The sequence below is a fragment of the Pleomorphomonas sp. PLEO genome, from assembly GCF_041320595.1.
GTDB lineage: Bacteria > Pseudomonadota > Alphaproteobacteria > Rhizobiales > Pleomorphomonadaceae > Pleomorphomonas.
The window spans coordinates 2653724-2880500 of sequence record NZ_CP166625.1 but is presented as its reverse complement, the minus strand read 5'-3'; the positions used below and the strand labels follow the sequence as shown (position 1 = coordinate 2880500).

Annotated in this window: 210 protein-coding genes, 2 tRNA genes and 3 pseudogenes (2 of these 215 cut by a window edge); 99 read left to right on the top strand and 116 right to left on the bottom strand. The window is 62.9% G+C overall.

The genetic code is table 11. The annotated features are described in order from the left end of the window. Positions 1 to 446, bottom strand: partial view of a putative bifunctional diguanylate cyclase/phosphodiesterase gene (locus AB6N07_RS13375; protein ID WP_370673587.1) — the 5' portion only. Its footprint begins 1603 nt before the window's first position; 446 of the gene's 2049 nt are visible here — the first part of the coding sequence; the start codon lies at positions 444 to 446; its stop codon lies beyond the left edge, outside the window. Positions 447 to 622: 176 nt separating this feature from the next. After that, positions 623 to 952, bottom strand: coding sequence for a hypothetical protein (locus AB6N07_RS13370; protein WP_370673586.1), 330 nt, complete (start codon positions 950 to 952; stop codon positions 623 to 625). A gap of 186 nt (positions 953 to 1138) precedes the next feature. Between AB6N07_RS13370 and AB6N07_RS13365 the strand changes: the two genes are divergently transcribed. Further along, a complete protein-coding gene (locus AB6N07_RS13365; protein WP_370673585.1) occupies positions 1139 to 1891 on the top strand; it encodes a hypothetical protein in 753 nt (250 codons plus the stop codon). 114 nt (positions 1892 to 2005) lie between these two features. Here the strand turns inward: AB6N07_RS13365 and AB6N07_RS13360 are convergent, their stop codons facing one another. From AB6N07_RS13360 to AB6N07_RS13335, 6 genes are all read right to left on the bottom strand, one after another. Continuing rightward, the gene (locus tag AB6N07_RS13360) at positions 2006 to 2218 is read right to left on the bottom strand and encodes a DUF3126 family protein (RefSeq protein ID WP_370673584.1); all 213 of its coding nucleotides are present in this window, start codon (positions 2216 to 2218) and stop codon (positions 2006 to 2008) included. A gap of 149 nt (positions 2219 to 2367) precedes the next feature. After that, entirely contained in the window at positions 2368 to 3204 is an 837-nt protein-coding gene (cysE, locus tag AB6N07_RS13355) for a serine O-acetyltransferase (protein WP_370673583.1), read from the bottom strand. 925 nt (positions 3205 to 4129) lie between these two features. Beyond that, on the bottom strand, positions 4130 to 5719 hold the full coding sequence (locus AB6N07_RS13350; protein WP_370673582.1) for an AMP-binding protein: 1590 nt from the start codon (positions 5717 to 5719) through the stop codon (positions 4130 to 4132). 222 nt (positions 5720 to 5941) lie between these two features. After that, positions 5942 to 7114, bottom strand: coding sequence for an AGE family epimerase/isomerase (locus AB6N07_RS13345; RefSeq protein WP_370673581.1), 1173 nt, complete (start codon positions 7112 to 7114; stop codon positions 5942 to 5944). A 23-nt stretch (positions 7115 to 7137) separates the two neighbouring features. Next, positions 7138 to 7962 carry a 3'(2'),5'-bisphosphate nucleotidase CysQ gene (cysQ, locus tag AB6N07_RS13340; RefSeq protein WP_370673580.1) on the bottom strand — a complete coding sequence of 275 codons (825 nt, stop codon included), beginning with the start codon at positions 7960 to 7962 and terminating at the stop codon, positions 7138 to 7140. Positions 7963 to 8035: 73 nt separating this feature from the next. Then, entirely contained in the window at positions 8036 to 8689 is a 654-nt protein-coding gene (locus tag AB6N07_RS13335) for a glutathione S-transferase family protein (protein ID WP_370673579.1), read from the bottom strand. 142 nt (positions 8690 to 8831) lie between these two features. Here AB6N07_RS13335 and AB6N07_RS13330 point away from each other — a divergent pair, with 142 nt between their 5' ends. From AB6N07_RS13330 to AB6N07_RS13300, 7 genes are all read left to right on the top strand, one after another. Further along, positions 8832 to 9266, top strand: a complete 435-nt coding sequence (locus tag AB6N07_RS13330) for an EamA family transporter (protein ID WP_370673578.1) — start codon at positions 8832 to 8834, stop codon at positions 9264 to 9266. 230 nt (positions 9267 to 9496) lie between these two features. After that, positions 9497 to 10534, top strand: coding sequence for a LacI family DNA-binding transcriptional regulator (locus AB6N07_RS13325; protein WP_370673577.1), 1038 nt, complete (start codon positions 9497 to 9499; stop codon positions 10532 to 10534). A gap of 273 nt (positions 10535 to 10807) precedes the next feature. After that, a complete protein-coding gene (locus AB6N07_RS13320; RefSeq protein ID WP_370673576.1) occupies positions 10808 to 12061 on the top strand; it encodes an ABC transporter substrate-binding protein in 1254 nt (417 codons plus the stop codon). A 187-nt stretch (positions 12062 to 12248) separates the two neighbouring features. Beyond that, on the top strand, positions 12249 to 13163 hold the full coding sequence (locus tag AB6N07_RS13315; RefSeq protein WP_370673575.1) for a carbohydrate ABC transporter permease: 915 nt from the start codon (positions 12249 to 12251) through the stop codon (positions 13161 to 13163). Continuing rightward, a complete protein-coding gene (locus AB6N07_RS13310) occupies positions 13160 to 13984 on the top strand; it encodes a carbohydrate ABC transporter permease (RefSeq protein ID WP_370673574.1) in 825 nt (274 codons plus the stop codon). Before AB6N07_RS13315 ends, AB6N07_RS13310 begins: the two co-directional genes overlap by 4 nt. A 10-nt stretch (positions 13985 to 13994) precedes the next feature. Beyond that, a complete protein-coding gene (locus AB6N07_RS13305; protein WP_370673573.1) occupies positions 13995 to 16241 on the top strand; it encodes a glycoside hydrolase family 2 TIM barrel-domain containing protein in 2247 nt (748 codons plus the stop codon). 32 nt (positions 16242 to 16273) lie between these two features. Next, positions 16274 to 17356: an ABC transporter ATP-binding protein gene (locus AB6N07_RS13300; RefSeq protein ID WP_370673572.1), complete on the top strand. Its 1083-nt coding sequence runs from the start codon at positions 16274 to 16276 to the stop codon at positions 17354 to 17356. A gap of 87 nt (positions 17357 to 17443) precedes the next feature. Here the strand turns inward: AB6N07_RS13300 and AB6N07_RS13295 are convergent, their stop codons facing one another. The 4 genes from AB6N07_RS13295 to AB6N07_RS13280 form a co-directional block, all read right to left on the bottom strand. Next, complete coding sequence (locus AB6N07_RS13295; RefSeq protein WP_370673571.1) at positions 17444 to 18037, bottom strand: hypothetical protein; 594 nt, start codon at positions 18035 to 18037, stop codon at positions 17444 to 17446. 173 nt (positions 18038 to 18210) lie between these two features. After that, positions 18211 to 19035, bottom strand: a complete 825-nt coding sequence (locus AB6N07_RS13290; protein ID WP_370673570.1) for a transglutaminase N-terminal domain-containing protein — start codon at positions 19033 to 19035, stop codon at positions 18211 to 18213. A gap of 4 nt (positions 19036 to 19039) precedes the next feature. Beyond that, positions 19040 to 19981: an alpha-E domain-containing protein gene (locus AB6N07_RS13285; RefSeq protein WP_370673569.1), complete on the bottom strand. Its 942-nt coding sequence runs from the start codon at positions 19979 to 19981 to the stop codon at positions 19040 to 19042. Between the two features lie 4 nt (positions 19982 to 19985). Beyond that, positions 19986 to 21446: a circularly permuted type 2 ATP-grasp protein gene (locus AB6N07_RS13280; RefSeq protein ID WP_370678234.1), complete on the bottom strand. Its 1461-nt coding sequence runs from the start codon at positions 21444 to 21446 to the stop codon at positions 19986 to 19988. 259 nt (positions 21447 to 21705) lie between these two features. On the opposite strand from AB6N07_RS13280, the gene AB6N07_RS13275 reads away from it, so the two are divergent. The 5 genes from AB6N07_RS13275 to AB6N07_RS13255 all read left to right on the top strand — a co-directional run bounded on the left by AB6N07_RS13275 (position 21706) and on the right by AB6N07_RS13255 (position 26534). Continuing rightward, entirely contained in the window at positions 21706 to 22419 is a 714-nt protein-coding gene (locus AB6N07_RS13275; RefSeq protein ID WP_370673568.1) for a PRC-barrel domain-containing protein, read from the top strand. Positions 22420 to 22932: 513 nt separating this feature from the next. Then, positions 22933 to 23970 (top strand): ABC transporter substrate-binding protein, encoded by a 1038-nt coding sequence (locus tag AB6N07_RS13270; protein WP_370673567.1) that lies wholly within the window; start codon positions 22933 to 22935, stop codon positions 23968 to 23970. Next, on the top strand, positions 23967 to 25001 hold the full coding sequence (locus AB6N07_RS13265) for a FecCD family ABC transporter permease (RefSeq protein ID WP_370673566.1): 1035 nt from the start codon (positions 23967 to 23969) through the stop codon (positions 24999 to 25001). Before AB6N07_RS13270 ends, AB6N07_RS13265 begins: the two co-directional genes overlap by 4 nt. After that, positions 24991 to 25779 (top strand): ABC transporter ATP-binding protein, encoded by a 789-nt coding sequence (locus AB6N07_RS13260; RefSeq protein WP_370673565.1) that lies wholly within the window; start codon positions 24991 to 24993, stop codon positions 25777 to 25779. Before AB6N07_RS13265 ends, AB6N07_RS13260 begins: the two co-directional genes overlap by 11 nt. Continuing rightward, a complete protein-coding gene (locus AB6N07_RS13255) occupies positions 25776 to 26534 on the top strand; it encodes a molybdate ABC transporter substrate-binding protein (protein WP_370673564.1) in 759 nt (252 codons plus the stop codon). The genes AB6N07_RS13260 and AB6N07_RS13255 overlap by 4 nt, the downstream gene beginning before the upstream one ends. Here the strand turns inward: AB6N07_RS13255 and radC are convergent. Beyond that, a complete protein-coding gene (gene radC, locus AB6N07_RS13250) occupies positions 26527 to 27228 on the bottom strand; it encodes a DNA repair protein RadC (protein ID WP_370673563.1) in 702 nt (233 codons plus the stop codon). The genes AB6N07_RS13255 and radC overlap by 8 nt on opposite strands. A gap of 213 nt (positions 27229 to 27441) precedes the next feature. On the opposite strand from radC, the gene AB6N07_RS13245 reads away from it, so the two are divergent. Further along, the gene (locus AB6N07_RS13245; protein WP_370673562.1) at positions 27442 to 27777 is read left to right on the top strand and encodes a pyrophosphatase; all 336 of its coding nucleotides are present in this window, start codon (positions 27442 to 27444) and stop codon (positions 27775 to 27777) included. Positions 27778 to 27783: 6 nt separating this feature from the next. Here the strand turns inward: AB6N07_RS13245 and AB6N07_RS13240 are convergent, their stop codons facing one another. Further along, entirely contained in the window at positions 27784 to 29766 is a 1983-nt protein-coding gene (locus AB6N07_RS13240; RefSeq protein WP_370678233.1) for a DUF4139 domain-containing protein, read from the bottom strand. 249 nt (positions 29767 to 30015) lie between these two features. Here AB6N07_RS13240 and AB6N07_RS13235 point away from each other — a divergent pair, with 249 nt between their 5' ends. After that, complete coding sequence (locus AB6N07_RS13235) at positions 30016 to 30258, top strand: DUF1178 family protein (RefSeq protein ID WP_370673561.1); 243 nt, start codon at positions 30016 to 30018, stop codon at positions 30256 to 30258. A gap of 6 nt (positions 30259 to 30264) precedes the next feature. On the opposite strand, the gene map (AB6N07_RS13230) is transcribed toward AB6N07_RS13235, so the two are convergent. The 4 genes from map (AB6N07_RS13230) to mprF all read right to left on the bottom strand — a co-directional run bounded on the left by map (AB6N07_RS13230) (position 30265) and on the right by mprF (position 35932). Then, a complete protein-coding gene (gene map, locus AB6N07_RS13230) occupies positions 30265 to 31095 on the bottom strand; it encodes a type I methionyl aminopeptidase (RefSeq protein ID WP_370673560.1) in 831 nt (276 codons plus the stop codon). Between the two features lie 106 nt (positions 31096 to 31201). Further along, positions 31202 to 31891: a DNA/RNA nuclease SfsA gene (gene sfsA / locus AB6N07_RS13225; RefSeq protein ID WP_370673559.1), complete on the bottom strand. Its 690-nt coding sequence runs from the start codon at positions 31889 to 31891 to the stop codon at positions 31202 to 31204. A gap of 31 nt (positions 31892 to 31922) precedes the next feature. Then, positions 31923 to 33341, bottom strand: coding sequence for an AcvB/VirJ family lysyl-phosphatidylglycerol hydrolase (locus tag AB6N07_RS13220; RefSeq protein ID WP_370673558.1), 1419 nt, complete (start codon positions 33339 to 33341; stop codon positions 31923 to 31925). Next, positions 33338 to 35932, bottom strand: coding sequence for a bifunctional lysylphosphatidylglycerol flippase/synthetase MprF (gene mprF / locus AB6N07_RS13215; RefSeq protein WP_370673557.1), 2595 nt, complete (start codon positions 35930 to 35932; stop codon positions 33338 to 33340). The genes AB6N07_RS13220 and mprF overlap by 4 nt, the downstream gene beginning before the upstream one ends. A gap of 180 nt (positions 35933 to 36112) precedes the next feature. On the opposite strand from mprF, the gene AB6N07_RS13210 reads away from it, so the two are divergent. The 3 genes from AB6N07_RS13210 (at position 36113) to AB6N07_RS13200 (ending at position 38073) form a co-directional block, all read left to right on the top strand. Next, positions 36113 to 36880 carry a competence/damage-inducible protein A gene (locus AB6N07_RS13210; RefSeq protein ID WP_370673556.1) on the top strand — a complete coding sequence of 256 codons (768 nt, stop codon included), beginning with the start codon at positions 36113 to 36115 and terminating at the stop codon, positions 36878 to 36880. 61 nt (positions 36881 to 36941) lie between these two features. Further along, positions 36942 to 37463: a xanthine phosphoribosyltransferase gene (gene gpt / locus AB6N07_RS13205; RefSeq protein ID WP_370673555.1), complete on the top strand. Its 522-nt coding sequence runs from the start codon at positions 36942 to 36944 to the stop codon at positions 37461 to 37463. 214 nt (positions 37464 to 37677) lie between these two features. Then, entirely contained in the window at positions 37678 to 38073 is a 396-nt protein-coding gene (locus AB6N07_RS13200; protein WP_370673554.1) for a septal ring lytic transglycosylase RlpA family protein, read from the top strand. A 160-nt stretch (positions 38074 to 38233) separates the two neighbouring features. On the opposite strand, the gene AB6N07_RS13195 is transcribed toward AB6N07_RS13200, so the two are convergent. The 5 genes from AB6N07_RS13195 to AB6N07_RS13175 form a co-directional block, all read right to left on the bottom strand. Beyond that, positions 38234 to 39142: a sugar phosphate isomerase/epimerase family protein gene (locus tag AB6N07_RS13195; protein WP_370673553.1), complete on the bottom strand. Its 909-nt coding sequence runs from the start codon at positions 39140 to 39142 to the stop codon at positions 38234 to 38236. 248 nt (positions 39143 to 39390) lie between these two features. Next, entirely contained in the window at positions 39391 to 40221 is an 831-nt protein-coding gene (locus AB6N07_RS13190) for an ABC transporter permease (protein ID WP_370673552.1), read from the bottom strand. Then, a complete protein-coding gene (locus AB6N07_RS13185) occupies positions 40218 to 41072 on the bottom strand; it encodes an ABC transporter permease (protein ID WP_370673551.1) in 855 nt (284 codons plus the stop codon). Before AB6N07_RS13185 ends, AB6N07_RS13190 begins: the two co-directional genes overlap by 4 nt. After that, a complete protein-coding gene (locus AB6N07_RS13180) occupies positions 41069 to 42136 on the bottom strand; it encodes an ABC transporter ATP-binding protein (RefSeq protein ID WP_370673550.1) in 1068 nt (355 codons plus the stop codon). The genes AB6N07_RS13185 and AB6N07_RS13180 overlap by 4 nt, the downstream gene beginning before the upstream one ends. Before the next feature lie 23 nt (positions 42137 to 42159). Continuing rightward, the gene (locus AB6N07_RS13175) at positions 42160 to 43407 is read right to left on the bottom strand and encodes an ABC transporter substrate-binding protein (RefSeq protein WP_370673549.1); all 1248 of its coding nucleotides are present in this window, start codon (positions 43405 to 43407) and stop codon (positions 42160 to 42162) included. A gap of 233 nt (positions 43408 to 43640) precedes the next feature. Between AB6N07_RS13175 and AB6N07_RS13170 the strand changes: the two genes are divergently transcribed. Continuing rightward, positions 43641 to 44711, top strand: a complete 1071-nt coding sequence (locus AB6N07_RS13170; protein ID WP_370673548.1) for an ROK family protein — start codon at positions 43641 to 43643, stop codon at positions 44709 to 44711. 88 nt (positions 44712 to 44799) lie between these two features. Here the strand turns inward: AB6N07_RS13170 and AB6N07_RS13165 are convergent, their stop codons facing one another. Beyond that, positions 44800 to 46278, bottom strand: coding sequence for a carotenoid oxygenase family protein (locus AB6N07_RS13165; RefSeq protein WP_370673547.1), 1479 nt, complete (start codon positions 46276 to 46278; stop codon positions 44800 to 44802). Between the two features lie 296 nt (positions 46279 to 46574). Between AB6N07_RS13165 and AB6N07_RS13160 the strand changes: the two genes are divergently transcribed. From AB6N07_RS13160 to AB6N07_RS13145, 4 genes are all read left to right on the top strand, one after another. Then, a complete protein-coding gene (locus AB6N07_RS13160) occupies positions 46575 to 47285 on the top strand; it encodes a TetR/AcrR family transcriptional regulator (protein ID WP_370673546.1) in 711 nt (236 codons plus the stop codon). A gap of 161 nt (positions 47286 to 47446) precedes the next feature. Then, a tRNA-Leu gene (locus AB6N07_RS13155) sits at positions 47447 to 47531 on the top strand. Between the two features lie 660 nt (positions 47532 to 48191). Continuing rightward, complete coding sequence (locus AB6N07_RS13150) at positions 48192 to 49334, top strand: iron-containing alcohol dehydrogenase (RefSeq protein ID WP_370673545.1); 1143 nt, start codon at positions 48192 to 48194, stop codon at positions 49332 to 49334. Between the two features lie 531 nt (positions 49335 to 49865). Beyond that, the gene (locus AB6N07_RS13145; protein WP_370673544.1) at positions 49866 to 50603 is read left to right on the top strand and encodes a peptidase; all 738 of its coding nucleotides are present in this window, start codon (positions 49866 to 49868) and stop codon (positions 50601 to 50603) included. Positions 50604 to 50619: 16 nt separating this feature from the next. On the opposite strand, the gene AB6N07_RS13140 is transcribed toward AB6N07_RS13145, so the two are convergent. The 5 genes from AB6N07_RS13140 to AB6N07_RS13120 form a co-directional block, all read right to left on the bottom strand. Then, complete coding sequence (locus AB6N07_RS13140; RefSeq protein WP_370673543.1) at positions 50620 to 51102, bottom strand: DUF4149 domain-containing protein; 483 nt, start codon at positions 51100 to 51102, stop codon at positions 50620 to 50622. 175 nt (positions 51103 to 51277) lie between these two features. Further along, the gene (locus AB6N07_RS13135) at positions 51278 to 52951 is read right to left on the bottom strand and encodes an NAD+ synthase (RefSeq protein ID WP_370673542.1); all 1674 of its coding nucleotides are present in this window, start codon (positions 52949 to 52951) and stop codon (positions 51278 to 51280) included. A 45-nt stretch (positions 52952 to 52996) separates the two neighbouring features. Next, positions 52997 to 53539 (bottom strand): response regulator, encoded by a 543-nt coding sequence (locus AB6N07_RS13130; RefSeq protein WP_370673541.1) that lies wholly within the window; start codon positions 53537 to 53539, stop codon positions 52997 to 52999. A 182-nt stretch (positions 53540 to 53721) separates the two neighbouring features. After that, entirely contained in the window at positions 53722 to 54144 is a 423-nt protein-coding gene (gene ndk, locus AB6N07_RS13125; protein ID WP_370673540.1) for a nucleoside-diphosphate kinase, read from the bottom strand. Between the two features lie 193 nt (positions 54145 to 54337). Beyond that, a complete protein-coding gene (locus tag AB6N07_RS13120) occupies positions 54338 to 55252 on the bottom strand; it encodes a hydrogen peroxide-inducible genes activator (protein ID WP_370673539.1) in 915 nt (304 codons plus the stop codon). A 125-nt stretch (positions 55253 to 55377) separates the two neighbouring features. On the opposite strand from AB6N07_RS13120, the gene AB6N07_RS13115 reads away from it, so the two are divergent. Beyond that, positions 55378 to 56820 (top strand): catalase, encoded by a 1443-nt coding sequence (locus AB6N07_RS13115; RefSeq protein ID WP_370673538.1) that lies wholly within the window; start codon positions 55378 to 55380, stop codon positions 56818 to 56820. An 82-nt stretch (positions 56821 to 56902) separates the two neighbouring features. Here the strand turns inward: AB6N07_RS13115 and AB6N07_RS13110 are convergent, their stop codons facing one another. Further along, positions 56903 to 57571 (bottom strand): invasion associated locus B family protein, encoded by a 669-nt coding sequence (locus tag AB6N07_RS13110; RefSeq protein WP_370673537.1) that lies wholly within the window; start codon positions 57569 to 57571, stop codon positions 56903 to 56905. Between the two features lie 361 nt (positions 57572 to 57932). Between AB6N07_RS13110 and AB6N07_RS13105 the strand changes: the two genes are divergently transcribed. Together AB6N07_RS13105 and AB6N07_RS13100 are read left to right on the top strand one after the other, a co-directional pair. Continuing rightward, entirely contained in the window at positions 57933 to 59756 is a 1824-nt protein-coding gene (locus AB6N07_RS13105; protein ID WP_370673536.1) for an extracellular solute-binding protein, read from the top strand. Positions 59757 to 59799: 43 nt separating this feature from the next. Further along, positions 59800 to 61428, top strand: a complete 1629-nt coding sequence (locus AB6N07_RS13100) for an AMP-binding protein (protein ID WP_370673535.1) — start codon at positions 59800 to 59802, stop codon at positions 61426 to 61428. A gap of 114 nt (positions 61429 to 61542) precedes the next feature. Here AB6N07_RS13100 and AB6N07_RS13095 read toward each other — a convergent pair whose 3' ends face one another. The 12 genes and pseudogenes from AB6N07_RS13095 to AB6N07_RS13040 all read right to left on the bottom strand — a co-directional run bounded on the left by AB6N07_RS13095 (position 61543) and on the right by AB6N07_RS13040 (position 73788). Continuing rightward, positions 61543 to 62694, bottom strand: a complete 1152-nt coding sequence (locus AB6N07_RS13095; RefSeq protein ID WP_370673534.1) for a metallophosphoesterase — start codon at positions 62692 to 62694, stop codon at positions 61543 to 61545. Between the two features lie 176 nt (positions 62695 to 62870). After that, on the bottom strand, positions 62871 to 63620 hold the full coding sequence (gene recO, locus AB6N07_RS13090; protein WP_370673533.1) for a DNA repair protein RecO: 750 nt from the start codon (positions 63618 to 63620) through the stop codon (positions 62871 to 62873). A gap of 12 nt (positions 63621 to 63632) precedes the next feature. After that, entirely contained in the window at positions 63633 to 64256 is a 624-nt protein-coding gene (locus AB6N07_RS13085; protein WP_370673532.1) for a regulatory protein RecX, read from the bottom strand. Then, positions 64253 to 65029 (bottom strand): RlmE family RNA methyltransferase, encoded by a 777-nt coding sequence (locus AB6N07_RS13080; protein WP_370673531.1) that lies wholly within the window; start codon positions 65027 to 65029, stop codon positions 64253 to 64255. The genes AB6N07_RS13085 and AB6N07_RS13080 overlap by 4 nt, the downstream gene beginning before the upstream one ends. Continuing rightward, positions 65022 to 66410, bottom strand: coding sequence for a Ppx/GppA phosphatase family protein (locus AB6N07_RS13075; RefSeq protein ID WP_370673530.1), 1389 nt, complete (start codon positions 66408 to 66410; stop codon positions 65022 to 65024). Before AB6N07_RS13075 ends, AB6N07_RS13080 begins: the two co-directional genes overlap by 8 nt. 393 nt (positions 66411 to 66803) lie before the next feature. Next, positions 66804 to 67916 carry a branched-chain amino acid ABC transporter substrate-binding protein gene (locus AB6N07_RS13070; protein WP_370673529.1) on the bottom strand — a complete coding sequence of 371 codons (1113 nt, stop codon included), beginning with the start codon at positions 67914 to 67916 and terminating at the stop codon, positions 66804 to 66806. 138 nt (positions 67917 to 68054) lie between these two features. Continuing rightward, positions 68055 to 69173, bottom strand: a complete 1119-nt coding sequence (locus tag AB6N07_RS13065; protein ID WP_370673528.1) for a branched-chain amino acid ABC transporter substrate-binding protein — start codon at positions 69171 to 69173, stop codon at positions 68055 to 68057. 165 nt (positions 69174 to 69338) lie between these two features. Beyond that, entirely contained in the window at positions 69339 to 69686 is a 348-nt protein-coding gene (locus tag AB6N07_RS13060) for a DUF6867 family protein (protein WP_370673527.1), read from the bottom strand. A gap of 164 nt (positions 69687 to 69850) precedes the next feature. Further along, positions 69851 to 70588, bottom strand: a complete 738-nt coding sequence (locus tag AB6N07_RS13055; RefSeq protein WP_370673526.1) for an ABC transporter ATP-binding protein — start codon at positions 70586 to 70588, stop codon at positions 69851 to 69853. Between the two features lie 26 nt (positions 70589 to 70614). Beyond that, positions 70615 to 71469: pseudogene (locus tag AB6N07_RS13050) on the bottom strand (ABC transporter ATP-binding protein); the annotation flags it as partial. 1 nt (position 71470) lies between these two features. After that, positions 71471 to 72865 (bottom strand): high-affinity branched-chain amino acid ABC transporter permease LivM, encoded by a 1395-nt coding sequence (gene livM, locus AB6N07_RS13045; RefSeq protein WP_370673525.1) that lies wholly within the window; start codon positions 72863 to 72865, stop codon positions 71471 to 71473. A 2-nt stretch (positions 72866 to 72867) separates the two neighbouring features. Continuing rightward, positions 72868 to 73788 (bottom strand): branched-chain amino acid ABC transporter permease, encoded by a 921-nt coding sequence (locus tag AB6N07_RS13040; RefSeq protein ID WP_370673524.1) that lies wholly within the window; start codon positions 73786 to 73788, stop codon positions 72868 to 72870. A gap of 371 nt (positions 73789 to 74159) precedes the next feature. Between AB6N07_RS13040 and AB6N07_RS13035 the strand changes: the two genes are divergently transcribed. The 3 genes from AB6N07_RS13035 to AB6N07_RS13025 all read left to right on the top strand — a co-directional run bounded on the left by AB6N07_RS13035 (position 74160) and on the right by AB6N07_RS13025 (position 76984). After that, entirely contained in the window at positions 74160 to 74720 is a 561-nt protein-coding gene (locus AB6N07_RS13035) for a flavin reductase (protein ID WP_370673523.1), read from the top strand. 84 nt (positions 74721 to 74804) lie between these two features. Next, the gene (gene purB / locus AB6N07_RS13030) at positions 74805 to 76130 is read left to right on the top strand and encodes an adenylosuccinate lyase (protein ID WP_370673522.1); all 1326 of its coding nucleotides are present in this window, start codon (positions 74805 to 74807) and stop codon (positions 76128 to 76130) included. Positions 76131 to 76423: 293 nt separating this feature from the next. Further along, positions 76424 to 76984: an RBBP9/YdeN family alpha/beta hydrolase gene (locus tag AB6N07_RS13025; protein ID WP_370673521.1), complete on the top strand. Its 561-nt coding sequence runs from the start codon at positions 76424 to 76426 to the stop codon at positions 76982 to 76984. A 19-nt stretch (positions 76985 to 77003) separates the two neighbouring features. On the opposite strand, the gene AB6N07_RS13020 is transcribed toward AB6N07_RS13025, so the two are convergent. Both AB6N07_RS13020 and AB6N07_RS13015 read right to left on the bottom strand, forming a co-directional pair. Continuing rightward, positions 77004 to 77780 (bottom strand): HpcH/HpaI aldolase/citrate lyase family protein, encoded by a 777-nt coding sequence (locus tag AB6N07_RS13020; RefSeq protein WP_370673520.1) that lies wholly within the window; start codon positions 77778 to 77780, stop codon positions 77004 to 77006. A 16-nt stretch (positions 77781 to 77796) separates the two neighbouring features. After that, positions 77797 to 78180 carry a DUF1476 domain-containing protein gene (locus AB6N07_RS13015; RefSeq protein WP_370673519.1) on the bottom strand — a complete coding sequence of 128 codons (384 nt, stop codon included), beginning with the start codon at positions 78178 to 78180 and terminating at the stop codon, positions 77797 to 77799. Positions 78181 to 78529: 349 nt separating this feature from the next. On the opposite strand from AB6N07_RS13015, the gene purC reads away from it, so the two are divergent. The 14 genes and pseudogenes from purC to AB6N07_RS12945 all read left to right on the top strand — a co-directional run bounded on the left by purC (position 78530) and on the right by AB6N07_RS12945 (position 89230). Further along, positions 78530 to 79327 (top strand): phosphoribosylaminoimidazolesuccinocarboxamide synthase, encoded by a 798-nt coding sequence (purC, locus tag AB6N07_RS13010; RefSeq protein ID WP_370673518.1) that lies wholly within the window; start codon positions 78530 to 78532, stop codon positions 79325 to 79327. Positions 79328 to 79442: 115 nt separating this feature from the next. Then, entirely contained in the window at positions 79443 to 79685 is a 243-nt protein-coding gene (gene purS, locus AB6N07_RS13005; protein WP_370673517.1) for a phosphoribosylformylglycinamidine synthase subunit PurS, read from the top strand. A gap of 34 nt (positions 79686 to 79719) precedes the next feature. Then, a pseudogene (locus AB6N07_RS13000) lies at positions 79720 to 79812 on the top strand (phosphoribosylformylglycinamidine synthase-associated small membrane protein); the annotation flags it as partial. 20 nt (positions 79813 to 79832) lie between these two features. Then, on the top strand, positions 79833 to 80504 hold the full coding sequence (gene purQ, locus AB6N07_RS12995) for a phosphoribosylformylglycinamidine synthase subunit PurQ (protein ID WP_370673516.1): 672 nt from the start codon (positions 79833 to 79835) through the stop codon (positions 80502 to 80504). A gap of 191 nt (positions 80505 to 80695) precedes the next feature. Then, complete coding sequence (locus AB6N07_RS12990; RefSeq protein ID WP_370673515.1) at positions 80696 to 81259, top strand: BLUF domain-containing protein; 564 nt, start codon at positions 80696 to 80698, stop codon at positions 81257 to 81259. 126 nt (positions 81260 to 81385) lie between these two features. Then, a complete protein-coding gene (gene purL / locus AB6N07_RS12985) occupies positions 81386 to 83590 on the top strand; it encodes a phosphoribosylformylglycinamidine synthase subunit PurL (protein WP_370673514.1) in 2205 nt (734 codons plus the stop codon). A gap of 89 nt (positions 83591 to 83679) precedes the next feature. Next, entirely contained in the window at positions 83680 to 83910 is a 231-nt protein-coding gene (locus AB6N07_RS12980) for a BolA family protein (protein ID WP_370673513.1), read from the top strand. A gap of 51 nt (positions 83911 to 83961) precedes the next feature. Continuing rightward, positions 83962 to 84303, top strand: coding sequence for a Grx4 family monothiol glutaredoxin (gene grxD / locus AB6N07_RS12975; protein ID WP_370673512.1), 342 nt, complete (start codon positions 83962 to 83964; stop codon positions 84301 to 84303). A gap of 441 nt (positions 84304 to 84744) precedes the next feature. Then, positions 84745 to 85128 carry a hypothetical protein gene (locus tag AB6N07_RS12970; protein WP_370673511.1) on the top strand — a complete coding sequence of 128 codons (384 nt, stop codon included), beginning with the start codon at positions 84745 to 84747 and terminating at the stop codon, positions 85126 to 85128. A gap of 99 nt (positions 85129 to 85227) precedes the next feature. Beyond that, a complete protein-coding gene (locus AB6N07_RS12965; RefSeq protein WP_370673510.1) occupies positions 85228 to 85596 on the top strand; it encodes a hypothetical protein in 369 nt (122 codons plus the stop codon). Between the two features lie 463 nt (positions 85597 to 86059). Next, positions 86060 to 86422 carry a hypothetical protein gene (locus AB6N07_RS12960; protein ID WP_370673509.1) on the top strand — a complete coding sequence of 121 codons (363 nt, stop codon included), beginning with the start codon at positions 86060 to 86062 and terminating at the stop codon, positions 86420 to 86422. Positions 86423 to 86698: 276 nt separating this feature from the next. Further along, entirely contained in the window at positions 86699 to 86947 is a 249-nt protein-coding gene (locus AB6N07_RS12955; protein WP_370673508.1) for a hypothetical protein, read from the top strand. Positions 86948 to 87529: 582 nt separating this feature from the next. Continuing rightward, positions 87530 to 87895, top strand: coding sequence for a hypothetical protein (locus AB6N07_RS12950; protein WP_370673507.1), 366 nt, complete (start codon positions 87530 to 87532; stop codon positions 87893 to 87895). A gap of 219 nt (positions 87896 to 88114) precedes the next feature. Next, a complete protein-coding gene (locus AB6N07_RS12945; protein WP_370673506.1) occupies positions 88115 to 89230 on the top strand; it encodes a serine hydrolase domain-containing protein in 1116 nt (371 codons plus the stop codon). Positions 89231 to 89297: 67 nt separating this feature from the next. On the opposite strand, the gene rpsD is transcribed toward AB6N07_RS12945, so the two are convergent. The 4 genes from rpsD to AB6N07_RS12925 form a co-directional block, all read right to left on the bottom strand. Beyond that, complete coding sequence (gene rpsD, locus AB6N07_RS12940) at positions 89298 to 89915, bottom strand: 30S ribosomal protein S4 (protein WP_370673505.1); 618 nt, start codon at positions 89913 to 89915, stop codon at positions 89298 to 89300. Between the two features lie 234 nt (positions 89916 to 90149). Next, complete coding sequence (murI, locus tag AB6N07_RS12935) at positions 90150 to 90959, bottom strand: glutamate racemase (protein WP_370673504.1); 810 nt, start codon at positions 90957 to 90959, stop codon at positions 90150 to 90152. A gap of 101 nt (positions 90960 to 91060) precedes the next feature. Continuing rightward, positions 91061 to 91852, bottom strand: a complete 792-nt coding sequence (locus tag AB6N07_RS12930) for an RNA methyltransferase (RefSeq protein ID WP_370673503.1) — start codon at positions 91850 to 91852, stop codon at positions 91061 to 91063. 124 nt (positions 91853 to 91976) lie between these two features. Then, positions 91977 to 93008, bottom strand: coding sequence for an aldo/keto reductase (locus AB6N07_RS12925; protein ID WP_370673502.1), 1032 nt, complete (start codon positions 93006 to 93008; stop codon positions 91977 to 91979). 257 nt (positions 93009 to 93265) lie between these two features. Between AB6N07_RS12925 and AB6N07_RS12920 the strand changes: the two genes are divergently transcribed. Beyond that, positions 93266 to 94180 (top strand): LysR family transcriptional regulator, encoded by a 915-nt coding sequence (locus AB6N07_RS12920; protein WP_370673501.1) that lies wholly within the window; start codon positions 93266 to 93268, stop codon positions 94178 to 94180. Here the strand turns inward: AB6N07_RS12920 and AB6N07_RS12915 are convergent. Together AB6N07_RS12915 and AB6N07_RS12910 are read right to left on the bottom strand one after the other, a co-directional pair. Beyond that, on the bottom strand, positions 94177 to 94812 hold the full coding sequence (locus tag AB6N07_RS12915) for a LysE family translocator (protein WP_370673500.1): 636 nt from the start codon (positions 94810 to 94812) through the stop codon (positions 94177 to 94179). The two genes, AB6N07_RS12920 and AB6N07_RS12915, sit on opposite strands and share 4 nt — an antisense overlap. Continuing rightward, positions 94809 to 95258: an Lrp/AsnC family transcriptional regulator gene (locus AB6N07_RS12910; protein WP_370673499.1), complete on the bottom strand. Its 450-nt coding sequence runs from the start codon at positions 95256 to 95258 to the stop codon at positions 94809 to 94811. Before AB6N07_RS12910 ends, AB6N07_RS12915 begins: the two co-directional genes overlap by 4 nt. A gap of 229 nt (positions 95259 to 95487) precedes the next feature. On the opposite strand from AB6N07_RS12910, the gene AB6N07_RS12905 reads away from it, so the two are divergent. The 7 genes and pseudogenes from AB6N07_RS12905 (at position 95488) to AB6N07_RS12875 (ending at position 101884) form a co-directional block, all read left to right on the top strand. Further along, positions 95488 to 96039, top strand: a complete 552-nt coding sequence (locus tag AB6N07_RS12905) for an NADPH-dependent FMN reductase (RefSeq protein ID WP_370673498.1) — start codon at positions 95488 to 95490, stop codon at positions 96037 to 96039. Positions 96040 to 96068: 29 nt separating this feature from the next. Further along, a complete protein-coding gene (gene map, locus AB6N07_RS12900; RefSeq protein ID WP_370673497.1) occupies positions 96069 to 96818 on the top strand; it encodes a type I methionyl aminopeptidase in 750 nt (249 codons plus the stop codon). A gap of 158 nt (positions 96819 to 96976) precedes the next feature. Further along, positions 96977 to 98194, top strand: a complete 1218-nt coding sequence (locus AB6N07_RS12895) for an NADP-dependent isocitrate dehydrogenase (RefSeq protein ID WP_370673496.1) — start codon at positions 96977 to 96979, stop codon at positions 98192 to 98194. Between the two features lie 324 nt (positions 98195 to 98518). After that, a complete protein-coding gene (locus AB6N07_RS12890; protein ID WP_370673495.1) occupies positions 98519 to 99151 on the top strand; it encodes a hypothetical protein in 633 nt (210 codons plus the stop codon). Positions 99152 to 99294: 143 nt separating this feature from the next. Next, positions 99295 to 99450, top strand: a pseudogene (locus AB6N07_RS12885) (NADP-dependent isocitrate dehydrogenase); the annotation flags it as partial. A gap of 480 nt (positions 99451 to 99930) precedes the next feature. Next, positions 99931 to 101550 carry a diguanylate cyclase gene (locus AB6N07_RS12880; protein WP_370673494.1) on the top strand — a complete coding sequence of 540 codons (1620 nt, stop codon included), beginning with the start codon at positions 99931 to 99933 and terminating at the stop codon, positions 101548 to 101550. Positions 101551 to 101707: 157 nt separating this feature from the next. After that, positions 101708 to 101884 carry a YegP family protein gene (locus AB6N07_RS12875; protein ID WP_370673493.1) on the top strand — a complete coding sequence of 59 codons (177 nt, stop codon included), beginning with the start codon at positions 101708 to 101710 and terminating at the stop codon, positions 101882 to 101884. Between the two features lie 55 nt (positions 101885 to 101939). Here the strand turns inward: AB6N07_RS12875 and AB6N07_RS12870 are convergent, their stop codons facing one another. From AB6N07_RS12870 to AB6N07_RS12860, 3 genes are all read right to left on the bottom strand, one after another. After that, positions 101940 to 102308, bottom strand: coding sequence for a VOC family protein (locus tag AB6N07_RS12870; RefSeq protein ID WP_370673492.1), 369 nt, complete (start codon positions 102306 to 102308; stop codon positions 101940 to 101942). 115 nt (positions 102309 to 102423) lie between these two features. Further along, positions 102424 to 102684, bottom strand: a complete 261-nt coding sequence (locus AB6N07_RS12865) for a hypothetical protein (protein ID WP_370673491.1) — start codon at positions 102682 to 102684, stop codon at positions 102424 to 102426. A 293-nt stretch (positions 102685 to 102977) separates the two neighbouring features. Then, positions 102978 to 103463 carry a GNAT family acetyltransferase gene (locus AB6N07_RS12860; protein WP_370673490.1) on the bottom strand — a complete coding sequence of 162 codons (486 nt, stop codon included), beginning with the start codon at positions 103461 to 103463 and terminating at the stop codon, positions 102978 to 102980. A gap of 307 nt (positions 103464 to 103770) precedes the next feature. Between AB6N07_RS12860 and AB6N07_RS12855 the strand changes: the two genes are divergently transcribed. Beyond that, on the top strand, positions 103771 to 104385 hold the full coding sequence (locus AB6N07_RS12855) for a PadR family transcriptional regulator (RefSeq protein ID WP_370673489.1): 615 nt from the start codon (positions 103771 to 103773) through the stop codon (positions 104383 to 104385). A gap of 76 nt (positions 104386 to 104461) precedes the next feature. Here the strand turns inward: AB6N07_RS12855 and alaS are convergent, their stop codons facing one another. The 3 genes from alaS to recA all read right to left on the bottom strand — a co-directional run bounded on the left by alaS (position 104462) and on the right by recA (position 109030). Beyond that, positions 104462 to 107116, bottom strand: coding sequence for an alanine--tRNA ligase (gene alaS, locus AB6N07_RS12850; protein ID WP_370673488.1), 2655 nt, complete (start codon positions 107114 to 107116; stop codon positions 104462 to 104464). 352 nt (positions 107117 to 107468) lie between these two features. After that, positions 107469 to 107864 (bottom strand): RidA family protein, encoded by a 396-nt coding sequence (locus tag AB6N07_RS12845; RefSeq protein ID WP_370673487.1) that lies wholly within the window; start codon positions 107862 to 107864, stop codon positions 107469 to 107471. 80 nt (positions 107865 to 107944) lie between these two features. Then, positions 107945 to 109030 carry a recombinase RecA gene (gene recA, locus AB6N07_RS12840; protein ID WP_370673486.1) on the bottom strand — a complete coding sequence of 362 codons (1086 nt, stop codon included), beginning with the start codon at positions 109028 to 109030 and terminating at the stop codon, positions 107945 to 107947. A 215-nt stretch (positions 109031 to 109245) separates the two neighbouring features. On the opposite strand from recA, the gene AB6N07_RS12835 reads away from it, so the two are divergent. Continuing rightward, positions 109246 to 110139: a PfkB family carbohydrate kinase gene (locus AB6N07_RS12835; RefSeq protein WP_370678232.1), complete on the top strand. Its 894-nt coding sequence runs from the start codon at positions 109246 to 109248 to the stop codon at positions 110137 to 110139. Between the two features lie 190 nt (positions 110140 to 110329). After that, a complete protein-coding gene (locus AB6N07_RS12830; protein WP_370673485.1) occupies positions 110330 to 111244 on the top strand; it encodes a pseudouridine-5'-phosphate glycosidase in 915 nt (304 codons plus the stop codon). Positions 111245 to 111317: 73 nt separating this feature from the next. Here AB6N07_RS12830 and cckA read toward each other — a convergent pair whose 3' ends face one another. From cckA to flgB, 7 genes are all read right to left on the bottom strand, one after another. Further along, entirely contained in the window at positions 111318 to 113861 is a 2544-nt protein-coding gene (gene cckA, locus AB6N07_RS12825) for a cell cycle histidine kinase CckA (RefSeq protein ID WP_370673484.1), read from the bottom strand. Between the two features lie 188 nt (positions 113862 to 114049). Continuing rightward, a complete protein-coding gene (flhB, locus tag AB6N07_RS12820; protein ID WP_370673483.1) occupies positions 114050 to 115126 on the bottom strand; it encodes a flagellar biosynthesis protein FlhB in 1077 nt (358 codons plus the stop codon). Between the two features lie 7 nt (positions 115127 to 115133). Beyond that, positions 115134 to 115898 carry a flagellar biosynthetic protein FliR gene (gene fliR / locus AB6N07_RS12815; protein ID WP_370673482.1) on the bottom strand — a complete coding sequence of 255 codons (765 nt, stop codon included), beginning with the start codon at positions 115896 to 115898 and terminating at the stop codon, positions 115134 to 115136. Continuing rightward, a complete protein-coding gene (fliQ, locus tag AB6N07_RS12810; RefSeq protein ID WP_370673481.1) occupies positions 115895 to 116158 on the bottom strand; it encodes a flagellar biosynthesis protein FliQ in 264 nt (87 codons plus the stop codon). Before fliQ ends, fliR begins: the two co-directional genes overlap by 4 nt. A gap of 27 nt (positions 116159 to 116185) precedes the next feature. After that, positions 116186 to 116527, bottom strand: coding sequence for a flagellar hook-basal body complex protein FliE (locus AB6N07_RS12805; protein ID WP_370673480.1), 342 nt, complete (start codon positions 116525 to 116527; stop codon positions 116186 to 116188). A 26-nt stretch (positions 116528 to 116553) separates the two neighbouring features. Next, complete coding sequence (gene flgC / locus AB6N07_RS12800; RefSeq protein WP_370673479.1) at positions 116554 to 116964, bottom strand: flagellar basal body rod protein FlgC; 411 nt, start codon at positions 116962 to 116964, stop codon at positions 116554 to 116556. Positions 116965 to 116973: 9 nt separating this feature from the next. Next, positions 116974 to 117384 (bottom strand): flagellar basal body rod protein FlgB, encoded by a 411-nt coding sequence (gene flgB / locus AB6N07_RS12795; protein ID WP_370673478.1) that lies wholly within the window; start codon positions 117382 to 117384, stop codon positions 116974 to 116976. A 445-nt stretch (positions 117385 to 117829) separates the two neighbouring features. On the opposite strand from flgB, the gene AB6N07_RS12790 reads away from it, so the two are divergent. Together AB6N07_RS12790 and fliP are read left to right on the top strand one after the other, a co-directional pair. Continuing rightward, positions 117830 to 119038: a hypothetical protein gene (locus tag AB6N07_RS12790; protein WP_370673477.1), complete on the top strand. Its 1209-nt coding sequence runs from the start codon at positions 117830 to 117832 to the stop codon at positions 119036 to 119038. A 131-nt stretch (positions 119039 to 119169) separates the two neighbouring features. After that, on the top strand, positions 119170 to 119988 hold the full coding sequence (gene fliP, locus AB6N07_RS12785; protein ID WP_370673476.1) for a flagellar type III secretion system pore protein FliP: 819 nt from the start codon (positions 119170 to 119172) through the stop codon (positions 119986 to 119988). Between the two features lie 1821 nt (positions 119989 to 121809). On the opposite strand, the gene AB6N07_RS12780 is transcribed toward fliP, so the two are convergent. The 5 genes from AB6N07_RS12780 to AB6N07_RS12760 all read right to left on the bottom strand — a co-directional run bounded on the left by AB6N07_RS12780 (position 121810) and on the right by AB6N07_RS12760 (position 127567). Then, the gene (locus tag AB6N07_RS12780; RefSeq protein ID WP_370673475.1) at positions 121810 to 123906 is read right to left on the bottom strand and encodes a hypothetical protein; all 2097 of its coding nucleotides are present in this window, start codon (positions 123904 to 123906) and stop codon (positions 121810 to 121812) included. Between the two features lie 127 nt (positions 123907 to 124033). Continuing rightward, entirely contained in the window at positions 124034 to 125356 is a 1323-nt protein-coding gene (locus AB6N07_RS12775) for a MotE family protein (protein ID WP_370673474.1), read from the bottom strand. Further along, positions 125353 to 125829 carry a DUF6468 domain-containing protein gene (locus AB6N07_RS12770; RefSeq protein WP_370673473.1) on the bottom strand — a complete coding sequence of 159 codons (477 nt, stop codon included), beginning with the start codon at positions 125827 to 125829 and terminating at the stop codon, positions 125353 to 125355. The genes AB6N07_RS12775 and AB6N07_RS12770 overlap by 4 nt, the downstream gene beginning before the upstream one ends. Next, complete coding sequence (fliM, locus tag AB6N07_RS12765; RefSeq protein ID WP_370673472.1) at positions 125826 to 127046, bottom strand: flagellar motor switch protein FliM; 1221 nt, start codon at positions 127044 to 127046, stop codon at positions 125826 to 125828. Before fliM ends, AB6N07_RS12770 begins: the two co-directional genes overlap by 4 nt. Positions 127047 to 127057: 11 nt before the next feature. Then, entirely contained in the window at positions 127058 to 127567 is a 510-nt protein-coding gene (locus AB6N07_RS12760) for a flagellar basal body-associated FliL family protein (protein ID WP_370673471.1), read from the bottom strand. 344 nt (positions 127568 to 127911) lie between these two features. Here AB6N07_RS12760 and flgF point away from each other — a divergent pair, with 344 nt between their 5' ends. The 4 genes from flgF to flgH are packed head-to-tail and all read left to right on the top strand — an operon-like array spanning position 127912 to position 131221. Further along, positions 127912 to 128655: a flagellar basal-body rod protein FlgF gene (gene flgF, locus AB6N07_RS12755; protein ID WP_370673470.1), complete on the top strand. Its 744-nt coding sequence runs from the start codon at positions 127912 to 127914 to the stop codon at positions 128653 to 128655. Positions 128656 to 128683: 28 nt separating this feature from the next. Next, on the top strand, positions 128684 to 129472 hold the full coding sequence (gene flgG, locus AB6N07_RS12750; protein ID WP_370673469.1) for a flagellar basal-body rod protein FlgG: 789 nt from the start codon (positions 128684 to 128686) through the stop codon (positions 129470 to 129472). A gap of 8 nt (positions 129473 to 129480) precedes the next feature. After that, positions 129481 to 130467: a flagellar basal body P-ring formation chaperone FlgA gene (flgA, locus tag AB6N07_RS12745; protein WP_370673468.1), complete on the top strand. Its 987-nt coding sequence runs from the start codon at positions 129481 to 129483 to the stop codon at positions 130465 to 130467. 10 nt (positions 130468 to 130477) lie between these two features. Then, positions 130478 to 131221 carry a flagellar basal body L-ring protein FlgH gene (gene flgH / locus AB6N07_RS12740; protein ID WP_370673467.1) on the top strand — a complete coding sequence of 248 codons (744 nt, stop codon included), beginning with the start codon at positions 130478 to 130480 and terminating at the stop codon, positions 131219 to 131221. Between the two features lie 397 nt (positions 131222 to 131618). Here the strand turns inward: flgH and dksA are convergent, their stop codons facing one another. Together dksA and AB6N07_RS12730 are read right to left on the bottom strand one after the other, a co-directional pair. After that, positions 131619 to 132035, bottom strand: coding sequence for an RNA polymerase-binding protein DksA (gene dksA, locus AB6N07_RS12735; RefSeq protein WP_370673466.1), 417 nt, complete (start codon positions 132033 to 132035; stop codon positions 131619 to 131621). A gap of 163 nt (positions 132036 to 132198) precedes the next feature. After that, positions 132199 to 132621, bottom strand: a complete 423-nt coding sequence (locus AB6N07_RS12730) for a flagellar assembly protein FliX (RefSeq protein WP_370673465.1) — start codon at positions 132619 to 132621, stop codon at positions 132199 to 132201. Between the two features lie 235 nt (positions 132622 to 132856). Between AB6N07_RS12730 and AB6N07_RS12725 the strand changes: the two genes are divergently transcribed. Genes AB6N07_RS12725 through AB6N07_RS12715 form a run of 3 tightly spaced genes read left to right on the top strand, consistent with a single transcriptional unit; the run spans position 132857 to position 134765 of the window. Beyond that, complete coding sequence (locus tag AB6N07_RS12725) at positions 132857 to 133969, top strand: flagellar basal body P-ring protein FlgI (RefSeq protein WP_370673464.1); 1113 nt, start codon at positions 132857 to 132859, stop codon at positions 133967 to 133969. Beyond that, a complete protein-coding gene (locus tag AB6N07_RS12720) occupies positions 133969 to 134289 on the top strand; it encodes a rod-binding protein (RefSeq protein WP_370673463.1) in 321 nt (106 codons plus the stop codon). The genes AB6N07_RS12725 and AB6N07_RS12720 overlap by 1 nt, the downstream gene beginning before the upstream one ends. Next, positions 134286 to 134765, top strand: a complete 480-nt coding sequence (locus AB6N07_RS12715) for a hypothetical protein (RefSeq protein ID WP_370673462.1) — start codon at positions 134286 to 134288, stop codon at positions 134763 to 134765. The genes AB6N07_RS12720 and AB6N07_RS12715 overlap by 4 nt, the downstream gene beginning before the upstream one ends. 17 nt (positions 134766 to 134782) lie before the next feature. Here the strand turns inward: AB6N07_RS12715 and AB6N07_RS12710 are convergent, their stop codons facing one another. Further along, complete coding sequence (locus tag AB6N07_RS12710) at positions 134783 to 135889, bottom strand: acyltransferase family protein (RefSeq protein WP_370673461.1); 1107 nt, start codon at positions 135887 to 135889, stop codon at positions 134783 to 134785. A gap of 467 nt (positions 135890 to 136356) precedes the next feature. On the opposite strand from AB6N07_RS12710, the gene AB6N07_RS12705 reads away from it, so the two are divergent. Next, positions 136357 to 136731, top strand: coding sequence for a hypothetical protein (locus tag AB6N07_RS12705; protein WP_370673460.1), 375 nt, complete (start codon positions 136357 to 136359; stop codon positions 136729 to 136731). A gap of 124 nt (positions 136732 to 136855) precedes the next feature. Here AB6N07_RS12705 and flaF read toward each other — a convergent pair whose 3' ends face one another. The 3 genes from flaF to AB6N07_RS12690 all read right to left on the bottom strand — a co-directional run bounded on the left by flaF (position 136856) and on the right by AB6N07_RS12690 (position 141623). After that, positions 136856 to 137230: a flagellar biosynthesis regulator FlaF gene (flaF, locus tag AB6N07_RS12700; RefSeq protein ID WP_370673459.1), complete on the bottom strand. Its 375-nt coding sequence runs from the start codon at positions 137228 to 137230 to the stop codon at positions 136856 to 136858. 342 nt (positions 137231 to 137572) lie between these two features. Beyond that, on the bottom strand, positions 137573 to 139405 hold the full coding sequence (locus tag AB6N07_RS12695) for a flagellin (protein ID WP_370673458.1): 1833 nt from the start codon (positions 139403 to 139405) through the stop codon (positions 137573 to 137575). A gap of 463 nt (positions 139406 to 139868) precedes the next feature. Then, a complete protein-coding gene (locus AB6N07_RS12690; RefSeq protein WP_370673457.1) occupies positions 139869 to 141623 on the bottom strand; it encodes a flagellin in 1755 nt (584 codons plus the stop codon). A 326-nt stretch (positions 141624 to 141949) separates the two neighbouring features. Between AB6N07_RS12690 and AB6N07_RS12685 the strand changes: the two genes are divergently transcribed. Together AB6N07_RS12685 and flbT are read left to right on the top strand one after the other, a co-directional pair. Then, a complete protein-coding gene (locus AB6N07_RS12685; RefSeq protein ID WP_370678162.1) occupies positions 141950 to 143422 on the top strand; it encodes a flagellin in 1473 nt (490 codons plus the stop codon). A 22-nt stretch (positions 143423 to 143444) separates the two neighbouring features. Then, on the top strand, positions 143445 to 143852 hold the full coding sequence (flbT, locus tag AB6N07_RS12680; protein ID WP_370678161.1) for a flagellar biosynthesis repressor FlbT: 408 nt from the start codon (positions 143445 to 143447) through the stop codon (positions 143850 to 143852). Between the two features lie 109 nt (positions 143853 to 143961). Here the strand turns inward: flbT and AB6N07_RS12675 are convergent, their stop codons facing one another. From AB6N07_RS12675 to AB6N07_RS12650, 6 genes are all read right to left on the bottom strand, one after another. Beyond that, positions 143962 to 145644: a hypothetical protein gene (locus AB6N07_RS12675; protein ID WP_370678160.1), complete on the bottom strand. Its 1683-nt coding sequence runs from the start codon at positions 145642 to 145644 to the stop codon at positions 143962 to 143964. A 50-nt stretch (positions 145645 to 145694) separates the two neighbouring features. Beyond that, entirely contained in the window at positions 145695 to 147581 is a 1887-nt protein-coding gene (gene flgK, locus AB6N07_RS12670) for a flagellar hook-associated protein FlgK (protein WP_370678159.1), read from the bottom strand. Positions 147582 to 147657: 76 nt separating this feature from the next. Further along, the gene (locus AB6N07_RS12665; protein WP_370678158.1) at positions 147658 to 149166 is read right to left on the bottom strand and encodes a flagellar hook protein FlgE; all 1509 of its coding nucleotides are present in this window, start codon (positions 149164 to 149166) and stop codon (positions 147658 to 147660) included. Positions 149167 to 149373: 207 nt separating this feature from the next. Further along, on the bottom strand, positions 149374 to 150369 hold the full coding sequence (locus AB6N07_RS12660) for a YcjF family protein (RefSeq protein ID WP_370678157.1): 996 nt from the start codon (positions 150367 to 150369) through the stop codon (positions 149374 to 149376). Continuing rightward, positions 150366 to 151829: a YcjX family protein gene (locus AB6N07_RS12655; protein ID WP_370678156.1), complete on the bottom strand. Its 1464-nt coding sequence runs from the start codon at positions 151827 to 151829 to the stop codon at positions 150366 to 150368. The genes AB6N07_RS12660 and AB6N07_RS12655 overlap by 4 nt, the downstream gene beginning before the upstream one ends. 106 nt (positions 151830 to 151935) lie before the next feature. Next, positions 151936 to 152463 (bottom strand): histidine phosphatase family protein, encoded by a 528-nt coding sequence (locus tag AB6N07_RS12650; RefSeq protein WP_370678155.1) that lies wholly within the window; start codon positions 152461 to 152463, stop codon positions 151936 to 151938. A 149-nt stretch (positions 152464 to 152612) separates the two neighbouring features. Between AB6N07_RS12650 and AB6N07_RS12645 the strand changes: the two genes are divergently transcribed. Beyond that, a complete protein-coding gene (locus AB6N07_RS12645) occupies positions 152613 to 153992 on the top strand; it encodes a glutamine synthetase family protein (protein WP_370678154.1) in 1380 nt (459 codons plus the stop codon). Here AB6N07_RS12645 and AB6N07_RS12640 read toward each other — a convergent pair. The 3 genes from AB6N07_RS12640 to AB6N07_RS12630 all read right to left on the bottom strand — a co-directional run bounded on the left by AB6N07_RS12640 (position 153938) and on the right by AB6N07_RS12630 (position 156138). Continuing rightward, complete coding sequence (locus AB6N07_RS12640) at positions 153938 to 155083, bottom strand: acyltransferase family protein (protein ID WP_370678153.1); 1146 nt, start codon at positions 155081 to 155083, stop codon at positions 153938 to 153940. The genes AB6N07_RS12645 and AB6N07_RS12640 overlap by 55 nt on opposite strands. Positions 155084 to 155248: 165 nt before the next feature. Next, the gene (locus tag AB6N07_RS12635) at positions 155249 to 155569 is read right to left on the bottom strand and encodes a 2Fe-2S iron-sulfur cluster-binding protein (protein ID WP_370678152.1); all 321 of its coding nucleotides are present in this window, start codon (positions 155567 to 155569) and stop codon (positions 155249 to 155251) included. A gap of 227 nt (positions 155570 to 155796) precedes the next feature. Then, positions 155797 to 156138: an Hpt domain-containing protein gene (locus AB6N07_RS12630; RefSeq protein WP_370678151.1), complete on the bottom strand. Its 342-nt coding sequence runs from the start codon at positions 156136 to 156138 to the stop codon at positions 155797 to 155799. A gap of 678 nt (positions 156139 to 156816) precedes the next feature. Here AB6N07_RS12630 and AB6N07_RS12625 point away from each other — a divergent pair. The 9 genes from AB6N07_RS12625 to AB6N07_RS12585 all read left to right on the top strand — a co-directional run bounded on the left by AB6N07_RS12625 (position 156817) and on the right by AB6N07_RS12585 (position 171066). After that, positions 156817 to 162918, top strand: a complete 6102-nt coding sequence (locus tag AB6N07_RS12625; RefSeq protein WP_370678150.1) for a hypothetical protein — start codon at positions 156817 to 156819, stop codon at positions 162916 to 162918. Positions 162919 to 163159: 241 nt separating this feature from the next. Then, complete coding sequence (locus AB6N07_RS12620; protein ID WP_370678149.1) at positions 163160 to 163474, top strand: DUF2282 domain-containing protein; 315 nt, start codon at positions 163160 to 163162, stop codon at positions 163472 to 163474. Between the two features lie 78 nt (positions 163475 to 163552). Further along, positions 163553 to 164479, top strand: a complete 927-nt coding sequence (locus AB6N07_RS12615) for a DUF692 domain-containing protein (protein WP_370678148.1) — start codon at positions 163553 to 163555, stop codon at positions 164477 to 164479. Then, positions 164466 to 165278 carry a DNA-binding domain-containing protein gene (locus AB6N07_RS12610; RefSeq protein WP_370678147.1) on the top strand — a complete coding sequence of 271 codons (813 nt, stop codon included), beginning with the start codon at positions 164466 to 164468 and terminating at the stop codon, positions 165276 to 165278. The genes AB6N07_RS12615 and AB6N07_RS12610 overlap by 14 nt, the downstream gene beginning before the upstream one ends. After that, on the top strand, positions 165262 to 165783 hold the full coding sequence (locus tag AB6N07_RS12605) for a DoxX family protein (RefSeq protein WP_370678146.1): 522 nt from the start codon (positions 165262 to 165264) through the stop codon (positions 165781 to 165783). Before AB6N07_RS12610 ends, AB6N07_RS12605 begins: the two co-directional genes overlap by 17 nt. A 101-nt stretch (positions 165784 to 165884) precedes the next feature. Continuing rightward, complete coding sequence (locus AB6N07_RS12600) at positions 165885 to 166451, top strand: sigma-70 family RNA polymerase sigma factor (protein WP_370678145.1); 567 nt, start codon at positions 165885 to 165887, stop codon at positions 166449 to 166451. Beyond that, complete coding sequence (locus AB6N07_RS12595; protein WP_370678144.1) at positions 166438 to 167073, top strand: NrsF family protein; 636 nt, start codon at positions 166438 to 166440, stop codon at positions 167071 to 167073. Before AB6N07_RS12600 ends, AB6N07_RS12595 begins: the two co-directional genes overlap by 14 nt. Before the next feature lie 364 nt (positions 167074 to 167437). Next, positions 167438 to 169222, top strand: a complete 1785-nt coding sequence (locus tag AB6N07_RS12590) for an ABC transporter ATP-binding protein (protein ID WP_370678143.1) — start codon at positions 167438 to 167440, stop codon at positions 169220 to 169222. Between the two features lie 170 nt (positions 169223 to 169392). Continuing rightward, positions 169393 to 171066 carry an ABC transporter ATP-binding protein gene (locus AB6N07_RS12585; protein ID WP_370678142.1) on the top strand — a complete coding sequence of 558 codons (1674 nt, stop codon included), beginning with the start codon at positions 169393 to 169395 and terminating at the stop codon, positions 171064 to 171066. A gap of 115 nt (positions 171067 to 171181) precedes the next feature. Here the strand turns inward: AB6N07_RS12585 and AB6N07_RS12580 are convergent, their stop codons facing one another. From AB6N07_RS12580 to AB6N07_RS12565, 4 genes are read right to left on the bottom strand one after another with little or no spacing between them, the layout of a single operon-like run. Next, a complete protein-coding gene (locus tag AB6N07_RS12580; RefSeq protein WP_370678141.1) occupies positions 171182 to 171775 on the bottom strand; it encodes an ABC-type transport auxiliary lipoprotein family protein in 594 nt (197 codons plus the stop codon). Positions 171776 to 171811: 36 nt separating this feature from the next. Further along, positions 171812 to 173464 (bottom strand): MlaD family protein, encoded by a 1653-nt coding sequence (locus tag AB6N07_RS12575; RefSeq protein WP_370678140.1) that lies wholly within the window; start codon positions 173462 to 173464, stop codon positions 171812 to 171814. A gap of 8 nt (positions 173465 to 173472) precedes the next feature. Continuing rightward, positions 173473 to 174267, bottom strand: coding sequence for an ABC transporter ATP-binding protein (locus tag AB6N07_RS12570; RefSeq protein WP_370678139.1), 795 nt, complete (start codon positions 174265 to 174267; stop codon positions 173473 to 173475). A 3-nt stretch (positions 174268 to 174270) separates the two neighbouring features. Then, a complete protein-coding gene (locus AB6N07_RS12565; protein WP_370678138.1) occupies positions 174271 to 175386 on the bottom strand; it encodes an ABC transporter permease in 1116 nt (371 codons plus the stop codon). Between the two features lie 442 nt (positions 175387 to 175828). Between AB6N07_RS12565 and dgcA the strand changes: the two genes are divergently transcribed. Continuing rightward, positions 175829 to 176809 (top strand): N-acetyl-D-Glu racemase DgcA, encoded by a 981-nt coding sequence (gene dgcA / locus AB6N07_RS12560; protein ID WP_370678137.1) that lies wholly within the window; start codon positions 175829 to 175831, stop codon positions 176807 to 176809. 5 nt (positions 176810 to 176814) lie between these two features. On the opposite strand, the gene AB6N07_RS12555 is transcribed toward dgcA, so the two are convergent. After that, on the bottom strand, positions 176815 to 178173 hold the full coding sequence (locus AB6N07_RS12555; RefSeq protein ID WP_370678136.1) for an MFS transporter: 1359 nt from the start codon (positions 178171 to 178173) through the stop codon (positions 176815 to 176817). On the opposite strand from AB6N07_RS12555, the gene AB6N07_RS12550 reads away from it, so the two are divergent. Together AB6N07_RS12550 and AB6N07_RS12545 are read left to right on the top strand one after the other, a co-directional pair. After that, on the top strand, positions 178146 to 179411 hold the full coding sequence (locus AB6N07_RS12550) for a protein phosphatase CheZ (RefSeq protein WP_370678135.1): 1266 nt from the start codon (positions 178146 to 178148) through the stop codon (positions 179409 to 179411). The genes AB6N07_RS12555 and AB6N07_RS12550 overlap by 28 nt on opposite strands. Positions 179412 to 179624: 213 nt before the next feature. Next, the gene (locus AB6N07_RS12545; RefSeq protein ID WP_370678134.1) at positions 179625 to 179813 is read left to right on the top strand and encodes a YjfB family protein; all 189 of its coding nucleotides are present in this window, start codon (positions 179625 to 179627) and stop codon (positions 179811 to 179813) included. 118 nt (positions 179814 to 179931) lie between these two features. Here the strand turns inward: AB6N07_RS12545 and AB6N07_RS12540 are convergent, their stop codons facing one another. The 5 genes from AB6N07_RS12540 to AB6N07_RS12520 form a co-directional block, all read right to left on the bottom strand. Beyond that, positions 179932 to 180984 carry a glycosyltransferase family 4 protein gene (locus AB6N07_RS12540; protein ID WP_370678133.1) on the bottom strand — a complete coding sequence of 351 codons (1053 nt, stop codon included), beginning with the start codon at positions 180982 to 180984 and terminating at the stop codon, positions 179932 to 179934. Next, positions 180981 to 181784, bottom strand: a complete 804-nt coding sequence (locus AB6N07_RS12535; protein ID WP_370678231.1) for a UDP-2,3-diacylglucosamine diphosphatase — start codon at positions 181782 to 181784, stop codon at positions 180981 to 180983. Before AB6N07_RS12535 ends, AB6N07_RS12540 begins: the two co-directional genes overlap by 4 nt. 215 nt (positions 181785 to 181999) lie before the next feature. Next, a complete protein-coding gene (gene pgl / locus AB6N07_RS12530) occupies positions 182000 to 182692 on the bottom strand; it encodes a 6-phosphogluconolactonase (RefSeq protein ID WP_370678132.1) in 693 nt (230 codons plus the stop codon). A gap of 240 nt (positions 182693 to 182932) precedes the next feature. Further along, positions 182933 to 184576 (bottom strand): glucose-6-phosphate isomerase, encoded by a 1644-nt coding sequence (gene pgi, locus AB6N07_RS12525; protein ID WP_370678131.1) that lies wholly within the window; start codon positions 184574 to 184576, stop codon positions 182933 to 182935. A gap of 175 nt (positions 184577 to 184751) precedes the next feature. Further along, positions 184752 to 185339, bottom strand: a complete 588-nt coding sequence (locus AB6N07_RS12520; protein WP_370678130.1) for a cysteine hydrolase family protein — start codon at positions 185337 to 185339, stop codon at positions 184752 to 184754. An 84-nt stretch (positions 185340 to 185423) separates the two neighbouring features. On the opposite strand from AB6N07_RS12520, the gene AB6N07_RS12515 reads away from it, so the two are divergent. Then, on the top strand, positions 185424 to 186278 hold the full coding sequence (locus AB6N07_RS12515) for a LysR family transcriptional regulator (RefSeq protein ID WP_370678129.1): 855 nt from the start codon (positions 185424 to 185426) through the stop codon (positions 186276 to 186278). A gap of 7 nt (positions 186279 to 186285) precedes the next feature. Here AB6N07_RS12515 and thiD read toward each other — a convergent pair whose 3' ends face one another. The 6 genes from thiD to AB6N07_RS12485 all read right to left on the bottom strand — a co-directional run bounded on the left by thiD (position 186286) and on the right by AB6N07_RS12485 (position 192775). Next, positions 186286 to 187083, bottom strand: a complete 798-nt coding sequence (gene thiD, locus AB6N07_RS12510; RefSeq protein ID WP_370678128.1) for a bifunctional hydroxymethylpyrimidine kinase/phosphomethylpyrimidine kinase — start codon at positions 187081 to 187083, stop codon at positions 186286 to 186288. Continuing rightward, a complete protein-coding gene (locus AB6N07_RS12505; protein ID WP_370678127.1) occupies positions 187080 to 187688 on the bottom strand; it encodes a thiamine phosphate synthase in 609 nt (202 codons plus the stop codon). Before AB6N07_RS12505 ends, thiD begins: the two co-directional genes overlap by 4 nt. 34 nt (positions 187689 to 187722) lie before the next feature. Next, positions 187723 to 188748, bottom strand: coding sequence for an FAD-dependent oxidoreductase (locus tag AB6N07_RS12500; RefSeq protein WP_370678126.1), 1026 nt, complete (start codon positions 188746 to 188748; stop codon positions 187723 to 187725). A 356-nt stretch (positions 188749 to 189104) separates the two neighbouring features. Beyond that, positions 189105 to 190031 carry a DMT family transporter gene (locus AB6N07_RS12495; RefSeq protein ID WP_370678125.1) on the bottom strand — a complete coding sequence of 309 codons (927 nt, stop codon included), beginning with the start codon at positions 190029 to 190031 and terminating at the stop codon, positions 189105 to 189107. A 101-nt stretch (positions 190032 to 190132) separates the two neighbouring features. Beyond that, a complete protein-coding gene (locus AB6N07_RS12490; protein ID WP_370678124.1) occupies positions 190133 to 191011 on the bottom strand; it encodes a dienelactone hydrolase family protein in 879 nt (292 codons plus the stop codon). A gap of 249 nt (positions 191012 to 191260) precedes the next feature. Further along, positions 191261 to 192775, bottom strand: a complete 1515-nt coding sequence (locus AB6N07_RS12485; RefSeq protein ID WP_370678123.1) for a CHAD domain-containing protein — start codon at positions 192773 to 192775, stop codon at positions 191261 to 191263. Positions 192776 to 193067: 292 nt separating this feature from the next. On the opposite strand from AB6N07_RS12485, the gene AB6N07_RS12480 reads away from it, so the two are divergent. The 6 genes from AB6N07_RS12480 to AB6N07_RS12455 all read left to right on the top strand — a co-directional run bounded on the left by AB6N07_RS12480 (position 193068) and on the right by AB6N07_RS12455 (position 199283). After that, positions 193068 to 194663 carry an ABC transporter substrate-binding protein gene (locus AB6N07_RS12480; protein ID WP_370678122.1) on the top strand — a complete coding sequence of 532 codons (1596 nt, stop codon included), beginning with the start codon at positions 193068 to 193070 and terminating at the stop codon, positions 194661 to 194663. 208 nt (positions 194664 to 194871) lie between these two features. After that, positions 194872 to 195369 (top strand): N-acetyltransferase family protein, encoded by a 498-nt coding sequence (locus AB6N07_RS12475; protein ID WP_370678121.1) that lies wholly within the window; start codon positions 194872 to 194874, stop codon positions 195367 to 195369. Between the two features lie 9 nt (positions 195370 to 195378). Beyond that, positions 195379 to 196389: an ABC transporter permease subunit gene (locus tag AB6N07_RS12470; protein ID WP_370678120.1), complete on the top strand. Its 1011-nt coding sequence runs from the start codon at positions 195379 to 195381 to the stop codon at positions 196387 to 196389. Between the two features lie 4 nt (positions 196390 to 196393). Then, on the top strand, positions 196394 to 197278 hold the full coding sequence (locus AB6N07_RS12465) for an ABC transporter permease subunit (RefSeq protein ID WP_370678119.1): 885 nt from the start codon (positions 196394 to 196396) through the stop codon (positions 197276 to 197278). After that, positions 197278 to 198294: an ABC transporter ATP-binding protein gene (locus AB6N07_RS12460; protein WP_370678118.1), complete on the top strand. Its 1017-nt coding sequence runs from the start codon at positions 197278 to 197280 to the stop codon at positions 198292 to 198294. Before AB6N07_RS12465 ends, AB6N07_RS12460 begins: the two co-directional genes overlap by 1 nt. Further along, the gene (locus tag AB6N07_RS12455; RefSeq protein ID WP_370678117.1) at positions 198291 to 199283 is read left to right on the top strand and encodes a dipeptide ABC transporter ATP-binding protein; all 993 of its coding nucleotides are present in this window, start codon (positions 198291 to 198293) and stop codon (positions 199281 to 199283) included. Before AB6N07_RS12460 ends, AB6N07_RS12455 begins: the two co-directional genes overlap by 4 nt. A 73-nt stretch (positions 199284 to 199356) precedes the next feature. Here AB6N07_RS12455 and AB6N07_RS12450 read toward each other — a convergent pair whose 3' ends face one another. Continuing rightward, complete coding sequence (locus AB6N07_RS12450) at positions 199357 to 200262, bottom strand: LysR family transcriptional regulator (RefSeq protein WP_370678116.1); 906 nt, start codon at positions 200260 to 200262, stop codon at positions 199357 to 199359. Between the two features lie 103 nt (positions 200263 to 200365). On the opposite strand from AB6N07_RS12450, the gene AB6N07_RS12445 reads away from it, so the two are divergent. Further along, complete coding sequence (locus AB6N07_RS12445; protein WP_370678115.1) at positions 200366 to 201391, top strand: NAD(P)-dependent alcohol dehydrogenase; 1026 nt, start codon at positions 200366 to 200368, stop codon at positions 201389 to 201391. A 184-nt stretch (positions 201392 to 201575) separates the two neighbouring features. Further along, complete coding sequence (locus tag AB6N07_RS12440; RefSeq protein ID WP_370678114.1) at positions 201576 to 202130, top strand: DNA-3-methyladenine glycosylase; 555 nt, start codon at positions 201576 to 201578, stop codon at positions 202128 to 202130. Positions 202131 to 202132: 2 nt separating this feature from the next. Here the strand turns inward: AB6N07_RS12440 and AB6N07_RS12435 are convergent, their stop codons facing one another. Further along, on the bottom strand, positions 202133 to 202549 hold the full coding sequence (locus tag AB6N07_RS12435; RefSeq protein ID WP_370678113.1) for a DUF2000 domain-containing protein: 417 nt from the start codon (positions 202547 to 202549) through the stop codon (positions 202133 to 202135). A gap of 129 nt (positions 202550 to 202678) precedes the next feature. Here AB6N07_RS12435 and AB6N07_RS12430 point away from each other — a divergent pair, with 129 nt between their 5' ends. Continuing rightward, positions 202679 to 203155, top strand: a complete 477-nt coding sequence (locus AB6N07_RS12430; RefSeq protein ID WP_370678112.1) for an Lrp/AsnC family transcriptional regulator — start codon at positions 202679 to 202681, stop codon at positions 203153 to 203155. Between the two features lie 8 nt (positions 203156 to 203163). Here the strand turns inward: AB6N07_RS12430 and AB6N07_RS12425 are convergent, their stop codons facing one another. The 4 genes from AB6N07_RS12425 to AB6N07_RS12410 form a co-directional block, all read right to left on the bottom strand. Then, positions 203164 to 203973: an HAD-IA family hydrolase gene (locus tag AB6N07_RS12425; protein WP_370678111.1), complete on the bottom strand. Its 810-nt coding sequence runs from the start codon at positions 203971 to 203973 to the stop codon at positions 203164 to 203166. Then, positions 203973 to 204644 (bottom strand): phosphoglycolate phosphatase, encoded by a 672-nt coding sequence (gene gph / locus AB6N07_RS12420; RefSeq protein ID WP_370678110.1) that lies wholly within the window; start codon positions 204642 to 204644, stop codon positions 203973 to 203975. Before gph ends, AB6N07_RS12425 begins: the two co-directional genes overlap by 1 nt. After that, positions 204641 to 205297, bottom strand: a complete 657-nt coding sequence (gene rpe, locus AB6N07_RS12415; RefSeq protein ID WP_370678109.1) for a ribulose-phosphate 3-epimerase — start codon at positions 205295 to 205297, stop codon at positions 204641 to 204643. Before rpe ends, gph begins: the two co-directional genes overlap by 4 nt. A gap of 288 nt (positions 205298 to 205585) precedes the next feature. Then, a complete protein-coding gene (locus tag AB6N07_RS12410) occupies positions 205586 to 205843 on the bottom strand; it encodes a YjhX family toxin (protein WP_370678108.1) in 258 nt (85 codons plus the stop codon). Positions 205844 to 206300: 457 nt separating this feature from the next. On the opposite strand from AB6N07_RS12410, the gene AB6N07_RS12405 reads away from it, so the two are divergent. Together AB6N07_RS12405 and AB6N07_RS12400 are read left to right on the top strand one after the other, a co-directional pair. Further along, entirely contained in the window at positions 206301 to 207227 is a 927-nt protein-coding gene (locus AB6N07_RS12405; protein WP_370678107.1) for a LysR substrate-binding domain-containing protein, read from the top strand. A gap of 119 nt (positions 207228 to 207346) precedes the next feature. Then, entirely contained in the window at positions 207347 to 208174 is an 828-nt protein-coding gene (locus AB6N07_RS12400) for a hypothetical protein (RefSeq protein WP_370678106.1), read from the top strand. 26 nt (positions 208175 to 208200) lie between these two features. Here AB6N07_RS12400 and otsB read toward each other — a convergent pair whose 3' ends face one another. From otsB to AB6N07_RS12385, 3 genes are all read right to left on the bottom strand, one after another. Further along, positions 208201 to 208977, bottom strand: a complete 777-nt coding sequence (otsB, locus tag AB6N07_RS12395) for a trehalose-phosphatase (RefSeq protein WP_370678105.1) — start codon at positions 208975 to 208977, stop codon at positions 208201 to 208203. A 151-nt stretch (positions 208978 to 209128) separates the two neighbouring features. Further along, positions 209129 to 209437, bottom strand: coding sequence for a Dabb family protein (locus tag AB6N07_RS12390; RefSeq protein WP_370678104.1), 309 nt, complete (start codon positions 209435 to 209437; stop codon positions 209129 to 209131). Positions 209438 to 209479: 42 nt separating this feature from the next. Next, positions 209480 to 210943 carry an MDR family MFS transporter gene (locus AB6N07_RS12385; RefSeq protein WP_370678103.1) on the bottom strand — a complete coding sequence of 488 codons (1464 nt, stop codon included), beginning with the start codon at positions 210941 to 210943 and terminating at the stop codon, positions 209480 to 209482. 162 nt (positions 210944 to 211105) lie between these two features. Here AB6N07_RS12385 and AB6N07_RS12380 point away from each other — a divergent pair, with 162 nt between their 5' ends. The 3 genes from AB6N07_RS12380 to AB6N07_RS12370 are packed head-to-tail and all read left to right on the top strand — an operon-like array spanning position 211106 to position 212690. Then, positions 211106 to 211888 (top strand): LamB/YcsF family protein, encoded by a 783-nt coding sequence (locus AB6N07_RS12380; protein WP_370678102.1) that lies wholly within the window; start codon positions 211106 to 211108, stop codon positions 211886 to 211888. Further along, entirely contained in the window at positions 211888 to 212316 is a 429-nt protein-coding gene (locus tag AB6N07_RS12375) for an acetyl-CoA carboxylase biotin carboxyl carrier protein subunit (protein WP_370678101.1), read from the top strand. Before AB6N07_RS12380 ends, AB6N07_RS12375 begins: the two co-directional genes overlap by 1 nt. Further along, complete coding sequence (locus AB6N07_RS12370) at positions 212313 to 212690, top strand: hypothetical protein (RefSeq protein ID WP_370678100.1); 378 nt, start codon at positions 212313 to 212315, stop codon at positions 212688 to 212690. Before AB6N07_RS12375 ends, AB6N07_RS12370 begins: the two co-directional genes overlap by 4 nt. Here the strand turns inward: AB6N07_RS12370 and AB6N07_RS12365 are convergent. Continuing rightward, positions 212675 to 213631, bottom strand: a complete 957-nt coding sequence (locus tag AB6N07_RS12365) for a biotin-dependent carboxyltransferase family protein (RefSeq protein ID WP_370678099.1) — start codon at positions 213629 to 213631, stop codon at positions 212675 to 212677. The two genes, AB6N07_RS12370 and AB6N07_RS12365, sit on opposite strands and share 16 nt — an antisense overlap. Further along, the gene (gene pxpB, locus AB6N07_RS12360) at positions 213628 to 214281 is read right to left on the bottom strand and encodes a 5-oxoprolinase subunit PxpB (protein ID WP_370678098.1); all 654 of its coding nucleotides are present in this window, start codon (positions 214279 to 214281) and stop codon (positions 213628 to 213630) included. The genes AB6N07_RS12365 and pxpB overlap by 4 nt, the downstream gene beginning before the upstream one ends. A gap of 242 nt (positions 214282 to 214523) precedes the next feature. On the opposite strand from pxpB, the gene AB6N07_RS12355 reads away from it, so the two are divergent. Beyond that, positions 214524 to 215627, top strand: a complete 1104-nt coding sequence (locus AB6N07_RS12355) for a M24 family metallopeptidase (RefSeq protein WP_370678097.1) — start codon at positions 214524 to 214526, stop codon at positions 215625 to 215627. Between the two features lie 6 nt (positions 215628 to 215633). Here AB6N07_RS12355 and AB6N07_RS12350 read toward each other — a convergent pair whose 3' ends face one another. Continuing rightward, positions 215634 to 216650, bottom strand: a complete 1017-nt coding sequence (locus AB6N07_RS12350) for a 2-hydroxyacid dehydrogenase (protein ID WP_370678096.1) — start codon at positions 216648 to 216650, stop codon at positions 215634 to 215636. 163 nt (positions 216651 to 216813) lie between these two features. Between AB6N07_RS12350 and AB6N07_RS12345 the strand changes: the two genes are divergently transcribed. From AB6N07_RS12345 to AB6N07_RS12335, 3 genes are all read left to right on the top strand, one after another. Beyond that, positions 216814 to 217161: a hypothetical protein gene (locus tag AB6N07_RS12345; protein ID WP_370678095.1), complete on the top strand. Its 348-nt coding sequence runs from the start codon at positions 216814 to 216816 to the stop codon at positions 217159 to 217161. Positions 217162 to 217255: 94 nt separating this feature from the next. Further along, positions 217256 to 217711 (top strand): DUF411 domain-containing protein, encoded by a 456-nt coding sequence (locus AB6N07_RS12340; RefSeq protein ID WP_370678094.1) that lies wholly within the window; start codon positions 217256 to 217258, stop codon positions 217709 to 217711. A gap of 473 nt (positions 217712 to 218184) precedes the next feature. Next, entirely contained in the window at positions 218185 to 219879 is a 1695-nt protein-coding gene (locus AB6N07_RS12335; RefSeq protein WP_370678093.1) for a methyl-accepting chemotaxis protein, read from the top strand. A gap of 169 nt (positions 219880 to 220048) precedes the next feature. Here the strand turns inward: AB6N07_RS12335 and AB6N07_RS12330 are convergent, their stop codons facing one another. From AB6N07_RS12330 to AB6N07_RS12320, 3 genes are all read right to left on the bottom strand, one after another. Then, the gene (locus AB6N07_RS12330; protein WP_370678092.1) at positions 220049 to 222031 is read right to left on the bottom strand and encodes a tetratricopeptide repeat protein; all 1983 of its coding nucleotides are present in this window, start codon (positions 222029 to 222031) and stop codon (positions 220049 to 220051) included. 436 nt (positions 222032 to 222467) lie between these two features. Continuing rightward, positions 222468 to 222543 (bottom strand) — tRNA-Lys (locus AB6N07_RS12325). 245 nt (positions 222544 to 222788) lie between these two features. Beyond that, positions 222789 to 223700 (bottom strand): PhzF family phenazine biosynthesis protein, encoded by a 912-nt coding sequence (locus AB6N07_RS12320; protein ID WP_370678091.1) that lies wholly within the window; start codon positions 223698 to 223700, stop codon positions 222789 to 222791. A 181-nt stretch (positions 223701 to 223881) separates the two neighbouring features. Here AB6N07_RS12320 and AB6N07_RS12315 point away from each other — a divergent pair, with 181 nt between their 5' ends. After that, positions 223882 to 224316 (top strand): BA14K family protein, encoded by a 435-nt coding sequence (locus tag AB6N07_RS12315; RefSeq protein ID WP_370678090.1) that lies wholly within the window; start codon positions 223882 to 223884, stop codon positions 224314 to 224316. 78 nt (positions 224317 to 224394) lie between these two features. Here AB6N07_RS12315 and AB6N07_RS12310 read toward each other — a convergent pair whose 3' ends face one another. Together AB6N07_RS12310 and AB6N07_RS12305 are read right to left on the bottom strand one after the other, a co-directional pair. After that, a complete protein-coding gene (locus tag AB6N07_RS12310) occupies positions 224395 to 225105 on the bottom strand; it encodes an NUDIX hydrolase (protein ID WP_370678089.1) in 711 nt (236 codons plus the stop codon). 151 nt (positions 225106 to 225256) lie between these two features. Continuing rightward, a protein-coding gene (locus AB6N07_RS12305; protein WP_370678088.1) for a methyl-accepting chemotaxis protein crosses the window boundary here: on the bottom strand, positions 225257 to 226777 show its 3' portion. It continues 153 nt past the right edge of the window; only the last 1521 of its 1674 coding nucleotides appear in the window; its start codon lies beyond the right edge, outside the window; the stop codon is at positions 225257 to 225259.

Sequence of the window (226777 nt, the reverse complement as noted above, 5' to 3'; positions counted from 1 at the left end):
TTGAGGATCGCCGTATCCTCGGGGCCAACGTTGGCAAAGGCGGCGCTGAGACCAGAAGCAAGTTCGGCAATGCTATCGATCTGGGAAATCAGCGCAGCGTCGCCGGGCATGATGAACGACGAGCGGGCTCCTTCGATCGTGGAGAGCAGTTGGCGAAGAGACTCGCGAATATCGTGGGCGTCGTCCAGCGTGAAGCCAAGGATCAGGCGATTGCCAAGCTTTCGGCGGGACATCTCCACAAGCTTGGCTTGATCGCCGATATCACGGCCGGCCTGGATGGCCTGACTGGCATTCGAGGCCTCGATGCGCTGGAAGGTTCGATAAGCCTCCAGGGCAGAGTTCTCGGCGAAAACAAGCAGGATGGCGGTGAAAAAGATCGGCAGTAGGTTTGCCGCCTTCCGCAAGATGTCCGCTTTGCGGAAACGCAAGAAGGCGAGAAGATTCATGCTGCCACCTCGCAGTGGCGCGCGCTCTTCTGTTCTGTGTCTCCCCAGCCGAACCGCGACATGTGCCCACGCCTCGCCCACAAGCATGAAGGGTAACTCTAGGGGCGAACCGTTTCAGAAGTCTTTCGCATTTGAACATCCGGCAGCGACAATCGGCACAAAGTCGATTGTCCGGATCAACCGATCGCCTGGGCCACCACGACAAAGAAGGGCAGCAGCATCACACCCGAGCAGAGGCTCCAGGCGCCGGCGATCGCCGTCGAGGCCACCAGCCAACCGACATTGCGATGTTCGATCCGCCGGCCGCGAATGGCATTGCGCATCAGAATGGCCGGACCGGCGAACATAATCAGGAAAGTCTGGGCGATACCGAGCAAAATCGTCTCTGCCTGCATCTCGAAGCGGGCCGGCTTCGAGGTCACCAGTTGATAAAGGGACGACAGAAGGCCTGCCAGGACAAAGCCCAGAGCCACCGAAAAACATGTAACCAGAATCTCGACATTCATCGTCGTTAACCCCGCCTTAACCCTGATCCGAAATGAAACAATAAGGATAAACCTGCCTCAGACGTGGCAAGGCTTGGGCCGCGAGGGTGCGGAGCGGGCTCAGGCGCGAAACAGGCGGGGTTCCGCGGTGTCTTGAGGCGGCCAAGGACGGCGGCCTGGACCCATGTCTCATTTCGGGAGGCGGTCGTGACCCACTACGCGGCATATTCGGACGAAAGTCTGCTTCGTCCGACCCAACGCCCAGCCCGTCGTCGCACCAGCGCGGCAGCATGGTTCCTGCGCGCCGTACTCACCACGTTCCTGCTGGCGGGCGGCGTGATGCTGGTGAATATCCTCATCAACCTCTCAGGCAACTTCGACAGCCGGGATGGCCGCTCGACCGACCCAACGCCGATCGCGCTTTTCATTGGCCAGCAACGGTTGATGATTCCAGCCAACATGTTCCGTTTTGCCGACCAGAGGAACGTCGGTCCGCACGACCGCATCGACCTCGCCGCCCACTTCCCGGAAATGGCCGGCTATACGCGCGCCTTCCGCAAGGACTTCCTCGACCTCGGAGCCGACGCGCCGATCGTCTACCTGACGATCCGCACGCGCGACACGCCCACCGACAGCGTCGGCCGGCTGATCAATGTCTACCAGCACTTTTTCGAAGAAGGGACCATCCCCGCCCCGGCCGGTCTCGTCGGGCACCGCATGTCCGAGGAGTCAGGCCTCAGCGGAGAGGAAGTGTTCTTCGAGGCGGGTTCGACCAACCCGTTCACCACCCATTGCACGGCTCCAGACGACAGCGAGTACCCGGCGTCCTGCATGACCGAGATTCATGCCGGCAGCGATCTCTCGGTTCAGATCCGGTTCCGCAAGGGGCTGCTCGGCAACTGGGACGGCATCAAGAGCGGCGTACGCGTGTTGCTCCTGTCATTCGGCGTGACCGCCTAGCGGCCTTGAATGAACAGCGTCTCGCTTTGAGCTCAAAAAAATAGAGCGCTGCGTGTTCTCGTGAAACACGCAGCGCTCCGGAATGCGGCGCCTTCGCGTCGATGCGAGAGCCAGTCAGCCAGCCAGATCCTCGGCGAGAATCGCCATCTGGAAATTGAACGACTTATCGTCATCCTCATCGTCTTCGTAGACGACGCCGATGAACTCTTCACCAACGTAGACCTCGGCAGAGTCGGTCTTGCGCGGGCGCACTCGCACGCTGATAGCCGGCGATTGCAGCGTCTTGCGCATGAATTTCTCGATGCGGGCGATGTCGTCTTTGGTCAAGTTAGCTTCTCCAGTCTGAATGCCGGCTGCCGCTCACGATAGGAGCGGCGAAACCGGACGGCGACGAGTCGCCGACGTGTTCTGGCACGGACGGGCTGGCAAGGAAACCCTCGAACGGCGGGCCGGTTGCACGACTCCCCCGCTCTTTCTCAGCCTTCCGCTCCGTCCAGCAAGCGTTGGTCCATGGAATGGGATGGATCGCTGCAGCCGGCCTCTCCGATCACGCGTGCCGGCACGCCGGCCACTGTCATGCCGCGCGGCACCGGCTTCAGCACCACCGAACCAGCAGCGACGCGTGAGCAGCACCCCACCTCGATGTTGCCCAGGATCTTCGACCCGGCGCCGATCATCACGCCGTGGCGGATCTTGGGATGGCGGTCGCCGGTCTCCTTACCGGTGCCTCCGAGCGTCACATTCTGCAACAGCGACACATCGTCTTCCACCACGGCGGTCTCGCCGATCACGATACCGGTGGCGTGGTCGAAGAACAGTCCGCGCCCCAAATGTGCGCCAGGATTGATATCGACTTGGAACACCTCCGACGACCGGCTTTGCAGATAGAGCGCCAGATCGCGCCGACCGCGGTTCCAGAGCCAGTGAGCGAGCCGGTGCGCCTCGATGGCGTGATATCCCTTGAAGTACAGCAGCGGCTCGATGAACCGGTCGCAGGCCGGGTCACGATCCTCGAAGGCGACGATGTCCGAGCGGAAGGCGGCGGCGATGTCGGCATCGTCGGCCACCGCCTCGCGAAAGGCCTGAGCGATCATTGCCGAGAGAACGGTGGTGTTGCCGAGCCGATCGGCGACCCGTTGGATGACCGCGTCCTCGAGCCTGACGTGGTCGAGCACAGTGAGATGCATGAAGCCGCCAAGGGCCGGCTCGTTCTCGACGACAGCGGCGGCTTCCCGGCGGACGCGGGCCCACACCGGGTCGATGGCGTCAAGCGGACGGCTCACGGATTGAGGGCTAAGGGACAACGAGGACATCCTTGCGCAAAAGAAACCGGCCGATCGCACCGGACCCGGCCACGCCTCCGTGTGGTACGGCACATGATAGTCGGACAGTCTTCCCGGGAAAAGTCGGAAGGCGACGCTTTTGTTGCGCGGGAGCCAAGCGAAAGGCAATCGGTTTCTTCCCCATCCCCGACGCCGAGAGAATGACCACCTCGCGCCGGAAGCCCCAGGTCAAATATACCGCCTCCCCGCCCGAGCCCGGATGGAGAGACAAGCGTCAACACCTTGCACCCGGAATCCGATTCACAAGGTCAAGCCGGCCTGACTCGATGTTGGGCAAGCCATCCTAGCCAATCGCCTGAAATGACTCTCATTTAGGCTTGATTGACCCCCTCGGTTTTGATTCACTGTCTGAGGCGGCGGCGCAGCGGACTCTTGGAAGTTGCGGACGTCACCGGAAATTCGAGTTCGGCATCACCGGGCACCTTCTCATAGAAAGAAGCCTCGGCCGTGCGTGGGGAGCTTACAAAAGCAAGCATTTCTGAGGTTTTGGGGCTGTTTTGACGCCCCGCTTTCCGCTGCTGAAAAAGCCACCGAAAGCCGCGCAACACATCAGAGGATGACGATATATCCCTTTGTGTTTGCTATTGTTTTCGAATGAACCGCAAGTGCCAAGGCAACTGTGGGGTGGAAATTTGCGCTGAATCTGAGGGCTCACGTTAACCAAGGCGTTCAAGCCTTTGTTAACCATAGACAATCATGCCCTTTTAAACCGATCTCGGAACCACCTAATCCAACTCGGCATGACTACCCCACGTTGTTCGATCGGTCTGATGGCGCGTATGAAGAGTCTCACGGAACCCTTACCGATCGATGAATCGGACGCATTCGACACAACTCACCGGCGGCAAGAGTAGAATCCGGTCAGATACTTCCGGCATTCAGCGATAAGGCGATCTCAGGAACGGGCCATTTGTTCGATGGCCGCGAGGTCCGTTTTGCCCGTGCCGAGCACCGGCAGCGCATAGGTTTTGACGACCTTTCGCGGCACCTGAAGCTCCGGCAGGCCATGCTCGCGCGCATAGGCGCTGAGGGCCTCGACTGTGGCATCGCCCGCGTCGGTCACCAGAACCAGAGCTTCACCCTTGCGCGGATCCGAAACGGCGACGACGGCGTGGGACGCGTGCGGCCAGAGAGCAGCCGCGAAGGCCTCGACGGCGGCGAGCGAGATCATCTCCCCTCCCACCTTGGCAAAGCGCTTGGCACGACCGAGCAGCGTAACGAAGCCATCGTCGTCGATAGAGACGATATCGCCGGTATCGTACCATCCGTCCGGATCATTGCGCACGAGTTCACCCGGCCGGTCGGCAAGGTAATAGCCGGCCATGATGTTGGGCGCCCGCACGTGCAGACGACCACCGACCTCCAGGCCTGGCACTGGATCGAGCCGCGCCTCGATGCCAGGCAGCAGGCGCCCCACGGTGCCGTCGCGAAAGCTGCCAGGGTAATTGACCGACAATACCGGCGCGCACTCGGTCGCCCCATAGCCTTCGTTCAGCACCACGCCGAAGCGGTCCATCCACAACGCTCGCGTCTGCGCCTTGACGCGCTCGGCACCGAGGATCGTTAGGCGCACCTTGTCGAAGTCGCCATCCTCGGCCGCCCGCGCCCAGCCGGCGGCGAAGGTGTCAGTGGACAGCAGCACCGTCGAGCCACTGTCGCGCACCAGGCCGGGGATGATTTTGTAGTGCAAGGGCGACGGATAGAGAAACGACTTGAAACGCCCAAAGAGCGGCAGGAACAAACCAGCGGTCAAGCCGTAGGAATGGAACACTGGCAGCGCGTTGAACATCGTATCGTCAGGGTGGAATTTGTAGAGCGCGATGATCTGCGCCACGTTGGAGAGGAAGTTGGTGGCGGTAAGCCCCACGCCCTTCGGAGCCCCCTCGGTGCCCGACGTGAATAGCACGGCGGAGATATCGCGTGGCGCCCGGCGAAAGGGGCTGTGCAGCACCCGCGCCCACCGCGCATAAGTGACGCCGATGATCTTGTCGAACAGCGAGAGACCGGCTCGCACATCCTCAAGATAGACGATGCGCACCTTGCTCTTGAGGTCGTCGATGACCGGCTCGAGCTTGGCTGTCTTCACGAAGGCGCTGGAAGTGATCACCGTCCGGATGTTGCCGACCTTGATGGCACCGCCCAGGCCATGGCTACCGGCTGTGAAGTTGAGCAGCGCCGGCGTCCGCCCATAGGCAAGTAGCGCAAAGAAGGCGATGGCGACGCCATTGACGTTGGGCAGCAGCAGCCCAACCTGCTCGCCCTTGCGGCTGAAGGACGCGAGACGGCGCCCAAGCACGCAGGCGGCCAGCAGCAGGTTCCGACGCGTGACCGGCTGTCGGTTCTGGTCCTCAATGGCTGGAAGATCGGGATCGGCCTTGGCAATGTCGACCAGCGCGTCGAACAGCGACCGCTCGATAAAAGCCGCGTCGAGCCCAGACTCCGCCAAAGGCTGCCCATAAAGGCGACCGTCCGCCACGCCTCCCATGGCTACCTCTTTATTGCGTCTTCCTCGGTATGCACTTGAACCTACAATCGCTGCCCGCGCAAGCATCGGAGATCAGGCACTTAGGCGATCCACCAGACTCTTCACACTCAAAAGCCCGTTGAATCGGATTCTCAACATGAAGAAGCCGCCCCGGCCGGTAGCACCGACGGGGGCGGCCCACATTGAATCAGATCATCAACAAGCCAAAGAAAGAAAGCTCTATCAATGGCTTGAGATATATTTCCCAACCTCATCGATGGCACAGATGATGTGATAGAAGGTCGAGGCGGGAGCCGGCTCGATTGCGAACGAACCGTCGGGGTTCATGCGATCGCGCCAAAGGCCGGGCGTGTCGACCTCGAAATAGCGCTGCAGTGCCCGCGCCGCCGTCACGACCTTGCCCAAGTGGACGTCGCGGCCGGCCTCGTCGGCGGCTACAGCGGCCAGAGCCACGTTACCCTTCATCCGCTCGGTCTGCGACCACATGCGGGCCGTACCATCGTGGATGGAGAGGTCGTCGAGAATACCCATGATCGCCACCTGCTGCGGCACGTTGATGCCGTGCTCCTCGCCCAATTCACAAAGGCGACGCGCCGCGGTGACGGCGTCGGGGCGCTTGCGCGACGTACCCCAGCGGGTGAGCAGCCAGGCCCATTCGAACTGGTGGCCAGGTTCGCAGATGCGCCCCTCGACGCCCCCCACCACCGACCAGTCGGCATTGAAGAACTCCTTGAGCCAACCCTCCTTGGGATCGAGGAACTTGGTAAGGCAGAGCTCAGCGATCTCATCGGCAAGCCGGCTCCACTCTGCGTCGCCACCCACCTCTTCCCAGGCGAGACAGGCCTCGAACATGTGCATGTGCGGGTTGGCCTTGAGCGGCAGCGTGCGCGGGTTGGACTCCTCGAACCCGGCAATCGGATTCTTATAGTCCGTCATCAGCAGCGTTCTGAGCTTCACCGCCGCCGCCTCGACCGCCGAGCGATCCTTCACCACCGACGCGGCGGCGGCCATGGCGAACAGCGCGAAGGCCTGGTCGTAGAGGCAGAAGGTATCGTCCTTGGGCGAGCCATCGGCATTGGTTACCATGCGAACCGCGCCATTCGGCAGCACGCATTTCTCAAGGAAGTAGTCGAGCCCCTCCTCCACCGTGCGCTCCCAGGGGCCAGTCCAGCCGAGCCGGCCGGCCAGCGCGAAGGTGAAGATCTGGCGCGCCGTGACGCGGACCCGGCGCGGCGCCGGCGTAATCTCGCATCTGAGGCCCAGGACCTCGTGAAAGCCCCCGTTGACGTGGTCGACGCCGAACGCCCACCAGATCGGCAGAGCCTCGGTCATCAGCCATGACTTGAGTTCCTCGGTAACGGCGGCAAGCTCTCGTTGAGCTTCGGAATGACTCACTGCAAATCTCCTCGAAATATGGATCACACCAGGTAGTGGCTAAACGCGACAAGGTGCAAATCGGATGCGGCAATGAACGACGGATTAGCAAAATCGGCAAGGCCGGGCCGGTCCCGCTTGCCATACGGAAAGGGCGTGCCGTCCGTCAATGCCACGATGCCACCGGCCGCCCTGAGCACAGCGTCGCCGGCCGCCGTGTCCCATTCCATGGTCGGCCCGAAACGCGGATAGATATCCGCTTCGCCGGCGGCGATCAGGCAAAATTTCAGCGATGAACCGATCACTCGCCGCTCGGCTACGGCAATGGTTGGTCGGAATGCATCGGTGGCGGCCGTGGCATGGCTGCGCGAGAGGAGTAGCGTTGCCCCCTCCGTCGGCAGCTCACGCACGTGGATCGGTCGCCGCTCGCCGGCGACGCTGCCGTCGACGGCCATCTCCCAAGCCCCATCCGATCCACCAGCGAACAGCCGACCGACGGCCGGCGCATGAACCACCCCCATCACCGGCACGCCATGCTCGATGAGCGCAACGTTGACGGTGAACTCGCCATTGCGATGGATGAACTCCTTGGTGCCATCGAGCGGATCGACGAGAAAGAAGCGATCCGCGGCGGGTGGCACGCGGCCAGCCGCGACGCTCTCCTCGGCAACAACAGGCACACCGGGAGCAAGGCGCTCAAGCGCGGCGAGCAGTACCGCCTCGGCCAGCCCGTCAGCTTCCGTCACCGGTGAAGCGTCGGCCTTGAAAGCAACGTCGATCGGCCGGGCGTAGACGTCGAGAATGATACGGCCGGCCTCGATCGAGGCGGTGATCAAGCCGTCGAGCAGTCCAGGATTGGCGATGGTCATGGAGGGCTCCCCGGCGGTAAAGGACTAGGCCGCATGTGGCAGCATGGGCGGAAGCTGTCAACGGATCGCGGCGTCACTCGGCATCGCGCTTTTCCCACATCGCCTTGAAGCTCGGCCGCGCCTGGCAACGCGTAAGCCAAGCCGCCACCTTAGGGAAGCCTTGGAACAACTCGGAATGCCCCTGCCCGTAACGGATGATTTCGGCGAGCGCCAGATCGACGACCGTGAAGCGATCACCAACGGCGTAGTCGGTGCCCGCCAGATGAGCCTCGAAGGCGGCGAACGGTCGCTTCAGCGCTTCACCGATGGAAACGAGCTTCGCCTTGCCGTCATCGATCTGCCAATCACCGCGCTCGTCTCCCTGAGTAACGAGAATGGTGAGCGTCTCCACCGTCGTCGCACCCCACAATAGCCATTGCAGCATCCGGCCCTCCTCGGCGAGATCTGCGGGCGCCAGCGGGCCACCATGCTTCTTGGCGAGATAAAGAAGGATGGCAAGCGACTCGGTCAGCACCAATCCGTCATCGTCGATGGTGGGAATTTGCCCCATCGGATTGACGGCGAGGAAGGACGGCGTCTTGGTGTTAAGCGGCGCGTCGGCGGCAAGCGGGTTCGGTACCTTGCGGGCCTGGATAACCGGCTCCTTGCGAAAGGCGAACCCAAGCTCTTCGGCAAGCCAGTAGAGGCGCGACGCGCGCGATTTGTAGACACCGTAGATGGTCAGCATGACGAAGCCCTCGATTGCGCCGGCACTGTGGAATCTTCGTCATCGTTTGGCAATCGCCGGAGCTGTCCGTTCTGGAGGCCACGTCGCCCCAGAGAGATCCGGCGGCGCTAGCCTTCGCACTCATTGAAAGGAACGTGCCGCCATGAAAAGCCTCCTCCAGCTCTGGCAGATATGGGCCCTCCTGTCGGCCGTCTTCGCGGCGGCCACCGCCCTTCTTGCCAAGGTGGGCGTCGCGGCGATCAGTTCAGATCTCGCCACGCTCATTAGGACGGTCGTCGTGCTGGCTCTTGCCGCCCTCATCGTCGCCTTTGGCGACGGTTTCAGACAGCTCTCGACCGTTCCCGGCCGCGCTTGGCTGTTTCTCGTGCTGTCTGGCTTTGCCACCGGCGCGTCCTGGCTCTGTTATTTCCGGGCATTGAAGCTCGGCGACGCGGCGCGTGTCGCACCGGTCGACAAGCTGTCGGTCGTCTTCGTCGCCATCTTCGCCGTGCTCTTCCTCGGTGAACGCCTTTCGCCGCAGGGGACTGCCGGCGTGGCGCTGATCGCCGTCGGAGCCATGCTGGTAGCCTGGCAGTAAACCGTTAGCCGGCCCGGCTCTTTCATCGGCCAAGCCTTTACACTGACAGACAATTGCGAGTAACAGAAAGCCCGCTTCTTCGCCGGATTCTCCGGCGGCGACCAACGGATGCCGACCGGTCAGCATTCGTCTTTGGGATGATTTAGTAAAACTTTACTACCCGAGATGGTCATTTCGCCATAGACTGGAACGGTCGATCCGTGTTTGGGCAGCCGGCTGAGAGTGCGCGAATGGTCACGATCAAGGAAATCGCCAAGGCGGTCGGAGTTTCCTCAGCTACCGTTTCGCGCGTCCTGAACTACGACACCACGCTATCGATCACCGAGGCGAAGCGGCAGGCCATCATCGAAACCGCCGAGCCCCTCAATTATCAGACACCGCGCAACCGACCGCGCCCGCATCGGATACCCATACAATCCGACCACGCCGGGGCCCGCATCGGCATCGTGCATTTCCTACGCCCTGATGAGGAATTGGCCGATCCCTACTATATCGGCGTTCGCATGGGTATCGAGGCGCGAGCCCGTGCCAACCGCGTCGAGGTACAGATCATCTATCGTTCCACCGGGCTGCCGGCGGCTGAGGATTTGCAAGGAGCGGCCGGTATCATTGCTCTCGGCATGCACACCGACGCCGAGATCGACTGGGTGCGTCAGATCAACGCCAATCTTGTATTGGCCGATTTCGCCCCGAACATCGACCAGTTCGACATCGTCGCCTGTGACCTGTCCTTTGCAATCAAGCGCCTGCTCGACCACCTCTACGCTGCGGGTTATCGCCGTTTCGGCTTTCTTGGCGACGACCGCCCCTCGGGCAACGTGCTCTATCCGGCCAACGAGGAGCGCGCAAAGACCTTCCGGGAATGGACCGAGAAGAAGGGGCTGTTCAACCCCGCCCATTACCTGCTCGCCGAGAATCTCCGCTTCGAAAGCGGCTATCGCCTCGCCTGCCAGCTGATGGCCGAAGCCGAGCTACCGGAGATCGTCGTCACCTCCAACGACAACGTGGCGATCGGCGCCTACCGCGCCATTCAGGAGCGCGGCCTGCGCATTCCCGCCGACATAGCCGTGGCTAGTTTCAACGACATTCCGGCCGCCCAGTTCCTGGCGCCGCCGCTCACCACCGTCCGCATTCCCGCCGAACGCATCGGCGAGAATGCCTTCGATATGCTGATGGAGCAGCTCAACGGCCGCGACTATGTCAAGCGCGTCACCATCGCCACCGAGCTCATCTGGCGCGATAGCTGCCGTCGGCCGGACGGGATCTGAGCACGATCGACCACGACCGGCAGGTCCTCATCCTTACTGATCCGCAGACCGACGAAAGCCGCACTGCGGAGGTCCGCACATATCCTAATTGGTCATCCCGCCGCGATTGGATTCCGCCAACCGCGCAGGTAAACTATTTACCTCTGAGCCCGATTTCGCAGCAACAAAAAGCTGGTAAAATTTACTAAACACCGTCTTGCTTCGGGCGAATGAGTATCGGATATTGCCCCCGAGAGGCTGAGGACGCCTCGGACACGTAAGTGGAGGAACTGCATGAACCGCAAAACCGTTGCGCTCGCCTTTGCGGGCGCCAGCCTGTTTGCCATCGCGGCCGCTCAGGCCGCCGAGGTCACCGTCTGGTGCTGGGACCCGAATTTCAACGTCGCCATCATGAAGCAAGCCGGTGAGATCTACGCCAAGACTCATCCGGACTTCAAACTCAACGTGGTCGACTTTGCCAAGGCCGATCTTGAGCAGAAGCTGCAGACCGGCCTTGCTTCCGGCGTCGCCGACGGCATGCCCGACATCGTCCTCATCGAGGATTACGGCGCGCAGAAGTATCTGCAGTCCTTCCCCGACTCCTTCGCCCCCCTCAGCGACAAGGTCGATTACTCCGGCTTTGCCGATTACAAGGTCAAGCTCGCCACCCTCGACGGCAAGGTCTACTCCATGCCCTTCGACTCGGGCGTTGCCGGCATGTTCTATCGCAAGGACATGATCACCGCCGCCGGCTACACGCCGGCTGACATGCAGGACCTCACCTGGGACAAGTACGTCGAGATCGGCAAGGCCGTCGAGGCCAAGACCGGCAAGAAGATGATGGGCTTCGACCCCAACGACGGTGGTCTCGTCCGCGTGTTGATGCAGTCCGCCGGTGGCTGGTATTTCGACAAGGACGGCAAGCTTTCGGTCGAAGGCAACGTCGCCCTTAAGGGTGCTCTCGACGTCATCCAGAAGATCCAGGTGAACAACATCTTCCGTCCAGCGGCCGGCTGGGCTGACTGGGTCGGCAGCTTCACCTCGGGCGAAGTGGCGACCGTCGTCACCGGCGTCTGGATCACCGGCACCGTCAAGTCGCAGGCCGATCAGTCCGGCAAATGGGGCGTCGCCCCGCTTCCCAAGCTGAGCGTCGAAGGCGCCACGCACTACTCGAACCTCGGTGGTTCGAGCTGGTACGTGCTGTCGGGTTCCAAGGCCAAGGATGAGTCCATAGATTTCCTCAACGAGATCTACGCCAAGGACATCAACTTCTACCAGAAGATCCTGGTCGATCGCGGCGCGGTCGGTTCGCTGCTCGCCGCCCGCAACGGCGAGGCCTACAAGTCGAACGACGCCTTCTTCGGCGGCGAGCCGATCTGGCAGAACTTCTCAGACTGGCTGGCCAAGGTTCCCTCGGTCAACTACGGCACGTTCACCAACGAAGTCGACTCGGTGGTTTCCGCCCACCAGCCCGACCTTGCCAAGGGTACCTCGGTCGACGACGTGCTCAAGGCGATTGACGCGCAGGCACAGACCCTCGTTCAGTAACGACACGGCGCGGGCGGCATCAGCCGCCCGCCCACACCCCGCGGACGCGCGACCATCGGCGCGACCGCTGACCGGCGAGACACGCTCGCCGGGCGCGGACAAGCCGGACCATTACGCACATATCTGAATCATCGGCGCTTCCCCCCGGAAGATGCCCGAGAGCCCCGCTCTGCCGGAACGGTGACCCATGTCAGCAATCTCCACTAGGCCCAAGAGGCCGCGCTTCGACGTCAACGGCTGGCTGTTCGTCGGCCCTGCGCTGGCGCTGATCGCCATCTTCATGGTCTTTCCGATCCTGCATTCGCTTTGGATGTCGTTCCAGTCGGGCCTCGGCATGCGCCTGTCGTTTGCCGGGCTCAAGAACATCTACCGGCTGTTCAACGACCCGCTGTTCTTCATGGCGCTGACCAATACCTTCATCTTCTTCCTGGTGCAGGTGCCGGTCATGCTGACGCTGGCGCTAATCACCGCCGCGCTGCTCAACAATCCGGACATCAAGTTTCGCGGCGTCCTGCGCACGGCGATCTTCCTGCCCTGCGTCACCTCACTGGTCGCCTACACCGTGCTGTTCAAGTCGATGTTCGTCGCCAACGGTCTGGTCAACACGGTGCTGATCAACCTCGGCATCGTCAATGTCGGCATTCCCTGGATGACCGACCCGTTCTGGTGCCGCGTCATGATCATCATCGCCATCACCTGGCGCTGGACCGGCTACAACATGATCTTCTATCTGGCGGCCATGCAGAACATCGATCGCTCGGTTTATGAGGCCGCCCGCATCGACGGCGTGCCGACCTGGGCCCGCTTCGTGTCCCTCACCGTGCCCATGCTGAAGCCGGTGATCCTGTTCACCACCGTCACCTCGACGATCGGCACCCTCCAGCTGTTCGACGAAGTGTCGACCATCACCGGCGGCGGTTCGGCCGGCGGCGCGGCCGGCCCCGGCAACTCGGCGCTGACGCTGTCGCTCTACATCTACAATCTGACATTCAAGTTCGCTCCGAACCTCGGCTACGCCGCCACCGTCTCCTACGTCATCGTCGTCCTGGTGGCGGTCCTGTCCTTCCTGCAATTCTATGCCGCCCGGGAGCGCAAGGCATGATCAGCTACGGCTTGAAGCAGCGGATCGCATCCGTCGTCGTCTATATCTTCCTCGCCATCATGGCCTTCCTCTCGGTCTTTCCCTTCCTGTGGATGCTCATCGGCGCCACCAATACGACGTCGGACATTATCAAGGGCAAGATGAGCTTCGGTGAAGCGCTGGTCGTCAACGCCACCGCCTTCTTCTCGCAGGTCAATGCGCCGCTAATCTTCTGGAATTCGGCCAAGATCACCATCATCGCCACGGTGTTGACGCTGCTCGTCTCCTCGCTGGCCGGCTACGGCTTCGAGGTCTTCTCCTCGCGCTTCCGCGAGAAGCTCTACACCCTGATGCTCCTGACCCTGATGATCCCGTTCGCGGCGCTGATGATCCCGCTGTTCATGCTGATGGGCCAGTTTCACCTCATCAACACCCATCTCGCGGTGGTGCTGCCCACCGTCGCCTCGGCCTTCATCATCTTCTACTTCCGCCAGTCGACCAAAGCCTTCCCGCACGAGCTACGCGATGCCGCCCGGGTCGACGGCCTGAAGGAATGGCAGATCTTCTTCCTGATCTACATGCCGGTGATGCGTTCGACCTACGCGGCCGCCTTCATCATCGTCTTCATGACAGCCTGGAACAGCTATCTGTGGCCGCTGATCGTGCTGCAGTCCAACGACACCAAGACCATCACGCTGGTCATCTCCTCGCTCGGCTCGGCCTACTATCCCGACTACGGCGTGGTGATGATCGGCACGGTCCTCGCAACCATTCCCACCCTCTTCGTCTTCTTCGCCATGCAGCGCCAGTTCGTCGAAGGCATGCTCGGCTCCGTCAAGTAACAGGTTCAAAATGCGCAAGACCATCAACTGCAACACCGCCTGGACCTTCCATGAGGGCTTCTCGGCCGATCTCGCCGCCGCCTTCCGCAAGGGCGAAGCCGTCAACCTGCCGCACAACGCAGTCGAGCTGCCCTACAACTACTTCGACGAGACCTGCTACCAGCGGCCGTTCACCTACCAGAAGGTCGTTGCCTGGCGGCCGGAATTCGAGGGTCGCGAAGTGGCCCTGGTGTTCGATGGCGCCATGGCCGACAGTGTCGTCTACCTCAACGGCGAGCAGGTCGTGGCCCATTCCGACGGCTACACCCCCTTCACCGCCCGCCTGACCGACCGTCTGGTCGAGGGCGACAACCTGATCACCGTCAAGATCGACGGCTCCGAGAACCCGGCCATTCCCCCGTTCGGTGCCCAGATCGACTACCTCACCTATGCCGGCATCTATCGCGACGTCTGGCTGCGCATCACCGCGCCGGTTTCCATCGGCAACGTCAAGATCGAGACGCCCGACGTGCTGGCCGCCAAGAAGACGGCGAAGGTCCGCGTCGACATCGCCAATCCGCGTGGGCTGAAGCTGGCCGGCCGGGTGTCGGTGACGCTGAAGGCCGCCGATGGCAAGACGGTCGGCCACGCCGACGCCTCCTATACCGGCGACAGCGTCACGCTCGAACTGAAGGATCTCGACGGCATCGCCCTGTGGGACGTCGACAACCCGAACCTTTATGAAGCCGTCGTCGAGCTGGTCCATGAGAGCGGCGACGACACGCTATGCGTCAACTTCGGTTTCCGCTCCGTGGAGTTCACGCCGCAAGGCTTCCGCCTCAACGGCAAGCCGCTGAAGCTGCGCGGGCTCAACCGCCATCAGTCCTTCCCCTATGTCGGCTACGCCATGGGCCGCCGGGCGCAGGAGCGCGACGCCGAGATCCTCAGGAAGGAACTGAAGGTCAACGTCGTCCGCACCTCGCACTATCCGCAGTCGCCCTGGTTCCTCGACGCCTGCGACCGCCTCGGCCTCCTGGTGTTCGAAGAGATTCCCGGCTGGCAGCACGTCGGCGACGAAAGCTGGCGGCAGCTGTCGATCGACAACGTCCGCTCCATGATCGAGCGCGACTGGAACCATCCCTCGATCATCATCTGGGGCGTGCGCATCAACGAGTCGCAGGATTTCCACGACTTCTACACAGCGACCAACAAGCTCGCCCATGAGCTCGATCCCACCCGCCAGACCGGCGGCGTGCGCTACATCACCGACAGCGAGCTCCTGGAAGACGTCTACACGATGAACGACTTCATCCAGGGCAACGAGGAACTGCCGGGCGCCAACCGCCCGCGCACCGCCCTCCGCCTTCAGGGGGAGACCACCGGCCAGAAGAAGCCGGTGCCCTACATGGTGACCGAGTTCAACGGCCACATGTACCCCACCAAGCGCTATGATCAGGAGCAGCGGCAGGCCGAGCACGTCTCCCGCTATCTCTCCATCCTCAACGCCGTCTATGGCGACCCCAACATCTCCGGCTCCACCGGCTGGTGCATGTTCGACTACAACACCCACAAGGACTTCGGCTCCGGCGACCGCCTTTGCCATCACGGCGTGATGGACATCTGGCGCGAGCCGAAATTCGCCGCCTGGGTCTACACCAGCCAGTGCGACCCGTCCGAGGAAGTGGTGCTGAAGCCGGTCACCTATTATGCCCGTGGCGAGCGCAATATCGGCGGCATCCTGCCGTTGATCGTGCTGACCAACTGCGATGAGGTCGAACTCCGCTACGGCGCCGACGTCGTCAAGCGCGTCAAGCCCGACCGGGAGACCTACCCGCACCTGCCGCACGCGCCCGTCGTCATCGACCAACGCGCCTTCTCGGCCGAGGAACTCGGCCTGTGGGGCATGAAGTGGGAAGAGGCGACCGTCACCGGCTATGTCGATGGCAAGCCGGTGCAGTCCGTCAAGTTCGCCGCTGATCCGGTGCCGACCACGCTGGCGGTGAAACCCGACTGGACCACGCTGTCAGCCGAACCCAAGGACTCGGTGCGCGTCGCCATCCACGCTCTCGACCAGCTCGGCAACCTCCTGCCCTTCCTCGACGAGGCGGTGCATATTGAGGTGAGCGGGCCGGTAAAGCTGCTCGGCCCGTCGGAAGTGGTCCTGAAGGGCGGCGTCGTCGGCTTCTGGCTTGAGACTACCGGCGGTGCCGGCGATGTCGTGGTCAAGGTCGCCAGCCATCGCTTTGGCGAGACCATCCTCACCCTCAAGGCCGGCTGAACGGCGCAACCGATAGAAGCGGAAAGCACATCATGAGTGAGGTTTCCCTCAGGGACGTGAGGAAGTCCTTCGGCGTGGTCGAGATCATCAAGGGCGTCGACCTCGACATCAAGTCGGGTGAGTTCGTCGTCTTTGTCGGTCCGTCAGGCTGCGGCAAGTCGACGCTGCTGCGCATGATCGCCGGCCTGGAAAACATCTCCTCCGGCGAGCTCGACATCGGCGGCGAGCGGATGAACGAGATCGACCCCTCGCAGCGTGGCATCGCCATGGTGTTCCAGTCTTATGCACTCTATCCGCATATGACGGTGCGCGAGAACATGGGCTTTGCGCTGCGCTTCGCCGGCCTGCCCAAGACGGAGATCCGCAAGCAGGTCGACGAGGCGGCGCGCATCCTCGAGCTCGAGCCGCTGATGGATCGCAAGCCGAAGGCGCTCAGCGGTGGCCAGCGCCAGCGCGTCGCCATCGGCCGGGCCATCGTCCGCCATCCCAAGGTGTTCCTGTTCGACGAGCCGCTCTCCAACCTCGATGCCGAGCTGCGCGTCCACATGCGCATCGAGATCGCCAAGCTGCACCGTGAACTCGGCGCCACCATCGTCTACGTGACGCACGATCAGGTGGAGGCGATGACGCTGGCCGACAAGATCGTCGTGCTAAGGTCTGGCATCGTCGAGCAGGTGGGCGCGCCGCTCGAACTCTACGACAACCCCGCCAACCTGTTCGTTGCCGGCTTCATCGGCTCGCCGAAGATGAACTTCCTGAAGGGCGTGGTCGAGGGTGGCGGCGCCGGCCGCGCCGAGATCCGCCTTCCCGATTTCGGCAACGCCGTGGTGCCGGTGGCGCTGAAGGGCGAGGCGCCAGCCGTCGGCACGCCGGTGACCTTGGGCATCCGCCCGTCGCATTTCTCCGAAACCGGCGACGCCTTGCTGCCGGTCACCGTCGACATGCTGGAGCATCTCGGCTCGGAAACGCTGATCTACGCCCGCTCGGCCGCCTCCGACCTGATCACCATCGCCATGCAGAGCCGCCCGAACATTGCGATCGGCGACACGCTGACCGCCCGCTTCCCACCCTCCGCGGCACTGATCTTCGGCGCCGATGGCAAGCGCATCTACTGACGCCCCTCCCTCGTCAGGATACGGCAAGGCCGGGCACCCCTCACGGGGTCCCGGCCTTCCCTATTGTCAGCTGGTCTTTACTTGAGTTCAGTAACAGGGGCCATCCACCGCCGGCCGCTCCACTGAAAGAAGATCGTCGACCTGCTCCTTAAGAGACTTTCTTGCGCCCATCTTTCGAAGCTCCGACAAAGCTTCTCCGAAGCCTTGCGGGCCCGTACATTCTTGTTCCAGTCGAGTAAGAGAATTATCGGCGATTGCCTGTTTGAGGGTCTGCGCTCCAATGCCTTCGGCCCGATCGAGGATCTCGCGCTGAGTAACGGGTTCAATGGAGTTTCGCTCGGCGAACTCTCCAATTCGGCTGACTGCCGACATTAACGATGAGCGCGTTTCGTCGTCATTGATGTGGCAAGCTTCATTCATGGCCAGAAACAAAAGATAAGTTTGCAGCGCACACATTACAGCACCATGACCGCTCTTATCCTCCGTCATAGTGTGAATTTCCCCGCCAACTCGTTCTTGTTGGACGATAACGTTGCCCTTAAGCTTGAGCTCTCGCGTTTCCACGCCATCGACTATCTGCCAAGGCGTGTTGGCGAAAAGCTTATTGAACTCATCGCTTGGCTGAGCCGAGGCTGCGCTACCGATTCCCAGGCTAGCGAGAGCGGCGACGATCAAACCCATACGGAGCATACTGCAACCTCATCGGCACCTCCCCGAAGCTGAGGAGGCAAGACCCGACGTTCTATCTATCTGCGCGATTTGATGCGCGCAATAATTGTGCAGATGGGACGACAGTACGTGCGGCGATACCGCCCCATAGTCCAAAAAGATTCAAAGATGTCAGGAACTGCCTGTCACAGCCGATCGGCCGCCACGGTCACCGTTACCGAGGCCGAGACACCACCGCGATCGGCCATTCGGATCCAGGCCGCTCCCGATTGGTCGAGCGCCGAGGCGACGCGCACGTAGGCATCTGTCGGGCAAGTATCGTTTCCGGCATCGAAGCCAACCCAGCCGAGACCGGGGATCAGCGCCTCCGCCCAGGACGCAAGCGCGCCAGTGGCCGTCGCGTCTTCTTGCCAAACGTAGCCGGAAACGAAACGGGCCGGCAGCGACAGGCCACGCGCCGCCGCAATGAACAGGTGAGCAAGGTCGGCGGGCGTGCCGCGCGCCTCGGCAAGCACGGTATCGGCAGCGACTTCGCGCACCCCGCAAAGCTCTGTCGGATCGGCGGTCAGCGCCTCGACCTCTTCGTAGATAAGGTGCATCAGCGTGTGGCAGAGGTCGAGCGGCTCGCCATCGGACAGTGTCTTTGCCTTGTCGGCAAAGGACATGACGGTCGACGTTCGTGAAGTGGCCCGCGTCTCGCGCAGAAAGACGGCCGGCGGGATGCGATCAAGCGGCGCACCCTGCAAAACGCCGGTGGTATCATCCACCTCCACTTCGCCCTCGGCGGCAATCGCGACTTCGTCGAGCGGCCCCTCGACGGCGAAATCATGGACGATGTTGCCAAAAGCGTCGGACGTACGCGCCTGTCGGCAGTCGCCGGTAATGTCGAGATGCCAGCCACGCACATACTGCCCATCGAAGGTGCGTGGGCAGAGGTGCAGCGAGCGACTGGCCAGCATGACCGGTTCATCGTAGCGGGCGACGATGTCGTGACGGATGCGCAGGCGCATCGGCTTACCCCAAATACTGTTCGGCGATGGTGTCGCCGAGATTGGCGTTGTCAACAATGAAGCTCTCGAGGAATTCCTTGAGGCCGATGGCGAACAGGCCAGGCAGCGAGGTATCCTGGAGCTGACTGAGCAGCATGCGCGCCTTGCGCTGGCTCGCACCTTGCCTGCCATAGTCGCGCGACAGACTGTCGAGGTTGAGCGTGACTTTCTCGTAGCAGGACACCAAAGAGCGCGGCATCTCCGGCTTTAGGATCAGGAATTCTGCGACGAGATTGGGCTTCAGGTTGTCGCGGTAGACCCAGTGATAGGAGGTCAGCGCCGACACCGAGCGCAGGATCCACGACCATTGGAAATAATCGGCACTGCCGCCGAGCGACGGCCGACTTGGATCGAGGACGTCGGCCTTAAGCGCCAGCATACGGGCGGTGAAGTCGGCGCGCTCGATAAACGTGCCGAGACGCAGGAAGTAGTAGGCGTCGTTCCTCAGCATGGTCCGGTAGGCCGAACCATCAAAACGCAGCGACAACTCCTTCACCCGCGACAGGAAGTCGGAAAGCTCCTGTCGGGTCAGGTTGGGAATGTTGACGCCACGGGTTTCCATCCAGCCGGAGTTGATCGTCTCCCACATGTCCATGGTCAGCGCCGTCCGGACCGAACGGGCGTTGGCACGGGCGATATCCAGGCAACAGCGGATTGACGAGGGGTTGGCGGTCGAGAAGGCAAGATAATCGACGACAGTGCGCTGCGTCGCTTGTGTGTACTGTTGGTTGAAAAGGTCAAGCGTGCCGGTTCCGTCGACGGCCATCTCCCATTCGTTACGCCCTCCTTCGGCGGCGATGGGCGTGGCGGAAAGACGTGTGGCGGCCTCGATGAGCCGGGCGGTGTTCTCGGCGCGTTCGACGTAGCGGGCGAGCCAGTAGAGGCTATCGGCATGGCGACTCAGCATGGTGTCAGCCCCCCTGCGATTGCGATTGCGACTGGGAGACGCTGGCCGGTGGCGACGCGTCGTCGACCGGATCGTCGATGATCCAGGTATCTTTGGTGCCGCCGCCCTGGCTGGAGTTGACGACCAGAGATCCGTCCTTCAGCGCCACGCGCGTAAGCCCGCCGGGCACGATGCGCACCTTGTCGGCGCCGGTCAGCACGAAGGGGCGCAGATCGATATGGCGCGGTGCCACACCTTCGCCGACGAAGGTCGGCGAGGTGGACAGCGCCAGCGTCGGCTGGGCGATGAAGCCGTCGGGATCGGCGACCAGCCTGGCGCGGAAAGTCTCGATCTGTTCCTTGGTCGATTTCGGGCCGACCAGCATGCCATAGCCGCCCGATCCCTGGACCTCCTTGACCACCAGCTCGGGGAGATGGTCGAGCACGTAGCGGAGACAGTCGGGCTCGCGGCAGCGCCAAGTCGGAACGTTCTTCAAGATCGGCTCCTCGCCGAGGTAAAAGCGCACGATATCCGGCATGTAGGTATAGATCGCCTTGTCGTCGGCAACACCGGTGCCGACGGCATTGGCCAGCGTCACGTTGCCGGCGCGATAGGCCGAGATCAGGCCGGGGATGCCGAGCATCGAATCCGGTCGGAACACCATGGGATCGAGGAATTCATCATCGATACGACGGTAGATGACGTCGACGCGCTTGGGCCCGCGCGTCGTGCGCATGTAAACAACCTCGTCGAGCACATAGAGGTCGCGTCCCTCGACCAGCTCAACGCCGAGCTTATCGGCGAGGAAGGAGTGCTCGTAATAGGCCGAATTAAGCGGCCCCGGCGTCATCAGCACCACGGTTGGCTCTGCCGGCGCCGAGACCGGAGCAAGCGAACGCAGCGAGGTCAGAAGTTCGTCGGGATAGTTCTCGACCGGTTGAATGCGCCTCGAGGCGAATAGGTCCGGGAACAAACGCATCTGCACGTCCCGATTCTCCAGCATGTAGGAGACGCCGGAGGGCGTGCGGGCATTATCCTCGAGAACGTAGAAATCCTTGTCGTCGGTGCGGATGACGTCGATGCCGGCGATCTGCACGTAGACGTCGTGCGGCAGCTTGAGGCCGACCATTTCAGGCCGGAAAGCGGAGTTCTGATAGACGAGGTCGGCCGGTACGATACCGGCTCGGATGATCTCCCCTGCCCCGTAAATGTCGGCGAGAAAGCGGTTGAGCGCCGTTACGCGTTGCGTCAACCCTTTCGACAGCGTCGCCCATTCGCTGCCGGTCAGCACGCGCGGCACGATATCGAAGGGAATGATGCGCTCTTCGGCTTCAGCGTCGCCATAGACGGCAAAGGTGATGCCTATCCTTCGGAACAAGAATTCCGCTTCTTTTTGAAGGCGTTTAAGGTTTTCTGGGTCGGAATTGTCGAGCCAGGCCTGGATGGTCCTATAGGCGGGCCGGACGCCCTGCCCGAACCCGTTCATCTCGTCGAAAGCCGGCAATCCCGTTCCTCCGCCGTTTCCTCGGCATCACTGCCACTGATGAATTAAGCGGCAAACCACAGCGAAGGGCAAGAAACATCATGGAGCAAATAGGGGTGGCATTTGCCCATAGAATAGGCAAGCGATTGTTGCGCCGACAGTGAGAGGACGATTCCGCACCCAGAGATTTCGGAAAATTTTGGAACAATCGGCGATCTGCGCGGTTTAGGAGACCCTGACCACCTCAGAAAGGGATTCACCCATGAAAACCCGTCTTCTCCCCGTACTGCTGCTCACCGCGACCTTCCCGTTTGCCGCGCTTGCCCAGAGTTCAAACACCAGTCCAAGTGGCACAGGTGGAACCTCGTCCTCCAGCAACAACGACACTGGGACGAGCAACAACACGACCAGCTCGCCTGGCACAGGTGGCACTTCGTCCACCAGCAATAGCTCGGACACTTCCGGCTCTGCCGCTACCCCCGGCGCGCCCGGAACGGGCGGAACATCGGCAGCCTCCTCCGGCACCGGCGCCGCCGGCGCCGACGGCAGCGGTACTGGTGCGACAAGCACCAGCGGCTCTGCCGGCGTGGCCAGCGCTGAGACATTCGTGACGATCCCAGGCTCGGGTGCTTGGCGGGTTGGCGACCTGCAGGGCAAGACCGTCTACAGCGTTGATGGCGCCAATATCGGCGAGATCAACGATATCCTCGTAAGCCAGAATGGCAGCGTGAACGCAGTCATTATCGGCGTCGGCGGCTTCCTGGGAATGGGAGAGAAGAACGTCGCCGTTAACGTGAGCGCCCTGCAAATGGCCCCGAGTGAGATGACTGGCGCCACGGGAACCGACAGTTCGAACAGCGCTGGCACGGCCGCCACCAGTCCGGCCGGCGCGAAGAGTAGCGATCGCATTGTTCTCAATGTGACGCGCGACCAGCTCGAAAAGGCTCCGGCCTTTACCGGAATGATGTCCAAGTAATTTCAAGACCGAACAGGAAAATAGGCCCCCGCGGATCCTCCGCGGGGGCCTATCACATTTGGACGACTTGCATCTGCCCGCTGGACGGACTTGGACCGAGATATGCCGACAGCCTCGATGAGGATTGGGGAAGGTCGAAAAATCCGGACCAATTTAGCCGTCTTGATCAATATCGCGAACGACCTCCCTACAATCGGATTCTCAATGATCAGAGCCTGGCCCGAAACTCTACTGGGGCGGGCATCTAGCTTCGAATTCTGCGCTTCCGGTGCTCACGAACCTCAAGTTCGCTCCGCTCCGGTTCTCGAATTCATCGCTATCTGCCTAGCCACCAGCGAATTTCGAGTCAGACTCTCAGGTCGCTCTGGCCAGCAGGCACGCCACATCCCGGTGGTACTGATCAAAAGCGTTATATACCATATGGAATAACGAAGCGTTTTGTGGTTGGAAGATTGGATCGCCGTCCGCAGCGAAGGAAATCCAATGCTTACCGCAGGCCGTTTCAAACCATTGATGAAAGCCGCTCTCGTAATAAGCGGTCTCTTGTGCTCGGGATCGGCCTGGGCCGATAACGTGGTCACCGACCAGATCGGGCGCACCGTACACATCCCCGACACGATCAATCGTGTGGTGATCTTGCAGCATCAGACCCTCAATATCGCTGTTCAGCTCGGTGAAATGAACAAAGTCGTTGGCGTTCTGGAGAGCTGGAAAAAGCAGCTTGGTGCCAACTATGTTCGGCTCGCGCCTACCCTGCCCAAGCTTCCAACGCCCGGCGACCTGACCAAGGTGAACATCGAGGATCTGCTGAGCCTCAAGCCCGACGTCGTATTCGTCACCAACTACGCCCCTGCCGATATGGTGAAGCAGATCGAGAACGCCGGCCTGCCGGTAGTCGCCATTTCCCTGCTCGATGTCCCGCCTGAGGAAGCGGTGAAGTTGAACCCGTCAGTCAAGGATGAACCGGCGGCAATCGATTCCGGTTTTGCCACCGGCGTAAGGCTGATTGCCAATATTCTCGGGGACCGTGAGCGCGGCGAAGCGCTGATCGCAGCCACCACCAAAAGCCGCAAGCAGGTCGCAGACAGGCTTGCAGACATTCCGCCTGATCAGCGCATACCGGTCTATATGGCCAACCCCGACCTTCACACCTACGGGCATGGCAAATACACCGGCCTGATGATGCAGCGGGCCGGCGCGAGCAACGTCGCCGACTCCTTGGCCGGCTTCACGCAGGTGACGATGGAAGACGTCCTGAAATGGAATCCGGCCGTCATCTTCGTGCAAGAGCGCTATCCGGACCTCATCAAGGAAATCGACAGTTCTCCGGCTTGGTCGACCATTGACGCCGTCAAGACGAAGAAAGTCTACTTGATGCCGGAATACGCCAAGGCTTGGGGATACCCGATGCCCGAAGCCATGGCGCTTGGCGAACTGTGGATGGCCAAGGTCCTTTATCCCAGCCGCTTCGCCGACATCGACATGCAGACCGAGGCCAACGCCTACTATCGCCAGTTCTACGGCGTCGACTACGTAGCCCCGGCGCAATGAGGTTCTCAATCAGGCCTGGCCGGCCGCCGCGCGCCACCACCACGGGTCTCGTCCTGCTGGTGATGGCGGCCGCGGTGGTCGCGCTCGGCATTGGTCGGTACGGCATTCCGCTAACCCGTGTGGTCGGCATCATCCTGGCGCCCATCGTCCCGCCGGTCGAGCCGGTGGGTGCCACGGAGGCGAATGTCGTCTTCACCATTCGCCTGCCGCGCATCCTTCTGGCTCTCATGTCGGGAGCCAGCCTGTCGCTGGCCGGTGCGACGTTGCAGGGCGTGTTCCGCAACCCGCTGATCGGGCCGCAAGTCATCGGCGTGTCCTCCGGAGCCGCCTTTGGCGGCACGCTCGCCATTCTCCTCGGCGCCACGCACGTCGGCCTGCTCGGCTCGGCCTTCGCGTGCGGCGTCGCGGCAATCGTCCTTGTCTATGCGCTCAACGACGTCATCGCCCGCCGCAACATACTGGCCCTGGTGCTGGCAGGCGTGGTGATCAATGGCTTCTTCACAGCGTTGGTCAGCCTCGTGCAATATGTCGCCGACAGCGAAGACACCCTGCCGACTATTGTGTTCTGGCTGATGGGCAGCTTCGCGACGGCGAGCTGGGACAAGCTCAACCTCGTCGCCGTCCCGATGCTCGCCGGTTGCGGGCTACTGCTGGCGTTGCGCTGGCGGATCAACATCCTGTCCCTCGGCGACGAGGAGGCCCGCGCGCTCGGCATCAAGGTTGAGCGACTGCGCTGGTTCGTGCTCGTCCTGGTGGCGGTGGTTGTGGCTGCCCAGGTTGCCGTCAGTGGCATCATTGGTTGGATCGGGCTGGTGGTGCCCCACATGGCGCGCATTCTGGTCGGCCCCGACCACCGGTCCCTGATGCCGGCCTCGTTGCTGATCGGCGCCCTCTTCCTGCTCATCATCGACACGGTGGCGCGTACCCTCACGGCGACGGAAATACCCCTGGGAATCCTGACGGCGCTGATCGGCGCACCGGTCTTCGCCCTCCTCCTGCGCAAAACCGAAAGGGGTGGCCATGACGGATGACGGTGCCCTCCTCACGATCGAGGCGGCGAGTCAGTCCTACGATGGAAAGCGCTGGCAGTTTCGCAACCTCGACTTATCGTTGAGGGCTGGCGAAATCACCGCCGTGCTCGGTCCCAACGGTCGTGGAAAATCCACCCTGCTCCGCGTATTGGCCGGCCTGCTCACACCGACCACCAGCCGGAAGCTCGACCTGAATCCGCGGACCGGCTTTGTCCCGCAGGCCTATTCAGGCTCGTTTCCCTACAGCGTGCTCGACGTGGTGCTGATGGGCCGCGCCCGCCACATCCCGCTCTTCCGGATGCCGAGCAAGGACGACGTCGAAAAAGCGATGGCGGCACTGGAGGCAACCGGCATGGCCGGTTTCGCAGGGCGCGGTATCGATGCCCTTTCGGGTGGCGAACGCCAGCTGGTGCTGATCGCCCGCGCGTTGGCCGGCGACAACGCCGTTCTGCTCCTCGACGAGCCAGCCTCCGCGCTGGACCTCAAAAATCAGGACGTGGTGTTGACGCTGCTCGGTGACCTTGCCGACCGGCATCGCATTGCCATCGCTTTCACCACCCATCAGCCGAACCATGCGATAACGGTCGCCGACAACGCCCTCATCATGTTGGAGGGGGCGGATACCCTGTTTGGGCCGATTGGCGATGTGCTGACCGAAGCCAACCTGAAGGCGCTCTACGGTCTGCCGATCGTCTCGGTGCCGCTCGATCGAACCGGAGCACGACAGAGCGCCTTCGTTCCGCTCTACCATTCTCGCGATGACAGGGGCCATGCATGACTGAACCGCTTCCGCCCATCCGGGTTCTCGCCGCCGGTAGCCTTCGCCATGCTCTTCCGGCGATCATCGAAGCCTTCGGCGCCGAAACCGGCATTGCCGCTTCGCTGTCGCTCGGACCAGCAGGGTTACTGAGGGAGCGAATCGAAGCCGGCGAGGCATTCGACCTTTTCGCGTCGGCCAACATGGCTCATCCCCAACGCCTTGCAGCGGTAGGCTTGGCGCAACCGCCAACCTGCTTTGCCCGCAACAGGCTTTGCATTGTGGCCCGGGCTGAGTTGGGTTTGACCGAAAGTAACTTCCTTTCGGTCCTTGCCGATCCCACGGTACGCATCGGTACATCCACGCCGGGAGACGATCCAGCCGGCGACTATGCCTTCGAGATGTTCGACCGCATCGAGGCAAAGCAGCCCGGCCTCGGCATTGATCTCAAGAGACGCGCACAAAAATTGGTCGGCGGTCGTAACACGCCGCCACGGCCGCCGGACCGTGGGCCGGGATGGGCGATCAAGGAGGGCTTGGTCGATCTGATGGTGAGCTACTGGTCAAACGTCCGCTTATCAACGGACGATCCAGCCTTCAGCGTTGTTCCCGTTCCGCCAATGCTGGCCCCGACGATCAACTACGGCGTGGCGCTGGCTCCAGTGGCCGACGAAGCTGCCCGTCGATTACATGACTTTCTTTTGTCGGACCGTAGCTGGCCTATCCTCACCGCTACCGGGTTCCAGCCGCGATTACCGCGCGACGATCTCAGATGAGCTGCAGGCCCTTGAGACTGGCGTGACCGTCGCGACCGATAATGATGTGGTCATGCACGGCGATGCCAAGCGGCGTGGCGGCGTCGATCACTTGCTTGGTCATGGTCACATCGGCCCGCGACGGCGTCGGATCGCCCGATGGATGGTTGTGCACTAAAATGACGGCAGTGGCGGCCAGCTCCAGCGCCCTCTTCACCACTTCGCGCGGATAGACCGGCGTGTGGTCGACGGTGCCGGTCTGCTGCACCTCGTCGGCGATCATCTGGTTTTTCTTGTCGAGGAAGAGAACGCGGAACTGCTCGCGATCCTCATAGGCCATGGCGGTGCGGCAATAATCAATCACCGCCGACCAGGATGACAGGATCGGCCGCTTCACCACACTCGACCGGGCAATGCGGCGCGACGCGGCGTGTACGACCTTGAAGTCGAGAACCGTGGCCTCGCCAATGCCCTTCACCGTCTTGAGACGAGCTTCCGACGCGCCGATCACCTCGGCGAACGAGCCGAAGGCGGCCAGCAATTCCTTGGCGAGCGGTTTGACGTCCTGGCGGGGAATCGACCGGAACAGGACCAGTTCCAGCAACTCGTAATCGGCGATCGCCTCGTCGCCGGCAGTGCGAAAGCGTTCGCGCAGCCGTTCGCGGTGGCCGGTGTAATGCGGCGGGTTGATCTTGCCGCCCTGAAGCTCGTTCATGGTCGATTCCGTTGTAGCCCGAGCCAGCCTAGAGCATTGTGCGGAAAAGTGGAAACCGGTTTTCCGCAAAAACAATGCGACAACAAAGAACTAGAGCAACGCGCGTTCGTCAGAGCGCACGTTGCTCTAGCAGATTTGGCGACAAGGCATACTGACAGCGTCGAGACAGACGGCATGCTCCTCTTGCCGGGACAATCCGAAGGGAGAATCTCCATGTCCAGCCCGTCTCTCAACGCCCTCGCCGACCGTCTGGAGGCGATCTCGACCGCTTATGCCGCCACCTATGCCATCGACCGGAGCGGCGATTGGTTCCTTCTGAAAGTACAGGAGGAAATGGGCGAGATGACCCAGGCCTGGCTCTCCCGTACCGGCCGTTCGCGTCGGCACGCCAATGACGGGGCGGAACAGCTTCCCGCCGAAGTGGCCGATGTTTTCTGTCAGCTGCTGCTATTCGCCCGCGCCGCCGGCATCGATCTCGACACGGCGGTGCGGGAGAAATGGCTGCGTTGGGAGCCCGTCTACGGGTTGCCGAGCGAGGTATCAGACTGAGATGTCTCAGAACGCGGCAATCGCCGCATCGAGCGCGGTCCGTTCCCGGTCGGCCCTTGCCTGCGCTTCGGTCCGCGCAGCCTCGGCCTCCTCGATCGCCTTTTCGGTGCGCGTGAGTTTGGCGATATATGACTTGGCACTGTCGGAGGTTTCCGGAAGAGCGCCAAGGTTGGCACGGATGCGCTCCTGCTCGTCAGACTGCCGTTTGAGGGTCTGATCTGCCTTCTCAATCGACCGTTGAGCATCCGCAACGCGCCCCTTGATGGCGGCGAGCTCCTTTAGTTTGCGGGCCATCGCCGGTTCGATGTCACGGATCGAGGCATAGCTCAGCAGCGATTCAGCAGTAGTGTCGGCTATCCGGATTTCATACGTATCTGGGAGGGTCTCTGTCACCCGAACAATCTTGGTTGTACCTGCCGAAATCTTGGTTCTGAGGCGCAACCAACCCCGCTCGTTGGACACCACTTCGGCATCAGTGGTCGCCTCGGTGCCACTGAATTTGTCATGATCAATCATTACTGTGCGTGCCTCGCCCTTAGGCGCAGTGAGGCGATAAAGGGTGGTGTAAACGTTCGACCTCCGAAAGCTCAGAACACCGTCGCGGCTGGAAAGACCGACAATGGTCATCTGTTGCTTTTGGTCTTTGACAACTTGTGTCTTCGGATCTGCGGCAAATGCAGCGAAGCGCTTCTCACCGGGCGGAATGCCCGCCACCTGTGCGTCCCCGAGATAACCATCCGGCCCATAGACCGTGAAGATGCCCGGCGGCACGCTCTTGCCGGTAGTATTCGATAGGAAAACGGCTGCCTGCGGCGCCATGCCATTGCCATCACGCCATAGCGACACGAGGTCGGCGTCGATATCGGCATCGATGATCGGCACTGTCAACGTCTCGCCAGCCTTAAGGGTCACTGGTTGTGGTAGCGCGAAAGTAACGCCAACGTCGCCCTCAACCGAGACGGCCTCCGGGCCGCGCGACGGTTCGACTGGTGCAGGCGCGGCTTGTGCTCGCATTGCCGTCAAGCCCAACGGCTCGTCCCCAGGCAGATCGGCCTCGCCTTCCATTGACTCATCAAGAGCACCACCCGCCGGTGCGCCATCGACGATCGGATTGATCGCACCACCCGGCAGCAGCAGTGGCGCCTCGCGCCTCTCGCGCCAGTACATGTCGACGAGGCGCTGCTTGAGCGCCACCGGATTGGCCGACGACAGCGTTAGCTGGACTCCGCTCCAGTCGTCCCCACTGCCATTCTCGAGCACAGCCCAGCCCTGAACGCGATATTTGCCGCCATCGGCCGGCACAATGCGATAGGCGGCCTTCCACACCGGCGCTGCGACCACGTAGGAAAGCCGTACCGTGCGCGCGCCCTTCCCTGTCGTTTCGATGCTGAGCGTGCGGAAATTGGCGTCGGCCGCCATTCGAACGGCGGAAATCGCCGCGTCAAGGCGTGCCTGCAAATCCTTGTCGGCGAAGGTGATACTCGCTCCGGGGCCAAGCAACACTTCGGCGAAACTGCCGTCGTCCTGGCGTAGCGTCACCGCCGGCAGCTCGATCGGTTGCCCCTGGGTCGCGCGCGGCACCTTGCTGACACCGAGAATGACACCGCTTGCCTTGTGGCCGGCGCCATCGTCAATCGTCGCCGCATAGCCGGCCATGGCGGCGGCGATGGTGGCCGTGGAGGCGAGATCCTCACGCTTCAGCGGCAGGCGTTTGAACGCCTCGCCAACGGCGTTGGCGCCGTCGAGGGTAACAGAGACGATGGAGCCTCCGGGGTCGCTGACGAGAAGGCTCTTGAGAACATCGTCGGCCTGGTCGGCGGGAATTTGCAGCGCCAGATGGCTTTCACCCGCCGCGAGATCGACGTTGCGAACGATCTCGGCCAGCCCTCCCGACGACAACAGCACGGAACCCACCTTGTCATCGGCAAAGGCCGTGGTTGCCAGTACGAGAGGCGAAGCGGCGCTCAAAAGCGCGGCGGCAAACAACATCGATTTCACGTTGATCTCCCCCGAGACACGGTTGCATCCTATGGCCCGATCCTGCCCCAGGATTGAGATGCCGCGAAGACAGACCTGTGGCGGCTTCGAGGCCTTGAGCATCGCAATCGTGCATCCGTCAGCACGCATGACGATCCACGCACCGGCTAGAGCCTGGCTCCTAGGGGGAACTGCGCTTGACAGGATCGGCCGTCGCGGCGACCTATCAGCCACGACAACACGAGAGACCACGGCCCAGCCATGATCCATTTCAACCTGCACTGCGCCGCCTGCGGCCACGACTTCGACGACTGGTTCGGCGGCAATGCCGACTGGGAGGCAAAGAAGGCCGATTACGCCTGCCCGTCCTGCGGTGTTGCGCATGTCGAAAAGGCCCTGATGGCCCCCAGCGTGGGAGCAGCCAAGGCGTCGTTCGCAGCCGAACCGGGTTGCAACCCGTCGAGCTGCGCCAATCCCGGCTGTCCGATGGCCGCCGGGTGCTGAGAACCTTCAGGCAGCCTTCAGCGGCGGTTTGAACAGGCCCTTCGGCGACAGCGTGAAGATCTCGCAGCCCGCATCGGTGACGCCGACGGCGTGTTCGAACTGCGCCGATAGCGAACGGTCGCGCGTTACCGCCGTCCAGCCGTCGGACAACACCTTCACATGCGGCCGGCCGAGATTGACCATCGGCTCGATGGTGAAAATCATGCCCGGCTTCAGCACGGGACCTTCGCCTTTGCGGCCGTAATGCAGGATATTCGGCGTGTCGTGGAATAGCTTGCCGACGCCGTGGCCACAGAAATCGCGTACCACTGAGCAGCGCTCGCTCTCGACATATCTCTGAATGGCTTCGCCGATATCACCAGTGGTGTTTCCGGGCCGTACGGCGGCAATGCCGCGCATCAGCGACTCATGCGTCACATCGATCAGCCGCTCGGCCGCGCGCTTGATGACGCCAACGCCATACATGCGCGAGGAATCGCCGTGCCAGCCATCAACAATGAAGGTGACGTCGATGTTGACGATGTCGCCCTCGCGCAGCGGCTTGTCATCGGGAATGCCGTGGCAGACCACATGGTTGATCGAGGTACAGACCGACTTGGTATAGCCGCGATAATAGATGGTGGCCGGCAGGGCGCCATGATCGCAGCCATAATTATAGACGAAGTCGTCGATCTCCTGCGTGGAAACGCCCGGCTTGACGATATCCACGAGCTCATCGAGGCAGCCGGCGGTCAACTGACAGGCCTTGCGCATGCCGTCGAAGTCGGCCGCGGTGTAAAGGCGAATGTCTCCGGTGTTGCGCAGCGGAGCGACCGCCGCGTCGACATAATTGATCATCGGATCAACCAACCTGTATCTGGCATTGGAAGCCGAACGGCCTCGTGTTTTCGTCGTCATATACCCAAGCACCGCGCCGAGTACACGGCTGTGTTTCACTATTCTGTCAGAAATCGGGTCGGATTTCGATTCCCTCCGGCGTGATCACGGTGCGCGCCACCAGCATTTCGACGCCGGCTGCGCGAGCCGCCCCCGCCGCCATGGCGTAAGCCGGATCGATATCGGCGGCGAGCTCGAAGCGATCACAGTCGCCGCGCTGTACGAGATAGACAAGGACGGCCCGTGCTCCGGCTTTGACCACGGCGGCAAGCTCGGCGAGATGTTTTGCCCCACGCGCGGTAACGGCATCGGGAAACTCGGCCATCCCCACCTTGCGCGACAAAGTGACGGACTTGACCTCGACATAGCAGGGCGGGCGTCCCGCGCCTTCTAGCAACATGTCGACACGACTGCGCGCGCCGTAGGGCACCTCGCGACGCAGCGTCTCGTAGCCGGCAAGGGTGGGAATGCGCCCCTCAGCGATCGCCTCGGCGACGATGCGGTTGGAAAGGCCGGTATCGATGCCGACCAGCGTAACGTCCACCTCGATGAGCTGCCAGCTCCAGGCAAGCTTACGCTTCGGATTGTCGGAACGGGAGAGATAGACGCGAGAACCGGGCGTCGCAAGGCCGAGCATGGAACCCGAATTGGCGACGTGGGCGGTTACCTCCTCGCCACTGTCCAGAAGACAGTCGGCGAGGAAGCGTTTGTAACGGCGGACGAGCCGGCCGGGAACCAACGGAACGGGAAAGCGCATGACGCCTTGTTCCCCGTTCCCGGCGGCTTCGTCAAGGCGTTGCCTGTGCCTCCACGGCGGTCGACGCGGTGTCCTGCGGAACAAGGCGATCGAGAATGTCCTTGGCGACCGGCTTGTAGTCGTCGTTGAAGTGATGACCGCCGGGATGGACGATCAGGCTGAAGCCCTTGTCTTTCGGCAGGCGTGTGCAAGCCGTCTCATCGTCCTCGCTGCCATAGATGCACTGCACCTTGGCCGGCTCGATTTTCTCGAGGTCCGGAAGCGTCGACGGTCCGTTGGGGTCGGTCTTGCCGCCAAGGATACCTGAGACCTGAATTTCGAACTGCCGCGCACCGGTGAAGGCGAGCAACGAGACGAGATTGACGCTGGCCTTGTGGTCGGCGGGCAGCGCTTGATAGATGGCCGGCAGCGCATCGGCGCCGAAGGAATAGCCGACGAGCGCCACCTTGTGGACGTTCCACTTCTTCGTGTAGGCGTCGATCACCTTGGCAAGGTCGTCGGCGGCGTCGGCCGGGTCGATATCGTTCCAGAAATAGCGTAGCGAGTCGATGCCGACCACAGGCACGCCGGCCTTGGCCAGATAGCCGCCGATCTCGGCGTCGATGTCGCGCCAACCGCCATCGCCAGAATAGATGATGACCATGGTGTCGTGCGTCGCCGTGGCCGGCACCAGGGTGATCGGAATACCGGCCAGCGGCGATCCGTTGTCTTCCTTGCTCACCAACTGCTCGAGCACCGCGCCGTCCAGCGTCCGGCTGGCGACTTTCACGCTCTTGGCCGTGGCAATGCCAAAGCCTGATCCGACCAGTTCATCGACATGCGAGGCCCCGGTTGGGTCGGCGTCGCGGGTCAGATAAACGTCGATCGGGTCGGGAAGGTGCCCCTTCTGAAGCTCATAGACCCAGCCGTTGCCGTCCGCCGCTTTGGCGTGCTTGGCGTCGCTGCACAGCTCCTTGCGCAGCGGCAGCGCCGCGCGCGGATCGACGGCGATCGTGCGGCCGATCGTGGCATCCGGCGATTGGGCGGCCAGCGCCAGGGCGAAGGTGCCGCCGAGATCGCTGCCGACAATCAACGGCGAATGATAGCTGTCGACATCCAGCACCCGCTGAATGTCCTGGCTGACCTGCTCGACGTCGGAGACGAAGTAGACGCAGTCATCGGGGAGCTTTTCCGCTTTGGCGAACGTGGCCGGCGTATCGATACCGACGACGATCGCGCCCTTTGCCGCATAGCGGCGGGCCGTCACGCGATCCCAAAAACCGTAGCCACCGGCGCTCGACAGCAAATAGACGATGCCAGTCGGCTCTTTGCGCGGTGCGATCACCTCGGCGATACCGAGAGTGTCCGTCTTTTCGACCGGCAGGCTGGGGAAAAGATAGATAAATGCGCTCGTCGCTATACCGGCCGCCAAAAGGAGGCCGGTCATGACGAACAGTATCAGTCGCTTCATTTGGAAACGGCTCCCTTGAGACCGCCGGAGATGACAAAGGTCACATCGGCTAGCGCCAGCAGCGGATTGAGCCCGCCGGCCACTGCCATGTAGCGCTGCCGCCAGACCGGATCGAACTTGGTCTTGAAGGCACGCAGACCGTGGAAATTGTAGAAGGCATTACCGTGCTCGAAGGCGGCGCGACCGAGCTTGTGCCAGAGCGGCGCCATCGGGCTGTCGGATAGACCGGCCAGTGGCGCCATGCCAAGGCTGAAGGTGGCATAACCGGCCGCCTTGAAGTGCAACAGCACGCGGGTGAACAACAGTTCCATGGTGCCGTTGGGCGACTTGGGCGTAAACCGCATCAGGTCGATCGCTGCCTCCCGGCCATCGCCGGAGATCATCAGCGTCGCGAAGGCGAAGATGCGCCCTGCCTTTTTCAGCACCGCGACCGGCTGCGATACGATGTAGTCCGGTTCGAAGGCGCCCATCGAGAAGGCCTTTTCCCGAGCCTTACGGGCTTCCAGCCAACTCGTCGAAACAGTGGCGAGCTCATCGAGAATAGCCGGCACACCCTCCGGCGGCACCACCTCGAAGACGACGCCGTCACGCTCGGCCTTGTTGATGGCATTGCGCAAGTTGCCGCGCCGCGTACCCTTGATATCGAAAGCGGCGAGATCGACGACCGCCTCTTCGCCCAACTTGAAGGCGGACAGGCCGGCATCGGCATAAAGAGAGAGGCTCTCGGCCGGTACCTGATAGAAAACGGCCCGGCCGCCGTGCGCGCGAGCTGTCTCGATGAACCGCCAGATGAGTTCGCGCCGGCCGACGTCCGCGCCAACCGGATCGCCCAGCGAGATCCAGGAGCGGCCGCGCTTGACGTACATCAGGAAGGTGTCGCCCTCGTCGGAGAAGATCAGGTTCTTGTCGCCCATCCGCACGAGGTTCGCATAGGCGTGACCGGTGCCGGCCAGGACGGCGACGGCGCGGGTGAGGTCGTCGGCGCTCAACGGCTCTATGCGACCGGACGGCGGCCGGATCAGAAGCCATGAGGCCACGACGGCCGTCGCCAGCCCTATGCCGATGGCGGCGCGCAGCGAGCGCGGCGCGGCCGCCGACATCTCGAACTGCCACCAGAGATCGTGGCTATACGGCACTTCCTTATAGACGAAAAACAGGATGCCAGCGGCAAGCGCCAAAACCGAGGTGATGCATACCCACCAGGCCGGGCTGAGCCGGTCATGCAGCAGCGAAGCCGGCCGCGTGTAGAGATGCCGGCTGGAGACCAGCCCAACGATCAGAATCGCAAAAAGCACCGCCTCACCGATCGCCAGTGCTTTGAGGACTGCGAAGGGAATGGACATTGCGGTCAGCGTCAGCGCCAGCCACCAGGCACCATCGAGCCGGTGAACAAGCCCGCGACCGGCAACGATCATGAAGACGCCGAGCACTGATCCAACGAAATGCGCGCCTTCGACCAGCGGTAGCGGAATAAAAGCATACATCAGGTCGAGGCGGGTGTCGGCCGGAGGCGTGACGCCGGAGAACACCAGCATGGCGCCGAGCACGATGGCAAGCGTGCCGAGAACGATCGGCGTAATGCCGGACACGGCGGCCGTCAGCGCCGGGCTCGCCACGGTGGCCCGCCGAGCCTCGCTGACGATCATCGCCGCCACCGCCACGACAAGCGGGACCACGTAGTAGATGACGCGATAGAGCAGCAGCGCCGAGATGACGCCGTCGATCGGCAGCCGCGTGCCGAGCGCACCGACGACGATGGTTTCAAAAATGCCGACGCCACCCGGCAAGTGACTGAGCACGCCGGCGCCGATCGCCACCGAAAATACGGCGAGCACCGTCGGGAAGGAGACATCGCCGTCCGGCAGCAGCACATAAAGCACGGCAGCGGCGCAGGCGACGTCCACCGACGTCGCAACCAGCTGCGAAACGATATCCCGCACGTTCGGCAGCGCCACGGCACGGCCGAACACCGTCACCGAGCCGCGACGCATAGCGGAAAACAGCAGCACCGCCCCGACGCCCGCCAGCATCAAGAGGCCGATACCGCGCACCGTGGCACCGGGCATGCCGATCAGCGCGGCGAGGTCCGGCCCGGAAATGGTCAGCCCCATGCCGGCCACAAAGGTAAGGCCAAAGCCAAAGGCGGCGGCCACATAGGCGACCACTTTGGCAATCGCTTCGGGCTCCAGGCCAAAAGGCGAATAGAAGCGGTAACGGACGGACCCGCCGGTCAGCGGGCCAAAGCCGGCGATGTTGCCAACGGCGTAGGCACAGAAGCTTGCCAGCGCCACCAACCGGTAGGGCAATTTTGCCCCGGCGAAGTGAAGCGCATGCACGTCATAGATGGAAAGGGCCAGGAAACTGCCGCTGGTGAACAGCAGAGCAAGACCGACCCGCGACCAGGAGGTGTCCTCGATGGCCGTGATGAGGTCATCGTAGACCACGGTCGACAACAGGCGCGACAGCGCCAGCACCGACAGACCGACGATCAGCAGCGCGACAACAGCGACAATGACCGGCTTCAGCCGGGCAAGGCGGCCGGGCTGATCGGAAGAAACCTCCGGAGGCTCCGTTGGAACTGCAGCGAGCATAATCAACCTGGAAAAGTAAAAGCTGGGCGAATGCCCTACTAGGGGCGCCTTATGTTGCGCGATTGCGTCAATCAAACGGCGGGCGACCAAGGCGATCTTTAATTCCGCGTAATGTTGGCGATTGTTTCAGGATCGGGAATCCTCGAAAACAGAGCGATGATTCCAAAGGCTTGCAAATCCATGATAGCTCAATCCCCCAGCGCCGCCGTCCTAATCATTGGCGACGAGATTCTTTCCGGCCGTACCCGCGACAGCAATTCCGGCCACATCGCCGCCTTTCTGACCGAAATCGGCGTCGACCTCAAGGAAATCCGCGTTGTCCCCGACGAAGAAGACCGTATCGTAGCAGCACTCGATGCACTCCGGGCGGCCTATACGTATGTCTTCACCACCGGAGGCATCGGGCCGACTCACGACGACATCACCGCCGACGCGGTGGCCAAGGCGTTCGGCGTCGCCGTAGAGTATCATCCCGACGCTGTCGATATCCTGCGGCAGCACTATGTCGCCCCGGAGGAACTCACCGAGGCACGGATGCGGATGGCCCGCATCCCTGTTGGCGCGACTCTCATCGACAACCCCGTCTCCAAGGCACCGGGCTTCCATATCGGCAACGTGTTCGTCATGGCTGGCGTGCCGAAGATCATGCAGGCCATGCTGCTCGGCATCGAGAAGGAACTCGAAGGCGGCGTGCCCGTGCAATCGATCACTGTCGACTGCCCGTTCGGCGAAGGCGTCATCGGCACCGCGCTCGGCGAGGTGGCCAAAGCGCATCCGCTCGTTTCCATCGGCAGCTACCCGATCCTCGCCGCTCGCAACTTCTCGACCAAGCTGGTGATCCGCTCGCGCGAACCATCGGCACTCGCCGCGGCCAAAATGGCGGTCGAAGCCATGCTGGCGACCATCGCCCACGACAAAGCCGGGGATAGCACTCTCACCGACTATTGAAATCCGCGCCAATCGGGCATTTGAGAAAGCCCGACGCTTGATCACGATGAGGATCGCCACCATGTCCCCGCAAGACGCCCAGCCGCTCGCTCCCAAGGCGTTCCCGGTTTCCTGGGACCAGTTCCACCGCGATGCCCGAGCGCTCGCCTGGCGGCTCGCTGGCCTTGGCGAATGGAAGGCCATCGTCTGCATCACCCGCGGCGGCCTGGTGCCGGCGGCTATCGTGGCGCGCGAGCTCAACATCCGCATCATCGAGACGGTCGGCATCGCCTCCTACCACGACTATACCTCGCAAGGTGAGCTGCAGATCATCAAACAGGTAAGCCGGGACGTCATCGACCTTGAAGGTGGCGAGGGCGCCAGTGTCCTGATCATCGACGACCTCGTCGACACCGGCAAGACGGCCCGTATCGTCCGCGACATGCTGCCGAAAGCGCATTTCGCCACCGTCTACGCCAAGCCAAAGGGCCGCCCGCTGGTCGATACCTTCATCACCGAGGTCAGCCAGGATACGTGGATCTACTTCCCCTGGGACCTGGGTTTTGCCTTCCAGCCGCCCATTTCCAGGCAGGGAAACGATTAAACCGCTAAAATTTCGTGCACCTTGTAAACGTTTGATTCGTTAGACTTTAGGCTGGATTGACCGATCTACGGTTGTCCGGCCTAAAAACGCTTGGCCCGATTCTCGCCGCATTTTTCCCTGTTCTGAGCCTCCGTCGCTGATCGCCGGTAACCACCGGTGGTCCCTATGGAGGCTCGTCCGCGCTGCCAACGCGGGTTGGAACAGGATTGACTGCATGCATTTCAAAACAAGCGCCACAAGCGCTTTTTTCACGGCCGCCCTAGCGGTCGCGTTTTTTCACCAGGCGGCGCCGGCTCAGGCACAATGCGGTAAGGCGTCTTGGTACGCCGAACGTGGACGCACTGCGAGCGGTGAACCCATGAGGCCAGGGGCCCATACTGCCGCCCACCGTACCTTACCTTTCGGGACCCTCGTCGAGGTCCAGAACCTGAGAAACGGCCGCACCGTGGTGGTGCGCATCAATGATCGGGGTCCGTTTGCCAAGGGTCGCGTGATCGACCTGGCGCGCGGCGCGGCCAATGAAATCGGCATGGTCGGCTCAGGAACAGCCAGCGTCCGTCTGTCGGTCGTCGATGAAAAGGGCATGCGTGCCCCGGCGATGTGCGGCTGAGACAGCCTGCCCATAGAGAACGGCGCTCCGGTCTTCCCAAGACGGAGCGTCGTCCCTCTTCAGTCTGCTCTGTCCGACCGACCACCCTGCCGATCGACGATCTCGCCGAGCAGACGTTACTCGACCTTGTCGTGCCGAAAGCCATTGGCGGCGCTCGGCATCACCTCACCCGCGCACGCAATGCCAAGCGGCGGGTCTCGCGGACGGCTTCGTCCAGTGCATGCCACCGATGCTTGTTCAGTTCGATATTGAAGATCGTTTCCTTGGGAAAATCGGCAAGAGTGACGATGTCATCGAACGGCAGGTTGCCCCAGCCAACCGGCAGATGCAGGTCGCCGACACCGAGGCCCAGCGCCTCCTGCTGGGTGTGAACCGGGATGTTGTTGGTGCGCCCGAAGCTGTCGTGAATGTGGACATGCTTGGCGAGTGGAATAAGCGGCGCGACCTCTTCCATCAGGTCAAGTCCGACGCTGTCGCAGTGCAGTGCCGCGTGGCTGATGTCGAGGCAGGCCCTTATGTGCGAGTGGTCAAGTTCGCGCAGTTCGGCCGCCAGCTCCGAGGCCGAAGCCGTGAGGCGATTGCCCTTTTCGGCAAAGATATTTTCCACGCAGACGATGACACCGGCCGCCCGAGCCTCGTCTGCCAGCATCAGAAGCGTTTCGCATTCCTGGGCGCGCAACCGTTCGATCTGAGGCTTGGCGAGAGTGGGCGCGCAGAAACCGGTGTGCACGACCATATGCTCGCAAGCAAGTTCCGAGGCGATCGTCAGATGCGCCCTTGCCAGGTTCTGATGGAGCTTGAGATAGACGGGATCGCACATGAAGTTGATGCCGATGGCGGCATGAGCGCTATAGGCGAACGGACGCCCGCTCACCGCCCGACGCAGTTCCTCAAGGCGAGCCGGCATGACGCGACCGTCAATCACCAGTTCCATCCACAACAGCGGTAGCTCGACGGTGTCGGTCCCCACCTCTTCGAGGCGATCCAGGCTTTCGATGATCGTCGAAGGCAGGCCATTGGCGGATTCGGCGGAAGCCCCGACCCGGATGGCGGCAGCGGTGTTTGGCATGGTCTCTTCCATTGCATGAGGTTGGATCGGCAGCGTCCACGAGAAGCCCTCGTCGGATGGACTGCCCACTGGGGGTCGATGGGAGGCGGGCCCGAGGGCCGGCTCAGTGCCTGACTCGAAATTCGCTGGGGCGAGGCAGCTGGCGACGGCTTCGAGAACCGGAGCGGAGCGAACTCCCTGTTCGTGAGCACCGGAAGCGCAGAAGACTAAGCCAGATGCCCGCCCCAGTAGAGTTCCGGGCCAGGCGCTCAGAGCTTGCCCATGCCGGCGGCCATAACGTCATCGCGCATGATGCGGCTGGTCAGCATGAAGATCAGGAAAACTGGCAACAACAGGATGAGGCAGACGACCGAGGCCACCGGCACCACCAGCCCCGCGCCGGACAGATTGATGTAAAGCCGGGTTGTCAGCGTATGGACAATGGGAGCGCCGACGATGAAGGTCCGCTCGAACTCCTCGAAGCTGCCGATGAAGGACAAAAGACCGGCGGCCAGCATGGCCGGAACGCTGAGCGGGATGAGAATATGGCGGACCACCGCGATGCGGTTGGCCCCCAGTGTCCGCGCCGCCGCGATGAGATCGGAGGGTATGGCCTCAAAACCGCTCGCCAGAATGCGGATGGTCATCGGCAGCACACCGGCCACCTGAATGATGATGACGCCAAGCATGGTGTAGGCGAGATCGAGCTTGAGAAACACGCGCCCCAGCCCCACCGCCACGACAATGCCCGGCACGATGAGGGGCGCGAGGACGAAAATCTCCACCACCTTCTTCAGCGCGAATTCGTAACGCGCCAGCGCCCAGGCCGTCGGCATGGCGATGATCATCGTGGCGAAGGTGACGACGACCGTAATCACCAGACTGTTGATCGCCGCCGACTTCAGCGACGGATCGCTCAGGAACATGAGCCAGTGACGCGCGGTATAGCCATCCGGCAGCAGGCTCGGCGGAAACCAGCCGTCCGACACCGACCACAGCACGATGATGCCGAGCGGCAGGCCGAGCATCAGGAGGACACAGAACAGCGCGGCAAACGACAGCAGAAGGCCGCGCGAGCGGAGGGAGTGAATCAGCATCATCTTGAATTTGCCGCCTTGCCTGCGCCGAAGGCCGCGGCCGTCAGCGTGTAGTAGGCAGCCAGCACGACGAAGGCTGCCAGGATCAGCACGGTTCCCATGGCATAGATCGCCATCCAGTCACCCTCGCGATAGGAATCGTACATCAGGATCGACAGCGGCAACGGATAGGCGGGGCCCAGCAGACTGGGGGCCGCGAAATTGCCCAACGACTTGACGAAACAAAGCAATGTAGCGGCGGTAATACCCGGCATGGCGAGCGGAAGCTGCACCGCCCAGAAGGCACGTAGCCGTGTAGCACCAAGGCTGCGCGCCGCACTCACCGTATCGCTTGGAATGGCGCCGAACGCACCGGCGATGATCAGCGTCATGAACGGCACGTCTTTCCAGAGCGTTGCCAGGATGACGCCGATACCGAAGGGATCGCGGACGATCTTGCCGATGCTCCAGCCGCCCAGCATCAGCAGACGGTCTACGAAACCGCCCTGCTCGAATAGCGTCAGAACCAGGAAGGCAGCCACGATCGCCGGCACGGCGAGCGGCAACTTATAAAGCCCGTTCAATAGCTTGCGACCGATAAAGCTCTTTTGCAGCAATAGCGCCAAGGGGATGGCGACGAACAGCGTCAGCATGGTCGGCGCGATCGCGTAGTAGAGCGACATCATCAGGCCCTTGCGGTATTTCGCCTGAGCGAAAATGTCCGAAAGCGGCATCAGCGTGAAGCCGGGACCATCGGCGCCGAGACCGAACGCCCCCACCACCGCCCAGAACAGCGGCAGGCCGAAGGTCGCCAAGAGAACGCCGATCCCGGGCAACAGGAGCAGGAAAAGGTGAAGCCGATCGCTGCGCATCATTGCGCCTCCACGGCCGCGCCGGTCAGCCCCGGCAGCTCCGCCGCCAGAAGAGAGACGGGCGTATCGACGGTCACCGACACGCGCGTCCCTTCGGCAAACGGGGCGGTGCTGCCGTGGCGAGCCCGCAGCAGGCGATCGCCGATGCGAACGGTGTAGTGAACATCCGCGCCCATGAAGGTTGCCGCAGTGACGACCCCGGGGCCAGCGGGATCGGCGGCCAGCGTAAGGCACTCCGGCCGCAACGAAATCTCACCGCACCCTTGCGATTTTTCGACAAGGGCGACCGATCCACCCCAGGGCAGATGCGCCTGGCTGCCATCCACCTTCACGGGAACGATGTTGGTATGGCCGAAGAACAGCGCGGTGAACCGCTGGCGCGGCCGCATGTACAGCGAACGCGGCGCGCCACTTTCCACCACCTGACCATCCTTCATGACGATGATCCGGTCGGACATGCTCATCGCCTCGCTCTGGTCATGCGTGACGTAGAGCGTTGTCGACCCGGTCCGCCGATGGAGCGCCATCAGCTCTTCGCGCAGGGTTTCCCTGAGCTTGGCATCCAGATTGGAGAGAGGTTCGTCGAGCAGCAGCAGTGCCGGCTGGACCACCAGCGCGCGCGCCAACGCGACACGCTGTTGCTGGCCACCTGAGAGTTGGCGCGGCGAGCGCGTGACGAGAGTTTCGAGACCGCAAATGGCGACCACCTGGGCGAAACGGCGCTTGCGCTCCTCCTTCGGCACTCGCTTCATCTTCAGCCCGAACAGGATGTTGTCGGCAACGCTCATGTGCGGAAACAACGCGTAGGATTGGAAGACGATCGCGATGTCGCGACGCTCTGGCGGCAAGCGGGTAATATCCTTGCCGCGCAGCAGGATCCGCCCTCCACTCGGTTCGGTGATGCCGGTGATGATGCGCAGCAGGGTCGACTTTCCACACCCCGACGGGCCGAGAATGGTGACGAACTCACCTTTCTTCACCGCAAACGAGGTGGGAAGGAGTGCCCGCGTTCCGACAAAGGCCTTGGAAACGTCTGCGACGTCGAGTTCATTCGCCTGTGTCGTCACGGCGGCCACTCCCCCTGTCTTTCTTAGTTCTCGAGAACCTTGGCCGCAAAGGCATCGCGGACAACCTTGGACATGACCGGATTGGGGCTGGAAATCTGCCGTTCCGCGAACATCTTGGTGGGGAGCAGGAACTTCCGCACGTCCGCCGGGATCAAGCTATCGTCAAGACCGGTCTTCGGCGACCGCGAGGCAAAGCCGATCAGCTTCCAGGCCTGATGTTCCGGCGCCAGCATCTCGTCCATGAACAGAAGAGCTGCCGCGAGATTATCGGTATTGGCGGCAATGAACGCACCTTCCGCGCCACCGGTCTGGCCACCCTCGAGGATCGTCACGCGAATGGTATCCGGCAGCTGCTTGCCCTTGATGTAGGAGAAGGTCAGATCCTCCCAGGCGGTGCCGATCGAGGCGACGCCATTGGCCATCAGGTTCAGCGTGTCGGTGTTGCCGTTGGTGATCTGGGCGGTTTTGAGCAGCGTCTTGAAATAGTCCCAGACCGGCGCAAAGCACGGGCTGTCATTGACCAGCGCTTTCGACTGCGCTTCGTTGCTGGTGAGGTCCATGAATTTCCCGACGCATTCGGCGGACATCTTCTGCCTGGCGACCGAGGTCAGGAAACCACTGCCCGAACCGCCACGCAGCGGCGAAGTCACCGCCACCTTTCCCGGATGCTGCTCGGAATAGGCGAGCAGTTCGTCGAAGGTCTTCGGCGCCTCGTTCACCATCGCCGAATTGAAGGCGATCACCGTCTGGTTGGCGTGGAAGGGAACGTAGGCGCCGCCATGGGCGATCCCCCGATAGGTACGGGCATACTTGGGATCGATGTCCGCCGCGTTGGGCAGCAGGTCGACCAGGCGAATGTTGGCGATTTCATTGAGATCGGCCGGCAGATCGGACGAGAAATAGGCATCCATCGGCGACGGCTTGCCTTCCTTGAAGGTCGCATCGAGCTGCGGCAGGCCGACGTTGGACTCCACCGAGTTGAAATTGACCTTGATGCCGTACTTCTTCTCGAAAGACGGGATGACCTGCTGCTGGTAGACGACCAGCGGTGCCGGCGGCCAATAGCTGTAGAAGGTCAGACTGCCCTTTGCCTTGGCGAGCGGCACCAGCGTCTCATAGAAATTGGCGCGGGTGAGCTTGTCGAGCGGCACCGAAGTGTCGGTGACGTTGAATTTTTCGCCAAAAGCCGGAGATGCGACATCGGCGGCAAGAGTGGCCGTCGACATCAGCGCCAGAAGGACGGCGGAGGCGACGAGGGACGTGGAGGACATGACGGGCTCCTTGAGAGACGGACTACGCTCGGATGGCGCCCATGCCTTAACGGCCGTGAGTGACATTTTCTTTACAGAAAGAAAATTAGTGGCGATATTGTTTCCGGTCGTCCGATCCGGCATCACTGAAGCCGGTTCGCCCTCTTTGCCATGGGAATTTCATGCTGCAGCCCAGCTTCTCCTTAGGCCACAATCATCGGCGTATTCTGGAGACATTGCGGCTCTATGGCCCGATGCCGCGCATCGAGATCGCCGATCTCACCGACCTCCAGCCCGCCACTCTGACACGCCTCAGTCAGGACCTGATCGATTGGGGAATGCTGGAAGATGTCGACTTCGAAAGCGTTCTCCAACCCCGCTCTGTCGCCAAGCGCAAGACCCGCCTTCTGCGCCTAAACCGCGACAGACTGCGGATGGCCGGCATCGCCTTCACCGTGGATCGGATTGCTGTTTCTCTCAGTTCCCTGACCGGCGAGGTTATCGCCGAGCGCATGGTGGAGACCGAGATACGCGATCCCGAGGCAGCCGCGACAATGACCGCCGACATCGTTCAGGATCTGCTGGAAGGGGCTGGCGTGGATCGGCGGCAACTGCTGGCCGCCGGCGTCTCGCTGCCGATCAATTTGACGGACAACCAGCAGCGCTTCTTCACGCCGAGCGAATGGCCGCTGTGGCGTGGCAGCAAGCCGCGTCAGATCTTCGAAGAGGCCCTGGGCGTTCCAACCTGGGTTGAAAACGACGGCCACGCGGCAGCGCTTGCCGAAGCCTATTTCGGTGCCGGCGCCCAGATGGAGAATTTCTGCCTGATCTACTTCGGCTACGGTCTTGGTGGGGGCAATATCCTGCATCGTCGCCTGTTTCGCGGCTCGTTCGGAAATGCGGCGGCGTTCGGCGGTCACTTTCCCCAGGATATGCCGCGCCCGACCGGGCGCGACCTGATGCGATATCTGGCTGAGCTCGGCGAAAACCACCGCAGCCTGTTCGACTTGCCCGAGGCACTGGGCACCGACGCGCGCATCGAAGGCTGGCTGCGCCGAGCGACATCGCAGCTCGCTCCGCTCGTCCATCATGCTCAGATGCTGCTTGATTGCGAAGCGATCATCCTGGGAGGCCTGCTGCCCCGCAGCGTGCTGGACGCCCTGGCGGACCAGCTGCGGGCTCTGGTGAGCGGGCATCCGTCCGACACCAAGATCGTCGTTTCGCACATCGACCGGGAGCATTTTCATCTCGGTGCAGGCAGTATCCCGCTCTACGAGGTCAGCGCTCCTCACAAATATCGCGGCCGTGCGGTGAAAGGCGTCTGACTGAGGGACAGCCTCACCGCATGCGATTGAAGCATCGGCCCGATGGACAGCCCCCGGTTCCGGACGGGACGGAGCCGGGGGCTGTGGCTCAGGCGCCCGCCAGCGCGGCCGCCGATGACCAGTTGCCATGCAGCGACATGCGCAGCCGGAACGGGATCTTGATGCGTGCGACTGGCCCCGCCGCCATTTTCAGCGAGTCCAGCACTATGAGCTCGGTATTCGCGCCGTTGAGATGGTTCAGCAGCGCGATCACATAGCCGTCTCCCTCGGGCGCATCCGCCGCGCGCGGTACGAAAATCGGCTCCTGGAAGCATTGCGCGTTGCCGGGATACCAGGCATCGGTCTCGCCGGTCTTCACGTTGATATGGGCCAACTGGTTGAAGAACTGGAACGGCCGCTCACCCAGGCTTTCGTCGAACGGCAGCCTGGGGTCGAAGGCGAGCACGAAGCCATGCTCGTAGGGCTTGCCGGTGAAGCGTTCGTCGCAGCGCGGGAACTCGCAGGGGAAGGCTGTCAGCGGGCGCGGCTGAAGGGCGTGTTCGTCGGCTCGGGAATCGCCCGGCCCGTTGAGATTGAACGTCCAGCGATTGAGCTGCGAACTCAGCGTCTCCGGCAGCGGCACCGAGCCATCGGCCTGCGGGAAGAAATAAAAGACGTTCCCCGAGGTGACCGGCATGTCGACCTGCAACACGCCGTCTTCCTCGAAGGAATTGAGCGTGTGCCCCTGGAATCCGTTCTTCGGGCCGTAGAACCACATCACGTCCTCGGCGCTGCCGTCGCGCGGCAGGACCCCGAAAAGCTGCGGCAGATCCGATTGCCACTGGAAATGCTGCCCGCCCGCCTTCATCCGCTCGACGTCCACGGTCAACGGGATGAGTGGGAAGACGACATGCCGGGCGGTGATGGCGAAGTCGTGGATCATCGCCGCGTAGGGCGCCTTGAACCAAACTTCCTTTTTCAGCTTGCCGCCGGCGTCGATCTCGAAATAGGCGATATCCGGCGTTCCATCGCCCTTCGCTTCATAGGCAAAGCACAGAAGATCGCCATTGTCGGGGTCGACCTTGGGATGGGCGGTAAAGGTGGCCGACTTGATCTGACCGTTGAAATCCCAGATGCCGAGTGTCTCCAGCGTCTCCGGATCGAGTGCATAGGGAAGCGCGTCCTCCTTCATCGCCAGCAGCACGCCGCCGTGGAACAGCACGGTGGTATTGGCCGTCGTGTTGTTCTCCGCCGCCAGAGGATCGTTGGTGTAGACGTTGCGGTAGACGCCGTTGAGAGAACGGCGTTCGCGCCGCTGCGCCGCCAGCCGGTCGGTCTGAACATAGCGCCGACGCAGGCTGACATGGCCATTTTCGAACTTGAACGCGGAAACGAGGCCATCGCCATTGAAGAAAATGTCCTTGCCGAGCATCGGCGGATAATAGGAGTCCGGCGAGACCTGGAAGAAGGTGCCGTTGATTGCCGAGGGCAGCGTGCCCTCGATCTCCAGATCGAAGATCTGCGTCTCGATGCGGCTCGGCTTGTAGAGGCCGGTGAATTCGGGGATTTCGGGGAAGGTCATGCTCATGGTCTTGGCTCCTATGAGTGGTCTGGCGTACGACGTGACAAAGGTCGGAATGGATTGGCGCGCGGCCCCTGCCCCGCGCCGATCCGCTGGTCTGCCGTCAGCTGCTGATCCAGCCCCTGTTCTTCCCCCCACTCGAACATCTGCGACGAAGCGGCAGCCGTGCCGGCTTCGGATCGGCCTTTTGCCGTTCCGCCCGAGGCGTCGTGAGAACGCGCGACACGTTCCTCGCACTGGCTTGGCCTAGACGCGTCGTTCACGAAGGGGGACTCCATAACTGAACGGTACCGTTTAGGTATATGTCCGTACTTTCCTGGATGTCAATATTTCTATACGGTATCGTTCAGTTAAATTTTTCGTGTGCCGACGAGGCGCGCGGCATGGCCTGGCGAGAGAGGCGACCGACAATGCGAAGGAAGACCGAGGATCGGCGGCTGGGCTTTGTCAGGGCGGCCGGAAAGCTATTTATCGAACGAGGATTTGGCGCCGTTTCCATGGAAGCCGTCGCCGCCGAGGCGGGTGCCTCCAAGGTCACGCTCTATGGCTACTTCCCCAGCAAGGAAGCGCTGTTCGAAGCCTTCGTGAACCTGGCGGGCGAAGGTGGGCTGGAAGAGATGGAGGCCGCCAAGGCGGGCGGCGACCTCAGAGAAACCCTCCGCCAGCTTGGCACGGCCTATCTCGACCTAGTGACCCGGCCGGATGTCGTCGAGGCGAACCGCCTGATCATGGGCGAGGCCGGACGGCAGCCCCAGCTGAGCCGGATATTTTATGAGAACGGTCCGCGTAAGACGTTGATCGTCATTTGCGAAACAATCGGATCGCTGATGGAAAGGGATCTATTAAGGCGCGCCGATGCTCGGCAGACAGGGCTGTATTTCAAGTCACTGTGCGAGGCCGGGCTCGTGGAACGCCAGCTATGGGGCCTCGACGGGGTGCCCCATGAGCAAACCCGACAGGTCGCGGTGGAGGACGCGATCAACGTGTTTCTCGCCGCCTTCGGCACCAGATAGCCAGCCGCGCCAGCCCCCCGATCACCATCCGAAATCTTCAGTTCGGAAACGATGGGCTGTTGCCTAGATCGTCCAATAGGCCGCCTTGGCCGCAAGCCGATCACAAGTTTTGGGCGCGTGGCTTGCCGCGATTTTGCGAAACATATAAAGCCAGACTCAACGCGGACGTGGCGAAACTGGTAGACGCAAGGGACTTAAAATCCCTCGGCTTAGGTCATGCGGGTTCGAGCCCCGCCGTCCGCACCAAGCCCCTGCAGGACCGCGCTCGCCCTCCCGAAAGAAAGATACCGTCGCCATGCCAACGTGAGCGGCAAGCGGAAGAGCCTGAAGAATCGAAAATGAGGGCAGTTAAGGATGGGCAGCGCTGCGTTGTTCGGTGAAAATATCACCTATGTGGTTGATTCATTTGAATCATAAACCTTACGCAAAAATGCGGTTTCCGACCGTGCGGATCCGCGCAAAATAACTTCATATGTAAAGCAATCTTGATCACCAAATGCGACCGGGTTGGCTCTTGCTGGCTCGGTCTTTTGCTAGGTGGGAATGCCACCGCTGTGCTTCAGTTTCTCAGTTTTCTTTGATCTGGGAGAACTTTCTCCGGCCCTTCTTATGAACGCCCGCGCCCCGCTGGCATCGCATCTTCACGCGTCTGGCAAGATGACACCGGTTGGCAAGTAAACCGTTTATATCGCTCCTCCAAGGACTTAAACGTTTTTAGATGGCTTGTGTTTCCAAGCCGAAAGTCTGATCTAGACATCAGGAAATAAATTTTCCGGCGTCGGTCAACCAACTGACACCACACCAGAATTCGCCATCGAGAGCCCGCCTGTCACCGCCTCCGCCAAGGAGATGGAACGGACTGCCATGTCCGGACGAGCCCTCCCTCGTTCCGACAAGGAGACAGAGATGACCGTGATGAACTTCTCCATCCCCCGCACCATCATCTATGGAGAGGGATCGCTCTCCAAGCTGGCCGACCTCAAGGGCAAGAAGGCAGCGCTGGTCACCGGCGGCAGCTCGATGAAGCGCTTCGGCTTCCTTGATCAGGCGATTGCCATCCTGAAGAAGGGCGGCATCGACTCCATCGTCATCGACGGCGTCGAGCCGAACCCATCGGTGGAGACCGTCTGGCGCGGCGCCAAGGCGATGCAGGACTTCGAGCCCGACTGGATCGTCGCCATCGGCGGCGGCTCGGCGATCGACGCCGCCAAGGTGATGTGGTGCTTCTATGAGCATCCCAACCTGACCTTCGAAGACATCATTCCGGTCGGCTCGATGCCGCCGCTCCGCACCAAGGCCCGCTTCGTCGCCATTCCCTCGACGTCCGGCACGGCCTCCGAGATCACCGCCTTCTCGGTGATCACCGATACCAAGAACCACATCAAGTATCCGATCGTCGCCGCCGACATGGTGCCGGATATCGCCATTCTCGACCCTGCCCTGCCGATGGTGATGCCGCCCACCATCACCGCCAACACCGGCATGGACGTCATGTGCCACGCCGTCGAGGCGGTCGCCTCGATCGCCGCCACCTCGTTTACCGACCCCTACGCGGTGGAAGCGATCAGGCTGGTGCTGGAGAACCTCGACAAGGCCTACACGACGCCGGGCGACAAGATGGCCCGCTTCAACATGCACAACGCCTCGGCGCTGGCCGGCATGGCCTTCACCAACGCCTCGCTCGGCCTGGTGCACTCCATGGCCCACAAGATCGGCGGCGAGTTCGGCGTCACCCACGGCCTCGCCAACGCGATCATGCTGCCCTACATCATCGACTTCAACCGGCAGTTCACCGACAAGTATGCCTACGTGGAGCACGTCCTCGGCATCGATGACCTGGCCGAGGCGATCCGCAAGCTCAACAAGCGGCTGGCCATCCCCTCCACCTTCAAGGACTGCGACGAGGTCGACTTCGACGAAGGCAAGTTCAAGAAAGTGCTGAACCGCATGAGCGAGAACGCCTTCGCCGACCCCTGCACGTTGACCAACCCCGGCACGCCCTCGGTGAACGACGTCAAGGCTCTCTATACGGCGGCCTATTACGGCTGAGATCGGTTGACCAACGCGATTTGAAGCGGGCGCGGCATCTCAAGGGTGCCGCGCCCGTTTTCCGTTTGCCGATGATAAGCCGCGAAAATTCGCCCTCCCCCGCAGTTTCCCGGATTGTCCGGCAGGTCGTCGGGAGTTAGAAATGATAATCATTTGCAACAAGGAAACGCGGACGCGAATTGCTGCCGCCGAAGCGCTTCTGGATGGTTTGTCATCGTCTCCGGGCTTTGCTTGGTTGTTCAAGGGGTGACGGTCGCTGGTCGCGCGGCGTCCGTTGTCTTCGTCGCCGCGGATCAGTCACTCCGACCTGCGACGGTGGTGCTTCGGCGGTTTCCGCCAAAACGATCGGTTCCCGCGTTGTCCGTGCGGGCGATCGCATACTTCAGGCCGGATATCCATAAGGGTATCCGGCCTTTTCTTTCACCTGTTGCGACCCGCCCCAGCGCACCGGCAGCCGTGCTCAAATGGCGCTTTGGAATCGCAAACCGATGCTCTAAACAGAACGGAATTCTGGGCGCTCGGGAGATAAAGATGACCTATTGCGTTGGCATCCTCGTCAAGGAAGGCCTGACGATGATCGCGGACACGCGCACCAACGCCGGTCTCGACAATGTTTCCCAGTACAAGAAGCTGCACATCTTCGAAAAGCCGGGCGACCGCATGATCGCGGTGGCCACCGCCGGCAATCTCGCCATCACCCAAGCCGTGCTGTCCTTCCTGAACGAAGGTATCGAGAACAAGGAAACGGGCCAGACGGAAACCATCTGGACGACGCCGTCGATGTTCAAGACAGCCCAGTTGGTCGGCCGCGCCGTGCGTGAGGTCTATCGCATCGACGGCGAAGCGCTGGAGCAGTCCAACGCCGGCTTCGAGGTGACCATGCTGGTCGGCGGTCAGGTGGCCAAGGGGCGTCTTCGCCTGTTCATGGTCTACCGCCAGGGCAATTTCATCGAAGCGACCGAAGACACGCCTTTCCTGCAAATCGGCGAGCACAAATATGGCAAGCCGGTTCTCGACCGCGCCATCACCTTTGCCTCCGACCTCGTCGAGGCGCTCAAGCTCGGTCTGATCTCGATGGATTCGACCATGCGCTCCAACCTTGGCGTCGGCATGCCGATCGATCTGGTGACCGTCAAGCGCGACGCCATCGCCCACGACGTCCTGCATCGCATCGAGCCGGGCGAACCCTATTTCCACGACCTGCGCGAACGCTGGAGCGCGGCACTGCGCGCCGCTTATCGGGCCATCCCCATTCCGCCGTACAAATAGGCTCGGTCACCCGATCTCAAAACGGCAAGTAACCGTGCGCGCCCATCACCGCGGCGAGGATAGCTGGTATTGAGACAAGGCCAATAAAGCGCTGCCGCTGCACCATGCCGGCGAACACCGCGTCGGGCTTGGTTTCAGCCCACTGATCGTTGCGTGGATGCATGTGCAACGGCCCGTAGACAAAACGCATGAACGCCTCGAATCCCCACACCAGCACCATCAGGTGCAGGTACCAGGAATGCGGATCGAGGAACCGTTCCCACATGTCCATCTCGTGCAGCAGGTAGAGGCCGGTGAGCCCCACCAGCACGATCGACCAGCGCGTCAGCTTGCCGAAGGGGTGATGCATCGCCTTGAACAGCTTATGCCGCCCCTCCGGAGGCGCGGCGCGGATGATCGCCGGATGCAGAATGAAGGTGATGAAGAATATCCCGCCGATCCAGAAGGTGACGACCAGCACATGGATGGCACGGACGACGGCGAGCAGATCGAACGGCATGGCATCCCTCCGCCGCCGAGGTTGGCGGCGAAGCGATGTTCGACTTTGGTCGTAGCGGAGGATAGTCCGGCGAACTGCGGATCTAGACCGTTTCCGTGTTCACGGAATCGGTCTAGCTTATTGAATTAACGCATTTTCTTCACGCGAACCGGCACCCACTTCGCTCGAAAATGCTTTAGCCCCTATCTCGGAACCGGTTGGTGATCGGATAGCGGCGATCGCGACCGAAGTTCTTGGTGGTGATCTTGACGCCGGGTGCTGCCTGCCGACGCTTGTATTCGGCGATATAGAGCAGGTGCTCAATGCGGCGCACCGTCGCCTCTTCGAAACCGGCGGCGATCAATTCGGCCACCGTCTTTTCTTCCTCGACGAGACCATTCAGGATGCCGTCGAGCACCGGGTAAGGCGGCAGGCTGTCCTGATCGGTCTGGTTCTCGCGCAGCTCGGCGGTCGGCGCCTTGGTGATGATGCGGTTGGGAATCACCTCGCCGGCCGGTCCCTTGAGGCCATCCGGCCGATGGGCGTTGCGCCATTCGGCCAGCGCGTAGACCTGCATCTTGTAGAGGTCCTTGATCGGATTGAAGCCACCGTTCATGTCGCCGTAGAGCGTGCAGTAGCCGACCGACATCTCGCTCTTGTTGCCGGTGGTCAGAACCATCGATCCGAACTTGTTGGATACGGCCATCAGGATGGTACCACGGGCACGCGACTGGAGATTCTCCTCGGTGGTATCCGACTTCGTCCCCTCGAACAGCGGCCCGAGCGACTTGAGGAAGCCCTCGACCGGATCGGCAATGGCAACGACATCGTAATGAACGCCGAGCAAGGCGGCGCATTGCGCCGCGTCCTCAAGGCTGTCCGCCGATGTGTAGCGATAGGGCAGCATCAGGCAGCGCACCTTGTCCGCCCCGAAGGCGTCCACGGCCATCGCCGCCACCACCGCCGAATCGATACCACCGGACAGGCCGAGCACCACACCGGGGAAGCGGTTCTTCTCGACATAATCGCGAAGGCCGACGACGCAGGCGAGCCAGTTGGCGGCGTGAACCTCCGGATAGGGCGCGACCTCCCCCGGTACGATCCGCCAGCCATCCTCGCCTTCGGCAAGCGTGACAAGCACCATCGCTTCGCGGAAGGCTGGCAAGCGGCAAGCCAACTCGCGGTCCGGGTTGAGGCCGAAGCTGGCGCCGTCGAACACCAAGTCATCCTGGCCGCCAACGGTATTGAGGTAAACCATGGGCAGGCCGCTTTCGACGACACGCGCATTGGCACTATCAAGCCGCTCGCCGAGAACGGTCCAGCGATAAGGCGAGCCATTGATGACGATCAGCAGCTCGGCGCCCGTCTCCGACAAATGCTCGACGACTTCCGGCTTCCAGATGTCCTCGCACACCGGCAGACCGAGACGGATGCCCCGGAAAACCACAGGAACCGGCAGTGGCCCGGGCACGAACACACGCTTCTCGTCGAACACCGAATAGTTGGGCAGGTCGGCCTTGTAGCGCAGAGCCGCGATGGCACCGCCATCGAGAAGAGCGATGGCGTTGTGCAACGCACCGGTCTCGCCCACCCATGGCGTACCAATCAGCACGGCAGGCCCACCGTCGGAGGTCTCGGCCGCGAATTGTTCGATCGCCCGGCGACAATCGCGCTGCACCGCCGGCTTCAGCACCAGATCCTCGGGCGTATAGCCGATAAGGTAGAGCTCAGGCAGCACGACAATATCGGCGCCGAGCCGAGCCGCCTCGGCGCGCGCCTGCCGCGCCTTGTCGAGGTTGCCGGAAATATCGCCCATGACCGGGTTGGCCTGGGCGAGAGCGAGCTTCAGGGTGCGGAAAGATTTTGTCATGATGCCCGTGATTTAGCCAGAAAGCCGGCCCCACGGCAATCAAGATCAGCGGGTCGGCTTGTTCAGAAAATGTGAACGCACGCGAATAAGTTCGCTCGGGCCATCGTGAATGACCTTCGCCGGCGGCACAGCCGGTATCAGCCGATTGCCTTGGCGCGCATAGAGTTGCCGCACTGACGACAGTTCGGCCAGCCTATCATAGAGGCGTCGCGCCGACAGCGGCTTGACGAGAACGTCGTTGGCGCCGAGTTTCACCGCCATCAGCATGCGGCGCTTGTCGGCATAGGCTGTTACCATGACCACGGCGAGGGTCGACACCCGTGCGTCGGGATGGCGGCGCAAAAGATCGAGCAGCGCAGCTCCGTTGCCTGCGGTTCCGAGATTCCAGTCGAGAAGAAGCACGTCCGGCGACTGCGTCATGACCATGCTGAGAGCCTCCGCCTCAGTCGCGGCCTGCAAAATGACGCGTACGCCGAAGGCAGTCAGCATCGTTTCCGCAAGTTTGCGGAAATAGGCGCTGTCGTCGACGACGCCAACGCGCAAAGCATCGAGACGCACATAGGTACCGTGATCCAACGGATCAATCATGAAGCGAAAAACCCTGAGACAACAACTTCCTAGAACGTCTTATCTCCCCTTCCAGACTTGAGGCTTGCCATGGAATAGAGAAAATTTGGTTTATGACGGCAATGCTTTCTGAACCATGGCCCAGATTAAAAAAGGGCGCCCCGCTAAAGGCGCCCTTTTGTTCTTAGATAGGTAGGAAAGCGTCAGCCGACGATTTCGGTCTCGGAGAACCAGTAGGCGATTTCCTGAGCGGCCGTTTCCGGCGCGTCGGAGCCATGCACCGAGTTCTCGCCCATCGACAGCGCAAACTCCTTGCGGATGGTGCCAGCGGCGGCCTTCTCTGGGTTGGTGGCGCCCATCACTTCGCGATTCTTGGCGATGGCATTCTCGCCCTCGAGCACCTGCACCACGGTCGGCGCCGACGACATGAAGTCGACGAGCTCATCGTAGAAAGGCTTGCCCTTATGGACGGCATAAAAGCCCTCAGCCTGCTTGCGGCTCATCCACACGCGCTTGGCGGCGATGACCCGCAGGCCGGCCGCCTCGAGCTTGGCGGTGATGGCACCGGTGAGGTTGCGACGGGTTGCGTCGGGCTTGATCATCGAGAAGGTACGTTCGATCGCCATTGAAATCTGCCCCTTTTATGGTTGGCGGCAAGGCCGGGTCCGGTCGCCGCCGGATCTCTGGTCAGGCCGGCTTATAGCCGTGGGATGACCATGGAGCAAGCGCGGCAAAGCCTCGAAAACCGATGGCAAGTCGACTTTCGTGTCAGGGCATGCGGCTCTGCCCCTTCCCCTCGCTATTATGACAAGGCGGGCTTCACGCCGGAATGGCGTCGGACGCCGGCTTCAGCTCGGCCGTCAGGTCGGCGATGCGTTCGCAGAGGGGAGAGAGTGGACTGCTGCGACGCCAGGCAAGACCAATGTTGCGGTGCGGTTCCGGCTCGGAGAACCGACGGAGGCGCACGCGACCGGCATCGAGCGGCGTCGCCGCCAGAAAAAGTTCCGGCAGAAGCGTGATTCCCTGCCCGGCCGCCACCAGTTGCAGAATGGTGGCCAGCGAGGTGACGCCAGCCCGCGTCAATCGCCGGGCGTCCAGGGCGCCACAGGAGGCGAGCGTCTGGTCGCGCAGGCAATGGCCGTCTTCGAGCAACAGCAGCGCTTCGGTGGGAATGTCGGCCGCCTTGTCGAAGGCGCCGAGCGACAACGGCCCCGCCGCGGGCGTCGCCAGCAGGAACGCGTCGGTGAACACCGGCCTTTCCACAAAGGACGGATCGCCCAGCGGCAGGCTGGCGATGATGAGATCGAGCCCGCCATCCTGCAATTCGCCCACCAGGGTAGCCGTGACGGTCTCTCGCACACCGACCTTCAGCGCCGGAAAGCTCTCGGCAAGGGCCAACAGCAGCTTCGGCAACAGATAGGGGCCAATCGACGGAATGATGCCGAGTCGCAGCGCGCCGGCCGTCGGATCGGCGGCGGCGCGGGCATAGGTCTCGAGGTCTCCCGCCTCGGCCAGAATGCGACGGCCACGCCTGACGATCTCTTGGCCAGTGGCCGTCAACCGGGCGCCCGTGGATATGCGCTCGACCAACTGGCAACCAAGCGCCGCCTCGAGTTCTCGAATCTGAGCCGACAATGCCGGCTGGCTGACCGATACCCGATCGGCAGCCCGGCCGAAGTGGCCCTCAGCGGCGAGCGCATCGAGATAACGCAACTGACGCAGGGTGATCTTCATAAGGAAATCCTATCAGCCCACCCGGACAAAGCAATTGGAATGATTCCAGAAAATGCCGTCATGTCGATGTCAGCAAGGCCAGATCCTCGTTTTGACACCATCGCCCCACAACAGAAAGCCCCGCCATGACTGACAGACCGATCCAGACGACCACCGCCGGCTCGCCCATCTCCGACAACCAGAATTCGCTCACCGCCGGCCCACGTGGCCCGGTGCTGATGCAGGACTGGCAACTCATCGAGAAACTGGCCCACCAGAACCGCGAGCGCATTCCCGAGCGTGTCGTCCACGCCAAGGGCTGGGGCGCTTTCGGCGAACTGACGGTCACCCACGACATCACCCGCTACACCCGCGCCCGCCTGTTCTCCGAGGTCGGCAAGAAGACGCCGCTGCTGCTGCGCTTTTCGACCGTGGCCGGTGAACTCGGCGCCGCCGACGCCGAGCGCGACGTACGCGGCTTTGCCCTGAAGTTCTACACCGAGGAAGGCAACTGGGATGTCGTCGGCAACAACACGCCGGTGTTCTTCGTCCGCGATCCGCTGAAGTTCCCCGATTTCATCCACACCCAGAAGCGGCATCCGCGCACCAACCTCCGTTCGCCCACTGCCATGTGGGATTTCTGGTCGCTGTCGCCCGAAAGCCTCCACCAGGTCACCATCCTGTTCTCCGATCGGGGCCTGCCGACCGACGTTCGTCACATCGACGGCTTCGGCTCGCACACCTATTCGTTCATCAACGAGGCCGGCGAGCGATTCTGGGTGAAATTCCATTTCAAGACGCTGCAGGGCCACCGCCATTACACCAATGCCGAGGCGGCGGAGTTGGTCGGCCGTACCCGCGAATCGACTCAGGAAGACCTGTTCGGCGCCATCGAGGCCGGCGACTATCCGCGCTGGAAGTTCTTGGTTCAGATCATGCCGGAATTGGACGCGGAGAAGACGTCCTATAATCCGTTCGACCTCACCAAGGTCTGGCCACATGCCGACTATCCGTTGATCGAGGTCGGCACCTTCGAACTCAACCGCAACGCCGACAACTATTTCGCCGAAATCGAGCAGGCCGCCTTCTCGCCGTCCAATATCGTGCCCGGCGTCGGCTTCTCGCCCGACAAGATGTTGCAGGCCCGCATCTTCTCCTATGCCGATGCCCATCGTTACCGGCTCGGCACTCATTATGAGGCGCTGCCCGTCAATGCGCCGAAATGCCCCATCCATCACTATCACAAGGACGGCGCCATGAACTTTATGCCCAACAAGCCCAATCCGGACGCCTATTACGAGCCCAACAGCTTCGGTGGCCCGCGTCAGGCACCGGAATTCCGCGAGCCACCGCTCAGGATCTCCGGCGATGCCGACCGCTACGACCACCGCGAGGGCAATGACGATTATTCGCAGGCCGCCGCGCTGTTCCGCCTGTTCGACGATGGTCAGAGGCAGCGGCTCTTCCACAACATCGCCGCCGCCATGGCTGGCGTGCCGCTTGAGATCGTCGAACGCCAGCTCAGCCATTTCGAAAGGATCGATCCGGCCTACGCGGCGGGTGTCCGGCAGGCCCTTCGCATCGGCTGAATAGGGCGGCCAAACGCCAACAAAAAAGCCCGGCCGGGAAATCCCCCGCCGGGCTTAATTTGCTTGCAGACTATCGGTTGGCTCAGGGCTTGGTGGCGTTACCGGAGGCGGCGTTCTGCGCGTCCAGCAGCTTCTGCTGAGCTTCCTTGGCCTTACGCTGCACCTCGGTGGCGAGCTGATCGCGCTGGCGCTGGAGAGCAGCCGTGTCGATCGCCGGGCCTTCGTAGGAGGAGGTGAAACCACCGAGCGAGATCGGGAAGTTCAACGCCTTCGCCTGCTGGTTCTGCGTGGTGATGATCAGGTCCTTGCCCTTCTTCATCGACGCGGTGAAATCGTCGGTGATCGGGATCTCGGCGAAGCAGGCATTGGGCATGCAGATGGTGAACTTGCCCGGCACCTGGGTGTTCTGATCGACCTGCACGCGGATGCCCGGCTGGATCAGCATGGCGACCGGCGTCTGCACCAGAAGGATCTTGCGCGTCTCGCCGTCCACCTCACGTATGCCGGCCGAGGCCAAGAACTGGCCACTGTCGGTCCGGAGCTCGCGAACCGTGAAGCAGACCTGCTTCTTGGTACGGGCGTCTTCGCCGCAGAGCTTGTTCCAGGGGTTGTCCGCACCGGCATCGGTGGCAGCACCGGCGGCGGCAGCCGCGGGCGCGGCGGTAGGCTTGTCCTGAGCCAGGGCCGCCGTCGCCGACAAGAGCAGCGCCGCAACGCAACCCAGAGTTCTAAAAGAAAAAACTGTTGCCATTCGCCCAATCCTTTGCATGCGTCGATCCGGAGGCACACATCTGTGGCGCTACCGATCGTCTGATTTCGATCGACTTGTCAACAGCGCTTCGCGCAATCCGAACCCGAGGAAGCCTGCCGAAAGTGACTTTTCTCCGCCCTGCGGCACGCGGGGCTCACCCCACCCCCCATTCGGAAGTCGCAGAACCCGATGACCGCAAATTTAGGCAACACGGTGGCTCGGCGGCAATAGAGGGAAAATCGTCGTCCGTTCATGCGGTTCGGCGGTGGACCAAGTGCCATTTGCGCCAAAAATCATCGGTCTCGGCGGAAGGACGTGTTAACCTCTGGGAAAGATTCGCTTCCACACGGAGCCCGTTTGTATGTCTGGCGTCATGACTCGCCGCGTTTTTTGTCTTGGTACCGTCGGCGCCGGCCTTCTTATGTCACTACCGGCCCGAGCAGCATCGGTGCACGGTATTGCCATGCATGGCGAGCCCGCCCTGCCCGCCGACTTCGACCATCTTCCCTATGCCGATCCCGCCGCTCCCAAAGGTGGCACGTTTGCGCTTGGCTTTCCCGGCTCGTTCGACAGCCTCAATCCCTTCATCGTCAAGGGCAACGCGCCGCGCGGCCTTTCCGACGCGCTTTACGGCAACAACGTCTGGGACACCCTTCTCTATCGCACCGCCGATGAAGCCTTCGCGCTCTACGGCCTTCTCGCCGAGGGCGTCGAGATGCCGGCCGACCGCGGCTGGGCCGAATTCACGCTCAATGCCGGCGCTACTTTTGCCGACGGCCAGCCGGTGACGGTCGATGACGTGCTGTTCACCGTCGATCTTTTGAAGAACAAGGGACGGCCGGTCTACAAGCGTCGATTCGACAAGGTGGTGTCGGTCGATCGCGTCGGTGAGCGCACCTTGCGCTTTTCCTTTGCCGACGGTGCCGACCGCGAGCTGCCACTCCTGATCGGCGGCTACACGCCCATCCTGCCCCGGCACGCGGTGGACCCCGATACCTTCGATCAATCTTCGATGAAACCGATGATGGGCTCCGGCCCCTATCAAGTGGCCAGCGTCGACGAGGGCCGGCAGGTAGTGCTGAAGCGCAACCCGAGCTATTGGGCTAGGGAATTGCCCATTAAGCGCGGCCTCGACAATTTCGACGAGATCCGCATCGAGTATTTCAAGGACAGCACCGCCTATTTCGAGGCCTTCAAGTCCGGCGCCTTCGACGTCAACATCGACAACGATCCCGGCCACTGGGCCAAGGCCTACGACTTCCCGGCGGTCAAGGACGGCCGTGTCGTCATGGAGAAGGTTCGGAACGGTTCGCCCAAGGGCATGACCGGGTTCGTCTTCAACACGCGGCGAGAGTTCTTCAAGGACGCCCGTGTCCGCGAGGCGCTGACGTTGCTGTTCGACTTCGAAGCCATCAATCGCACGCTCTACTATGGCGCCTACGCCCGCAGCGGTTCCTATTTCGAGGGATCCAGCCTGTCGGCGATCGGTGTTGCCGCTTCCGACGCCGAAAAGGCCTTGCTCGCCCCGTTTGAGGACCAGGTGAGGCCGGACGTCATGGCCGGCACCTATGCGCCGCCGGTCAGCGACGGTTCGGGCCGCGACCGCAAGGCGCTACGTGCGGCCCTCGACCTCCTCGGACAGGTTGGCTGGAAACTCGACGGTCGTCAGTTGGTCGATGCGAACGGTAAGCCCTTTGCCTTCGAGTTCATGGCCAAAGTGCCCGACGAGGAGCGCCTCGCCCTCTCCTATCAGGCGACGCTCAAGCTGATTGGCATCGACATGTCGGTGCGGCTCGTCGACTCGACGCAATATTACGACCGCCAGAAAAGCTTCGACTTCGACATGCTGCAAATGCTCTGGATGGCGTCGCTGTCGCCCGGCAACGAACAGGTGAATCGCTGGTCGCAGAAGGCGGCGGTCACCGAGGGCACCTTCAACTATGCCGGCGCATCGAGCCCAGCCATCGATGCCATGATCGACGCGTTGCTCGCCGCCACCGGACAGACGGAGTTCGAAACCGCCGTGCGTGCGCTCGACCGCGTGTTGATCTCCGGTCTCTACTGCGTCCCGCTATTCCACCTGCCCGAAGATCTGGTCGCTCGCTGGACACGCATCCACCGGCCGGACGCGACGGCGCTAACCGGCATTCAACCGTCCGCCTGGTGGGCGGACGTCAAGTCCTAACGCCCAAAAGTCCTGAAATCCGGGGCCAACAGGGAAACGAGCGATGATCCTGACGTCCGAACAACGAACCGAAGCCTACGTCGCATCCGGCGCGTGGAACAACGTCACGCTCTGCGATTTGCTGCATCGCTCCGCCGCTGTCGCGCCCGAGACGATCGCCTTCGAGGATGTCGGCGTTGGCGCCGTGCCAGGCCTCTCCGCCCGCTACGGCTTCGCCGACGCTGAAAAGCGCGTCAATGGCCTCGCCGCCTTCTTCGCCGCCGTCGGCCTTCGGCCGGACATGGTGCTCGGCATCCACCTGCCACCCTGCGCCGACGCCGCCATCATCCTGTTCGCTGCGCTGAAAGCCGGCCTCGTTGTGGCGCCGCTCCCCATTTACTGGACCAAGTCGGAAATCGAGGCGGCCATCGAATCGGCGTCGATCAAGGCCATGGTCACCGCCTCCGAGATCGAGGACGAGCCGTCGGGCGAACTGGTGCGCGACGTCGCCGCCGATACCTTCGCCATCCGCTTCGTCTTTGCCGTCGGCGACGGCCAGCCAGACGGCCTGATCGATCTTTCCGAAGTGCTCGCCGATGTCGAGGCGCTGGGCGAGCCCCCTGAGGTGGTGCGGCGCGGCGCGGCGGCCGATCATATCGCCCTGCTCTCCATGGCGCGGACGCCCGACGACGAACTGCTGATCGTTCCCTACAGCCACAACCAGCTCATGGCAATCGCCACCGGCCATTTGATCGAGGCCGGCGTTGCCGCGTCCGAGACCGTTCTCTCCACCATGCACCCGGCCAGTCTTGCCTCGGTGGCCGGCTCGATTGCCTCGGCGCTGATTTCAGGCGGCCACGTCGCCTTCCATCACGGCACCTCGCTTGCCGGCCTCGCCGCCGCTGTGGAGAGCACCGGCGCCGACCGCGTCGTACTGCCGGAAGTCATGGTCGCCCCGCTCGCCGCCAGTCTCGACCGCTCCGTTGCCTTTTCGGCGGTGGTCAGTGGGCTCGGCCTCGCACCGGCTCCGGCGGCTCGCACGGTCGACCTTGTTACGCTCGGCGGTCTCTGCCTCATCCCGCGTGCGCGCGACGTCGCAGGCGGCGCCTTGGCGTTGCCATCCGGGGAGGCGCGCATGGGCGGCCTCGATACCACCCCGGTGCTGTTCGAGGCGAGGATCAAGACCAAGGCCGCCGCCCGTAACCGCAAGACCGAGAGCGGCGAACTGCTGCTTGGTGGCGCCGCCATCCCAGACGCGCCCTGGCCCGAGCCGCAGTCTGGTCGTCGCAGCGCCCTGCTCGGCGTCACCTCCGACGGTTTCCTGCGCACCGGCCTTGCCGCCGAGGAACACGATGGACGACTGGTGATCGCCGGCACACTCGGCGAGACCATCGGCATCGCCGGCATCACCGTGTCGCCCAAACGGCTTGACGCGCTGTTCCGCAGCCATCCCGGCGTCGAGGATGCCGCCGTGTTTCCGATCGAGGCCGGTCCAATCGGCCATCGTCTCGGCTTGGCCGTAGTGCCAAAGGCCGGAGAGCGTCCGTCGCTGACCGAGCTGCTGATCTGGCTCGATGGCGAGGAGGCCGGCAAGCTCGACCGTCCGGCCGCGTTGGTTTCGGTGTCGGAAATCCCGCGCAATGCCGACGGTTCGGTGCGCCGCGAGGCGCTGTTTCTTCAAGCCGTAGCGTAGATCTAGCGAGTAACTGTCTCGCCCTCATAAGAATGACAAACACAGGCGAGGATGAAATATCCCCGCCTGTGTTTTTGTCTATTTCCAGTCAGCCTAGTTCCAGCCAATTACAGTTTACTTGGTAAGCTGTGGCGGGAAATCCACGGTGAAGTCCGAATAGTTCGGCGCGACACCGAAGCTCGCCTCTCCGTTGCGACCGGCATATTTGTCGACCAGCGTCGAGTAAGTGTAATAGTGCAGCTTCTTGGCATCGGTATCGAACTCGATGAAGCGCAGCCAGCCGGCACCGCCATTGGCCGAATCCGGCTTTCCGTCCGGCCCGATGGTGTTGCCCTGATAGTCCTGTACCGACTGGTAGACCGGATAGCCGGCGTCGTTGGTATCGACACGCAGGTTTTCGCCTTGCGAGACGCCGGCAACCGTCGATGTCCAGTCGTGACCGGCCAGCACCATGAAGATCTGCGGCGTCTTGCGGATGAACTTCTCCCAGACGTCATCCGGGGGCAGGTTGGCGGCACCGTCGAAATAGGACTTGTAGTCGTTGGAGCGGGCAGTCTCGCCGGTGAAGTTGGGGTCGAGCCATTCGTGGGTGGTGACGATGGTCGGCAGTCCCTCGTTGGCGGCGATCACCTGCTTGGCCCAATCGAGGGCGGCTGGCGTCGGCTCCATCTCCAGGCCCAGATGCAGATACTTGCGCCCGCCGGCCTCGAACACCTGATAGCTGTCCATGCCGTTGTTGTTGCTGCCGCCGTACCAGGCCTTGCTGGCGAAATGGCGCGATGCCGGGCCGAAATAGGCGTTCCACAGCGTGCCGCCACGAAGTGGTCGGCTGGCACCCGGACCATTCGGGGTCGTGTACCAGGAATAGTTGTCATAGTCGTGGTTACCCGGCACCATGCCAAACGGGATATCGGACGAGCTCAGCACCGACACGGCGAGGTTGGCGTAGTCCCATTCGGTCCGCGTGTCCCAGAGCGTATATTGGCCGATGATACCGGTGCGGAACTGGCCATCACCATGTTGGACGATGTCGCCAACGAAGGTGACAAAGGCGAGATTCTTCTCCTTCTTACTGTCGACCAGATATTGCATCTGCTGGATGAGGGCGTTGACGCCGCGCGGCTGCGGCAACGTCACGTCGTTGTAGTTCTGCGTGTCGGACACCACGGCGATAGTGAACTTATCAGCACTGGCGGGAAAAATGCTGGCTGCGAGCGTCATGCCGAAGACGGCGATGGCTAATTCCGTGCGCAAACGAGCTTTCATGACTTGCTCCTGAAGAAAGGTTCAAGCGACGACTGCGAAAATAGGATGTCGATGCCCCGCCCGGCGGGAACCCTGCTACTAAGAGCAACCAACAAAACAGTCCGGCCGGGCAGACGAGACCGTGATAGCCGGCGATGGCGAACCGGCAGTGACCGTTGCGTGAAGATTGAATGGCTCTACGGCACGAGGCTTTGGTGCGCTCGCTGCTCGGCTTCCAGCTTGCCGATCATCTGGGCTCGCGCCGGCGGCAAGTCGATCGCCCTGGGTCCGGCGACATGCCGATCGAGGAAAAAACCGGTGAGCTTCAGCGCCGCCGCGACGTCGACTGCGTCGGGGCTCTGATCCGCCCCCGGCAGCAGGAAGGCCGGAAGCCTCAAGAGACGGTCGGCATAGGGCGCCCCGGCATCGCCGCACACCGCCCGCGCCGACTTGGGGCTGACGAAGCGGAGATCATCGGTCCGGCCCGTGGCGGCGCAGCATGACAGATCGAGCCCGAAGCCCAGCTCTTCGAGCAACATCATCTCGAAGCGGGCAACCAGAGCCGCCGATTGCAGGACGCCGTCGAGATGGTCGAGCAGCGAGATCGCCGCCCGGTAGAGACCGGAATGCGCCTCCCGCTCGGCCAGCAGCCTCAGATGGCCAGCGACGATCTGCACGCCGAACACACCAGCGGCGCTCTCCATCAGCCGCGCGGCGCGGGCCTCCGATAGCTCAACGGAAAACAAGCCGAGGTGCGTCTCTAGCCGTGCCCGCCAGGTGACCAGCAACGAATTGCCAGCCTGCAGCACCGGCTGCAGACGCCGGGAGCGAGCACCTTTGACGAGACCGAGATGGCGACCATAATCGGGCGTCATCACTTCGATCACCGCACTGGTTTCCCCGTGCGGGCGAAGGCCGATCAGCAGCGCGTCCGACACCCATTCCATCGACGATGTTTCTCAGACCAGGCCGAGCTTTTCCTCGGCCTCCTCATGCGACAGTAGCACGACGGCGCGCGCCAGCTGAGTGGCAAAACCCTGCCGCGCCAGCGTAGCGATCTCACGATTGAGGCCGTCGCGATCCGGCCGCTCCCCCCGCCGCCATGGACCGATCCGCCGACGCCGGCAAAAGCGCAGCGCCGCCACCGTCTCATCCGTGCCCTCTTGGTCGATGGCTGTCCGCGCCAGTTCGCCATCGACACCCTTCGCCCGCAGACCAAGGGCGATCTTGAGCCGCGAAGTGCCTTTCCGACGCGCCGAGGCGACGCGCGACGCCGCGAATCCCGCGTCGTCGAGAAGGCCCAGCTCGCGGAATTCGGATGTCAGTTCGGCAACGAGATCGGCGGCACGGGTCTCGCCCAGCGCCACATAGCCCGCGGTCTCCCAGCGGCGAAGCTTCTGCTCCATCAGCTCGGCGAAATGCGCCTCCGAGGCGGAATAGCGCTGGAGATAGGCAAAGCCCGAGCGGCGCAGCTTCTCGCGCAGTTTCTTCGGGTCGGTGGGCGCCGTCTGGACGGGCTCATCCGGCGCGTCGGGTATCCTGTCCCAGCCGTTGGTGCCGCTGCCGGAACGAGCCCCCCTCACGGCTGGTCGTCCTCGGCTACCTCCGACTCGACCGAAGACCGCCCCTTGAAGCCCTTGGCGACAACGTACATCTCGACGCTCTCCTGGCGCGAGGACGGCGGCTTGAAGTGGAAGACCTGAGCGAAATTCTGCTTGAGCGACGCCAGAAGTTCATTTTCGGTGCCGCCACGGAACACCTTGGCGACGAAGGCGCCGCCGGGCCGAAGCACGTCGACGGCGAAGGCGATCGCCACCTCGCAAAGATAGGTGGTCCTGAGATGGTCAGTCTTGTGATGGCCGGTGGTCGGCGCGGCCATGTCGGACACCACGACATCCGGCGCGTGGCCGCCGAGCGCTGCCATCAGCGCGGCCGGCGCGTCTTCGTCGAGAAAGTCCTTCTGCAGCAGCGCCACACCGGACACGCCGTCCATTTCCAGATAGTCGATGCCGACCACCAGCGGGTTCGCGGATGTCGACCCGGTCTTCTTGGCCGCCACCTGACACCAGCCGCCCGGCGCGGCGCCAAGATCGACCACCCGGTTTCCCGGCTTCAAGAGGTGAAATTTTTCGTCGATCTCGATCAGCTTGAAGGCGGCGCGTGAACGCCAGCCCTCCTTGCGCGCCTTGACCACATAGGGATCGTTGAGCTGACGCTGCAGCCAGCGCACCGACGACGCGGTGCGGCCGCGAGCCGTCTTCACCTTCACCTTGAGTCCGGTGTCGGCCCTGCCCTTGCCTTTGGACTTGTCCGGGCCGGCCGGCTTGTCTCCACCGGATTTTCCCTTGTCAGACATGCGCTTCCGTCCTTGCGGGCTGCGCCCGGCGGCGCCAGACGCCGTCGCGGGCCATGAGTTCGACCAGAATGCCCTCGCGCAGGCCGCGATCGGCGACACGTAGGCGCTGGCAGGGCCATTTACTGCGAATGGCTTCGAGAATGGCACAACCGGCCAGGACGAGATCGGCACGATCCGAACCGATGCACGGATTGGCGACCCGCTGCTCGTAACCCATGTCGATCAGGCGGTCGATCATCTGATCTACCTCGGTGCCGTCGAGCCAGACGCCATCGACGCGGCGGCGGTCATAGCGCTTGAGTCCGAGATGAATGCCGGCGAGCGTCGTCACCGTGCCGGAGGTGCCCAGCATGTGGGCGCCGCCGGAAGCAACGAGCTCCGCCGCCCCCTCCATACCATCGAATCCCTCGAGAAGACCGCTGACCTCCTCGACCATGTCGCGATAGATCTCCGGCGTCACTATGTGGCCGCCATGCCGTTCGCTGAGCGTGACGACGCCGACCGGCAGTGATGTCCAGCTCTTGATGAAGCGAGTAAGCGCAAAGCCGCGCGCTTCGCCGCGCCGCCTGAGGTCGAGCCAGACCAACTCCGACGAGCCACCGCCGATATCGAACAGCAAAACGCCTTCGGAACGCGGATCTATCAGCGTGGCGCAACCCGCCACGGCAAGGCGTGCCTCGGTTTCGCGGCTGACGATCTCCAGGCTGAGGCCGGTTTCGCGGCGCACCCGTTCGAGAAACAGCGGACCGTTTTCCGCCAACCGGCAGGCTTCGGTGGCGATCAGCCGCATCCGGCGCACCTTGAGGTCGGCGAGCTTGCCACGGCAGATGGCAAGCGCGTCGACAGCGCGATCCATCGCCGCCTCGGACAGGCGGCCGGTGCGACCGATACCTTCGCCGAGCCTTACGATTCGAGAGTAGGCGTCAATGACGCGGAAGCCGCGATCCTGCGGCTCGGCCACCAGAAGACGGCAGTTGTTGGTGCCAAGATCAAGCGCTGCGTAGAGTGGACCAGTTACCGGTGCGCCACGGCGGCCGCCTTCGCGTCCGTGCGGAGCATGGCCGTGAGGGTGGCTGCCGGCGCCAGCGGCGGGCCTTGCCTCGCCGCTTTCCGCGTGACGATCGCCGCCCTTGCGACGCTCGCCCTCGCGACCACGTCCCTCTTCCGGCCGGCCATCTTCACGACCGGGCTTGCGCACGCCACGCAGGGCACCCTTGGCCGGGCCGCGCCGCCGCCTGCGCCGGGAGCCTTCTTCGCGCGGCTTGGCGGCCGGCGCATCTGCCTTGTCGGATGTGGAAACAGGAGGCGAATCGCCACGAGCCGTCTGCGGAGTACCCCCCCGCTCCGGCTGCTTGTCGCCTGATGTCGGCGCATGTCCCACCGAGGCCCTGTCGCCTGCCGCGCCCGAACCGGACCGGCGTTTGCGGCGGCGTCTTGCCGCCCGCTTCGACAGGGCATCGGACGCTCCGTCCGTCGCCGTATTCGCGGCGGGGTCGGCGCGTCCTCTCGTGGTATCTGCGCGGTCGCTTAGATCGCCCGCGTCACCCACTGAGATCACTCCGGCGCACCGCGATCCAGGGGCCTGTCCGCCTTTTCAGGTGAACTGACCTTTCATCCGCAACCGTTCCTTTCAGGACCGGCACGGGGGCTCGAGCGGCACGCATACTCGTTTGTCGTCGGATCGACAGTACCAGTTGCCGCTGGCAAAGGCTAGTGGAGGCCATGCATGGCCGCCGACCGAAAGGCGCGGATGGACGCGGCAAGCGAGCCTTTGTCAGGGCAATGGCGCGAAGGAATCTCCCCGCCAGACCTGCGGCGCATAAGTCGCCTCGCGCCAGTCCCCCTTGTCGTCGAATGTAACCTTGCCGAGGACGGTGCCGACACCGCTCTTGCGCAGAAAGGCCGCCTCTCCGGCAAGATCGTCGGTCTTGGCGAGAGCCGCGATCACCGCTTCGGTGGCGGCATAGGCGGTAAAGATCGTATCGGTCGGCATCAGCTGCCGTTCCTCGAGCGACAGGATGAGGTTCACCGCCTCAGGTCGCGATTTGTCGACGAAGGGCAGGAAGAAGACCGTGCCCTCGGCGGCGTCGCCCGCCGACGCCTTGAATTCGGCGAGCGCCAACGCCTCATTGCCGATTAGAGCGGCGGTAAGGCCGCGCCCCCTCATCTCGCTGGCGATCACCGCGGCGTCGGCCTGCAGCGCGCCCACCACCACCGCCGAGACGGCGGCGTCCTGTATCTTGCCGATCAGATTGTTCTGGCTCTTCTCGCCCGGCGTAAAGCTTTCGGTCATCGCGACGGCGCCGCCACCGTCGGCGAACAGCTTGGCCGCTTGCTCGACAAGTCCCTGGCCGTAGACGCTGCCATCATGGACAAAGGCGACACGCTTGCCTTTGAATTGCTTACCGAGATAGTCGGCGATCGCCTGCCCTTCTCGGTCGGAGCGAATGGCCAGACGGAATACACCGGCGCCGATCTTCTCGTCGGTGAGCCGCGGATTGGTGGCGGCCGTCGACAGAAACAGCACGCCCCCGTCAGCGTAGGCGCGCGCGGCCGGCAACGCCGCCGCCGTGCAGGCATGGCCGATCACCGCCTTGGCGCCCTTGCCGATCAACTGGTTCGCCACCGCGCCACCGGTCTCGGCCTCGCATTTATCGTCGACGGAAACTGTCCGGATTTTCTCGCCATTGATGCCGCCACGCGCATTGGCCGCCGCCACGGCGATCTCGACGCCGGCTTTGATATCGCGCCCAACGTCGGCAAAGCTGCCCCCCATTGGACCGGCAAGACCGATCACCACATCGGCCCGCGCGGGAGACAGGGCCCCGGCGACCAAAGCCGCGCCCAGAAGACAAGCCCGACAGATGCCGCTCCAGATGCCTACCATGACCAAACGTCGCCTCTGCCATCCATCCCGTCTTGAGCAGCAATAGCAGCTTGGTCACCAAAACGAAACGCCGCCAGATCACTCCGGCGGCGTCCGATAAAGAGGCGTATCCCGGCCGCCGTGGCGGCCGGAAGCGGCTTACTTCAGCATCTTGTAGGTGATCTTGCCGTCGTCGGCCTTGTACCACTGGTACACGGTGTAGTCGGCGTCCTTGCGGTCACCCTTCGCGTCATAGGAGAGGTCGCCGATGACGGTCGGGATCTTGTCGCCCTTGTGGACATTGTCGGCCACCGCCTGCGGATCGACCGAAGCGGCCGCCTTGGCGCCAGCGGCAATGATCTGCACGGCGGCGTAGCTGTAGAGCGTATAGGCCTCGGGCTCAAAACCGGCGGCGCGGAACTTTTTCACCGCTTCCGTGGCGGCCGGATTCTCACGCGGATCGGGGCCGAAGGTCATCAGCGTGCCCTCGACGGCCGGACCGCCGATGGCGGCGAACTCGTCGGAGGCGATGCCGTCACCCGACATCATCGTCGCCTTGAGGCCGGCTTCAGCCGACTGACGGGCGATCAGACCGCCCTCGGTGTGCAGGCCGCCCCAGTAGATGACCTCGACGCCGGCTTCCTTCATCTTGGAGATGAGGGCCGAGAAGTCCTTGTCACCAACGTTGATGCCTTCATAGAGGGCTTCGGTGACGCCAGCGGCGTTGAGCGCCTTCTTGGTCTCGTCGGCGAGACCCTGGCCGTAGGTGGTCTTGTCGTGCAGCACGGCCACCTTCTTGCCGGCCAGCTTCTCGGCGATGTACTTGCCGGCGACGGCGCCCTGCTGGTCGTCACGACCGCAGACGCGGAAGGTGTTCCACAGGCCGCGCTCGGTGTACTTGGGATTGGTCGAAGCCGGCGTCACTTCCAAAATGCCGTTCTCGGCGTAGACTTCCGAGGCCGGGATCGACACCGACGAGTTGAAGTGGCCGACCACGAACTTGACGCCGTCACCGACGAACTTGTTGGCGACCGAAACGCCCTGCTTGGGGTCCGACACGTCGTCGCCAAGCTCGATCACCACCTTCTCGCCGTTGATGCCACCGGCGGCATTGATGTCGGCGGCAGCCTGCTCCGCACCCTTCTGGAGCTGGGCACCGAAAGCGGCGTTCGGGCCGGTCAGCGGACCGGCAACGCCGATGATGACGTCGGCCGAGGCGGCACCGGCAAAGGCGAGGCCAGCGGCGAACACGACGCCGGACAGGAGGAACTTCTTCATTTTGTGGTCTCCCATTTTTCTTTCACTGGAAGTCTGGTGGGTTCAAGCCCGAACCCCTGGGTCTCAAAGTGGCGGCCGGTGGAGAAAACCCCTGCTCCCAGACCGGTCACCACCCGGAACGTCTCACCCGAGCCGGGACCCCGGCCGCGGCGATGCCGTTTCGTCTCAACCGCGCCCCTTCCACGAGAAGGGACCGGTGATCTCGTATAGCCAGTAATACTGCGTAGCCATTTGTCGGGCGCGCGTAAACTGGAATCCGGCGAAGGCGATGGCTTCGAGAACGATCGCATCGACGAGGTAATAATGCGGCGACAACAGTGTGCCGCTGAAGATCGAGAAATGGATGAAGCGGATGCCGACGCTGAGGATTGCGACGTAGATCGCCATGACGACGCGCGGCCGCCAAGTCTTGGCGCAGGCGCGGCCGGTCATCCAGGCGCCGAGTCCCCCCAACATCACCGTCACGAAGAGGAAGACAAGGATCGAGGCTTCTTCGTAGAGGATGCCCTGCATTGGTTCAGCTCCTTGGAGTTTGTCAGGGAAACGTGCGAACCGGCTTTCCCGAGGAGACAAACTCAATCAATCCTAGTGTGGAGCGAATTTGACATTCGAATTCCGGCAGACATCGGGCTCGGATCAAACGCCAAATTCAAAGCTCCTTTGGAAACGATGGATGACTAGTGGGCGCCCCCCTCGAGATACGCGGCGCGCACCTCGGGGTTATCCAGCAGTTCGCGGCCGGAACCGCTCATGGTGATGACGCCATTGACCATCACGTAGCCGCGATGGGCAAGTTTCAGCGCATGGAAGGCGTTCTGCTCGACCAGGAACACCGTAAGCCCGTCGCGCCGATTGAGCTCGCGGATGGCATCGAAGATCTGCTTGACGATCAGCGGCGCCAGACCGAGCGACGGCTCGTCCAGCATCAACAGCTTCGGGCGAGCCATCAGCGCGCGGGCGATGGCCAGCATCTGCTGCTCGCCGCCCGACAACGTGCCGCCACGCTGGTTGAGGCGCTCCTTGAGGCGCGGGAACAGATCGAACATGTATTGGATGTCGGTGTCGAAGAACTCCATGTTGTCAATCGACGCGCCCATCTGCAAGTTCTCGAGCACGGTCATGCGCGCGAAAATGCGCCGCCCTTCGGGCGACTGGGCGATCCGGAGGCGGGCAATCTCATGGGTCGGCAGACGAGTGATGTCATGCCCGTCGTAGTGGATCTCCCCCGCCCGCGCCCTGGGATTGCCGCAGATGGTCATCATCAGCGTCGACTTACCGGCACCGTTGGCGCCGATCAGTGTGACGATCTCGCCCTGATTCACGTCGACATCGACGCCCTTCAGCGCAATGATATTGCCGTAGTATGTCTTGACGCCCCTGACGGTCAGAAGGGGCTTGGTTTCCGCGGCGCTCATGCCTTGCCCTCTTCGCTTCCGGTCATCTCGTCGAGCTGCTGCTCGATCTCTTCCACTTCCTCATCGTCGACGCCGAGATAAGCAGCGATGACGCGCGGATCGTTCCGCGTCTCGGTGGGAGTCCCGTCTGCGATCTTGGTGCCGTATTCGAGCACGACGACGTGGTCGGAAATGCCCATAACCACGGACATGTCATGCTCGATGAGCAGGATCGAAGTCCCGTCGTCCTTGCGGATCGACAGCAGCAGCGCATTGAGTTCGGCCGACTCGCGCGGGTTGAGGCCCGCCGCCGGCTCGTCGAGACAAAGAAGGTCGGGTCCGGTGCACATGGCGCGGGCGATCTCCAGCCGACGCTGGGCGCCGTAAGGCAGATCGCCGGCCGGATCGTCGGCGCGTGAGATGAGGCCGATCTTGTCGAGCCAGTAACGAGCCCGCTCGATCGCCTCGCGCTCCTTGGTCTTGTAGCCACCGATGCCGAGCACGCCGAGGAAGGTCATGCCCGAGGCGATCATCAGCGGGTTGTGCTGGGCGACCAGCAGGTTTTCCAGCAGCGTCATGCCCGAGAACAGGCGGATGTTCTGGAAGGTACGCGCCACCTTGGCTTTGCGGGCCACCACGAAGTCGGGCATCCGCTCCAGCAGATGCACCGAACCGTCCCTTGGCCGCATCGACATCATGCCGGTGGTCGGCTTGTAGAAGCCGGTGATGCAGTTGAACACCGTCGTCTTGCCGGCTCCATTGGGGCCAATCAGCGCCGTGATGTCACCCCGGCCGACGGAGAAGCTAAGATCGTTCACCGCCACGAGACCGCCGAACCGCATGGTCAGATGCTCGACGGTGAGGACAGGCTCGCTGTCCCAGTTCCTGAGTGAGGTCGTCATATCAGCCGTGGCCTTCCTTCACGAGATCGCCGGACACCGTCTTCCGTTTGAACAGGAAGGCAGTGGGCTGGCGGGCCGAGACGAAGCCACGAGGCTTCCACACCATGATCCCCACCATGGCGAGGCCGAATATCAACATACGGTACTGGTCGGGATTGAAATCGTTGCCGAATACCGCCTTCAGGAAATCGAGTTCGCGAAGCAGTTCGGTGCCGCCGATCATTGCGACCGCCGCCAGCGCAACGCCGATCATCGACCCCATGCCGCCCAACACCACGATGGCGACAATCACTGCCGATTCCATGAAGATGAAGGACTCAGGGGAGACGAAACCCTGGCGAGCGGCGAAGAACGAGCCGGCGAAGCCCCCGAACATGGCGCCGATGGCAAAGGCCGTCAGCTTGGTGTTGGTGGTGTTGATGCCGAGCGAGCGACAAGCCACCTCATCCTCACGCAGCGCCTCCCAGGCACGGCCGATCGGTAACCGGCGAAGCCGCAAGGTGATGAAGGCGGTGAGCAAGGCCAGCATCAGGATCAGATAGTAGAGGAACACCTTATAATAGGCCGAGGACGCAGCGAGGTGGAACACCTTGGCGAAATTGTTGGGGGCACTGACATCGAACGAATAGATGCCGAACATCGTCACCTTGGGGATTGACGAGATACCCGCCGAACCGCCGGAGAAATCCTTCCAGTTGATCAGCACCAGACGGATGATCTCTCCGAAGGCCAGCGTGACGATGGCCAGATAGTCGCCCCGGAGCCGGAGCACCGGAAAACCGAGGATGATGCCCCAGAAGGCGGCCAGCATGCCGGCAACCGGCAACAGCACCCAGAAGCTCAGGTGGAAGTTGATGGCGAGCAGCGCATAGGAATAGGCGCCGACCGCATAGAAGGCGACATAGCCGAGGTCGAGCAGACCGGCGAGGCCGATCACGATGTTGAGGCCCCAGCCCAGCATCACGTAGATCAAGATCTGGACGCCGTAGTTATCGACCCACTTGATCGAGCCTTGCACGCCGAACAGCCAAATAATCAGGACTGGATAGACGAACAGGAAGATCAGCCCGACGACCGACAGACCATGGGTGAGCTTTGCCCGTGCCTCGAGTTCGGCCAGCGTTGCCGCCGCCTTGGAGCGGTTGCCGCGAGCGGCAATCCGCGGATAGACGAAGGCCGAGAGCAAGAAGCGGCCAACACCGACGATGGCCGACAGAATGGCGGCGAGACCGAGGTGGTTCTGCAGGATCAACTCGTTGGCCATGTTCTGGTCGGTCTTGAGACCGACCAGTGGCCCGAGCAGGGCAAAGGCGATGATGGCGGTGATCACGCCGTCCTTGATGGCGCGGCCGAAATCGTTGCCCGCCTTGTCGCTAGACTTCACAGCTGAATTCATGATCAGACCTTCTCGACTTCCGGACGCCCGAGCAGGCCCTGCGGCATGAAGATCAGCACGATGACCAGGATGGAGAAGGCGGCGACGTTCTGATAGTCGGCCGACACATACTGCCCCCACAGCGTCTCGATGAGGCCGATCAGGAGCCCACCGAGAACCGCGCCCGGCAGCGATCCGATACCACCGAGAACGGCGGCCGTGAACGCCTTGACGCCCGGCGTGAAGCCGTCTGAGAACACCACGACGCCGTAGTACATCAGGAACAGCGTGCCGGCGACGGCGGCCAGCGCCGCGCCGATGACGAAGGTGAGCGAGATGGTGCGATCGACGTTGACACCGAGCAGCGACGCCATCTTGCGATCCTGCTCACAGGCGCGCTGCGCCCGGCCAAGCGCCGTCTTCTGCACAATGTACCAGAAAGCCGCCAGCAACAGCGCCGTGACCACCCAGATGATGATCTGCTTCAGCGAGATGTTGACCGGATAGCCGTTGGCGCCCTGCCAAAGCGTATAAAAGTCGCGGGTGACCGGCGGGATCGGCTTGTTGCGCGGTCCTTGGGCGACCTGGATGAAATTGGACAGCACGATCGACATGCCGATGGCCGAGATCAGCGGTGCCAGACGGAAGGACCCCCTGAGCGGCGCATAGGCTATTCGCTCGATCGCCCAGACAAGCAATCCGGTAAGCACCATCGAAGCGACCATCACCAGGATCAGCGCCAAGGTCATCGATGCGATGCCAAACCACGAGGTCAGCACCAGAAGAAAGATGAGCGCGAAAAAGGCAGACACCATGAACACGTCGCCATGAGCGAAATTCACCATGCCGATGATGCCGAACACCATGGTGTAACCAATGGCAATCAGACCGTACAGCGATCCAATCGTGATCCCATTGATCACCTGCTGGACGAAAACTTCCATGAAATTGAGACCCCCTGCAGTCGCCCTTTGGCAGCAATTCGTGGCTGCTTCATTTGTGGGCGTTATGGATTCCATTAACAGGATCGATCGATCAACACAACCGAGCCCCCATCACTCCACGCAGAACACTCCTCACCAAGAAAAACACGGCAATTTTCGCCAAATCCCCAACGAAACCACCGTGAAGATCGCTACTTTTAGCGATTTCCGCGTAATCTCCGAAAAGGTTCGATCAAAGTACCAACCGAGCCCGACAGGGGCCATGCAAGAAGTTTGCCGGTTTCACCGCCACCGCAATATTGGGGTCCGCCCACCGCTGCGTTCATGATAAGTCTAGCGAGATCAATGGATTCGATTTGCGAGAGATAACAATGGCCATCGACAGCGCAACTGATCGCAACCGTGCGGAGCAGTCCAGCGCTACCCCCGCCATGCCGCCGGCCACCAGCGAGGCGTTTCGCGACGCCATTGCCCGCCTTCCATCCGGCGTCAGCATTGTGACCACCGCAGGTCCGGCAGGAAAGGCCGGCTTTACGGCCACCGCCGTCGCCTCGGTGTCCGACGATCCGCCGACCGTGCTCGTTTGCCTCAATCGCAAAAGCCCACAAAACAAACTCATGCAGGAAAATGCCCAGTTCTCGATCAGTCTGCTACCTAAAGATGCAGTGACTCTGGCCAACATTTTTGCCGGCCGAACAGGCTTGCATTTGGAAGATCGGTTCCAACACGGCGAATGGACGACGCTTTCCACCGGCGCACCGGTGCTGAGCGAAGCAATCATGGCGCTCGACTGCCGCCTGCTCTCTCTGCATGATGTTGGCTCGCACACCGTCTACTTCGGAACGGTCGTTGCCACCATGACCAAGCCGCGCGACCCGGATGGCGCCAAGGAAGTGCTCATCTATCACGACCGCCACTACGGCGAGGCGTAAGGCAGCTGATTGTCCTCGGCGGTTGAGCCTTCCCGTCCTTCCTGCTAAACCGCGCGCCATCTCCCCTCAAGAGAAGGCCGAGCCATGATCCCGCGCTATGCCCGCCCCGAGATGACCGCCATCTGGAGCCAGGAAACCAAATTCCGCATCTGGTTCGAGATCGAGGCGCACGCGACCGATGCGCTCGCCGCCCTCGGCGTGGTACCCAAGGAAGCCGCCAAGACCATCTGGGAGAAGGGCGGCGCGGCGAAATTCGACGTCGATCGCATCGATGAGATCGAGCGTGTCACCAAGCATGACGTCATCGCCTTTCTGACCCACCTTGCCGAATTCGTCGGCCCCGACAGCCGGTTCGTGCATCAGGGCCTCACCTCGTCGGATGTGCTCGACACCTGCTTCAACATCCAGCTGAAGCGAGCCGCCGACCTGTTGATCGCCGACGTCGATGCCCTGCTCGCCGCACTGAAGCGCCGGGCCAAGGAGCACAAGCGCACCGTCTGCGTCGGCCGCAGCCACGGTATCCACGCCGAACCGGTCACCTTCGGCCTGAAGATGGCCGAAGCCTACGCCGAATTCGACCGGAGCCGCGCCAGGCTCGTCGCCGCCCGCGAAGAGATCTCCACCTGCGCCATTTCAGGCGCCGTCGGCACCTTCGCCAACATCGATCCGCGCGTCGAGATCCACGTCGCCGAAGCCCTCGGCCTACGATCCGAACCGGTGTCGACCCAGGTCATTCCGCGCGATCGGCATGCTATGTTCTTTGCCACGCTCGGCGTCGTCGCTTCGTCGGTCGAGCGCCTTGCTATCGAGATCCGCCACCTGCAGCGCACTGAGGTGCTGGAGGTCGAGGAATTCTTCTCGCCCGGCCAGAAGGGCTCGTCGGCGATGCCGCACAAGCGCAATCCGGTACTGACGGAAAACCTTACCGGCCTTGCTCGCATTGTCCGTGCCGCCGTAACCCCGGCCCTCGAGAACGTCGCCCTCTGGCACGAGCGCGACATCTCGCACTCCTCGGTGGAGCGCTACATCGGCCCGGACGCCACCATCACCCTCGACTTCGCCCTCGCCCGCCTGACCGGCGTCGTCGACAAGCTGTTGGTCTACCCCGAACGCATGATCGCCAACATGGACCGGCTCGGCGGCCTCGTGCACTCGCAACGCATTCTCCTGGCGCTGACCCAGGCCGGCGTCTCGCGTGAGGATGCCTATCGTCTCGTCCAGCGCAACGCCATGAAGGTTTGGGAAAGCTACCATCACGGCGGCAGCTCGAACGTCGACTTCCTCACCGAGCTCCTGAACGACACCGAGGTCCGCGCCGCCCTTTCCGAGGAGCAGATCCGCGACAAGTTCGACCTCGACTATCACTTGAAGCACATCGATACGATCTTCGGCCGCGTGTTCGGCGAGTAAGGAGCAGAGCGCGGCGCTCCTCCTGAATCAGAACTTGAAGATGGCCAGACGGGCACCCCTGTCTGGCCGTTTTCGTTTACCGGCGAGAGAACGGAAGGTAGATGAATCAATGTCTCAAAGCGCCGCGCCGACATCGTAAGTCTCGCCGTCAAACCATTGATTCGACTCGCGACTAAAACCTGATTCTCCAGGTGAACGGAAGCTCAGGGCGAGCTGTAAAAACCCATCCGACGATCTATGGCAGCGAAACGGCTTGCCTTGCATTCCACCCCAAAGGCATTCAAGGTTGCAGCATGAAGACCTCAGAATGCGACATCCTCATTGTTCCCGGCTGGAATAATTCCGGCCCGGATCACTGGCAGACCCGATGGGAAAAGCGCCTCCCCACGGCGCGCCGCGTCGCCCAACGTGACTGGGACCACCCTGAGCGCGATGCATGGGTGTCGGCGCTCGGCATCGCCGTCGGCAAGGCGAGCCGTCCGGTCGTGCTGGTCGCCCACTCGCTCGGCGTCGCCACGGTGATTCACGCCGCGCCCTACGTGGGACGAAAGGTGGCCGCGGCCTTTCTGGTCGGCCTGCCCGACGTCGATCGACTCGACACCCCGGAGATCGCCAGCTTCGCCGGCCTCTCCACCGACCCCCTGCCCTTCCCGTCGATGTTGATTGCCAGCCGCGACGACCCCTTTTGCACCTTTGAGCGGGCAGACGAATTCGCCGCCGCCTGGGGCTCGGACTTCGTCGACGCCGGCTTTGCCGGCCATATCAACGGCGAAACCGGCTATGGTCCTTGGCCGGAGGGCCTGACGCGCTTTGCGACACTGCTGAAGCGGGCCAGCGCGCCAGCGGCGCCCTGACTGGCCCGCCTCCGCTCAATCAGCCATCGCTCTCCACCTCGGCGATCGCCGCCTTTGTGGCGCTGGCGATCAGATCCATATCGGTCGACAAGGTCGCGAACGTGAATCCCAATCCGAGATAGCGACGTACCAGCGCCGCGTTGGCTCCGAATGCGCCACAGACCTTGCCAGCCGCCTTCGTCTGCCGCGCCACCCGTTCCATGGCGGCAATCGTGTCCGATCGGTCGAGTCCAGGCTCGCCGTCGGGCGACAACGCGATGGAGAGATCGTAAGGGCCGACGAACACGCCATCGATGCCCGGAACCGCCAGAATGGCATCGAGATTGGCGAGCGCCGAGCGCGTCTCGATCATGACGATGGCAAGCGTCGAACCGTTGGCGGAGGTACGGTAGGCGTCGGCCGAAAGGCCGGACAGCTGAACGGCGCGGGCCGGTCCATAAGACCTCAGTCCATGAGGGGGATATTTCATCAAGGACGCAAAGGCGCGCGCGTCATCCGCCGTTTCAATCATCGGCGCCACCGCCATCTCGGCGCCCCAATCGAGCAGACGCGAGGCCGACTGGTATTCGCCAACTGGAATGCGGGCGAGCGCATAACCTCCAGCGGCGCGAATGGCGCTGAGCATGGCCGGCGCCGTACCCATGTCGATCACGCCGTGCTGAAGGTCGATCAACACCGCCTCGAAGCCGGCGCGCACCATGGTCTCGGTGGCGAGCGGATCGGGCAGGCAAGCCCAGCCGACGCGGAGTGGACGAGCGGCGGCAAGCGCGGCACGCAAAGACGGATGTTCCATCATCTCCCTTTCGGACGTGTCAGGCTTCGGTCCTGACCTCGAGTTCGGCGCGCGCCATCAGATCGAGAAGCGTCGCCCGTATCTCGTCGTCCGTAACGGGGATGCCGGCGCCGGCTAGGTCAGCCGCCAGCTTGGCGGAGACATCGCGACCGCCGACCCGCTTGAGATCCGCAAGGACGACGGAGCGAGCATAATCGGCCGCCTCCTGATCGCCCATACCCAATTTGCCCGCCGCCCACAGACCGACAAGTTTGTTGCGACGCGCCGTGGCACGGAACTTCAGTTCCTCGTCGCGGGCGAACCTGATCTCAAAGGCTTTCTCGCGATTGTCGAAGACTGCGATTGTGCCGTCATGGCCACTTTCGCCTGACAACGGTAGGCTTCGGCTCCATGTCGTGGACATCCGAACCTCCTTTCTCTGAAGGCAAAAGCGAAAACACTCTCTTCAATTTCAATATATGCTTTCACAGCCTCGTGATCAACTTGGACAGAAGTCGGTAAAGAACATTTAGAGTTAAGGCATGACCACTACGCGAAATTGCAGCACGACGGGATTGTTATCCGGAACCCGATCAGATAGTGTGCCTCAAGGCGAGGGAGCGGGCGGACGTCAGTTCGCCCGCTTTCTGTGCTTAGAATGTGTCCACGTTGGCCAGAGGTTCGCACCCCAGTCATAGTGTTGACGCATCCTGAACTCCCGCCGAGGCGACAAGCGGGCAAATTTAGTGATTCGGACGCGGAGCCCCGGCCTCATGGATTTCATCAACAGACCACGGTATATCCCCATGAACCGCCGCCGGCGTATCTACGAAGGTAAGGCCAAGATCCTGTACGAAGGTCCTGAGCCGGGTACATTGATTCAGCACTTCAAGGATGACGCCACGGCGTTCAATGCCAAGAAGCACGAGATCATCGACGGCAAGGGTGTTCTGAACAACCGGATTTCGGAATTTCTCTTCACCCATCTCAACAACATGGGCATCCCTACCCATTTCATCCGTCGGCTCAACATGCGCGAGCAGCTGATCCGCGAGGTGGAGATCATTCCGCTCGAGGTGATGGTCCGCAACGTGGCCGCCGGCTCGATCGCCACGCGACTGGGTATCGAAGAGGGCACTCAGCTGCCACGCTCGATCATCGAGTTCTATTTCAAGAGCGATGAGCTCAAGGACCCGATGGTCTCAGAAGAGCACATCACAGCCTTCGGCTGGGCCTCGCCGCAGGAAATCGATGACATCATGGCGTTGGCCATCCGCGTCAACGACTTCCTGGCCGGCTTGTTCCTCGGCGTCGGCATCCGCCTTGTCGACTTCAAGATGGAATGCGGCCGCCTTTGGGAAGGCGACATGATGCGCATCGTCGTCGCCGACGAGATCAGCCCCGACAGCTGCCGCCTGTGGGACATCGCCACCGGCGACCGCCTCGACAAGGACCGTTTCCGCAAGGATATGGGTGGCCTCGTCGAAAGCTACACGGAAGTTGCTCGTCGCCTCGGCATCCTCAATGAATCCGAACAGACGCGCCCTTCGGGCCCGACATTGGTGAAATAACAGCCGGCGCGGCGCAAAGCAGGGCCGTCATTGGCCAGGACGCCGCGAAAACCGACTTGTGAATCTGAGAACGCCGGGTTATTCCCCCGGCGTTCTTCATTTTCGGGATACGGCCATGAAAGTGCGCGTCACCATCACCCTCAAGGCGGGCGTTCTCGACCCGCAGGGCAAGGCGATCGAGGGCGCGCTGCGCGGCCTCGGATTTGCCGGCATCGACGGCGCCCGCCAGGGCAAGATCATCGACCTCGCGTTGGCCGAAACCGACCCGGACAAGGCCCGGGCTACGGTCGCCGACATGTGCGAGAAGCTGCTCGCCAACACCGTCATCGAAAACTACGACATCGCCATTCTTAGCTGAGGCGCGCAGGGCCGAAGGCTCCGACGATACGCGCCGGATCATTGCCTTCATGCGGATCAAGGCGGCGATCTTCATCGGTATTCCGGTCGTTGCCACCGCCCTTGCCGTTCAGTTCCTGACGCCCTGACCCTTCGAGGAGAAAACGATATGCGCTCGGCCGTCGTCCTCTTTCCCGGCTCCAACCGTGACCACGATATGGTCAAGGCCCTGCATTCGGTGACCGGCGTCCGGCCGACCGTCGTCTGGCACCAGGACGCGACGCTGCCCGACGTCGACCTGATCGTCCTGCCCGGCGGCTTCTCTTACGGCGACTACCTGCGCTGTGGTGCCATCGCGGCCCGTTCGCCAGCCATGCTCGACGTGGCAAAGAAAGCGAAAGCGGGCGTTCGGGTTCTGGGCGTCTGCAACGGCTTTCAGATCCTGACCGAAGCCGGCCTGCTGCCCGGCGCGCTGATGCGCAATGCTCACCTTCGCTTCGTCTGCAAGGAAGTGAAGCTTGAGGTGACCAACAACGACACCGATTTCACCCGCGCCTACGCCAAGGGCCAGATCGTTCGTTGCCCGGTGGCTCACCATGACGGCAACTACTTCGCCGATCCTGAAACGCTAGCGCGCCTTGAGGGCGAGGGCCGCGTTGCCTTCCGCTACGCCGAGGGCACCAATCCCAACGGCTCGATCAACGACATCGCCGGCATTCTCAATGAAACAGGCAACGTGCTAGGCATGATGCCGCATCCGGAAAACCTGATCGAAGCCCTGCACGGCGGCCTTGACGGACGCGGTCTGTTTGAGAGTGTCGTCACTTCCGTCGCCGCCTGAGTGAATTGGCGCACTGCCGGTTGCGCCTGTGTGCCATTGGCAATTGTGGCGAGCTGATTAACTCCTGTTTACCTTAAAAATTAGATAGCTTGCCGTTTTTACGGCTTCGCCAGCTTCGGTAACCATTTGTCTGTCACGTGAGGGCATAACCTTTGCGTTGATTGGATCAACAGTGGCCGGAGCGTTTTGGCATGTTGTCTCGCCTGGTGTTTTACGGTCGCACCAATGTGAAGATTGGTGAATCCGCAGGGATGATTAAAAGCATCCTGGCGGCTGCGAGTGAATACAGTCCCGCCCAGGGGCTGACCGGCGGCCTGGTCTTCAATGAGAAATTCGTCATGGAGGTCATCGAGGGCGCGCGCGAGCAGGTCTCGAAGCGGCTGCGACTACTGTTTGAGGACCCGCGCATTGAGGACCTGACCGTCCTCTCCATAAACACGATCGACAAGCGCGTATTCGAGGGCTGGGCGGTGGGCTACGCTGGGCGAACCATCGACGCCGAGAGGCTTTATCTGAAATACAGCGCAACGGTCGACATCAATCCGACAATCATGTCGGCGGCCGCGGTCCTTGATTTCATTCGGGAGTTCTGTGCCCTCGACACGCTCTATGTGCAGCGCACCGGTCTCGCCGAGCAGCGTATCCCCGCCCACCCAACTCAGCCCTCCTCTTCGTCACGCCCATCGTCACTCAGGCAGGATCCTCCCGTCGAGACAATCAAAGTGGTTGCCAACAAGCCGCTGACTAACGCCTGACGGCACCGACACTGTTCGACGGAAAATCCCATAAGCCTCACTTTTTTGCAGCCGCTTTCTTGCGGTTTTGCGCCAGTCGTTCTATCCCCTGCCCAACCGTCGGCCAGGTCTCCAAGGGGATTGCCCGTGTTCCAGAACGACATCGACATTACGCCCGACCTCATCGCTCGCCACGGGCTCAAGCCCGACGAATACGCGCGCATCCTCCATCTGATCGGGCGCAAGCCGACACTGACCGAACTTGGCATCTTCTCGGCGATGTGGAACGAGCACTGCTCGTACAAATCGTCCAAGAAGTGGCTGAAGACGCTGCCGACCAAGGGCGACAAGGTGCTGATCGGCCCAGGCGAAAACGCCGGCGTCATCGATATCGGCGATGGCGACGTTGCCATCTTCAAGATGGAGAGCCACAACCACCCGTCCTATATCGAGCCTTATCAAGGCGCGACGACTGGCGTTGGCGGCATCCTGCGCGACGTGTTCACCATGGGCGCCCGGCCGATCGCCGCCCTGAACTCGTTGTCCTTCGGCGAGCCGAACCATCCCAAGACCCGCCATCTGGTGGCTGGCGTCGTTGCTGGCGTCGGCGGCTATGGCAACTCCTTCGGCGTGCCGACGGTCGGCGGCGAGGTGCGCTTTCACGCTCGCTACAATGGCAACTGTCTCGTCAACGCCTTCGCCCTGGGCATCGCCAAGCGCGACGGCATCTTCCTGTCGGAAGCCAAAGGCGTAGGCCTGCCCGTCGTCTACCTCGGGGCCAAGACCGGCCGCGACGGTGTCGGTGGTGCCACCATGGCCTCGGCCGAATTCGATGACACCATCGAGGAGAAGCGCCCAACCGTGCAGGTTGGTGACCCCTTCACCGAGAAGCGTCTTCTGGAAGCCTGCCTGGAGCTGATGAAAACCGGCGCCGTCGTCGCCATCCAGGACATGGGCGCCGCCGGCCTTACCTGCTCGGCCGTCGAAATGGGCGCCAAGGGCAACCTCGGCATCCGCCTCGATCTTGATCGCGTGCCGCAGCGCGAAGAGGACATGACGCCCTACGAGATGATGCTCTCCGAAAGCCAGGAGCGCATGCTGATGGTGCTTGAGCCTTCCAAGGAGAAGGAAGCCGAGGCCGTCTTCCGCAAGTGGGAGCTCGATTTTGCCGTTTGCGGCGAGACCACCGACGATCTGCGCTTCCGCATCATCTGGCAGGGCAAGGAAGTTGCCGATCTGCCGATCAAGGAGCTGGGCGACGAGGCGCCGGAATACGACCGTCCCTGGGTCGAACCCAAGAAGGCGGCCCCGCTAGCCACCGACGCCGTTCCGGCGGTCAACGACGTGGGCACCGCGCTCATCAGGCTGATGGCCGCGCCGGACCAGGCGTCGCGCGCCTGGGTCTACGAACAGTATGACTGCCTCGTGCAGGGCAATTCGGCTCAAATTCCCGGTGGCGACGCCGGTGTCGTCCGTATCGAAGGCACCGGCAAGGCGCTCGCCATGTCGGCCGACGTGACGCCGCGCTACTGCGACGCCGATCCCTTCGAAGGCGGCAAGCAGGCCGTCGCCGAGAGCTGGCGCAACGTCACCGCCGTCGGCGGCGACCCGATCGCGCTCACCGACAATCTCAACTTCGGCAACCCCGAAAAGCCCGAGGCCATGGGCCAGTTCGTGCGGGCCCTGCAGGGTATCGCTGAAGCCTGTCGGGCGCTGAACTTCCCGATCGTCTCTGGCAACGTCTCGCTCTATAACGAGACCAACGGCGAAGGCATCCTGCCCTCGCCCACCATCGTCGGCGTCGGCCTGCTGCCGGACGTGACGAAAATGGCCACCATCGCCTTCAAGGCCGATGGCGACGAGGTCATTCTTATCGGCGGTCACGGCAGCCATCTCGGCCAGTCGGTCTATCTGCGCGACCTTCATGGCCGTGAGGAAGGAACGCCGCCGCCGGTCGACCTTGCACTTGAGAAGAAGAACGGCGACTTCGTGCGCGGTCTCATCGTCTCCAGCCGCGTTTCCACCTGTCATGACCTCTCCGACGGTGGTCTCGGCGTGGCACTCGCCGAAATGGCGATGGCCGGCCGGCGCGGTATCCGCGTCGAGCTTGGCTCTCTCACCCCGCATGTGGCAGTATTCGCCGAGGATCAGGCACGTTACCTGATCGCCGTGAAACCAGGCGAAGGCGCCGCCATTCTGACCGACGCTGCCAAGGCCGGTGTCAGCGCCGAGCGAATCGGCACGGTTGGTGGCGATGCCGTCGACTTCGGAGCCGCGGGCAAGGCGTCGGTCGCCGATCTCAAGGCGGCTTATGACGGCTGGTTCCCGGCCTTCATGGGTGGCAAAGCGTAAGCGTCCGCTCGAAAAGTTTCAGACTTTTCGGACAAGCGGATGCGCCAGACGGCAGCTGCCAGCCGGCAACGAAAAGAGGGGTGTTCGACATGGCCATGCAGGCAACAGACATCGAGGCGATGATCAAGGAAGCGCTGCCGGATGCCAGCGTCGAAATTCGCGACCTCGCCGGCGACGGTGACCATTATTCGGCCATCGTCGTTTCGGAAGCCTTCCGAGGCCTGACGCGAGTCAAGCAGCATCAGTTGGTCTACGACGCGCTCAAGGGAAAAATGGGCGGAGAGCTACATGCTCTTGCACTTCAGACCAGTGCGCCTTAATTTTGAATGCTTCCAATTCGGACCTTGAATCCGACCGACCGAGGTAGACCCATGGCTGACATCAAGTCGATCATCGACAACGAAGTGAAGACCAACGACATCGTCCTGTTCATGAAGGGCACGCCGGATTTTCCGATGTGCGGCTTCTCCGGACAGGTCGTGCAGATCCTCGGCTATCTCGGCGTGCCCTTCAAGGGCATCAACGTGCTGGATAATCCCGAGCTGCGCGATGGGATCAAGGCCTATTCCAACTGGCCGACGCTGCCGCAGCTCTACGTCAAGGGCGAATTCGTCGGCGGCTGCGACATCGTCCGCGAGATGTTCCAAAAGCAGGAGCTTCAGGCTCACCTCAAGGAAGCCGGCATCGCCGTCAACGAGGCCGCTGCCGAATAATCGGCCAACCTCACTGCGCTTTTTCAAGGCCCCTGCCGACCCCGGCGGGGGCCTTTTTATTTGCCTATGGCACTCGCAATCGAACGAAAAGCGCATAGAGGACCGACCTTCAAGGGCCTCGGCGGCTGGTTTTCCGGCATTCCCCAAGATTTTTTAGACGAAAGTCGCATTGGTTTCGTGATCGGCGGACCGGTTCGGCGCGGTCCGCTCGTGAGCGGCACCATCTCGGTTTGTCGCGGCACACCGCGCTTTTCCTCATCCCGGCAGCCGCCGTTCAACTGACCGCACACGCTTTCGCGATCCGCTCTTCACTTCCCTGGCGCGCACTCGTCAGCGACGGCCGGTTTCGCCGTGATCGGCCAAGGGGCAAATAACGGTCATCGGCAGCCAACAAGCGCTGCCCCTTCAAACAAACCAAACATGAAGACCGGAGTTTTGATCATGAACAAGTTCCTCGCCGCCGCCGCTTTCGCCGTTGCCCTCGTCCCCGCCATCGCCAATGCCGGCCAGGTGTTTTACGACCCGTCGGTCGATAGCGGCACCTCGCCCTTCATCGCCCTGCCCGCTCAGGTCAATCCCGCCAACGCCGCATCGGCGGCCGCCGACGCTGAGCGTTATGCCACCGTCGCCGACGGCGCGGTGATCGGTACCCACGGCGTCGCCGCCCAAGCAGTCACCGAATATGACCCGGGTGCCTCCGATGGCGAGTCGGCCTTCGTCACCAAGATGGTCATCCCCGGCGCCACGGCTCCGGTCGTTCATTCCTCGACCGTCGCCTACGCCGACAATCCCGACCTGATCGGCCATCGCGCCGGGTCCAAGTAACAAGCCCAAATAACTTGCCCTCGGCAGTGGAGAGACCTCCCCCGCTGCCATCCCTCCCCAACAAAGCTCCCTGAACACCTCCCGATTGGAGTTATCGCCATGAACAAGTTCCTCGCCGCCGCCGCGTTCGCCATCGCCCTCGTTCCCGCCATCGCCAATGCCGGCCAAGTCTTCTACGACCCGTCCGTTGATAGCGGCACCTCGCCGTTCGTCGCCGTGCCGACCCAGGTCAATCCGGCCAACGCCGCCGCCGCCGCCGCCGATGCCCAGCGTTACGCCAGCGTTGATGGCAACGCGGTGATCGGTACCCACGGCGTCGCCGCCCAGCCCGTTACCGAATACGATCCGGGTGCCTCCGACGGCCAGTCGGCCTTCTCGACCACGCTGATCATCCCCGGCGCCACGGCTCCGATCGCCCACCCGCACTACGTGCCCTACGCCGACAACAGCGACCTCATCGGTTATTGATGGCGTCCCTCAATCGCCACAAGCGAGCCACCACCAGAAAGGCCGCCCCCAACCGGGCGGCCTTTTGCCATGGCAAGCGCGCCGATCGGCCTTTCAAAGGCGGCTAACGCGCTTTTTCCAGCGTTGATCGAGAAATTTCGCGAAATTTGAGCCCGGGGCACCGCGCATTTCGTGATCGCGGGCAAGGCTCCGTTCACGCCCGTCGCGCCGTCTCGTGAGCGAATTCGGTCCGGTTTTACCCGGCATGCCGGGATTTTCCTTAGCCTCCTCGCGACCGTTCAACTCGCCGCACACGATTTCGCGATCCGATGTTCAACTTCCGCACTCGCACTCGTCAGCGAGGGCCGGTTTCGCCGTGATCGAGCAAGGGGCAAATAAGGGTCATCGGCAGCGAACAAGACCTCCTGCTCACCGCTGCCCCCCGACAGAAACCGACACCCCAATTCAAGACCGGAGTTACATCATGAACAAGTTCCTCACCGCCGCCGTTTTCGCCCTCGCCCTGGTTCCCGCCGTTGCCAACGCCGCCACCTCCTTCGATCCGGGTGCCGATAACGCTTCCCCGACGTTCGTCACCGCCCCTGCCCAGGTCAATCCGGCCAACGCCGCCGCGGCGGCCGCCGATGCCCAGCGTTACGCCACTGTCGCTGACGGCGCGGTGGTCGGTACCCACGGCGTCTCGCCGAGCACCGTCACTGAATATGATCCGGGCCTGGCCAGCGGCACCGATCTGGTGACCACGACCATCCTGCCGGGTGCCAGCGCGCCGATCGCTCAGCAGCACTACATCCCCTATGCCGCCAACAGCGATGTGATCGGCAACTGATCGTCAGACCAAGTTCACTGATCGTCACAGACGACGGTCATCGAAAAGGCCGCCCCAATCGGGCGGCCTTTGTTGTTTCACCTCTTCAGAAGGGACTGGCGGCTGCCGAAACCACCTACGGGAGAGGGAAAACCGTCCGAGAGTCGCCGTCACCCAAAAGCGGCATTCTCCTGATCGAGCAAGCCGTAAATGATGGCTCTGCTGGCGAATAAACCGGTCGGGCCTTCTCAAAAAAGACAAAACTCAGGATAAGGATTGAGGACTGGAGTTTTCATCATGAATAGCAAGTTCCTCGCCGCCGCGACTTTGGCCATTGCCTTGGCCCCTGCCATAGCCAATGCGGACCAGATCTACTCCGGAGGGGCGGCCGATAGTGCGTCTTCCCGCTTCGTCACCTTCATGACGAAGCTGATCGTGCCGGGAGCCGACAAGGATCAGGCCACCAGGCAGCCAATCGCCTACGCCGACAACCCCGAATTGATCGGCCATCGCCGAGGGTCGACCAATACCGTCTGGTCCAGGTAAAACAAGCACTGGCGCTGTACAGCCTATGCCGGCTTCGGTCCTTGGCGGAGCACATTTGGCAGTGCCCCAATGATGGTATCGGCGGACGCAAGTTGGCGTCGCGCCACCCTTCGTTTCACTGATCTTCTTAAGGGTCGCCCCAACCGGGCGGCCTTTTTGCTGTTGCGAGGATAGCTCGCATAAGAGGACAGATGCATTTGCCACCAACAGGCCTTTGCAGCGGGCGTACGCATCGATCAGAGGCGGCTAATCGAATTTTCTCAGCCTGACCAGAGATTTCGCCCGGCGCGATGCGCTTTCGTGAACGGAAGGCGGATCTCGCGCAGCCCATCCGTGAACAACCCCGACCGATTTCTCCCGGCATACTGGTGTGGTTCCTAAGCCCATCGCGGCCGTTCAACTCGCCGCGCACGATTTCGCGATCCACCGTTCAACTTTCGCCCTCGCACTCGTCAGCGAGGGCCGGTTTCGCCGTGATCGAGCAAGGGGCAAATAAGGGTCATCGGCAGCGAACAAGACCTCCTGCTCACCGCTGCCCCCCGACAGAAACCGACACCCCAATTCAAGACCGGAGTTACCACCATGAACAAGTTCCTCACCGCCGCCGTTTTCGCCCTCGCCCTGGTTCCCGCCGTTGCCAACGCTGCCACCTCCTTCGATCCGGGTGCCGACAACGCTTCCCCGACGTTCGTCACCGTCCCGGCCCAGGTCAACCCGGCCAATGCCGCCGCTGCCGCCGCCGATGCACAGCGTTACGCCACCGTTGCCAGCAATGTGGTGATCGGCACCCACGGCGTCTCCCCGCAGGGCGTCGTCGAATATGATCCGGGCGCGGCCTCGGGCGACTCGTCCTTCGTGGCCAAGCTGGTCCTTCCCGGCGCCGCCGCTCCGAGTGCCCAGCAGCACTACATCCCCTATGCCGACAACAGCGATGTGATCGGCAACTGATCGTCAGCTCAAGCTCAACCGGTCGGCGAAAGCTGACGTTTGTCGGGAAGGCCGCCCTGTCGGGGGCGGCCTTTTCCTTTTGGTGGAGAACTGCGTCGCCAAGCTTCCCGTGGATAGTTCGCACCTTCCTGCCATAAACGAGCCAGCGAAAGGCTAGGCTAGCGGTCGCAAGAGGACGGGCTCCGCTTAAACAATTGCGAGGGAGAGAGCGAAGTGGGCATGGCCATCCAGTTTACCGGCACCAACGCCATCGTCGACCGGGCCATAGGCCGAACGATCGTCGGCGCCAACATATTGATCAAGCTGAACGGCGAGCTTGTCTATGACCGGCAGGCCGGCTTCCTCGACCGCGAGGCCAACAGGCCTGTGACCCCCAATACGATTTTCCGCCTGGCATCGGTGAGCAAGCCGATGGTTTCCGCAGCCGCCCTTGCCATGGTCGAAGCCGGCAAGATTCGCCTCGACGATCCGGTGACCCGCTACCTGCCCGGCTTCCGGCCACGCCTTGCCGACGGTACTGCACCGCCAATCACCATCTCGCACCTGCTGACTCACACATCCGGCCTGACCTACGACACCGACAATGGCAACGGCGAACCGGCCTGCGGCGGTACTGGCCCGTCCGATTTCGACCTCGCCGAGAACATCCGGCGCATTGCCGCCCTGCCCCTCGCCTACGAACCGGGTACCAGCTGGTGCTATTCGGTCGCCATCGACGTGCTAGGCGGCGTCATGGAGGTGGTCGACGGCCGGTCCTTGCCCGAGATCGTCAAGGCGCGGGTCACCGATCCCCTCGGCATGACGGATACGGGCTTCTGGCCGACCGATCCCGATCGCCTGGCCGTTCCCTATGCCGACGGCACGCCACCGACCCGTATGGGCGATATCGAACGCGTCAAGGACGGCGACGGCTTCGTGGAATTCTGGACCGGCCGCGCCCTCGATCCCAAGGCCTTCCCGTCGGGCGGCGCCGGCATGATCGGCACGGCGGAGGATTTCCTCATCTTCCTTGAGGCGATGCGCAAAGGCGGCGCGCCCATCCTCTCGCAGGCCTCCAGGCCGCTTCTGACGGAAGCGCATACGGTGGATCTCGACCCGGCGCCGTCCGGCCAGGGCTATTCGCACGGCTGGTCGATCTACCGCGACCCTTCCGTGCAAAAGCTGCCTTGCAAACCCGGCACCTGGGCTTGGGGCGGCATCTATGGCCACCAATGGTACGTCGATCCGGCGACCGGCCTTTCGATCGTCATCTTCACCAATACGGCCCTCGAGGGGTGCATAGGCGCCTTCCCCAAAGACATCTTCCAGGCGATCTATACCGACCTCAAGGCGTGAGGCAGAAAGCGAAAAGGCCGCCCGTTGCGGGGCGGCCTTTCCAGATATCCGAAGCTTCGGAACCCTATCAGCGCGAGTAATACTCGACGACCAGGTTCGGCTCCATCTTGACGGCGTAGGGAACGTCGGCCAGCGCCGGCACGCGTACCAGCTTGGCGACCTTCTTGGCGGTATCGACCTCGATGTAGTCGGGGGTATCGCGCTCGGCGAGCTCGACCGACTCCAGAACGATGGCCAATTCCTTGGACTTCTGGCGAACTTCGATCACGTCGCCGATCTTGCAGCGGTACGAACCGACGTTGACCTTGCGGCCGTTAACGGTGACGTGGCCGTGGTTGCAGAACTGACGGGCCGCGAACGGCGTCGGCACGAACTTGGCGCGGTAGACGACGGCGTCGAGACGGGTCTCGAGCAGGCCGATCAGCGCTTCCGAGGTATCGCCACGCAGACGGACGGCCTCTTCGTAAATCTTGTAGAACTGCTTCTCGCTGAGGTCGCCGTAATAGCCCTTCAGCTTCTGCTTGGCACGGAGCTGCAGACCGTAGTCCGAGGTCTTGCCCTTGCGGCGCTGACCGTGCTGGCCGGGGCCGTATTCACGCTTGTTGACCGGGCTCTTGGGGCGACCCCAGAGGTTCTCGCCCATGCGGCGGTCGATCTTGTACTTTGCACTATGGCGCTTAGACATCGCGTATCCCGCTTTTTGTCAGTGTTTATTCAGGACTCGCGCCCTCCTCTGCTCCGATCTGGCTCGAAAGCCACCCGAAACCGACAGGGAAACGCTGCGCGCGGCAGGTCCCCCACGGGACACGTGAACGGCCGCGCCGGCTCCTCGTTACCAAGGAACCGGCGGGTTGAGGGCTGAATAGTCGAGTGGGTCGCCACTGTCAAACTGAAAGCACGGCATTTCCGGCTTTTCCGATCACCCGCGAGCGATTTTCAACGTTTCGCCGGCAAACAGGCCATCGCCTTCCTCGAACCCGAAGGCGTCGAGCATGGCGCGCGCCGGCCGACGACCCGTCGAGAAGAAACGGCGCGGGGCGCCCTCGTCGCGCGACGGACCAGCGCCGGCCGTCACCGTTGCCACGCGGCGGGCAATGGCTGGCGCAGGATCGATCCATTCGACAGGCCATGGCGCCAGCGCCTTCAGCCGACCGAGCACTAGGGGATAATGGGTGCAGGCAAGAACGACGGTATCGGTCCGCCGCCCAGCTTCCTCAACGAAGCAAGGAGCGATTTCGGCGAGAAGCTCGGCGTCGGTCACCGGCTCGCCGGAGACCACGCGTTCGACCAGCTCGGCCAGGACCATCGAACCGACCAGTGTGAAATGACAGTCGCCGCCGAATTTATCGATCAGATCGCGCGTGTAATCGCGCTTCACCGTACCCGGCGTCGCCAGCACCGAGGCCAACCGCGATCGGCTGTGCTCGGCGGCCGGCTTCACCGCCGGTACCGTGCCGACAATCGGCAGCTTGAAGCGGGCGCGAAGCGGCGGCAGTACAAGCGTCGAGGCGGTGTTGCAGGCAATCACCAAGGCCGCCGGGTCGAGCACGGCCAGCGCCTCGTCCATCAGCGATACGACGCGGTCGATGAGCATGCCTGGCTCCAGCCCGCCATAGGGAAACACGGCGAGGTCGGCGACATAATCCATGCCGGCGGCTGGCAGCGCCTTGCCGATTTCGCGGGCGACCGAAAGGCCACCGACACCGCTATCGAACACCAGAATGCGCATGGAATTCCTTGGAGCCTGTCTCGTCGCCCAGCTTTGCCAGCCGAATGCGGCGACATCGGGCCGAGCGGCCCTCATCCTCGGCCCGCATGGTTAATGAAATCCTACGCCTTGCCCTCGTCGACGGCCCGCTTCTTCGGCCGGTGATTCTTGCCGTCGAGGCAGGTGATGATGCCGCGAAGCGTCCGGATCTCCTGTTGCGTCAATTGCTGGCGCTGGAAGATGGCACGGAGGTTATGGATCATCGTCGGCCGCTTCTCGGGCGGATGGAAGAAATGCCGCTCGTCGAGCACCGATTCCAGGTGGTCGAACAGCCCGAGCAGCTCTGCCTTGCCGGCCGGCGGTGACCGGTCGGAGGCGGCAAACGGCAGCGCGCTGTCGGGATCCTCGAAGCCAGCCTTGCGCCACTCATAGGCGACCACCAGCACCGCCTGGGCGATGTTGAGCGAGGCATATTCCGGCACCACCGGCAGTGTCAGGATCTCGTCGGCCAGCGCCACTTCGTCGTTGTTGAGTCCCCAGCGCTCGCGGCCGAACAGCAGCCCCACCGCCGCGCCCTGGTCTTCCAATGCTCTGATGTGCTTTGCGGCGTGGACCGGCCCGCGCACTTCCTTGGTAACGTCGCGATCGCGCGCCGTCGTCGCGTAGACGAAGGAGAGGTCGGCGATCGCCTCCTCGAGCCTGTCGTAGACGCGGGCCGCATGGATGATGTGCGTCGCCTTGGCCGCGTTGGCTTCCGCCTTCTCGTTGGGCCAGCCATCGCGCGGGGCGACGATCCTGAGATCGGACAGCCCGAAATTGGCCATGGCGCGCGCCGCCGCGCCGATATTCTCGCCCATCTGCGGCTCGCAGAGGATGATGGCCGGTCCCGGCCCGGCCGCTTTGTCGTCCGACATGATCTTGCCTATCCCGCTTTTGGCGCGGGTTTGGCACATCGCGTCGGCCAAGAAAAGGGAGAAATCCCCGATATGGCCGCTTCGGAAGGCGGGCGGCGCGGTCCCGCGCCACCCGATTTGTGTTTTACCTGGGTTTGGCGACGCTTGCCGTCCTCTCGCCGCTCAGCCGCTCCAGCATCCAGCCGGGATATTCGGCCGGCAGCGCCGAGACGGCGTCGAGGCGAGCGAGTTCATCGGCTGACAGAACCACCTCGCCGGCGGCGATATTGTCGTCGAGCTGCTCGACCGACTTGGCGCCGATGATCACCGAGGAGACGAACGGCTTGTGCAGCACATAGGAGAGCGCGATGCGCGCGACCGACACGCCCTGGTCCTTGGCGATCTCGGCCATCACGTCGATGGCGTCGAAGGCGCGGTCCTTGTTGACCGGCGGGAAGTCGAAGTTGGCACGCCGCCCATCACCGGAGCCATCGCGGCTGAACTTGCCCGACAGCAGGCCACCAGCCAGCGGGCTCCACACCATCAGGCCCACCTTTTCGGAGAGCAGCAGCGGCGCGATGTCCCGCTCAAGGTCACGGCCAGCGATGGTGTAATAGGCCTGCAGGCTGGCGATACGGTCGAGGCCCAGCCGGTCGGCGATACCCAGCGCCTTCATGATGCGCCAGGCCGGCCAGTTGGAAACGCCGACATAGCGGATCAGGCCATCGCGGACGAGATCGTCGAGCGCCCGCACCGTCTCCTCGATCGGCGTCACCACGTCGTTGCCATGGATCTGGTAGAGGTCGATATAGTCGGTGCCGAGCCGCTTCAGGCTGGCCTTGACGCCATCCATGATGTGGCCGCGCGAGGCGCCGCGATCGTTGACGCCCTTGCCGACGGAAGCGAACACCTTGGTCGCCAGCACGATGTCCGAGCGGGCGCGGCCGGAATTGCGCATCGCCTGGCCGGTAATCTGTTCCGACAGGCCTTCCGAGTAGACGTCGGCGGTGTCGATGAAGTTGACGCCCTTGTCGAGCGCACCGGCGACGATGCGGTCGGCCACCGATTGATCGAGCGTTCCGATGGCCGTCCACACGCCCCGACCGCCGAAGGTCATGGTGCCCAGACAGATTTCGGAGACGAGAAGGCCGGTGCCCCCGAGCGTATTGTATCGCATGTCATCACCTTGAAATTGTATTGAGAAACGTGAAAGCGGCCGGCACGAATGCGCGGCGGGCGGATGCGGGCGAGAACGAAGCGGCCCCAACGCCTGTGAGAGACTAAGCCGCCGCCAGTGGCTGGAATAGCCGAGCAGAACGTCACAGCCTGATTAGATGAACTATACAATCATCTGCTATTGGGGATTATTATGCGTCCATTCTGGCGGCCCGCCAAATCACGCTTGAGCGAGCCCGCGCACTCCAGGAAGCTGCCATGGCCCGAACCGACCTTTTCGACGGCATCAGCGAGTTTCTCACCGTGGTCCGGCGCGGCAGCTTCCGCGCGGCCGCGCGCGAACTGGGTGTCACCCCCGGCGCGATCAGCCAGGCGGTTCAGACCCTGGAGCGGCGGATCGGCCTGCCGCTTTTCCATCGCACCACCCGCCATATCGCCCTCACCGAGGCCGGCGAGCGGTTTCTCACCGAAGTCCGGCCGGCGGCCGAGGCCATTGCCGGCTCGCTCGACGGCCTCGCCAACCTCAGCGAAAGACCGTCGGGTACGCTCAGGCTCCTGGCCCACCATATTGCGGCCCAGGAAGTGCTGACGCCCGTGCTGCCGGCCTTCCTGGCGGCCTACCCGGACATCGCCGTCGACGTGGTGACCGACATCAAGCGCCGCGACATGGTCGGCGGCGGTTTCGACGCCGGCATCCGGATCGGCGAATTCATCGATCAGGACATGCTGACCATACGCGTCACCCCGCCCTTTTCCTGGGGGGTGGTCGGCTCGCCGGCCTATTTCGCCGCCCATGGACGGCCCGAGACACCGGATGATCTGGCCAACCACAGATGCCTGCGCTACCGCCTGCCCGACAGTGGCAACGTCTACCGCTGGGAGTTCGAACGAGACGGCGTCGCCGTTGCCATCGATCCGCCGGGGCAGATCACCTCCGACGATTGGGTCCTGCTGCGCGCCATGGCGGTGGCCAGCCTCGGCCTCACCTACGCCTCGTCGCAGAATGTCCGCCATGAACTCGCCGACGGCCGCCTTGAAACCTGTCTTGACGACTTCGCGCCGGCCCAGGATGCGCTCTATCTCTACTATCCCAAGTCGAGCCGGCTACAGCCCAAGCTGCGCGTCTTCATCGACGCCTGCCTGCGTAGCATGCGCGAGCGATCGAAGGATTAGCGCCACAGTCCGGCGATGAAAGATCCCACCGCCAACAGTCCGAAGGCGAGGATCAGGCCGCCGGACAGCCGCCCGACCCACAGCGAAAAGCGATCGCTGACCTTATGACGCACCAGCGCCACGCCGCCCGTCAGGATGATCCACCAGGCGAGCGAACCGGCAAACACGCCGGCCACCACCACCAGCGTCGATGGGGCATCGGCCGTCGAGGCAAGGCCCAGCCCGGCAAAGAACAAGGCGAAGGACAAAATGGTCGTCGGGTTGGCTATGGTCAGCAGAAACGTAGCGCCCACGGTGCCCAGGAGATCGCGGGCGCCGATCTCGGCGGCCTGCCGTGGCGGCTTCGGCTTCATCCCCTGCCAGCCGAACCAGATCATCGCGACGCCGCCAATGAGGCGCATGGGGCCATCGATCCCGGCGAGAAAGGCCGAAAAGGCGGCAAAGCCAAGCGCCGCCAGGGCGCCATAGAAGGCATCGGCGAGCGCCGTTCCGAGCCCGCCGGAGAGCCCCACCCAGAAGCCGCGTTGCAGCGTGCGGTTGATGCAGAGCGCCCCGATCGGTCCGAGCGGCGCGGCCACGGCGAAGCCGAGGGCAAAGCCCTTGGCGGCAAAGAGCAGCAAACTCACGGTCATCGCTCCCGAGGTTTGAATGGTGGCTCGACGACGGTCGACAGCGCGATCATCGTCTCGCTGCGGGCAATCAGCCGTTGCCGCTTGAAATCATCGAGAAAAGTCTCGATGCCGGCCAGCGACGCCACGCGGATCTTGATCAGATAGTTCCAACTGCCGGTGATGTGCTGGCACTCGACGATGGCGGGATGCTCAGTAGCAACCGCCCGGAACGCCGTCTCGTCGGCATCGGGGGCGAGGCCGACGAACACGAAGGCGGTGACGGCGAAGCCCAGCGCCTCGGCGTCGGCGTCGATGGTGAAGCGGCGGATCACGCCGCTCGCCGTGAGGCGGCGGATGCGCTCGTTCACCGCCGACGTCGACAGACCGACCTCGCCACCGATATCGGCGAGCGAGCGGCGCGCATCCTGGCCGAGGCACATCACGATTTGACGATCGATTTCATCCATACCGCAATAATTACTTACAAATGGCGATTTATCAATACGATTTCCTGACATATAACCAAATATCAGGAAATTTTAATGCCACAGAACCACCAAACGCGACGTTGTCCTACATGGACAGTCCTCCGAGAAATCCCCTATAAACGTGAGGACAATCCGTCGCCCAACCCTGGGTCGACGGCGTTGGGACGGAGCGCGGCGACCGCCGCTCTCGTCGGCAGAGGAGAAAAGCATGGCCTATGATGTCGCGGTTCTCGTTGGCAGTCTGCGCAAGGGATCCTTCTCCCGGGCGGTGGCCGACAACCTCGCAACGCTTGCCACCGATAAGCTGAAACTCCGCATCGTGGAGATCGGCGAACTGCCGCTCTACAACCCGGATCTCGATGAGGGCTCGCCGCCGGCTACCTGGGCGAAGTTCCGGAGCGAAGTCGTCAGCGCGGACGCCGTGCTGTTCGTGACGCCCGAATACAATCGGTCGATCCCCGGCCTTCTGAAGAACGCCATCGACATCGGCTCCCGCCCCTATGGCAAGAGCGCCTGGAAGGGCAAACCCACCGCCATCGTCAGCGTTTCGCCGGGCAATCTGGGCGCCTTTGGCGCCAACCATCACCTGCGCCAGCCGCTTGTCTTCCTCGACATGCCAGTCATGCAGCAGCCTGAAGCCTATATTTCCAAGGTGGGAGATCTCCTAGATAAGGATGGCAAGTTCGTGAGCGAGGACACCAAGTCCTTCCTGGGCGGCTTCCTCACCGCCTTCGCTACCTGGATCGGCAGAAACAAATAACACCGCGCTGAGCGCCGTAAGGAGACGACATGACCATCACCAGCGAAGACGAGCTCGACGGGCTCAAGGCAATCGGCCGCGCCGTGGCCGATGCCATCGCCGCCATGGCCACCGCCGTCCGACCCGGCATCACCACAGCCGAACTCGACGAAATCGCCGGCCGCGTCCTCGACGAGGCCGGCGCCATACCCGCGCCGAAGGCGACCTACGGCTTCCCCGGCATCGCCTGCATCTCGGTCAGCGAGGAGATCGCCCACGGCATCCCCGGCGACCGGGTGCTGAAAGTCGGAGACCTCATCAATCTCGACGTTTCCGCCTCCAAGGACGGTTTCTTCGCCGACAGCGGCGCTTCCTTTGCCGTCTCGCCTGTTCCCGCCAAGCTCGACCGGCTGTGCCGCGACGGCCGGCGGGCCATGTGGGCCGGCATCGGCGCCGTCGCACCCGGACGGCCACTTGCAGGTGTCGGCCGTGCTGTCGGCGCGTTTGCCCGCAAGAACGGCTACACGTTGGTGCGCAATCTCGGCAGCCATGGCGTTGGCCGCTCGCTGCATGAAGAGCCGTCGGACATCGCCACATGGCCCAACCCGCACGAGCGGCGCGTCATCACCGACGGTCTCGTCTTCACCGTCGAGCCCTTTCTGTCGCTCGGCGCCGAATGGGCCGAGGATGGCGACGACGATTGGACGCTGTACTCAGAGCCGCGCGCACCGACCGTGCAGTTCGAGCATACCATCGTCGCAACGCGAAACGGGCCGCTCGTCGTCACGCTCCCTTCCTGACACCTTCCGTTTACGTTAGCGTACGCCCAAAAGCCAAGCGGTTGCACTGGCCTCGGCGGCAACGCCATGCTACAGGCGAAACATCCGTGCGTTTGCGTACCGGCAGGCGCACGAACCGGCCTCAAAGCCCGGCCACACGTTCGGAAGGTCACCCCACTATGGCGAAAATCAAGGTTGCGAACCCGGTCGTCGATCTCGACGGCGACGAGATGACCCGGATCATCTGGCAGTTGATCAAGGACAAGCTGATCCTGCCCTATCTAGATATCGACATTGATTATTATGACCTTTCGGTCGAGAACCGCGACGCCACGGCCGATAAGGTGACGGTCGACGCCGCCAACGCCATCAAGAAGCACGGCGTCGGCATCAAGTGCGCCACCATCACGCCCGACGAAGCGCGCGTGAAGGAATTCAACCTCAAGGAAATGTGGAAGTCGCCCAACGGCACCATCCGCAACATCCTCGGCGGCGTTATCTTCCGCGAACCGATCATCTGCAAGAACGTGCCGCGCCTCGTACCCGGCTGGACGCAGCCGATCGTCGTCGGCCGTCATGCCTTCGGCGACCAGTACAAGGCCACCGACTTCAAGTTCCCGGGCAAAGGCACGCTCACCATCAAGTTCGTCGGCGAAGACGGCGCGGTGATCGAGAAGGAAGTGTACAAGGCCCCCGGCGCCGGCGTGGCGCTCGCCATGTACAACCTCGATGAATCGATCCGCGAGTTTGCCCGCGCCTCCCTCAACTACGGCATCATGCGCAAATGGCCAGTCTATCTTTCGACCAAGAACACCATCCTCAAGGCCTATGACGGTCGCTTCAAGGATATTTTCCAGGAGGTGTACGAGGCCGAGTTCAAGGCCGAATTCGAAAAGCTCGGCATCACCTACGAGCATCGCCTGATCGACGACATGGTCGCCTCGGCGCTGAAGTGGTCGGGCGGCTATATCTGGGCCTGCAAGAACTACGATGGCGACGTGCAGTCCGACACCGTGGCCCAGGGCTTCGGCTCGCTTGGTCTGATGACCTCCGTGCTGCTGACGCCGGACGGCAAGACAGTGGAGGCCGAAGCCGCCCACGGCACCGTCACCCGTCACTATCGCGAGCATCAGAAGGGCAAGGAGACCTCGACCAACTCCATCGCCTCCATCTTCGCCTGGACGCGTGGCCTCGCCCACCGCGCCAAGCTCGACGACAACGCCGACCTGGCCAAGTTCGCCGCCACGCTGGAGAAGGTCTGCGTCGACACCGTGGAAAGCGGTTTCATGACCAAGGACCTCGCCCTGTTGATCGGGCCGGACCAGAAGTGGCTCTCCACCACCGGCTTCCTCGAGAAGGTTGCGTCCAACCTCGAAGCCGAAATGGCCAAGTGGTAAGCCTGTAATCATCGATGAAATTATAAGGCGGCGGATCAGCAACGGTTCGCCGCCTTTTGATTGATAGACGAGCCATAGCCCAGCAGGGCCCACAGAAGCCTATGGGGCTCGAAGTTCGGAGGGCCAGATTGTGCGCTAGTGCGACACAATGCGACCAGGGGATGATTTTCGTGTCACGTAGATATGTTTCTAGTTGTACTCGACAACTTTTGACATGCACAATAAGCGCCAGCCCCACTTTTGGGCATGTCACGACTGGATCGAATCTCAAGGCGACGGACAGGCTCAAGAGAGCTTCGGACGCACAGTTCATTGGAGGGGCTTATGAGCTACGTTCGCAATAAATTTCGGCAAAAAGCCAAATCCCCCAAGCTTATAATGGCCTTTATTTTCGTCTGCTCTTTTTTGTGGGCTGATTTTTCGTTCGCCGACAGTTGGTCATGCACGCCGCCTCCGAATGATGCGATTGATGTTGTGATCGCCAGATACCCGAGAAATTATTATATACGCCCAGAAAACGAAGACATCGTCAGGCTTGTCGAGAGTTCTCTTGAGAGGCGCCTGGGCTTTGAATCTGAACTAGTTTCGTGTAGGGGGAGTTCTTGCCGTATTAGTAACGAGTTCATAAAATTTATTACCAGGAAGAATTTAGATATTCCAATCAATAATACTCAAATGTCTATCTGTACGGCGCACAATTCTGAGTGCGTAAATAGAGGCTGTAAGAAGGAATATACAGAGAACTATGATGTCATTTATGCCTGGAAATATGGTACATTACGTCTAATATTAGAAATCTCGAAAATAAATAATAAGTCATCTATTGATAAGGTGGTTAGTGATGACCAGCCGTTCGAACCAATATTCAATGGTTATCATTCAAGATACATTGGGGTTGCCAAAAATGCTAGACTATTTATAGAAATAAGCAACTACGCAAGCAACTACTTCGAATGAAGTGAATGATACGGCTGACTTCCGGCAAATCGGCAGCCCGCCGGACCGAAACCGACGAGCGCCCGAACCGATCGTCAGGCCGTAACGGCGAAGATGCGGAGGCGGTGCCCGTCCGGGGTCAACCACCATCCTGCTGCGGCCTCGCCACGTTGGAGAAGGTCTGCGTCGACACCGTGGAAAGCGGCTTCATGACCAAGGACCTCGCCCTGCTGATCGGGCCGGATCAGAAGTGGCTCTCCACGACCGGCTTCCTCGAGAAGGTTGCGTCCAACCTCGAAGCTGAAATGGCCAAGTGGTAATCAGCCGGTCAAGGACGAAACAATAGGGCGGCGGATCGGCAACGGTCCGCCGCCTTTATTGCATCGGCAAAACTGCAAAGCGGACTCAGCTTTATTCAGTGGGTAATCTAGCGCGGCCGAAAGAACACTCTTGAGCGCCGCGAAATGGAGACCGATGCGCTGGCATTTCAACATGCCCTCGATATCGGATACCTCATGTTTGTTTCACAATTTCAGAAGACCAAAAGAGATCGTTGTTTGGGTTGGTAGTCAAAAAAGACCGTTGGCAGCCAATAACGAAGCACCCGATAAAGGTAACAGAAATGATCAGCTCGATAGACAATAACGCGTAGCGTCAGTCGCAAATAGGGCTTTGTTCACCTTTGTAATGTTCTATCAACGGCTAGGCTCAAGTTTCCATGGGCTACGTCGGCTTGACTCGGTCCAGCGGCATTACACGAGCGCTACCGCTCGTCGACCACTCCAGCGCTCCTGGACGATATGATTGATATTCCCACCGTGTTCGTCTTGATATCGGTTCTCAGCCTAACTCTTGGCGGGGCGATTCTTGTTACCCAGACGACAGAGCTGAAGTGGGGGCTTCAAGAGTTTTCCTACGGTCTGATCGCCCACAGCGTGGCCTATGCCTTATATGTCCTGTCGCCAAAACTTGGCCCCTGGTCCGTCTGGTTTGCCGAGCTCTCTGTGGCCCTGTTCTTTTCTTTCGTCATCCAATCCCTCGAGATCTTTTTCGGCAGGGCAAGGCGCTGGAAGCAGCATCTGCTGTTCGTCGGCTCGATCGCCCTGGTGACCTTCCTGCTTCTCGACCAGCGGCCGATCAGGATCATCTGCAACAGCCTGATCTACGTTCTCGCCGAAGCCGTCGTCTTGCAGCATCTCTGGATGAGACGGAGGACAACATCGGGCAAGGGCCAGTATTTGTTCATGGCCGCGATTTTGCTCAGCATGACAATGATGCTCTATCGCGAAGTCACAGCGCTTCTATCGCTCCAGGCCTTTGGCGCGGTTACGCTGAGCGAATTGGCGCAAGCCCTTCTCTTTATAGCCACCCTCATCGGCGTGACGCTGATCACGGTCGGCTTCCTGCTGATGAACAAGGAGCGCACCGAGCACCTCAATCAGCAGATGATCCTCCACGACAAGCTCACCGGCGTTTGGAATCGGCGGAAACTGGAACAGGTTGGAGACGGCGAAATCCACCGGCTCGTTCGCCACGGCACGTTGGCTTCGCTGCTGATCCTCGACCTTGACGACTTCAAGAGCTTCAACGACTCCCTCGGCCACGCGGCGGGCGACGTAGTCTTGCAGGCCGTCACTAAGTCCTGGCGCAAGATCCTGAGGGACACCGATATCCTGGGCCGCTGGGGCGGAGAGGAGTTCGCCATCATCTTGCCGGGCACCGGCGTGCGGGAGGCGCAGCTTCTTGCCGAACGGCTGTGCGATGCGACGAGCACGACGAACACCGGCAGCCCGCTGCGGATCACCGTCAGCATCGGCGTGTCGCTCTGTCTCAGCCATGACAGCTGGAAAAGCTGGTTTGACCGCGCAGACGCGGCGCTTTATCGCGCCAAGGCAGCGGGCAAGAACCAAGTGTGTCATGACATCCCGATCAAGTGGGAGGATGGGACATCTGTCATCCAATGGTCTCCCCTGTTCGAAACGGCGATACCGGAACTCGACGCCGATCATATCGAACTCGTCGAGCGCTCTAACCGGCTGCTGCGCACTGTCAAGACGACGGGCGACAAGGTAACGATCACCCAGGACCTCAACGAAATCGCCTTCCACATGCGCCACCATTTCGTTCGGGAAGAGATCGCCATCGCGGAGATCAGCCCGGCCGGTCTTCAAAAGCATCGTTCCGAACACCTGGAGCTGATCGCCCGTCTATCCTTCCTCACCGAACGCTTTCAAAGCGATGCGCTACCGCTGGAGGCGCTCGTGCAATTCATCGCTTTCGAGATGTGCGCCCATCACATCGCCGGAAGCGACCGACGGCTTCTCTCAAAGCATGCCGCACAGGACGCCCCTCCCCGCGAACGGCCAGAGCCCGAACTACCAGACTTATTCAATGAGGATCAGCGACTACCTTATACTTGAAGACCAATGACAGCCTGCCCATCCGTCAATACCTTTACGACGGGCGGAAATGGCTCTGATACCTCCGACGACGTCGCGTGTATCCGGCAGCTCCGCCCTATATTTCCAAGCCCCAGCCGCCATTTTTGCGGACAAAGGGCCAAACGGAGGGGAAAACATGGCGCACAAGTTCGAGATCAAGAAGAATAAGGCCGACGAATACGTCGCCTATTTCAAATATAACGGCGAAACCATCTTCTGGACTGAGGGCTACAAAACCAAGGCCTCGGCGATCAATGCCATCGAGTCGATCAAGAAAAATGGCCCGACGGCGCCCACCGAGGATAACAGCTGATCCCCGTAACATGATGAGCCCGCCGGAGCGCAACCGGCGGGCATTCAGATCCCGGTCAGCCAGTTGTGGCGAAGACGCGGATGCGATGCCCATCCGGATCGGTCACCATGGAGCTACGACCAAAATCCATGTCGGTGGGCGATTGGAATACCGGCAGACCGCGCGCAACCCAGTTCTCATGGAAGGCATCGACATCGGCGGGCGCCGCGAGAGCGATGCCGATCTCAAGCGCGCCCGGCGCCCCTCCGGTGGCTGGCTCGACGGTGGCTTTGGACCATAGGCCGACCTTGATGCCCCCACCCAGAACGAACAGCGCGAACGTGGGGGAAGTCTCGACCGGAGGCCGGCCAAACAGCTCGGTGTAGAAGCCGGCGCTCTTGGCGGGATCGGCGACATGCAGCAGGTAGTAGGTAGGCGTAAACATCAGCATCTCCTCGCATCTTTGCGATGAGCATGCTTACGACGCGCTGCTGCCAAATTTTGTCAGCATCTTCACCAAAAAACCAGCTCACAATGAGATGGTACTCAAGCGACGCTGCTCAGGCGCGGGGCCGTACCGGAAGAAACGGCAGCCTCACATAGACCAGCATAGCCCCCAGAGCATAAGCGATCTCAAAGAAAATCGCCGCCTCGGCAATATGCAAGGCAATGCGCGGTCCGGACGCACCAATGGTCATGGCTTCCAAAAAAGCACACACACAGGCCGCAAGCGCCAGCGGCGCCATGGCAAACACCCGAAATTGCGTACCAACCACCAGGCCGGCCACAACCAGCACCAGTACCACCTCGAGCGCAAGCATGTATCGGCCTCCGATACTTGAGATCGCCATCCCCCGCCGCGGGATCAGAGCGAACCATTCAGGCTGCGGTTAAATTCTATCACGAAGCTATCATGTTTAAAATTTACGACGCAGTCTATTTCTACTTAGTCGTAGTATCACGTGAAGCGTGCACAACTTTCGTAGAAATGTTCGCCAGAGTTTCTATCCTAGCGTTAAATAGCCCGCTTTGTTCCGCGTTTCGGCAAGAACATCGCCCCAGTTAGACTTTAGTCGCTACGCCTCCGGACAATTAGGCAAGTGATCGTCAGCAATCAATCATGCGCCGCCGCCCAGGCCTCCTTCTGCGCCCGCTCCCACTCGGCGCGTTCCGAATCGAGCGTGCGATAAAGTGAGATGCTGTTGGTCGGCAAATAGCCAAGCGCCGCATAAAAGGCGAGAACAGCCTGATTCTCGCTGCGAACCAGAAGATTGACCTTCGGAGCCCCCCGCGACCGACACCAGTCCTCGGCCGCCCGCACCAACGCACGGCCGACACCGCCTCGACGCTGATCGGGATCGACCCCAAGATAATAAAGAGCGCCCCGATGGCCGTCATGCCCCGTCATCGCGGCTCCGACGATGCGTCCCCCTGCCCGCGCCACAAGAATGGTGGCGGTCTCCGTTGTCTCAACGAGCGTCACATCGGCCTCGGGGTCGTTCCAAGGTCGCGTCAAACCACACCGCGACCAGAGCGCGATCACCATCTCGCGCTCCTCGCCGGTCATCTCGCCGATAACGATGTCTGCGTCGAAGGTCACTTCCAGATCCCCCTTTCACCAGGCAGGCGCAGCCGCATAGCCAGCGGCTTGCCATCCAAAAACTCGGTTTAGATATAGCCGATCCCTATGGCCATTCCAGGCAAACAACTTTGTTCATACCAAGCGTCGCAGGACACGGATTCGTGAATATGACAAAATATCATTTTATTACAGTCAATTAGTCCAGATTAGATACTCGGAGAGACCAAAATTCCGCGCGCGCCTTAGACGCGATCGGCACTGGCCACTTGAAATTAGATTCATTTTCGATATATCTAATTACATCAAAACGAAACAGGAGTTATTCATGCACCATAAGTTCCACTTTCCCCACGATTTCCATGATCATGACGACCCCCGGGCTGCCGGCGGCCGCGGTCCATTCGGCCGCCCGCTTTGGGGTGAGCGGGGCGAGCGCCCCGAACGCCATGGCCCCGGTCAGCGTGGCGGCCCGTTCGGTCGCGGCCGCTTCTTCGACAATGGCGTACTGCGCCTTGTCGTACTGGCGCTGATCGCCGAACAGCCCCGCCACGGCTATGAGATCATCAAGGAGATCGAGGAGCGCACCGGCGGCGCCTATGCGCCGAGCGCCGGAGTCATCTATCCGACGCTGACTCTGCTTGAAGAGACGGGCCTGATCGAGGTCGTGAGTTCGGAGGGCAACAAAAAGCTCTACGCCGCCACTGAGGCCGGCCGCGCCACCGTGGAGGAAAACCGCGCCGCTATCGACGCCGTCCTCGCTCGCTTCGCCGAAGCAGGCTCGGACCGCCGGCCGGAGCGCGACCCCCGCCTTATCCGCGCCGTCGAAAACATGCGCCTTGCTCTTCGCCTGAAGACGCAAAGCGCCACGCTGACGGCCAGCCAGATCGACGCGCTGGCGGAGTTGCTCGACGATACCGCCCGCAAGATCGAACAGATCTGAAGGCGCCGTCCCAAAAGCAAACGCCCGCCCGAGCCAACGCTCGGACGAGCGAATTTGTTCGTGCTACGCGGACGGATTAACCACCCAGCGCCTTGCGGACAGCGTCGAGTGCCTCCGCCGCCTTGGCGCCATCCGGACCACCAGCCTGCGCCATGTCCGGGCGGCCACCACCACCCTTGCCACCCAAAGCCTCAGAGGCCACACGCACCAGATCGACGGCCGAGAAGCGCGCCGTAAGATCCGGCGTGACGCCGACCACCACGCCTGCCTTGCCATCCTCGGCGACGCCGACCAGCGCCACCACGCCCGATCCGAGCTTGGCCTTGCCCTCATCGACGAGGCTCTTCAGGTCCTTGGGACTGACACCCTCGGCCACCCGTCCCAAGAACTTGACGCCTGCGATCTCCGCTACGTCGTCGGTCGCCGCGCCGCCGCCCATGGCGAGCTTGCGCCTGACGTCGGCAAGTTCGCGCTCCAGCTTGCGCCGTTCCTCGACCAACGCCGCCACGCGATCGACGACATCGCCAACCGGTACCTTCAGCTCGCGAGCGACGTTGCGGATCGTCTTTTCCTGCTCTTCGAAATAGGCGCGGGCACCATCACCGGTCAGCGCCTCGATGCGGCGCACACCCGCCGCCACAGCGGTTTCCGAAACGACGTGCACCAAGCCGATTTCACCCGTCCGCGACACGTGAGTGCCGCCGCAGAGTTCGGTCGAATAGGTCTTGCCGGCCGCTTCACCCTCAAGCGCCGCGCCCATGGTGACCACGCGCACCTCGTCTCCGTATTTCTCGCCGAACAGCGCCATGGCGCCTTCGGCAATCGCCTCTTCCTGACCCATCAGGCGGGTCGCCACCTGGCCATCCTGCAGCACGATAGCATTGGCGAGGCGGCTGACCTCGGCAAGTTCCTTCTCGTCCATCGGCTTGGGGTGCGAGAAGTCGAAGCGCAGGCGGTCGGGCGTTACCAGCGAGCCCTTCTGCGCAGCGTGCTTGCCGAGCACCGAGCGCAACGCCGCGTGCAAGAGGTGGGTTGCCGAATGGTTAGCGCGGATCCGTGCCCGACGGGCATGATCGACCACCAGCTCGACCGGCTCGCCAACCTTCACAGTGCCGTCTTCGACCGTCACCTGATGGATGAACAGACCGTCGGCCTTCTTGGCCACATCGGTTACCGTAAGGCGGAAGCCAGCACCGGAGATGATGCCGGCATCGCCGACCTGGCCACCCGATTCGCCATAAAACGGCGTCTGGTTGACGATCAGCGACCCCGTATCGCCAACCTTCAGCTCCGAGACTTCCTTGCCATCCTTGACAAGCGCCACGACGACGCCCTCGGCCTTCTCGGTGTCGTAGCCGAGGAACTCGGTGGCGCCAACCTTCTCACGAAGACCAAACCACACCACTTCCGTGGCCGCTTCGCCCGAGCCCGCCCAGTTGGCGCGCGCTTCGGCTTTCTGGCGCTCCATGGCAGCGGCAAAGCCGTCGGTATCAACGGCAATGCCGCGCGCCTTCAGCGCATCCTGCGTTAGGTCCAGAGGGAAGCCATAGGTATCGTAAAGCTTGAAAGCGGTCTCGCCATCAAGGCTGGCGCCCTTATCAAACCCGCTGGTCGCATCGTCGAGCAGGCCGAGGCCCCGCGCCAATGTGCGGCGGAAACGCCTCTCCTCGAGGTTCAGCGTCTCGGTAATCAGCGCTTCGGCGCGCACCAGTTCCGGATAGGCCTGGCCCATTTCGCGCACCAGCACGGGAACCAGCCGATACAGCAGCGGCTCTTCGGATCCAAGCAGGTGAGCATGGCGCATGGCCCGGCGCATGATGCGGCGGAGCACATAGCCGCGCCCTTCATTGGACGGCAGAACGCCATCGGCCACCAGGAAGCTCGACGCACGCAAATGGTCGGCGATGACGCGATGCGATGCGAGCTGGTCGCCCTCGGCGGCAACGCCGGTCGCCTCGACCGAGGCGCGGATCAGCGCCTGGAACAGGTCGATGTCATAGTTGTTGTGGACGCCCTGCAGCACGGCGGCGACGCGCTCGAGCCCCATGCCGGTATCGATCGACGGGCGCGGCAAATTGACGCGCTCAGTCTTCGACAGCTGCTCATATTGCATGAACACGAGATTCCAGATCTCGATGAAACGATCGCCATCTTCGTCGGGCGAACCCGGGGGGCCACCCCAGACGTGATCGCCGTGATCAAAGAAGATCTCCGAGCAGGGACCGCAAGGGCCGGTATCGCCCATCGCCCAGAAATTGTCCGAGGTGGAGATCCGGATGATGCGGTCATCGGAAAGGCCGGCGATCTTCTTCCAATAGGTCGCGGCCTCCTCGTCCTCGGAATAGACGGTGACGAGCAAACGGTCCTTCGGCAGCGCAAATTCCTTGGTGATCAGGTTCCAGGCCAGTTCGATCGCCCGGTCCTTGAAATAGTCGCCGAAGGAGAAGTTGCCCAGCATCTCGAAGAAGGTGTGGTGGCGGGCAGTGTAGCCGACATTGTCGAGGTCGTTGTGCTTGCCACCGGCGCGGACGCACTTCTGGGAAGTGGTGGCGCGGCTATAAGAACGCTTCTCGAGGCCGGTGAAGACGTTCTTGAACTGCACCATGCCGGCATTGGTGAACATCAGCGTTGGATCGTTGCGCGGTACCAGCGGACTCGACGACACCACCTCGTGACCGTTCTTGCCAAAATAGTCGACGAAGGTCTTTCTGATCTCGTTCACACCACTCATGACGATTCGCCTGCCTACGCTGAGACGGCACCGCTCGCATCACCGCGCGGCCGGTCCGCCCGAACCCCATTTCCCGCGAGCCGCTCGCACGCTCCCGCAACCCAGAACCTTGCGTCGAGCGATCGAGGAAACGGCACCGGCCGGCGAGGTTCGTCTCGACAATCCGGATGGCGCCTCGGAAGGCAGCCCCCCGGAGGGAAGGACGCGCAGGCCAGACCGGTTCCGACACGATCGGTTCCATGCAAGGCAAAGCGTTATTTAGCCGCCGGCCATGCGCCTGTCCAGCGGCGGAGGCCGACTCGCGATGGCGGTATTTCGGCGCGATAGGCCCGCCTTTGCCATAAAGGCCGCATTAGCCCTTCGGCGCCTCGCGCGCAGCCCAGGCGTCGATCTCAACCTTGAGCGTGGGCAGGCCCAGTGCCGACACGTAAAGAAGCGTCGTGCAAGGCCGATGATCACCGAAGAATGCCCCAAACACCTGCCGGCGGCGGTCGGGATCAACATCGCCAACCAGATATGTCGTCAGTTTGACGATATCGCCAACGGACATGCCGGCTGCATCGAGATTGCGGCGGACATTGTCGAGCGCCACCTCGATCTGCTCCACCGGGTCGGTCGGCAAGCTACCGTCAGGCCGCAAGCCGATCTGCCCGGACAACACGAGCCAACGGGCTCCGGCAGGCACCTCGATCTGATGGCTATAAGCAGCGACCGGCGCATGCACGCCGGCCGGATTGCGAAACTGCATCTATCTCTCCCTCGGTCGACCGCGTACCAGCCGACCACCGCCTCTCACCCAAACGGGACGAGAGGCCTTGGACCCAGCCCTCACTCAGCCTCGGGCGGCGTTCCGTCAGCGTCATCCTCGGGGTCGCCCTTCAGGATGGAGTCGGCGATGACGCCGGCGTTCTGCCGGATAGCCGCCTCGATCTCATTGGCGAGCGCCTCGTTGTCGCGCAGGAACTGCTTGGAATTTTCGCGACCCTGGCCGAGACGCTGGCTGTTGTAGGAGAACCAGGCGCCTGACTTCTCGACGATTCCAGCCTTGACGCCAAGATCGATCAACTCGCCCACCTTGGACACGCCCTCGCCGTAGAGAATATCGAATTCCACTTCGCGGAACGGCGGCGCCAGCTTGTTCTTGACCACTTTGACGCGGGTCTGATTGCCGACGATCTCCTCACGATTCTTGAGCGCGCCGATGCGGCGAATGTCGAGACGAATCGAGGCATAGAACTTCAAGGCATTGCCGCCGGTCGTCGTCTCCGGGCTACCAAACATCACGCCGATCTTCATGCGGATCTGGTTGATGAAGATCACCATGGTCTTGGATTTTGAGACCGACGCGGTGAGCTTCCGGAGCGCCTGGCTCATCAGTCGAGCCTGCAGGCCCGGCAGCTGATCACCCATTTCGCCTTCGAGTTCGGCACGCGGCGTCAGCGCTGCCACGGAGTCGATCACCAGCACGTCGATGGCACCGGAGCGCACCAACGTATCGGTGATCTCAAGCGCCTGCTCGCCGGTATCCGGCTGCGAGATCAGGAGCTCGTCGAGGTTGACGCCGAGCTTGCGGGCATACACCGGGTCGAGCGCGTGCTCGGCGTCGATGAAGGCGCAAACGCCACCACGCTTCTGCGCTTCGGCCACTGTATGCAATGCCAGCGTCGTCTTGCCCGACGACTCCGGGCCATAGATCTCGACGACGCGCCCCTTCGGCAAGCCGCCGATGCCAAGCGCGATGTCGAGTCCGAGCGAGCCGGTCGGTATCGTCTCGATTTCCACCACCTGCCCCTTGCCGAGGCGCATGATGGAGCCCTTACCGAAGGCCCGTTCGATCTGCGACAGGGCGGCGTCAAGCGCCTTGGTCTTGTCCATGGAGGTTCCTTCCACGAGGCGAAGTGAATTCTGCGACACTGGGTTCGCTCCTTATTTCACGGCCGTTCCCGGATTTCAAACTCACCGTAAATGTACACGATTTGTTCCCGTGAGCAAGCGGCATATATGTCCTTGACAGGAAAAAGCAAGTCTGGTTTCGTTCCCGACGTGTTCCGGCAGGGTTAAAACGTCGGAAAGCCGGGAGAAAAGCTCTGGACGCGGGGAATCGAAACAAGGGCTTTCTGCCACTTTTGGTGGTCGGCGGCTGTCATCAGGATGTGCTTGGCCGGGCCGGCAATGCTTATGAGCCAGCGACCTCATGTCCGGGGATTGTGACGTATCGCCCCGGTGGCGTGGCGCGCAATGTCGTCGTGCTGCTCGGGCGAGCCGGAGCGCCTTGCCGCTTCGTCTCGGTGGTCGGCGAAGACGCGGCCGGCCGAGACCTCATGGCCGAACTTGCCACGGCCGGCATCGATACATCGGCAATGGTGGTGGACGCCAACGGCCGGACCGGCACCTACCTTGCCATTCACGACGAGGCCGGCGAACTCGTCTCGGCCATCTCCGACCTCGGCCTCTATGACGACTTCGTGCTACCGGTAGCCGCGCTCGACGTCGGCAAGCACCGGTTGGTCTTCGCCGATGCCAATCTCGCGCCGGCCGAACTTCGCCGGCTCGCCGACACCCATGGCGACAGGCTGGTGCTGGATGCCATTTCGCGCGCCAAAGCGCCGCGCCTGCGCCCCCTTGTCGGCTCTGGCGCGCTGTTCATCTGCAACCTCCCGTCGGCGGAGCTGTTGGTCGGCCAGCCGATCGGCCGACCGGTCGAGGCGGCGGAATGGCTGGCAAAGGCCGGCGCCCGACGGGCGGTGATCACCGGCGGTTCGAAGCCGCTAGCCGTCCTTGATAACGGCCACGTCTGCGAACTGAAGCCCCAGCCGACCCAAGTGGTCGACGTCACTGGGGTCGGCGATGCGCAGACCGCCGGTATCCTGTTGGCATTGTCGGCAGGCGCCTCGCTCGTTGCCGCCGTTGAGGTGGGCATGGCGGCGGCCCGCGCCGCGCTCGCCACCGCGGGTGCGCTGCGCGAACTGCCAACCGGCGTGGTAGCGGCGGCCCTGATAGCCGGAGACAAGGCCGAAACTTAGAGCGCCATCCGCCATCGGAATGATGCGTCATTGAAAAGACACGGCAATTGTCAACTTTTTGCGAAGGTGCGTCTTCCCTCTTTCGCAAACCCGTCGTCTCGTCGTATAGAGCAAAGTTCGGAGATCCATCACTCGCCGCCGACGCTGCGTGCCCGCTCCGTGGCCCTGTCGCGCGGCCACATTCGGAGGCATGATGGCATCCCTGCCACTCGTCTATTCGCCTGAAGTTGAAGCTGCGATCGCCGCCGGCAAGCCGGTTGTCGCGCTTGAATCCACCATCGTCACCCATGGCATGCCCTACCCGGACAACGTCGAGACGGCGCGCGCCGTCGAAGCCGAGATCCGCGGCCGTGGCGCCGTGCCAGCCACCATCGCCGTGCTGGACGGCAAGATTCGCATAGGTCTCGATGCCGACACGCTCGATCGCCTCGGCACCATGACCGGCGTCATGAAGCTGTCGCGGGCCGACCTTGCCTTTGCGCTGGCCACCGGCCGGCCGGGATCGACCACCGTCGCTGCGACCATGATCTGCGCCTGCCTAGCCGGCATCGACGTGTTCGCAACCGGCGGCATCGGCGGTGTACATCAGGGCGCCGAGGAGAGCTTCGACATCTCCGCCGACCTCGAGGAACTTGGCCGCACGTCGGTCATCGTCGTCGCCGCTGGTGCCAAGGCCATCCTCGACCTGCCCAAGACGCTGGAAGTGCTGGAGACCAAGGGCGTGCCGGTGGTCGGCTACCGCACCGACGAGTTCCCCGCCTTCTGGTCGCGCGGTTCCGGCCTGAAGGCCCCCCTCCGGCTCGACTCGGCAGCCGAAATCGCCGCCTTCCAGAAGGCTCGCGAAACGATCGGCATCGATGGCGGCATGCTGATCGCCAATCCCGTGCCTGAGACCGACGAGATCCCGGCCGTTCGCATGCAGGGTTTCATTACGGCATCACTGGCCTCGGCCAAGCAAGCCGGCATCTCCGCCAAGGAGGTGACACCCTATCTGCTTGCCGACATGTTCGAGCGCACCGCCGGCTCGTCGCTCAAGACCAACATCGCGCTGGTCATGAACAACGCCCGCCTCGCCGCCGACATCGCCAAGGCGCTGAAGGCCTGATCTCAAATACGCTTCGGGGCTGGTCCGCCCAGCCCCGAAGAAATCAGCCTCGTTGCCGAAACTCAGTCCGGAATTATTCAGCCAGCGTTTCCTTCACCGTCGTCGCCAGTTGCTTCAGCGAGAACGGCTTGGCCAGAAAGTTGAACTGCTCGTTCTCCGGCAGGTTCTTCTTGAAGGCATCCTCGGCATAGCCCGACACGAAGATGATCTTGAGGTCCGGTCGCGTCTTGCGCAGTTCCCTGAGCAGCGTCGGCCCGTCCATCTCCGGCATCACCACGTCGGATACCACCAGATCGACCTTGCCATCCACCTCAGCCATCACCTCCAGCGCTTCGGTGCCGGTCGATGCCTCATGGACGGTATAGCCGCGCGAAATCAAGGCGCGAGCAGCGAAGGCGCGCACCGCTTCCTCGTCCTCGACCAGCAGAATCGAAGCGGTGCCGGTGAGATCGGCCATCGGCGTGGCCTCGACGTTCTTCTTGGGCGCCGTCTCGGCCGGCGCCTCGTGGCGCGGCAGGAAGATATGGAACGTGGTACCGACGCCCACCTCCGACACCGGATAAATATAGCCGCCGGTCTGCTTGATGATGCCGTAGACGGTTGAAAGACCGAGGCCCGTGCCTTTGCCCACTTCCTTGGTCGAGAAGAACGGGTCGAAGATCTTTTCCATGATCTCCGGCGTCATTCCCGAGCCGTTATCCTCCACCTCGATGTGGACATACTCGGCCGCCGGCATACCCTTGAAAGTATAAGACCTGGTACAATCGGCGGCCGTGGCGTTCGAGGTGCGGATCTCCAGCTTGCCGGCCTTGGTCATAGCGTCGCGGGCGTTGACGGCGAGATTGATGACCACCTGCTCGAACTGGTTGAGGTCGGCCATCACCGGCCAGACGTCGCGGCCGTTGTTGACCTTGAGCTGCACTTTCTCGCCGAGCAGCCGGCTCAGCAGATTGGAAAGTTCAGCCAACACATCGGAGAGCACCAGCACCTGCGGCCTGAGCGTCTGGCGGCGCGAGAAGGCCAGGAGCTGCCGGACGAGACCGGCGGCGCGGTTGGCATTCTGCTTGATGTTCATGATGTCCTGGAAGGACGGGTCGGTCGGTCGGTGGTTGTTGAGCAGGAGATCGGAGAAGCCGATGATGGCGGTGAGCACGTTGTTGAAGTCGTGCGCCACGCCGCCGGCCAGCTGACCGACCGCCTGCATCTTCTGCCCTTGGGCAAATTGCGCTTCCAGCACCCGTTGCTCGGTGGTCTCGAGGGCGTAGACGATCGCCACCTCGCCGTCGCCGGCCCCCTCCTCGACGGTGGACACATAAAAGCGGGCCGAACGGTCGCCCTCGCCGGGCAGCGAAACGTCGATGCCGGAGATGTTGCCCTGCCCGTTCACCGCCGACACGATGGCCTCGGAAATCGCCTTGCGGTCACGCTCGGCGACCACGTCGGCGAGACGGCCGCGCGGCGCCGAGGCGTCCGGCTTTATCGAGGAGCCAAACAGGCGCATGAATGGCGCATTGTTGCGGCCAATGCGACCTTCCTTGTCGATGGAGGCGATGGCGGCCGGCGTATTGTTGAAGAAGCGGGTAAAACGCACTTCCGCGGCGCGCAAAGATTCCGAGATGTCTTCGCCCGGCGACCGGTTCAGCACCAGCGTGCGGCTGTCGCCGACCGCGCCGTCGCTGCCCACCGGCACGCGATGGATGATGCGAACCGGCAGGATCTGGCCGTTACGCTTCATCATGTCCAGGTCGACGATGCCGGTCTTCACCTCGCCCGAGGTGCCCCGGATGCCATCGAGCAGCGCCACCCCGTCGCCAACCACGATTTCCTTGAGCTGCATGGCGCCCGCCTCGAACTCGGCGAGATCGTAGCCGAGCCAGTCGGTCAGCGTGGCGTTCATGTAGACGACGCGGCCAAGTGCATTGGCCGAAAGGAAGCCGGCCGGCGCGTGATCGAGGAAATTCACTGCCCGCTGCAGCGCCTGGAAGCTGTTTTCCTGCTCGTCCCGGTCGCGGGTAATATCAGCCACCTGCCAGACATTGAGTGGCTGGGAAAGACCGTTGAGCGGCCGCACGCGAATACGATACCAGCGGGCCGGGCCGTCGATCCGGCCAAGCGGATGGGCGACGCGCACCTCTTCCATCGCCCGCCGGCCCTCCCGCGAGGCCTGGGCCAGGCGGAAAATCACATCGGCCGTATCGGGATCGCCGGAAAACACCCGTTCAACGGTGCGGACGTCGACCGCCGCCTCGGCGCGGATCAGCCGGCCATAGGTCGCGTTGGCATAGACGATGCGGCCGTCGCCGTCGGTAACGCAGACACCGTCGGTCATGGTGTCGAGGAACCGCTTGGCGAGCTGCACCTGACCGTCGTTGCGCGAAGAAAGACGGACGAGGCCGATGGCGATGGCAAACAGCGAGAACACGCCGATCACCGCCAGAAGACCGAGCAGGCCGAGCACATAGGGTTCGGCGGCGGCTCGGTCGAGCACGGCAAATACCGCGGCGGCGGCCACCAGTGCCAACGCCAGCGCAATCACCAAGCCGACGTTGCCGCCGCGCTCGGAACGGTCGACGATCGGCGTTTCGACGGAAGGTACCGATGACTCGGTTTCGTTCATGCTACTCTTGCCCTGCCCGCCCGCCGACGCCGTACTGGATGGATCCACGCACCGGCCGGGAATCGCCTCTTCGAACCATGATCTTTAGCAATCGCCCGTGACGAGGCAAACGCTGACTTGCGCCTTTTTGCGAATAGATGCGGATGATACCAGCTTTTGCTGCCCGTCCGCGTCGCGATCACCCTCTGTCAGGACCGCCAGTTCGACTTCTTCTTGAGATTCAGAACGTAGCCCACCACTTGCGCCACGGCTTTGTAGTGCTGCTCCGGAATGGTTTCATCGAGATCGACACTGGCATAGAGCGCGCGGGCCAGCGGCGGATTTTCAACGATCGGCACGTCGGACGCCTTCGCCAATTCGCGAATGCGGAGCGCCACCTCGTCGGCCCCCTTGGCAACGCAAACCGGTGCCGGCGTCGTATGATCATACTTCAGCGCCACCGCGTAGTGGGTCGGGTTGGTGACGACCACCGTAGCGGACGGTACCTTCTGCATCATGCGCTGCTTGGCCCGCTGCATGCGCAACTGGCGGATACGACCCTTGATATGCGGATCGCCCTCGGTCTGCTTGTGCTCGTCTTTGACTTCCTGCAGTGACATGCGCTGGCGCTTCATGTAGCGGAAGCGCGCCCAGAAATAGTCGATGGCAGCGATCAGAAACAGCAGCGCCAGCGTGAAGCCGAGCATACGAAGCGCTAGCGATTTTGCCACCAGGATCGTACGCGCGATGTCGATAGTCACCAGTGCGTCAAGTCGGTCGCGTTCCGGCCATAACACGGAGACCATAACCGTGCCGAGCGCGGCGATCTTCAACAGGCCCTTGATGAAGTTGGCAAAGCTTTCCGGCGAAAACATGCGCTTGAGCCCGGCAAGCGGCGATACCTTGTCGAAGCGGGGTTCCAGCGACTTCCAGGAAAACACCATGCGATGCTGGGCAAGGCTGCCAATGATGCCGCCCAGGGCCATCAGCACCAGCGGAAAAGCCAGTGAGAGCAGAAAACCGCTCACCAGAGCGATATAGAGACGGCGGAGACCGCCGCCATCGACGGCGATCTCGGCGGCATGCTCGATAAGGCCACGCAAAGGCGACAGGAGCACGCCGATCACTCCCGAACCGGTAAGCCCGATCACGGCGGTCACGCCGACGAGCCCGAAGAAGGTGCTCACCTCCATGCTCTTGATGACGTCGCCCTGCTCGTGCGCCTGCTCGAGTTTTCGTTGTGTTGGTTCTTCTGTTTTGTCGCTGTCGTCGTCCGGACCGGCCATGGCTGCCTCAGCTTGGAATGAGGCGCATCAGACCGGTCTCGACGAAGGACCGGTAGAGGCCGATGATGGTGACGATCAGCGAAGCCAGGATGGCGAGACCGATCAAGATGGTGAGAGGCATCGCCAGGAAATAGACCTGGAATTGCGGCATAAGCTTCTGCAAGACGCCGAGTCCGAGATTATAGACAAGCGCGAACACCATGAAGGGCGCGGCGATCTGCAGCGCCGTCTTGAACGACTCGGCAATGGTCAGAATGGCGGCGTCCTTGAAGTCGCCGACCGGTATCATCTCGCCGGGCGGAAACATGGTGTAGCTGCCGGCGATACCGGCCAGCGCCACATGGTGCAGGTCGGTCACAAAAATGACCGTCACGCCGGTCACCGATAGGAAGGACGAGATGATCGCCCCTTGCTGGCCCATGGTGGGGTCGACGCTCTGGGCAAAGCCAAGGCCGATGTCGGACGCGATGGCCGTGCCGGCGGTCTGTATCACGCTCATCAACAAACGCGCGGTGAGGCCGATGGCCACACCGATGATCACCTCGGCGACGAGCGCGAAGATCAGGCGGCTCATGTCGTTGGCGAGCCCCGAGGGAAGCCGGCTCGACAGAACGGGGTAGAAGACGGCGGTGAGCAGCAAGGCAAAGGTCAGCCGGACGCTTGTCGAGATCGTCTGCTCGCCGATGCCGGGCATCAGCATGCACAACGCGCCGATACGAGCGAACAGCAGCAAAAACAACACCGTCACATCGGGGAGGATGTGAATGGTCATCCCCGGACGATCATTTCGGTAATCGTCACCATGAAGCTGTTGAGCGAGTCCGCCATGAACGGCAGCGTCAGCAGCAGTACAACGAAAATCGACAGGATCTTTGGAATGAAAGCCAGCGTCTGTTCCTGAATCTGGGTAAGCGCCTGGAACAAGGACACGATGAAGCCAACAGCGAGACCGGTCAGCATCACCGGCGCCGCCACCTTGATGGTCACCCAGATAGCGGTCCGGGCCAGGTCGAGAACCTCAGCGCCACCCATTCCGTCCGCTCCAAGTCGGCGCTGGCGTCAGATCGCCATGCGCATGATTTCCTCATAGGCCGAGATCACCTTGTCACGCACCGACACCATGGTATCGAGCGCCACCTCGGCTTCGGATACGGCCGTGACGACATCAATAATGTTGCCCTTGCCGGACATGTAGCTCGCCTGCTTGGCTTCCGAGACGTTACCCTGGTCGACCACCTGCTGGACCTGGTCGCGCACCATGGCGCCGAAGTCCGGCGATTTCACCCCGGCGGTCAGATCGGCCGCACCAGTGCTAGCCTGCCCCGACTGGCCGCGATTCGCCAGTCTCGACATGGAGCCATACACATTGCTGGCGTTGAGCGCGGTGGTGGTGAGCGCCATGATGACGAATCTCCTCTTGAGGGCGCTCAGCTGCGCAGGATGTCGATGGTCTTCTGGAGCATGTTGCGCGTCGACGAGACCACGTTGAGATTGGCCTCGTAAGTGCGTTGAGCGCTCTGCATGTCGACCATTTCGATGAGCGGCGACACGTTCGGATATTTGACGTTGCCGTTGGCGTCGGCGGCTGGGCTGTTCGGCTCGTATTTGACTTCGAAGTCTGTACGGTCGGGCACCACCTTGCCGAGCTTCACCATTTCCGCCCCAAGTTCCTTGTCGAACTTGGAGGTCACCGTCGGAATCTGGCGGCGGTAGGGATCGCCGCCCGGGGTCGAGGCGATCGAATCGGCATTGGCCACATTCTCGGCAATAATCCGCATTCGGCCGGTCTGCACCTTGAGGCCGGCGGAGGAGATCATCAGTGTCTTGAGAAAATCCATGGCCTCACCTCACTTCTTGCCGACAGCGGTTTTCAAAAGACCGAGGCTGCGCTGATAGAGCGAAGTCACCGTCTGAAAGTCCATCTGGTTGCTGGTGACCTTCATCATCTGGTCTTCGAGAGACACTGCGTTGCCATCGGGCGTTACGTCATAGCCACCGACCTTCTCTGTCCGGACCGGTGTAACGTTGCTGATCATTGGCCCTGCGATATGCATCGGGTTGGTCAGTACGGTCGCGACACCGGAATCCGACTCGCCTTCGACCGCCACGCGAAAGAAGTCGGGTGCCTTGATGTCACGCGCGGTGTAGCCAGGCGTTTCGGCATTGGCGACGTTTTCGGCGAGCACTTTTTGCCGGGCCTCGTGGAACCGAAGCTTTCCCTTGAGAGCCTGCAAAACCGGCAGATCGGTGATCGACATCGAAGAACTCACCGGAAATGGCGGCCGACCCGGCTGCCTGACACACCGCATGGGGAGCGGCGCCCGAAATGTCGCGACCCAGCACAAGGATTCGCAACGTGAAAACCATAGGCAATATTTGCCGACCTCGTGGTTAATGAATGGTTAACAATCTATTGTTCGTGAGGAGGAGAGACTTGAAAAACGCCCAATTTGGCTGATAGCTGGGGAAAAGTGCCTAATGGGCTTAGGGTTGCGCTCTGCAACAACCGAACGATGAAGAGTAACAGGGTTAAGCGAAACGCTAAAAGCAGCGCCGGAAGACGTTTCCGAATAATTTCCCATTTCGAGATAAACCGGCTATCGACTTGACGAACTGGCCCCTTCAACGAAACGGGTCTTGAGTGGATAAAGTGAGATGCAGGAATTGCTGGTAACTTGGTTTGGCGCCACGGGAGCAACCGCTGTGCGTTACGCCGTAGCCCTCGCCGTAGTGATCGGACTGCTGCTGCTGCTCCGCTGGGTTCTTCGGAACTATGCGACCGGCGGCCAGCTATCGATCGGCCGGAGCCGCCACAACCGGTTGACGATCGTCGAGCAGATCGCCCTGGACCAGCGCCGGCGACTCCTGCTCGTGCGGCGCGATGGTGTCGAGCATCTGATTCTGGTGGGCGGCGGAAACGACCTCGTCGTCGAGCCGACCATTATTCGCGGCGTACCCGTCGGCAGCCTTGGACGTGCGACCCGTCCAGCACCCGCCTCGCAAACTGCGACTGACGACGCCGAGCATCCCGCCGTGGAGACGCCCGCCGTCGGGACGTCATCCGCCGCGCCGACCGTAGAGCCTCCTGTTGTCGCCCCCCGCGTCATGCCGGCGCCGCGGCAAGCGTTGGCGGTCGAGCCGGCCCGTCCGACTTTCCCCTCGCATGTTGCCAGCGAGCACCCTAAGGCGACCTCAATCCAGGCCCGCCTCAATCGCGTTCCGCCCCGGGCGCCCGACGTGGCTCGTACCGCGGCGACATCACCTTACATACCGCCGGAAGCGCACCGCGTAGAGCCGACGGTGGCTCCCATTTCGCCGATCGTGCCCGACAAGGCGGTCAGCGAAAGGCCGTCGCACGAGGCACAGCAAGCCGAGCATAAAGCCGTCGAAGCCCAGCGCGCGGGTCCGGCTAGCGAATCCGTGTCCGCCCTCAACGATGGCCCCGGATTTGACGACCTGGCCCGGCAGCTCGACGAAGCGCTGAAGAGCGAGATCGAGGAAATGAAGATTGAGGCGGCCCAGCCGCCCGCCGTCGTCGCAGAGCCTGCCCCCAAGCCAGAGCCGCCGAAAGCGAGCCAGTCCGCCGCTTCCGCCTGGCTTCGGCCCCGCCCCGCTCAGCCGCCCCGTCCGACCGTTCAGCGGGAGCCGACCATGTCTCGAGAGTCGGCCACACCGGCCGCTCAGCAGCGCTCACCGGTACGTCCGCCCGTCGCCGTGGAGCCACCTCGCGCGGTTGAGCCACCGGCCGAGCCGGTGGCTGCGCCGGAGCCGGTGGCTACCCCTCGTGCGTCCGCCAAGCCTGCCGAGGCGACGGAGAACGACGCCCAGAACAGTGCTGACTTCTCATCCTTGGAAAACGAGATGGCCCGCCTGCTCGACGAGTTGGCTGGCGATTCCAAGGGAAAACGCTGACTGCCTCACCGCTTTCGATAGCTGTCGCCTTGAGCCGCCCTCCGGCCGGGGCGACAGTATCGTGAGAAGCCGGATGATTCGCGTCCGGCCGCGACCGGTATGTTATGCGCCGGTCCTCTCGGATGGGCGCGATGGCGACAGACGATTTCAGGACCGACGAGAACGCAACGACCGCTCCGGTGCAACGCCGTCATAGCACCATCTTGCGGCCGCTCCTCGCCCTCCTCTTCCCTGTCCTGCTCGGCGTCCTCTGGCTCGGCCTTTCCGCCGGGCTTGCACAGGCCCAGGATGTCAGCATTTCGCTCGGTCAGGGATCGACGCTGACCGAACGCGCGGTCCAGCTGGTCGGGCTGCTCACCGTCCTCAGCCTGGCCCCGTCGATTGTCGTGATGATGACGTCATTCACACGCATCGTCGTCGTGTTGTCGCTGTTGCGATCGGCAATTGGCTTGCAGTCGGCCCCTCCCAACGCGGTGATGATCTCCCTGGCTCTGTTTCTGACGGCCTTCATCATGGCCCCGACCTTCCAGGAGGCCTACACCAACGGCATCGAGCCGGTGGTCAACAATCAGATCGAGCTAACCGAGGGCTTTGCTCGCACCATGCAGCCGATGCGCGCTTTCATGCTGGCGCATGCGCGCGAAACTGACCTGCGCCTGTTCGTCGATCTGGCCAACCTGCCGCAGCCCGAGAGTCAGGCCGATCTCGAGACTCGCATCATCATTCCGGCCTTCATGATCTCCGAACTGCGCCGCGCCTTCGAGATCGGCTTCCTGATCTACCTGCCCTTCCTGATCATCGACATGGTGGTGTCGTCGATCCTGATGGCCATGGGCATGATGATGCTGCCGCCGCAGGTGGTATCGTTGCCGTTCAAACTGATCTTCTTCGTGCTGGTCGACGGCTGGGCGTTGCTCGCTGGCAGCTTGGTACGAAGCTACGCCACCTGAGGCGGAGCGCGCGCGGACCTGCCCATCAAAGCGACGAACCGCTTGGCCATTGGCCGACGGGCCCTCAAACGGGCCCCAACCGCCCTCAGCCGGTGTTGGTCGTACCGCCGGCATCTGGCGGTGCGTTGGAGGCCGTGGGCTTTGGCGCGGCGGCGCCGTCGGCGGGAAGGACCATGTTCGGCTTGTCGCCGCCGGTTTCGACGTTGAGGTAGCGCTTGCGGTAATCGGCCAGGAAGCTCTTCATGGTATCGGCATCGGCGATCGACTTGACGATGCCTTGGAAGTCGCTGCCACTTGCCACGATCGGGCCGGTCACCGCGTCGAAGGCCGAGCCATTGGCGGTCGGCGCCATCTTCTCGGTATATTTGGAGCGCAGCCGGTCGACGCTCATGCGGTCGCCGGCCAGCGTGTAGGAGATCCCCGCCTTCAGTATGGCTAACTGCTCGCTGTCGCTCAGCGGCATCGCGTCGGTCCAGCGGGGGCCTAGCATCCGCTCGTAGGCCGTACCCGCGTCGGCATAACGATCCGCCGACCAGAGAATATCTGCCTTCAGACGCGCAATCTCGACACCGTCGAGCGGCTGCAACACCTCGAGCGCGCCGTCCGGATTGCCAGACTCGGCCATGGCTTTGGCCTCGACGGTGCGCCGCTGCCGTTCGATCGCCACCGGCAGCGAGGCCTGCCGGGTGGTTGACAAGGTGTACATCGCCTTGTCGGGCCGGTGGTCGAGAAGATAGACGAGCGCGAGGTCGGCGGCCACCTGAGCGCGCGCCGCGCCGCGCAACCGGTTCTTCACCTGATAGTCGAGCAGAGATGCCGCTTGAGGCAGAAGGTCGACATCGATGAGGCGATCGGCGAGCTTGCGCACCATGGCATCACCGCGGCGCCCGCTCGGTGTCAATTCGCGGTAGTCATAGTAGAGTGACAGGGCCTGCACCGGACTAAGATCGGAACTCTTCTTGTCGAGGAAAACCTGCGAGAAGGCCGACTGCATCTCGTCCGTCATCAAGCGCGACGTGCTGGAGTTCGGATTGACCTGTTCGGCGACACGCATCACCTCGAAGGCGCGCCGATAATTGCCGCGCTCGATGGAATACTGGCCGAGCAGACGCAGCGTCTTGAGTTCCAGTTCGTCACCGCGCCAAGAGACGGCCAATTGCTCCAGTCGATCGATACCCTGGTCGAGGGTGATAAGACCCTCCCGCCGCTGCAACTGTACGAGACGATATGTGGCCTCGGCGGCGACCGGCCCCTGATCTTCGCGCACAATGTTGGACAGGAGCGCCACCGCATCCGTGGCGTGGCCGGCCGCATCGCGCGCCAGGGCGTTGAGGAGGTCGAGCCGGGCACGCTCGTTGGCGCTGAGGCTGGCCGGGTCGATCTTCGCTAGCAGATCGCGCGCCGTCGTGTAGTCCTTGAGATCGATCGCCGAGGCGATGTGGCTCAGCGCATAGCGTCGCTGAATAGCCGGCGGAAAGCTACCGATCACCGAGTCGCCCTTGGCAAACTCAACCACGGCCTCTTCATGCCGGCCAAGATCGCTGAGCGACATCGCCTTCCACACCGATGCGTCGGGACTGTCGTCAAAGTCGTGCCGTTCCAGGAGCTTCAGGGTCTGCTCCGGTCGGTAGGTAAAATATTCGCCGCCCGCCCTCAGGGCGGCCATACGGCTCGACGCGGTTTCTTCCGGCGCTAGTTTACCGACAAGATCGAGCATACCCGTCGTCTCGGGGCCTAGCCCCTCGGCTAGTGCAAGGGTCGACGCCTTGTACCAAAGATTGACGCGCTCTGGCATATCGCGCGCCTGGGTGATCGCTGTCATCAGCTTTTGTCGGGCTTGACCGTAGCCGGCGACGTCGGCGGCGCGGGCGTCGCCAAAATCGATGAAAGCCGCCTTGCGAGCGACCGACGACCCGAGCGCGGCCGGCAGGTCGAACAGAGTCGCCTTCTTCTCCTCGGCGAGCGTCGACACGGCGAGCCCCCCGGCCGGCTGACTGACACCAGAATGCCATCGGCGACGACGGAGAGATCATCGACCTTTGGCAGCAAAGCCAGCCCATGAATCGAGGCCAGTGCGTCAAGCTCGGTGAAGGAGTGCGGCTTGACCAGGCCACGCGCCTGCCCCTTGCCGGTTACGACGATAACGGAATCCTCGCTGCGCGGGTCGGTCAGCTTGTGGACGCGGGAAACAGGTCCGAAGGGAATATCGAGCGACTTGGATCCATCCGGGTGAACCTGCCGGGCAATCGATAGCGGCCGAGTCGGATCAGTAATCATCTCGCCGATCGTTATCACCCACTTGGGACCATCCGGGCTCATGGTCGATACGAAATGATCGGTCATCTCAATGCGGATAAGCTGAGCGCCATCGACCGTCGTCGGCTCGATGCTGCGGGCAAAGCCGACAAAGGCGTCCTGCAAGGTGGCAGCATCAATCGGGGCCGTGTCGTCGAACACCATCCAGAGCGTGTTGTCACGCATGAACAAAGCCGCGCCGACTTCGCTCTTGTAGGGGAACGTGATGTGGACGGCCTGTCCGACACGCTCGGACTCGACGCGAATGACGCCATCGACCAGCGCCCGTGCAACCGCGTTCTCCGGCAATTCTGCGATATCGGCTTTCGGCTTGCCCGCCGGAGCGACAATTTCCGGCCGCGTCGGCGAGGCCCCAGCGACCTGGACCGGTTGAGTGTTCGGCTGTTGCGTCGGTGCGGCCGGGTCGGCAGCGGCGACTTGCACCGCAGGCGGCGTTTGTGTGTGAGACACGGCATCGCCGCTCGTTGGCGCGGCGTTATCGGCCGGCACGGCGGCATGATCGGGAGAGGCCACCTCGGCGTGAGACACTGGATTGCTATCGGCCGCCGGGGAAGCTGCCGGCTGAGTGGGGCTGGGAGCCGGCGCAGCGGCGGCCGACTGATCGGTGACCGGGTGTTCAGCGGCAGGCGCGGGGGCATCGCGACCACCGGCGGCAACGGCCTGCGTCGCGCCAGCGGGAACGGCGGGCAGCGACGAGACGGCCGCCTGCAGGGCGTGATCAAGCGGTGTCATGGCGGCAGGATTATCAGGGCCACGCACGTCGACGACATAACTGTCGCCATCCTTATAGGCGCGAACGTCGGCGACGCTCTCGGCCAGCACGTGCACGGTGAGCCCCTGATCGCCCTGCTCGGCGGTGATGTCGCTGACGAATGGCGGAGGATCGGCACGGATCGCCGTCAAGTCCGGCATCGCCATCCGATTGAATCGCAGATCGACCCCAAGATCGGTGCGGCGGAAGTCGACGTCGAACGGCACATTCCACTTGAAGGTCAGGCGGCTGAACGTCGGCGCACGCGCCGCGGAGACATCGATCCGGATCGGTTTTTCTGTCTCGGCAACGAGTCTTTGCGCCGCCTGGGCCGCCTTGGCCATGTCGTCGGCCTTTTTGGCAAGCGCAGTGACCACCTCGTCCGGCAGACGCGGCGGTTCGCCTTTCCAGGTTCCCGGAAGGAAGTCGACGAACAGTTGCGGCCCGGCCTCCATCACGTTGACCTTGATAGAGCGGCCCAACGCCATGCGGACACCGAGACCATCGGGATCGGTGCGCACGATCAGCACATAGTTGGCGAGCCGGGTTACCGCCGCCTCGGCGTTGAGGTCAACCGGTTGGTCGAACTGAATGACCAGGACACCGCTGTCAGATGTCACCTTGTGCGGCGGCAGAAGGTTGAGGTTCGGGAAGGTCAGGACCATTCGGCCGAAATCGGGATTGGACCGGAATTCGACGGTCACCGGCTCGGCCGCTTGCTTAGCTTGCTGAGCCTGCGCCACATTTGGCGCGCCGATCGCCACAAGGCATAGCGTCGCGGCGACGGCCACAAGTTGGACCGACGACCGAATACGCAACGCAGCCTCACGCAACAACCGGGCAAAACGCATGAACACACCCCGATGACGTCGGGACGTGCCGACGCTTCGGAAGCCTAGGCGACCTGCGCTTAATTTGCGGTTACTTCCGCCCTAGAAATAAGCGGTTTTCTGGGAAATGCCGCGCTTGACCCGGCAATCATTGCCCGGCTGGCGCCGGCATGATCTGCGGTAATTGCGAGTTATCGGCTGGTGCTGCGCCGCCATTTCCCGATACCGGCCCGAGCGAGGGCGCCACTTGCTCCACCTGGACAACCACGCGCTTCTGCGCCTCCTGGGCACCGACCATCAGGCCGGTGATGTGGCCGGCTTTCTCAGGGTCCATGGCGGCGATAATCGGCGACAGCTTGCGCGGGTTCATGTGGGTGGCAAGCTCCAGCAGCGTGGCGGTGTCGAGCTTGTCAAACACGGCGGCGGCGGCCTTTGGCTTCATGCTTTCGTAAAGCGACACCAGGGACGCCAGTTGCTCGTTCATAGCTGGTGCCGCCCCGGCCGGGGCCGGGGTCGCGGCTGCCGCCGTCGTCGGCGGCGCGGATGCCGGCTTGGAGGCGGGCGTCGAAGCCGGCGCGGGAGCGGGAGCCGCCGGGGCGCTTCCGCCGGTGGCTCCACCGAGCTGGGTTTCGATGGATTGCAGCTGATTCAGGCGATCGTTGAGGCGCTGTTCCGCCGCTTGCAGCAGCTTGGCGCGCAAATCGAGGTCTTGCGCCCGCTTGTCGAGCTCGTCACGCCGTACGCCCAGCCCCTCGAGGATAGCTCGTTCCGACGAGCCAATCGGCGGCGAATATTCCTTTGGCCGCTCTGTATAGACGTCGGTCTTCGCCTTGGCGCCATGCCCGCCTTCGGCAGGCGCGGCGTGTCCTCCCTGGGCCGGCGCGGCATCCGCGGCGGGAGCGGCTTGGTGACCACCGGCGTCGGCCGGCTTTGCATCCGCCGGCGCGGCATGGCCGGCATCGGCCGGCTTGGCATCCGTCGGCGCGGCCCCATTGCCACCCGACCCGGCCGGCTTAGCGTCGGCAGGCGCTGCGGTCTTCGTGGCATCGGCTGCCGGCGCGGCCTCTCCGGCTGGTTTCCCATCGGCAGGCGCAGCACCATGGGAAGCGTCGGCCGCCGGTGCGGCCTCGTGAGTGGCACCCGCGGCCGGCGCGCCAGCCGGCGTGCCGCCGTGCCCTTCAGCCGGCGCTTCGCCATGCCCCGCCGCGGCCTTGTCCTGCGCGTCTTTCAGCTTCTTGTATTCCTCGGCGAGATCGACGGGCGCCGTCAGGCGGTCGACCGCCGACGTGTCGGCCCCAGCGGCGGCCGGAGCCGCTGCCTCACCATGACCAGCCGCCTCGGCGCCAGATGCAATCGCCGGATGCGGCCCCACCGCGAACGGCTCCACTCCCATCACGAAGCCGAGCACCTTCACGGCGAGCAACGCGGAAACAGCGATCAGCACCAGCGGGAGCAGGCGGATCCTTTTCACGCAGCGGCCTCCCGCTTGCCGCGCCGGAGAGCCGACAGACGCTCCGCGGCCGCCTCGGCCGCCGCCTTGAGGTTACGTGCCGAGCTTTCGCGCCCCACGGGCTCCACGTCGACATCCGGCATCGGTGTGAGCGCGCTGGTGCGCGCCGCGCCGACGATGGCTCCGATCCGCTTGATGATCTCATTGCCGGCGGTCAGCCGCTGATCCAGATCGCCGAGCAGCGTCTCGGCGGCCAACATGCGACCACCCACCGCCCGTTCGCACTCGGACGCCGTCGCCTTCAAGCCGAGAATCGCCCGCTCGGCGATCTCGGTGGCGGTGATCAGCTCGGAAATGGTGGCGCGCAATATCTCTTCGTCAGCCCTCAGCCGCGTCAGACGGCGGTTGAGAATGGCGCAATAGACGATGGTGAGCGCAAGAAGGATGGCAACGACGATCTCGATCGCCACGCCGAGATTGAGGCCGGAGGTCATGTGTTCTGCATCTCCTTCTGAACCGCGCGCTCGAAGGCCGCCAGCGTCATACGCGGCCGCTTAAGGTTCCTGTTGATCTTTACCGACACCTTATCACCGAGCCGGCCAATGTTACCTGAAGTGATGTGAACATCACCGCATTTGATGGCCACCGGGTCATCCGGCGACACGCCGAACAACAGCGTCTGCCCCACCTCAAGGTCCATCACCATGGAAAGCGGCAGCTCTTCCTCGACCAGCACGGCATCGACTTCGATGTCGGCATTGTAGATCTCGGTCGCGAGGTGACCTTCCCAGATATTGTCGCGACCGAACTTCTCGCCCATGATCATCTGCAACAGAAGATTGCGGATGGGCTCGATGGTGGCGTAGGGAAGCAGCATCTCGACGATGCCGCCTCGATCTTCCATGTCGACGCGGAACTGGATGAGAATGCAGGCGTTGGCCGGACGTGAGATCGGTGCGAAGCGCGGGTTGGTCTCGAGGCGCTCCAGCGTGAAGTTGATCTGGGTGAGCGGCGCGAAGGCCTTCTCGCAGTCGGCGAGCAAGAGATCGATCATCCGCCGCACGAGGTTCATTTCGATCGTCGTGTACGGCCGCCCCTCGACGCGGATCGCCGAGGTGCCGCGACCACCGCCCAGCAGCACGTCGATGATCGAGTAGATCAGCGAGCTGTCGACCGTCATCAGGCCGTAGTTGTCCCACTGCTCTGCCTTCACCACCGCCAGGATGGCCGGTAGTGGAATGGAATTGAGATAATCGCCAAAACGCACCGACGAGATACCGTCGAGCGACACCTCGACATTGTCCGACGTGAAATTGCGCAATGTCGTCGTCGTCTCGCGCACGAAGCGGTCGAAGACGATCTCCAGCATCGGCAGGCGCTCATAGGAAACCAGCGCCGAGTTAACCAGCGAACGGATGCCGCTCTGATCGCTGGAGACGTGATCCTCGACATTGAAGCCGAGCAGATTGTCGATTTCTTCCTGGTTGAGCACGCGATCAGCGCCACGGCTCGTGGAATCGAGCTCGGCGTCGTTGTCATCGATCATCGCCGCCCACTGGGCAGCCACGGCGTCGGCATTCTCGACGCCCTGCTCTTCAAGCGCGGCGCCCCATTCGGCCGCGAGGTCGTCCATGTCTTCGCCGCTATCGGCCCGCTGTTCAGCCAGTGCCGCGCCCCAGTCCGCCGAGAGATCGTCGTCGTCGCCAGCCATGCTCGACATCCTTATTGCACGATCACATTCTTGAAGAGCACATCGTCGACGCGAGCCGGATAGACCGCGATGTTGACGCGCCGCTGCAGCTCTTCCTTCAGGCGGAACAAACCGGCCGAGCCCTGCAGGTCGGAGGCCCTAAGTTCGCGCATGTAGGTCTGGAAGGCATCAAGCACGCGCGGCAGGTTTGGCTTGATCACCTCGAGCATCTTCTCGTCACTGACCTCGAGAGCGATCTCCATCTTGACGAAAGTCGGCCGCTCGTCGGCGGTCGACAGATTGAGGATCATCATCGGCAGATCGTAGTAATAGGCATGCGGCTGAGATGCCGCCTCGACCGCCGCGACATCACTCACCGCCGGTGTTGCCGGCGTACCACCCGTCAGAAAGAAGGCAGCGCCACCACCGACCAGCAGCACGGCCACGGCCGCGCCGCCGATGATGATCAGCTTCTTCTTTGAAGAGGAACCGCCAGCCTCGCCGCCTTCCGGTTCGCCGTCTGCTTTCGGGGTCTTGGCCATGGCCTCTGGCGCCTGCTCCGGAATCGGGGAAAGCTGAACGCTTCCACCGGAAAGCTATGGGTCGGCCCCTGTTAAGCGACAACGATTCTTTGCCGACACCCACAGCCCTTTCACTAGCGGTCAGGATAGTTAACGATTGGTTGATAATTAGTTAACGCCCCGGCAAATGTTGCCGCTTCCAGCTGCCGGTCGGCAAGAAACGCCAGGACCGGTCAGCCGGGAATATTCATTAACGCATTGTTATTAATACAATATTTAGTTGGCACGTTCCCTGCGATACCTATTTCGGACAGCGACGCTGGGGAGCGTGACGCCGCCCGATTAGGACTTGGGAACGATTTGCCATGCAGAATGCAACTCTGGTGGCGTTGTCGGGTCAGGTTGCGCTGAGGCGCAAGCTGGACGTCATCGCCAACAACGTAGCCAACATGGACACCGCCGGCTTCAAGCGCGTTTCGCTCGATTTCGAGCAAACCACAATGCCGAAGGCGTCAGCCAGTCTATTTGCCCGCCGCGACCGCGACAATCAGTTCGTTCGCGAGCTCGCCACCGTGCATGACTTCTCAGCCGGATCGGTCGAGACGACGGGCAACGATCTCGATGTGGCCATTGAGGGCGAGAACGGCTTCTTCGTCGTCAAAACACCGGCCGGCGACCGCTACACACGCGCCGGCGATTTTGCCCTCGACAACACTGGCCGCCTCGTGACCTCAGATGGCAAGCCGGTACTCGCCGATGGCGGCGAAGTGACCTTCGGGTCCGACGAAACTAATATTTCCATCGCCCATGACGGAACGATTTCCACCAGCGCCGGGCTGAAGGGCAAGCTGCGCATCGCCGACTTCCCCGACACCACGGTCCTCTCCAAGGACGGCGGAAACCTTTATTCGGCCAGCGTAGCGCCACAGGCGCCCGCCTACGTCCGCGTCCGCCAGGGCTCCCTCGAGAAATCCAATGTTTCGAGCGTCCAGGAGCTTACCGCCATGATGGACGTTCAGCGCGCCTACGAGCGCATCACCAACATGGTCAAGCAACAGAACGACCTCAGCTCCAAGGCGATCGAGCGCCTCGGTTCCGTCAACGCCTGATCGATTTTTGCTCTAGGGAGCGCCCGCAATGAAAGCCCTTACCATCGCCGCCACCGGCATGAAGGCCCAGGAGACCAACGTCTCCGTCATCTCCAACAACATCGCCAACATGCGCACCACGGGCTACAAGAGCCAGCGCGCCAATTTCCAGGATCTATTGTACCAGACGCTGCGCCGTCAGGGTTCGAACACGTCCGATTCCGGCACGCAGGTACCCGCTGGCGTTCAGCTCGGCTCGGGTGTCCGCGTCGTTGGGACGCCGCGCAACATGACCCAGGGCGACCCGGAGTCCACCGGCAACGACAAGGATATCGCCATCCGTGGTGATGGTTTCTTCCAGATCACCCTCCCCGATGGCCGCGCCGCCTATACCCGCGACGGCTCCTTCGAACTCGACTCCACCGGCACGCTGGTGACCGCCGACGGCTACACTGTGAACCCGGCCATCACGGTGCCGAACAACGCCAGCGATCTCACCATTTCCAATACCGGCCAGGTGCAGGCCAAGATCGGCAACGCCAACACCGCGACAGTGCTCGGCCAGATTCAGCTCGCCCGCTTCGTCAACAAGAACGGCCTGGACTCGATGGGCGACAACCTGTTCCTCGAGACAGCTTCGAGCGGCACCGCCCAGACCGGCAACCCCGGGGATGCCGGCTACGGCACGCTGCTGCAGAATTATCTCGAGTCCTCGAACGTCGAGTCGGTGAACGAACTGTCGTCGCTGATCTCGGCGCAGCGTGCCTATGAGATGAACTCCCGCATCATCACGGCCGCCGACGAAATGTCGCAGACAACCGCCAGCCTCGGTAAGTGAGAACCGCCATGATGCGCGCCCTCCTTCTCCGGATCTTCCTCGCCGCGGCCCTCGCGAGCTTGGCAGCCGGCTTCATTGCCACCCATCAGGCGTCCGCCGCCGAACTCAGGCAGCGCGTCGAGATCAATGGCTCCATCGTCACCCTGGGCGACCTGTTCGACGGCGCCGGCGATCTCGCCGACCGGGCCGTATTCAGAGCCCCGGAACTCGGCGTCACCGGAGCTCTGCCAGCCACCGCCGCGGTCAAGGCCGCCGAAGCCGCCGGCCTTGCCGTCGATCGTCTACCGACCTTCACCAACGTTACCGTCGTCCGCCGCGCCGTCATGGTCGACGCGACCACCATCAAGGCCCTTGTCGCCGCCGCCGCCGCCACCCGCCTCGGCGTCGCGGCCGACAACATCGACATCGCCTTCGACGGAATGATCGCTCCGGTTACCGCCGCGGCCAGCGCCGCCACACCGGCCATTCTCTCCGACTTTCTTGTTCAGCCAGAATCCGGCCGCTTCAACGCCACCGTCGCCATCGACCTTGGTGGCGACGAGCGGACGCTGACGGTCACCGGCCGCGCCGTGGAGACCATGGCCGTCCCGGTTCTCAGCCGACCGATTGACCGCCGCGACGTCATCCACGCGTCCGACGTTACCATCGTCCGCATCGACAAGCGGCGTGTGCCCGGCTCGACTGCGATCGACACCAACGAGCTCATCGACATGGCCGCCAAGCGCCCCCTCCGAGCCGGCGAGCTCATCGCCACCGCCGACATCGAACCGCCCCGTATCATCCTGCGCGGCGACCTGGTCACGCTACAGTATTCCCGCCCCGGCCTGACGCTCAGCGCTCGCGGCCGCGCCCTCGGCGACGGCGCCAAGGGCGACCTCGTCTCCGTGCTGAACGAACAGTCCAAGCGCACCATCCAGGGCGTTGTCACCAGTGCCGGCACCGTCGAGGTGACCGCGTCGAGCGGCCCGTCCGTCTTGAAGACGGCGATGAACTGAGGATCGTAAGATGCGTTTGCCCAATGTCCTCGCCATCACCCTCGTCGGCACCGGCCTCGCCGCCTGCGGCAGCACCATGGATCGCCTGTCGCAGGTTGGCCAGACACCCAAGTTGTCGGCGATCGAGAACCCCACCGCTCAGGCCGGCTACAAGCCGGTGCAGATGCCCATGCCCAGCGTGCAGCCTATGGCCTACAGCCCCAACTCGTTGTGGCAGTCCGGCTCGCGTACCTTTTTCAAGGACCAGCGCGCCCGTAACATCGGCGACATTCTCACCGTCAAGGTAGAGATTTCCGATAAGGCAGCCTTCGACAACTCAACCGAGCGGACGCGCAAGTCGAGCGACTCGACCGGCGTCGGCGGCGCGGTCGGCACGGCGATCGATAAAATCGTCCTGCCCGCCGGCATGTCGTCGAGTGATCTTGCCTCCACGGACGGCGCGTCCTCCTACAAGGGCACAGGCACGATCGACCGGTCGGAAAGCTTGTCGACCAACGTCGCCGCCGTGGTGACCCAGCTTCTGCCTAACGGCAATCTCGTCATCGAAGGTCGTCAGGAAGTACGCGTCAATTACGAGATCCGCGAACTTGTGGTGGCAGGTGTCGTCCGCCCGGAAGACATCGCATCCGACAACACCATTGAGAGCACCAAGATCGCGGAAGCCCGCATCTCCTACGGTGGCCGTGGTCAGATCTCCGACGTGCAACAGCCCCGCAGCGGCCAGCAGGTGCTCGATATCCTCCTGCCATTCTGACCGGAGCCTGGGGAATTTCCTGAACTGAAAAATCCCCAGGTGAAGACAAGCCCGAACGGGCACAGGCCGGTCAGGCCGCAACACCGAAATCCTGGCCTTTCAGGTTTTCGAGACGAACACCAGAGATCGGCTCGCGCTCCCCAAGCATCCCAAGCGAGCCGTGTCGCCGAAGGGCCGCTCCCCAATTGGCCCGAAGCGATCCCGCCGGCCCCTTCCCAAAGTCCAGGCCGGCTTTCCCGAGCGGCGCGACCTCCCCTTCCCAAGTCATTCCGGGAGGTCGCGCCCAAGCGGAACCTCCGATCAGAAAGCATCCGATGCCGGCGCCGAAAAACCGGCAAACGAAAAGGGGCGCCTCGAGAGCGCCCCTTTCATCATGTTTTGGGAACAGGTGGTTCTGTCACTCGTCGCGATAAACCTTCTCGCGCCGCTCATGCCGCTCCTGCGCCTCGATCGACAGCGTGGCGATAGGGCGAGCGTCGAGACGCTTCAGCGAGATTGGTTCGCCGGTCTCCTCGCAATAGCCGTAGGAGCCATCCTCGATCCGCTTGATGGCCGACTCGATCTTGGAGATCAGCTTGCGCTGGCGGTCACGCGCACGGAGTTCAATCGACCTGTCGGTTTCCGACGACGCACGGTCGGCGATATCCGGCAGATTGGTGTTCTCGTTCTGAAGATTTACGAGGGTCTCCTTGCTCTCGCGGAGGATATCCTCCTTCCACTGAAGCAGTTTGCGCCGGAAGTATTCGCGCTGGCGATCATTCATGAACGGCTCGTCGTCGGACGGCCGGTAGTCATCCGCAAGCTCAATCGACATCGACGGTCCTCACATACCACGAAGGCGGGCGGAATATAGCTATCTGCCCCTCGCCCTACAACGGCAAATGCAAGAAAATCACCAAACCTTGTAGGGTTGGCGTTTACCAATACATATCAATCGATTAAGCGGCCTCCCGCCGTTTCAGCGGCGAGCGAAGGACTCAATTCCGGAAATAGCCGAGCTTGGCAAGCTCTACTTCCGCCCTGAGCGCGATGTCCTCCATAAGGCCATCGAGCCGCGGATCGCCGGTCGGCTCCGTCTCGTCGAGCAGGTTGAGAATGCGAGCGATCGCCTCGCCCGACATCTGCCCCGACAAGAGACCAATGCGGATTTCGTCGAGCTTGTCCAGAAGGTCGCGCCCCCGTTTCACCGCCTTGCGCTTCTTGCGTGGCGCGTCGGCATCGACCGACTGCAGGGCGATCAACGCATCGAGCCCGGCAAGCGCATGAGTAGCGGTCGCGGTAGACGTTTTCGGCGCGTCGCCTTCCCCTTCGGATGGGAGCGAGAACCCCGATCCATCGGTTCGCTTCGTCGACGACCCCGAGGAGACACCCCCGAGGCGGTTCGGACCCTGAATGCGCATCAATCGTTCCCTGAGGCTGACCCGGCAGTTTCGACACGGCAAGGTTACCGCTTCCGGGCCCACCCGGCAAGAAATGCCGGCCATAAAGCGCAAACCGTGATCGCCCATTTGGCGGAGCACAAAATAATATTTTCATATCAGCACCTTAACCAAATTGGCCCTTGGCAAAGTCTTGGCATGCCGATTGCGAAAACACTGTTGGGAAGCCGTGTCGGGAAACACGGGGATGATGACAATGCGATTTAGGATTCTCGGCGCGCTAGGCGCCCTCATGTTCGTCCTGATGGGCGCCGAAGCGGCGATCGCCGCTTCGCGCATCAAGGATATCGTCAATGTCGAGGGGGTTCGCGAGAACCAGCTCATCGGCTACGGCCTCGTTGTCGGCTTGCAAGGCACCGGCGACAGCCTGAACAACTCGCCTTTCACCAAGCAGAGCCTCCAGGCGATGCTCGAACGGCTCGGCGTCAACGTCCGCGACGCCACCATGCGCACCGCCAACACCGCGGCGGTCATGGTCACGGCCAAACTGCCGGCCTTTGCTGCCCAAGGTACGGCCATTGACGTGTCGGTCAGCGCGCTCGGCGATGCCAAGAATCTCCAGGGCGGCCAGTTGCTGGTGACGCCGCTCATGGGCGCCGATGGCGAGGTTTACGCCATTGGCCAGGGGGCGATCGCCGTCGGCGGCTTCGACATCCAGGGCGACGCCGCCAAGATTTCCCGCGGCGTGCCCACGCAAGGCCGCATCAGCAACGGCGCCGTCATCGAGCGCGAGCTGCAATTCAAGCTGACCGACCTCAGCACCGTCCGCCTGTCCCTGCGCAACCCTGACTTCACCACGTCACGCCGCATCGCGCTTGCCATCAACGATCTCTACGGATCGCCAGTAGCAGAGCCGACCGACCCGGCGACGGTCCGCTTGTCGATGCCCCCCAAGTTCAGGGGCAATATCGTCGACCTGCTGACCGACGTCGAACAGTTGATTGTCGAGCCCGACCTACCGGCCAAGGTGGTGGTGGACGAGGCAACGGGCATCATCGTCATGGGCCAGGAAGTGCGCGTGTCGACGGTCGCCGTCGCCCAAGGCAATCTGACGGTGATGATCACCGAAAGTCCTCAGGTGTCGCAGCCAGGGCCATTGTCCAGCGGCCAGACCGTCGTAACGCCTCAGACGCAGATCCAAGTGGCGGACGGCAAGGAACACAAGCTCGCCGTCGTCCGTTCGGGCGTGACCTTGCAGGAGCTGGTCGACGGGCTCAATGCCCTTGGCCTCGGTCCTCGCGACCTCATTTCCATCCTGCAGGCGATCAAGGCGGCCGGCGCGCTACAAGCCAACGTGGAGGTGATGTGATGGAGACCAGCAGCCTCTCCTCCGCCGCTTCGGCCTTCGCCTCCAAGGCCTACTCCGGCATGGACAAGGACGCCGTCTCCAAGAAGGCGCACGCCGTCGCCGAGGATTTCGAGTCCGTCTATGTCGCCGACGCCTTCAAGTCCATGTTCAAGGACGTCTCCGTCGACCCCCTGAACGGCAAGTCGGACAGCTCCAACGAGACTTGGCGCGACATGCTGCTCGACCAGTATGCGAAGGATTTCGTCAAGAAGGGCGGCCTAGGCATTGCCGACGGCATAGCGTCCGAACTGATCAAGATACAAGAAGGGCACGCCGGATGAGCATCGCGCTGCAGGATAACCGCCCGAAGCTCATCACGAGCCCGGAGATCGCCGGCAAGCTTGTTGAAAAGCTAAGCAATGCCATGGAGGACCTGCTGGTCCTGCTTCGCGAGGAAACGGCTCTGGTCAAGGCCGGCAAGCTTCGGCTGGCTGGCGAACTGGCCATGGACAAGGAAGAGAAGGCGGCCCTCTATACCCGCCTTATGCTGGCCGCCCGCGACGAGATCGAGACGCTCAAGGCTTATATGCCGGACGAGACGGCCGCCCTCCTCAAGCGTCATGAATTGTTCCGCTCGGAAGTGCAGATCAACCTGGCCGTTCTCGACACCGCCCGCGACGTCGCCGAGGACATCCTGCGCACCGTTGCGACCGAAGTCGGCAGAGCCGAGGCACCCGCCGTCTATGGCCGCAGCGGCCACACGCAGCCCCCCTACCTCATGGGCGCGCGCGGCGTCGCCGTCAACCGCAGCCTCTGATCGACCGTCCCGCTTGTTTACTCCGCCGCGGTGGGACTTGGTGCCCGCATGGAGAAGTGATGCCTGAGTGTCTGCATCGGCTGCGCGATAAAGCGGTAGGACAGCTCGGCGGCTCCAAAGGAAAAGACAAGACCGCAAGCAAGGAAGATGAGGCGCTCCGCACCGCTCGTCGGCGGCACATCGCCGAAGACGTAGCCCGACAGGAACAGGTACTCGAAGTGCCAGAGATAGGCGCCGTAGGACAGTACGCCGAGCCGGCGGAACAGCGATGACTCCAGGATGGACATGGTCCAGTCCCAAGCCGCTGAGCGATAGATCGCCGTGAATACCAACAGCAACGCCACGCCCTGGATGGAGTAACGGATCGTCTCGCGGAAGACATCCCCCCGGACCAGGAGCGTCAGCAGCAGCAGAAGACCACCGGCTAGCCCCACGGCCATCCCCTTGCCACGAGACAGCTCCCACGCCCGCTGGCAGAGAAAGGCAAGAGCGGCACCGTAAGCGATGGAGTCGAACCGCGCCTCCGAGGCCAGATATGTATAAGGATGCTGGGCCAACACGTCGACGTGCCCGCCAAGCACCAGGAAAAGGCGATAGGCGAGCCCCAGGATGAACACCGAGGCAAAGAATACCCTCGCCCGTGCAGAGCTGGTCAGCAGGAAGGCGAAGATCGCCGGGAAGGTAATGTAATAGTGCTCCTCGACCGACAGCGACCACAGCTGCGGCCAGGCGAGCGAAAATGCCCCACCATGATTTTCCAGCCAGAAGACGAAGTAATTGGTCGTGTAGGTGAACGCGGCCACGATTTCACCGATGCCGAGCGGGTGCCCAAGCAGCGCGCGATAAAAGCCGGAGACGACGACCAGTCCCGTAAGTTCGGGCAATAGACGCAGAAAGCGCCGTATGTAGAAGTTGCGGATCGAAATCGAGCCGAACTTGTTTCTCTCGCTGAGCAGCAACGAGGTGATCAGAAAGCCGGAGATGAAGAAGAATATCGTCACCCCGAGGCCGCCCGGCACGATGCGGTCGTAACCGAAATGGGCGACGAGAACGAGCAGGACGGCGATGGCGCGGAAGCCGTCAAGGCCGGGTATGTATTTCACGTCCTGAAAATTCACCCGCATCTGCCCAGCTCCGCAATGGCGTGGACGCCATCCCGACCGAAAGGCGGCGATGACGGACCGTTTCTACCATCGTTTGGGTGAGTACTCGGTTAACCCGGCGCGGAATTGAACCATGCCCCGCTCTCGATGACACGAGATGCGGCAACGACTCCAAGTGCGAATATGGGGTCCCGTTGCCTCGCCAAAAGCAATCGGATCGGGCGGCCTCTACGCGTCGATACGGATTGTCAATATTTCCACGGCCGGAGGTGTCATTCCTTCGCTGTTTGTTAAGACTCCTCCCCTTATCTGAGCCGGCCGGAGGGGCGTCAGGCATTACTCCAGACACATTTCGAGCAACCGAGAAAACCTGCGGAAAACGCCGGATCGGTAAAACTTTAACTATTCCATAAATACCGTCTTCAATTTCCCATGTTACAGTCTTTTTCAGGCGAACCCTTTGGGATTTGCGGAAAAGGACGTGGGTTATGGATATCGGCAGCGTGAGACCGGGAGTACCGGGCCTAAGCGTGCCGGTGCCTAGAGCGCCGGCGGCCGCGGGACAGGCGGCAAGCACCGACCTGCCCGTCGAATCGGCGGTCAGCAAATCGAGTGAGACGGCCAACTCCGGCAACGATACGCGCGGCAACGCCGATCAGTCGGCCCTCTATACGTCCAATCTGCGTTCCACCGTCACCGTCGACAAGGAAGCCGACACCATCGTCTATCGGCAGATAGACGATATAACGGGAAGCGTCGTCACCCAGATCCCCGACGAAAGCCGCTTGCGCATCAGGGCAATGATTAATGCTTGGACCGAAACCATGCATGGATCGACGAGTTCAGTGAGCACCCTCGCCTGACGGCGGCTGTGCCTCTAGAGCTCCCCTACCGACCAACTGCTTTTGTATGTCCGAGCATTCCCTAGAATGACAAAAGGCGCCTCACAGGGCGCCTTTTCGCTTTATAGCAATCAACACACTCACCCTATTCGTCATCACCCTGCCCGCGCAGCCCCTGGGCCAGCGAACGATTGATGGTGATGAGCGACGACAATTTCTCGGGCGACGGATCGCCCATGATCTCGAGAGTCCGCTTTAGAACGAACACAGTGAGGTTGCCGACGTTTTCCTTGATTTCCAACGGCAGAGGATTGCTCTCGTCGGTCGCCGATGTGCCAAGAATCGTCCAGAGCTTGCGGTTGAAGGCCAGGGCTTCGGCCACGGCTTCGGCTTCATACGACCAGTTGTCCTTGAAGGACTGCAACTGAGCCGCCGCCTTGAGCAACAGATGCGCTTCAAGTTCGCGCGGACCCAACGTTGTCTGGACCCGCTGGTACGCCGACGCTCCATAACCGTTCATCGAGCAAACACTCCCCAGTGCATTCTAGCCCGCTGCCCAATCAGGCGACCTCGGGCACATCGTTCTTCCATCCGGTCAGAAGACCACGCGGCCCCTTGCCAGACGATACCGTTTTATCGCGCGTTTTGGTGTCCGAAGCTCTGACTGCCATAGATCGGCCGTCGATACATTTAAACACCCGGCACGGTTAACAACAGGTTTCTCCAAAGCAACTTGTAATCAAACGAAGTTAACAACAAGGAACTAACATCGAGCATAGAAACAAAAGTCCGAAACAAACGCAAAGAAAAAGGCGGACCAACCGGCCCGCCTTGTCGTTTCTCCCAAGCTCCAGAACGGGTCTCAGCGGAGCAGCTGGAGCACGTTCTGGTCGGCCTGGTTGGCCATGGAAAGTGACGAGGTCGCCAGCGATTGGCGGGTCTGCAGTGCCACCATGTTGGCCGCTTCCTCGTTCATGTCGGCGAGGGTCAAGTTGCTGGCACCCGTCTGCAGGGTATTCATCATCTTTTTGGTGAAGTCCTGACGGTTCTCGACGACCGACAGGTTAGAACCGAAAGTCGAAGCCTGGGAACGGACCGTGCTTATGGCCGACTTCACGTTATCCAGAAGGGAATCGATGCTATCGTCCGAGTCGAGACTTTTCGCCTGAAGTGTCGTCGGTAGACCTAGAGTGGTCGTATCGACCGACTTGCCACCCTCGACCTGAATGTCGATCGATGAGGTTCCGGTCTCGTTGAAGGTGATCTTCAGCTTGTCGCCGCGCAGCAGGTTGATACCGTTGAACGAGGCGTCGTCGGCCAGTTTGTCGAGCTGATCGCGCAGGGTATTGAACTGATCGGCAAGGCCGGAACGAACCGAGTTGCCATCAATAGTGGTGCTGGACGTATTCGTTCCGATGACTTGGTTCGACGAGTTGGTACCACCGACGGTCAGATCCTGCGTGGACAGGTTCTGGATGCGCAGTTTGCCGTTGTCGTTCGAGGCCTTGATCGCCGTGTTGTAGGTCGTCGAGTTGTTGATGTTGGCAACAAGTTCGTCGGTCGTGTAGCTCAGCGAAAGGTTGTTCTGCTGTGACGAGGCACCGAACAGTTCGCCATCGACGCCGCCCATGCTGAGCGCGCCAGCGTCCGTCGTGATGGCACGAATGCCAAGCTTGCCGCCATTGTCATAGGCTTGGAACTTCGATCCAGCTGTCTTCAATGCGATGTTCGTGTTGGCGATCGCGGTGGTCAAATTAACGCCAGTCGTGGCGTTGAGACTGACCGCTGTGCCGTTGACCGTGAACGCCAGATTGCCATCGGAACCGCGAGTTGAAGTTGACACACCGAAAATACTGCTCGCAGCCGATCCGGAGACGGCAAACGAAGCGTCTTCGTTATTGGCGGCGGTCAGCACAATTTCGTTGCTGCCGTTCACCGTCGCGGTCAGCTTGCCACTAAGCGATGTCGACGAAAGGGCGGTATTGATCTTACCTGCCAGCGTCGTACCCGCACCGACACCCAGGGTCGTCGCGGAGATATTAAGCGCGACCGTCGTGCCACCGTAAGTGAGGTTCAGCGTACCGGCCGTGTTGCCGCCGGTGTCGATGTTGTTGCCACCAGTGTAGGTGGCCGCGCTTGCTGCGGGCGCGGCATAGGCACCGCCCAACATCGTCGAGATATATCCGGACCCCGTGGTCGTCAGACCAACGTTCGTAGTACCCGTGAAGGCGCCGCCAGAAAGAGCCAGCTGGCTGGTCGCACCGGAGTTCGGATCAAGGTTCGACAGAGAATACGACGTCGTCTGGAAAGTCTTGTCCTGACGCGCCTGACGCAGCGTCGACTGCATCGACTCCAGCGTCTTGGTGATGGAAGTTAGGCCGTTGTCGGCCGCATCCAGCGTCTTGACGCCATTGTTCATCGAGTCGAGGAGTGAATCGAGCTCATTGGCGCGCGAATTTAGCGAAGACGCCGTGAAGAAGTTGGAGGGATTGTCGAGGGCGGTGTTGACCTTGTTGCCGGTCGACAGTCGATTTTGCGTCGTTGCCATCTGCTTAGCGGTGTTCTGCAGAGACAGAAGATTCTGTCGCACGGCCTTGGTCAGATTGATGTCGCTCATTTCTGCATCCCATTTCCTTGGGGCTGACGGGTTTCTTGCAACCCGAAAACGAACTGGACCTGACCGTCGACCATCCATGTATGGCGGACGCGGCGGTACCTTCTCAGATGCAAGTTAACACCCGACATGGTTAACAAAAAGTTTCCGAGTGGCAGTTTGCAACAATCCAGAATTAATCTGGATAAACCATTGTTAACCCTGGGAAACAATCCGTGCCGAAACGAAGCAGCTCGATGGCTTGTGTTTCTCCATGCTTCTCAGGCGTCATTCAGCCAAAGTCGTCCGACAATGGCCAGCGATGAGCGACAAGCCATTGAACCGTATGGACATATTTCCAAGCCAAAACGACATGGCATAGCGACCGGCGAGGAATCCTCCCCGCCGCCGGATAGAACAAATTGTTAAGAAATGGAATCGAGGCCGCGTTAACCGGCGGCAAATTGGCCAGAAGGGGCTGAGCGCAGATACAAGCCCGCATACAAAGAAGGGGCGGGCCTTCTGGCCCGCCCCTCTTTTGTCTTTTGATTCGGACCGACTGGCCTCAGCGGAGCAGCTGAAGCACGTTCTGGTCGGCCTGGTTGGCCATGGAGAGCGAGGAGGTCGCCAGGGACTGGCGAGTCTGCAGCGCCACCATGTTGGCCGCTTCCTGGTTCATGTCGGCGAGCGTCAGGTTACCGGCACCAGTCTCCAGGGTGTTGATCATGTTCTTGGAGAAGTCCTGGCGGTTCTGCACGACCGACAGGTTCGAACCGAAGGCTGAAGACTGCGAGCGAACCGTGCTGATGGCCGTCTTCACCTGAGTCAGCGTACTGTCGATGGAGTCGTCCGAGTCCAGGTCCTTAGCGGTCAGCGTGGTCGGCACACCAAGGCTGGTCGAGTCGACCGACTTGCCGTCCTTGGCCAGAATGTCGATCGACGAGGTGCCGGTCTCGTTGAAGGTGATCGACAGCTTGTCGCCGCGCAGCAGGTTGATACCGTTGAAGGAGGCGTCGTCGGCCAGCTTGTCGAGCTGATCGCGCAGCTCATTGAACTGGTCGGCCAAACCGGAGCGAACAGAGTTGCCCTTGATCGTCGTGCTGGCAGTGGCCGTGCCTATGATCTGGTTCGACGAGTTCGTACCACCGACGGTCAGATCCTGCGTCGACAGGTTCTGGATGCGCAGCTTGCCGTTGTCGTTCGAGGCCTTGATCTTGGTGTTGAAGGTCGTCGAGTTGTTGACGTTGGCAACCAGTTCATCGGTCGTGTAACTCAGCGACAGGTTGGTCGCCGACGACGTCGCGCCGAACAGCGCACCATCGTTGCCGCCGATGCTGAGGGTTCCAGCGTCAGTCGTGATGGCGCGAATACCGAGCTTGCCGCCTGTGGAGTAAGCTTGGAACTTCGAGTCGGCCGCCTTCAGGGCAACGTTCGTGTTGGCAACCGCAGTCGCCAGATCCGTTCCAGTCGTAGAGTCGAGACTGACTGCCGCGCCGTTGACGGTGAACGACAGCTTGCCATCGGAACCGCGAGCCGCCGTAGGCGAGGCGCCGAAGATGGGGGTCGCGGCCGAGCCGGAGACGGCGAACGAAGCGTCTTCGTTATTGGCAGCGGTCAGCACGATCTGCTTGCTGGCATTCACGGTGGCGGTCAGCTTACCAGCGAGCGCCGTGGCGCCGAGCGCAGTGTTTATCTTGCCGGCAAGTGTCGTGCCGGCACCGACGGCGGCGGTGGTTGCCGTCATGTCGAGCGAGACCGAGGTGCCACCATAGGTCAAGTTCAGCGTACCAGCCGTGTTACCACCTGCATCGATATCGACGGTACCGGTCTCGGTGGCAGCGCTCGCGGCTGGGGCAGCATAGGTGGCGCTCATCGCACCGATGTCGCCGGTCCCGGTCTTGGTCAGGGCAAGATTGGTCGTGCCCGTGAATCCACCACCCGAAAGAGCCAGCTGACTGGTCGCGCCGGAGTTCGGATCGAGGTTCGACATGGAATAAGAGTTCGTCTCGAACGTCTTGTCCTGACGCGCCTGACGCAGGGTTGACTGCATCGATTCCAGCGTCTTGGTGATCGACGTCAGACCGTTGTCGGCGGCTTCCATCGTCTTGACGCCATTCGCCATCGAGTCCATCAGATTGCCGAGATCGCTGGCACGCGAATTCAGCGAGGACGCGGTGAAGAAGTTGGAGGGATTGTCGAGGGCGGTGTTGACCTTGTTACCGGTCGACAGCTTGTTCTGCGTCTTCGCCATCATCGAGGCGGTGCCCTGCAGCGAGAGCAGGTTCTGACGGACGGCAGAGGTAAGGTTGATGTCAGACATTTTTACATCCCATTCCTTGGGTGAACTCATCTTCCCCTTCTGAGGAAGTGGGCCGAACCTAGCGCCGAGGTGTTGCCGAGCCGTTAACGCATTGGTTCAAATGCCATCTTGGCCAGCAGATTCCCAATGAGCACTACTTTAGTTGCATAGGGCTCCCATCGCAGGCCACCTGAATAGTTAACGGTCAAAAACATCGAAATCGGTCGGTTTTTCGGGGTCTTCGTGGCTTTTCTTCGATCTGCGAACAGCTATTCTTAACGAATTGGGCGCTATGATTCTCAAAATGCAACGGGTCGCCCCAACAGGCATCCATCAGAGGCACGCGGATGGTCGACATTTCCCTCTCGCAATCGCTGCGCAGCACTGTCGCAACGCTCAATAGGGTCAGCGATGAATCCGCCGCGTCAAGCCAGCGCCTGACCTCGGGCGTCAAAGTCCAGACCGCGCTCGACGATCCCAGCACTTACATTTCGGCCAAGAGCCTGTCGCTGCACGCCGCCGCGCTCGACAAGTATCTCGAGCGCCTTGATCAGGGGCTTGGCGTCATCGACGCCGCCAACAATGGCCTGACCTCGATCACCGACAGCATCAATACCCTGAAGGGCATCGTCACGCGCGCGGCCTCCAGCAAGGACGCTTTCAGCCGGGCCGACCTTGCCAAGGAATACAACGACGTTCTCGACAAGATCGTCGATACCGCCAAGGATTCCTCCTATAGCGGCAAGAACCTGCTGCTCGGCGACGGCAACGACCTGACGCTCTATCTTTCCGCCGACCAGAACGAGTCCGTCACGATCAATGCGGTGGACTTCACCGACCTGCTCAACACGCTAGGCCTCAAGAAGCTCGATGAAGGCAAACTCGCCACCTACGAGACAAAACTGACCGATGGCGGCTCGCCGGCCAATCCTCTCAAGACCACCAGCAAACTGACCCAGTCCGCCCAATACGCGGTTGGCGATCAGATTGCCGTCAAGGATTCAACGGGAACGATCATCAGCTCGCTGACCGTTTCCGCCGATACGACGGTCGGCGATCTCGTTACGGCTTTCTCCCTGCCCGACAAAGGTCTGCGCGCCACGTTCGGCAGTGACGGCGTGCTGACCCTTGAGGCGGCCGACAAGCTTTCCATCGACAACACGCACACATCCAATGTCGCGACATCGGCGGGATCGCCCCCGTCGGCTTCATCGACCCTGACCGACGGTGGACTGCCAGCAACAGCGACCAGTCTCTTGACCGCGACCGGCCAATACAAGGCGGGCGATGTCATTTCCATCCGCCAGGGCAGCACGGTGGTGGGTTCGCTGACGGTTGGAGCCGCCACAACGGTGGGCGATCTCGTCAACGCCCTCAATATTCCCGCCAGCAATCTGAGCGCGTCGCTCGACGCCGCCGGCGTGCTGACGACCGACTCAGCTTCCGCTGCCTTCACGATCGACAAAGCGAGTACCTCGACCTATGCCGACCTGACGACGGGCAGTGCCTCGTCCTGGGTGAAGCGGACGGACGCCGAGACCAGTCAGCAGACCGTCACCGACGCCCGTCACGCCAACGAAAAACACGCCACCAATATCGGCATCGGCCTGACATTGCTGAAGAGCCGCGCCAATTATGTTAGCAGCTTCTCGGACGTTCTGAGCTCGACAGCGGAATCGATGCGTGCCTCGGACAAGGACGAGGAGGCGGCCATCATGCTGGCGCTCAATACCCAGCAGCAGCTGGCCATCAGCTCGTTCTCGATCACCCAGACAGCCGATAACGGCATCCTCCGCCTGCTCGGCGGCGGAAACAGCTGACACCCTGACAGGATTTGGCACGATGACCCTCAAGGTTGAACTGAAGCCCGGCGAACGCATCATCATCGGCGAGTCGATGATCACCAACGATGATCAGCGTACGCGCCTCTACATCGAGGGCAACGCCCCGATCCTTCGCGAGAAGGATATCCTGACCGTCGATTCGGCCAACACACCGGCCAAGCGAATCTACCTCGCCGTACAGCTCATGTACCTGTCGCAAGAGGTCACCAAGTTCCAGGACAACTATTTCTCGCTGATCCATGACATCATGCTGGCGGCGCCGAGCACCATCCCCTTCGTGGCCAAGATCAGCAACTACATGATCGCCGATCAGCTCTACAAGGCGCTGAAGGAAGCCCGCGCATTGATCGATCATGAAAAGAAGATCTTTGCCGCCCTGAATTCGGCATCGGCCGAGGGAAAATAGCCGGCGGGCTCGTCAGTTCAGAGCAGAGCACAATGCGACAATGCCGCCGATCGGGTCCGATCGGCGGCATTCGTTTAACAAGGCCAAAACGGCAAGGCGCAAACCGCCGTTACTTCATGTAGTTGAGCAGGCTGAGGTTGTTGAGCATCATCGACGTCGTGTAGCTCGCTTCCATGCGGGTCTGCAGCGTCAGGATCTGCGCGGTCAGATCTTCCTTGTTGATACCCTCGACGCCGTCGAGCATCACCTGCAGCGTCGTCTTGGAATTGGTCTGGCGGTCGGCCGCGCTCTTGGCGACGTTGCCGGACACCGCGATCTCCGTATGGATGTCGGTCGGCTTTTGGCTGCCATCGGCAAAGGCGAGGACGCCGTCGACCCGCGAAGCCAGCGCCGTATAGCGAGACTTCTCCACCTGAAGGTTCTTCTGCCGCTCGGCATCCGTGGTGGCATTGGTGTCGCCCAGGGTGCCGGCCTTGGGATCGAACTCGGCGATGGTCATGACGGCGAGCGAACGCACGGTTTGCGCATAGGCGGTCTCGTTGGCCCGAACGCCGTAACCGACGGTGATGTTGCTGTCGACGCGCGCCGTCACATCGTTGCGCGGCGAAGTGGAGGTGTCGGTCGGGTCGATCGCCGCGTTATAGCCGGCATACCACGACACGGTATCGGTGTCGGTGCCGTCGCGCAGGCCGGTGGCGGTGGCCAACTGGCTGTTGTCGGTCGGATCGGTCACGTTGACCCGCTGCGGCTTGGCGCCGCCGGCCGTATCGAAAAACGTATCCCCCGCGCGCATCATCGAAGCGGCCTGGAAGGTGGTCTTGGTCTCGGTCTGGAGGCTATCGGTGAGCCTGGTCTTGAAATTGGCAGCGGTCGCCGCGATGTCGACGGTGGGTGGCGTAGTGCTGGTATCCTGAGCGATGGTGAACTGACCATCGCCCGGCGGGCTGGTCAGCGTCCCGGCCAATTTCACCGTCGATTTCGTCCCGTCGGGATTTGTCAGCTCGAGCGAGACGCTGTCACCGGCTTGCAAGCCAGCGCCAAACTGAACTCCGTAGGAGGTGGTGACCGTATTGCCGGCGCTATCCGTGCCGGTCGTCGGCGTCAGCTTGATATGCGTGGCATCGGTCGTCGACGCCGAAGCGCTGGAAATCTTGTAACCGAACTCGGATGACACCGACGCTGGAGTGGTGGTGGCGCCCTGACGCGTGATGGTGACGGTGTCGCCGGCAACAGTCCCCGTCGCGGTACCAAGGTCGAGACGGCCGAGCTTGTTGGTGCCGAGATCGGCCGTGTAGCGCTCCTTGACCACTTGCTGCAGACCGTACTTGTTGTCCGTGCCGTAGAGCATGTCGTTGGCGCTGACCACAGGCTTGGTATCGGTGGTCTTGCCGGACATCAGATAACGGCCGTCGGCCTCCGAGTTGAGCAGGCCGATCACTTCATTGAGGGCGATCTTGGCGCCCTTTTGGCCGGTGGTGGTGCCGGTGGAATCGATGTTGTAGGTGTTCGGATCGATAGCGGCGGAGGCCTCGCTCGGAATGTCTTCGAGCCGGCTCATCGACTTATCGAGCAAGGAAATGCGCATGTTCAGAACGTCGGTGTTCTGAAGATAGCCGCTGATTTCCGAAATCTTCGATCGGAAAGTGATGGACTGCGTGCGCCCCGAACCGAGCGTGCCGTAGGTATCCGCTTTCTGCCCGGTGGAGAGCTGGCGCTGCATATCCTCGAGCTGCTGCCGCATGGTCGACAGAAGCGACATGTTCGAACCGACGAGCACGCTGTTGATCGACATGGCATCCTACCCATAACGTAACTTCGACGACGCCTGGCGCCGCCAATTTCCTACTGGAACGCGTTCATCAGCGTGTCCATCAGCTCCTGCGCCACCGAAAGCACCCGGGCGTTGGCCGAATAGGACGTCTGTAGCTGGATGAGCGACGCAAGCTCGGTGTCGAGGTCGACGGAGCGGCTATTGTCGTAGCGCTCCTTGAGGTTGGAGGTGACCACCGACTGGCCGTCGGCCACATTCTGCGCGTCCTCGACCAGGGCACCCTGGGTGTTGACGACCTGCGACAGCAGCCCCTCGAAGGTGCCGGTGAACGGGGTCGTCGACGAGCCGATGCCGATCGAGGAGGAATAGGAATAGACGCGGCTATCGAGCGCATCGAGGATCGCCTGCGGCCGCGTGCCATCGCCCGATAAGGTACCGCTGCTGTATTTCACCGTCAGCGAGGGATCGGCCACCACCTTGGGATTGACCGAGATGCGCCCTGCGAGGCCGGTAATGTTGTCAGTGCCGTTGTTCAGGCCGGAGTAGGCCTTGCCGGTAGAGCCGTCGATGAACAGCGGATAGGCTTGGTAGCCCCCCTGCTCGCTCGACGAGATCTCGCCGCTGACACTGTTGATGGTGCCATGACTGGCCGCCACCGTCGATGCCGCGAGGGTCATCGTGGAGGTGGAGCCCGATGTGACGACCCCCCCGGAGAAATCGGTGCTGCCGGTGGCGGCGTTGAGCGCGTTGGCGATCTGGGTGCCGACGTCGGTGGCGCTGGAAAGATCGATCCCGACGACCGTATCGCCCGGCTCGGGGGTGAAGCCATTGCCGGGGGCTGTGCCACCGTTATAGGCGACGAAGGTGATCGAGCTCGTGGTGCCGGAAGCATTGGTATATCCGACCTTGAGGGTATTACCCTCGGTAAGCCCGGAGATATCCATCGTGTAGCCGGCGGTGGTGGCTGTGGTGGCGGTGGTCCCGGAGGCTTGCCGCGTCGATGTGGCCTTCGACAGGGTCGCGGCAATGGTATCGAGCTGGGCCTGGGCGTCGACCAGAGTATCGTCGCGCAACTCCTTGTAAGCGGCGATCTTGCCCGAGCGAATGGAGCCGCTCTTGAACAGATCGACGCCGGAACCGGAACCGGAACTGATGCGGATGGTGCCGAGCGAACGCTGGGTATCGTCAGTGGAATAAACGCGCGAGGCGTCGACTACGCCCTGCTGGTCGAAGCTCAGCGTCACCGGCACGTCGTCGTAGAGCTGGGTGCCGTCGGTCAGCGAGATGGCGACGGCGCCACCGGGCTGGTCGGTGACGTGGATGTCCATGTATTCGGACAGCTCGTCGATGGCCGCGTCCCGCTTGTCCTGCAAGCCAGCGGTGCTGTTGGTGCCGCCGGCGCCGACGGCGACCACCTGCTTGTCGAGATCGGCAATGGTCGATAGCAGCGAGTTCACGCGGCTGACGGCATCGGAGATATTGGTTTCCGCCTCCTGGCGCAGCGACTGAACGTCGCTCGACAGCTGGTTGAGACGGGTGACGAGGGTCTGGGAGGCCGACACGGCGCTGCCCTGCGTCGCCGTATCGCTCGGCGTCGTCGCCAGTTTTTGCAGCGAGGTGGTGAAGGCGCTAAAGACCGAATTCAGCGAACTGCTGCTGTTGGGAGCGCCCCAGTAGCTGTCGAGCGCCGAGAGCGAAGTGACGCGCGTATCGGCATAGGCCGAGTTGGCCTGAGAGGTCCGCCACTGCTTCTGCACGAGAAGGTTGATCTCGCGCGTGACCTGACTGGCCTGGACACCATAGACCCGCCCACCGGCGACCTGCGGTGATGAGGACGACGTCTGGCGGCTGTAGCCGGTGCTCTTGGCATTGGCGATATTGGCCGACGTGACGCCCAACTGCTCTTGGGTCGTCCTGATGCCGGACAGGGCCGTGGAAAGGGCACTCGAAACAGGCATATCCGTCTCGCGGTCAGAGAACGTCTAGGCTACGGGGAACGGCCGCCATGCCGAGGGCGCGGCGGCCACTGAGGGATCAGCGGATGATCTGCAGGATGTCCGACATCATCTGGTCGGCGGTGGTAATCACCTTGGAATTGGCCGAGAACGCCTGCTGCGTTACGATCAGCTTGGTGAATTCCTCGGAGATATCCACGTTGGACGCTTCGAGAGCCGAACTCGACAGCGCGCCGTCGATATCGATCGGGCTGCCACTCTGGATGGTCTCGGTATAGGCGCCGCCGTCTTCCGCCTTCAGATAGCTCGCACCGTTGAAGGCGACGATCGGGATCTTCCACTTCGCGACGGTCTGGCCGTTCGAATAGTTGTAGCTGACGATGCCGCTATTATCGTCGATCGACAGCCCCTCGAAGGCGCCGGTCGAATAACCGTCCTGCGTCAACTGGTTGGCTGTGGCAAGGCCGTTCTTGTCGGCAAATTCCGTGGCCCCCATGTCGAGGGCGATCGTGCCGAAATTCTTGCCACCGACAGTGAGGTTGTTAATGGGAAGCGCCGAGGTCGAATCGAGCTGCTTGCCGGCGCTATCGAAGAAGAAGCCTGTGCCGGCAACGGGGGTGGCGTAGGTCTCCGTCCAGCCAAGCGCGCCCGGTGCATGAGTGCCGTCGGTGATCGCCTGCCGACCGAGCGTACCGTTGGTGACCGAGGTGCCCGAGGGGATCTGCGTCCAGACGGGAATGGTGCTATCAGATGCGCTGTATGTCTCCTGGTTGCGATAGAACAGGCCCCACTCGCTGCGTCCGGTGCTCGCCTCGTCGAATTTCGACCAGCGGAGCTGGACGACGGCCGGCGTGCCCTGGGCGTCGTAAACCGTGACGGTTCCACCGGAAATCGAATTGCTCATGAAATCGGAGACTTGGGTACCAACCACCTTGCCAGTGCTGGCGATCTGATAGCTGATGGGCGCAGTCGTCGCCGAGGTCGTGGCGGACGGCCAGTCAGGATCGTAGATGTTGGCCGTGCTCACCGTTGGATGGGCGGTGGAGTTGGTCGTCACCGGTTCCGTGGGCAGGTTGAGCTTGTAGGTGATCTCTGTGCTGGCTTTGGCGCTCTGCGACGTCTTGTCGACGGTGATCGGGCCCTTCGGATCCTCACCCACCGCCGGCGACTGGTTGATGCCGATCAGGCTGTAGCCGGAGCCGTTGCGCAGGTAAGTCTGGCCGTCGCGGGAATCATAATACTGCTCGAAATCGCCGGCGCGGGTGTAGCGGGTGCCAAGGGTGTTATCGAGCGGATCGGCAGACACCGAGAAGAAGCCCGTGCCGTTGATGGCGAGATGGGTATCGACCTTGGATCCCTGGATATCGCCGTCGAGTGTGATGGTCGAGCGCGACGAGGCGCTCACGCTACCCGCTGTAACGCGGGCGGGATTGGAAGCATTGCCGCGCACGAGGTCGGCGAAGCTGGTGTCTTTGCGTTTGAAGCCAGTCGTCGATGAGTTGGCAATATTGCCCGAGATATTCTCAAGGGCGAAGGACTGAGCTCCAAGGCCACCGACGGCCGAGTTCATTGCGGTCAGGATACCCATTCTCGTTTCCCTTACGATCTGCAACGCGGTCGGCCGGACAAATGGCCGCTACGAAGACAAGCGCAATGGACGTGCCAAATGGCTTTCCGGTTTTTTTCCAGTTGTTTCTGGGAAAGAGACGCGTTTCCTTAATTAACAAAGGGTTAACGCTACGGCAAGGTTCGGTGCGACAGGCAAAACCTGCCGAGTCAAACCGGTCACTCGGCACTATTTGGCGCGCGGCGCCCGGATGCCGGCCATGATTTCGGAGATCTGCGGCCGCCGCCGTTCGAGGAACGGCAGGGGGCGGCAGACATCGATGGCGGCAACGCCGACACGGGCGGTCAGAAGACCGTTGATCACTCCCTCGCCAAGGCGCGCCGACAGCTTGGCGGCAAGTCCGTGACCGATCAGTTGCTGCGCCAGACCATCGCCGACCGCGATCGAGCCGGTCACCGCGAGGTGGGTGAGGACAAGACGGGTCAGCCGCGCCATCCCCATGAACCCCGGTCGGCCACCATAGAGAGCGGCAAGGCGGCGGATCAGGCCCAGCGTCGCCACCACCACGAAGATGACGTCGACGGCGGCACGCGGCGACACCGCCGTCACCACCGACACACGGGCGGCGGCATCCGACACCAGCCGCCGCGCGGCTGCGTCGAGTGGGGCGAGAAGATCGGCCTCGGCCAGCACCAGCCGGTCGCGGCCGTCGATGATGTCGTCGACACGGGCCTCCGTCGCTCGCCGTCCGAGTGCAAGCTCGGGCCGGTCGGCATAGAGCGTGACCAATTCACTCACCACCGCTTCAGCTTCCGGCCGATCATCGCGGGCGGCGGCGAGATCGGCACGCCGGCGCATGCGATCGATCCGCCTCAGCCAGATGAGGCCAGCGATCTCGCGGACGGCAATCGCGACCACGGCGATAACGGCGAGAGCGATCAGGGCAATCGCCAGCCAGCCGAGCCAATCATCGCGCGCAAACAGCTCGCGGACCAGTTGGTCGAGCCAGAGCCCGACCGCCATTGACAGAATACCGGCGACCGCGCCGAAGAACAGCCGCGACCAGGCAAATCGCCGGCGGACCGGCAGCAGCGGCACCGGCAAATCCTCGGCCTCCACTGCCTCCTCGACAATGACGGTGGCATCCGATGATGGCGCCTCGCCCGGACGGACGTGGCTGACGTCGTCGGCAGAAAGATCGAAGGCGGTGGGGCGACGCGTCATGCCAGGCGGTCTCCAAGCAGAAAATCGAGGGCGCGGTCGAGGCGGATGTGCGGCAGCGACAGACTGACACCCTCGGCCGTCACTTCCACCGGCGGCGGCCGGAACCGCAGGAAACGGAGCGCATCAAGCGGCTGCTCCTCCGCCTCGGGCGCGCGGAACAGGGCCTGTGGATTGTCCGGCAGGTCACCGGGGAACAGGGCGATTTCTTCCTTGCCGTCATAGAGATGATCGTCGAAAAGCTCGCCCTCCTGCGGCACGCCAAGAATGCAGGGCAGGCTCTCGCCGTTGCGGCGGATCGTTGCCTCGCGCGTCGCCCGCACGGCCGCCAGAGCTTTGACGTCCACCTCGGCGCCGGAAAACGACGCGCGGGCGATCGCCCGGTCAGTGAGCCGGCGGAGGATCAACTCCAGCCGATCGTGGCTCGCATGGTGCAGATGATCGGCTTTGGTGGCGGCGAACAGGATGCGGTCGATACGCCGCGTCAAAATCTGCCCAAGCCAGGAGGCGTGTCCCGGACGAAAACAAGCGAGGATCTCGCCGAGCGCCACTTCAAGGTCAAGCAGCGCCTCGCGTCCGCCGTTCAGTGCCGCCAGCACGTCCACCAGCACCACCTGCCGGTCGAGACGGGCGAAATGGGTACGGAAGAATGGCCGGACCACCACATCCTTATAGGCCTCGAAGCGGCTCTCCATCATCGCCCACAGGCTGTCGCGCGGCGCCTCGCCGGTCTCCGGCAGATCGAGCGGGGCAAAGGTCAGCGCCGGCGAACCGGCCAAATCCCCCGGCATCAGAAAGCGACCGGGCGGCACCATGGAAAGCGCGAGACTGCCGCCGCGCGCCGCGCCGAGATAGGCCGAGAACAGTTCGTGCAAGCGTCCCGCTGTCTCGTCATCGGCGGGCCCCAGCGGATCGATGCCGGCGCTATGGACGAGCCAGTCGGTGGCGATGCCGTTGCGTCGCGGCTCGCGCGCCCGTTCCAGCGTCTCGCGGGAAAAGGTACGGAAATCCTTGGACAGGAGCGGCAGGTCGAGCAACCATTCGCCGGGGTAGTCGACGATGTCCAGATCGAGCTTGCCGCGCCCCAGCGACCGACCGAGGAAGGTGGCGCTCTCATAGGCGATGGTGAGACGCAGCTCGGAGATCTGCCGGGTCGACTCCGGCCAGACGCGGGCATCGGTCAACTTCCGGACATGGCCGCGATAATCGAAGGTCGGGACGTCGGGATGAAGCTGCGGCCGGATCTCCGCCCCCAGCAACCGCCCCGCCCGCCACGGCTCGAACATCGGCAGCCGGCCGCCATGCGTCAGGTTGTGGATCAGCGCCGTAATGAACACGGTCTTGCCGGCGCGAGACAATCCGGTGACACCGAGCCGAAGCGATGGCGAACCGAGACTCCAGGCGAAATCGGCCATGTTGTCGAGGGCGATACGCGCCCCGTCGGATAGCGTGGTGAAGCTCACGACCCAGTGGCACCCCGTCCTCGAACCTCGTCCGACGCGAAAGGCGCCGCGGCCTCTATGTAGGCACATCCGGCGCCGCCACAATGGCCGCCACCCAGACCGCGGGTCAGTCGCCAGCCGGAGCGCCGAGATCGGCCGGCGTCACAAAGGCTACGAGCCGGCCGCTGCCAGGCCCAACGTCCCGCCAAGCGACGGAGAAATCGATCACGGCCAACGAACCGGTTGGAAACCTCTCCTCAAGCTGGGCCAACATGCCGGGATCGCCCTCCCCCGGAAGTGTCGTCGCCAGTCGGTGGATCGACGGATTATGCCCCACCACCAGAAGCCGCTCGGAACTGTCGGCGTGACTGGCGATCACCTTGAGCATCGCTCCCAGCGAAGCCTCATAGAGATCGCGCACGTAATCCATGGCGACGTGATCCGGCAGAAATGGCCGCAATTCCTCCAGCGTCTCGCGTGTCCGCGCCGATGGCGAGCAGAGAACGAGATCGGGCACATGACCCTCTTTGGCCATATGGCGGCCGACAACCGCCACGGCCGCCCTTCCCCGTTCGGCGAGCGGCCGGTCGAAATCCTTCTGGCCGGAGAGAGCCGGCGGCGATTTGGCGTGACGGAGAAGAAAAAGACGTGGCATTGGCGGGCTCCGGGACTCCCATCGCGCCGGACTTGGCGTAATGTCCACTCATTCTAACCTGATTCCGGGCTGCCGACGCGGCCCCCCGACGATCTGCCGTCCTATCGGGCTCGCAAACTCCGTCGGTCAGGGCCGCCAAGGATTATTTCATGCCTACCGCTTCGGACGTCGCGCCGCGCTTTTCCAACCAGGCTGACGCCATCCACTGGCTTCGCGATCGTCGTATCAACGAGGTCGAGTGCATCATTCCGGACATGAACGGCATCATGCGCGGCAAGATCGTGCCGCGCGAAGATTTTATCCGCATCATCGACGCCGGCATCCGGCTTCCGGAATTCGTATTCTTCCAGGCAGTGACCGGTGACAGTGCCGTCGAGAGCAAGATCGTCAACCCACTCGACCGCGACATCCGCTGCATCCCCGATCTTGCCACGCTGCGCCTCGTGCCCTGGTATGACGAGCCGACGGCGCAGGTGATTTGCGACTGCCATTTCGCCGATGGCCGCCTCGTCGACTTCGCGCCCCGCTCGGTTCTGCGTCGCGTCATCGAACTCTACGCCGATCGCGGCATCCGCCCGGTGGTGGCCCCTGAGGTGGAATTCTACCTGACCGGCCAGAACGACGACCCAGATCTGCCGCTGGAAGTGCCGATTGGTCTATCCGGCCGCAAGGAAAGCGGCAGCCAAGCCTACGGCATCGAGCACGCCAACGACTACGACCACGTCGTCAACCAGATGTATGACTATTGCGAGGCCTCGCGCATCGAGATCGCCACCATGGCGCACGAGGCCGGCCCGGCTCAGCTTGAGATGAATTTCCGCCACGGCGACCCGATCGAGCTTGCCGACCAGACATTCCTGTTCAAGCGCACCGCCCGCCTCGCCGCCCGCAAGTACGGCATGGTCGCCACGTTCATGGCCATGCCGCATCAGGAAATGCCGGGCTCGGCCACCCATATCCACCAGTCAGTGGTCGGCGTCGCCGACGGTCGCAACATCTTCGCCAATCCCGACGGCAGCGACACTGAAGAGCTGCACCACTATATCGGCGGCCTGCAGCGCTATGTTCCGATGTCGATGAGCCTGTTCTGCCCCAACGTGAACAGCTACCGCCGCATTCGTCTCGAAAGCGACGCGCCGATCAACGTCCACTGGGGGCGCGACAATCGCACCTGTGGCCTGCGCGTGCCGGATTCGGGACCGGAATCGCGCCGCGTCGAGAACCGGGTGATCGGTGCCGACAGCAATCCCTACATTGCCACGGCGACAACGCTGGCCTGCGGTCTGATCGGTCTTGAGGACAAGATTGAGCCGGACGAAGCGGTGACGGTCGACGCCAAGACGCTCGGCGTGACGCTGCCCATCCATCTGTCGGATGCGCTGATCGAACTTGGCGACTGCGAACGCCTGAAAACCGTGCTGGGCGCCCGCTTCGTCGAGGCCTACATCGACGTCAAGCAGCTTGAACTCAGGCTCTACAACCGCGTTATCTCGAGCTGGGAACGCGAGTACTTGCTGCTCAACGTCTGAGACTGGCGGATGCGGCCGGCGATTGCCGCCGCGAGACGCTGCCCCGGCAGCTCGATGAACCGCCATGTGGCCAACGAGAAGGCCATCACCAAGGCAATGTAGATCGCCGCCACAAGGCCCTCGCGTGTCGCCACCGCATCCGGCATCAGCCGGTCGATGGTCTGCGACAGGCGCGGCACGACATAGGCGACCAGGAACAGGTGGGTCAGGTAGATCGAGTAGGAGAGCCGGCCCAGCCACTGCACGGGCCAGGTTGCCATGAAGCGCGATAGCAGGCCGCGATCGTCGGCATGGGCGAATACCAAGGCGAGGAACACCAGAGGCGCAAAGTAGCGAGCTTCCGGCAGCGAGGCAGTTGCCCAGACGAGGCCAATACCCGCTAGCGCCATTGGGATCTCCGCCCGACCGTCGGCGAGTGACCGGAACGATCCCCGGCGATGCAGACACTCCGCGAGAACACCGGAGAAGAAGCCCAGGAGACAGCGGACGATGCCGAATACGTCGGTACTGATCATGCCGCGACCGGTGATGTCCACGACGAGGATGAGCCAAGCCGCCAGCGCGATGACGCCGGCCACCACCATACGTCGGTCAGGGCGGCCCGCCGTCCGGACGGCAACCAGCGCAAAGACCGCGTAGGTCCAGATTTCGGCCGAAATGCTCCAGCTCGGGAAATTCCAGGTGAGTTCGGGGCCGAGACGGACCGTTTGCAGGAACAGGGCGATCGGCAGAATGTCGGACGGATTGCGGGCGGCGGCGAAAGCGGCGTGTTCCGAGGAGAACCCCGTCTCGCGCTGCAGCGCCAGCTTCGCCAGCTCGACGACGATAAACAGCGCCAGCATGGACAGATGCAGCGGCCACAAGCGACCAAGACGCCGCACCGCGAATATGGCGACCCGCTCGCCGTCGGCCAGTTCGTCGGCGTAGACGCGGGCGATGACGAAGCCGGAGAGCACGAAGAAGAAGTCGACCGCCAGCGTCCAGGAGTCCAGCGATGGCACCGAGGTCAAGTAGCCGTTGAGCTGCAGATGGATAAAGCAGACGGCGAGCGCCCCAATCCCTCTCCAGCCGTCGAGTGCCTTCATGCGCATGGCATCGCTCCAATTCGCTGATGGCATGCCGGAACCGGTCCGGCCACGCCGCGGCGACAAAAACCCCACGACAAAAGTCTGGGGGAGAGCTCAACTTTAAATCCGGGTGTCGGCTGGAAGCAATCTAAACTGATAATTAAGGATAACGGCGCCGTCCGGCCCGCTTCACGCTTGCCGCGCCGGCATGTGCACCACCAGCCCGTCGAGATCGCTGTTCACCTTGATCTGGCAGGAGAGACGAGAAGTAGGCCTGGGATCGGCGGCGAAATCCAGCATGTCCTCTTCCATCGGCTCGGGCTCGCCGGTGGCCGCCACCCAGGCCTCGTCGACGTAGACGTGGCAGGTGGCGCAGGAACAAGCGCCGCCGCATTCGGCCTCGATGCCAGGAACAAGATTCTTGACGGCATTCTCCATCACCGTGGTGCCGATCTCGGCCTCCACCTCATAGCGGGTGCCTTCGTGAGAGATGTAGGTGATCTTGGGCATGGAAACCTGCGGCTGCGGGGCGTCGCCCCTCGGACCCTGTGGTTCGGCTCCGCCATTCGCCCCCGCCCCGTACAGGATGCGAGGAATACCGGTGTCGAAAGCCCCACTGACAACGTGTTGTTTCTGACAGAGCGCTGACCTTTGACCGGGAGGTTAGCGTCTCCCGAGATTCAGATGCAAATTCGCCCCACATGAGCCAATTGCAAATATAGCAGCGTCCGCCGTCGTCAACCCCTGTCACCGAGACGAGCCTCGATAAAGGCATTGGCGGCGGCAACGGCCCTCCCGAGCTGGGTGAGTTCGGACCCGGCCTCAGAACCGCGCAAGAGATTGGCTTCGAGCGCCGCCGCCACGCTGGCTACCACGGTTGCTCCAATGCCGCGCGCCGAGCCGAGCAGCAGATGAGCCGTCGCGGCATCGGGCCTCGCCCGCAGCCGGTCCAGGCAGTCACGGCTTTGCTTGAGGAACAGACGCAGCACTTCAGCCTCAAGGTCGGCGTTGCCGAAGGTCTGCTCGGCCAAATGCCGCAGATCGATGGGAGCGCCAGTGTTTCGCTCGCCATTGCTCATCGGTTCTCCCCTTCCATGCTTTTCGGAAGGCCATCCACACCCGCCTCGCGGAGGCTGAACAGGTCCCGATAACGTCCTACCGGCTCCGAGGAGCGATCGGAATTCTGAAGATATGGTTAATTCGCCGGCTGCAATCCAAGCCTGTTGCCGCCGTTAAGTATGGCCCTCACGTTTCGGAACCTCACCCACGAGATCCATACCATCGGTGGCCAAGAGGACGCCACCCCGCAAGCAGGTCGGTAACCATATGTTTTAAGCCAATATTCAAGTCGAAAGCCTAACGTCTTGACTGTGTCTGTCCTGCCTCTAGCAGCCTCATGCCCGGCGCGTGCGCCGATCGGCGAGAGCATGGCGGCCACCCTAAACATCCGTCTTCGGATCCAAAAATAACAACCGGAAGATGAATAACAATGTGCGGCGCTTATTAGTGGCTTGTTAACAATACGGGGCGCCGGGGGAGCTTTCCTTGTCCGGAACGCCCTGTTGTGCCATTACATTTTAATAGGCTTTCCTCGGCCAGCGTAGCCATTGCCGCCTCTTCAAGGGCACATGGCGGTCAGGAAAGCCCGAGTTCGTGTCGCTCGCCTAGGCCAGGCGGGGGCACGGTTCGAGCGGGACGGCAACCGGGGGTTCGCTTCCGGAGTTGTTCAGCAGCAAGTATGCGGACAAGAGGGTACCATGGTAAAAAGCACCAAGGCATCGGATCCGGCGGAGGCCGCACTCTCCGCCGTCGAGGAGGCCCTGAAGATCGACTTCGGTGTCTCGGCCGATACGCCGAGATCACCCGACCAGGATACCTTCGCCGATAGCCCCGATGCCACTCAAAGGCAGCCGCACGTCGACACCGCCGATGCACCGCGCACGACGGCTCGTCCGGGCCGCGCCCCAGCCAATGACGACCGTCGGTCCGTTGCAACTCTGCTTTACCAGATGCAGCGCCGGCCTTCCGCTGCTCCCTTCTGGGTCGCGCTTCTCGCCTCGGTGATCTGGGTTGCCGGCGGCTTCTATGTTGCTCGCATCGCTTTTGGCGACTTTTCGGTCTTGGCCCAGCCGGCCACCCTGTTCGCGCGTCCCGACGGCTTCGCGCTGGTCGGTGGCATCATTGCCCCGGTCGTGCTGTTCTTCGCCATCGCCACCATGATCTGGCGCGCCCAGGATCTGCGGCTCGCAGCTCGTTCCCTCACCGAAGTGGCGATCAAGCTCGCCGAGCCCGAGCTGTCGGCTAAGGAGAACGTCGTCACCGTCGGCCAGGCCATCCGCCGCGAAGTCGCCGCCATGGGCGACGGCATCGAGCGGGCGCTCGCCCGAGCCAGCGAGCTCGAAGTGCTGGTCCACAACGAAGTTTCCTCGCTCGAGCGTTCCTATGCCGAAAACGAGCTGCGCATCCGCGGCTTGGTCGAGGAACTCGTCAACCAGCGGGAAAGCGTGATCGCCAATGCCGAGAAGGCGCGGAGCGCCATCTCCGGTGCCCACCAGAACCTGTCGGAAGAGCTGCGCACCGCCGGCGACCTGCTGACCAACCGCATCGACGAAACCGGCCGCAACGTCACCCGTACCTTCGGTTCCAAGGCCGAGGAACTGGCACTGGCCTTCGAGGCCGCCGGCAACTCCGTCACCGAGACGGTGGCCAAGCGCGGCGCCGACTTCCTGTCGACACTGGGCGCCGAGCGTGAAAGCCTGATCGGCGGCCTCGCCGAGACCGGCACCGCCATCAACGAGGCGATCGCCACCCGCAGCGATGCGCTGACGCGCACCATTACCGAGGAAGGCGGCCGTCTGGTCGGCGCCATCGGCAAGGAAACCGAACAGCTCGGCAGCGAACTCGCCAGGCGCTCGGACGAACTGGTGTCGACGATCGCCACCCGCGCCGCCGACCTGTCGTCAGCCCTTAGCGACGGCACCGGCGAACTGGCCTTCACGCTGGCCTCGCGCACCGAGGAACTGGTCTCTACGCTGAACGCCCGTTCGGAGGAGCTGTCGTCGACGCTCACCGATCGCACCGCCGATATCGCCTTCACTCTGTCCGCCCGCACAGAAGAGATCGTCTCGACGATCGCCGCTCGCTCCGACGAGCTGTCGTCGACCCTGTCGGTCCGCACCTTCGAGCTCGGCAAGACTCTCGGTGAAAAGGCCGAAGAGATCGGCACAACGCTGTCCACTCGCACCAACGAATTCTCCGCCGCGCTCACAGAGAAGAGCGAGGCCCTCGAGAGCACGCTTGCCCTGCGCTCGGCCCAGCTTGCCAGCACCATCGAGGCGCGCACCAACGAACTTAGCGCCGAGCTGACTGACAAGACCCAGCTCATCGATCAGACGATCTCCGGCCGTACCAACGAACTGGCCGAGACGCTGTCGACCCGCGCCGAGTTGTTCGGCGCCACCCTCGCCGAGCAGTCGGCCAACTTCGACCGGACCATCGGTCACCGCGTCAACGAACTGGTCTCCACCATCGCCACCTCGACGTCGGTCATGGAGACGCAGCTTCTCACCCGCACCGACAACCTCGACAGGGTGCTCACCGAGCGGTCGCAGGAGATCTCCTCCACCCTCGATAGCCGCACCGGTTCGCTCGAGACGCTGCTGCGCGACCGTAGCGACGCCATCATTTTCTCCATCGATACCACCGTCGCCGCCCTTGAGGAAAACCTCACGCTGCGCACCCGCGAGATCGACGAGACGCTGGCCCGCTCCGGCCAGACTTTCGCCGAGGACATCTCGCAGCGCGCCTTCGCGGTCAGCGAGCAAGTTGCCCGCACGACCGACGAAGCCTCGAAGGCGATGGCCGAGAAGATCGACACCATCAACGAGACGCTGCGCTCCACCTCCGAGGGCGTGCTGCTCGATCTGTCGATCCGTGGCAGCGAGATCACCGATCGCCTCGACCAGACCGGTAGCCTCATCAGCTCGACGATCACCGAACGCGGTACCGATCTCGTCAACAAGTTGGCCGTCACCGGCGAGGCGATGCACACGGCGATCAACGTCAACGGCGTCGAACTGGCCGATCGGATCGCCGCCTCGGGCCAGGAAGTCGCCCGCATGATGGACGACCGCACCACGTCGATCCGCGGCATCATCGACGGCGCCACGCTGTCGGTGGAGACGTTGCTCGCCGACAGCGGCAGCCTGTTCTCCGAGCGCCTGTCGACCATCGGCGCCGAGATCGCCCGCGCCGTCAACGCCCGTGGCGAACGCGTCGCCGAGACCATTCTCGCCGCCGGCAGCCAGATCGCCAACCTGCTCGACGACCGCTCCGACAGCATGTCGGTGAGCTTTGCCGAGCGCATCCGCGTGCTCGACGAAATCATCAACGGCCGCGCCGCCGAACTGGTGGAAAATCTGGTCAGTCGCACGTCGATGCTCGACGGCTCGCTTGAAGAGCAGATCGCCCGCATCGAGGCAGCGCTTGCCGAGCGCACCCTCACCATCCAGAACGCCCTTGCCGATGGTACCCATGTGCTCGAAGAGACCCTCACGGGCCGCTCTGGCAACATCACCAGCCTCATCGACGAGCGCGTCGAGCGGCTGGGCGTCGAATTCGACAAGCGCTCCGGCACGCTGGTGGAGATATTGGACGGCCGTACCCAGGCAGTCCTCACCTCGCTGGAAGGCCGCGCTGGCAGCTTCGGCGCTTCGCTGGAAGGCCAGCTCGCCGCTTTCGACGGCAACGTCGGCAAGCGTCTCGAGGACGCCACGCGCACCTTCGCCGACAAGGCGGATTCGCTGACTGGCACCCTCGACAACCGCATCGAACTGATCGACCACGCGCTCGACGGCCGTGCTCGCCAGATCACCGAAACGCTGATGGCCCGCACCCGCGATCTGGCGCAGGCCTTCTCGGCCGGCCAGTCTGAAATGGTCGATGCCATCGAGGGCCGTCTCGACGCGGTCGGCCGCTCGCTGCAGCGCAAGACCGAGGAGTTCACCGAGACGCTGGCCGACAAGGTGGCCGAAATCAACGTGTCGCTCGGCTCCAAGGTGTTCGAGGTCGCCGAGACGCTGGACAGCCGCGCCAGCTCGCTGGAAGTGTCGCTCACCCAGCGCCTCGCTTCCATCGTCGATATGCTCGGCAGCCAGACCGAGAACGCCCGTGAGGAACTCGCCCGCGCTCTCATCAACGCCGCCGCCGTGCTGCAGAAGGAAAGTGCCCGCGTCCGCGACGACCTCACTGGTTCGGTGGAAGCGGCCACCGATAAGCTGCGCTTCGAGGCCGACCGGGCCAAGACGATCGTCACCGAGGCCATGACCGACATCGCCAACGAGATGGAAACCGGTTCGGTCCGGGCGCGTGACGTCGTCTCAAGCGTGCTGGAAGGCATGTCCGAGCGCCTCGCCGGCGAGAGCGAGCTGGTTCGCAGCTCCGTGGTCGCCGCCATCGACGGCGCCGCCTCGCGCCTGGCGGTCGAGGGCGAGAACACCTCGCTTGCCGTCAGCCAGTCGTTGTCGGGCGCCGAGGATCGTCTCGCCAGCCTGCGTGACGAAACGCATGGCACGCTCAACGAACTCATCACCACCCTGTCCGACGTGCTCTCCACCGAGAGCCAGAAGGCCCGCGAGAACGTCTACGAGGCGATCACCGCCGTCGAAGGCCGCCTCGTCGGCGAGAGTGAGCGCGTCCGCGACACCATCATCGGTTCGGTCGACGACGTCACCGGCCGGATGGCAGCCGAAAGCGAAAAGGCGCGCGCCGGCCTGATCGGCGCCATCGACGAGGTTACCGACCGTCTCTCGGAAGAGACTGCCCGTGCCCGCTCCAACCTCATCGGCTCGGCCGAGGCGGTCACTGGCCGCATCGCCGGCGAAACCGAGCGGTCTAGCGAGATCCTGGCGGCCGCCATCGCGTCGGCCACCGAACGCCTCGCCGACGCGACACGCGATCTCGAGAGGGTGCTCAACGCCCGCACCGAGGCCGCGGCGAGCGCCATGGACACCCGTGCCGAGAAGGTGGTCGATGTGGTCACCCGGCGCATGGCCGAGCTGGCCGATCTGGTGGATGGCCGTGGCGGCGATCTCGCCAATGCCTTCCTCTCGGGCACCCGCGCCCTCGACGACGCCGTTGGCAGCCGTGGCGAGGAAGTGGCTGGCCTGGTCCGCAATGCCGCCAACGATGTGCTGGCGGCGCTGGCCAAGGGTGGCGAAGGCGTCAGCCGTGCCATTACCCAGCGCGGCAACGATGCGTCGGATGCCCTGAAGCAGGCGACGCTGTCGCTGATGGCCACCTTCGACGAACAGGGCCGCGACGTCCTGCAGTCGCTCGACGAAACCACGACGCGCGTCAAGACCGACGTGGTCGCCGTGCTGGCACAGGTGGACGACGCCAACCGCGGCCTCCGTTCCGTCGTCGATCAGGCGGCCGGCAACCTGGCCCGCATCGAACGTGGCCTCGAGCAGCAGACCGGCGACCTTCGCCTCGCCCTCGATCGCGTCGTTGCCGACACGACCGCTTCCAGCACCACCGTCGCCGAGACGACCGAAGTCCTGCGCGAGGTCTCGCGCACGGTACTGGCCGACATCGGCACCATCGCCACATCGCTCTCCGAGCAGACCGGCGATCTCCAGTCGTCGGCCCGCGCGTTGTCGTCGGTGGGCGGCACCCTCCAGGGCGTCATCGGCGATCGCCTCGTGGCGCTCGACAGCGTGGTCTCCACGCTGCAGGAGCGGACCGAGACGATGTCCGAAAGCCTGCAGAACATCTCCGGCCAGATCCAGGACACGCTGTCCAACGCCGAGCGCCGCGCCCGCGACGTCGGCTATCAGTTGGCCCGCAACGCTGAGACGGCCATGAACGGCGTCACCCAGCAGCTTGAGCAGCTGTCGGTCAGCGCCGAGGAAGAAGGCGTCAAGGCGAAGGTGACCATCGAGCGGGTACGTGGCGAGCTGATCTCCGAGATCAACGCTGCCATCGGCTCGGCTGTCGACCGTTTCGCCGGTGCCACCGAGGAAATGCGCAAGGCCACCCGCGCCGTCGGCCGGGAGCTGGAACAGATCCGCGAGGATCTGAGCCGTGGCGTCCTCGACCTGCCGGAAGAGACCAGCCAGCACACCGCCGCCATGCGCCGCGTGGTCAGCGAGCAGATCCGCGCCCTGAACGAGCTCTCCGAGATCGTCTCGCGCCAGCTGCCCGGTGAAAAGGTCGCGGACGTGCCGATGCGTGCGCAGGCGTCAGCTCAGACGTCGGTCACCCGCAGCCTACCGGCCCAGAAGCCGTCGCAGCCGACGGTGGCCGAGACCCCGCGCGCCTTCCCGCGTCAACCGGCCAACCAGCCGCCCCGCCCCGCCGTCGCAGAACGCCGTCCGGAGCCACGGCAGCAGCCTGCCACCGACGAGCGCGGTGATCGGGCGAGCGGCTGGATCTCCGACCTCTTGCGCCGCGTCAACGACGAGGACGGTGCGACGCCGCGCCTGCCGTCATCTGATCGTGGCGCCAAGAGCGGTAACCCGCTCGACGGTCTGGGATCGCTGACCTCCGACATCGCCCGGTCGATTGACCCGGAGGCCTATGCCGATCTCTGGGACCGTTACCGGCGCGGTGAAGGCAACGTGTTCACACGTCGCGCCTACACGCTTCAGGGCCAGCAGACCTTTGACGAGGTACGCCGCCGCTACGGTCGCGAGACCGACTTCCGCGAGGCTGTCGACCGCTATATCGACCACTTCAGCGCTCTCTACGAGGAAGCGGTCCAGAAGGACCCGAACGGCCGCCTTGCCGAGAACTATCTGAATTCCGATACCGGCAAGGTCTATACGCTTCTGGCTCATGCCAGCGGCAAGCTCGGCTGAGCCTGCAGGACATAACCGACATTGAAAGGGCGCCCGCACGGCGCCCTTTTTCTTTGGCCGGATTCAGCGCTTTTCGCGCGTTCCGGCGAGAGGCGCGGGCAAGTTGGTCCCAACGCAGGACACTTGCATTTCATCCGATCACGCGTTCGTTATCGCGCTCGCTGTAACAAACGCCCCCCAGCCTCCGAGTACCTTGCGTGCCCAATAGAAAAGGGCGCGTCTTGAAACACGGAGAACATCAATGCTGAGGACTTCCGTCACCACCGTCCTTCTCGCCGGCGCAATCACTTCGGCCCTCGCAACCTTTGCCAGCGCCGCGCCGCTGACCAAGGCGGAGGCCAATGCCGCGATCGCCGCCCACAAGGAGAAGTGTTACGGCGTGGCTCTCAAGGGCCAGAATGATTGCGCCGCCGGGCCGGGGACGACTTGCCAGGGAACCTCAGTCAAGGATTTCCAGGGCAACTCATGGAAGTTCACCCAGGGCGGCACCTGCGCCTCGCTGGAACTTCCAGGCGGCCGCCATGGTTCGCTGATGCCTCTGGATCGCGACATCTGATGATCGGCCGATCAGGTTGGTTGAGCCTGATCGGAACCCACCCGCTCCAGCAAAAGATCCCGGAAAGCGGAGGCGACGATGGCCAAAGTCGACGTGACATCCAACATCCCCATGAAGACGGAAACGACGCTCCGCTTTCCGACGATCTCCATGTCCGGCCAAACCGGCACCAGCTTCAAGCCGGAACACCTCGCGGCGATATTTGCCGAAGCCGACCGGCAGGGTTTCTTCGAGGTTCACGCCGAAAACTACATGGGCGCCGGCGGCCCGCCGCATCGGGCGCTCGAACGCGTGCGCCGCGACTATCCGATCTCCCTGCACGGTGTCTGCATGTCGCTCGGCGGCCCGCAGCCGCTCGACAGAGACCACCTGAGCCGTTTCAAAAGCCTGGTCGATCGCTACGAGCCGGCGCTGGTGTCCGAGCATCTCGCTTGGTCGACCCATGTGAACACTTACCTGAACGACTTGTTGCCCCTGCCCTACACGGCCGCGACGCTGTCCCATGTCTGCGACCATGTCGATGAGATGCAAAACGCGATCGGACGGCCGATCCTGTTGGAGAACCCCTCGACCTACGTCCTGTTTGCCGCCTCCTCGATGAGCGAGACAGCGTTCATCGGCGAGGTCTCCCGTCGAACCGGCTGCGGTCTGTTGCTCGACGTCAACAACGTCTTCGTCTCGGCCACCAACCACGGCTTTTCGGCGCTGGACTATCTCACCGACTTTCCGCTTTCGAAGGTCGGCGAGATCCACCTCGCCGGTCACGCCGAGCAGGAAGATGATGAAGGCGAACCGTTGCTGATCGACAGCCATGATGGACCGGTCACCGATGCCGTCTGGCGGCTCTATGAGAATGTGATTGCCCACCGCGGGCCGATCCCCACGCTGATCGAGTGGGACAGCCAGATTCCCCAATGGCCGGTCCTGCGGGCAGAGGCTTTGGCGGCGCAAGCGATCCTTGATCGAAACGCCAAGACCAGGGAGCCAATCCATGCACTCGGCTGACATCCTGCCGCTCAGGCCACAAGCAACGGATTTTGCCGGTCAGTTCTCGGCCGCCCTGCTCGCTCCCGACGCCGCGACACCGGCGCTGGTAACAGGCCCGCGCGGCAAGCGGGCGGACAAGCGCTACAATGTCTACCGCAACAACGTCACGGTCAGCTTGATCGCGGCGCTCGCCTCGGTCTACCCGGCAGTGGAGCGCATCACGGGCACCGATTTCTTTCGCGCCATGGCCCGTTTCCATGTGCGTGAGACACCGCCCACCTCGCCGCTGCTGTTCGAATATGGACGAAGCTTCCCCGACTTCATCGATCGCTACGACTACGCCGCGGATATGCCATGGCTATCGGACGTGGCCCGCATCGAACGTTTATGGCTCGACAGCTATCACGCCGCCGACGCACCGGCCCTCATGGCCAAAGCCCTTTCGGCTGTGCCGCCGGAAGATCTGGGCACCCTGACCTTCAAGCCGCATCCCGCCACGCGGCTGATCTCATCAGCGCATCCGGCTGTCACCATCTTCGCCATGAACCGGAGCGCTGACCCGATTGGCCGCGTCGACGACCGGCCGGAAGACGGGCTGATAACGCGGATCGAGGATGAGGTGACCGTGCGCCTTCTGGCGCCGGGCACCGCCATCTTTCTTCGCGCGCTACTCGGCGGACAATGCCTGGCGGTGGCCGTCGCGACGGCCTTCGAGGCCGAACCCGACTTCGACCTTTCCGGTGCTATCGGCGAGATGATCGCCGCCGGCGCCTTCTCCCACATCGAGACGGAGAGCTGCCATGTCGAGCATGTCTAGGTCCGTGCCCCATCGGGGCGTTCTTTCTTCACTGGCGCGGCTCGTTACCACGGCCGATAGCCTTGTCCGCGCCGTGGCCCCGCCGGACTTTGTCCAGGCAGCTCTTCGCCTGGCGCTCGCCGTTCCCTTCTGGCGGTCGGGCATCTTGAAATGGGATGGCTTCCTGCAACTCAACGATACGGCGATCGATCTTTTCAGCCAGGAATTCATGCTGCACCTGCCGGGCGGCCCCTACCCCTTCCCCGCGCCGGCGGTGATGGCTTTCCTCTCCGGATGCGGCGAGATCGTCTTCCCGACGCTTCTTGTCCTTGGTCTTGCGACGCGTTTTGCCGGCCTCGGCCTGCTCCTGATGACAGCCGTCGTCGAGCTGACCGTGCCCGATGGCTGGCCGATCCACATCACCTGGGCGGCGATGGCGCTTGCCATCATGCGCCATGGGCCTGGTCGGGCCTCGCTCGACTATCTGATCGTCAGGGGCTCCGGCCTTGGCTCTGCTCGAGCGTGACGGACGTCGTTTGGACAAGGAAAAGGTGGCGCTTGCGTTCTCTTGCCGTTTACCCGCCAATGCGTTCAGAACCTGGATCCCCGCTGAGAGGGTGCTGGCGGATGAGCCATTCGGCCCGGGAAGACGAATGGGCGGCCTGGATGTGCGCGGCGATGGCCGGCGACACGCTAGCCTATCAACGCTTTCTGAAGGCCATAACGCCCTATCTCAGATCGATCGCCCGCCGGCGCTGCGACCAGTTCGGAGCTTCACCGAGCGAAGCGGAGGACGTGGTACAGGAAGTTTTGCTGGCGGTTCACTTGAAGCGCGGCACCTGGGACACCTCCCGGCCGGTCGGCCCATGGCTGTCGTCCATCGTGCGCAACAAGCTGGTCGACAGCCTGCGTCGGCGAGGCCGCCACGTCAGCGTCCCGATCGAGGATGTCATGGAGACGCTGGAAGCCGTCCCTCACGACGAGGGCGCCGACCGCGTCGATGTCGACCGCCTGCTGGAAGGCTTGCGCGATCCACAGCGCGACATCGTGCGCTCCATCTCGCTCGGTGGTGCCGGTATCCGCGAAACGGCCGAGCGGCTGCAAATGACGGAAGGCGCCGTACGGGTGGCGCTACACAGGGCGCTCAAAGGATTGGCGGCCCTCTATCGGAGCGACAGACGTGCAAACGGATGACCTGATCAACCTCTTGGCAAAGGATGCGCGCACGAGCGTTCGCTTTGGCCACGTTTTCCTGATCGCGCTGGTGATCGGAGTGGTGATCTCGGCCTTGCTGTTGCTCTCCACCCTCGGCATCCGCAAGAACATGGTCGAAGCGATCGAGACGCCGCGCGTCATGTTCAAGCTCGGCCTCACCCTGCTCTTGGCGATCACCTCCACACGCCTCGCCTTCCTGATCGGCAAGCCGGGCGTGTCGTTGCGCGCGGCGGCACTGGCGCTTCTCCTGCCGCTCACAGCCCTGCTCATTGGCATCGCGGCCGAACTGTTCGTCGTGCCGCGGGCGGCTTGGGGAACCAGCCTTGAGGGACATTTTTCGAGCTTCTGCCTCGTCTTCGTCCCCATGCTGTCAATCGCCCCGCTCGCCGCCATCCTCTATTCCGTCCGTCAGGGAGCCCCGGAAAGCCCCGGCAAAGCCGGCGCAGTGGCAGGCCTTGCCGCCAGCGGCATCGCAGCCGCCATCTATGCCTGGCACTGCCCGGACGACAGCCCGCTCTTTCTGGCAACCTGGTACGCGCTCGGCATACTGGTGGTAACCGCCGCCGGCTTTCTCCTGGGCCGACGCGTCCTTCGCTGGTAATTGCCCTATCCTCGCCAAGAGCGCCCTGCACTCCGATACCGGCAAGGTCTACGCGCTTCTGGCCCACGCCAGCGGCAAGCTCGGCCGAGCCTGACGGACAACACTCAGCTTTGAGCGGCAACCGTCGAATTCAGCGGCACTTTCCAAGCGCTGATGGTAACCTAACATGGGGAAAATTGGCGCGAACCGATGTCCTGGATGGGAACTGTCGAGAGGCACGAGAACCGGAGCGGAGCGAACTTCGAGCAACTCCAGCAAAAGTGCATTTTCAAAAGCAGTTCGTGAGCACGGCAAGCGCAGAAATCGAAGCCAGATACCCGCCCAGGCAGAGTCTCCGGTCGGGCACTGAGCAAAAAGGCGAACGATGACCGCAACCCAATCCTCGATCGTCCACGCCGCCCCGGCCGCGCCCGCGACAGGTTGGATCGCCCGGCTTCGCTTGCATGGCTGGGCCCTCCTTGGCCTGCTGGCGTGCCAATTGGGGCAGGTTTCGGCGGCCCTGCTGCTGCCGGGGTTTAGCGCCGATATCATCGACAAAGGCATTGTCGCCAAGTCCACCGGCGCGATCCTGAGCTATGGCGGATTGATGATGGCCGCCTCGCTGGTGCAACTCGTGCTCAGCGTCGCTGCCGTCACCCTCGGCGCGCGGATCGCCTTCCGGGTTGGCCAGACCCTGCGGGCCGACGTCTTTGCCAAGGTCCACAACCTCGCCCTGGCACAGGTCCAGAGCTTCAGTGTCGGCTCCCTCATCACCCGCTGCACCAATGACGTGCTGCAAGTACAGACCATGCTGACCATGACGCTGACCATGATCGTCATCGCGCCGATCATGGGGATTGGCGGTGCCATCATGGCGCTGCGCCAAGATGCGCAGTTGTCGAGGCTGTTGCTGATCGTGGTGCCGATCCTGGCGCTGATCATCGGCTTTCTGACGTTTCGCGCCACACCGCTGTTCCAGCGCATGCAGAAGCAGCTCGATGGGGTCAATACGATCCTGCGCGAGCAGATCGAGGGCATTCGGGTCATTCGCGCGTTTTTGCAAGAAGGCAGCGAGAGCCGGCGGTTTGGGGCGGCCAACACGGACCTGACCGACACCGCGCTCCGAGCCGGGCGGCTGATGACGGCGATCAGCCCCACGCTGACCGCCGTGATGCAGCTTGCCTCCGTCGCCCTGATATGGGCGGGTTCGAGCCGGATCATCAGCGGCGATCTACAGATCGGCGCGCTGATCTCCTTCCTGTCCTATGTCTCGCTGATCCTGATCTCCGTGATGATGATGGGCATGCTGGTGGTGCTGCTGCCGCGGGCCCTGGTCAGTGCACGGCGCATCAGCGACCTCCTGCGGAGCCCGGCCATGGTGGGTCCGCCGGCTCATCCGAAAGCTCTGGCAGAAAAAGGCACCGGGCTGCCCTTGCGCTTCGAGGCGGTCAGCTTTGGTTACCCACACGCGGAAGCCATGGTGCTCGAAAACATCGACTTCGAGGTTGCCCCCGGTGAGACCCTCGGCATCATCGGAGCCACCGGTTCAGGCAAGTCGACCATCGTCAATCTGATCGCGCGGCTGGACGATCCGAACACCGGACGCGTTTTGCTCGGCGGTGTCGATCTGCGGGCGATCGCGCCCGAGGCGCTGAACGGACGGATCGGCTACGTTCCGCAAAAAACCTATCTCTTCTCGGGCACCGTCGCCGACAGCTTGCGGCTCGGCAATCCCCTGGCCGATGAAGCGAAGCTCTGGCAGGCCCTTGAGATCGCGCAGGCCGCCGATTTCATCCGCGCGCTGCCCGGCAAACTGGCGGCGCCCGTCGCCCAGGGCGGGACCAATTTTTCCGGCGGACAGCGACAGCGGCTCGCCATCGCCAGAGCGCTGGTCTGCGACGCCGATCTCTACCTGTTCGATGACAGCTTCTCGGCGCTCGATCAGGCCACCGATGCGCGGTTGCGGGCGGAACTTCGGCGCGCCACCGCTCACGCGGTGACAGTCATCGTCAGCCAGCGTGTCGCATCGATCCAGGACGCCGACCGCATCCTCGTGCTCGATCGCGGCAAGACCGTCGGCTTCGGGCCGCATGCGGCGCTGATCGAGGACTGCGCTGTTTATGCCGATATCGTGCGGTCACAGCGGGCCGTGGCAGAGGATGCCGCATGACCAAGATGGATGACTCTCGCCCGGCTGTCGCCTCACAGCCGATCCCCGGAATGCGCGGGCATAGGGGGCCTGGCGCGGCGCTTGGCGGAGGCAAGCCCAAAGACACCCGCAACGCGGCGCTGGCCCTCTGGCGTGCTCTCGGCAACAGTCGACGCGTCCTCATCGGTACCGTGCTCCTGACCATCGGCAGCGTGACAGCCAGCACGGTCGGGCCATGGCAGCTCGGCAAGGCCACGGATCTTCTGGTCAGCGACGGCTTCAGCAACGCCGCGCTCGTCCGACAACTGATGATCGTCGCGCTGATCTATCTGGTCGCCTCCTTGCTCAATCTGGCGCAGGCCCGGCTGATCAACGAGGTGGTGCAGAAGCTCGGCAGTGATTTACGCGGCCGGTCTCAGGCCAAGCTGTCGCGTGTGCCGCTCAGCTGGTTCGACGCGCGGCCGCGTGGCGAGGTGTTGTCGCGGTTCACCAACGACATCGACAATGTGATCCAGAATCTGCAGCAGATCGCCAGCCAGGTCCTCATGATGCTGCTGACGGTCGTCGGCGTTCTCTCGATGATGGTCGTCCTCTCCCTGCCGCTGGCGATCGTCGCAGTCACGGCCATTGCTGTCTCCCTGGCCCTGACGCGGCTTCTCACGCGCGCCTCCGGGCCGCAGTTCACCGCCCAATGGCGCGAAACGGGAAATTTGAACGCAACGGTGGAGGAAAGCTTCACCGGCCAGACCCTGATCCGCGTGTTCGGCGCGCGCGGCCGGATCGAGGCGCGCTTTTCCGATCAGAACGAAGCGCTGACCAAGGCCAGCCGGACCGCGCAGGTCCTGGCCAGCCTGATTCAGCCCGCAACCATGGTGGTGACCAACCTCGCCTATGTCGCGGTGGTCGTCGCGGGCGCCTTCCGCGTGCTGGCCGGCGGGCTGTCGCTGGGCGAATTGCAGGCCTTCATCCAGTATATCCGGCAAATCGGCCAGCCGGTCTCGCAGTTGGGGAGCATGGTGGCACAGGTCCAGTCGGCGCTGGCGTCGGCCGAGCGGGTATTCGAGCTGCTCGACGCGCCGGAAATGTCGTCGGAGAAAGCCGGCGAAGGGCGGCTGGAACAGCCGGTTTCCGGCCACGTCGCCTTCGAGCATGTCCGCTTCCGCTATCAGCCCGATCAACCCTTGTTCGAGGATGTGAGCCTTGAAGCGCAGCCTGGCCAGATGATTGCCATCGTCGGCCCGACCGGAGCTGGAAAGACCACGCTGGTCAATCTCTTGATGCGGTTTTACGAAATCGACCATGGCGCGATCCGTCTCGACGGCATCGACATCCGGGATCTCACGCGCTCGGAATTGCGTGGCGTGATCGCCATGGTGCTGCAGGACGCTTGGCTTTTCACCGGCACGATCCACGACAACATTGCCTATGGCCGCCCCGAGAGCCCCCGCCAAGACGTGATCGCTGCCGCGCAACGCTGCCACGTCGATGATTTTGTCCGCACCCTGCCCTTGGGGTACGACACGGTGCTGGAGAATGCCGGAGCGGCGCTGTCACAGGGTCAGCGCCAGCTGATGACCATTGCCCGCGCCTTCCTTCTGGACACGCCCATCCTCATTCTCGACGAAGCGACGAGCTCGGTCGACACCCGCACGGAGATGCTGATCCAAAAAGCCATGTCCGAGCTGCGCCGCGGCCGAACGAGCTTTGTCATCGCCCACCGGCTCTCGACCATCCGCGACGCGGACCTGATCGTCTATATGGAGGCAGGTAACGTCCGCGAAGCGGGCACCCACGACGCATTGATGGCGCTCAAGGGCGGCTACTGGGCCCTGCAACACGGTGGAACAACGCTAGAGCCGTCGTGAACCACCTCGAATAAGCAGACGGCCTCAGATTTACAGCCTTCATCATCATCGTACGACAATGGCGAAGGCTAAACAGGCCATCTTAGCTGCCGAGCAGGCTCCCTCCCCCCATCGCCTATAGCGCGGACGCCGTCCAGGTCACCACTTCGGCTACAGCCGCTGAAGCCGCCTGATTGATCGCCGAGATGGCATCCTTCGGCCTGTCGGACGCCGAGGGGCGGCTGACATCGACCACGCGGGTGGCCCGCACCTTGCCAGTACGTTCGTCGAGCAGCTTGACGCCGAGCGTGACGTGTGCGGCGGGCGAGCCGGTGACATCCAGCTCGAACGCTCGGATATCGACGATCACCTGATCGTCGATGGCAAGGCTCTCGCCCGGCTTGCCGACCGCGCGCACCCGGCCAGAATTCTCGAAGGCCCGCACCATGACCGTCTGCATCAACGGCGGCAACTGGTCGGACCAGGAAACGCCCGGCATGTAGGATATCGAGCCGCCGGCGGCGCGCACTGCTATCCGCCCTGTCGATAGCGCATCGCTGGCGTTCGGTAGCGGCACGAGCAGCTGTGACGAAGAGCGCTTGACGACACCTTCGAAAGCCGTCGGCACACTGAGATCAAAGATGGCGTCCGGCTTGGGCGTGGCCCCAAGGCCGAGCGCCGAACAGCCAGCGAGGGCAAACGCGATAGAAAGCGCCGCGGCAGGAACCATCCGCCGACTCGGATGAACAGCAACCAACATCGCCTCCTATCTGCGCGGCGCGTATTCGAGCACGCCCTGCCCGCCGAAGATGAACTGCTGAGGATTCTTTTCAACGCCTTGCAGCACGCGGTCAAGCCGAGCCAGGGCCTGTCGCCCCTGCTCTGTCAACGCCACGACGCTGTCGAGCCCCCGGCTTGAGAATTTCGAGATGTTGTCGGCAACGGGCCCGACCTGCTGGTTGAGCTTGTCTGCCACTTGGCGGATCGACTTCGCTGCCTCCGTCGCTTCCGCGACAAGGCCCTTCCCGTCGCCGGTCACGTAGCCATCGACCTTCTGAAGCACACCATCGGCGCGCGCCGCGATGCCGTTCAACTGCTCGGCCAATGTCCGCGTATCGCTGACGATACGATCAATATCCGGCGTGCGGGCATCGATGGTATTTCCGAGATTGGCGAGACTGGTCGACGCGCGCTTGACATCGGCCATGATGGAGTCGAGTTGCGGCTTGTAGCCCTTGAGCATCGCCGCGAAGTCGCTGACGTCGGTCACCGTCGAGCGCACCTTGGCGGGGTCGACCGCCTCGACAACGCCACGCGCCGCGCCGATCGTCTGGCGAGCGTCGTCCACCACCATACCCAGGGAGCCGGACGCCGCCGCGATGTTCTGCGAGGCGGTATCCACAGCGGCAACCACCGACCGTAGCTTCTCTGTATCGACCGAAGCCAGAACCGTGTCGGCTCGGTTGGCTGTCGCGCGCAGTTCGTCGGACGTGGCGGTGACGCTGGTCACCAAGCGATCGACCGCCTTCGGATCGACGGCGCCCAAAATGGCCTTCGCCTGGGCCACCGTTTCGTCGAGCGTCCGCGCCGCGTCGGCCACATTCTTGACGACGCCGTTCACAGCCTCCGGATCAATGCCGTTGGCAATGACATCGGCGCGTTCCAGTACCGCGTTAAGCCGATCCGAAGAATCCGAGAGCCGCTCGGCGATCTCCGTCACCCGTTTCGGATCCACAGCGTTGAGGAGGCGCGTCACTTGCGCCGCCGCTCCCTTGAGATCGCGAGAGATGTCCGCGATGGCATCGGCGGCCGACGAGATCGACCCCATCGCCTTCGAAATACCGTCGGAATTATCCGCCAGCGCCGCCGAGAACTTCTCGACGTTGTTCACTGTGCGATTGAAGGCCGGACCGTTCTCCGTGATGAAGTCGTCGATCGCCGCCATGGCGCTATCGGCGCGCGTCAGCACGTTGCGGGCGCTTTCCAGGATGTCCTGGAAGGGCGAAATCTCCGCCGGCATGGTCGGCATGCCATCGGTCGATGCGTCGAACAGCCCCGGCGCGTTGCGCGAGCCGCCTTCCAGCTGCAGCGTCGCCGCGCCGGTGAGCCCCTGATAGGACAGAGTTGCGCGAGTATCGGTTTTAAGCGGAACATCGCGACTGATGCGGATAATGGCGATAACCGTACGCGGGTCTTTCTCGTCAAGCCGAAGATCGCGCACTTCACCGATCTTGATGCCGTTGAACAGCACGGCCGAGCCGGTCGAAAGGCCGGTCACCGCGCCCGAGAATATCACGCGCACCTCGGCCTGCCTCTGGGTCTGGCCGGCATTGCTCAGCCAGCCGAGGAACGCGAGGCCGATCATCAGCATGACCAGGACGAAGCCGCCGATCACCGCATAGTTGGCCCGAGATTCCATGGCGTTTCCTATCCGAAGGTGAAGTGCGCGGCACGCGGGCCGTTGAAGTAGGCGCGCACCCACGGGTGGTCAAAGGATTTGAGTTCGGCGAATGTACCATCAACGAGGACGCGGCGGTTGCCCAGCACGGCGATGCGGTCGGTGATGGTGACGAGGCTGTCGAGGTCGTGTGTCACCATGAACACGGTCAGGCCAAGCGTATCCCGCAGTTTAAGGATCAACTGATCGAATTCGGCCGCGCCGATCGGGTCCAGCCCGGCAGTGGGTTCGTCGAGGAACACGATGTCGGGGTCGAGCACCAAGGCCCGCGCCAACGCCGCTCGCTTGATCATGCCGCCCGAAAGCTCCGCCGGATATTTGCCGCAGGCATCAGCCGGCAAGCCGGCCAGCTCGATCTTCAGTCGGGCGAGTTCGTCGGCGAGATCATCGGGCAGCCGCATATGCTCGCGTAGCGGCACCGCCACGTTCTGAAGCACGGTGAGCGAGGAAAACAGCGCGCCCTGCTGGAACAGAACACCCCAGCGGCGGCCGATATTCTGCCGCTCCTGGCCCGACATGTCGTCGAAATCCTTGCCGAACACTTTGATGCTACCGGCCGAGCGGGCGTTGAGGCCGATGATCGTCCTGAGCAGCACCGACTTGCCGGTACCAGAGCCGCCGACAATGCCCAGAACCTCGCCACGCCAGACGTCGATATCGAGCCCATCGAGAACCGGCTCTCCGGAAAAACCCACGACGAGACCGCGGGCGGTGATCACCGCCTCCCGCTCTTGCCCATCCCGCCGCGCCGTCTCGCCAGTCATCCGTCAGATTCCGATCGTCGCGAAGATCATGGCGAAAACGCCGTCGGTAACCACCACCATGAAGATGGCTTTCACAACCGCTACGGTGGTGTGCTCACCGAGCGACTCGGCAGACCCTTTCACCTTCATACCCTCAATACCGGCAATAAGGCCGATGATGGCCGCCATGAATGGCGCTTTGGCGAGGCCGATCAGCACGTAGGTGATGGTCAATGCCGCCTTGAGGCGATTGAGAAACACATCTGTGGGTATGCCGATATAATACAGACCCACCACCCAGGCACCGGCCAATGCCGCCAGATCGGAGACCAGCGTCAAGATCGGCAGCGCGATGATCAGAGCCATGAGACGCGGCAACACCAGCACTTCTACCGGCGACAGACCGAGCACTTTCAGCGCATCGACCTCCTCGCGCATCTTCATAGAGCCGAGTTCGGCGGTATAGGCTGCGCCCGAACGGCCAGCGATCATGATGGCGGTCAGCAGCACGCCGAGCTCGCGGCAGGTCAACACGCCGACGAGATCTACCACCAGGAAGTTGGCTCCATAGCTGGAAAGATAGAAGCTCCCCTGCTGCGCGATGATCATGCCGACCAGGAAACTCATCAGAGCGATGATCGGCACCGCCTGAATGGAAGCACGACTGATGTGGTTGAAGAACGCCGCCCAACGCATCCGCCGACGCAGTAGCAGGACATCGACGAAAGCCACCACCGCCTCGCCAAGCATCGCCAGCACCAGGTAACCGTCATCAACAAGACCCGCTGCCCCGCGGCCGACCTCCTCGAGCGTCCATGTAATGGGGTTGGGGCGCTTCGGCTCCGGCAACGGCTCGCGGCCAAGCGGTTCGATCTCGGCGATCAGGCCCGCCGCCGACTTTGGGAAGTCTTTGAGTTCGGTGGATCCGCCAGCCTCTTCCTGATGCCGCATCAGGCCAACCAGCGCCCAGGCGCCGGCAGTGTCTAAGCGCCCGAGCTCGCTGCCGTCGAACACCAGATGCTTGCCGGGTGTCACTTTCTCCGCGACAGTCGGCAACACCGCGACGACGGTTTCCACCGTCCAGTCGCCGGCAATGCCGAGCACCGTCACATCATCCCGCGCCCCGTCAGCCGACCCCACGCCATCACTCCTCGAGGATCCGCGCCGCGCCGGAAGCGCTGCGTCCTTATGCACGATACATCAGCCGCGCCTTCGAGCGCCAGCCTTGAACGGCAATCGCTCGTTCCCGAAACCGTGAGCCTCGGTTCGAATGGAACGGGCGATTTTGACATTTGATCTGAAGTCTCATGCCCACCGCTTTCAAATGGCAAATTTGCTCCACTAGACCAAAGATAAGGGTTTCGACATAGCGCTCCCCCTTTAAGGATTCCCATTCGGTCTTGATATCTTTACTCTGTCAGCGGATCGGGCGGCGCGATGAGAGCGTCCGTGGAGCAACTGATGGACAACGTTGACCGAAACAGACAGTTGTTCCGTCCCCTTGATGTGGCGTTTTCCGGCGTATCGCCGGCGGCATCGGCCGAAGCCGCCTTATTCGCGCGGAAATCAATGTGAGGTCGCCTTGCGTAAGCTCAGCATAACCGTCGACAGCTTTCCCATCGCCGGCACCTTCACCATCTCACGCGGTTCCAAGACGGAAGCGGTCGTGGTGGTGGCGACCATCAGCGAAGGTGCTGTGTCGGGGCGGGGCGAAGGCGTTCCTTATGCGCACTACGGCGAATCGGTTGAAAGCGTCGTCGCCCAGATCGAAAGCGCCCGCTCCTTTATCGAGAAGGGCGGCGATCGCTTTGCCCTGCGGGATACCATGACGCCCGGCGCCGCCCGCAACGCACTCGACTGCGCGCTGATCGACCTTGAGGCCAAGGCAACCCATCGCGGTGTAGCCCACCTGCTCGGCCTGCCACCGCTCGAGCCGGTGAACACCGCCTTCACCATTTCGCTCGCCAGCGTCGATGCCATGGCCGCCGCCGCCAAATCGGCCAGCGATCGGCCGACGCTGAAGGTGAAGCTCGGCGGCGACGGCGGCCGCGAACGCCTCGTCGCCATCCGCCGGGCAGCACCGAGGAGCCGCATCATCGTCGATGCCAACGAGGGTTGGACACCCGAGATGTTCCCGGACATGATGGAGGCGTGCATCGAGCTCGGCGTCGCCATGATCGAACAGCCGCTGCCCGCCAATGCCGACGACTATCTCATCGAGGCCAAGCGGCCGGTGCCGGTCTGTGCCGACGAGAGTGCCCATACCACGGCCGATATCAAGCGACTGGTCGGCCGCTACGACGCCGTCAACGTCAAGCTCGACAAGACCGGCGGCCTCACCGAGGCGCTGGATATGATCGCCGCCGCCGAAGAGGAAGGGCTGATCGTCATGGTCGGCTGCATGGTATCGAGTTCTCTTGCCATGGCGCCTGCCTTTGTCGCCGCGCAACGCGCCCAGTACGCCGATATCGACGGGCCGCTGCTTCTCGCCCGCGATCGCCAGCCAGGCCTGATGTTCTCAGGCTCGATCGTCCACCCGCCCTACCCCGATCTCTGGGGCTGATCCGCTCAAGCCGGCGTAACAGTCGTCGTCGCATCGTGGGCCGGCAAGCGCCGTGCGCCGCCGCCGGCCGCCGTCAGGATGATCAGGCCGAGGATCGGGAAAACTGACATCACCACATAGGTATCCGAGCCAAGCGTCGGCACCAGCCGGCCGGCCAGCGCCGTGCCGAGCGCCATGGCAAGACCGTTGAAGATGACGAAAGTACCCTGCGCCGAGGCGGCGCGCTCAGTCGGCACCACCTCTCGCAGAAAGCGCATCAGGCCGATATGGGCGAGCGCAAAGGAGCCGGCGTGCATCATCTGGAGCATCAGCGTCGGCAACAGCGGCAGGTCCAGCGAGAACAACAGCCAGCGCAGGCAACCGATCACCGCGCCGCCGGCCATCAGCTTCAGTGGCGAGACCACCCGGAACATCCGTCCGGCCTGCGAGAACAGGATGATTTCGGCGATGACGCCGACGGCCCAGAAGATGCCGATGGTGAAATCCGAGAAGCCATTGGCCCGCCACAGGATCGTGCCGAAGCTGTAGAGCGCGGCATGCCCCGCCTGATTGACGGCGTGGCCGAGCAGCACGGCCAGAAAGGCCGGCTTTCGCAGCACGGTCAGCGCCGCCGCGGAAGCGTGTGTGGTGGTCGGTGGTGCCGGCGGGATGGCAACCGTTGACGACATGGCAATGGCAAAGCCGAACAGCACCAGGAAATAGACCGCCGTCGACCCCGAGTGCTCCATGGCATAGCCACCGACGATATTGCCGAGGATGAAGGATGCCGAGCCCCACAGCCGCATCTTGCCGTACTCACCGAGCCCGTGGCGATCCATGATCATGGCGAAGGCGTCGGCCAGCGGACCGACGCAGTAGGACAGCACCAGAAGGATGGAGCCCACGGCCATCACGGCGAGATCGCCCTTCGCAATGCCGAAGAGCATGGAAAAGCCGAGCGTCAGGCCGATCAGGCCGGCCATCACGAAGCGTCGGTCGCGCGCCCGATCCGACAGCCCGCTGACCACCGGCATGGTAAACATGCGCATGACCTGCGGCGTCGCCAGCACAAAGGCGATCTGTTCGCCGCTGAGCCCTTTGACCTGCAACAGGACAGGAAAGAACGGAGTCAGCACCCCGTTGACGAAAAAAGCGATGGCGTAGAAGGCGCTCATCAAATAGGCGGGGGCAAAGCGCCCGATCATTCTTGTCAACGAAGCAACTCGGAATAAACTGCTTATGAAGGATTCGCGCCGATGATTGCGGCTCGCTGATCTGAATCGCTTGCCTGTTACAGGCTGGCGCTCTAGCTGTAGCTTTATCTGGTTTAGTCTACAAAGGGGTCTGCGGCGAAAATATGGAAAATTCGCGAGCCCTATCGCCACTGCGCGAATCTGATTTCGAGGCCATCGAAGCCGCCGTGATGGAAACCGAGAAGGGGCGCTGGTTCCTTTCCGAGTATGCCCGGCGTCATCGTTCGGCTGACACTGGTCTGGTCATCGACGCCATCAGCCGGCTAGAGACCATTATGAAGCGCGAGCGTCGCCCAGACGCCGATCGCATTCGTCTCGATATCGGCGAGATGAAGGACGCCATCGAGCGCACCAAGCTCGAGATCGCCCAGATCAAGAGTGACGGCCGCTCGCCGCTCAGCCGCTTCGACCGCGCTTCCAACGAACTCGACGCCATCGTCGAACAGACCGAGGGGGCAACCTCCGAGATCCTCGGTTCAGCCGAGAAGATCCAGGAGCTTGCCTGGACGATGCGCGAGGCTGGCGTTGATAACGCCTTCTGCGATGAGGTCGAAAACCTCACCACCAACATCTACATGGCCTGCTCGTTCCAGGACCTCACCGGCCAGCGGACCCAGAAGGTCGTGCAGGTGCTCCGCTATCTTGAGAACCGCATCAACGCGATGATCGAGATCTGGGGCATGGACGAGGAAGAGATGCAAAAGTCGTCCGTTGATCGGCGTGTCGCCGTCAACGCCCACGACCATCGTCCCGACGCCCATCTGCTGAACGGCCCGGCGCTGGCTGGCGAGGGCATCGAGCAAAATCTGGTCGACAATCTGTTGGTCGAGGATGCCGACGCCGATCAGGCGGCCCTTGATGTCGTGGCGAACCATGCTCTCGACGAGATGGATTTCGCCCGCATCGAGGCCATGGCCGGTCTCGATCAGCCCCCTGCCCCATCCATGGTGGGTGCCGACGGCCAGATCGACTTCGACTCCATTCCATTTGAGGAAGATACATCGGCGGACGGCGCCGCGCTTGCCGACAGCATCGACTTCGACACGATCGAGACTGCTGACGACACGCAGGAAACGGCGGCCGAGCTTGCCGATAGCATCAGCTTCGACGCCATCGAGACCACCGAGGATACGCCGGAAACGGCGGCTGAGCTTGCCGACAGCATCAGCTTCGACGCCATCGAGACCGCTCCCGAGGAGTCGGATGCAGCCGGAGAGCCGACCGACGAGGCGCTCGCCATCGCCTCGGAAGCCGTCGACACCGCCATCGAGGCGCTCAAGGAAGTTTCGGACACCGTTCGAAAGGGTCAGGACGTCGATGATCCCTTCGCCCGGATGACCAAGGCCGAGCGGCAGGCGCTATTCTCCTGAATGTGATCGCGTGAGTTTTCCGCAGAGTGGCCCGGTATCGGTTTGACACGTTCGTCTAGGTGTTACTCGCTCCGGGTGCACCTGGTCCTACCGCTGTGACCGGCAACGCCGCTGTGGCCTTGCGGCCTAACCGCGCCGCTTCAATAATAGCTTGTCAATCTTTCAGGCGCTCAATCAACTGGCTGGGCCACCTACCAGACGCGAGTACCGAAAATGGACGTTGCAGCGACCGTCGCTACCATGCAGCAGGGCAACACCGGCAACGACATCGGCACGGCGGTGTTGAAGATGGCGCTCAAGTCGGACCAATCGGCAGCCGACCTTATGAGCAAAGCCGTCGAGCAGGCAGCCTCTGCCCCTCCACCGGCGGGCATGGGGAGCTATGTGGACTTGACCGTCTGACCGTAGCTCTTTGCCTAGATGTTTAATCACGCCTGAATGTGCACCACTTCAGAGACGCGAAAGCCGCCGAGAAACCTGTCATCGGCGGCTTTGCTTTTTTTTGCGATATCCGCCGAACTCAGACCGTCACTGGCACGAGCACAGGAGGCTCATCCAGCGTCTCACCGTTGGCGAGACGGATGTTGTCGAGGAACTGCATCGCCGACCGCCGCCAAGTGAACGAAAGCGCCAGCTCGCGCGCAGCTGCCGGGTCGATGACCAGAGCTCCAAGACAGGCAGCCCGGAGATCTTCGTCCAGAATGCCGGCGTCGCTGTCGCCGAGGATGTCGAGCGGTCCCATCACCGGATAGGCGGCGACTGGCAAGCCGGAAGCCAGCGCCTCCAGAACCACGTTGCCGAAGGTGTCGGTGCGCGAGGGAAACACGAACACGTCGGCCGAGGCATAGGCGCGAGCGAGCTCCTCGCCGATCATCACGCCGGCGAAGTGGACGTCGGGATAGCGTCTTTCGAGACTTGCCCGCTGCGGACCGTCGCCGACAACCACCTTGGATCCGGGCAGGTCGAGTGCCAGAAAGGCCTCGAGGTTCTTTTCGACGGCAAGGCGTCCCACGTTGATGAAGATCGGACGCGGCAGGTCGAACAGGCCCTCTTCGTCCGGTCGCGGCCGGAACAGGTCGGCGTCGATGCCGCGTCCCCAGCGCATCAGGTTGCGGAAGCCGCGGGCCGTCAGTTCCGCTGCCAGCGTATCGGTGGCCACCATGCAGCCAGCGCCACCGTTGTGAAAGCGACGAACGAAGGCGTAGAGCCAGGATTGGGGCACCGGCAGCCGGGCCGCCACATATTCGGGAAAGCGGGTGTGGTAGCTGGTCGTATAGGGCATGCCGTGGCGGCGGCACCACTTCCGGGCCTTGAGACCAAGCGGCCCTTCCGTCGCGATATGAACATAGGCCGGCTGGCCGCGCTCGATCTCGCGAGCCACCCGCCGGTAGGTCGAAATGGCGACGCGAATTTCGGGATAACTCGGCAGCGGCAGCGTCCGGAACAGGTCGGGCGTCACCATGGTGACCTCGGCGCCCATGGCGATCAGCTCGGCATTGGTGCGCTCGATCGACCGGACCACGCCATTGACTTGCGGATGCCAGGCGTCGGTGACGACGGTGATGCGGGTCATTCCGCCGCCTCGGCGTGCGACAGCATCAGCGGCGACTGGCGCTCATGTTCAAGACGCGTCCAGCGAATGATCTCGAGGCTGCCGTCGTGGTTCTCGGCGATGGCGGTGCAGCTTTCCACCCAGTCGCCGGTATTGATGTAAGCGATGCCGTTCATGTCGCGCATGGTCGCATGATGGATGTGCCCACAGATGACGCCGTCGGCGCCGACGCGCCGCGCCTCATGGGCCAACGCATCCTCGAAGGCGCCGATGAAGTTGACGGCGTTCTTCACCTTGAGCTTGGCCCAGGCCGACAACGACCAATAGGGCAGCCCGACGAAGCGCCTGAATTTGTTGACCCAGGTGTTGGTCCACAGCGCCATTTCATAGGCCCAGTCGCCAAGATAGGCGAGCCAGCGGGCATGCCGCACCACCACGTCGAACTGGTCGCCGTGGATGACCAGATATCGCCGGCCGTCGGCCGCCTCGTGCAAGCAGCGATCCATCACCTCGACGCCGCCGAAATGCGTGCCGAGGTAGTCTCGCAGGAATTCGTCGTGGTTGCCGGGAATGTAGACGACGCGCGCGCCTTTTCGGGCCTTGCGCAGCAGCTTCTGGACGACGTCATTGTGGCTCTGCGTCCAGAACCAGGACCGACGCATCCGCCATCCGTCGATGACATCACCAACGAGATAGATCGTCTCCGCCTCGTGGACGCGCATAAAATCCAGCAGAAGATCGGCTTGGCAATCGCGCGTACCGAGATGAATGTCGGACAGGAACAACGTTCTGAGGCTTCGGGTAGTATTTGCGTCCGTCATGGCAAACAAAGATGCATGCAGCATCTTCTCCGAGGCGGGAATCGATGGCAACGCGCCAATCCCGATACCTCCTTTTGTCCCGGCAGCTTCTCAGTTTTATGACAGAAACGCCTATTGGCCTCCAAACGGCGGCCAGTGGCACCACTCCGCGGCTTTTAAAAGCAAAACGGCCCGGTCAAGACCGGGCCGCGCGATCGAAAAAACAACCGGTGCGCTTACGGGCACCAAAGAACCTTCACCAGCTTTTCCGACTTCAGGAGACTGCGCACCGGCATCTCCAGCACGTCGTCGCCAGCCACTGCCTTCTCGAAGGCGGCGCGCTTTTCGGCGCCCTCGATGTGCAGAAGGATCTCATCGGCGGCGAGCAGCAGCGGCAGCGTCAGCGTAATACGCGGCTCGCCCGCCCCCGCGGCGTTGATCGCCATCACCTTCGCCTTACAGTCCGGCGAGTTGGCAGCGGCAAGATTGTCGGCCCCCGGATAGAACGAGGCCGTATGGCCATCATCACCCATGCCGAGCACGACGGCGGCAAACGGCAGCGGCAGGTCGTCGATCGCCTTGCCCACTTCGGCAACAGCCTCTTCCGGCGTCGGCACCGGCCGATAGAGCGGGACGAATTCGATGTTGCTGAGCGGCCCCTTCAAAAGGTGGCGGCGAGCAAGGCCGGCATTGGAGCGTTCGTTCGTCTCCGGCACCCAGCGCTCGTCGACCAGCGTCACGACAACGTCGTTCCAAGGCATGCGATAGCGCGACATCGCCTCGAGGAAGCGCACCGGCGTCTTGCCCCCCGACAACGCCAGCGCTGCCTTGCCATGCAGGCGGATGGCGTGGGCGAGCGCGCCTGCAACCTCGACGGTCAACGCATCGGCGAGCGCTGCCCCATTTTCGAACTCCTGAAACTCGTACATCCGTTCCTCCAGATCGGCGATCCCTTGGCGCCGCCAGCTTTTGTCGGCTTGGCGGCGGGTCGGCCGGCACCTCGGACAAGACCGTCGCGGCCAGTTTCCCCTTAGTCAAATATACACAATCGGCCGGCGTTGGCACCGGCCGACTTTCCGCAATCCCTATCAAACCGTGTCAACCACCTGAGCGGTAAACCAGCACGGGAAAAAGGTCGGCAGCGGACCGCCGCCGACCATAACGGAAGATCAATCCTTCTGCAGCGCCTTGAGGGCCGCAACCAGTCCCTTGGTCGAGACGTCCTGGCTCGCCGCCGGCTCGGCCTCGCCCTTGAGGACTGGCAGAAGACGGTTGGCGAGTTCCTTGCCAAGCTCGACGCCCCACTGGTCGTAGGAATTGACGCCCCAGATGGTGCCCTGCACGAACACCTTGTGCTCGTAGATGGCGATCAGGCGGCCAAGCGTCCTCGGATCAAGCGTCCGGTAGAGGATGGTGTTGGTCGGCCGGTTACCCGGGAAGGCCTTGTGCGGCGCCAACGCGGCGATGTCGGCATCCGACTTGCCGGCCTTCTTCAGCTCGGCGGCGGCTTCCTCGGCGGTCTTGCCGAGCATGAGCGCCTCGGTCTGGGCCAGCACGTTGGAGAGCAGCTTGGCGTGGTGGTCGCTTACGTGCTCGTGCGGCACGGCGGCGGCCAGGAAGTCGGCCGGAATGACGTCGGTGCCCTGATGGATCAGCTGGTAGAAAGCGTGCTGGCCATTGGTGCCCGGCTCGCCCCAGACGATGGGACCCGAGGCACGCGGCACCGGCGTGCCATCGGTGCGCACGCCCTTGCCGTTCGATTCCATATCGAGCTGCTGGAGATAGGCGGCAAAACGGCTGAGACGCTGATCGTAGGGCAGCACGGCATGCGTCGAGAAGCCCCAGACGTTACGGTACCAGACGCCGAGCAGGCCGAGGATCACCGGAATATTCTTCTCGAGCGGCGCGCTGCGGAAGTGGTTGTCCACCTCATGGGCGCCGGCCAGGAAGGCCACGAAGTTATCGTAACCGACGGCGATGGCCACCGGCAGACCGATGGCCGACCACACCGAATAGCGACCGCCGACCCAGTCCCAGAAGCCGAAGGCGCGCTTCACGTCCATGCCGAAGGCGGCCACCTTGTCGAGCGCCGTGGATACGGCACAGAAGTGGGCGCCAACAGCCGCCTCGCCGAGATGCTTCTTGATCCAGTCGCGGGCGGTGCCGGCGTTGGTCATGGTCTCGGAGGTGGTGAAGGTCTTCGACGCGATGACGAACAGCGTCGTCTTGGGATCGAGCTCGGCCAGCGTGTCGGAGATGTGAGCGCCGTCGACGTTGGAGACGTAATGGAGACGCGGACCATTGCCGCGATAGGGCGTCAGCGCCAGCGTCGCCATGGCAGGACCAAGGTCGGAGCCGCCGATGCCGATGTTGACGACGTCAGTGAACTTGGCGCCGGTCGACGAGGCGATCTTGCCCGAGCGCACGCCCTCAGCGAAATCGCGGATGCGGCCGAGCACCTCGTTGACGTCGGGCATGACGTCCTTGCCGTCAACGATGACCGGCGTGTTGGAACGATTGCGCAGCGCCGTATGCAGCACCGAACGCTTCTCGGTGGTGTTGATGACGGCACCGGCGAACATGGCGTCGCGGCGCTCCGCCACACCGGCCGTCTTGGCGAGCTCGAGCAGCAGGGCGAAGGCGTCCGCGTCGAGACGGTTCTTCGAGAAGTCGAGCAGAAGGTCGTCGAGGTGCACGCTGAAGCGGTCGAACCGACCGGCGTCCTCGGCAAACAGCTTGCGCATCGGGCGATCGGCCAGCTCGGCCTTCTTGGCTTCCAGACGCTTGAAGATAGGATCCAGCTCAGCGACCATGTTCACGCACTCCCATGCAGGGCTGTTGCCCGCTTATATTGCGCCAATTGGCCCGGGATATTACGGAGAGGATGGGAGCAAGGCTAGTACCTTCGTCTAGGTTTGATTGCGAATTCGGCGCGAAGGCCCAGACAACTTGATGTAACAAGCCGCTGAAATCGCGCGGCGAACCGCCCTAGCCCTCCAGGAGTTCCGCGACGGTAACAATCACGGCATGCCGGTCGGCGAGAGCCGCGAGTTCCGCTCGCTGCAGATCGGCGGCCGCCACGATTCCCCCGGACAATGGCAGGTCGCGCGTCGCGGTGGCGTCTGACGCCACGGTCGGCAGGATACCGAGATCGAGAGCCGCGCGCGCCGTCGATGAAACGCAGTTGTGCGTCATGAAGCCGGCGATGATCAATTCGCCGCCCGTGTCTCCCAGTTCGGCAAGCAGCGTGGTGTCGGAAAAGCCATTCGGACGCGTCTTGACCACGATGCTTTCACCAGCCCGCGGCGCCAGCCGATCGATGATGGCGCCTCCCCACCCCTCAAGATCGAACAGCCCGCCGGCTACCCCGCGCTGGACAACGTGGATCACCTTGGAACCACGCATCCTCGCAGCATCAAGTAGCCGGCCGGTTGCTTCCACTGCGGCCTCAATATCTGAGAGACCAAGGGGACCGGCGAGATAGTCATTCTGGCAATCAATCAGCACCAGCGGCGTCGCGCCGAGACGAGCGGGCTTGGCAACGCGACCGAAGAGTTCATTGAGTGTGACTGGCATTGTGTTTCCCTTCTGCTTGACCTGCGCACGAGAATAGGCTCTGCGTTAAAGCAGGAAATCCGCGATTTACGGGAATGAACCTGCATGAACGCCGTTATCCGTTGGGACGACCTGGAGCTGATCAGTGAGATTGTCGCTGGTGGCACCCTGAGCGAGGCGGCCCGCCGCCTGGGCGTCGATCAGACCACGGCCGCTCGCCGTCTCGGCCGCATCGAGGCCCGGCTCGAAGCAGCCCTATTCGATCGGATCGACCGCCGGCTGCGGCCGACCCCGCTTCTCAGAACGATCCTACCGCGGCTGACGGCCATGGCCGCTGTCGCCGAGGAGACCGACAACCATCTGCGCCGGTTACGGGAAGAGGCTGCCGGCAGCGTGCGGGTTTCCAGCGTCGGGCTCGTTCACCAGGTGATCTTGGGTCCAGCGCTCGGCAGCCTTGCCGCCGCCAATCCCGATATCGAAATCGACCTGATGAACGAGGACCGCAGTGTCAGTTTTGAAGGACGAGAAGCCGACCTTGCCGTGCGGTTGGGGCGGGGTCCGGAAGACAACGCGACCATCCGGCGGTTGGGCCGCCTCGCCTTCGCGCTCTATCGGCCAAAGGCAGGCGCCAACTCCGACGCCATCGTCGCCTACGGTCGCGAATATGCCGAGATGCCTGAGGCGATCGCGCTGTCCGCACTTCGGCCGGGCGCCCGTGTCGCCGCCCGCTCCAACCACCTCGACATTCTGGTCGAGGCGGCGGCGTCCGTCGGCGCGGAGGTCATGCTACCAACGCTGATGGGCGACGCTGACGAACGCTTTTCCGAAGTTGAAGGCACACGCGGCACCGCTTTCCGCGACGTCTATCGTCTTGCTCACCCGGAACGCGGCAAGGCACCGGCGGTGCGCGCCGTCGCCCGCTGGATCGACGCGGAGGTGAGCCGCCGGCTTGAAAGATAAGGTGGCCTCACCACCAGGCGTGGAAATGGTGCACCGGGCCGTGGCCGTGGCCGATCTCCAACCGATCGGCGGCGACGATGGCCGCGGTGACATAGGCCTTGCCCTCGCTGACGGCGGCAACAAGATCAAGCCCCTTGGCGAGACCGGCGGCAATGGCCGACGACAGCGTGCAACCGGTACCGTGGGTGTTGCGCGTCGCATGGCGCGGCGCCGTCAGCCAGCGGGCGCCCTGCTCGTCGAGAAAGAGATCAGTGCTTTCGGCGCCTGTCCCATGGCCGCCCTTGACGAGCACCGCCTTCGGGCCAAGCGACTTGAGCTCGCGCGCCGCCGCCAGCATATCGTCGGCTGTCTCGCCCACGTCTCGTCCCAGAAGCTTGCCGGCTTCCGGCAGGTTGGGTGTGATGAGGCTCGCCAGCGGGAACAGCTCCTCGCGTAGCGTCGCCACCGCCTCGGCCTTCAAGAGGCTGTCGCCCGAGGTCGCCACCATCACCGGATCGAGGACGACGCGGCTTTGGCCATAGTCGCGGAGCCCGGCCGCAACGATGCGGATCAGCTCCGGGCTCGCCAGCATACCGATCTTCACCGCATCGACCGCGAGATCGGAGAAGACGGCATCGATCTCAGCGCGGACGAAGTCGGCCGGCGCCTCGTGGATCGCCGTCACGCCACGGGTGTTCTGCGCCGTCAGCGCCGTGATGACCGACGCGCCATAAACGCCAAGCGCCGAGAATGTCTTGAGGTCGGCCTGGATTCCGGCGCCACCGCCGGAATCCGAGCCTGCGATGGTCACCGCGATCGCCGTCATGCCCGCGCCTCCCAGGCTTTCGCCGTATCGAGCCACTCGGTGAGGCGCGCCTCGGGACTGGCTGCCGACAACACATCGGAGATCACGGCCACGCTGTCGGCGCCGGCGCCCCAGCAGATCGGCGCCCGGTCGAGCGAGATGCCGCCGATCGCCACCAGCGGCCTTTTCGCGATACGCTTCCATTCGGTGAGCAGCTCCGGGCCGCTGGCCGGCGCCGCGTCGTCCTTGGAGATGGTCGACCAGATCGGTCCCAACGCAATGTGATGCGGATCGACGGCGAGCGCCCGGTCGAGTTCCTCTCTGTTGGCGGTGGAGACGCCGAAACGGATGCCGGCCGCCCTGATAGCCTTGAGGTCGGCCGTATCGAGATCTTCCTGGCCGAGATGTAGCCACTCGGCGCCGAACTCGATCGCTTCCCGCCAGTGATCGTTGACCACGCACACGGCACCAGCCGCCTTGCAGAGAGCAAGCGAGTCGGCGATTTCCCGCCGCCGCGTCTCGATATCCGGCGCTTTGGTGCGGATCTGTACCAACTTCAATCCGAGCGGCAACAGGCGCGGCAGCCAGGCAGCACGGTCGATGATGAGATAGAAGCGGTCGAGCATCGGCTTTCCGTTTGAAGGCAGAAGGAGGAGAAGATCAGCCGCGCATCGGCCTGCTGGCATGGATGACCTTGGTCGCCTGCGTGTAGATGACGCGCAGGAGATCCTCGGCGATGGCCGGCGCCACCATCCAGCCATAGCGGAAAAGACCGTTGATGGCGATGATGCGCTCCCCGACCTGCACCTTCGGCACGCCGTTCATCAGAACCGGCATCAGGCCGGAGCGCAGTTCCAGAACTTCGGCATCGGCGAAGGCGGGCAAAAGCGATATGGCGTGCATCATCAGTTCGCCGGCCGAGCGAACCGAAACGCCGCTTCGATCGTCGTCGACTGTGGTGGCGCCGATCACGTACATCCCCTGGCCGCGCGGCGTGACATAGAGCGAATGACGGTTGTGCAGAAGCCGGATCGGCCGGTTGAGCTCGACCTTATGGCTGCGCACCTGGATCATCTCCGCCGTGACGGCTCTGAGTTCGGGAAAGCGGTCCCGCGCACCGAGGCCACGCGTATCGATGATGCGCTCGGCTTGCAGGCTATCCAACGTGCCGATCCAATCGAAGCGAATCCGGACGCCTCCAGCCTCGAGCACATCTTTGAGCCCAGTGAACAAGACACGCGGATCGGCATGCGCGGCTTGCGAGAAATACATGCCCCGGCTGTAGACGCCGGCGAGCGACGGCTCGAGAGAGGCAATGCGCTCCTCGTCGACCCATTCATAGTTGAGGACGAAACTGGAATAATCGTCAAGCGCCGACGGCTGGCGCCGATTGCCGAGCACCAGCGCGCCGTTGATCGTGAGACCGGGGATCAGCGTCGGCCACAGTTCGACCGAGCGACGTCCAAGATCCACGATGGTGGCGTCGGCGCCATCAGCCTCGCAGTCGGGAGCGAGGACGCCGGTGCCATTCCAGGCCGGCGAGCCGGAAAAATCGCTTTGCCGCTCGTAGATCGCCACCCTGAGGCCGGCGCGGGCGCACATCAGGGCTGTGACGAGTCCCATGGGACCGGCACCGACGATCGCCACATCGACCATCTCGCGCTTGCCGCTCGCAATTTCGCTCATCGGATATCTCTCGCGCCCACGTGGTCTCACACGCTCTGCATGACCTTTTGGCCCGCTCCCGAGAGAGTGTCAACGCCAACCAACCCTGTCCGAGAGCAATCACCTGAACTGCCCGTCGGCGTCTGAGGTCGAAAAATAAAACCGAAACCGCCCAGCGGTTTCCGGCGCCAAGAGGCGCCGCGTGAAGCGAGTCTTCGAGACACGAAGCGTCGCGAAGACGGAAGCGGAGCGGAAGCCAAGGCGACGGATGTCGCCGCCGGCGCCTGAGGCAGGATTAAAACCGAAGCCGCCTTGGCGGCTTCCGCAACGGAACGGAAGCCATAGATCAGAGGCCCGCCGGCGCCTGAGGCAGAAAACTAAGTTGGCGTGTCGGCGCTGCGTGCCTTGGCCTTGGCTTCGAGGATGCCGAGGCGGCGTTCCCGCCAGACCACGAACACGCCGGAGGCGATGACCACCAACGAGCCGGCAAGCACGACCGCCGTCGGCACGTCGCCGAAGATCAGGTAAGACAGAATGACGATCCAGATCATGTTGATGTAGTCGAGCGGGGCGATCACCGACGCCTCGGCGAGACGATAGGACTGCGTCATCAACACCTGGCCGATACCGCCGAACAGGCCGGCAACGATCAGCATGGCAGCGTCGGAGAAGCTGGGCACCACCCAGCCGAAGGGTATCGTCACGAAGGAGAAAGCCGAGCCACAGGCCAGGAAATAGAAGACGATGGCGCCGGTGGTCTCGGTCGCCGTCAGCTCGCGCACGGTGACGGCGGCGAATGCGCCCAATACCGCCGAGGCGAGCGCGCAGATCGCGCCCGTCGCCCGGCTACCTTGGAATCCCATTTCGAAGCCGTTGAGCTGCCCCGAGAGAACGATCAGCACGCCGAGAAAGCCGATACCCACCGCCCCCCAGCGAAACGCCCTGACGCGCTCGTGCAATACCAGCGCCGCGAGACACACGCCGAACAGCGGCCCCGAGTAGCTGATGGCGGTAGCGTCGGGCAGCGGCAGATAGCTGACCGCCGTGAACCAACAGAACATCGAGGCGGTACCAACCAGCGACCGGCGCACGTGGCCGAGCGGCCTTGCAGTCCTGAGCGAGGCAGGAAAGACGCCGAGCGCCGCGAGATAGACGATCACCGGGACGATGCCGAAGAAAGAGCGGGCGAACAGCACTTCCCCTGGGGGCACGCGGCCCGACACCAGCTTGATCAGCGTCAGCATGAAGGCGAAGGCGATGGTCGAGGCGAGCTTGAAAAGAACGCCCGCGGCGGTCGGCGACATGGAAAAAGCAGCTCCTTGCTCAGCCGCTTATATAGCGATTTGGCGCGGGACCAAGATCCAATTTATCATATTTTTGAGCCTGCCCGCGCACCGGTCCAGCCTCAGGCCAGATTGGATTTCAGGAAGCCGACCGTTCTCGTCCAAGCGAGGTCGGCCGCCGCCTTGTCGTAGCGCGCCGCCGAGGTGTCGTTGTTGAAGGCGTGGTTGACGCCGGGATACATGTGAAGTTCATAGGTCTTGCCGGCTGCCTTCAGCGCTGCCTCGAACACCGGGATACCGGCGTTGATGCGATCGTCGAGACCGGCATAGTGCAACAGCAGCGGCGCCTTGATGGCGGCCACCTGTTCGGCCGTCGGCTGGGCGCCATAATAGGACACCGCTGCTCCGAGCCCCGCATCGGCCACCGCCGTCTGGAGCGACAGCCCACCGCCCCAGCAGAAGCCGACACTGCCGGACTTGCCATTGCCGCCCTCGTGGCCACGCAGGAAACTGGCGGCGGCCACGGCGTTGTTGACGGCCTTCACCCTGTCGAGCGCGGCAATCAGGTCGCGCGCCTTGTCCTCGTCGGCGGGCGTACCTCCGGCCGGCGACAGGAAGTCCGGCGCCAGCGTGAGAAAGCCTTCCAGCGCGAGGCGCCGGGCCACATCCTCGATATGGCCGTTGAGCCCCCGGTTCTCGTGGATGACCATCACCGCCGGCAGCGGGCCGGACACCGCCTTGGGACGGACGAGATACCCCTTCAGCGTCCCGCCATCGCCGGGAAACTCGATCGTCGAGGCATCGACTCGGTCATCGGTGGCGGCAACGACGGCGGCCTGGGCCTTCCCCGCCTCGATCAACGGCACGATCGCCACAGCCGCGGCACTCGAACCGGCCAGTTTGGCGAGCTTCTCCATGAAGCCACGGCGGTCCAGCGTCAGGTGGGTGTACTCGTCATAAAGACGGATCATGTCCTGCGTGATGACGATGCGTTCGCTCATGTCGATGCTCCTGGGATCCGTTCCAGCACAGGCACTCGTCCGGCATGACTTCCGAAGCAAATATCAGAGCAAAACGAACCACTTATGATTTGGTGCTCTAACGGTGCTTTTAGGTTCAGGATCCGATGAATCTCTTCCTTAAGATGAGTCTCGAAAGCTGAATTCAGCTCCGCCGGCAACGAGGCGCCCCAGCAGACAGTCACGTATTTCTACTGATATGTAAACCGCATATTTCCGTCATCGCGGATATTAGTCCAGCGACAGGTCATCGGAGCGCCGCTCCCAGATGACCTTGGCTCGCGCGCTATGCCAGCCGAGGCAATAACCGATGGCGCGCTCCACCGCGTTCGCCTTTGGGCCAACGGCGCGCACGTCATCCAGCATCAGGTGTGCCATGTGAATGTCGTTGAGCACGCCAAGCACATCCTGGGCCGCCTTGACTCTAGGTAGCAACTTGCGCCGCACCGACTTCGGCGTCAAAGGCTCAAAGAAATCATAGGCATAGCGTAGCCGTTTGAATCTTTTCCTGAGTTCGTGCCGCTCGTCGGGAGAAAGTGCTTCAGGATCGCGTCCAAGCTTTTCAACCTTGCGCCTGAGACGGCCAATGATGTGCTCGGCAAATGGCTCGACTGGCGCGGCCAATCCCAGACTCTGACCGATGTCGTCCGTCGATAGCCAGCCGCGCGCCTCGGTAAAGGCCAGAAGGTCGATCAGGAAATCGCCCATGCTTGCGTCGGCAAGGACCGCCGCAAGCCGCACCCGCGCCAACCGGCGACGCTTCTCAAGAAGCTCGATCAGGGCTGTCATGTCGCCACCATCACCAAGCGGCATGACGAGTTCGTCGATTAGCACATCCATATCCCGAGTGGCTGCCACCTCGGACGAAAAGCGCTGCGCCTCTGCGGCAAGCGAATCCGCGGCTCCCGGCGCCATGACGGAAGCGAAAATCTTGAGCGCCGTCCTGAGCCGACGCAGTCCAACCCTCAATTGATGTGCGCCTTCGGGATCGTCCCCGACCCTGAGAGCGGCGACGTTGGCGGAAATCTGACCAGCGCAGGATCTGAGCACCAATTGCAGCGCCATCTCGACGGACATATCGTCGTCGAGATCGGCATCCACCGCCGTCGTCGGTTCGGCCGCGCCGATCTCGCCTTCGAGCAGCGCATAACCGAGGTCGGATTTGGCTTCTGTGGAGAAGTGGAAGGCGATGCCGGCCAATGCTGGTCGCGCCACCTCGAACAGCGCCCGTCGGTCGCCGGACTGAAGCTCGAATTCAACCTCCCGGATGTCGGCGCGCCGGCTGCCGGCCGTTGCCGTGCCCCGGTCGAGCGCCATCTCGATGCGATCGCCGCCGGGCGTGGCAATGTCCCAACGCCGCCGCGTTACGCGCATGGAAAACAATGGCACCAGCGGCCGACCATCGACCAGCTTGGTCAACTCGGCCGCCGCCTCCTCCGGCAGGCGCGAAAGATCCGGCACCCGGCCGGTGTAGGGCACGTTGAATTCCGGCCGTTCGGCCAGACCGAGCGAGAAGGTGCCGGAGAATTTCACCGTTTGCTCGCCGCTCCGCCCAGACCGGCGCAGGCGCAGGCTGATACCTTTCGCGCGCAAGGCGAGATCGGGCGTGTCGAAATAGGTGCTGACGAGACGCTTGTCACCCTTGGCAGTGACCTCCAGCCCCGGCAAGGCGACGAGACGCGCAACACGCGAGGCGCCGGCCGCGTCCACGGCCACCTTCAATTCCGCCTCGACCCCGTCAGCCATGCTCGCGTCCTCCGTTTGCGTTCAATCCTATCGCCACGGCACGGGTTTGACGAGCCACCCTCCGGAACGATTCGGATTCCTCATGACAATCTGCCGTTGCCGAAACGAGCAAGGGGTCCACAGACGGGAGGCAGGATGCCCGTTTTCTGACCGTCTGGGAAAAAATGCTTGCCAACCGATCAATTGTCGGTTCGGATAAGGGCTCGCCGGCTGACGGGCATAAGTCAAAAAAACACCGTCTGACCAGGCTCGGGGTTAGCCGACGTCGCTCGGCAACAGGGGAGTATACCGTATGAAAACGATGTCCCGCCTTCTGGCGGCCACCATGCTCGTCGCTGGCCTTGCCAGTGCCGCCCACGCCAAGACGTTCGTCTACTGCTCCGAAGGCAGCCCGGAAGGCTTTGATCCGGCGCCTTATGCCTCTGGCACAACGCATGACGCTTCCTCGGTTACGGTCTACAGCCGCTTGACCGAGTTCGAGCATGGCACGACCTCCATCATCCCCGGCCTCGCCGAGAGCTGGGACATTTCCGAAGACGGCACCGTCTACACCTTCCACCTCCGCCATGGCGTCAAGTTCCACACCACCGAGTATTTCACGCCGACCCGCGACTTCAACGCCGATGACGTGATCTTCTCGCTCACGCGTCAGAACGACAAGAACAGTCCTTGGTACTCCTATGCCGGCGGCTCTTGGGAGTATTGGGAGGGCATGGACATGCCCAAGCTCGTCAAGTCACTCGACAAGGTTGACGACTATACCGTCAAACTCACCCTGACCTCGCCAAACGCCCCGATGCTCGCCAACCTCGCGATGGCGTTCGCCTCGATCATGTCGAAAGAATATGCCGACAAGCTGGCCGCTGAAGGCAAGCAGGCCGACCTCAACCAGTTGCCGATCGGCACCGGTCCGTTCCAGTTCGTCGCCTATGAAAAGGACGCGGTCATCCGCTATCAGGCCTTCGCCGGCTACTGGGGTGCCAAGCCGAAGATCGACGACCTCGTCTTCGCCATTACCCCTGATGCATCGGTTCGCGTTCAGAAGCTGAAGGCCGGCGAATGTCAGGCAGCTCCTTACCCGAATCCTGCCGACATCGACGCCCTCAAGGCCGACAGCAATATTCAGTTGCTGGATCAGGCCGGCCTCAACATCGGCTACCTCGCCTACAACACCTTGCAGAAGCCTTTCGACGACGTCCGCGTCCGCAAGGCTCTCAACATGGCGATCAATAAGAAGGCGATCATCGACGCCGTCTATCAAGGCACTGGCCAGATCGCCAAGAACCCGATCCCGCCGACCATGTGGTCCTATAACGACAGCGTTCAGGACGACCCCTATGATCCGGAAGCGGCCAAGAAGCTGCTCGCCGAGGCTGGCGTCAAGGATCTTTCCATGAAGGTGTGGGCGATGCCGGTGTCGCGTCCCTACAACCCGAATGCCCGCCGCATGGCCGAGCTGATCCAGGCCGACTTCGCCAACGTTGGCGTCAAGGTCGAGATCGTTTCCTTCGAATGGGCCGAATACCTGAAGCGCGGCAAGGAAAAAACCCGTGACGGCGCGCTTCTGCAGGGCTGGACCGGCGACAACGGCGACCCGGACAACTTCCTGTTCGCCCTTCTGAGCTGCGCCGCGGTCGACAGCGGCTCAAACCGCGCGTTCTGGTGCAACAAGGACTTCACCGATCTCGTGACCAAGGCTGCGACGGTGTCCGATGTGGCCGAGCGCACCAAGCTCTATGAAGATGCCCAGGTCGTCTTCAAGAAGGAAGCCCCGTGGGCGACCATCGCCCACTCGACCACCTATATGCCGCTGGCTAAGGGCGTCACCGGCTATAAGGTTGATCCGCTTGGGCTGCACTGGTTCGAACAGGTCGACATCACCGAGTAAGCCAAGCCATTACGACAGACGCGGTTCCGGGGAGCGATCTCCGGAACCGTTTTGCTTGCACAAGCAAGGCTGGACACGCCAAGCTTGCCGCGAGCATGCGGATAATCATGTAGAGTGGCGGAAATCTCGGCATTTTCGTGCCGCCATAATGGTCAAATCGCGACCTTGTCGCTTGCAGGCCGGGTTTCCGGCGGCTACTGGAAGCCCCATGTCCATCGCAACCGCCTTCCGTTCCTTCCGTTCCGACGACCGCGCCGCGGTCGTTCGGCTGTGGCACGATGCCTGGCATGACGGCCATGGATCGATCCTGCCGGCGCACGCGGTTGCCGAGCGGACGGTGGAAAGCTTCGATCTTCGCCTCGGGCCGCTCGAGGCCGGCTGCATCGTCGCCGAGGTTGGTGGCCGCATCCTCGGGTTTGCCGCTATCGAAGGCAGCGAGATCGATCAGCTCTATGTCGCCGCAGAGGCGCGTGGCACCGGCCTTGCTAGCGCACTTCTGGCCGCCACCGAGGCGGAACTCGCCCGGCGCGGCGTGCGCGACGCGGTGATCCAATGTTCGCAAGGCAACGAGCGTGCCCATCGCTTCTACGCACGATCCGGCTGGCGCGACAGTGGCGCCCGGCAGGCCGCGATCTGGACTCCCGACGGACGCCATGAAACACATCCGACCCACATCTTCGTCAAGCAACTCTCGAGCCTGGACTGACCCTGCATCATGTTCGGTTTCATCCTCCGACGCCTCAGCCTGTTGATCCCGACCTTCATCGGCGTCAGTCTGGTCGCTTTCTTCTTCATCCGCGCATTGCCGGGCGACCCGGTGCTGCTGCTCGCCGGTGAGCGAGGCATATCGCCCGAGCGCTACGCCGAGCTTATGCACCGCTACGGCTTCGACCTGCCGCTCTGGCAGCAGTTCATCTCCTATTTCACCGGCCTGATGCACGGCGACTTCGGCACCTCGATTTCGACCAAGAAGCCAATCTTCACCGAATTCTTCACGCTGTTCCCGGCGACGCTGGAGCTGTCGATCTGCGCGGTGATCTTCGCCGTGGCGCTCGGCGTGCCGGCCGGTGTCATCGCCGCCGTCAAGCGCAATTCCTGGTTCGATCATACGGCGATGGCCACTGCCCTGGTCGGCTATTCCATGCCGATCTTTTGGTGGGCGCTGCTGCTGATCATCGTCTTCTCCGGCATGCTCGGCTGGACGCCGGTGTCAGGCCGCATCTCGCTGATGTTCTTCTTCCCCAAGGTGACCGGCTTCATGCTGATCGACAGCTTCCTGTCCGGCAAGGCGGGCGCCTTCCAGTCAGCGGCCAGCCACCTGATCCTGCCGACCATCGTGCTTGGCACCATTCCGCTCGCCGTCATCGCCCGCCAGACGCGCTCGGCCATGCTGGAAGTGCTCGGCGAGGACTATATCCGCACCGCCCGCGCCAAGGGCCTCAGCCCCTACCGTGTGGTCGCCGTGCATGCGCTGCGCAACGCGCTGATCCCGGTGATTACCACCATCGGCCTGCAAATCGGCGTGCTGATGGCCGGTGCCATCCTGACCGAGACGATCTTCTCCTGGCCCGGTATCGGCAAGTGGATGGTCGATTCGATCTTCCGCCGCGACTATCCGGCCGTGCAGGGTGGCCTCGTGCTGATCGCCCTTATCGTCATGGCCGTCAACCTGATCGTCGACATGCTCTACGGCCTCGTCAATCCCAAGATCCGGCACCAGAGGTAATCCGATGACCGCCGTCTCCGCTTCCGTCCGTCCAGGGCGCCTCAAGGAATTCTGGCGCTACTTCTCGGAAAACCACGGTGCCGTCGCTGGCCTCGTGCTGTTCGTGGTGCTGGTGGTCGTCGCGATTGCCGCGCCGCTCTTCGCCCCATTCGACCCCGACCAGCAATTCCGCGACTCCTTGCTGATGCCGCCGCTCACCCATGGCAGCGAAGGCATCTTCCTGCTGGGCACCGACGCGCTCGGTCGTGACATGCTGTCGCGCCTGATCTTCGGCTCTCGTTTCTCGCTGTTCATCGGCGTCGTCGTCGTCTCGGTGTCGCTGATCGGCGGCGTCATCATCGGCATGTTCGCCGGCTTCTTCCGCGGCTGGGTCGACACGGTGATCATGCGCGTCATGGACGTCATCCTCGCCTTCCCGTCTCTGCTGTTGGCGCTGACTCTGGTCGCCATCCTCGGCCCCGGCCTCACCAACGCGATGATTGCCATCGCCATCGTGGCGCAGCCGCACTACGTTCGCTTGACGCGCGCCGCCGTGTTCAGCGAGCGCAACCGCGACTACGTAACGGCCGCTCGCGTCTCCGGCGCCGGACCGCTGTGGCTGATGTTCGTCACTATCCTACCTAACTGCATGGCGCCGCTGATCGTCCAGGCCGCCCTCTCCTTCTCGGGTGCCATTCTCGACGCCGCCGCTCTTGGCTTCCTCGGCATGGGCGCCCAGCCGCCGACACCGGAATGGGGTACCATGCTGGCCGAGGCGCGTGAGTTCATCACGCGCGCCTGGTGGGTGGTGACCTTCCCCGGTCTTGCCATCCTGATCACCGTTCTGGCCATCAACCTGATGGGCGACGGCCTGCGCGATGCCCTCGATCCGAAGCTGAAGAGGTCGTGATGCCCATTCTCGAAATCAGCAACCTCTCGGTCGACTTCCGCACGGTGGGCGGCCAGTTCCGCGCCGTCGACAGCGTCTCCATGACCGTCGACCCCGGCGAGATCGTCTCGATCGTCGGCGAGAGCGGCTCGGGCAAGTCGGTGTCCATGCTGGCGCTGATGGGCCTCCTGCCCTGGACGGCGACCATTACCGCCGACCGCTTGATGTTCGACGGCAAGGATCTCCTGACCATTTCGCCGCGCGAGCGCCGCCGCATCATCGGCAAGGACCTGGCGATGATCTTCCAGGAGCCGATGAGCTCGCTCAATCCGTGCTACACCGTTGGCTGGCAGATCAGCGAAGTGCTGGAAGCCCATCTCGGCCTCAACAAGCGCGCCCGGCGCGACCGCACGGTCGAACTGCTTGAACTGGTCGGCATCCCCTCGGCCTCCGAGCGCCTCGACACCTACCCGCACCAGATGTCGGGCGGCATGAACCAGCGCGTGATGATCGCCATGGCGATCGCCTGCAACCCCAAGCTCCTGATCGCCGACGAGCCGACCACCGCCCTCGACGTGACCATCCAGGCGCAGATCCTCGATCTCCTCGCCAAGCTGCAGCGCGAGACCGGCATGGCCCTGGTGCTGATCACCCACGACATGGGCGTCGTTGCCGAAACCGCCAACCGCGTTTCGGTGCAGTATGCCGGTCAGAAGGTGGAGGAACAGCCGGTCAGCCAGCTGTTCGCCGACCCACATCACCCCTATACGGCGGCTTTGCTGTCGGCGCTGCCGGAACGGGCGACCACACGCCGCCTGCCGTCGATCCCCGGCGTGGTGCCCGGCCAATATGACCGCCCGACGGGCTGCCTGTTCAGCCCACGCTGCTCGTTCGTCACCGAGCGTTGCGTCGAGAAGGCGCCGGTCACCCAGGGCCAGGCCGCCGGCTACGCGCTCTGCCATTATCCGCTCAACCAGGGCAAGCCGGTCGGCCACCCCGGCCCGGCCGCCATTCTCGACCGGAGGCTTTCGGCATGAATGCTCCCGTCCAGCCAAACATCGTCCTTGAGGCACAGCATCTCGCCCGCCACTACAGCCTGAAGCGCGGCATGTTCGGCGAGCCGGCCACCGTGCGGGCGCTGTCGGAGGCCTCCTTCAAGCTCGCCACCGGCAAGACGCTGGCCGTCGTCGGCGAATCCGGCTGTGGCAAGTCGACGCTCGCCCGCCTCGTCACCATGATCGAACCGCCGACCGCCGGCGAGCTGATCATCGACGGCAAGCAGGTGCATCAAGGGGTGACGCCGAGCCACGAACTGCGCCGCACCGTACAGATCGTCTTCCAGGACCCCTACGGCTCGCTCAACCCGCGCCAGAAGGTCGGCACCATCCTCGAGGAGCCGCTGCGCCTCAACACGTCGCTGTCCGCGTCCGCGCGGCAAGCCAAGGCGCGGGCGATGATGGAAAGGGTCGGTCTCCGGCCTGAGCATTACGACCGCTATCCGCACATGTTCTCCGGCGGCCAGCGCCAGCGCATCGCCATCGCCCGGTCGCTGATGCTCAATCCCAAGATCCTGGTGCTCGACGAGCCAGTGTCGGCGCTCGACGTCTCCATCCAGGCCCAGGTGCTGAACCTCTTGATGGACCTGCAGCAGGAATTCGGCCTGGCCTATCTGTTCATCAGCCACGATCTCTCCGTGGTGCGTCACATCGCCGACGAGGTAATGGTGATGTATCTCGGCCGTCCGGTCGAGTTCGGCACGGCCGACGAGATCTTCAACACGCCGCGCCATCCCTATACGCGCGCCCTGTTGTCGGCGACGCCGACCACCGAGCCGGAGAAGCGGCGCGAACGCATTCGCCTCACCGGCGAACTGCCCTCGCCGCTGCATCCGCCGAAGGGCTGCGCCTTCCATCCGCGCTGCCCCTTCGCCTACGATCCATGCGACGTCGACCAGCCGAAGCTTCTGAAGGCGCCCGGCGGCAACGCCGACGTCGCCTGCTTCGCCGTGCAGGGCGAACTGCTTTAGGCGGGCCGGCCCGGCGCGCAAGACACGGATGGGACGCGGGACGGTTGATCCGGGCCGCGTCCTTTTTGTAGGGTCATAGCTCGGCGCTGCCTGGAAGCGCCGTCGCGAGCGCGTCGATGGCAAACCTGACGCGCAGCGGCAGATGTGGCGTTTCAGGCCACAGAGCGTGGGTCCTGAACACGAGGCGAGGGACGCTTTCGAGCAGTGGAACGAGAGCGCCGGCACGCGCCTTGTCGCGGATCAGCCAACAGGGCAGCCAGGCGAGGCCATGGCCAGCTTCCGCCGCGTCGGCAATCGCCTCAAGATCGTCGAACCGCATTCGGCTCGGCGGCGTCAGGTCGCGCAGCGCACGGTCTCCGATCGGAAATTGCCACGCCTTGATGCGACCGGCGCGGCCATAGGTGATCGCATGATGGGTCAGCAGATCGTCGACGCTCTCTGGGCGTCCATGACTGTCGAGATAAGCCGGCGAGGCACAAACCGTCATGCGTTGCAGGCCCACGGTCCTGGTCATCAGGCCGCTGCCGTCACCGATCTCGCCATTGCGGATCGCCAGATCGAAGCCGTCTTCGATCAGGTCCACCGGACGATCGCAGAAGGATAGGTCGAGTTCGAGCCGGGGATGCTCCGCCGCCAGCCGCGCCAGCACCGGCGCCACACAGCGCCTGCCGAACAGCACCGGCACGGACACCCTGAGCCGCCCCGCCGCCTCGCTTCGGCCCGAGTCCAGAGCCGTCTCGCCGGCGCGCAGCTCCTCCAGGGCGCGCATGCAGTGCTCGTAATATCCCTGTCCGTCCTCGGTGAGCGCCAGGCTGCGCGTGGTGCGATGAAGCAGGCGGACATCGAGCCGCGCCTCCATGCGCGCGATCGTCTTGGCCACCGCCGAGCGGGTCAGATGCAGGCGCTCGGCCGCCGAGGCGAAGCTTCCCGTCTCCACCGCCGCCACGAACACATCCACGCCGTTCAGCATTTCGCCCATAATTGTCATTCCATAGGAACCAATAGGCGGAACATACGTCACCACTGGCTCCTCATCTTCAACGATATGCTGCTCCTTGTAAATCCGTGACAAGGAACATGCGATGACAGGAACAATGCAGCGTTGGGAGATGGATGGGGTCGGACGCGACAGGCTGGCGCTGAAGAATGCGCCTATCCCGGCGCCAAAGCCGGGCGAGGTCCTGGTGAAGGTGGCGGCCGTGTCCCTCAACTACCGCGACAAGTTGGTTATCGAAAGCGGCATGGGCCTGCCGCTCGCCTTCCCCTTCACCCCAGGTTCCGATCTCGCCGGAACCGTGCAGGCGATCGGGGACGGGGTGACGCGCTTTGCCGTGGGCGACCGGGTCATCTCGACTTTCGCGCCGGGCTGGATCGACGGCGCACCGCTCGGCAATGGCCGTGTTCCACCCTACCAGACGCTCGGGGGCGTCTATCCCGGTGTGCTCTCAGACTATGTCGCCTTCCCGGCGGACTGGTTCGTGCGCGCGCCAGTCTCTCTCGACGATGGACAGGCCAGCACCCTGCCCTGCGCCGGACTGACGGCCTGGTTCGCACTGGTCGAAAAGGGCCATCTCCTGGCTGGAGAGATCGTGCTGGTCGAAGGGACAGGCGGCGTTGCCCTGTTCGGCTTGCAGATCGCCAAGGCATATGGCGCACGCGTGATCGTCGTCTCCGGCAGTGCCGAGAAACTGGAGCGCGCGGCAACGCTCGGTGCGGACCAGGGCATCGATCGCTCGTCGGAGGACTGGGTGGAAGCCGTCTATCGCCTGACCGCCGATCATGGTGCCGACCACGTCCTTGAACTTGTCGGGGGAGCACACCTCGGCAAGGCCGTGCGGGCGGCGGCGATCGGTGGCCGCATCTACCAGATCGGCGTGCTGGAGGGATTCGACATCGCGGCCCCCGCCGGCCCGCTGATGCTGAAGAACGTTACGGTGCAAGGGATTGGCGTCGGCCACCGGCGGGCGTTGAAAGATCTCGTCGCGGCGGTGGATCGCACCGGCCTCAAGCCCGTGATCGACAAGCGCTATCCGCTCGAAAACCTCCCGGCCGCGCTCGACCACCTCAACCGGGGTCCGTTTGGCAAAATCGTCGTCGAGATGGAATAAGGAATAGAGGGAGACAAGGCCTCATCGGCGATCTGATTTCGCCGGTGAGGCTCGGATAAGCAGCGTTCGCGAACCCTAGGGACTGGCAGCACTTCGCCGCGCGACAGATTGGCTTTACACGGCTGCTCTGGCTCGCCTATCTCAAGAGTGTCGCACCCAGCCGCCACGCCGCCCGGAAGCCATCATGATCGCCGCCCTCTCTGCCCTGCCCGCGCTCGAGCTGGCGCCGATGTTGATTGGCGCAACGCTTCTGGTCGACGGCGTCGGCGGCATCATCGCCGAGACCGAAGCCTACGAGCCCGATGATCCCGCCTCGCATGCCTTCGCCGGCGAGCGACCGCGCAACAAGGCGATGTTCGGCCCGCCGCTCACCGCCTATGTCTACCGTTCCTACGGCGTTCACTGGTGCTTCAACATCGTCACCGGCCCGATCGGTCACGGCGCCGCCGTACTGCTGCGGGCGATCGAACCAACCGCCGGTCTCGCGACGATGGCGGAGCGGCGGCGAACGACCGAGCCGCGCCTCCTCGCTTCCGGTCCTGGCCGGCTGACCGAGGCGCTCGGCATCACCATCGCCCACGACGGCCTGTCGCTCGAAGCGCCGCCCTTTCAGTTGATGCCACGCGATGACACGCCCGACATCGTCGTCGGTCCCCGCATCGGCATCACCAAGGCGGCCGAGCGCCCCTGGCGCTTCGGTCTTCGTGGCTCGCAGTTCCTGAGCCGGCCGTTCCGCTGAGGTTAGCGCAATAATCGTAGCGAGCCGGTCAGCGACTTCACCCACTTGGCCGGGCCGCATAAGCCAAGGCCGTCGATCACCTCGTCGGCAAGGCGTTTGTCCGGCAGCAGTGCCTCGTACTCGCGATAGTCGTGCAGCGACCGCGAGAAGGCCGGAAACACCACCAGCGCCCGATCGTCATCGCGCGGCATCGCCTTGATCATGAGTGCGCGGATGGCCTCGGGCGTGGCAGCCAAAATGGGAACGGGAAGGATGGAACTGTCGTCGATGGTTTGGCCATCGGCGTCGGTCAGCGGCCGGTTGCCGAGCCATGGCAGGCGGGCACCAAGGCCGATGCCGATGGCACCGACCGTGTTGGCGAGAAGACCCAGCGGCAGGTCGGGATTGACGACGATGGCGAGGCGGCTGTCAGGCGGCATGATAACTCCGGAACAAATGAACGATGCCGGCAGAATATCCGTGTCATCAGGGCAATTTTTTCCCGAATTTGCGACCGGAGAGGAAATTGAGGTAGAGTCTACCCAGCTTTAGCTTTCATGAGGTAGATCGTGCCAATTCCATCACTCGAACCGGTCGACGTCAGAATTCTCGATGCGCTGCAGGGTGATGGTCGCCTGACCAACCAGGCGCTGGCGGCCGAGGTCGGCTTATCGACATCACCCTGCTGGCGACGCGTGAAGCAACTGGAGGATAGCCGCGTCATCGGCGGCTACAGCGCCGCGCTCGATCGCCAGAAGATCGGCCTCGGCGTGCTGGCCTTCGTTCGCGTCAAGATCGACAGTCACAGCGAGGCCGAAGCGGAGGAGTTCTCCAGGAGCGTCGCCCGCCTCCGCGAGGTGATCGCCTGCTATTCGATCGCTGGCGACGCCGACTTCCTGTTGCAGGTCGTCTCGCCCGACCTCGACACCTATGCCGATTTTGCCATGACGGTGATCCGCCGCCTGCCGCGCATCAAGGAGATGCAGACGACCTTCGTGCTGAAGGAGATCAAGCCGTTCAAGGGATTCCCGGTGGGGCTCGGCTGACCCGGAGGTCAGTACACCGGCCGGCCGCCGATGGTCAGCAGACCCAGCATGTCGTCGTCGTCGGACACCCAGCGCTGCAACGCGGCCACCGTCACCATGTCGGTGCCCCCTTCGTCGCCAACGCCGGCGATATGATGGTAGGGCTCGAAGGTGTCGCCCAGATGCGACAGCACGGCGAAGGCGCTGCTGAAGTCGTCGTCCCCGGCATAGCGGCTGGGGGTGACGATGGTGCGGATGCCGGCCGCCGTTGCGGCGGCAAGGCCAGGGCCGTTGTCCTCGAAAACAATCGCGGCGCGGGGCGTAATGCCGAGCCGGGCCAGCGCCAGCTCGTAGACATCGGGCGCCGGCTTCGGCCGCACGGCATCGGCACCGCCGACGATGGCAGTGATCTTTTCCAGCCCATCCAGCCCGAAATTGGCGAGGATCAGCGCCTCGGCATTCTCGACGCTCGACGTTGTGGCCAGCACCACGGCGAGCCCTTGCGAACGGGCGTCGTCGATCAGTCGCTCGATGCCGGGTCGTGGCCGGGCGAGCCGCCGGTCGACCAGCTTGGCGAACAGACGCGTCTTGGCGGCATGCAACTCGTCGATCTGCTTTCGGCCTTCTTCAGCCATCGGCGGCGCATAATGCTCGATGAAGTGAACGAGGCGCGCCCGGCCGCCATGCACGGCGAGCAGTTCACCATAGAAGTCGGACTCCCAAACCCAGGGCAAGCCGGCCTCGGCAAAGGCACGATTGAAGGCCAGGCGGTGAACCTCCTCGGTTTCCGCCAGCGTGCCATCAACGTCGAAGATCAGCGCCTTGATCGGGGGTGCCATCACGCCCTCGCGAGTATTTGCTCCAGAACCGCCGGAAGTCCCTGGAAGTCGTCCATCACGAAATCGGCGTTGAGCTCATCGGCGGGTATGTCGGTGTAGCCGTAGCGCACCACCGCCACCGTGACCCCCGCCGCCTTGGCCGAGGCGACGTCGTTGGCACTGTCGCCAACCATCAGCACCTCGTCCTTGGCAAGACCGAGCCGCTGAGCCACCAGCCACATCATATCAGGCGCCGGCTTCGGCGTGACGCCGCTGTCGCCGCCGACCACCACCGAGATCTCCGCGCCGATGCCAAGGCTGTCGACGATCTCGCGCGACACCGCCGTCGGCTTGTTGGTGCAGACGGCGAGCCGATAGGTCTTGGCCAGTTCCTTGACCATCTCGGCGGCATGCGGGAACAGGCGCGTCAGACGAGTAGCGCGCGGCTCGTAGAAGCCGAGATAGGTCTTCACCTGCGCGGCCAGCGCCTCGCCCTCCATGGTTATGCCATGGGCGGCAAAGGCCTTCTGCACCAGCACCGGCACGCCTTTGCCGACCATCGACGAAACAGCGCGCGTTGCATGCGGGGCAAGACCATTCGCGGCCATCAAATCGTTCACAGCCTCGGCAAGGTCGGGCAGGCTGTCGACCAGCGTTCCATCAAGGTCGAAAATCAGGGCGCGAATGCTCATAGGCTGTCTCTCAGGGCTTGGATATTGCGGCGGTAATCGGTCTCGGTACCGCCTTTGAACACCGAAGTGCCAGCCACCAGCACGTCGGCGCCGGCGCGGGCCAGGAAACCGGCGTTGGCGGTGGAAACACCGCCGTCGATCTCGATATGGATGGGCCGAACGCCGGTGAGCGCCTTGACCTTGCGCACCTTGTCGACGACGGCCGGAATGAAGGCCTGACCACCGAAGCCAGGGTTGACGGTCATCACCAGGACCAGGTCGATCTCATCGAGCATGTATTCGAGGCCGCCGACGTCGGTGCCGGGATTCAACACCACGCCGGCCTTCTTGCCGAGCGAGCGGATCACCTGCAGCGAGCGATGGATATGCGGCCCGCCCTCAATGTGCACGCTGATGACGTCGGCACCGGCATCGGCGAAGGCGGCAATGAACGGATCGGCCGGCTCGATCATCAGATGCACGTCGAACGGCAACTTGGTGTGCGGGCGCATCGCCTTCACCACCGCCGGACCGAAGGTGATGTTGGGCACGAAATGGCCGTCCATGATGTCGATATGGACCCAGTCGCCGCCGGCTCTTTCAACGGCGGCAAGCTCTTCGCCGAGGCGCGAGAAATCCGACGACAACACGGAAGGGGCAATCTTGACGGTCATGGAAAGACGTGTCCGTTGAAAGGGATCTGAGGTCAGAAGTTCATAAAGCAAGACGCCGACGAGCGCTAATACGGATTCCCTGACCAACACAAAAACCGGCGGCGGCGTTACGCGCCGCCGCCGGAATCCGGTCAGCATTTACGGCAGAGACCTTTGGAAATTCGCTCCGGTGAGCCGGCTGGCACGGCTTTCGAGAACCGAAGCGCAGCGGACGTTGAGGTCCGTGAGCACCGGAAGCGCAGAAAGTCGCGTCAGACGGCCGCCGGAGTAGAATTTGCCAATGGTCTCTCAGCGGTTGTCGGGTTGCGAGCGCACGAGCTCCAACCCACGCGGCGTGATGCGGTAGGGCTTGCTATCCCGTGAGGCGATCGCTCGCCTATGCTTCAATTTACGAAACAGCACGAGGCCAAAGTCGGTGTAAAGCCAACCGTCGCGGCTGTAGCAGGCGAGCTCTTCGATATCGCCGCGTTCGTCGCGGACGATCTCAATGCGTCCGCCCTGGGCGAGCAGGTGCAGAACGCGCTGCTCGGCACGTGAAATATCCATCGTCTGAAGTCCGGAAGAAGCGCCACTTGGGCGCACCAAAGCGTTCCGGAAGCCTCAAGGCCTCCGGGGCGACATTTGGATCGGCCCGTGACCGGCACCATGCCGGGGCGGGCCCTCACCGGGATTCAGACTGACGTGACATCCACGCTCCTGTTGACGGCCCAATCCTGCCGGGCACACGACGGGCCGTCAACGGTGAAGAACTGGTGCTTTGCCGGTCGCCTGACGATTGTGGCTCGCCGGTCACGATACTGTCGCTTTTGACGATCACCGAGAGGGTGACCGCCGGGGCAGGATTGGTCGTCCAGTTTTCCCCGCGACAATGGTCGAAACGACACCCGGCAAATGGTGTCAGACCACAGCTTGCGGTAAGCTTCGGAAGACCATTGTGATTCCGGCAGCAGGCACCACCGCCAGGCACCGCCGGCATCGAAACATGGAGAGACGGGAACCGAGCATGCGCCACACGACTTTGAAGCAGCTGCGATTCCTGTCGGCGGTCATCAAGACCGGCACTGTTACCGCCGCATCCTCCGTCATGAACGTCACGCCGCCGGCCATCACCGCCCAGGTAAAGGCGCTGGAAGACCTTGTCGGCCTGCCGCTGGTGGAGCGCGTCGGCGACCGTTTCATCGCCACCTCGGCCGGCAGGGAGATCGCCAACACCCTCGATCGCATCGAGGCCCTGCTCAACGAATGCGGCGGGGCACTGGCCGAGATGCGCGAGGCCGGATCGGGCCGCGTCGCCGTCGGCGTCGTCTCCACTGCCCGCTATTTCGCACCGACGGTGCTCGCCGCCTTCCGCAAGGAGCGGCCGAAGGTCGATATCGACTTCATCGTCGGCAATCGCGACGAGACCATCCTGCGCCTCAGGAACTACGAGGTCGATCTTGCCGTCATGGGCCGGCCGCCGGTTGAGTTCGACGTCGAGGCCAAGGCGATCGGCAAGCACCCGCAAGTGATGATCTGCGCGCCCGACCATCCGCTGGCCCGCGAGCGCAACATTCCCATCGAAGCATTGATGGGCGAGACCTTTCTGGTCCGCGAGGCCAACTCCGGCACCCGCCATTCCTTCGCCCATCTGATGACCCAGCATGACGGCGGCCGCGACGTCCGTGAGTTCGAAATGGGCTCCAACGAGACCATCAAGCAAGCGGTGATGGCCGGTCTCGGCATCTCCTTCATCTCGTCGCACACCATCGCCGCCGAGGTCGAAGCCGGCCGCCTCGTCATCATGGACGTGATCGGCCTGCCGCTCATCAAGACCTGGCACGTCGTCCGCCGCACCGACAAGCGGCTGTTGCCGTCGGCCGAGGCGATGTACCGCTTCTGGGTCGAGCATGGCGGCGACTACCTGCCCAAGATCACTGGCCACGCGGACTAGGCATCCACCCAAAAAGTTGTAGAATTTTTGGGTAAGCGAATGCGTGAAATCATATTGAGCACAATCGTTTGGCTCGGGCAGCTTCAACCCGAGCCAAAAATAATTTGATGGAGACATTCATGACTGCCGCCCATCGCCCCTTTCGGGTGGTCGAAAGCCTGTGCGCCACAGGCAAGGACTCGGAGGCGAAAAAGGAAGACCGGCTGATCGTCACCGAGGACTTCGCCGCCATCATCGACGGCGCCACCTCCTCCGGCCCGATCGGTGGCCGGCCCGGTGGCATCGTCGCGGCCGAAGCGGTGGAACAGACGGTCAAGGACCTTCCTCCGGACGCCACCGTTCGTGACTTCGTCGATCTTGCCACGGCGAATATCGCCCAGGCGATCGGCAACTGGCCGGATGAATCGATCATGCGCCCCTCCGCGGTGGCCGCCGTCTGGTCACGGGCGCGCAACGAGGTCTGGCGGGTCGGCGATTGCCACGTCCGCATCGACGGCCGGGACTATGTCGGCGGCAAGGAGATCGACCACATCGGTTACGAATTCCGTTGCGCCGTCATCCGGGCGCGCCTTCGACTCGGCCTGACCGACCTTGAGGCCGAACGGCGGGTGCCGACGATGGAGCAACCCTTCCGGCCCCTCGTGCTCGCGCAGCACGCTTTCCTCAACCTCGACAGCGAGGATCCCCTCGCCTATGGCGCGCTAGCCGGCACTTTCGTGCCCGATCGCTTCATCGAGGTGTTTCCGGCGGCCGATGCCCGCGAGATCGTGCTCGCCTCCGATGGCTTCCTCGAGCCTTCGGCAACGCTCACCGAAGGCCTCGCCGAGATCGCCCGTATCCGGGAGAACGACCCGCTGATGGTGGAGCTGGTCACGGGATCGCGCCCATTCATGCCAGGGCGCGACTATTTCGACGACACCACGTATCTGCGGATCGCTGTTGGTTAAAACATCCGCCCGAAAAGTTGTGGATGTTATTGGGCGGCGGCGCGTTCGTCGTCCAGCCAGCGCGCTTCATAAGCGGCGAGCATGGCCCAGGTCGCCTCGTGGTCGGGCAGGCGACGATCGACACCGGCCACGTTGCGGCCGATGGCGATGCCGTAACCGCCGAGATCGAGAGACTTGTCAAAACCGGGCTCGTCGGGAATGTCGTCGCCGACATGCACCGGAATCCGGCCTTGGAAAGGCTGGTGTTCCATCAGGAAGGCGATACCCGAGCCCTTGTTGGCACCCCGCGGCACCACATCGATCGAGACCCGCCCAGGGATCACCTCGACGTGGCCGCCGGAATGGCGCGCGGCCAGCGCCGTGACCTCGGCGACGAGCGGTTCGCCCTCGTTGTAGACGATGGCCAGCGCGCCGATCTTCCATTGAATGTCCATGGTCGGATAGGCAGCCTTGACCGCCAAGGCGATTTCATCGAGCGCCTTGCGTTCTTCCGGCGTCTGTACCGGGGTGAAGCGGCGGCCGTCGGCAAAGCGGCGGTCGGCCCCTTGCAGCGCCGCCACTGGCAGCTTCAGCGGCTTGAACATCGGGTCGACGGTCTCCACCGAACGGCCGCTGACGATGGCCAGCGCACCGCCCAGGAGATCGAACAGCCGGTCGATCAGGGCAATGCGATCGGCGGCAATGCCGCGCTCACGGTCGGCGTAGGTGGGGCCGATCAGCGTGCCATCGACATCAAGGAACAGAGCGAGGCGGTCGGGCGCGGGCAAATGGGCGGCGAGGTCGTGCGGATCGGTGAAAGACATGGGCCTACATGGATGGCGGAAAAGGAGCGGTCACTCAGACGAAAGTATCGTCCGCAACACTCCTCATATGTACAGCCAACACCGCCCGCCGACAATGCCTTGGCGGTTGAATCGATATGGAAGCCTTTAGAGACGCTAAAAAAGTGCCTCTTCAAACCTCGAAATCATACACGAGGACGCCATCCAGCCCGCCTTCGGTCGCCGCCACGATCTTGTCGCCGACCTTCACATGCTCGGGATGGATCAGATAGGCATCGCGCGCCGCTGCGTCGGTAAAGGTGACGACAAAGCCGTGTTCGAAGCCATGACCGAGACCTTCAGGTGACTCATTCGGACCGGCCTTGAAGTCGATCATGCCCGGAATGAACGACTTCAGCGCCGCGACCGCGCCATAGAGCTTCAGGATGTCGGCCGACGACGTGGCGGCCGGCATCTTCATGAACACGCAATGCAGGATCATTCAAACTTCTCCCCCCACCGACCCAGGTGGTCGGCCAGAACTTTACTCTTCGACCGGCGGCGGCGTACGGCCACGAAGCGGCCGTTCCTCGATCCGGGCAAGCAGGACCAGCGACAAGAGCTGCGCCCCGGCGGCGGCAAGGAACAGCGCCCGGAAGGCGGCAACGACACTCTCCCGAGCCGCAGGATCAAGCCCGCCGACACTGATATGGTCGCCAATGCCGGCGCTGCCGACGATGGCCCCCAGTACGGCGATGGCGACGACCGAGCCCAGCGAGCGAACGAAGGTATAGGCACCGGTCGCCGTACCGAGGTCGCGCGGGTCGGCGGCGTTTTGCACCATGACCATACCGACCGGAAACAACGTGCCTTGGCCAAAGGACGTGAGAAGGGCCAGGACCTCGATCACCCAGAAGGAGACATTGCCGACCAGGAAGCCGACCACCGTCAGCGACACCAGCGATATGAGGCTGCCGATCATCGGCAGCCGCTTGTAATGTCGGCCCTTGCGCAGAATGCGCGCCGAGATGCTCGACCCGGCCACCGCGCCGATCATCGGCCCGAGCAAGGCGAGACCGGCCGCTGAGGCGCCGAAGCCTTCGATGAGCTGCAGATAAACCGGGTAGTAGACCGACAGTCCGAACATGCCGGCCGTCGCCAGGAAGGCCGTGGCGGAGGTGAGTGCAATCACCTTGTTGCCGAAAATGCGCGGCGGCAGCAGCGGCTCGACCGGCTGGAACTGGTACCAGGCGAACAGGATGAAGGCCGCGGCCGAGACCACCAGCATTCCCAGAATGGGCGGCGAGCTCCAGGGATAGGAATGTCCGCCCAGCGTCAGCGCCAGAAGAAACAGCAGCGTCGCCGCGATGATTATCACCGCGCCGAGGATATCGAGCTTATGGTCGCGACGAATGTTCGGCAGCTTGGAGAGCGGCTTCAGCGACAGGCCGACGGCAATCGCGCCAAGCGGCAGGTTCAGCCAGAAGATGGCCGACCAGTGGACATACTCGGCGAGGACGCCGCCCAGCACCGGTCCGGCGATGCTCGCGGTCGCCCAGATACCGGCGATATAGACCATGTATTTGCCGCGCTCGCGCGGCGGCGCCACGTCGCCGATGATGGTCTGGACAAGGGCCATCAGCCCGCCGCCGCCGAGGCCCTGCAAGGCGCGTCCGGCAATTAGTACCGCCATCGACGGTGCCAAGGCCGACATCAGCGAGCCCGCCACGAAGATGCCGACGCCGGCATAGAGCACCGGCCGGCGTCCCTTGAGGTCGGCAAGCTTGCCGTAAAGCGGCGTCACCGCAGTCGCCGTCAGGAAATAGGCCGAGACGATCCACGATACCCACTGGCCGCCGCCGAGCGAGGCGCCCATCACCGGCAGAGCTGGCGTAACGATGGTCTGGTCGAGCGCCGCCAGGAACATGCACAGCAGGGAAGTGATAACGATCTTGGTCTTGTCGTCTTCGTTCAGAACCGGCTGTTCGGGCGGCGAAATATGGGTCATGGTCTGGTCCGGCGGGTTGCGCGGCGCACCCTATCCATTGTCAGGCGCGAAAGCCAGCGGCGGTGCTCCGGCGCATTTCAGAGCTTCGTGAATGCCGGCTTGCCGGCTTCCGTTCGCCGCCCGAGCCTCTATATTGGACAGAATGAACCGGAGACCGCCGCGATGACAGCCGTCCTCTCTCGTGCCGTCGATCTCAACGCCGATCTCGGCGAGGGCTTCGGCGCCTACCGCATCGGCGACGATGCTGCGCTGCTTGATGTGGTCACGTCGGCCAACGTCGCCTGCGGCTTTCATGCCGGCGACCCGGAAATCATGGTCGAGACCTTCCGTCTCGCCAAGGCCGGCGGCGTCACCGTCGGTGCCCACCCCGGCTTTCCCGATCTCTGGGGCTTCGGCCGGCGCGCCCTGCCCTACTCGGCCGGCGAAATCGAGCGGCTGATCGCCTACCAGATCGGCGCGGCGTCGGCCCTGTCGACGCTGGCCAACCATCCGATTGCCTATGTGAAGCTGCACGGCGCGCTCGCCAACCTCGCGGTTGCCGATCCCGATATCGCCGCGGCCAGTATCAGGGCGATCAAGGGCGTTGACGCCTCGCTTGCCTGCCTCGCCATCGCCCACGGCCAGCAGGAGCGGCTCGCCCGCGACGCCGGCCTTCGCACTTACTCGGAGGTCTACGCCGATCGCGGCTATCAGGACGACGGCAGCCTGATGCCGCGCGCCCGGCCCGGCGCCTTCGTCCACGACCCCGCCGAGGCGGTCGAACGGGCTTGCCGCATGGTCAAGACCGGAGAGATCGTCTCGGTCACCGGCAAGGTGCTGCCGACATCGGTCGACTCCATCTGCGTCCACGGCGACAACCCGACGGCGGTGGTGACGGCGCGGCTCTTGCGCGAACGTCTCGCCATCGAGGGCATCGTGCTCGCCTCCTTCGCGAGCAAGCCCTGATGGACGACACGCTTCTCGATCGCCTCGGCGCGCTGCTCAACGACTCCGGCCTTCTGGAAATCGAGTTCGAAGAGGGCGATGTCCGCATTCATCTGGTGAAGGATGGCGCCGCCGCCGCGCGGCCACGCGTACCAGCCACACCGGTGATCGCTTCCGCACGAAAGCAGGCCTCGCCGGAAGCCCACACAATCGTCTCCGGTCTGACCGGTACTTTCTATCGATCGTCATCGCCAGAAAGCCCGCCCTTCGTCGAGATCGGCGACCGTGTCGAGGAGGGGCAGACCATCGGCCTGCTTGAAGCCATGAAGATGCTGAACCCCATCGAGGCCGACCGGGCCGGCCGCGTTGTGTCAGTCGGGGCGGAGAACGGTGCCCTGGTAACGCGTGGCTCGACGCTGTTCCGCCTTGCCCCGGACGATCCGTCATGACCTTCGAAGAGATCGAAGCTGTCGTCCGCCGGCTCGATGGACAAGGCCTCGCCACCGTCAACATACGCTCCGGCACAGCGCATCTCAGGCTGCGCTTTGCGACGGAAGAGGCGTCCGTGCCGGTCCTGGCCGAACCGCCGCCAACCTTTGCCACCGCGAGCTCGCCCGGCCGCTTCCGGTCGGCGCATCCCCTCGAAGGCGCCCCGCGTTTTTCCGAGGGCGACCAGATCGCAAAGGGCGAGACGATAGCCTTCGTTGAAGCCAATGGCCTGTTGCTGCCGGTTATCGCCGCCGCCGACCTGACGCTCGGCAGAGCGCTCGCCAAAGATGGCGACACCGTCGGCTGGGGCACACCGCTCTACGAAACGCGATAAAGCGCCGCCGCCCTTCGCAGCCGGGCCAGCCAATCGGCGGTCTCGCGGAGCGCCGCCAGCGCTTCATTGCGCCCGACGACGGCAAAGCTCAGCTCATCGCCCGGCATCGCCTGCCCGAGCCGCCAGAGATCGGCCTCGATCACCGTCGCAATTTTCGGGTAGCCGCCACAGGTATTGGCCTCGGCGAGCTGTACGATCGGCCGGCCCGAGGGCGGCACCTGCACCGTACCCGGCACGATGCCATGCGACAGAAGCTCGCGCCGCCGCTGACGCACGAGTTCCGGCCCGTCGAGCCGGCAGCCCTGCCGGTCGGCCTCGGCGGTGGTCCGCCAGCCCACGCTCTCGAATAGCCGGTGGGCATCCTCAGAAAAGTCCGCCCACTCGGCGGTCGGCAACACGCACAGCGGCCGGCTGGGATCGCCCCGCCCGGGCGGAGGCAGCGCGCCGATGCCTGCCTCGGGCAACCGTCCTGACGGTTGCCGCCCCAGCGGCAAACGATCGCCGCGCATCAGCCCCCGACCCTCATGGCCGCCGTAGCCGCTTTTGAGGTCCGTTGCCCTGGCGCCCAGGAGCAGCGGTACATCGACGCCGCCGCCCAGGGCGACATAGACCCGAGCCCCCGTTACCGGTGGATCGATCGTCAGTTCATCGCCGGCCCGCGCTTCCAACGCCCACCAGGGCGGCAAGCGGCGGCCGGCCAGCCTCGCCTCGGCGACCGCGCCAGCGATGGCCACCTTCGTTGCCATCTCAAAGCGCAAACGAAAGGGGAAGGCGGCAACCTCGATCGCCGCCGCGTTCCGGTCGTTGCAAAGCAGCGCATTGGCGGCGTCCAGCGCTTGAAGATCCATGGCGCCGGAACGCGACACTCCGCTCGACAACAGCCCGAGGCGGCCGCGATCCTGCACCGAGTTGAGCGCGCCCGAAGAGAGGATCTCGATCACCGCCTCACTCCCGCAATGGTGAAGCGCACCGTATCGCCCGGCTTCAGCGTCGCCGGGGCCGCCCGATGCGGATCGAACAGTTCAAAATCAGTGTGGCCGACAATGTGCCAGCCCGAAGGAGCCGTGATCGGCATGATGCCGGCCTGTCCGCCGCCGACGATCACCGCCCCTTTTGGCACGCCTTGGCGAGGCACAGCCCGGCGCGGCATCGCCAGCGCCGGATCGAGGCCCGAAAGATAAGGAAAGCCGGGCATGGCGCCGATCGCCGCCACCCGATAGACGGCGCCGGCGTGCCGCTCAGCCACCTCGTCGACGGACAGGCCGAGGTCGGCCGCGAAACCCTCGATATCCGGCCCGCCATAAACCACGGCGATGTCATGCGTCCGGCCATCTCCCACGCGCGCAACGGCGCTCCGCCAGCCGTCGACAAGGCGTCGCTCCATCGCGCCTGCGTCGATCGTCAGCGGATCGAAGGCCACCATCAGGTTGTTCATGCCGGGCACGACATCGTCCACGCCATCGCTGCCGGTGAGACTTTCGGCAAGCGCCAGGAGCCGCGCCTGCCGCTCCTCGTCGAAGGCACCGCCGGAGGCGACGTCGAGAAGCAAGGCGCCAATCCCTGCGTCGGATAGGATAAAATCGTTGGCCAATCGGCTCTCCGCTGTCATTGCCGATTATTGGCACCCAATGCCCGCCGCGCAAGGGAGCCACGCGGCAATGCAGTTGGTAGATCTTCGCCGAAAGTCTATAATTGAAAACCGATAGCCGGCCCAAAGAGCCGGCACGCTAGGGAGCTACCCGGCCTCGCCCCAGCCTTTTGTTTGTCAGCCTCCGCTTTTCCCTAGAAGTCAGCGGCTTCCTAGGAAAAGCGGATGCTTCTAAGGACCGCACAATGACCCCTGAGACCCAAGCCCGCCTCGCCGCCTTGCGCGAGCGGATGGTCGCCACCGAAACCGGTCTCGTCGCCGTCGCGCCGGGCTCGCATATGCAATGGCTGCTCGGCTTCACGCCAGTCTCCGACGAGCGCCCCTGCCTGTTGCTGGTGTCGCCGGGTGGCACTGCCTTGCTGATACCGGCCCTTAACGCCGACGAGGTGAGCCAACACACCGACATCGACCTTTTCCGCTGGACCGACGAAATGGGGCCACACGTGGCGCTCTGCCATGCGCTTTCGGCCATCGGCGCCAGCGCCCCCGACCGCGTCGCCGTCGATGAGACCATGCGCGCCGACTTTGCCCTGCTCGTCCTCGACACTCTGCCGTCCGACGTACTGCGCGCCTTCACCGCCGACACGCTGGGCGGCCTGCGCATGAAGAAGGACGAACGCGAGTACGCCTTGCTCAAAATGAACGCCGGGATTGCCGACCGGGCGATCGAGGCGGCCGTCGCCGCTCTCGTACCGGGCATGACGGAAAACGAACTCGCCGCCATCATTCGCAATCACTTCCTGAAGGAAGGCGCGGCGCCCAGCTTCTGGATCGTCGGCAGTGGTTCGAACGGGGCTTTCCCACATCACACCGCCTCCGACCGTCACATCGTCGAGGGCGACGCGGTGGTGATCGACATCGGCGGCATCAAGTCGGCCTTCCCGAGCGACATCACCCGCGTTGCCGTCGTAGGAAAGCCGCCGGAAGGCTTTGCGGAACTCCACGCCGTCGTCGAGCGAGCCGTCCAAGCGGCCATCGCGGTCGCAAAGCCCGGCGTGCTGGCCCGGGATGTCGATGCCGCCGCTCGCACGGTGATCAGTGATGCCGGCTACGGCAAGTTCTTCACCCACCGCACCGGCCACGGCATGGGCATCGATGGCCACGAGCCGCCCTATATCACCGCCACCTCGGAAACCGTGCTGGAGGAAGGCATGGTGTTTTCCATCGAGCCGGGCATCTACCTGCCCGGCCGCTTCGGATGCCGTCTTGAGGAGATCGTCATTCTCAGGAAAGACGGCCCGGAAATCCTGTCCGGTCTTCCCCGCGACATCCTTGTGGCAAAGGGCTGAGAGTCCTCAGCCCTTGCCGGCCACCTTCTCGCTGAGCACGCGGTTGGGCGACACTTTGCCCGCCTCCTCGACGGCGATGTTGCCCATGGTGGTCTCGGCAATGGCCAGAAGCGCCTCTTCGGTGAAGAAGGCCTGGTGGCCGGTGATCAGCACGTTGGGGAAAGTCAGCAGGCGCTGGAACACGTCGTCCTGGATGATCTCGCTGGAGAGATCTTCAAAGAACAGGTCGGCTTCCTGCTCATAGACGTCGAGTGCGACACCGCCGATCCGGCCGCTCTTGAGGCCACCGATCACCGCCTCCGCATTGATCAGCGCGCCGCGCGAGGTGTTGATCAGGACGAAACCGAGCTTGGCGCGCGCGATCGCCGCCTCGTCGATCAGATAGTGCGTCTCCGGCGTCAGCGGGCAATGCAAGCTGATGATGTCCGAACGCTCGATCAACTCGTCACGCCCGACATAGGTGACGCCGATCGCCTTGAGATCATCGACTTCGTAGCGGTCATGGGCGACCACCTCGCAGCCAAAACCGAGACGATAGGCGCGCGCCACCAGCGCGCCGATCCGGCCAGTGCCCACGATGCCCACCGTGCGGCCGTAGAGATCGTGGCCAAGCAGGCCTTCCAGTGCAAAGTTGTTTTCACGCACCCGCGCCCACGCCCGGTGAATGCGCCGGTCAAGAGCAAGCAGCAGACCGACCGAGAATTCGGCGACCGCATGCGGCGAATAGGCCGGCACGCGGAGCACGGTGACGCCCTTCTCCTCGGCCGCGTCGAGGGCCACATTGTTGAAGCCGGCCGCCCGAAGCGCCACGATCCGTGTACCACCGGCTGCCAGCGCCGCGATCACCTCAGCGTCGAGCGTATCGTTGACGAAAGCGCAAATGGCGGGGAAGCCCTCGGCGAGCCGCGCCGTCGTCAGGTCGAGTCGTGGTTCGAAAAAGGTCAGTTCGTGGCCATGCATTGCGGCAGCGCGGCTCAGGAAGGTGCGGTCGTAGGGCTTGGTGCTGAAAACGGCAACGCGCATCGGGCTCTCCGGGTCGGTGGTCTGAGCGAGACCCTATCAGGCGCCGGCCACAAGAAAAGAGGGGGAAGTGCGGCCGACCTCGCCTCTGCGGCGAAAGCATGACCGCGCCCATCAGCATCAACCCAGGCTGGCCGGCCGACCGGAACAATGCCAGACTGCCAAAATGCACTTTCTCGCCGGCCTTCGCCTCATTCTCATTGCCGCCGCCCTGATCGGTCTTCTGGGCGGCAGAAGCGCCGTCACCCCCGTGGTCGCCGCGCACACCGCCATGACCATGACGATTGCGAACACCGGGCACGATTGCTGCGGCAAAGCCTCCGGCGCCGCTACGCACAAGGCCGGTCTTGCCGGTAATTGCCTCGGTCTCAGCTGCTCGATAGTCGCCCCTGCCCTGCTGCCGGCCGCTCCGGTCCTCGCCTTCGCCAACGAACGCTGCGCTGACGCACCAATCGTCGTCGCCGGTCTCGAAGGTCGCTCGCCACCGCCACCGATTGAACCGCCGCGCGCCTGAGCGGCAACCAAACCCCAGCTTTTCTCAATCTGCTCCGCCACCGCCGATGCTTGCCATGTGTCGCGGCCGGACGGGCACCATCACAGGCAAAATCATGAAATCCCATCTCCTCGCGATCCTCATCCTCGCCGCCTCCACCTCGCTGGCCGGCGCAGCCGGCCAGAAAGTCGACGTCGTGCTCAACGAAGGCTGCATGTGCTGCCATGGCTGGATCAGCCACATGCAGGCAGCCGGCTACACGGTGAACGCCACCGAACTCGACTATGACGCCATCACGGCCAGGAAGAAGGAACTCGGCATTCCCGAGGAAGTCGCCTCGTGCCACACCGCCATGGTCGGCGGCTATGCCATCGAAGGCCACGTGCCGGCGGCGCTGGTCGACCGGCTGCTTGCTGAAAAGCCGGATGCCGTCGGCCTCGCCGCCCCCGGCATGCCGCTCGGCTCGCCCGGCATGGGCGCCGACGCCGATGCCGAACCCTATGACGTGCTTCTGATCGGCAAGGACGGCACGACGCGCGTCTTCGCTACCGTGCAGCCTGATCGTGGCTGAGGGACGCAAGCTCGCTCCGAGCCATGCCAGCCGCCCCGGTGATAGGCAGGCATGCCCCGATTGAAAGCTCGCCGGTCGGCGGCCTCGGCCATCGGCATCATCACTTCATGCATATGGTCCAGCGCGGCAACCTTCAGGCGCCGCCGCGCTGGCCATCTGGCTCACCACACCTATTGTATAGTCCAGCGCGCAAGAGGCGGGTGGCAAGTGGCTATCGCGGACACTTCGAGAAAGGAAAACACCGACTTCCCAAAGTTGCGAAACGGTTCGTCGCAGAAGCCCCAACAGACAAAATAAAATATAAGTACGACTTTTGAATATTGGCACTTTCATCAGGGGATGAAAGGCTCCGTTTATTTCGCCATCGGATAGCACTCGCCTCATCTTATACATCTAATTTCGCGAGCATTAGTTTTATCACTTATTAATTCCCGAAGTGCGACATGCCCCTACGTGTTTGACCGGAGGTCTCTATGTCGCTGAAGAATTTGTCGCTGCTAACGAAGGTTGTTTTGGCCGCCGGTTCGATCGGCTTGGTCGCCATCTCAGGCGCCGTCTACTTTGGCTGGCAAACGAAAACGGTGAGTAGCAGCTACCAGGACTTGATCCAGAACGACGCGCAGGCACCATTTATGCTGGCGCGCGCCAATCGCAATCTTTCAGAAGTGGTAGCGTCGCTGTTCAAGAATGCCGCCTCGACAACGGAAAAGGACAATGCAGACGCCGCTGCCGCCCGTGACAAGGCGCTGAACTCGGCTCAAGGTTACTTCAAAGAGGCTGCGGCCCGCCTTCCCGACCGAGCGTCGCAGATCAAAGCCTTTGCCGACCAGACCGACGCCGCCATAGCTGGTGTCTGCGGGGAGGCAGCGAAGCTGTCGCAGAGCACCGACCCAGCGCAAAACGCCAAGGCCCTGCAATTGCTGATCAGTGACTGCCAGCCAGCCGTCAGCAGTATTCAGCAAGGCATGACCAGCTTCAACGATCAAGTCGTCAAGGACGTGGGCGCTCAGGTCCAGGAAAATGGCGATGCGGTTACCCAGACAATCTGGGTTACCATTGCTGGCATACTGTTGGCCACACTGGCGATCGGCGCCCTTTCCATCATCGTCATGCGGAATTCTGTCACGAGGCCGCTCGCTCATTTGCTTTTACAGATGCGCGCCATGCAGGACGGCGACTACAGCGTTTCGATCGAGAACCGGGACCGCAAGGAAGAAATCGGCCGCATCGCCAATAGCCTCGAGGAATTTCGCTCCAGCCTCAAGCTCGCTGAGGACGCCCGCCACGCCGCCGAGGCGATCAAGGCAGCCGAGGCAGCCGAACTCAAGCGCCGTTCCGAGCTGACCGACCAATTCGCCGCGCGCATAGAACAACTATCGTCAGCCTTTACCGGCTCCTCGGCGGAGGTCGCCGACGCCGCCAGAAACCTTTCGGCCACCGCCGAGGAAACCGCCCGGCAGGCGCAGTCGGTAGCCGGCGCCTCTGAGGAAGCCTCGACCAATGTCCAGACGGTCGCCGCCGGCACGGAAGAACTGACCGCATCGGTCGGCGAAATCTCGCAGCAGGTGACCAATTCCTCGCGGATCGCCAAGGAAGCAGCGGCGGAAGCGGCGGCCTCAAGCAAGAATGTTCAGTCGCTGTCGGTGTCCGCCCAGCAGATCGGCACGGTCGTCGAACTGATCAGCAATATCGCCGCACAGACCAACCTCCTGGCGCTCAATGCCACCATCGAGGCGGCACGGGCCGGTGAAGCCGGCAAGGGCTTCGCGGTGGTGGCCGCCGAGGTCAAGCAGCTGGCCGACCAAACCGCCAAGGCGACGAGTGAGATCGGTACCAAGATCACCGAGATCCAGTCGGCGACCGGCATCGCGGTCGAGTCCATCTCCCGGATCGTCAAAACCATCGACACCATCCAGCATGCCTCCGAAGCGATTGCCGGCGCCGTGGAACAGCAAGGCGCTGCGACCGGTGAGATCGCCCAGAACACCCAGCGCGCCGCGCAGGGAACGGCTGCCGTCAGCCACAACATCTCGGGCGTCGGCACCGCCGCCGAGATGACCGGCGCAGCCGCCACGCAATTGATGGGTCTGTCGGAAGCAATGAGCTCCAATTCGGCAACGCTGCGTCACGAGGTGGATGCCTTCGTCCAGGGCCTCAAGGCTGCCTGATAAGCGACCGCGTCGCCAAGTGCTCCGGACCTGGACATACCAGCCCCCCACGCCGCAAAGCGTGGGGGTTTGTATTTGCAATGTACTTCATCGTGGCAGAGGGAGCCGCTTGCTGATCGCCCGGATCACCAGCGCCTTGCACATCGTCTCTGGATCAAGCGACGCCCGTCTAGAGCCAAAATCTTTCGCTCAGCTTCTTCTTGGCTTCTTCAACGACATCTTCCCACTCACATGACACTGTCTGTCGCAACAGCATCACGCTTGGATACCACGACGATTTGCCGCCGTTGCGGAACCACCGCCAATCCGCGGCAAATGGCAGAAGCAAAAGTGTCGGGATATTGAGCGCTCCAGCGACATGGGCCGTTGTATTATCGACTGTCACAACAGCGTCCATTGCCGAGACCTGCGCAATGAACAAGTCTAGATCTACAAATTGGTCGACTTCCCCATCGATTAAAACGGCCCCATTCACTTCTGTCCGAAGCGCATCATGATTTCCATATTGAAGAGACACAAAATCTGCATCCTGAGACGCCACCAGGTGATGTAAATTCTCTCTTCGCAGAGATCTGAGGTGCCCCGTAACTGGGTTCGAAGTACGCCATGAAATCCCGACCAGAGGACGGTTGGCGGCATAACGCTCCCGAAAGTGCGACCGCGCCTGTTCGTCGGCACGCAAGAACCCTTCGCTCAACCAACGGTCCGCATGCCGATCAGGTCGGAGAAGCTCGAACAGGTCTCCTGCCGAAATAGCCGCGGATATGTTTGAAGCCGGCAAGGGATCCCTGGTCCTAGCAAAACACTCCACTTGAGGAAAGGAGCGCGCCAACGGTTTCACCAAACGCGGATCGCATTCGAGTGTCACGGCAATGCCAGCGGCCAATAACTGGGGTATCAGGCCCGAAAACATGACTTCGTCGCCAACACCTTGCTCTCCCCAGACGAGTAGCCGACCGCTCGCAAGAGATTGCCCCTGCCATCGCTCATATTGCGAGTGGTGACGGACTCTGTTTGCGTCTATTTCACTCCGGATACGCCAGGCATATTTGCTCCAACCCTTGTCGAACATCTGATTTCTCAGGTAGATACAAGCTAGGCTGGTCATTAAGTTATGGTTATCCGGATACCTCGCCGATACACCCTCCAGAATTTCTATCGCCGTAGCTGTTTCGCCTAAATTCTCAAACGACAAAGCCAAATTGGCCAATGTCGTTTCACTCGGCTCCAGTTCGGCGGTTTTTTTGCGCATCTCCAGCGCTTCAGCATGGCGGCCAAGGCCGTCGACCACCGTACCGAGCTCTATCAATGCGAGGACATAGTCAGGCTGAATCCGCAGCGCCTCGCGGGCTGAGATTTCAGCCTCTTCGAGTCGCCCCATGGACCTCAATGAACTACCCCGAAGGCAGTGCGCGGCATACATGCCCGGATTTATCGCTAGCGCAGCATCGCATTCGGCGATGCATTCGCTGAACGACTTAAGGTGGAATAGCAACCTTCCATAACTATAGTGAACTTCAGAGTCGCGTAGTCCCGCCGATATGGCCTGAGAGCAGAGCTTTGCCGCGCCGCTCACCTCACCCATTCTGCACAATACATCCGAGAGGCTCAGTATCGCGGACTTGTTGTTTGGCTCGAGCGATATCGCTCGCCTCAGGGCGCTTTCAGCCTCGGGAAGGTTATCTAATTCCACTTCCAGCGTGGCATAATCCAACCACAGCTTCGCCACGTAGGCCTTGGATTCAGTTCCGCTGATATTGATGGCGGCTAGATAAACTTCAGCCGCTTGCGCACAGTTGCCGGCGCGGTAGAGCGCGGCGCCTCGTTTCACCAGAGGCCTCACCGCCCCCTGCTTGCGCAAGCTGAGATTGAGATAACAATCCGCCGCCTCGGCAAAGCGCCCCATCGCGCTGAAGGCGTCCCCGAGCACGTCGAGTGCCTGGACATTTTGTCTGTCGATCCGCAACACGGCCTCAAGCAGCGCTGCGCCTTCCGAAAACCGGCCATTCCGGCAACATATGACTGCCCGCAGGTTCAGACTATCGATATGGCCGGGGTTCTTGCTTAGGATCTTTTTGCAGATCGCATCGGCATCCTGGATGTTACCAGCCGAAAATAAGCGGGAAGCTCGAGAAAACGCCGCCTGAAGCATATCGAACCCTTCCCACGTCATAGGTTCACAGCCATTAAACGCTGCTTCGGGCTGTTTCAGGCTGGAGAGTCCTATGATCAGTCACCGCGAGGCGCCCTGTCCGCGGAACTCACCGCATGGATCGCCGCCCCCTCCGGCAGACCGCCTCGATCGCCGATCAGCACGCGCACCTGAAGAGCCAGCTATAGCGCTTCGGCACGTCTGCGGCATCGAGCCTGAGAGAGTTTAAGGCCTCTTCAGCTCGATCTTGGCCTCTCCGCTGATTCCACTACAGCGGATGATCATCTGGCCGTCCGAAACGCTGGAGCGGGAACCATCCGACTTGTTATGGAATGCAGTTGAAGGGGCTTGAAGGTCGCTATCGTCTAGACAGGGACCAGTCCGGGCGACCCGCAGCCGTCGGGTTGCCGCCGGTTATTGATCGTCTGAGGAAAAGTGGTGGGCGCGACAGGTTTCGAACCTGTGACCCGCTGATTAAGAGTCAGCTGCTCTACCAACTGAGCTACGCGCCCACTTTTCTCGCCGGACGTTGGTGTCGTCCGCAAGCGATGGCGGCTTATAACCATGGCTGAGATCGGGCGCAAGTCCTTTTCGAGCCGCCGGAAGAAAAAAATGAATGCGCTTTGATTTCAATCCGCTAACGGGGTTTTGCGATCGATGGCCATGAGGCGCCTTTTCTGCGCCAGCACATAAAAAAACGGCGGCAGCTCCTCATGGGGCTGCCGCCTTTGTCATGGCATCGGGGATAGGCAAAACGTCAGACGTAGAGTTCGCCGCGACCGACGATCACCGCCTCGCCACCGATGCGACCACCGGTGAGCTTGCCCTTTTCGATGATGATCTCAAGTTCGATGAGGCTCGGCCGCCCCATCTCGAAACCCTGTTCGATGACGAACTTCTGCTCGCCGTCGGCCGGCCGATCGAAGCGGCGGACCACGGCCGAGAAGGCAGCCACGGCCGAACCGGTCGCCGGGTCTTCGCCGATCCCGAGATTCGGCGCGAACATGCGGGCATGGAAATCATGCCCCTTTGTCACCACCTCGCGGCTATAGACGAAGAGGTCGAGTTCCGCCGACCCAAAAGCGCCTGCCCAGTGCGACTTGTCGACGCGAATGCGGCGCATGGCGTCAAGACCAGCGAGCGGCAGGAATACGAACACCGGGCCGCCGCCGTCGAAGACGCAGGGTGCGTGATTCTCAAAACCGATATCGCCACGGTTGAGCCCCAACGCCGAAGCGGCCAGCCCGATATCGCCATGGAACGGCCGCTCGTCCGGCAGCTTCGGCAAATCGAAAACCGCACGGCCGGAGCGCTCCGGCGAAATGGTAACGCCGCAACGGACGACACCCACCTGCTCTTCAAGCACCACCATGGCATCGGTCTCGCGCTCGATGCCTTGCAGGCGTTCGTGGGCGAGCAGCACCGCGGTGCCAACGGTCGGGTGGCCGGCGAACGGCAACTCGCGGCCAGGCGTGAAGATGCGAATCCTGGCCGATGTGCCGGGCCGCGATGGCGCCTCCACGAACACAGTTTCGGACAGATTGAATTCTTTGGTGATCGCCAGCATGCTGGCCGTATCGAGGCCATCGCTGTCCAGTACGACCGCCAGCGGATTGCCCGTCAGTCCCTTCGCGGTGAAAACATCAAGAATCGCATATCGACGAGCCACTTGGTCTCTCCTGAGGCGCACGGGTGCCGGCCACCATAGTGGCGGCGATGGCGTTAGTCCACGTCGGTTATCACCCGAATTTCACCACCGAGCTTCCCAAATGCGACCAAAATTACCATCTATAGCTAACGGAAAGGATGCACCGGTCCGCGAATTTCATGACCGGGCATGGAGACGAGAAATGTTCAGGCTGTCAAAGATCGCCGCACCTGTCGCCATCGCCGCCGTCCTGTCCTCGCTGGCGCTGCCGGCCATGGCGGACGACTACTATTATCATCACCGTAACAATCGTGGCGACGTCGCAGCCGCCGGCGCCATCGGCCTCCTCGGTGGCGCGATACTCGGCGCGGCGCTAGCCTCGCCGCCGTCGCCGCCGGTCTATTATGATCCGCCGCCGCCGTCGGTATACTATGCTCCGCCGCCGCCGCCCGTCGTCTACCGTCCGGCGCCCGTTGTCGTCTATCAGCAGCCCGCCCCGGTCTATGCGGCCCCAATGCCGCAGGAGCATCAGGCGTGGTGTGCCGGTCGCTATCGCTCCTATAACTCCTACGACAATACGTGGGTCGACAACCGCGGAAACCTGCGCCCCTGTCAGTCGCCTTACTACGGCGGCTGATCGGAAAGCCACCACCCCAGGCAGATCGCAGTACCTTGAACCGCCCGCCGTGACCTCCTGGCGGGCGGCTTTTTTATGTCAGCCGGCAAGCAGTCGCGCCGCGAAGGCGCGGCTATAGGCCGTGACCTCCGGACGGTCCAGCTCGGCAGGGGTGCGGAAGGCGACCACCCGCTCCAGTTCGCGCTCCTGCTGCCGGTCGAGTTCGGCCATGACGACCGAGACGAGATCGTCGGCCGGCATCGAAAAGCGGAGCACGCGGCCAATCGATACGCGCGGCCCGTCGAAGGCGACCAGCATACCCTCCACAGCCGCCTCGGCGGCGATCAGCCCGGTCTCCTCACGCAGTTCCCGCTCGATCGAGGCGATCAGGTCGACATTGCCGTCGGCGTCGACATCGGCCGGCTCCAGGCTGCCGCCGGGCGGATAGATCTTCCCAGCATTGGCCGTCGTCGCCCCCATTACGCCCAGAATCAGCGCGCCGTCCGAAGACAACACAAGCGCCGACCCGAACAGGTTGCGGATGCCGATCTCCGGAAAGCCCCAGTCGCGCCAGGCCATGAAACTGGCAAAGTCGCCCTCGACCGCCTCGCCCGTCAACACGCCACCATCGACCGCGATGCCACCCGGCAAGCCCGGCGCGATGGTCCCGAGCACGCGGCCATTCCACAGATGCGGGTTAGCCGCGACGCAGGCTGCCCAATGCGCGTCTATCTTGGGCCGCGAGCCGTCGGCAACCGGCCAGGCACCGGGACGAAGGCGAAGGCGGACGTCGGTAATATCGTGAAGCATATCGTGTTCCGGAAAAGGTCAGCCGATCTGACGGATGAACACTAGCCCCACGATGCGACTACGGGAAGACGAAGCCTCCGGCAGATGCTTGCTCAATAAAAATCCCCGCCGGAGGGCCGGCGGGGATCGAAGGTTTCGCAAGAGCGATCGTTTAGGCAGCGCGGATGGTTCCGACGAAGGCGGACACCTTCTGCTCCAGCGACGCCGACTGTTTGGCGAGATGCGACATGCGGTCGAGGAGATCGCGCGACGCCGCGCCACCCTTTTCGGCGGTGGTCCGCACGCCGACGATGGTCGAAGCCACCTCGGCGGCGCCAACGGCCGCCTCGGAAATATTGCGGGCGATCTCGCCGGTTGCCGAACTCTGCTGCGAGGCAGCGCCGGCGATCGACGACGTGATGTGATCGAGTTCGGCGATGCGGCGCGAGATGTCGGCGATCTTCTCCACCGACTGCTGGGTGGCACCCTGGATGGTGCTCATCTGCGCCTCGATGTCCTGCGTCGCCTTTGCCGTTTGGCTGGCCAGCGCCTTCACCTCGGAGGCGACGACGGCGAAACCACGCCCCGCCTCGCCCGCTCGTGCCGCCTCGATGGTGGCGTTGAGGGCGAGCAGGTTGGTCTGCTCGGCGATCGCCTGGATCATGGCAACGATGGTTCCGACCTTGGACGCACTGTCGGCCAGCGATCGAACGTCATTGTCGGTCAGGCGGGCCTGTTCCACGGCGGAACCGATCAATGTCGATGCCTCGGCGATCTGGCGGCCGATTTCGGCAATCGACGACGACAGCTCTTCGGACGCGCCGGCTACCGCCTGCACGTTGGCCGACGTCTGTTCAGAGGCACTGGCCACCGCCATCGACCGCCCGGAGGTTTCCTCGGCATCGGTCACCATCACCTCGGCCGCCCTGAGGGTCGATTGCGCCGTCTGCGTAACCGTGGCGAGCATCTCGCCGACTTCGGTCTCGAATTCATGGGCAAGGCGGCCGAGCAGCTCTTTCTGCTCCGCGCGCTGCCGCGCTTCCGCGTCGGCCTGCGACGCCTTGAGATGCTCGGTCTCGACCAGCGTGTCGCGGAAGGTGCCGACGGTGCTCCAGAGCATGCCGATCTCATCGCGGCCGATCTTGGCGGGAATGGAGACATCCATCTTGCCGTGGGTCAGATCGGCCAGCGCACCGTTGACGCGGCGCAATGGGCCGGCAATCTTGGCTGTACCAATCCAGGATGCGATACCGATACCCGCCAGGATGCCGATAACAGCGAAGATGATCAGGGTGCGGCGTCCGGCGACGTAATAGTCTTCGATCGAGGCGCGCACCGCATTGAGATCCTGAAGATCAAGATCGATCAGCTTGTCGAGCTCGGCTTGGAGCTGCTTGCGGTTGCTCCTGTTGGCTTCGTTGTTGCCCTGCTCATTGGCAGCGGCCGGCGACACCTCGGTACCCAGCCTGGCAGTCTCGGTGCGGAAAGTCTGGAAGTCCTTGGCCTTGGCAACGATAGCGCCCAATTCGTCCTTGCGATCGTCAGGCACGCGCGTCGACCATTCACCGAGCAGAGTGTCGATCGCTTTCAGGTTCTTCACAATGCCGTCGGCAAAAGGCTTCGCCGTGTCGTTGTCCTTGGCAGCGTAAATGCCGCGCGAATCCATAACCACGGCGGTGATCAGCCGGTTGAG

What these genes read in the sequence shown, in the direction of transcription:
- rpsD (WP_370673505.1), bottom strand. Translation starts at nt 89,915, where the DNA reads ATGTCTAAGCGCCATAGTGCAAAGTACAAGATCGACCGCCGCATGGGC.
- AB6N07_RS13060 (WP_370673527.1), bottom strand. Translation starts at nt 69,686, where the DNA reads ATGCAGGGCATCCTCTACGAAGAAGCCTCGATCCTTGTCTTCCTCTTC.
- AB6N07_RS12465 (WP_370678119.1), top strand. Translation starts at nt 196,394, where the DNA reads ATGACCGCCGTCTCCGCTTCCGTCCGTCCAGGGCGCCTCAAGGAATTC.
- murI (WP_370673504.1), bottom strand. Translation starts at nt 90,959, where the DNA reads ATGCGCATTCTGGTGTTCGATAGCGGTGTCGGTGGCCTTTCGGTCGCC.
- gph (WP_370678110.1), bottom strand. Translation starts at nt 204,644, where the DNA reads ATGAGCATTCGCGCCCTGATTTTCGACCTTGATGGAACGCTGGTCGAC.
- flgK (WP_370678159.1), bottom strand. Translation starts at nt 147,581, where the DNA reads ATGCCTGTTTCGAGTGCCCTTTCCACGGCCCTGTCCGGCATCAGGACG.
- AB6N07_RS12875 (WP_370673493.1), top strand. Translation starts at nt 101,708, where the DNA reads ATGGCGCACAAGTTCGAGATCAAGAAGAATAAGGCCGACGAATACGTC.
- cckA (WP_370673484.1), bottom strand. Translation starts at nt 113,861, where the DNA reads ATGAACGAAACCGAGTCATCGGTACCTTCCGTCGAAACGCCGATCGTC.
- AB6N07_RS12440 (WP_370678114.1), top strand. Translation starts at nt 201,576, where the DNA reads ATGATCGCCGCCCTCTCTGCCCTGCCCGCGCTCGAGCTGGCGCCGATG.
- AB6N07_RS12915 (WP_370673500.1), bottom strand. Translation starts at nt 94,812, where the DNA reads ATGACCGTGAGTTTGCTGCTCTTTGCCGCCAAGGGCTTTGCCCTCGGC.
- AB6N07_RS12720 (WP_370673463.1), top strand. Translation starts at nt 133,969, where the DNA reads ATGGAGACCAGCAGCCTCTCCTCCGCCGCTTCGGCCTTCGCCTCCAAG.
- rpe (WP_370678109.1), bottom strand. Translation starts at nt 205,297, where the DNA reads ATGACCGTCAAGATTGCCCCTTCCGTGTTGTCGTCGGATTTCTCGCGC.
- AB6N07_RS12780 (WP_370673475.1), bottom strand. Translation starts at nt 123,906, where the DNA reads ATGCGTTTTGCCCGGTTGTTGCGTGAGGCTGCGTTGCGTATTCGGTCG.
- AB6N07_RS13070 (WP_370673529.1), bottom strand. Translation starts at nt 67,916, where the DNA reads ATGGTAGGCATCTGGAGCGGCATCTGTCGGGCTTGTCTTCTGGGCGCG.
- AB6N07_RS12950 (WP_370673507.1), top strand. Translation starts at nt 87,530, where the DNA reads ATGAACAAGTTCCTCACCGCCGCCGTTTTCGCCCTCGCCCTGGTTCCC.
- AB6N07_RS13195 (WP_370673553.1), bottom strand. Translation starts at nt 39,142, where the DNA reads ATGCCAAACACCGCTGCCGCCATCCGGGTCGGGGCTTCCGCCGAATCC.
- AB6N07_RS13255 (WP_370673564.1), top strand. Translation starts at nt 25,776, where the DNA reads ATGACTGAACCGCTTCCGCCCATCCGGGTTCTCGCCGCCGGTAGCCTT.
- AB6N07_RS12495 (WP_370678125.1), bottom strand. Translation starts at nt 190,031, where the DNA reads ATGTCGCCGACCGCCGCGGGCGTTCTTTTCAAGCTCGCCTCGACCATC.
- flbT (WP_370678161.1), top strand. Translation starts at nt 143,445, where the DNA reads ATGACCCTCAAGGTTGAACTGAAGCCCGGCGAACGCATCATCATCGGC.
- AB6N07_RS12865 (WP_370673491.1), bottom strand. Translation starts at nt 102,684, where the DNA reads ATGCTTGCGCTCGAGGTGGTACTGGTGCTGGTTGTGGCCGGCCTGGTG.
- AB6N07_RS12640 (WP_370678153.1), bottom strand. Translation starts at nt 155,083, where the DNA reads ATGCGCATGAAGGCACTCGACGGCTGGAGAGGGATTGGGGCGCTCGCC.
- AB6N07_RS12690 (WP_370673457.1), bottom strand. Translation starts at nt 141,623, where the DNA reads ATGTCTGACATCAACCTTACCTCTGCCGTCCGTCAGAACCTGCTCTCG.
- AB6N07_RS12710 (WP_370673461.1), bottom strand. Translation starts at nt 135,889, where the DNA reads ATGCGGGTGAATTTTCAGGACGTGAAATACATACCCGGCCTTGACGGC.
- AB6N07_RS12330 (WP_370678092.1), bottom strand. Translation starts at nt 222,031, where the DNA reads ATGCTTCAGGCGGCGTTTTCTCGAGCTTCCCGCTTATTTTCGGCTGGT.
- AB6N07_RS13095 (WP_370673534.1), bottom strand. Translation starts at nt 62,694, where the DNA reads ATGAAAGCTCGTTTGCGCACGGAATTAGCCATCGCCGTCTTCGGCATG.
- AB6N07_RS13035 (WP_370673523.1), top strand. Translation starts at nt 74,160, where the DNA reads ATGGCCATCGACAGCGCAACTGATCGCAACCGTGCGGAGCAGTCCAGC.
- dksA (WP_370673466.1), bottom strand. Translation starts at nt 132,035, where the DNA reads ATGTCGATTGAGCTTGCGGATGACTACCGGCCGTCCGACGACGAGCCG.
- AB6N07_RS12685 (WP_370678162.1), top strand. Translation starts at nt 141,950, where the DNA reads ATGGTCGACATTTCCCTCTCGCAATCGCTGCGCAGCACTGTCGCAACG.
- ndk (WP_370673540.1), bottom strand. Translation starts at nt 54,144, where the DNA reads ATGGCGATCGAACGTACCTTCTCGATGATCAAGCCCGACGCAACCCGT.
- grxD (WP_370673512.1), top strand. Translation starts at nt 83,962, where the DNA reads ATGGCTGACATCAAGTCGATCATCGACAACGAAGTGAAGACCAACGAC.
- AB6N07_RS12925 (WP_370673502.1), bottom strand. Translation starts at nt 93,008, where the DNA reads ATGCGATACAATACGCTCGGGGGCACCGGCCTTCTCGTCTCCGAAATC.
- AB6N07_RS12310 (WP_370678089.1), bottom strand. Translation starts at nt 225,105, where the DNA reads ATGCTTCACGATATTACCGACGTCCGCCTTCGCCTTCGTCCCGGTGCC.
- fliR (WP_370673482.1), bottom strand. Translation starts at nt 115,898, where the DNA reads ATGACCATTCACATCCTCCCCGATGTGACGGTGTTGTTTTTGCTGCTG.
- AB6N07_RS12405 (WP_370678107.1), top strand. Translation starts at nt 206,301, where the DNA reads ATGCGCCACACGACTTTGAAGCAGCTGCGATTCCTGTCGGCGGTCATC.
- AB6N07_RS12905 (WP_370673498.1), top strand. Translation starts at nt 95,488, where the DNA reads ATGGCCTATGATGTCGCGGTTCTCGTTGGCAGTCTGCGCAAGGGATCC.
- AB6N07_RS13235 (WP_370673561.1), top strand. Translation starts at nt 30,016, where the DNA reads ATGATCCATTTCAACCTGCACTGCGCCGCCTGCGGCCACGACTTCGAC.
- AB6N07_RS12335 (WP_370678093.1), top strand. Translation starts at nt 218,185, where the DNA reads ATGTCGCTGAAGAATTTGTCGCTGCTAACGAAGGTTGTTTTGGCCGCC.
- AB6N07_RS12665 (WP_370678158.1), bottom strand. Translation starts at nt 149,166, where the DNA reads ATGGGTATCCTGACCGCAATGAACTCGGCCGTCGGTGGCCTTGGAGCT.
- AB6N07_RS12725 (WP_370673464.1), top strand. Translation starts at nt 132,857, where the DNA reads ATGCGATTTAGGATTCTCGGCGCGCTAGGCGCCCTCATGTTCGTCCTG.
- AB6N07_RS12445 (WP_370678115.1), top strand. Translation starts at nt 200,366, where the DNA reads ATGACAGGAACAATGCAGCGTTGGGAGATGGATGGGGTCGGACGCGAC.
- AB6N07_RS12635 (WP_370678152.1), bottom strand. Translation starts at nt 155,569, where the DNA reads ATGCCCAAGATCACCTACATCTCTCACGAAGGCACCCGCTATGAGGTG.
- AB6N07_RS12375 (WP_370678101.1), top strand. Translation starts at nt 211,888, where the DNA reads ATGGACGACACGCTTCTCGATCGCCTCGGCGCGCTGCTCAACGACTCC.
- AB6N07_RS13115 (WP_370673538.1), top strand. Translation starts at nt 55,378, where the DNA reads ATGACTGACAGACCGATCCAGACGACCACCGCCGGCTCGCCCATCTCC.
- AB6N07_RS13245 (WP_370673562.1), top strand. Translation starts at nt 27,442, where the DNA reads ATGTCCAGCCCGTCTCTCAACGCCCTCGCCGACCGTCTGGAGGCGATC.
- AB6N07_RS13020 (WP_370673520.1), bottom strand. Translation starts at nt 77,780, where the DNA reads ATGATGGAACATCCGTCTTTGCGTGCCGCGCTTGCCGCCGCTCGTCCA.
- AB6N07_RS12880 (WP_370673494.1), top strand. Translation starts at nt 99,931, where the DNA reads ATGATTGATATTCCCACCGTGTTCGTCTTGATATCGGTTCTCAGCCTA.
- fliM (WP_370673472.1), bottom strand. Translation starts at nt 127,046, where the DNA reads ATGGCTGGCGACGACGACGATCTCTCGGCGGACTGGGGCGCGGCACTG.
- AB6N07_RS12550 (WP_370678135.1), top strand. Translation starts at nt 178,146, where the DNA reads ATGGAAAATTCGCGAGCCCTATCGCCACTGCGCGAATCTGATTTCGAG.
- AB6N07_RS13310 (WP_370673574.1), top strand. Translation starts at nt 13,160, where the DNA reads ATGATCAGCTACGGCTTGAAGCAGCGGATCGCATCCGTCGTCGTCTAT.
- flgF (WP_370673470.1), top strand. Translation starts at nt 127,912, where the DNA reads ATGCAGAATGCAACTCTGGTGGCGTTGTCGGGTCAGGTTGCGCTGAGG.
- AB6N07_RS13055 (WP_370673526.1), bottom strand. Translation starts at nt 70,588, where the DNA reads ATGAGCGCCGCGGAAACCAAGCCCCTTCTGACCGTCAGGGGCGTCAAG.
- AB6N07_RS12315 (WP_370678090.1), top strand. Translation starts at nt 223,882, where the DNA reads ATGTTCAGGCTGTCAAAGATCGCCGCACCTGTCGCCATCGCCGCCGTC.
- AB6N07_RS12485 (WP_370678123.1), bottom strand. Translation starts at nt 192,775, where the DNA reads ATGGCTGACGGGGTCGAGGCGGAATTGAAGGTGGCCGTGGACGCGGCC.
- AB6N07_RS13110 (WP_370673537.1), bottom strand. Translation starts at nt 57,571, where the DNA reads ATGGCAACAGTTTTTTCTTTTAGAACTCTGGGTTGCGTTGCGGCGCTG.
- flgH (WP_370673467.1), top strand. Translation starts at nt 130,478, where the DNA reads ATGCGTTTGCCCAATGTCCTCGCCATCACCCTCGTCGGCACCGGCCTC.
- flgC (WP_370673479.1), bottom strand. Translation starts at nt 116,964, where the DNA reads ATGGATTTTCTCAAGACACTGATGATCTCCTCCGCCGGCCTCAAGGTG.
- AB6N07_RS13295 (WP_370673571.1), bottom strand. Translation starts at nt 18,037, where the DNA reads ATGGGTTTGATCGTCGCCGCTCTCGCTAGCCTGGGAATCGGTAGCGCA.
- AB6N07_RS13185 (WP_370673551.1), bottom strand. Translation starts at nt 41,072, where the DNA reads ATGATGCGCAGCGATCGGCTTCACCTTTTCCTGCTCCTGTTGCCCGGG.
- AB6N07_RS13335 (WP_370673579.1), bottom strand. Translation starts at nt 8,689, where the DNA reads ATGCTGACCATCTACGGTGTCTACAAATCGCGCGCGTCGCGCCTCTAC.
- AB6N07_RS12895 (WP_370673496.1), top strand. Translation starts at nt 96,977, where the DNA reads ATGGCGAAAATCAAGGTTGCGAACCCGGTCGTCGATCTCGACGGCGAC.
- sfsA (WP_370673559.1), bottom strand. Translation starts at nt 31,891, where the DNA reads ATGCGCTTTCCCGTTCCGTTGGTTCCCGGCCGGCTCGTCCGCCGTTAC.
- alaS (WP_370673488.1), bottom strand. Translation starts at nt 107,116, where the DNA reads ATGAGTGGTGTGAACGAGATCAGAAAGACCTTCGTCGACTATTTTGGC.
- AB6N07_RS12390 (WP_370678104.1), bottom strand. Translation starts at nt 209,437, where the DNA reads ATGATCCTGCATTGCGTGTTCATGAAGATGCCGGCCGCCACGTCGTCG.
- AB6N07_RS12505 (WP_370678127.1), bottom strand. Translation starts at nt 187,688, where the DNA reads ATGCTCGACCGCTTCTATCTCATCATCGACCGTGCTGCCTGGCTGCCG.
- AB6N07_RS12540 (WP_370678133.1), bottom strand. Translation starts at nt 180,984, where the DNA reads ATGACCCGCATCACCGTCGTCACCGACGCCTGGCATCCGCAAGTCAAT.
- mprF (WP_370673557.1), bottom strand. Translation starts at nt 35,932, where the DNA reads ATGCTCGCTGCAGTTCCAACGGAGCCTCCGGAGGTTTCTTCCGATCAG.
- map (WP_370673560.1), bottom strand. Translation starts at nt 31,095, where the DNA reads ATGATCAATTATGTCGACGCGGCGGTCGCTCCGCTGCGCAACACCGGA.
- AB6N07_RS12385 (WP_370678103.1), bottom strand. Translation starts at nt 210,943, where the DNA reads ATGACCCATATTTCGCCGCCCGAACAGCCGGTTCTGAACGAAGACGAC.
- recO (WP_370673533.1), bottom strand. Translation starts at nt 63,620, where the DNA reads ATGGAATGGGTGTCGGACGCGCTGCTGATCGGCCTTCGCCCGCACGGG.
- AB6N07_RS13145 (WP_370673544.1), top strand. Translation starts at nt 49,866, where the DNA reads ATGACCTATTGCGTTGGCATCCTCGTCAAGGAAGGCCTGACGATGATC.
- AB6N07_RS13315 (WP_370673575.1), top strand. Translation starts at nt 12,249, where the DNA reads ATGTCAGCAATCTCCACTAGGCCCAAGAGGCCGCGCTTCGACGTCAAC.
- flhB (WP_370673483.1), bottom strand. Translation starts at nt 115,126, where the DNA reads ATGGCCGGTCCGGACGACGACAGCGACAAAACAGAAGAACCAACACAA.
- AB6N07_RS12955 (WP_370673508.1), top strand. Translation starts at nt 86,699, where the DNA reads ATGAATAGCAAGTTCCTCGCCGCCGCGACTTTGGCCATTGCCTTGGCC.
- pgl (WP_370678132.1), bottom strand. Translation starts at nt 182,692, where the DNA reads ATGTACGAGTTTCAGGAGTTCGAAAATGGGGCAGCGCTCGCCGATGCG.
- AB6N07_RS12870 (WP_370673492.1), bottom strand. Translation starts at nt 102,308, where the DNA reads ATGTTTACGCCTACCTACTACCTGCTGCATGTCGCCGATCCCGCCAAG.
- AB6N07_RS12965 (WP_370673510.1), top strand. Translation starts at nt 85,228, where the DNA reads ATGAACAAGTTCCTCGCCGCCGCCGCGTTCGCCATCGCCCTCGTTCCC.
- AB6N07_RS12760 (WP_370673471.1), bottom strand. Translation starts at nt 127,567, where the DNA reads ATGGCCAAGACCCCGAAAGCAGACGGCGAACCGGAAGGCGGCGAGGCT.
- livM (WP_370673525.1), bottom strand. Translation starts at nt 72,865, where the DNA reads ATGAATTCAGCTGTGAAGTCTAGCGACAAGGCGGGCAACGATTTCGGC.
- AB6N07_RS12545 (WP_370678134.1), top strand. Translation starts at nt 179,625, where the DNA reads ATGGACGTTGCAGCGACCGTCGCTACCATGCAGCAGGGCAACACCGGC.
- AB6N07_RS13065 (WP_370673528.1), bottom strand. Translation starts at nt 69,173, where the DNA reads ATGAAGAAGTTCCTCCTGTCCGGCGTCGTGTTCGCCGCTGGCCTCGCC.
- AB6N07_RS12650 (WP_370678155.1), bottom strand. Translation starts at nt 152,463, where the DNA reads ATGCCACGTCTTTTTCTTCTCCGTCACGCCAAATCGCCGCCGGCTCTC.
- AB6N07_RS12410 (WP_370678108.1), bottom strand. Translation starts at nt 205,843, where the DNA reads ATGGATATTTCACGTGCCGAGCAGCGCGTTCTGCACCTGCTCGCCCAG.
- gpt (WP_370673555.1), top strand. Translation starts at nt 36,942, where the DNA reads ATGTCCCCGCAAGACGCCCAGCCGCTCGCTCCCAAGGCGTTCCCGGTT.
- AB6N07_RS13300 (WP_370673572.1), top strand. Translation starts at nt 16,274, where the DNA reads ATGAGTGAGGTTTCCCTCAGGGACGTGAGGAAGTCCTTCGGCGTGGTC.
- AB6N07_RS13320 (WP_370673576.1), top strand. Translation starts at nt 10,808, where the DNA reads ATGAACCGCAAAACCGTTGCGCTCGCCTTTGCGGGCGCCAGCCTGTTT.
- AB6N07_RS13265 (WP_370673566.1), top strand. Translation starts at nt 23,967, where the DNA reads ATGAGGTTCTCAATCAGGCCTGGCCGGCCGCCGCGCGCCACCACCACG.
- AB6N07_RS13165 (WP_370673547.1), bottom strand. Translation starts at nt 46,278, where the DNA reads ATGAGCATGACCTTCCCCGAAATCCCCGAATTCACCGGCCTCTACAAG.
- AB6N07_RS13175 (WP_370673549.1), bottom strand. Translation starts at nt 43,407, where the DNA reads ATGTCCTCCACGTCCCTCGTCGCCTCCGCCGTCCTTCTGGCGCTGATG.
- AB6N07_RS12970 (WP_370673511.1), top strand. Translation starts at nt 84,745, where the DNA reads ATGAACAAGTTCCTCGCCGCCGCCGCTTTCGCCGTTGCCCTCGTCCCC.
- map (WP_370673497.1), top strand. Translation starts at nt 96,069, where the DNA reads ATGACCATCACCAGCGAAGACGAGCTCGACGGGCTCAAGGCAATCGGC.
- AB6N07_RS12855 (WP_370673489.1), top strand. Translation starts at nt 103,771, where the DNA reads ATGCACCATAAGTTCCACTTTCCCCACGATTTCCATGATCATGACGAC.
- AB6N07_RS13260 (WP_370673565.1), top strand. Translation starts at nt 24,991, where the DNA reads ATGACGGATGACGGTGCCCTCCTCACGATCGAGGCGGCGAGTCAGTCC.
- AB6N07_RS13350 (WP_370673582.1), bottom strand. Translation starts at nt 5,719, where the DNA reads ATGGGAGGCGTGGCGGACGGTCGCCTTTATGGGCAGCCTTTGGCGGAG.
- fliQ (WP_370673481.1), bottom strand. Translation starts at nt 116,158, where the DNA reads ATGGGTGGCGCTGAGGTTCTCGACCTGGCCCGGACCGCTATCTGGGTG.
- flgA (WP_370673468.1), top strand. Translation starts at nt 129,481, where the DNA reads ATGATGCGCGCCCTCCTTCTCCGGATCTTCCTCGCCGCGGCCCTCGCG.
- AB6N07_RS12770 (WP_370673473.1), bottom strand. Translation starts at nt 125,829, where the DNA reads ATGACCTCCGGCCTCAATCTCGGCGTGGCGATCGAGATCGTCGTTGCC.
- AB6N07_RS12990 (WP_370673515.1), top strand. Translation starts at nt 80,696, where the DNA reads ATGTTGTCTCGCCTGGTGTTTTACGGTCGCACCAATGTGAAGATTGGT.
- AB6N07_RS12945 (WP_370673506.1), top strand. Translation starts at nt 88,115, where the DNA reads ATGGCCATCCAGTTTACCGGCACCAACGCCATCGTCGACCGGGCCATA.
- AB6N07_RS12340 (WP_370678094.1), top strand. Translation starts at nt 217,256, where the DNA reads ATGAAATCCCATCTCCTCGCGATCCTCATCCTCGCCGCCTCCACCTCG.
- AB6N07_RS12675 (WP_370678160.1), bottom strand. Translation starts at nt 145,644, where the DNA reads ATGTCGATCAACAGCGTGCTCGTCGGTTCGAACATGTCGCTTCTGTCG.
- AB6N07_RS13330 (WP_370673578.1), top strand. Translation starts at nt 8,832, where the DNA reads ATGAAAAGCCTCCTCCAGCTCTGGCAGATATGGGCCCTCCTGTCGGCC.
- purC (WP_370673518.1), top strand. Translation starts at nt 78,530, where the DNA reads ATGGATTTCATCAACAGACCACGGTATATCCCCATGAACCGCCGCCGG.
- AB6N07_RS12455 (WP_370678117.1), top strand. Translation starts at nt 198,291, where the DNA reads ATGAATGCTCCCGTCCAGCCAAACATCGTCCTTGAGGCACAGCATCTC.
- AB6N07_RS12605 (WP_370678146.1), top strand. Translation starts at nt 165,262, where the DNA reads ATGTCGAGCATGTCTAGGTCCGTGCCCCATCGGGGCGTTCTTTCTTCA.
- AB6N07_RS13170 (WP_370673548.1), top strand. Translation starts at nt 43,641, where the DNA reads ATGCCGCGCATCGAGATCGCCGATCTCACCGACCTCCAGCCCGCCACT.
- AB6N07_RS13150 (WP_370673545.1), top strand. Translation starts at nt 48,192, where the DNA reads ATGACCGTGATGAACTTCTCCATCCCCCGCACCATCATCTATGGAGAG.
- AB6N07_RS12575 (WP_370678140.1), bottom strand. Translation starts at nt 173,464, where the DNA reads ATGGAATCTCGGGCCAACTATGCGGTGATCGGCGGCTTCGTCCTGGTC.
- AB6N07_RS13080 (WP_370673531.1), bottom strand. Translation starts at nt 65,029, where the DNA reads ATGTCTGACAAGGGAAAATCCGGTGGAGACAAGCCGGCCGGCCCGGAC.
- AB6N07_RS12615 (WP_370678148.1), top strand. Translation starts at nt 163,553, where the DNA reads ATGGCCAAAGTCGACGTGACATCCAACATCCCCATGAAGACGGAAACG.
- AB6N07_RS12450 (WP_370678116.1), bottom strand. Translation starts at nt 200,262, where the DNA reads ATGGGCGAAATGCTGAACGGCGTGGATGTGTTCGTGGCGGCGGTGGAG.
- AB6N07_RS12515 (WP_370678129.1), top strand. Translation starts at nt 185,424, where the DNA reads ATGAACGCCGTTATCCGTTGGGACGACCTGGAGCTGATCAGTGAGATT.
- AB6N07_RS12580 (WP_370678141.1), bottom strand. Translation starts at nt 171,775, where the DNA reads ATGGTTCCTGCCGCGGCGCTTTCTATCGCGTTTGCCCTCGCTGGCTGT.
- AB6N07_RS12610 (WP_370678147.1), top strand. Translation starts at nt 164,466, where the DNA reads ATGCACTCGGCTGACATCCTGCCGCTCAGGCCACAAGCAACGGATTTT.
- AB6N07_RS12630 (WP_370678151.1), bottom strand. Translation starts at nt 156,138, where the DNA reads ATGAGCAATGGCGAGCGAAACACTGGCGCTCCCATCGATCTGCGGCAT.
- fliP (WP_370673476.1), top strand. Translation starts at nt 119,170, where the DNA reads ATGGCGACAGACGATTTCAGGACCGACGAGAACGCAACGACCGCTCCG.
- AB6N07_RS12645 (WP_370678154.1), top strand. Translation starts at nt 152,613, where the DNA reads ATGCCTACCGCTTCGGACGTCGCGCCGCGCTTTTCCAACCAGGCTGAC.
- AB6N07_RS13120 (WP_370673539.1), bottom strand. Translation starts at nt 55,252, where the DNA reads ATGAAGATCACCCTGCGTCAGTTGCGTTATCTCGATGCGCTCGCCGCT.
- AB6N07_RS12890 (WP_370673495.1), top strand. Translation starts at nt 98,519, where the DNA reads ATGAGCTACGTTCGCAATAAATTTCGGCAAAAAGCCAAATCCCCCAAG.
- AB6N07_RS13025 (WP_370673521.1), top strand. Translation starts at nt 76,424, where the DNA reads ATGAAGACCTCAGAATGCGACATCCTCATTGTTCCCGGCTGGAATAAT.
- AB6N07_RS12435 (WP_370678113.1), bottom strand. Translation starts at nt 202,549, where the DNA reads ATGCCGCCTGACAGCCGCCTCGCCATCGTCGTCAATCCCGACCTGCCG.
- AB6N07_RS13275 (WP_370673568.1), top strand. Translation starts at nt 21,706, where the DNA reads ATGAAAACCCGTCTTCTCCCCGTACTGCTGCTCACCGCGACCTTCCCG.
- AB6N07_RS12980 (WP_370673513.1), top strand. Translation starts at nt 83,680, where the DNA reads ATGGCCATGCAGGCAACAGACATCGAGGCGATGATCAAGGAAGCGCTG.
- cysE (WP_370673583.1), bottom strand. Translation starts at nt 3,204, where the DNA reads ATGTCCTCGTTGTCCCTTAGCCCTCAATCCGTGAGCCGTCCGCTTGAC.
- AB6N07_RS12490 (WP_370678124.1), bottom strand. Translation starts at nt 191,011, where the DNA reads ATGAGCGAACGCATCGTCATCACGCAGGACATGATCCGTCTTTATGAC.
- AB6N07_RS13040 (WP_370673524.1), bottom strand. Translation starts at nt 73,788, where the DNA reads ATGGAAGTTTTCGTCCAGCAGGTGATCAATGGGATCACGATTGGATCG.
- AB6N07_RS13285 (WP_370673569.1), bottom strand. Translation starts at nt 19,981, where the DNA reads ATGCTGAGTCGCCATGCCGATAGCCTCTACTGGCTCGCCCGCTACGTC.
- pgi (WP_370678131.1), bottom strand. Translation starts at nt 184,576, where the DNA reads ATGGTCGCTGAGCTGGATCCTATCTTCAAGCGTCTGGAAGCCAAGAAG.
- AB6N07_RS12500 (WP_370678126.1), bottom strand. Translation starts at nt 188,748, where the DNA reads ATGAGCGAAATTGCGAGCGGCAAGCGCGAGATGGTCGATGTGGCGATC.
- AB6N07_RS13130 (WP_370673541.1), bottom strand. Translation starts at nt 53,539, where the DNA reads ATGATTGATCCGTTGGATCACGGTACCTATGTGCGTCTCGATGCTTTG.
- AB6N07_RS13135 (WP_370673542.1), bottom strand. Translation starts at nt 52,951, where the DNA reads ATGACAAAATCTTTCCGCACCCTGAAGCTCGCTCTCGCCCAGGCCAAC.
- AB6N07_RS12600 (WP_370678145.1), top strand. Translation starts at nt 165,885, where the DNA reads ATGAGCCATTCGGCCCGGGAAGACGAATGGGCGGCCTGGATGTGCGCG.
- AB6N07_RS12910 (WP_370673499.1), bottom strand. Translation starts at nt 95,258, where the DNA reads ATGGATGAAATCGATCGTCAAATCGTGATGTGCCTCGGCCAGGATGCG.
- flgG (WP_370673469.1), top strand. Translation starts at nt 128,684, where the DNA reads ATGAAAGCCCTTACCATCGCCGCCACCGGCATGAAGGCCCAGGAGACC.
- AB6N07_RS12590 (WP_370678143.1), top strand. Translation starts at nt 167,438, where the DNA reads ATGACCGCAACCCAATCCTCGATCGTCCACGCCGCCCCGGCCGCGCCC.
- AB6N07_RS12705 (WP_370673460.1), top strand. Translation starts at nt 136,357, where the DNA reads ATGGATATCGGCAGCGTGAGACCGGGAGTACCGGGCCTAAGCGTGCCG.
- AB6N07_RS13305 (WP_370673573.1), top strand. Translation starts at nt 13,995, where the DNA reads ATGCGCAAGACCATCAACTGCAACACCGCCTGGACCTTCCATGAGGGC.
- AB6N07_RS12380 (WP_370678102.1), top strand. Translation starts at nt 211,106, where the DNA reads ATGACAGCCGTCCTCTCTCGTGCCGTCGATCTCAACGCCGATCTCGGC.
- AB6N07_RS12470 (WP_370678120.1), top strand. Translation starts at nt 195,379, where the DNA reads ATGTTCGGTTTCATCCTCCGACGCCTCAGCCTGTTGATCCCGACCTTC.
- AB6N07_RS13210 (WP_370673556.1), top strand. Translation starts at nt 36,113, where the DNA reads ATGATAGCTCAATCCCCCAGCGCCGCCGTCCTAATCATTGGCGACGAG.
- AB6N07_RS13370 (WP_370673586.1), bottom strand. Translation starts at nt 952, where the DNA reads ATGAATGTCGAGATTCTGGTTACATGTTTTTCGGTGGCTCTGGGCTTT.
- AB6N07_RS13190 (WP_370673552.1), bottom strand. Translation starts at nt 40,221, where the DNA reads ATGATGCTGATTCACTCCCTCCGCTCGCGCGGCCTTCTGCTGTCGTTT.
- AB6N07_RS12460 (WP_370678118.1), top strand. Translation starts at nt 197,278, where the DNA reads ATGCCCATTCTCGAAATCAGCAACCTCTCGGTCGACTTCCGCACGGTG.
- AB6N07_RS12370 (WP_370678100.1), top strand. Translation starts at nt 212,313, where the DNA reads ATGACCTTCGAAGAGATCGAAGCTGTCGTCCGCCGGCTCGATGGACAA.
- AB6N07_RS13100 (WP_370673535.1), top strand. Translation starts at nt 59,800, where the DNA reads ATGATCCTGACGTCCGAACAACGAACCGAAGCCTACGTCGCATCCGGC.
- purS (WP_370673517.1), top strand. Translation starts at nt 79,443, where the DNA reads ATGAAAGTGCGCGTCACCATCACCCTCAAGGCGGGCGTTCTCGACCCG.
- flgB (WP_370673478.1), bottom strand. Translation starts at nt 117,384, where the DNA reads ATGTCGATCACCGATCTGCCGGTTTTGCAGGCTCTCAAGGGAAAGCTT.
- flaF (WP_370673459.1), bottom strand. Translation starts at nt 137,230, where the DNA reads ATGAACGGTTATGGAGCGTCGGCGTACCAGCGGGTCCAGACAACGTTG.
- AB6N07_RS12960 (WP_370673509.1), top strand. Translation starts at nt 86,060, where the DNA reads ATGAACAAGTTCCTCACCGCCGCCGTTTTCGCCCTCGCCCTGGTTCCC.
- AB6N07_RS12570 (WP_370678139.1), bottom strand. Translation starts at nt 174,267, where the DNA reads ATGACTGGCGAGACGGCGCGGCGGGATGGGCAAGAGCGGGAGGCGGTG.
- AB6N07_RS13270 (WP_370673567.1), top strand. Translation starts at nt 22,933, where the DNA reads ATGAAAGCCGCTCTCGTAATAAGCGGTCTCTTGTGCTCGGGATCGGCC.
- AB6N07_RS12535 (WP_370678231.1), bottom strand. Translation starts at nt 181,784, where the DNA reads ATGACGGACGCAAATACTACCCGAAGCCTCAGAACGTTGTTCCTGTCC.
- AB6N07_RS12625 (WP_370678150.1), top strand. Translation starts at nt 156,817, where the DNA reads ATGGTAAAAAGCACCAAGGCATCGGATCCGGCGGAGGCCGCACTCTCC.
- purB (WP_370673522.1), top strand. Translation starts at nt 74,805, where the DNA reads ATGATCCCGCGCTATGCCCGCCCCGAGATGACCGCCATCTGGAGCCAG.
- AB6N07_RS12355 (WP_370678097.1), top strand. Translation starts at nt 214,524, where the DNA reads ATGACCCCTGAGACCCAAGCCCGCCTCGCCGCCTTGCGCGAGCGGATG.
- AB6N07_RS12695 (WP_370673458.1), bottom strand. Translation starts at nt 139,405, where the DNA reads ATGGATGGTCGACGGTCAGGTCCAGTTCGTTTTCGGGTTGCAAGAAAC.
- AB6N07_RS12520 (WP_370678130.1), bottom strand. Translation starts at nt 185,339, where the DNA reads ATGCCAGTCACACTCAATGAACTCTTCGGTCGCGTTGCCAAGCCCGCT.
- AB6N07_RS12620 (WP_370678149.1), top strand. Translation starts at nt 163,160, where the DNA reads ATGCTGAGGACTTCCGTCACCACCGTCCTTCTCGCCGGCGCAATCACT.
- AB6N07_RS13105 (WP_370673536.1), top strand. Translation starts at nt 57,933, where the DNA reads ATGTCTGGCGTCATGACTCGCCGCGTTTTTTGTCTTGGTACCGTCGGC.
- AB6N07_RS13240 (WP_370678233.1), bottom strand. Translation starts at nt 29,766, where the DNA reads ATGTTGTTTGCCGCCGCGCTTTTGAGCGCCGCTTCGCCTCTCGTACTG.
- AB6N07_RS13290 (WP_370673570.1), bottom strand. Translation starts at nt 19,035, where the DNA reads ATGCGCCTGCGCATCCGTCACGACATCGTCGCCCGCTACGATGAACCG.
- AB6N07_RS12480 (WP_370678122.1), top strand. Translation starts at nt 193,068, where the DNA reads ATGAAAACGATGTCCCGCCTTCTGGCGGCCACCATGCTCGTCGCTGGC.
- AB6N07_RS12400 (WP_370678106.1), top strand. Translation starts at nt 207,347, where the DNA reads ATGACTGCCGCCCATCGCCCCTTTCGGGTGGTCGAAAGCCTGTGCGCC.
- purQ (WP_370673516.1), top strand. Translation starts at nt 79,833, where the DNA reads ATGCGCTCGGCCGTCGTCCTCTTTCCCGGCTCCAACCGTGACCACGAT.
- AB6N07_RS12805 (WP_370673480.1), bottom strand. Translation starts at nt 116,527, where the DNA reads ATGGCGCTCACCACCACCGCGCTCAACGCCAGCAATGTGTATGGCTCC.
- AB6N07_RS13280 (WP_370678234.1), bottom strand. Translation starts at nt 21,446, where the DNA reads ATGAACGGGTTCGGGCAGGGCGTCCGGCCCGCCTATAGGACCATCCAG.
- otsB (WP_370678105.1), bottom strand. Translation starts at nt 208,977, where the DNA reads ATGTCTTTCACCGATCCGCACGACCTCGCCGCCCATTTGCCCGCGCCC.
- AB6N07_RS12660 (WP_370678157.1), bottom strand. Translation starts at nt 150,369, where the DNA reads ATGACGCGTCGCCCCACCGCCTTCGATCTTTCTGCCGACGACGTCAGC.
- AB6N07_RS12715 (WP_370673462.1), top strand. Translation starts at nt 134,286, where the DNA reads ATGAGCATCGCGCTGCAGGATAACCGCCCGAAGCTCATCACGAGCCCG.
- AB6N07_RS13140 (WP_370673543.1), bottom strand. Translation starts at nt 51,102, where the DNA reads ATGCCGTTCGATCTGCTCGCCGTCGTCCGTGCCATCCATGTGCTGGTC.
- AB6N07_RS13015 (WP_370673519.1), bottom strand. Translation starts at nt 78,180, where the DNA reads ATGTCCACGACATGGAGCCGAAGCCTACCGTTGTCAGGCGAAAGTGGC.
- AB6N07_RS13220 (WP_370673558.1), bottom strand. Translation starts at nt 33,341, where the DNA reads ATGAAGCGACTGATACTGTTCGTCATGACCGGCCTCCTTTTGGCGGCC.
- AB6N07_RS12930 (WP_370673503.1), bottom strand. Translation starts at nt 91,852, where the DNA reads ATGTCGGACGACAAAGCGGCCGGGCCGGGACCGGCCATCATCCTCTGC.
- AB6N07_RS12475 (WP_370678121.1), top strand. Translation starts at nt 194,872, where the DNA reads ATGTCCATCGCAACCGCCTTCCGTTCCTTCCGTTCCGACGACCGCGCC.
- AB6N07_RS12920 (WP_370673501.1), top strand. Translation starts at nt 93,266, where the DNA reads ATGGCCCGAACCGACCTTTTCGACGGCATCAGCGAGTTTCTCACCGTG.
- AB6N07_RS12730 (WP_370673465.1), bottom strand. Translation starts at nt 132,621, where the DNA reads ATGCGCATTCAGGGTCCGAACCGCCTCGGGGGTGTCTCCTCGGGGTCG.
- AB6N07_RS12350 (WP_370678096.1), bottom strand. Translation starts at nt 216,650, where the DNA reads ATGCGCGTTGCCGTTTTCAGCACCAAGCCCTACGACCGCACCTTCCTG.
- AB6N07_RS12425 (WP_370678111.1), bottom strand. Translation starts at nt 203,973, where the DNA reads ATGGCACCCCCGATCAAGGCGCTGATCTTCGACGTTGATGGCACGCTG.
- radC (WP_370673563.1), bottom strand. Translation starts at nt 27,228, where the DNA reads ATGAACGAGCTTCAGGGCGGCAAGATCAACCCGCCGCATTACACCGGC.
- cysQ (WP_370673580.1), bottom strand. Translation starts at nt 7,962, where the DNA reads ATGACCATCGCCAATCCTGGACTGCTCGACGGCTTGATCACCGCCTCG.
- AB6N07_RS13200 (WP_370673554.1), top strand. Translation starts at nt 37,678, where the DNA reads ATGCATTTCAAAACAAGCGCCACAAGCGCTTTTTTCACGGCCGCCCTA.
- AB6N07_RS12345 (WP_370678095.1), top strand. Translation starts at nt 216,814, where the DNA reads ATGCACTTTCTCGCCGGCCTTCGCCTCATTCTCATTGCCGCCGCCCTG.
- AB6N07_RS12830 (WP_370673485.1), top strand. Translation starts at nt 110,330, where the DNA reads ATGATGGCATCCCTGCCACTCGTCTATTCGCCTGAAGTTGAAGCTGCG.
- thiD (WP_370678128.1), bottom strand. Translation starts at nt 187,083, where the DNA reads ATGACGGCGATCGCGGTGACCATCGCAGGCTCGGATTCCGGCGGTGGC.
- AB6N07_RS12845 (WP_370673487.1), bottom strand. Translation starts at nt 107,864, where the DNA reads ATGCAGTTTCGCAATCCGGCCGGCGTGCATGCGCCGGTCGCTGCTTAT.
- AB6N07_RS13325 (WP_370673577.1), top strand. Translation starts at nt 9,497, where the DNA reads ATGGTCACGATCAAGGAAATCGCCAAGGCGGTCGGAGTTTCCTCAGCT.
- AB6N07_RS13160 (WP_370673546.1), top strand. Translation starts at nt 46,575, where the DNA reads ATGTCCGTACTTTCCTGGATGTCAATATTTCTATACGGTATCGTTCAG.